The 221,957-nt window shown below is 72.1% G+C and carries 224 protein-coding genes and 1 tRNA gene (2 of these 225 cut by a window edge); 97 read left to right on the forward strand and 128 right to left on the reverse strand.

Annotated elements, in window-relative coordinates; genetic code table 11:
- The 8 genes from ACSMXR_RS15775 to ACSMXR_RS15810 form a co-directional block, all read right to left on the reverse strand.
- Positions 1-328, reverse strand: partial view of a BlaI/MecI/CopY family transcriptional regulator gene (locus ACSMXR_RS15775; RefSeq protein WP_137234960.1) — the 5' portion only. The gene continues 131 nt to the left of window position 1, outside the view; 328 of the gene's 459 nt are visible here — the first part of the coding sequence; it begins with the start codon at positions 326-328; its stop codon lies beyond the left edge, outside the window.
- 131 nt (positions 329-459) lie between these two features.
- Positions 460-639 carry a hypothetical protein gene (locus ACSMXR_RS15780; RefSeq protein WP_086779591.1) on the reverse strand — a complete coding sequence of 60 codons (180 nt, stop codon included), beginning with the start codon at positions 637-639 and terminating at the stop codon, positions 460-462.
- An 81-nt stretch (positions 640-720) separates the two neighbouring features.
- The gene (locus ACSMXR_RS15785; RefSeq protein ID WP_030087888.1) at positions 721-1,305 is read right to left on the reverse strand and encodes a hypothetical protein; all 585 of its coding nucleotides are present in this window, start codon (positions 1,303-1,305) and stop codon (positions 721-723) included.
- Between the two features lie 160 nt (positions 1,306-1,465).
- Positions 1,466-2,263 carry a type III pantothenate kinase gene (locus tag ACSMXR_RS15790; RefSeq protein WP_030087892.1) on the reverse strand — a complete coding sequence of 266 codons (798 nt, stop codon included), beginning with the start codon at positions 2,261-2,263 and terminating at the stop codon, positions 1,466-1,468.
- On the reverse strand, positions 2,263-3,336 hold the full coding sequence (gene nadC / locus ACSMXR_RS15795) for a carboxylating nicotinate-nucleotide diphosphorylase (RefSeq protein ID WP_473172151.1): 1,074 nt from the start codon (positions 3,334-3,336) through the stop codon (positions 2,263-2,265). The genes ACSMXR_RS15790 and nadC overlap by 1 nt, the downstream gene beginning before the upstream one ends.
- Positions 3,337-3,427: 91 nt before the next feature.
- Positions 3,428-5,113, reverse strand: a complete 1,686-nt coding sequence (locus ACSMXR_RS15800; protein WP_473172152.1) for an L-aspartate oxidase — start codon at positions 5,111-5,113, stop codon at positions 3,428-3,430.
- A complete protein-coding gene (gene panC / locus ACSMXR_RS15805) occupies positions 5,110-6,129 on the reverse strand; it encodes a pantoate--beta-alanine ligase (RefSeq protein ID WP_364887229.1) in 1,020 nt (339 codons plus the stop codon). Before panC ends, ACSMXR_RS15800 begins: the two co-directional genes overlap by 4 nt.
- 67 nt (positions 6,130-6,196) lie before the next feature.
- Positions 6,197-7,147, reverse strand: coding sequence for a Rossmann-like and DUF2520 domain-containing protein (locus ACSMXR_RS15810; RefSeq protein WP_473172153.1), 951 nt, complete (start codon positions 7,145-7,147; stop codon positions 6,197-6,199).
- Between the two features lie 168 nt (positions 7,148-7,315).
- Between ACSMXR_RS15810 and ACSMXR_RS15815 the strand changes: the two genes are divergently transcribed.
- Positions 7,316-8,485 carry a threonine aldolase family protein gene (locus tag ACSMXR_RS15815; RefSeq protein WP_473172154.1) on the forward strand — a complete coding sequence of 390 codons (1,170 nt, stop codon included), beginning with the start codon at positions 7,316-7,318 and terminating at the stop codon, positions 8,483-8,485.
- A gap of 445 nt (positions 8,486-8,930) precedes the next feature.
- Positions 8,931-10,043: a DUF5937 family protein gene (locus ACSMXR_RS15820; protein ID WP_381911562.1), complete on the forward strand. Its 1,113-nt coding sequence runs from the start codon at positions 8,931-8,933 to the stop codon at positions 10,041-10,043.
- A gap of 27 nt (positions 10,044-10,070) precedes the next feature.
- Here ACSMXR_RS15820 and ACSMXR_RS15825 read toward each other — a convergent pair whose 3' ends face one another.
- The 3 genes from ACSMXR_RS15825 to ACSMXR_RS15835 all read right to left on the reverse strand — a co-directional run bounded on the left by ACSMXR_RS15825 (position 10,071) and on the right by ACSMXR_RS15835 (position 12,701).
- Positions 10,071-10,679, reverse strand: coding sequence for an AAA family ATPase (locus ACSMXR_RS15825; protein ID WP_364887238.1), 609 nt, complete (start codon positions 10,677-10,679; stop codon positions 10,071-10,073).
- A 29-nt stretch (positions 10,680-10,708) separates the two neighbouring features.
- A complete protein-coding gene (locus ACSMXR_RS15830) occupies positions 10,709-11,383 on the reverse strand; it encodes a response regulator transcription factor (protein ID WP_137235016.1) in 675 nt (224 codons plus the stop codon).
- A 115-nt stretch (positions 11,384-11,498) separates the two neighbouring features.
- Positions 11,499-12,701 carry a sensor histidine kinase gene (locus ACSMXR_RS15835; RefSeq protein WP_137234965.1) on the reverse strand — a complete coding sequence of 401 codons (1,203 nt, stop codon included), beginning with the start codon at positions 12,699-12,701 and terminating at the stop codon, positions 11,499-11,501.
- Positions 12,702-12,797: 96 nt separating this feature from the next.
- Here ACSMXR_RS15835 and ACSMXR_RS15840 point away from each other — a divergent pair, with 96 nt between their 5' ends.
- Positions 12,798-13,799, forward strand: coding sequence for an SAM-dependent methyltransferase (locus ACSMXR_RS15840; RefSeq protein WP_473172155.1), 1,002 nt, complete (start codon positions 12,798-12,800; stop codon positions 13,797-13,799).
- Between the two features lie 58 nt (positions 13,800-13,857).
- The gene (locus ACSMXR_RS15845; RefSeq protein WP_364887243.1) at positions 13,858-15,000 is read left to right on the forward strand and encodes an NADH-quinone oxidoreductase subunit D; all 1,143 of its coding nucleotides are present in this window, start codon (positions 13,858-13,860) and stop codon (positions 14,998-15,000) included.
- Between the two features lie 13 nt (positions 15,001-15,013).
- Here the strand turns inward: ACSMXR_RS15845 and ACSMXR_RS15850 are convergent, their stop codons facing one another.
- From ACSMXR_RS15850 to ACSMXR_RS15865, 4 genes are all read right to left on the reverse strand, one after another.
- The gene (locus tag ACSMXR_RS15850) at positions 15,014-16,129 is read right to left on the reverse strand and encodes a hypothetical protein (protein WP_473172156.1); all 1,116 of its coding nucleotides are present in this window, start codon (positions 16,127-16,129) and stop codon (positions 15,014-15,016) included.
- A gap of 120 nt (positions 16,130-16,249) precedes the next feature.
- Entirely contained in the window at positions 16,250-17,221 is a 972-nt protein-coding gene (locus ACSMXR_RS15855; RefSeq protein ID WP_218525925.1) for an ABC transporter substrate-binding protein, read from the reverse strand.
- Positions 17,222-17,311: 90 nt separating this feature from the next.
- Positions 17,312-17,986 (reverse strand): ABC transporter permease, encoded by a 675-nt coding sequence (locus ACSMXR_RS15860; RefSeq protein WP_473172157.1) that lies wholly within the window; start codon positions 17,984-17,986, stop codon positions 17,312-17,314.
- Positions 17,987-17,989: 3 nt separating this feature from the next.
- Positions 17,990-18,733: an ABC transporter permease gene (locus ACSMXR_RS15865; protein ID WP_030087923.1), complete on the reverse strand. Its 744-nt coding sequence runs from the start codon at positions 18,731-18,733 to the stop codon at positions 17,990-17,992.
- 152 nt (positions 18,734-18,885) lie between these two features.
- Between ACSMXR_RS15865 and ACSMXR_RS15870 the strand changes: the two genes are divergently transcribed.
- Complete coding sequence (locus ACSMXR_RS15870) at positions 18,886-20,070, forward strand: ABC transporter ATP-binding protein (RefSeq protein WP_137234970.1); 1,185 nt, start codon at positions 18,886-18,888, stop codon at positions 20,068-20,070.
- Between the two features lie 97 nt (positions 20,071-20,167).
- Here the strand turns inward: ACSMXR_RS15870 and ACSMXR_RS15875 are convergent, their stop codons facing one another.
- Positions 20,168-21,289, reverse strand: a complete 1,122-nt coding sequence (locus ACSMXR_RS15875) for an alpha/beta hydrolase (protein ID WP_381854841.1) — start codon at positions 21,287-21,289, stop codon at positions 20,168-20,170.
- A gap of 216 nt (positions 21,290-21,505) precedes the next feature.
- On the opposite strand from ACSMXR_RS15875, the gene ACSMXR_RS15880 reads away from it, so the two are divergent.
- The 6 genes from ACSMXR_RS15880 (at position 21,506) to ACSMXR_RS15905 (ending at position 26,437) form a co-directional block, all read left to right on the forward strand.
- Positions 21,506-23,338 carry a phosphatidylglycerol lysyltransferase domain-containing protein gene (locus ACSMXR_RS15880; protein WP_364887256.1) on the forward strand — a complete coding sequence of 611 codons (1,833 nt, stop codon included), beginning with the start codon at positions 21,506-21,508 and terminating at the stop codon, positions 23,336-23,338.
- A 29-nt stretch (positions 23,339-23,367) separates the two neighbouring features.
- Positions 23,368-24,228, forward strand: coding sequence for a dihydropteroate synthase (gene folP / locus ACSMXR_RS15885; protein ID WP_455711499.1), 861 nt, complete (start codon positions 23,368-23,370; stop codon positions 24,226-24,228).
- Positions 24,225-24,698, forward strand: coding sequence for a nuclear transport factor 2 family protein (locus ACSMXR_RS15890; RefSeq protein WP_473172158.1), 474 nt, complete (start codon positions 24,225-24,227; stop codon positions 24,696-24,698). The genes folP and ACSMXR_RS15890 overlap by 4 nt, the downstream gene beginning before the upstream one ends.
- Positions 24,699-24,906: 208 nt before the next feature.
- Positions 24,907-25,266: a dihydroneopterin aldolase gene (gene folB / locus ACSMXR_RS15895; RefSeq protein ID WP_003968268.1), complete on the forward strand. Its 360-nt coding sequence runs from the start codon at positions 24,907-24,909 to the stop codon at positions 25,264-25,266.
- A complete protein-coding gene (folK, locus tag ACSMXR_RS15900) occupies positions 25,263-25,874 on the forward strand; it encodes a 2-amino-4-hydroxy-6-hydroxymethyldihydropteridine diphosphokinase (protein WP_473172159.1) in 612 nt (203 codons plus the stop codon). Before folB ends, folK begins: the two co-directional genes overlap by 4 nt.
- A gap of 74 nt (positions 25,875-25,948) precedes the next feature.
- Complete coding sequence (locus ACSMXR_RS15905; RefSeq protein WP_137234975.1) at positions 25,949-26,437, forward strand: DUF3180 domain-containing protein; 489 nt, start codon at positions 25,949-25,951, stop codon at positions 26,435-26,437.
- Between the two features lie 21 nt (positions 26,438-26,458).
- Here the strand turns inward: ACSMXR_RS15905 and ACSMXR_RS15910 are convergent, their stop codons facing one another.
- The 7 genes from ACSMXR_RS15910 to dacB all read right to left on the reverse strand — a co-directional run bounded on the left by ACSMXR_RS15910 (position 26,459) and on the right by dacB (position 35,113).
- The gene (locus ACSMXR_RS15910) at positions 26,459-27,448 is read right to left on the reverse strand and encodes a hypothetical protein (protein ID WP_364887263.1); all 990 of its coding nucleotides are present in this window, start codon (positions 27,446-27,448) and stop codon (positions 26,459-26,461) included.
- Between the two features lie 67 nt (positions 27,449-27,515).
- Complete coding sequence (folE, locus tag ACSMXR_RS15915) at positions 27,516-28,121, reverse strand: GTP cyclohydrolase I FolE (RefSeq protein WP_018514307.1); 606 nt, start codon at positions 28,119-28,121, stop codon at positions 27,516-27,518.
- A gap of 163 nt (positions 28,122-28,284) precedes the next feature.
- Positions 28,285-30,342: an ATP-dependent zinc metalloprotease FtsH gene (ftsH, locus tag ACSMXR_RS15920; RefSeq protein ID WP_103507671.1), complete on the reverse strand. Its 2,058-nt coding sequence runs from the start codon at positions 30,340-30,342 to the stop codon at positions 28,285-28,287.
- Between the two features lie 182 nt (positions 30,343-30,524).
- On the reverse strand, positions 30,525-31,064 hold the full coding sequence (gene hpt / locus ACSMXR_RS15925; protein ID WP_003968263.1) for a hypoxanthine phosphoribosyltransferase: 540 nt from the start codon (positions 31,062-31,064) through the stop codon (positions 30,525-30,527).
- 98 nt (positions 31,065-31,162) lie between these two features.
- Complete coding sequence (gene tilS / locus ACSMXR_RS15930) at positions 31,163-32,275, reverse strand: tRNA lysidine(34) synthetase TilS (RefSeq protein WP_376184180.1); 1,113 nt, start codon at positions 32,273-32,275, stop codon at positions 31,163-31,165.
- A 186-nt stretch (positions 32,276-32,461) separates the two neighbouring features.
- Positions 32,462-33,595: a zinc-dependent metalloprotease gene (locus ACSMXR_RS15935; protein WP_103508308.1), complete on the reverse strand. Its 1,134-nt coding sequence runs from the start codon at positions 33,593-33,595 to the stop codon at positions 32,462-32,464.
- Between the two features lie 69 nt (positions 33,596-33,664).
- Positions 33,665-35,113 (reverse strand): D-alanyl-D-alanine carboxypeptidase/D-alanyl-D-alanine endopeptidase, encoded by a 1,449-nt coding sequence (gene dacB / locus ACSMXR_RS15940; protein WP_473172160.1) that lies wholly within the window; start codon positions 35,111-35,113, stop codon positions 33,665-33,667.
- A gap of 113 nt (positions 35,114-35,226) precedes the next feature.
- Between dacB and ACSMXR_RS15945 the strand changes: the two genes are divergently transcribed.
- Both ACSMXR_RS15945 and ACSMXR_RS15950 read left to right on the forward strand, forming a co-directional pair.
- A complete protein-coding gene (locus ACSMXR_RS15945) occupies positions 35,227-35,721 on the forward strand; it encodes an inorganic diphosphatase (protein ID WP_018514302.1) in 495 nt (164 codons plus the stop codon).
- Positions 35,722-35,909: 188 nt separating this feature from the next.
- Positions 35,910-37,613: a threonine/serine exporter family protein gene (locus ACSMXR_RS15950; protein ID WP_473172161.1), complete on the forward strand. Its 1,704-nt coding sequence runs from the start codon at positions 35,910-35,912 to the stop codon at positions 37,611-37,613.
- Between the two features lie 82 nt (positions 37,614-37,695).
- On the opposite strand, the gene ACSMXR_RS15955 is transcribed toward ACSMXR_RS15950, so the two are convergent.
- Entirely contained in the window at positions 37,696-38,421 is a 726-nt protein-coding gene (locus tag ACSMXR_RS15955; RefSeq protein ID WP_137234979.1) for a DedA family protein, read from the reverse strand.
- A 152-nt stretch (positions 38,422-38,573) separates the two neighbouring features.
- Between ACSMXR_RS15955 and ACSMXR_RS15960 the strand changes: the two genes are divergently transcribed.
- The 4 genes from ACSMXR_RS15960 to gad all read left to right on the forward strand — a co-directional run bounded on the left by ACSMXR_RS15960 (position 38,574) and on the right by gad (position 42,593).
- Complete coding sequence (locus ACSMXR_RS15960; protein WP_012380348.1) at positions 38,574-38,939, forward strand: YbjQ family protein; 366 nt, start codon at positions 38,574-38,576, stop codon at positions 38,937-38,939.
- 105 nt (positions 38,940-39,044) lie between these two features.
- Positions 39,045-40,337, forward strand: a complete 1,293-nt coding sequence (locus ACSMXR_RS15965; RefSeq protein WP_473172162.1) for an ion channel protein — start codon at positions 39,045-39,047, stop codon at positions 40,335-40,337.
- Between the two features lie 162 nt (positions 40,338-40,499).
- Positions 40,500-41,123, forward strand: coding sequence for an NAD(P)H:quinone oxidoreductase (wrbA, locus tag ACSMXR_RS15970; protein ID WP_137234981.1), 624 nt, complete (start codon positions 40,500-40,502; stop codon positions 41,121-41,123).
- A gap of 42 nt (positions 41,124-41,165) precedes the next feature.
- Positions 41,166-42,593 (forward strand): glutamate decarboxylase, encoded by a 1,428-nt coding sequence (gene gad / locus ACSMXR_RS15975; protein WP_137234982.1) that lies wholly within the window; start codon positions 41,166-41,168, stop codon positions 42,591-42,593.
- Between the two features lie 12 nt (positions 42,594-42,605).
- Here gad and ACSMXR_RS15980 read toward each other — a convergent pair whose 3' ends face one another.
- The 4 genes from ACSMXR_RS15980 to ACSMXR_RS15995 form a co-directional block, all read right to left on the reverse strand.
- The gene (locus ACSMXR_RS15980; protein ID WP_473172163.1) at positions 42,606-43,442 is read right to left on the reverse strand and encodes an ABC transporter permease; all 837 of its coding nucleotides are present in this window, start codon (positions 43,440-43,442) and stop codon (positions 42,606-42,608) included.
- On the reverse strand, positions 43,439-44,404 hold the full coding sequence (locus ACSMXR_RS15985) for an ATP-binding cassette domain-containing protein (RefSeq protein WP_137234984.1): 966 nt from the start codon (positions 44,402-44,404) through the stop codon (positions 43,439-43,441). The genes ACSMXR_RS15980 and ACSMXR_RS15985 overlap by 4 nt, the downstream gene beginning before the upstream one ends.
- Positions 44,405-44,499: 95 nt before the next feature.
- A complete protein-coding gene (locus tag ACSMXR_RS15990) occupies positions 44,500-45,141 on the reverse strand; it encodes a PadR family transcriptional regulator (protein WP_473172164.1) in 642 nt (213 codons plus the stop codon).
- 28 nt (positions 45,142-45,169) lie between these two features.
- Positions 45,170-46,459: an MFS transporter gene (locus ACSMXR_RS15995; RefSeq protein WP_473172165.1), complete on the reverse strand. Its 1,290-nt coding sequence runs from the start codon at positions 46,457-46,459 to the stop codon at positions 45,170-45,172.
- A gap of 64 nt (positions 46,460-46,523) precedes the next feature.
- Here ACSMXR_RS15995 and ACSMXR_RS16000 point away from each other — a divergent pair, with 64 nt between their 5' ends.
- Complete coding sequence (locus ACSMXR_RS16000) at positions 46,524-47,531, forward strand: GlxA family transcriptional regulator (protein ID WP_473172166.1); 1,008 nt, start codon at positions 46,524-46,526, stop codon at positions 47,529-47,531.
- A gap of 7 nt (positions 47,532-47,538) precedes the next feature.
- Here the strand turns inward: ACSMXR_RS16000 and ACSMXR_RS16005 are convergent, their stop codons facing one another.
- Both ACSMXR_RS16005 and ACSMXR_RS16010 read right to left on the reverse strand, forming a co-directional pair.
- On the reverse strand, positions 47,539-48,996 hold the full coding sequence (locus tag ACSMXR_RS16005) for an aldehyde dehydrogenase family protein (RefSeq protein ID WP_473172167.1): 1,458 nt from the start codon (positions 48,994-48,996) through the stop codon (positions 47,539-47,541).
- A gap of 58 nt (positions 48,997-49,054) precedes the next feature.
- Positions 49,055-49,918, reverse strand: coding sequence for a helix-turn-helix domain-containing protein (locus ACSMXR_RS16010; RefSeq protein ID WP_137234989.1), 864 nt, complete (start codon positions 49,916-49,918; stop codon positions 49,055-49,057).
- Positions 49,919-50,275: 357 nt separating this feature from the next.
- Between ACSMXR_RS16010 and ACSMXR_RS16015 the strand changes: the two genes are divergently transcribed.
- Complete coding sequence (locus ACSMXR_RS16015; protein ID WP_137234990.1) at positions 50,276-50,782, forward strand: ATP-binding protein; 507 nt, start codon at positions 50,276-50,278, stop codon at positions 50,780-50,782.
- Between the two features lie 37 nt (positions 50,783-50,819).
- Here ACSMXR_RS16015 and ACSMXR_RS16020 read toward each other — a convergent pair whose 3' ends face one another.
- A complete protein-coding gene (locus tag ACSMXR_RS16020) occupies positions 50,820-51,062 on the reverse strand; it encodes a DUF397 domain-containing protein (RefSeq protein ID WP_030087982.1) in 243 nt (80 codons plus the stop codon).
- Between the two features lie 256 nt (positions 51,063-51,318).
- Here ACSMXR_RS16020 and ACSMXR_RS16025 point away from each other — a divergent pair, with 256 nt between their 5' ends.
- Complete coding sequence (locus ACSMXR_RS16025) at positions 51,319-51,831, forward strand: hypothetical protein (RefSeq protein WP_137234991.1); 513 nt, start codon at positions 51,319-51,321, stop codon at positions 51,829-51,831.
- Between the two features lie 44 nt (positions 51,832-51,875).
- Here the strand turns inward: ACSMXR_RS16025 and ACSMXR_RS16030 are convergent, their stop codons facing one another.
- Genes ACSMXR_RS16030 through ACSMXR_RS16040 form a run of 3 tightly spaced genes read right to left on the reverse strand, consistent with a single transcriptional unit; the run spans position 51,876 to position 56,156 of the window.
- Positions 51,876-54,002 carry an FUSC family protein gene (locus ACSMXR_RS16030; protein ID WP_137234992.1) on the reverse strand — a complete coding sequence of 709 codons (2,127 nt, stop codon included), beginning with the start codon at positions 54,000-54,002 and terminating at the stop codon, positions 51,876-51,878.
- Positions 54,003-54,040: 38 nt separating this feature from the next.
- Entirely contained in the window at positions 54,041-55,210 is a 1,170-nt protein-coding gene (locus ACSMXR_RS16035) for a DUF2786 domain-containing protein (protein WP_473172168.1), read from the reverse strand.
- A 34-nt stretch (positions 55,211-55,244) separates the two neighbouring features.
- Positions 55,245-56,156, reverse strand: a complete 912-nt coding sequence (locus ACSMXR_RS16040) for an NADP-dependent oxidoreductase (protein WP_473172169.1) — start codon at positions 56,154-56,156, stop codon at positions 55,245-55,247.
- 88 nt (positions 56,157-56,244) lie between these two features.
- Between ACSMXR_RS16040 and ACSMXR_RS16045 the strand changes: the two genes are divergently transcribed.
- The gene (locus ACSMXR_RS16045) at positions 56,245-57,936 is read left to right on the forward strand and encodes a bifunctional 3'-5' exonuclease/DNA polymerase (protein ID WP_473172170.1); all 1,692 of its coding nucleotides are present in this window, start codon (positions 56,245-56,247) and stop codon (positions 57,934-57,936) included.
- Positions 57,937-57,982: 46 nt separating this feature from the next.
- Here the strand turns inward: ACSMXR_RS16045 and ACSMXR_RS16050 are convergent, their stop codons facing one another.
- From ACSMXR_RS16050 to ACSMXR_RS16065, 4 genes are all read right to left on the reverse strand, one after another.
- Complete coding sequence (locus ACSMXR_RS16050) at positions 57,983-58,882, reverse strand: hypothetical protein (protein WP_473172171.1); 900 nt, start codon at positions 58,880-58,882, stop codon at positions 57,983-57,985.
- Positions 58,883-58,969: 87 nt separating this feature from the next.
- A complete protein-coding gene (locus ACSMXR_RS16055) occupies positions 58,970-59,479 on the reverse strand; it encodes a SigE family RNA polymerase sigma factor (RefSeq protein WP_376184191.1) in 510 nt (169 codons plus the stop codon).
- A 171-nt stretch (positions 59,480-59,650) separates the two neighbouring features.
- A complete protein-coding gene (locus ACSMXR_RS16060; RefSeq protein WP_473172389.1) occupies positions 59,651-60,511 on the reverse strand; it encodes a dioxygenase family protein in 861 nt (286 codons plus the stop codon).
- Positions 60,512-60,672: 161 nt separating this feature from the next.
- Positions 60,673-62,052, reverse strand: coding sequence for an alpha-lytic protease prodomain-containing protein (locus ACSMXR_RS16065; RefSeq protein WP_381797147.1), 1,380 nt, complete (start codon positions 62,050-62,052; stop codon positions 60,673-60,675).
- 185 nt (positions 62,053-62,237) lie between these two features.
- Here ACSMXR_RS16065 and ACSMXR_RS16070 point away from each other — a divergent pair, with 185 nt between their 5' ends.
- Positions 62,238-62,918 (forward strand): phosphotransferase, encoded by a 681-nt coding sequence (locus tag ACSMXR_RS16070; protein ID WP_218525906.1) that lies wholly within the window; start codon positions 62,238-62,240, stop codon positions 62,916-62,918.
- A 103-nt stretch (positions 62,919-63,021) separates the two neighbouring features.
- Here the strand turns inward: ACSMXR_RS16070 and ACSMXR_RS16075 are convergent, their stop codons facing one another.
- Together ACSMXR_RS16075 and ACSMXR_RS16080 are read right to left on the reverse strand one after the other, a co-directional pair.
- Positions 63,022-63,375: a DUF3263 domain-containing protein gene (locus ACSMXR_RS16075; protein WP_473172172.1), complete on the reverse strand. Its 354-nt coding sequence runs from the start codon at positions 63,373-63,375 to the stop codon at positions 63,022-63,024.
- A 44-nt stretch (positions 63,376-63,419) separates the two neighbouring features.
- Positions 63,420-64,697, reverse strand: coding sequence for an ABC transporter substrate-binding protein (locus ACSMXR_RS16080; protein ID WP_137235001.1), 1,278 nt, complete (start codon positions 64,695-64,697; stop codon positions 63,420-63,422).
- A 432-nt stretch (positions 64,698-65,129) separates the two neighbouring features.
- Here ACSMXR_RS16080 and ACSMXR_RS16085 point away from each other — a divergent pair, with 432 nt between their 5' ends.
- The 3 genes from ACSMXR_RS16085 (at position 65,130) to ACSMXR_RS16095 (ending at position 68,314) form a co-directional block, all read left to right on the forward strand.
- The gene (locus ACSMXR_RS16085) at positions 65,130-66,023 is read left to right on the forward strand and encodes an ROK family protein (protein WP_230543875.1); all 894 of its coding nucleotides are present in this window, start codon (positions 65,130-65,132) and stop codon (positions 66,021-66,023) included.
- Positions 66,023-67,180 (forward strand): N-acetylglucosamine-6-phosphate deacetylase, encoded by a 1,158-nt coding sequence (gene nagA / locus ACSMXR_RS16090; protein ID WP_137235002.1) that lies wholly within the window; start codon positions 66,023-66,025, stop codon positions 67,178-67,180. The genes ACSMXR_RS16085 and nagA overlap by 1 nt, the downstream gene beginning before the upstream one ends.
- A 207-nt stretch (positions 67,181-67,387) precedes the next feature.
- Positions 67,388-68,314 (forward strand): 1-phosphofructokinase family hexose kinase, encoded by a 927-nt coding sequence (locus ACSMXR_RS16095; RefSeq protein WP_364887318.1) that lies wholly within the window; start codon positions 67,388-67,390, stop codon positions 68,312-68,314.
- Positions 68,315-68,380: 66 nt separating this feature from the next.
- Here ACSMXR_RS16095 and ACSMXR_RS16100 read toward each other — a convergent pair whose 3' ends face one another.
- Both ACSMXR_RS16100 and cdgB read right to left on the reverse strand, forming a co-directional pair.
- Complete coding sequence (locus ACSMXR_RS16100) at positions 68,381-69,388, reverse strand: carbohydrate-binding protein (RefSeq protein WP_364887320.1); 1,008 nt, start codon at positions 69,386-69,388, stop codon at positions 68,381-68,383.
- A 144-nt stretch (positions 69,389-69,532) separates the two neighbouring features.
- Positions 69,533-71,191, reverse strand: coding sequence for a diguanylate cyclase CdgB (gene cdgB, locus ACSMXR_RS16105; protein WP_137235005.1), 1,659 nt, complete (start codon positions 71,189-71,191; stop codon positions 69,533-69,535).
- 327 nt (positions 71,192-71,518) lie between these two features.
- Here cdgB and ACSMXR_RS16110 point away from each other — a divergent pair, with 327 nt between their 5' ends.
- Positions 71,519-72,025 (forward strand): flavin reductase family protein, encoded by a 507-nt coding sequence (locus ACSMXR_RS16110; protein WP_137235006.1) that lies wholly within the window; start codon positions 71,519-71,521, stop codon positions 72,023-72,025.
- Positions 72,026-72,078: 53 nt separating this feature from the next.
- On the opposite strand, the gene arfB is transcribed toward ACSMXR_RS16110, so the two are convergent.
- Positions 72,079-72,513: an alternative ribosome rescue aminoacyl-tRNA hydrolase ArfB gene (gene arfB / locus ACSMXR_RS16115; protein ID WP_030088019.1), complete on the reverse strand. Its 435-nt coding sequence runs from the start codon at positions 72,511-72,513 to the stop codon at positions 72,079-72,081.
- 192 nt (positions 72,514-72,705) lie between these two features.
- Here arfB and ACSMXR_RS16120 point away from each other — a divergent pair, with 192 nt between their 5' ends.
- Positions 72,706-73,281, forward strand: coding sequence for a TerD family protein (locus ACSMXR_RS16120; RefSeq protein ID WP_103509571.1), 576 nt, complete (start codon positions 72,706-72,708; stop codon positions 73,279-73,281).
- Positions 73,282-73,563: 282 nt separating this feature from the next.
- On the forward strand, positions 73,564-75,174 hold the full coding sequence (locus ACSMXR_RS16125; RefSeq protein WP_381911365.1) for a M4 family metallopeptidase: 1,611 nt from the start codon (positions 73,564-73,566) through the stop codon (positions 75,172-75,174).
- A 28-nt stretch (positions 75,175-75,202) separates the two neighbouring features.
- Here the strand turns inward: ACSMXR_RS16125 and ACSMXR_RS16130 are convergent, their stop codons facing one another.
- From ACSMXR_RS16130 to ACSMXR_RS16145, 4 genes are all read right to left on the reverse strand, one after another.
- The gene (locus tag ACSMXR_RS16130; RefSeq protein WP_473172173.1) at positions 75,203-76,612 is read right to left on the reverse strand and encodes a M1 family metallopeptidase; all 1,410 of its coding nucleotides are present in this window, start codon (positions 76,610-76,612) and stop codon (positions 75,203-75,205) included.
- A 113-nt stretch (positions 76,613-76,725) separates the two neighbouring features.
- Positions 76,726-78,039: a YncE family protein gene (locus ACSMXR_RS16135; protein ID WP_473172174.1), complete on the reverse strand. Its 1,314-nt coding sequence runs from the start codon at positions 78,037-78,039 to the stop codon at positions 76,726-76,728.
- Positions 78,036-78,632, reverse strand: coding sequence for an ankyrin repeat domain-containing protein (locus tag ACSMXR_RS16140; RefSeq protein ID WP_473172175.1), 597 nt, complete (start codon positions 78,630-78,632; stop codon positions 78,036-78,038). The genes ACSMXR_RS16135 and ACSMXR_RS16140 overlap by 4 nt, the downstream gene beginning before the upstream one ends.
- A gap of 34 nt (positions 78,633-78,666) precedes the next feature.
- Positions 78,667-79,224 carry a GlcG/HbpS family heme-binding protein gene (locus ACSMXR_RS16145; protein ID WP_137234929.1) on the reverse strand — a complete coding sequence of 186 codons (558 nt, stop codon included), beginning with the start codon at positions 79,222-79,224 and terminating at the stop codon, positions 78,667-78,669.
- Positions 79,225-79,470: 246 nt separating this feature from the next.
- On the opposite strand from ACSMXR_RS16145, the gene ACSMXR_RS16150 reads away from it, so the two are divergent.
- From ACSMXR_RS16150 to ACSMXR_RS16160, 3 genes are read left to right on the forward strand one after another with little or no spacing between them, the layout of a single operon-like run.
- Entirely contained in the window at positions 79,471-80,868 is a 1,398-nt protein-coding gene (locus ACSMXR_RS16150; protein WP_473172176.1) for a sensor histidine kinase, read from the forward strand.
- Positions 80,865-81,509 carry a response regulator gene (locus ACSMXR_RS16155; protein WP_137234928.1) on the forward strand — a complete coding sequence of 215 codons (645 nt, stop codon included), beginning with the start codon at positions 80,865-80,867 and terminating at the stop codon, positions 81,507-81,509. The genes ACSMXR_RS16150 and ACSMXR_RS16155 overlap by 4 nt, the downstream gene beginning before the upstream one ends.
- Before the next feature lie 60 nt (positions 81,510-81,569).
- Positions 81,570-82,067 (forward strand): hypothetical protein, encoded by a 498-nt coding sequence (locus tag ACSMXR_RS16160; RefSeq protein ID WP_137234927.1) that lies wholly within the window; start codon positions 81,570-81,572, stop codon positions 82,065-82,067.
- Positions 82,068-82,083: 16 nt separating this feature from the next.
- Here the strand turns inward: ACSMXR_RS16160 and ACSMXR_RS16165 are convergent, their stop codons facing one another.
- Positions 82,084-82,794 carry a pentapeptide repeat-containing protein gene (locus tag ACSMXR_RS16165; RefSeq protein WP_381854777.1) on the reverse strand — a complete coding sequence of 237 codons (711 nt, stop codon included), beginning with the start codon at positions 82,792-82,794 and terminating at the stop codon, positions 82,084-82,086.
- Positions 82,795-82,897: 103 nt separating this feature from the next.
- On the opposite strand from ACSMXR_RS16165, the gene ACSMXR_RS16170 reads away from it, so the two are divergent.
- On the forward strand, positions 82,898-84,091 hold the full coding sequence (locus ACSMXR_RS16170; RefSeq protein WP_473172177.1) for an FAD-dependent oxidoreductase: 1,194 nt from the start codon (positions 82,898-82,900) through the stop codon (positions 84,089-84,091).
- An 82-nt stretch (positions 84,092-84,173) separates the two neighbouring features.
- Positions 84,174-85,172, forward strand: a complete 999-nt coding sequence (locus ACSMXR_RS16175) for a zinc-binding dehydrogenase (RefSeq protein ID WP_473172178.1) — start codon at positions 84,174-84,176, stop codon at positions 85,170-85,172.
- A gap of 5 nt (positions 85,173-85,177) precedes the next feature.
- Here ACSMXR_RS16175 and ACSMXR_RS16180 read toward each other — a convergent pair whose 3' ends face one another.
- Both ACSMXR_RS16180 and ACSMXR_RS16185 read right to left on the reverse strand, forming a co-directional pair.
- Complete coding sequence (locus ACSMXR_RS16180; protein WP_137234924.1) at positions 85,178-85,666, reverse strand: GNAT family N-acetyltransferase; 489 nt, start codon at positions 85,664-85,666, stop codon at positions 85,178-85,180.
- 30 nt (positions 85,667-85,696) lie between these two features.
- Entirely contained in the window at positions 85,697-86,605 is a 909-nt protein-coding gene (locus tag ACSMXR_RS16185; RefSeq protein ID WP_473172179.1) for an aminoglycoside phosphotransferase family protein, read from the reverse strand.
- Between the two features lie 134 nt (positions 86,606-86,739).
- Between ACSMXR_RS16185 and ACSMXR_RS16190 the strand changes: the two genes are divergently transcribed.
- Positions 86,740-88,140: an NAD(P)/FAD-dependent oxidoreductase gene (locus tag ACSMXR_RS16190; protein ID WP_473172180.1), complete on the forward strand. Its 1,401-nt coding sequence runs from the start codon at positions 86,740-86,742 to the stop codon at positions 88,138-88,140.
- Positions 88,141-88,155: 15 nt separating this feature from the next.
- Here ACSMXR_RS16190 and ACSMXR_RS16195 read toward each other — a convergent pair whose 3' ends face one another.
- Both ACSMXR_RS16195 and ACSMXR_RS16200 read right to left on the reverse strand, forming a co-directional pair.
- Entirely contained in the window at positions 88,156-88,785 is a 630-nt protein-coding gene (locus ACSMXR_RS16195; RefSeq protein WP_364887348.1) for a class E sortase, read from the reverse strand.
- Between the two features lie 68 nt (positions 88,786-88,853).
- Positions 88,854-89,300 carry a MarR family winged helix-turn-helix transcriptional regulator gene (locus ACSMXR_RS16200; RefSeq protein WP_473172181.1) on the reverse strand — a complete coding sequence of 149 codons (447 nt, stop codon included), beginning with the start codon at positions 89,298-89,300 and terminating at the stop codon, positions 88,854-88,856.
- A 166-nt stretch (positions 89,301-89,466) separates the two neighbouring features.
- Here ACSMXR_RS16200 and ACSMXR_RS16205 point away from each other — a divergent pair, with 166 nt between their 5' ends.
- Positions 89,467-90,945: an MFS transporter gene (locus ACSMXR_RS16205; RefSeq protein WP_473172182.1), complete on the forward strand. Its 1,479-nt coding sequence runs from the start codon at positions 89,467-89,469 to the stop codon at positions 90,943-90,945.
- A 162-nt stretch (positions 90,946-91,107) separates the two neighbouring features.
- Here ACSMXR_RS16205 and ACSMXR_RS16210 read toward each other — a convergent pair whose 3' ends face one another.
- The 6 genes from ACSMXR_RS16210 to ACSMXR_RS16235 form a co-directional block, all read right to left on the reverse strand.
- Complete coding sequence (locus ACSMXR_RS16210; protein WP_473172183.1) at positions 91,108-92,784, reverse strand: FAD-dependent oxidoreductase; 1,677 nt, start codon at positions 92,782-92,784, stop codon at positions 91,108-91,110.
- Between the two features lie 9 nt (positions 92,785-92,793).
- Entirely contained in the window at positions 92,794-93,708 is a 915-nt protein-coding gene (locus ACSMXR_RS16215) for an AurF N-oxygenase family protein (protein ID WP_137234917.1), read from the reverse strand.
- Between the two features lie 224 nt (positions 93,709-93,932).
- Complete coding sequence (locus tag ACSMXR_RS16220) at positions 93,933-94,724, reverse strand: ABC transporter permease (RefSeq protein ID WP_473172184.1); 792 nt, start codon at positions 94,722-94,724, stop codon at positions 93,933-93,935.
- Positions 94,721-95,728, reverse strand: a complete 1,008-nt coding sequence (locus ACSMXR_RS16225) for an ATP-binding cassette domain-containing protein (RefSeq protein WP_473172185.1) — start codon at positions 95,726-95,728, stop codon at positions 94,721-94,723. Before ACSMXR_RS16225 ends, ACSMXR_RS16220 begins: the two co-directional genes overlap by 4 nt.
- Positions 95,729-95,826: 98 nt before the next feature.
- Positions 95,827-96,717, reverse strand: coding sequence for a DUF4097 family beta strand repeat-containing protein (locus tag ACSMXR_RS16230; RefSeq protein ID WP_473172186.1), 891 nt, complete (start codon positions 96,715-96,717; stop codon positions 95,827-95,829).
- 153 nt (positions 96,718-96,870) lie between these two features.
- Positions 96,871-97,392, reverse strand: coding sequence for a hypothetical protein (locus ACSMXR_RS16235; RefSeq protein ID WP_473172187.1), 522 nt, complete (start codon positions 97,390-97,392; stop codon positions 96,871-96,873).
- A gap of 346 nt (positions 97,393-97,738) precedes the next feature.
- Here ACSMXR_RS16235 and ACSMXR_RS16240 point away from each other — a divergent pair, with 346 nt between their 5' ends.
- Together ACSMXR_RS16240 and ACSMXR_RS16245 are read left to right on the forward strand one after the other, a co-directional pair.
- The gene (locus ACSMXR_RS16240) at positions 97,739-98,479 is read left to right on the forward strand and encodes an FHA domain-containing protein (RefSeq protein WP_473172188.1); all 741 of its coding nucleotides are present in this window, start codon (positions 97,739-97,741) and stop codon (positions 98,477-98,479) included.
- Complete coding sequence (locus tag ACSMXR_RS16245) at positions 98,476-99,372, forward strand: serine/threonine-protein kinase (protein ID WP_473172189.1); 897 nt, start codon at positions 98,476-98,478, stop codon at positions 99,370-99,372. The genes ACSMXR_RS16240 and ACSMXR_RS16245 overlap by 4 nt, the downstream gene beginning before the upstream one ends.
- A gap of 179 nt (positions 99,373-99,551) precedes the next feature.
- Here the strand turns inward: ACSMXR_RS16245 and ACSMXR_RS16250 are convergent, their stop codons facing one another.
- Both ACSMXR_RS16250 and ACSMXR_RS16255 read right to left on the reverse strand, forming a co-directional pair.
- On the reverse strand, positions 99,552-100,577 hold the full coding sequence (locus ACSMXR_RS16250) for a MarR family transcriptional regulator (RefSeq protein ID WP_473172190.1): 1,026 nt from the start codon (positions 100,575-100,577) through the stop codon (positions 99,552-99,554).
- Between the two features lie 139 nt (positions 100,578-100,716).
- A tRNA-Thr gene (locus tag ACSMXR_RS16255) sits at positions 100,717-100,790 on the reverse strand.
- A gap of 177 nt (positions 100,791-100,967) precedes the next feature.
- Here ACSMXR_RS16255 and ACSMXR_RS16260 point away from each other — a divergent pair.
- The 3 genes from ACSMXR_RS16260 (at position 100,968) to ACSMXR_RS16270 (ending at position 103,554) form a co-directional block, all read left to right on the forward strand.
- Positions 100,968-102,104, forward strand: coding sequence for an ABC transporter ATP-binding protein (locus ACSMXR_RS16260; RefSeq protein WP_137234909.1), 1,137 nt, complete (start codon positions 100,968-100,970; stop codon positions 102,102-102,104).
- Between the two features lie 231 nt (positions 102,105-102,335).
- Positions 102,336-102,749, forward strand: coding sequence for a hypothetical protein (locus ACSMXR_RS16265; RefSeq protein ID WP_103508076.1), 414 nt, complete (start codon positions 102,336-102,338; stop codon positions 102,747-102,749).
- 88 nt (positions 102,750-102,837) lie between these two features.
- Entirely contained in the window at positions 102,838-103,554 is a 717-nt protein-coding gene (locus ACSMXR_RS16270; protein ID WP_030078264.1) for a nucleotidyltransferase family protein, read from the forward strand.
- Positions 103,555-103,749: 195 nt separating this feature from the next.
- Here the strand turns inward: ACSMXR_RS16270 and ACSMXR_RS16275 are convergent, their stop codons facing one another.
- From ACSMXR_RS16275 to ACSMXR_RS16325, 11 genes are all read right to left on the reverse strand, one after another.
- The gene (locus ACSMXR_RS16275; RefSeq protein ID WP_473172191.1) at positions 103,750-105,393 is read right to left on the reverse strand and encodes a DoxX family membrane protein; all 1,644 of its coding nucleotides are present in this window, start codon (positions 105,391-105,393) and stop codon (positions 103,750-103,752) included.
- Between the two features lie 161 nt (positions 105,394-105,554).
- Positions 105,555-106,511 carry a 23S rRNA (guanosine(2251)-2'-O)-methyltransferase RlmB gene (gene rlmB / locus ACSMXR_RS16280; protein WP_030078268.1) on the reverse strand — a complete coding sequence of 319 codons (957 nt, stop codon included), beginning with the start codon at positions 106,509-106,511 and terminating at the stop codon, positions 105,555-105,557.
- Between the two features lie 98 nt (positions 106,512-106,609).
- Positions 106,610-108,010, reverse strand: a complete 1,401-nt coding sequence (gene cysS, locus ACSMXR_RS16285) for a cysteine--tRNA ligase (protein WP_218525883.1) — start codon at positions 108,008-108,010, stop codon at positions 106,610-106,612.
- 151 nt (positions 108,011-108,161) lie between these two features.
- Complete coding sequence (locus tag ACSMXR_RS16290) at positions 108,162-108,566, reverse strand: PPOX class F420-dependent oxidoreductase (protein WP_137234907.1); 405 nt, start codon at positions 108,564-108,566, stop codon at positions 108,162-108,164.
- Between the two features lie 45 nt (positions 108,567-108,611).
- Positions 108,612-110,015 (reverse strand): MFS transporter, encoded by a 1,404-nt coding sequence (locus ACSMXR_RS16295; protein ID WP_473172192.1) that lies wholly within the window; start codon positions 110,013-110,015, stop codon positions 108,612-108,614.
- Entirely contained in the window at positions 110,012-111,733 is a 1,722-nt protein-coding gene (locus tag ACSMXR_RS16300; RefSeq protein WP_381854735.1) for an ABC transporter permease subunit, read from the reverse strand. Before ACSMXR_RS16300 ends, ACSMXR_RS16295 begins: the two co-directional genes overlap by 4 nt.
- A gap of 4 nt (positions 111,734-111,737) precedes the next feature.
- The gene (locus ACSMXR_RS16305; RefSeq protein ID WP_381854733.1) at positions 111,738-113,264 is read right to left on the reverse strand and encodes an ABC transporter substrate-binding protein; all 1,527 of its coding nucleotides are present in this window, start codon (positions 113,262-113,264) and stop codon (positions 111,738-111,740) included.
- Positions 113,265-113,295: 31 nt separating this feature from the next.
- Positions 113,296-113,901 carry a GNAT family N-acetyltransferase gene (locus tag ACSMXR_RS16310; protein WP_364887510.1) on the reverse strand — a complete coding sequence of 202 codons (606 nt, stop codon included), beginning with the start codon at positions 113,899-113,901 and terminating at the stop codon, positions 113,296-113,298.
- Between the two features lie 113 nt (positions 113,902-114,014).
- Entirely contained in the window at positions 114,015-114,527 is a 513-nt protein-coding gene (gene ispF, locus ACSMXR_RS16315) for a 2-C-methyl-D-erythritol 2,4-cyclodiphosphate synthase (protein ID WP_473172193.1), read from the reverse strand.
- Positions 114,517-115,284, reverse strand: a complete 768-nt coding sequence (gene ispD / locus ACSMXR_RS16320) for a 2-C-methyl-D-erythritol 4-phosphate cytidylyltransferase (protein ID WP_137234904.1) — start codon at positions 115,282-115,284, stop codon at positions 114,517-114,519. The genes ispF and ispD overlap by 11 nt, the downstream gene beginning before the upstream one ends.
- 343 nt (positions 115,285-115,627) lie before the next feature.
- Positions 115,628-116,110 carry a CarD family transcriptional regulator gene (locus ACSMXR_RS16325; RefSeq protein WP_003953493.1) on the reverse strand — a complete coding sequence of 161 codons (483 nt, stop codon included), beginning with the start codon at positions 116,108-116,110 and terminating at the stop codon, positions 115,628-115,630.
- 653 nt (positions 116,111-116,763) lie between these two features.
- Between ACSMXR_RS16325 and ACSMXR_RS16330 the strand changes: the two genes are divergently transcribed.
- Positions 116,764-117,477, forward strand: coding sequence for a DUF461 domain-containing protein (locus ACSMXR_RS16330; RefSeq protein ID WP_376184215.1), 714 nt, complete (start codon positions 116,764-116,766; stop codon positions 117,475-117,477).
- Between the two features lie 127 nt (positions 117,478-117,604).
- Here ACSMXR_RS16330 and phoP read toward each other — a convergent pair whose 3' ends face one another.
- Both phoP and phoR read right to left on the reverse strand, forming a co-directional pair.
- Positions 117,605-118,276 (reverse strand): two-component system response regulator PhoP, encoded by a 672-nt coding sequence (gene phoP / locus ACSMXR_RS16335; protein WP_007446453.1) that lies wholly within the window; start codon positions 118,274-118,276, stop codon positions 117,605-117,607.
- A gap of 5 nt (positions 118,277-118,281) precedes the next feature.
- Positions 118,282-119,544, reverse strand: a complete 1,263-nt coding sequence (gene phoR / locus ACSMXR_RS16340) for a two-component system sensor histidine kinase PhoR (RefSeq protein WP_030078290.1) — start codon at positions 119,542-119,544, stop codon at positions 118,282-118,284.
- Between the two features lie 198 nt (positions 119,545-119,742).
- Between phoR and phoU the strand changes: the two genes are divergently transcribed.
- Together phoU and ACSMXR_RS16350 are read left to right on the forward strand one after the other, a co-directional pair.
- On the forward strand, positions 119,743-120,420 hold the full coding sequence (phoU, locus tag ACSMXR_RS16345; RefSeq protein WP_006125649.1) for a phosphate signaling complex protein PhoU: 678 nt from the start codon (positions 119,743-119,745) through the stop codon (positions 120,418-120,420).
- Positions 120,421-120,635: 215 nt separating this feature from the next.
- A complete protein-coding gene (locus tag ACSMXR_RS16350; protein ID WP_170994697.1) occupies positions 120,636-120,785 on the forward strand; it encodes a hypothetical protein in 150 nt (49 codons plus the stop codon).
- 153 nt (positions 120,786-120,938) lie between these two features.
- Here ACSMXR_RS16350 and ACSMXR_RS16355 read toward each other — a convergent pair whose 3' ends face one another.
- Positions 120,939-122,225 carry an MDR family MFS transporter gene (locus tag ACSMXR_RS16355; protein ID WP_137234902.1) on the reverse strand — a complete coding sequence of 429 codons (1,287 nt, stop codon included), beginning with the start codon at positions 122,223-122,225 and terminating at the stop codon, positions 120,939-120,941.
- Positions 122,226-122,445: 220 nt separating this feature from the next.
- Between ACSMXR_RS16355 and ACSMXR_RS16360 the strand changes: the two genes are divergently transcribed.
- Together ACSMXR_RS16360 and ACSMXR_RS16365 are read left to right on the forward strand one after the other, a co-directional pair.
- A complete protein-coding gene (locus tag ACSMXR_RS16360; protein WP_137234901.1) occupies positions 122,446-123,207 on the forward strand; it encodes a phosphoglyceromutase in 762 nt (253 codons plus the stop codon).
- A 233-nt stretch (positions 123,208-123,440) separates the two neighbouring features.
- Positions 123,441-123,863, forward strand: coding sequence for a hypothetical protein (locus tag ACSMXR_RS16365; protein WP_473172194.1), 423 nt, complete (start codon positions 123,441-123,443; stop codon positions 123,861-123,863).
- A 26-nt stretch (positions 123,864-123,889) separates the two neighbouring features.
- Here ACSMXR_RS16365 and ACSMXR_RS16370 read toward each other — a convergent pair whose 3' ends face one another.
- Positions 123,890-124,633: a class I SAM-dependent DNA methyltransferase gene (locus tag ACSMXR_RS16370; RefSeq protein ID WP_473172195.1), complete on the reverse strand. Its 744-nt coding sequence runs from the start codon at positions 124,631-124,633 to the stop codon at positions 123,890-123,892.
- A gap of 107 nt (positions 124,634-124,740) precedes the next feature.
- On the opposite strand from ACSMXR_RS16370, the gene ACSMXR_RS16375 reads away from it, so the two are divergent.
- From ACSMXR_RS16375 to ACSMXR_RS16390, 4 genes are all read left to right on the forward strand, one after another.
- Positions 124,741-124,944, forward strand: a complete 204-nt coding sequence (locus ACSMXR_RS16375; RefSeq protein ID WP_473172196.1) for a hypothetical protein — start codon at positions 124,741-124,743, stop codon at positions 124,942-124,944.
- A gap of 60 nt (positions 124,945-125,004) precedes the next feature.
- Positions 125,005-125,391 carry a YunG family protein gene (locus tag ACSMXR_RS16380; protein ID WP_218525874.1) on the forward strand — a complete coding sequence of 129 codons (387 nt, stop codon included), beginning with the start codon at positions 125,005-125,007 and terminating at the stop codon, positions 125,389-125,391.
- Positions 125,392-125,527: 136 nt separating this feature from the next.
- A complete protein-coding gene (locus ACSMXR_RS16385) occupies positions 125,528-125,776 on the forward strand; it encodes a hypothetical protein (RefSeq protein WP_103510932.1) in 249 nt (82 codons plus the stop codon).
- Positions 125,773-126,015: a hypothetical protein gene (locus ACSMXR_RS16390; protein ID WP_030078306.1), complete on the forward strand. Its 243-nt coding sequence runs from the start codon at positions 125,773-125,775 to the stop codon at positions 126,013-126,015. Before ACSMXR_RS16385 ends, ACSMXR_RS16390 begins: the two co-directional genes overlap by 4 nt.
- Before the next feature lie 55 nt (positions 126,016-126,070).
- On the opposite strand, the gene ACSMXR_RS16395 is transcribed toward ACSMXR_RS16390, so the two are convergent.
- Entirely contained in the window at positions 126,071-126,883 is an 813-nt protein-coding gene (locus ACSMXR_RS16395) for a hypothetical protein (protein WP_473172197.1), read from the reverse strand.
- 264 nt (positions 126,884-127,147) lie between these two features.
- Between ACSMXR_RS16395 and ACSMXR_RS16400 the strand changes: the two genes are divergently transcribed.
- Positions 127,148-128,188 (forward strand): phosphotransferase family protein, encoded by a 1,041-nt coding sequence (locus ACSMXR_RS16400; protein ID WP_473172198.1) that lies wholly within the window; start codon positions 127,148-127,150, stop codon positions 128,186-128,188.
- Between the two features lie 4 nt (positions 128,189-128,192).
- Here ACSMXR_RS16400 and ACSMXR_RS16405 read toward each other — a convergent pair whose 3' ends face one another.
- The 3 genes from ACSMXR_RS16405 to mshA form a co-directional block, all read right to left on the reverse strand.
- Positions 128,193-130,034 (reverse strand): glycosyl hydrolase family 28-related protein, encoded by a 1,842-nt coding sequence (locus ACSMXR_RS16405; protein ID WP_473172199.1) that lies wholly within the window; start codon positions 130,032-130,034, stop codon positions 128,193-128,195.
- Between the two features lie 177 nt (positions 130,035-130,211).
- Positions 130,212-130,724: a type III secretion system chaperone family protein gene (locus ACSMXR_RS16410; RefSeq protein ID WP_381797210.1), complete on the reverse strand. Its 513-nt coding sequence runs from the start codon at positions 130,722-130,724 to the stop codon at positions 130,212-130,214.
- A gap of 43 nt (positions 130,725-130,767) precedes the next feature.
- Complete coding sequence (gene mshA / locus ACSMXR_RS16415; protein WP_218525870.1) at positions 130,768-132,120, reverse strand: D-inositol-3-phosphate glycosyltransferase; 1,353 nt, start codon at positions 132,118-132,120, stop codon at positions 130,768-130,770.
- 220 nt (positions 132,121-132,340) lie between these two features.
- Between mshA and ACSMXR_RS16420 the strand changes: the two genes are divergently transcribed.
- The 3 genes from ACSMXR_RS16420 (at position 132,341) to ACSMXR_RS16430 (ending at position 136,220) form a co-directional block, all read left to right on the forward strand.
- Positions 132,341-133,126 carry a class I SAM-dependent methyltransferase gene (locus ACSMXR_RS16420; RefSeq protein WP_137234888.1) on the forward strand — a complete coding sequence of 262 codons (786 nt, stop codon included), beginning with the start codon at positions 132,341-132,343 and terminating at the stop codon, positions 133,124-133,126.
- A gap of 277 nt (positions 133,127-133,403) precedes the next feature.
- Positions 133,404-134,492, forward strand: a complete 1,089-nt coding sequence (locus ACSMXR_RS16425; protein WP_137234887.1) for a C40 family peptidase — start codon at positions 133,404-133,406, stop codon at positions 134,490-134,492.
- Positions 134,493-134,843: 351 nt separating this feature from the next.
- On the forward strand, positions 134,844-136,220 hold the full coding sequence (locus ACSMXR_RS16430; RefSeq protein ID WP_381797218.1) for a PP2C family protein-serine/threonine phosphatase: 1,377 nt from the start codon (positions 134,844-134,846) through the stop codon (positions 136,218-136,220).
- Here ACSMXR_RS16430 and ACSMXR_RS16435 read toward each other — a convergent pair.
- The 4 genes from ACSMXR_RS16435 to ACSMXR_RS16450 all read right to left on the reverse strand — a co-directional run bounded on the left by ACSMXR_RS16435 (position 136,202) and on the right by ACSMXR_RS16450 (position 138,547).
- Positions 136,202-136,543 carry a DUF2516 family protein gene (locus tag ACSMXR_RS16435; RefSeq protein WP_137234885.1) on the reverse strand — a complete coding sequence of 114 codons (342 nt, stop codon included), beginning with the start codon at positions 136,541-136,543 and terminating at the stop codon, positions 136,202-136,204. The two genes, ACSMXR_RS16430 and ACSMXR_RS16435, sit on opposite strands and share 19 nt — an antisense overlap.
- Before the next feature lie 139 nt (positions 136,544-136,682).
- Positions 136,683-137,423, reverse strand: coding sequence for a hypothetical protein (locus ACSMXR_RS16440; RefSeq protein WP_473172200.1), 741 nt, complete (start codon positions 137,421-137,423; stop codon positions 136,683-136,685).
- 34 nt (positions 137,424-137,457) lie between these two features.
- Positions 137,458-137,943 (reverse strand): helix-turn-helix domain-containing protein, encoded by a 486-nt coding sequence (locus ACSMXR_RS16445; protein ID WP_103510941.1) that lies wholly within the window; start codon positions 137,941-137,943, stop codon positions 137,458-137,460.
- 127 nt (positions 137,944-138,070) lie between these two features.
- On the reverse strand, positions 138,071-138,547 hold the full coding sequence (locus tag ACSMXR_RS16450; protein ID WP_218525866.1) for a winged helix-turn-helix transcriptional regulator: 477 nt from the start codon (positions 138,545-138,547) through the stop codon (positions 138,071-138,073).
- A gap of 91 nt (positions 138,548-138,638) precedes the next feature.
- On the opposite strand from ACSMXR_RS16450, the gene ACSMXR_RS16455 reads away from it, so the two are divergent.
- On the forward strand, positions 138,639-139,130 hold the full coding sequence (locus ACSMXR_RS16455; protein ID WP_473172201.1) for a PaaI family thioesterase: 492 nt from the start codon (positions 138,639-138,641) through the stop codon (positions 139,128-139,130).
- A gap of 222 nt (positions 139,131-139,352) precedes the next feature.
- Here the strand turns inward: ACSMXR_RS16455 and ACSMXR_RS16460 are convergent, their stop codons facing one another.
- On the reverse strand, positions 139,353-139,910 hold the full coding sequence (locus tag ACSMXR_RS16460) for a TetR/AcrR family transcriptional regulator (RefSeq protein WP_381797225.1): 558 nt from the start codon (positions 139,908-139,910) through the stop codon (positions 139,353-139,355).
- Positions 139,911-140,041: 131 nt separating this feature from the next.
- On the opposite strand from ACSMXR_RS16460, the gene ACSMXR_RS16465 reads away from it, so the two are divergent.
- The gene (locus tag ACSMXR_RS16465; protein ID WP_473172202.1) at positions 140,042-140,728 is read left to right on the forward strand and encodes an SDR family oxidoreductase; all 687 of its coding nucleotides are present in this window, start codon (positions 140,042-140,044) and stop codon (positions 140,726-140,728) included.
- Between the two features lie 387 nt (positions 140,729-141,115).
- Here ACSMXR_RS16465 and ACSMXR_RS16470 read toward each other — a convergent pair whose 3' ends face one another.
- Positions 141,116-141,853 (reverse strand): VOC family protein, encoded by a 738-nt coding sequence (locus ACSMXR_RS16470; protein WP_381797229.1) that lies wholly within the window; start codon positions 141,851-141,853, stop codon positions 141,116-141,118.
- A gap of 145 nt (positions 141,854-141,998) precedes the next feature.
- On the opposite strand from ACSMXR_RS16470, the gene ACSMXR_RS16475 reads away from it, so the two are divergent.
- Entirely contained in the window at positions 141,999-142,853 is an 855-nt protein-coding gene (locus tag ACSMXR_RS16475; protein WP_473172203.1) for an alpha/beta fold hydrolase, read from the forward strand.
- Positions 142,854-142,879: 26 nt separating this feature from the next.
- Here the strand turns inward: ACSMXR_RS16475 and ACSMXR_RS16480 are convergent, their stop codons facing one another.
- Positions 142,880-143,743 carry an aldo/keto reductase gene (locus tag ACSMXR_RS16480; protein WP_473172204.1) on the reverse strand — a complete coding sequence of 288 codons (864 nt, stop codon included), beginning with the start codon at positions 143,741-143,743 and terminating at the stop codon, positions 142,880-142,882.
- Between the two features lie 65 nt (positions 143,744-143,808).
- Complete coding sequence (locus tag ACSMXR_RS16485; protein WP_473172205.1) at positions 143,809-144,702, reverse strand: Rossmann-fold NAD(P)-binding domain-containing protein; 894 nt, start codon at positions 144,700-144,702, stop codon at positions 143,809-143,811.
- Between the two features lie 118 nt (positions 144,703-144,820).
- Here ACSMXR_RS16485 and ACSMXR_RS16490 point away from each other — a divergent pair, with 118 nt between their 5' ends.
- The 6 genes from ACSMXR_RS16490 (at position 144,821) to ACSMXR_RS16515 (ending at position 150,908) form a co-directional block, all read left to right on the forward strand.
- Positions 144,821-145,744 (forward strand): LysR family transcriptional regulator, encoded by a 924-nt coding sequence (locus ACSMXR_RS16490; RefSeq protein WP_218525859.1) that lies wholly within the window; start codon positions 144,821-144,823, stop codon positions 145,742-145,744.
- Between the two features lie 51 nt (positions 145,745-145,795).
- Positions 145,796-146,284 carry a MarR family winged helix-turn-helix transcriptional regulator gene (locus ACSMXR_RS16495; RefSeq protein ID WP_218525858.1) on the forward strand — a complete coding sequence of 163 codons (489 nt, stop codon included), beginning with the start codon at positions 145,796-145,798 and terminating at the stop codon, positions 146,282-146,284.
- Positions 146,285-146,449: 165 nt separating this feature from the next.
- On the forward strand, positions 146,450-147,976 hold the full coding sequence (locus ACSMXR_RS16500) for an MFS transporter (protein WP_473172206.1): 1,527 nt from the start codon (positions 146,450-146,452) through the stop codon (positions 147,974-147,976).
- Positions 147,977-148,090: 114 nt separating this feature from the next.
- Positions 148,091-149,149: a peptidoglycan-binding protein gene (locus ACSMXR_RS16505; RefSeq protein ID WP_473172207.1), complete on the forward strand. Its 1,059-nt coding sequence runs from the start codon at positions 148,091-148,093 to the stop codon at positions 149,147-149,149.
- Positions 149,150-149,394: 245 nt separating this feature from the next.
- Positions 149,395-150,090 carry an HAD-IA family hydrolase gene (locus ACSMXR_RS16510; protein ID WP_473172208.1) on the forward strand — a complete coding sequence of 232 codons (696 nt, stop codon included), beginning with the start codon at positions 149,395-149,397 and terminating at the stop codon, positions 150,088-150,090.
- A 59-nt stretch (positions 150,091-150,149) separates the two neighbouring features.
- Entirely contained in the window at positions 150,150-150,908 is a 759-nt protein-coding gene (locus tag ACSMXR_RS16515) for a phosphotransferase (protein WP_473172390.1), read from the forward strand.
- A gap of 118 nt (positions 150,909-151,026) precedes the next feature.
- Here ACSMXR_RS16515 and ACSMXR_RS16520 read toward each other — a convergent pair whose 3' ends face one another.
- Positions 151,027-151,776: a TetR family transcriptional regulator gene (locus ACSMXR_RS16520; RefSeq protein ID WP_473172209.1), complete on the reverse strand. Its 750-nt coding sequence runs from the start codon at positions 151,774-151,776 to the stop codon at positions 151,027-151,029.
- Positions 151,777-151,795: 19 nt separating this feature from the next.
- Positions 151,796-152,599, reverse strand: coding sequence for a TetR/AcrR family transcriptional regulator (locus tag ACSMXR_RS16525; protein WP_364887443.1), 804 nt, complete (start codon positions 152,597-152,599; stop codon positions 151,796-151,798).
- Positions 152,600-152,718: 119 nt separating this feature from the next.
- Here ACSMXR_RS16525 and ACSMXR_RS16530 point away from each other — a divergent pair, with 119 nt between their 5' ends.
- Together ACSMXR_RS16530 and ACSMXR_RS16535 are read left to right on the forward strand one after the other, a co-directional pair.
- On the forward strand, positions 152,719-153,744 hold the full coding sequence (locus ACSMXR_RS16530) for an ATP-binding cassette domain-containing protein (RefSeq protein ID WP_473172210.1): 1,026 nt from the start codon (positions 152,719-152,721) through the stop codon (positions 153,742-153,744).
- Complete coding sequence (locus ACSMXR_RS16535) at positions 153,737-154,573, forward strand: ABC transporter permease (protein WP_473172211.1); 837 nt, start codon at positions 153,737-153,739, stop codon at positions 154,571-154,573. Before ACSMXR_RS16530 ends, ACSMXR_RS16535 begins: the two co-directional genes overlap by 8 nt.
- A 90-nt stretch (positions 154,574-154,663) precedes the next feature.
- Here the strand turns inward: ACSMXR_RS16535 and ACSMXR_RS16540 are convergent, their stop codons facing one another.
- Genes ACSMXR_RS16540 through ACSMXR_RS16550 form a run of 3 tightly spaced genes read right to left on the reverse strand, consistent with a single transcriptional unit; the run spans position 154,664 to position 157,677 of the window.
- Positions 154,664-155,920 (reverse strand): GNAT family N-acetyltransferase, encoded by a 1,257-nt coding sequence (locus tag ACSMXR_RS16540; protein ID WP_473172212.1) that lies wholly within the window; start codon positions 155,918-155,920, stop codon positions 154,664-154,666.
- Between the two features lie 24 nt (positions 155,921-155,944).
- Positions 155,945-156,931 carry an asparaginase gene (locus tag ACSMXR_RS16545; protein WP_376184241.1) on the reverse strand — a complete coding sequence of 329 codons (987 nt, stop codon included), beginning with the start codon at positions 156,929-156,931 and terminating at the stop codon, positions 155,945-155,947.
- A gap of 50 nt (positions 156,932-156,981) precedes the next feature.
- Positions 156,982-157,677 carry an RsiG family protein gene (locus ACSMXR_RS16550; protein ID WP_359136472.1) on the reverse strand — a complete coding sequence of 232 codons (696 nt, stop codon included), beginning with the start codon at positions 157,675-157,677 and terminating at the stop codon, positions 156,982-156,984.
- Positions 157,678-157,792: 115 nt separating this feature from the next.
- On the opposite strand from ACSMXR_RS16550, the gene dtd reads away from it, so the two are divergent.
- A complete protein-coding gene (gene dtd / locus ACSMXR_RS16555; RefSeq protein WP_137234858.1) occupies positions 157,793-158,242 on the forward strand; it encodes a D-aminoacyl-tRNA deacylase in 450 nt (149 codons plus the stop codon).
- A 25-nt stretch (positions 158,243-158,267) separates the two neighbouring features.
- On the opposite strand, the gene ygfZ is transcribed toward dtd, so the two are convergent.
- The 6 genes from ygfZ to ACSMXR_RS16585 form a co-directional block, all read right to left on the reverse strand.
- Positions 158,268-159,233 carry a CAF17-like 4Fe-4S cluster assembly/insertion protein YgfZ gene (ygfZ, locus tag ACSMXR_RS16560; protein ID WP_473172213.1) on the reverse strand — a complete coding sequence of 322 codons (966 nt, stop codon included), beginning with the start codon at positions 159,231-159,233 and terminating at the stop codon, positions 158,268-158,270.
- Positions 159,234-159,242: 9 nt separating this feature from the next.
- The gene (locus ACSMXR_RS16565; RefSeq protein ID WP_137234856.1) at positions 159,243-159,695 is read right to left on the reverse strand and encodes a Fur family transcriptional regulator; all 453 of its coding nucleotides are present in this window, start codon (positions 159,693-159,695) and stop codon (positions 159,243-159,245) included.
- Positions 159,696-159,753: 58 nt separating this feature from the next.
- Positions 159,754-160,326: a heme-binding beta-barrel domain-containing protein gene (locus tag ACSMXR_RS16570; protein WP_137234855.1), complete on the reverse strand. Its 573-nt coding sequence runs from the start codon at positions 160,324-160,326 to the stop codon at positions 159,754-159,756.
- Positions 160,327-160,605: 279 nt separating this feature from the next.
- Positions 160,606-161,505, reverse strand: a complete 900-nt coding sequence (locus ACSMXR_RS16575) for a hypothetical protein (RefSeq protein WP_473172214.1) — start codon at positions 161,503-161,505, stop codon at positions 160,606-160,608.
- The gene (locus ACSMXR_RS16580) at positions 161,502-162,320 is read right to left on the reverse strand and encodes a hypothetical protein (RefSeq protein WP_473172215.1); all 819 of its coding nucleotides are present in this window, start codon (positions 162,318-162,320) and stop codon (positions 161,502-161,504) included. The genes ACSMXR_RS16575 and ACSMXR_RS16580 overlap by 4 nt, the downstream gene beginning before the upstream one ends.
- Positions 162,317-163,129: a hypothetical protein gene (locus ACSMXR_RS16585; RefSeq protein ID WP_473172216.1), complete on the reverse strand. Its 813-nt coding sequence runs from the start codon at positions 163,127-163,129 to the stop codon at positions 162,317-162,319. The genes ACSMXR_RS16580 and ACSMXR_RS16585 overlap by 4 nt, the downstream gene beginning before the upstream one ends.
- A 154-nt stretch (positions 163,130-163,283) precedes the next feature.
- Between ACSMXR_RS16585 and ACSMXR_RS16590 the strand changes: the two genes are divergently transcribed.
- Positions 163,284-163,646 carry a DsrE family protein gene (locus ACSMXR_RS16590; protein WP_381911479.1) on the forward strand — a complete coding sequence of 121 codons (363 nt, stop codon included), beginning with the start codon at positions 163,284-163,286 and terminating at the stop codon, positions 163,644-163,646.
- A gap of 4 nt (positions 163,647-163,650) precedes the next feature.
- Here the strand turns inward: ACSMXR_RS16590 and ACSMXR_RS16595 are convergent, their stop codons facing one another.
- The 8 genes from ACSMXR_RS16595 to ACSMXR_RS16630 all read right to left on the reverse strand — a co-directional run bounded on the left by ACSMXR_RS16595 (position 163,651) and on the right by ACSMXR_RS16630 (position 169,222).
- Positions 163,651-163,908, reverse strand: a complete 258-nt coding sequence (locus tag ACSMXR_RS16595; RefSeq protein ID WP_073806141.1) for a DUF3099 domain-containing protein — start codon at positions 163,906-163,908, stop codon at positions 163,651-163,653.
- A 139-nt stretch (positions 163,909-164,047) separates the two neighbouring features.
- Complete coding sequence (locus ACSMXR_RS16600) at positions 164,048-164,335, reverse strand: DUF1416 domain-containing protein (protein ID WP_003968135.1); 288 nt, start codon at positions 164,333-164,335, stop codon at positions 164,048-164,050.
- A 39-nt stretch (positions 164,336-164,374) separates the two neighbouring features.
- Positions 164,375-165,214, reverse strand: a complete 840-nt coding sequence (locus tag ACSMXR_RS16605; protein WP_473172217.1) for a sulfurtransferase — start codon at positions 165,212-165,214, stop codon at positions 164,375-164,377.
- A gap of 166 nt (positions 165,215-165,380) precedes the next feature.
- The gene (locus ACSMXR_RS16610; RefSeq protein ID WP_350310325.1) at positions 165,381-165,461 is read right to left on the reverse strand and encodes a putative leader peptide; all 81 of its coding nucleotides are present in this window, start codon (positions 165,459-165,461) and stop codon (positions 165,381-165,383) included.
- A gap of 229 nt (positions 165,462-165,690) precedes the next feature.
- Positions 165,691-166,380: an LmeA family phospholipid-binding protein gene (locus ACSMXR_RS16615; protein ID WP_137234850.1), complete on the reverse strand. Its 690-nt coding sequence runs from the start codon at positions 166,378-166,380 to the stop codon at positions 165,691-165,693.
- 140 nt (positions 166,381-166,520) lie between these two features.
- A complete protein-coding gene (locus tag ACSMXR_RS16620; protein ID WP_473172218.1) occupies positions 166,521-167,945 on the reverse strand; it encodes a hypothetical protein in 1,425 nt (474 codons plus the stop codon).
- A gap of 10 nt (positions 167,946-167,955) precedes the next feature.
- A complete protein-coding gene (locus ACSMXR_RS16625) occupies positions 167,956-168,210 on the reverse strand; it encodes a MoaD/ThiS family protein (protein WP_030078385.1) in 255 nt (84 codons plus the stop codon).
- Between the two features lie 58 nt (positions 168,211-168,268).
- Positions 168,269-169,222, reverse strand: a complete 954-nt coding sequence (locus ACSMXR_RS16630; protein WP_381911485.1) for an alpha/beta hydrolase — start codon at positions 169,220-169,222, stop codon at positions 168,269-168,271.
- Positions 169,223-169,505: 283 nt separating this feature from the next.
- Between ACSMXR_RS16630 and ACSMXR_RS16635 the strand changes: the two genes are divergently transcribed.
- The 5 genes from ACSMXR_RS16635 to ACSMXR_RS16655 all read left to right on the forward strand — a co-directional run bounded on the left by ACSMXR_RS16635 (position 169,506) and on the right by ACSMXR_RS16655 (position 174,876).
- Positions 169,506-170,312 (forward strand): response regulator transcription factor, encoded by an 807-nt coding sequence (locus tag ACSMXR_RS16635; protein ID WP_137234847.1) that lies wholly within the window; start codon positions 169,506-169,508, stop codon positions 170,310-170,312.
- A gap of 24 nt (positions 170,313-170,336) precedes the next feature.
- On the forward strand, positions 170,337-171,377 hold the full coding sequence (locus tag ACSMXR_RS16640; RefSeq protein WP_103510960.1) for a LacI family DNA-binding transcriptional regulator: 1,041 nt from the start codon (positions 170,337-170,339) through the stop codon (positions 171,375-171,377).
- A gap of 116 nt (positions 171,378-171,493) precedes the next feature.
- The gene (locus ACSMXR_RS16645) at positions 171,494-172,618 is read left to right on the forward strand and encodes a S1C family serine protease (RefSeq protein ID WP_473172219.1); all 1,125 of its coding nucleotides are present in this window, start codon (positions 171,494-171,496) and stop codon (positions 172,616-172,618) included.
- A gap of 69 nt (positions 172,619-172,687) precedes the next feature.
- Complete coding sequence (locus tag ACSMXR_RS16650) at positions 172,688-173,425, forward strand: response regulator transcription factor (protein ID WP_103510962.1); 738 nt, start codon at positions 172,688-172,690, stop codon at positions 173,423-173,425.
- Positions 173,422-174,876, forward strand: a complete 1,455-nt coding sequence (locus ACSMXR_RS16655; protein WP_137234844.1) for a sensor histidine kinase — start codon at positions 173,422-173,424, stop codon at positions 174,874-174,876. Before ACSMXR_RS16650 ends, ACSMXR_RS16655 begins: the two co-directional genes overlap by 4 nt.
- A gap of 12 nt (positions 174,877-174,888) precedes the next feature.
- Here the strand turns inward: ACSMXR_RS16655 and ACSMXR_RS16660 are convergent, their stop codons facing one another.
- Together ACSMXR_RS16660 and ACSMXR_RS16665 are read right to left on the reverse strand one after the other, a co-directional pair.
- Complete coding sequence (locus tag ACSMXR_RS16660) at positions 174,889-175,839, reverse strand: phosphatidylinositol-specific phospholipase C (RefSeq protein ID WP_137234843.1); 951 nt, start codon at positions 175,837-175,839, stop codon at positions 174,889-174,891.
- 91 nt (positions 175,840-175,930) lie between these two features.
- Entirely contained in the window at positions 175,931-177,007 is a 1,077-nt protein-coding gene (locus ACSMXR_RS16665) for an alkene reductase (RefSeq protein WP_473172220.1), read from the reverse strand.
- 119 nt (positions 177,008-177,126) lie between these two features.
- Between ACSMXR_RS16665 and ACSMXR_RS16670 the strand changes: the two genes are divergently transcribed.
- On the forward strand, positions 177,127-177,537 hold the full coding sequence (locus tag ACSMXR_RS16670) for a MerR family transcriptional regulator (RefSeq protein WP_473172221.1): 411 nt from the start codon (positions 177,127-177,129) through the stop codon (positions 177,535-177,537).
- A gap of 215 nt (positions 177,538-177,752) precedes the next feature.
- Positions 177,753-178,394, forward strand: a complete 642-nt coding sequence (locus tag ACSMXR_RS16675; RefSeq protein ID WP_218525838.1) for a fascin domain-containing protein — start codon at positions 177,753-177,755, stop codon at positions 178,392-178,394.
- Between the two features lie 90 nt (positions 178,395-178,484).
- Here ACSMXR_RS16675 and ACSMXR_RS16680 read toward each other — a convergent pair whose 3' ends face one another.
- Positions 178,485-179,090 carry a maleylpyruvate isomerase family mycothiol-dependent enzyme gene (locus tag ACSMXR_RS16680; protein ID WP_473172391.1) on the reverse strand — a complete coding sequence of 202 codons (606 nt, stop codon included), beginning with the start codon at positions 179,088-179,090 and terminating at the stop codon, positions 178,485-178,487.
- Positions 179,091-179,401: 311 nt separating this feature from the next.
- On the opposite strand from ACSMXR_RS16680, the gene ACSMXR_RS16685 reads away from it, so the two are divergent.
- Positions 179,402-179,854 (forward strand): spore-associated protein A, encoded by a 453-nt coding sequence (locus ACSMXR_RS16685; RefSeq protein ID WP_381911504.1) that lies wholly within the window; start codon positions 179,402-179,404, stop codon positions 179,852-179,854.
- A 159-nt stretch (positions 179,855-180,013) separates the two neighbouring features.
- On the opposite strand, the gene ACSMXR_RS16690 is transcribed toward ACSMXR_RS16685, so the two are convergent.
- Positions 180,014-180,397, reverse strand: coding sequence for a cupin domain-containing protein (locus ACSMXR_RS16690; protein WP_473172222.1), 384 nt, complete (start codon positions 180,395-180,397; stop codon positions 180,014-180,016).
- Positions 180,398-180,468: 71 nt separating this feature from the next.
- On the opposite strand from ACSMXR_RS16690, the gene ACSMXR_RS16695 reads away from it, so the two are divergent.
- Complete coding sequence (locus ACSMXR_RS16695; RefSeq protein ID WP_473172223.1) at positions 180,469-181,458, forward strand: helix-turn-helix domain-containing protein; 990 nt, start codon at positions 180,469-180,471, stop codon at positions 181,456-181,458.
- A 50-nt stretch (positions 181,459-181,508) separates the two neighbouring features.
- Here ACSMXR_RS16695 and ACSMXR_RS16700 read toward each other — a convergent pair whose 3' ends face one another.
- Positions 181,509-182,522 (reverse strand): GlxA family transcriptional regulator, encoded by a 1,014-nt coding sequence (locus ACSMXR_RS16700; RefSeq protein WP_376184254.1) that lies wholly within the window; start codon positions 182,520-182,522, stop codon positions 181,509-181,511.
- A gap of 164 nt (positions 182,523-182,686) precedes the next feature.
- On the opposite strand from ACSMXR_RS16700, the gene ACSMXR_RS16705 reads away from it, so the two are divergent.
- The 4 genes from ACSMXR_RS16705 to ACSMXR_RS16720 all read left to right on the forward strand — a co-directional run bounded on the left by ACSMXR_RS16705 (position 182,687) and on the right by ACSMXR_RS16720 (position 187,255).
- Complete coding sequence (locus ACSMXR_RS16705; protein ID WP_473172224.1) at positions 182,687-183,274, forward strand: cysteine hydrolase family protein; 588 nt, start codon at positions 182,687-182,689, stop codon at positions 183,272-183,274.
- Positions 183,271-184,017: an isochorismatase family protein gene (locus ACSMXR_RS16710; RefSeq protein WP_381911515.1), complete on the forward strand. Its 747-nt coding sequence runs from the start codon at positions 183,271-183,273 to the stop codon at positions 184,015-184,017. Before ACSMXR_RS16705 ends, ACSMXR_RS16710 begins: the two co-directional genes overlap by 4 nt.
- A gap of 212 nt (positions 184,018-184,229) precedes the next feature.
- Positions 184,230-185,360, forward strand: coding sequence for a hypothetical protein (locus ACSMXR_RS16715; protein WP_473172225.1), 1,131 nt, complete (start codon positions 184,230-184,232; stop codon positions 185,358-185,360).
- Between the two features lie 86 nt (positions 185,361-185,446).
- The gene (locus ACSMXR_RS16720; protein ID WP_473172226.1) at positions 185,447-187,255 is read left to right on the forward strand and encodes an immunity 49 family protein; all 1,809 of its coding nucleotides are present in this window, start codon (positions 185,447-185,449) and stop codon (positions 187,253-187,255) included.
- A 24-nt stretch (positions 187,256-187,279) separates the two neighbouring features.
- Here the strand turns inward: ACSMXR_RS16720 and ACSMXR_RS16725 are convergent, their stop codons facing one another.
- The 6 genes from ACSMXR_RS16725 to ACSMXR_RS16750 form a co-directional block, all read right to left on the reverse strand.
- Positions 187,280-188,680 (reverse strand): S41 family peptidase, encoded by a 1,401-nt coding sequence (locus ACSMXR_RS16725; RefSeq protein WP_473172227.1) that lies wholly within the window; start codon positions 188,678-188,680, stop codon positions 187,280-187,282.
- A gap of 137 nt (positions 188,681-188,817) precedes the next feature.
- Positions 188,818-189,459, reverse strand: a complete 642-nt coding sequence (locus tag ACSMXR_RS16730; protein WP_473172228.1) for an HAD family hydrolase — start codon at positions 189,457-189,459, stop codon at positions 188,818-188,820.
- Positions 189,456-190,241: a class I SAM-dependent methyltransferase gene (locus tag ACSMXR_RS16735; RefSeq protein WP_473172229.1), complete on the reverse strand. Its 786-nt coding sequence runs from the start codon at positions 190,239-190,241 to the stop codon at positions 189,456-189,458. Before ACSMXR_RS16735 ends, ACSMXR_RS16730 begins: the two co-directional genes overlap by 4 nt.
- A 46-nt stretch (positions 190,242-190,287) precedes the next feature.
- The gene (locus ACSMXR_RS16740) at positions 190,288-190,581 is read right to left on the reverse strand and encodes a hypothetical protein (RefSeq protein ID WP_381797298.1); all 294 of its coding nucleotides are present in this window, start codon (positions 190,579-190,581) and stop codon (positions 190,288-190,290) included.
- Between the two features lie 173 nt (positions 190,582-190,754).
- Entirely contained in the window at positions 190,755-191,432 is a 678-nt protein-coding gene (locus tag ACSMXR_RS16745; protein ID WP_170994738.1) for a hypothetical protein, read from the reverse strand.
- Between the two features lie 171 nt (positions 191,433-191,603).
- Positions 191,604-193,421 carry a bifunctional metallophosphatase/5'-nucleotidase gene (locus ACSMXR_RS16750; RefSeq protein WP_137235563.1) on the reverse strand — a complete coding sequence of 606 codons (1,818 nt, stop codon included), beginning with the start codon at positions 193,419-193,421 and terminating at the stop codon, positions 191,604-191,606.
- A gap of 239 nt (positions 193,422-193,660) precedes the next feature.
- On the opposite strand from ACSMXR_RS16750, the gene mshD reads away from it, so the two are divergent.
- The 12 genes from mshD to pstB all read left to right on the forward strand — a co-directional run bounded on the left by mshD (position 193,661) and on the right by pstB (position 206,514).
- Positions 193,661-194,584 (forward strand): mycothiol synthase, encoded by a 924-nt coding sequence (gene mshD / locus ACSMXR_RS16755; RefSeq protein WP_376184267.1) that lies wholly within the window; start codon positions 193,661-193,663, stop codon positions 194,582-194,584.
- 592 nt (positions 194,585-195,176) lie between these two features.
- Positions 195,177-195,515 carry a MerR family transcriptional regulator gene (locus tag ACSMXR_RS16760; RefSeq protein WP_137235561.1) on the forward strand — a complete coding sequence of 113 codons (339 nt, stop codon included), beginning with the start codon at positions 195,177-195,179 and terminating at the stop codon, positions 195,513-195,515.
- A 108-nt stretch (positions 195,516-195,623) separates the two neighbouring features.
- The gene (locus ACSMXR_RS16765; protein ID WP_137235560.1) at positions 195,624-196,043 is read left to right on the forward strand and encodes a GntR family transcriptional regulator; all 420 of its coding nucleotides are present in this window, start codon (positions 195,624-195,626) and stop codon (positions 196,041-196,043) included.
- Positions 196,040-196,951: an ABC transporter ATP-binding protein gene (locus ACSMXR_RS16770; protein WP_473172230.1), complete on the forward strand. Its 912-nt coding sequence runs from the start codon at positions 196,040-196,042 to the stop codon at positions 196,949-196,951. Before ACSMXR_RS16765 ends, ACSMXR_RS16770 begins: the two co-directional genes overlap by 4 nt.
- Complete coding sequence (locus tag ACSMXR_RS16775; RefSeq protein ID WP_473172231.1) at positions 196,948-197,949, forward strand: ABC transporter permease; 1,002 nt, start codon at positions 196,948-196,950, stop codon at positions 197,947-197,949. The genes ACSMXR_RS16770 and ACSMXR_RS16775 overlap by 4 nt, the downstream gene beginning before the upstream one ends.
- Before the next feature lie 384 nt (positions 197,950-198,333).
- Entirely contained in the window at positions 198,334-200,583 is a 2,250-nt protein-coding gene (locus ACSMXR_RS16780) for an RNA degradosome polyphosphate kinase (RefSeq protein ID WP_030088778.1), read from the forward strand.
- Positions 200,570-201,703, forward strand: coding sequence for a CHAD domain-containing protein (locus ACSMXR_RS16785; RefSeq protein ID WP_473172232.1), 1,134 nt, complete (start codon positions 200,570-200,572; stop codon positions 201,701-201,703). Before ACSMXR_RS16780 ends, ACSMXR_RS16785 begins: the two co-directional genes overlap by 14 nt.
- A complete protein-coding gene (locus ACSMXR_RS16790) occupies positions 201,700-202,167 on the forward strand; it encodes an NUDIX hydrolase (protein ID WP_473172233.1) in 468 nt (155 codons plus the stop codon). The genes ACSMXR_RS16785 and ACSMXR_RS16790 overlap by 4 nt, the downstream gene beginning before the upstream one ends.
- Before the next feature lie 198 nt (positions 202,168-202,365).
- Positions 202,366-203,502, forward strand: coding sequence for a phosphate ABC transporter substrate-binding protein PstS (pstS, locus tag ACSMXR_RS16795; RefSeq protein ID WP_473172234.1), 1,137 nt, complete (start codon positions 202,366-202,368; stop codon positions 203,500-203,502).
- 123 nt (positions 203,503-203,625) lie between these two features.
- The gene (pstC, locus tag ACSMXR_RS16800) at positions 203,626-204,618 is read left to right on the forward strand and encodes a phosphate ABC transporter permease subunit PstC (protein WP_137235554.1); all 993 of its coding nucleotides are present in this window, start codon (positions 203,626-203,628) and stop codon (positions 204,616-204,618) included.
- Positions 204,615-205,697, forward strand: coding sequence for a phosphate ABC transporter permease PstA (pstA, locus tag ACSMXR_RS16805; protein ID WP_137235553.1), 1,083 nt, complete (start codon positions 204,615-204,617; stop codon positions 205,695-205,697). Before pstC ends, pstA begins: the two co-directional genes overlap by 4 nt.
- A 40-nt stretch (positions 205,698-205,737) precedes the next feature.
- Positions 205,738-206,514: a phosphate ABC transporter ATP-binding protein PstB gene (pstB, locus tag ACSMXR_RS16810; protein ID WP_137235552.1), complete on the forward strand. Its 777-nt coding sequence runs from the start codon at positions 205,738-205,740 to the stop codon at positions 206,512-206,514.
- Positions 206,515-206,663: 149 nt separating this feature from the next.
- Here the strand turns inward: pstB and ACSMXR_RS16815 are convergent, their stop codons facing one another.
- On the reverse strand, positions 206,664-207,662 hold the full coding sequence (locus ACSMXR_RS16815; protein ID WP_030625556.1) for an inorganic phosphate transporter: 999 nt from the start codon (positions 207,660-207,662) through the stop codon (positions 206,664-206,666).
- A gap of 5 nt (positions 207,663-207,667) precedes the next feature.
- Positions 207,668-208,288 (reverse strand): DUF47 domain-containing protein, encoded by a 621-nt coding sequence (locus tag ACSMXR_RS16820; RefSeq protein ID WP_003968094.1) that lies wholly within the window; start codon positions 208,286-208,288, stop codon positions 207,668-207,670.
- 233 nt (positions 208,289-208,521) lie between these two features.
- Here ACSMXR_RS16820 and ACSMXR_RS16825 point away from each other — a divergent pair, with 233 nt between their 5' ends.
- On the forward strand, positions 208,522-208,905 hold the full coding sequence (locus ACSMXR_RS16825; protein WP_030088765.1) for a metal-sensitive transcriptional regulator: 384 nt from the start codon (positions 208,522-208,524) through the stop codon (positions 208,903-208,905).
- 46 nt (positions 208,906-208,951) lie between these two features.
- Here the strand turns inward: ACSMXR_RS16825 and ACSMXR_RS16830 are convergent, their stop codons facing one another.
- Both ACSMXR_RS16830 and ACSMXR_RS16835 read right to left on the reverse strand, forming a co-directional pair.
- A complete protein-coding gene (locus ACSMXR_RS16830) occupies positions 208,952-209,155 on the reverse strand; it encodes a hypothetical protein (RefSeq protein WP_030088763.1) in 204 nt (67 codons plus the stop codon).
- 188 nt (positions 209,156-209,343) lie between these two features.
- Positions 209,344-210,225, reverse strand: a complete 882-nt coding sequence (locus ACSMXR_RS16835; protein WP_137235551.1) for an SCO4651 family lipoprotein — start codon at positions 210,223-210,225, stop codon at positions 209,344-209,346.
- A gap of 113 nt (positions 210,226-210,338) precedes the next feature.
- Between ACSMXR_RS16835 and ACSMXR_RS16840 the strand changes: the two genes are divergently transcribed.
- Positions 210,339-210,587 (forward strand): hypothetical protein, encoded by a 249-nt coding sequence (locus ACSMXR_RS16840; RefSeq protein WP_359148051.1) that lies wholly within the window; start codon positions 210,339-210,341, stop codon positions 210,585-210,587.
- Between the two features lie 107 nt (positions 210,588-210,694).
- On the opposite strand, the gene ACSMXR_RS16845 is transcribed toward ACSMXR_RS16840, so the two are convergent.
- The 7 genes from ACSMXR_RS16845 to ACSMXR_RS16875 form a co-directional block, all read right to left on the reverse strand.
- Positions 210,695-211,426: a phosphatase PAP2 family protein gene (locus tag ACSMXR_RS16845; RefSeq protein WP_218525819.1), complete on the reverse strand. Its 732-nt coding sequence runs from the start codon at positions 211,424-211,426 to the stop codon at positions 210,695-210,697.
- Between the two features lie 394 nt (positions 211,427-211,820).
- Positions 211,821-212,816 (reverse strand): C40 family peptidase, encoded by a 996-nt coding sequence (locus ACSMXR_RS16850; protein ID WP_381797354.1) that lies wholly within the window; start codon positions 212,814-212,816, stop codon positions 211,821-211,823.
- Between the two features lie 151 nt (positions 212,817-212,967).
- The gene (locus ACSMXR_RS16855) at positions 212,968-213,558 is read right to left on the reverse strand and encodes a hypothetical protein (RefSeq protein WP_473172235.1); all 591 of its coding nucleotides are present in this window, start codon (positions 213,556-213,558) and stop codon (positions 212,968-212,970) included.
- Positions 213,555-215,951: an alpha/beta hydrolase gene (locus tag ACSMXR_RS16860; protein ID WP_473172236.1), complete on the reverse strand. Its 2,397-nt coding sequence runs from the start codon at positions 215,949-215,951 to the stop codon at positions 213,555-213,557. Before ACSMXR_RS16860 ends, ACSMXR_RS16855 begins: the two co-directional genes overlap by 4 nt.
- A gap of 233 nt (positions 215,952-216,184) precedes the next feature.
- Positions 216,185-216,664, reverse strand: a complete 480-nt coding sequence (locus ACSMXR_RS16865) for a hypothetical protein (RefSeq protein ID WP_473172237.1) — start codon at positions 216,662-216,664, stop codon at positions 216,185-216,187.
- 80 nt (positions 216,665-216,744) lie between these two features.
- Positions 216,745-218,559 carry an alpha/beta hydrolase gene (locus ACSMXR_RS16870; RefSeq protein WP_473172238.1) on the reverse strand — a complete coding sequence of 605 codons (1,815 nt, stop codon included), beginning with the start codon at positions 218,557-218,559 and terminating at the stop codon, positions 216,745-216,747.
- Positions 218,556-218,981 (reverse strand): hypothetical protein, encoded by a 426-nt coding sequence (locus ACSMXR_RS16875; RefSeq protein WP_240806123.1) that lies wholly within the window; start codon positions 218,979-218,981, stop codon positions 218,556-218,558. Before ACSMXR_RS16875 ends, ACSMXR_RS16870 begins: the two co-directional genes overlap by 4 nt.
- Positions 218,982-219,337: 356 nt before the next feature.
- Here ACSMXR_RS16875 and ACSMXR_RS16880 point away from each other — a divergent pair, with 356 nt between their 5' ends.
- The 4 genes from ACSMXR_RS16880 to ACSMXR_RS16895 all read left to right on the forward strand — a co-directional run.
- The gene (locus ACSMXR_RS16880) at positions 219,338-219,883 is read left to right on the forward strand and encodes a hypothetical protein (RefSeq protein ID WP_473172239.1); all 546 of its coding nucleotides are present in this window, start codon (positions 219,338-219,340) and stop codon (positions 219,881-219,883) included.
- 333 nt (positions 219,884-220,216) lie between these two features.
- Positions 220,217-220,525, forward strand: a complete 309-nt coding sequence (locus ACSMXR_RS16885) for a hypothetical protein (RefSeq protein WP_003968086.1) — start codon at positions 220,217-220,219, stop codon at positions 220,523-220,525.
- A 181-nt stretch (positions 220,526-220,706) separates the two neighbouring features.
- On the forward strand, positions 220,707-221,576 hold the full coding sequence (locus ACSMXR_RS16890; RefSeq protein ID WP_364891404.1) for a DUF8175 domain-containg protein: 870 nt from the start codon (positions 220,707-220,709) through the stop codon (positions 221,574-221,576).
- A protein-coding gene (locus tag ACSMXR_RS16895) for a hypothetical protein (RefSeq protein WP_473172240.1) crosses the window boundary here: on the forward strand, positions 221,566-221,957 show its 5' portion. It continues 985 nt past the right edge of the window; only the first 392 of its 1,377 coding nucleotides appear in the window; the start codon lies at positions 221,566-221,568; its stop codon lies off the right edge, out of view. The genes ACSMXR_RS16890 and ACSMXR_RS16895 overlap by 11 nt, the downstream gene beginning before the upstream one ends.

Genomic DNA, 221,957 nt, shown 5'->3' on the forward strand with positions numbered 1-221,957 from the left:
GCGCTTCGCGCTGCTCGGCGGACATCATGCCGAAGAACGCGACAAGTGCGGCGGCGGGGTTGTCACTGAGCGACCAGGCTTCGTTCATCAGTGCGGCCGAGTAGGCGGCCCGGGTGGAGACGGCCGTATATCGATAGGCCCGGCCGTCGACTTCCCTGCGCACCCAGCCCTTCTGATGGAGATTGTCCATTACCGTCATCACGGTCGTGTAGGCGATGGACCGTTCCTGCTGAAGGTCCTCAAGGACTTCCCGCACCGTGACCGGTCGGTTCCATTGCCAGACGCGCGTCATCACGGCGTCTTCGAGGTCTCCCAATTGGCGGGGCACCAGATCATTTTAGTGCTAGATGTCCTGAATGTTCTGGTATTTACACAGCAAAAGAGCGCACGGCTCGGACGAGTCGTGCGCTCCGGGTGCGTGCGCCGGGAAGGCGCGGGGCGGACGGGCCGCTTCCGCGGTCAGACATTCTCCGGACGAGCGGTCTGCTTTGCGGATTCCGCGCGGGCGAACGTCGCGTCCACCGCGGCGTCCTCCTTGGCCTTGTTCGGGCCACCCTGACTCTTGACGATGATCACGATCAGGGAGATGAAGAAGACGGCCATCACCACGGGCGGCACGAGCGCGGATACATAGTCCATGCCGTCCAGAGTAGCGAGCGCCGAACGGCCCGACGCGGCGACCTCCCGGTGGAGGCTGCCGCGTCGGACACCGCCGGAGCGTCAGCCGGCCGCCCGCTCCTCGGACGGGGGCGGTGCGGGCCTGCGGCGCGGCGGGAAGACCTCGGAGGGCTTGGGCATCGGGCGGTCTCCGGGCTTCCGCGGGCTGTCCGGAGCGGCCGGGGTCCTGGGCCGGTCCGGTTCCCGGTCGGCGGCGCGGCCGCCGGGCAGGGCGAGCAGCCGGCTGCGGGGGCCGGGGGCCGCGAGCCCGGCGGAGCGGCCGGCGAGCCGGGCGCGTACGGAACGCTCGGCGAGCACCTGACAGCGCTCCAGGAGGGTCGCCGCGAGCGGCCTCCCGCGCAGGGCGCGCAGCGCGGCCAGATCGTCCGGGCGGGGGTCGTAGCCGGCCGCCAGGGCGTCCTGGAGCAGCTCCAGATAGCCGGTGACGGAGCCGGGGAGGGCGTTGCGGTAGCGGGCGAGGTCGGCGAGGAGGAACGCTCGCAGCCGACCCGCCTCGCCGACCGCCTCGTCCACGGAGCCGGCGAGCCGCAGGCAGTCCTGGACGTCCTCGTCGGACAGGGGCATGGGGTGGAGGGCGATGGCGAGGGCACGTCGGAGCACCCGCAGCTCGTCCGCGCTGAACGCCATGCCGCCTCGTGAACCGTAGGGCGTGGGCATAGCGCGACAATACGTGCTAAATGGACAAAATCCGTTTAACTGGTCGCTGGTGGCGCGGCGCGCCGGAGCCGTTCCCCGGCCCACCGTCCCGGCCGTTCCCGCAGGTACGCCGGGCCCCGCGGCGCGCCCGCTACGAGCGGGACACGTTCCGCTCGTAGACCAGGCGCAGCCCGATGAGCGTCAGCCACGGCTCGTGCTCGTCGATGACGGAGGACTCCCCCAACACCATCGGAGCAAGGCCGCCCGTCGCGATGACCGTGACGTCGTCCGGGTCGGCGGCCAGTTCCTTCTTCATCCGGGCCACCACCCCGTCGACCTGGCCGGCGAAACCGTAGATGATGCCGGACTGCATGGCCTCGACGGTGTTCTTGCCGATCACGCTGCGCGGCCGGGCCAGCTCGATCTTGCGGAGCTGGGCGCCCCGGACGCCGAGCGCCTCCACCGAGATCTCGATGCCGGGGGCGATCACCCCGCCCGCGTACTCGCCGCGCGGGGAGACCGCGTCGAAGGTGGTGGCGGTGCCGAAGTCGACGACGATCGCCGGGCCCCCGTACAGCTCGACGGCGGCGACCGCGTTGATGATGCGGTCCGCGCCGACCTCCTTGGGGTTGTCCATCAGGATCGGCACGCCCGTCTTGACGCCCGGCTCCACCAGGACGGCGGGGACGTCGCCGTAGTAGCGCCGGGTGACCTCGCGCAGCTCGTGCAGGACCGAGGGGACGGTGGCGCAGATCGCGATGCCCTCGATGCCGTCGCCCAGCTCCATGCCGAGCAGCGGGTGCATGCCCATCAGGCCCTGGAGCAGGACGGCCAGCTCGTCCGCGGTGCGGCGGGCGTCGGTGGAGATCCGCCAGTGCTCGACGATCTCCTCGCCGTCGAAGAGGCCGAGGACCGTGTGCGTGTTGCCGACGTCGATGGTGAGCAGCATCAGGCGTCGGCCCCGTCCCCGGCGGAGGGGGACGCGTCCGCGTCACGGAAGTCCAGGCCGATGTCGAGGATCGGCGAGGAGTGGGTGAGCGCCCCGACCGCGAGATAGTCGACGCCCGCATCCGCGTAGGCGCGGGCCGAGTCGAGGGTGAGGCGGCCCGAGGACTCCAGGATCGCCCGGCCGTCGACCAGGGCGACCGCCTCGGCGGTCTCGGCCGGGGTGAAGTTGTCCAGCAGGATCAGGTCGACGCCCGCGTCCAGCACCTCGCGGACCTGGTCCATCGTGTCGACCTCGACCTCGATGGGCAGCTCGGGGAACTCGGCGCGGACCCGCTTGAACGCCTCCGCGACGCCGCCCGCGGCGATCACGTGGTTGTCCTTGACCAGGGCCGCGTCGGAGAGCGACATCCGGTGGTTGACGCCGCCGCCGCAGCGCACCGCGTACTTCTCCAGGGCGCGCAGGCCCGCCGTCGTCTTGCGGGTGTCGCGGACCTTGGCCTTGGAGCCCTCCAGCACGTCCGCCCAGGCGCGGGTGGCGGTCGCGATGCCCGAGAGGCGGCAGAGCAGGTTGAGCGCGCTGCGCTCGCCGGTCAGCAGGTCGCGGGTGCGGGTGGTGACGGTCAGCAGCTTCTGGCCGGGGACGATCCGGTCGCCGTCCTCGACGTGCCGCTCGACCTCGAACGCCTCGGTGCAGACGATCGACAGGACCGCCTCGGCGACCCGGAGCCCGGCGACCACACCGGCCTCGCGGGCGGTGAAGTCACCGGTGATCACGGCGTCCTCGGGCACGGTCGCCACGGTCGTGACGTCCACCCCGCCGTCGAGGTCCTCCTCGATCGCCACATGGGCGACGTCCTCGACCTGGACGGGGTCCAGTCCTGCCTGGGCCAGCAGCAGGGCGAGCGCCGGGTCCAGGCCGCACTCCAGGGCCTCGGGGTCGAAGCCCTCGTCACCGCCGCAGCCGCAGCCGTCGCCGCAGCCGCCTCCCGTCGGTGCGGAGGATGCGGGCGCGCCGACGCTGATCAGCGGTACGTCCACGGGTGTGGGGCGCGGATTCTCTTCGGGCGTGCTCACGGTGTCGGCTCCTCGGGGGCGTGGCGGGTGGTGCGGGTGGGGCTGGTGCTGCTCCGCGGGTGCGGCGGAGCGGCTGCTTCCAGCAGTCTGCTCAATCCGACGGGCGTACGGGCGGGAATGCGGCGGTCTCCGTGCGGTGGACGACCGGGGTGCGGTCCGGTGCGATCCGGACGACCAGGTGGCGGCGGCCGTGGGCGTCGTCGCGGTCGGGCCGGTCCTCGCGCCAGTGGCAGCCGCGGGTCTCCTCGCGTTCCCGGGCGGCGGCGACCAGGACCCGGGAGACCAGGAGCAGATTGGTGACCTCCCAGGCGTCGACCCCGGGCACGACGGCCTTGGCCCCGTCCGCGTCGGCGGCGGCCTCCCGGTGCAGGGCCTCCAGCTCATCGGCGGCGGCGGCCAGGCTGTCGGCGGAGCGCAGCACTCCGGCGCCCCGGGTCATCGTGCGCTGGATCGCCGTACGGGCCTCGGGGGCCAGCAGCGGCACGGGGGCGTCCGTGTCACCGGGGGCTTCGGCCGGTTCGGTGCGGGGCGGGCGGGCCTCGGCGATGTCGGCGGCGATGCGCTCGGCGAAGACCAGGCCCTCCAGGAGGGAGTTGGACGCGAGGCGGTTGGCCCCGTGCACCCCGGTGCAGGCGACCTCGCCGCAGGCGTACAGCCCGGGGACGGTGGTGCGGCCGCGCAGGTCGGTGCGGACGCCGCCGGAGGCGTAGTGCGCGGCCGGGGCGACCGGGATCGGCTCGGTCACCGGGTCGATGCCGTGGGCCCGGCAGGCGGCCAGGATGGTGGGGAAGCGCTGCTCCCACATCCGCGCCCCGAAGTGCCGGGCGTCCAGATACATGTGCTCGGCGCCCTTCTCGTGCATCCGGCGCGTGATGCCCTTGGCGACGATGTCGCGCGGGGCCAGCTCGGCCAGCTCGTGCTGTCCGACCATGAACCGGACGCCGTCGGCGTCGACGAGATGCGCGCCCTCGCCCCGTACGGCTTCGGAGACCAGCGGCTGCTGGCCCTCGGAGTCCGCGCCGAGGAACAGGACGGTCGGGTGGAACTGGACGAACTCCAGGTCGGAGACCTCCGCCCCGGCCCGCAGCGCCAGCGCCACGCCGTCGCCGGTGGAGACGGAGGGGTTGGTGGTGGCGGAGAAGACCTGGCCCATGCCGCCGGTGGCGAGGACCACCGAGGGGGCCCGGACCGCGCCGACGCCGTCGTGCTGGCCCTCGCCCATGACGTGCAGCGAGACGCCCGCCGTACGGCCTTCGGCGTCCGTGAGCAGGTCCAGGACCAGGGCGTTCTCGATGGTGTGCAGGGCGGCCTCGCGGACCGCGCCGACCAGGGCGCGGGAGATCTCCGCGCCGGTCGCGTCACCGCCCGCGTGGGCGATGCGGCGGCGGTGGTGGCCGCCCTCGCGGGTCAGCGCGATGTCGCCGCTGTCGGTGGTGTCGAAGTGCGCGCCGGTGGTGATCAGCCGGCGTACGGCGTCGGGGCCCTCGGTGACCAGGGTGCGCACGGCCTCCTCGTCGCAGAGGCCCGCGCCCGCGACGAGGGTGTCGTCGAGGTGCTGCTCGGGGGTGTCGCCCTCGCCGAGGGCCGCGGCGATGCCGCCCTGGGCCCAGCGGGTGGAGCCGTCGTCGAGGCGGGCCTTGGTGACGACGACGGTGTCCAGACCGGCGGCGGCGCAGCGCAGGGCGGCGGTGAGTCCGGCGACGCCGGAGCCGACCACCACGACGTCCGCGTCGATGGCCCAGCCGGGGGCGGGGGCGGTCAGCCGTATTCCGGTCACGTGAGGGCTCCGAAGGTGAGGGGGATGTTGTCGATGAGGCGGGTGTTCCCGACCCGGGCCGCGACGACGAGGATCGCCTCCCCGCTCTCGCGGTCGTCCGGGATCTCGGTGAAGTCCGCCGGGTCCACCAGGGCCAGGTAGTCCAGGGCCAGCGGCAGCCTGCCCCGGGCGGCGGCCTCCTCCAGCACGGTCCGGGCGGCGGCGCGGACGGCGGCGGGCGCCCCGTTGGGCCGGGCCAGCGCCACGGCCTGGGCGTCGGCGGCGGCCCGGGCCTCGCCCAGCTTGTTGAGCCCGGCGGCCCGGTCGCCGCCGGGCGCGGTGGCCCGGGCCCGCTCGTGCAGGGCCTGCTGGGCGGCGAGCCGGTCGCGGGCCGCGAACAGCGCGCGGGACAGGGCGAGCGCGGTGTGCCGCTCCTCGGCGGAGAGGAAGCGGTTACGGCTGGAGAGCGCCAGGCCGTCGGGGTCGCGGACGGTGGGGACGCCGGTGATCCGGACGCCGAAATTCAGGTCGCGGACCATCCGGCGGATCAGGGCGAGCTGCTGAGCGTCCTTCTGCCCGTAGAACGCCTCGTCGGGGCGGGTGAGGTGGAGGAGCTTGGCGACGACGGTGAGCATCCCGTCGAAGTGCCCCGGGCGGGCCGCGCCTTCTAGGCGCTCGCCCATGGGGCCGGCGGTGATCCGGACCTGGGGCTCGCCGCCGGGGTAGACCTCGTCGACCCCGGGGGCGAAGACCGCGTCGGCCCCCGCCGCCGCGGCGATCTCCAGGTCGGCGTCCAGGGTGCGCGGATAGCGGTCCAGGTCGGCGGCCTCGCCGAACTGCAGCGGGTTCACGAAGACGGTGACCACGACCTGGCCGTCCGGGCCCGCCGCTTCACGGGCGGCGCGGATCAGGGCGGCGTGGCCGTCGTGGAGCGCGCCCATCGTCATGACGACGGCCCGCTCGGCCCCGGCGGGGCGGGGCAGCGCGTCGAGCTCGGCGGCGGTGCGCAGGAGGGCGGTCCGCATCGTGCGCGTCATCGGGTCTCCCCCGCTCCCGTACAGCTGGTGATCGCCCGGCCGGTGATGGTCCCGCTGGTGGTCGGCGTCATCGGGTCTCCCCCGGTCCGGGGCCGCCGGGGCGGCGCTCCTGGTCGGCCAGGACGACGAGGAGGTCCTCGGCCAGCTCGGCCTTGAGCAGGCCGTGGGCGAGCGCGCGATCGGCCGTGGCGCGGGCCATCGCGACATATCCGGCCACCGCCTGCGGAGCATGGGCACGCAGCTCACCGATGTGGGCGGCGACCGTGCCCGCGTCCCCCCGGGCCACCGGGCCGGTCAGCGCGGCGTCGCCGGAGCGCAGGGCGTTGTCCAGAGCCGCGCCGAGCAGCGGGCCGAGCATCCGGTCGGGCGCGGTGACCCCGGCCTTGGTCAGCAGCTCCATCGACTGGGCGACCAACGTGACCAGGTGGTTCGCGCCGAGCGCGAGGGCCGCGTGGTAGAGCGGGCGGGACTCCTCGGCGATCCACTCGGGCTCGCCGCCCATCTCGATGACGAGCGCCTCGGCGGCCAGCCGCAGTTCCTCGGGGGCGGTGACGCCGAAGGAGCAGCCCGCGAGCCGCTGGACGTCGACGGCGGTGCCGGTGAACGTCATCGCGGGGTGCAGCGCGAGCGGCAGCGCCCCGGCCCGCAGCGCGGGGTCCAGCACCTTCGCCCCGTACCGCCCGGAGGTGTGGACGAGCAGCTGTCCCGGCCGTACGGCACCGGTCTCGACGAGGCCCTCGACCAGCGTGGGCAGCACATCGTCGGGGACGGTCAGCAGCACCAGCTCGGCGCGGGCCAGCACCTCGGCCGGCTCCACCAGCGGCACGTCGGGGAGCAGCTCGGCGGCGCGGTGCCGGGAGGCGTCGGAGACTCCGGACACGGCGACCGGGCGGTGCCCGGCTAGCTGGAGCGCCGCGGCGAGGGCGGGTCCGACCCGGCCCGCGCCGACGACGCCGACCGTGAGCCGGGCGGGGCGGTCCCTCGCGTCGAGGGGTTCCTTCGAAACTGATGCGTTCACGCGGCGATGGCCTTCCGTTCCAGTCCGCGGGGGGTACCGGACGATTTCTCTGCATGCTACGCCAGCGTTTCGGGGAAGCCCCGCCCCTGCCCACAGCCTGTGGATAACTTTCCGGGCGGGACGGAATACCGCGGGCGCGCTGTCGGAGGTCCGGGTGATGATCGTCCCATGGCGACGATGGATGAGCAGGAGCAGCGGCGGCGCAGGCTGACCGCGTGGCGGGGGTCGCGGCGGGTGCTGGCCCGGGTGGGTGCGGACGGCACGCTGGGCGAGCGGCTGGCGGCGCTCGCGGCCGGCGCCGCGTCCGTACACGATCCGGAGGACTGTACCGATGTGTACGGCGGCGGGGTCGTCGCCGATCTGGAGCGGCGGGTGGCCGGGCTGCTCGGGATGGAGGCGGCCGCGTTCTTCCCGACCGGGACGATGGCCCAGCAGGTCGCGCTGCGGTGCTGGGCGGGGCGTACGGGGAACGCGACGGTGGCGCTGCATCCGCTGTCCCATCCGGAGCTGCACGAGGGCGGGGCGCTGGGGGTGGTGAGCGGGCTGCGCACGGTGCATCCGACGTCCGAGCCGAGGCTGCCGGACGCGGAGGAGATCCGGGAGTTCCCCGAGCCGTTCGGCACGCTGATGCTGGAGCTGCCGCTGCGGGACGCCGGGTTCGTCCTGCCGTCCTGGGAGGAGCTGACGGCGGTGGTGGAGGCGGCCCGGGAGCGGGACGCGGTGGTCCACTTCGACGGGGCGCGGCTGTGGGAGTGCGGTCCGCACTTCGGGCGGGAGCTGTCGGAGATCGCGGCGCTGGCGGACAGCGTGTACGTGTCGTTCTACAAGTCGCTGGACGGGCTGTCCGGGGCGGTGCTGGCGGGGCCTTCGACGCTGGTGGAGGAGGCGCGGGTGTGGCGTCACCGGTACGGGGGTCAGCTCTTCCAGCAGTACCCGGCGGCGCTGTCCGCGCTGATCGGGCTGGAGCGGGAGCTGCCTCGGCTGCCGTCGTACGTGGCGCACGCGAAGGTGGTGGCCGGGGCGCTGGCGGAGGGGTTCGCGGCGTCGGGGGTGCCGTGGTTCCGGGTGCGTCCGGAGCCGCCGCACACGCATCAGTTCCAGGTCTGGCTGCCGTACGGGGCCGAGGTGCTGGACGAGGCGTCGGTGCGGCAGGCCGAGGAGACCGGGGTGACGCTGTTCCGGCGGTGGTTCGCGGGGGCGCCCGGGTCGGGGCTGCCGCCCGGGGTCTCGGTCACGGAGGTGACGGTGGCCGGGGCGGGGCTGGAGTGGTCGGCGGAGGATGTGCGGGGGGCGGTGGCGGGGTTCGTGGGGTACCTGGGGCAGGGGGCCTTGCCCTAGGGGCGGCCCCCGGGCCCGGAGGACCTTGTCCGGTGCCGGCCCTCCGGCGTCAGGGTTCCGTCCTCAAACGCCGGACGGGCTGGAGGTGGTGCCGGGGCCTGTCCAGTGACCGGACCCCCGGCCCAGGGTTCCGTCCTCAAACGCCGGACGGGCTGGAGGTGGTGCCGGACGGGCTGGAGGTGGTGCCGGGCGGGCTTGATGGGGTGCCGGAGGTGGTGGGGCGGAGGCGCCGGTACAGGTTGCGCAGGGCCGTGACGTCGTGGCGGCCCGGGGCGGGGGTGCGGGCCGGGACAGGCGGGCCGCGCGGTAGGTGTCGAGCAGGTGCTGCTGGAGAGCGGTCATGCGGACAGCCTGCGCAGGTCACGGCGGTGCCGCGCGCGGATTGACGGCCCCCGTCAAATGGCACGACGCCCCGTGCGCGTACCCCCACTATGGAGGGGTGAGCGTGCACATAGACATCGCGGGACTGCCCGCCGACCGCGTCGTTTTCGCGACCTCCCCGCTGGCCGAACTCGGCCTCGCCCTGCACGCGCTCTCCGAGCCCGGCCACCACCCGGGGCTGCACGGCTGGGCCACCGCGACCGCGGCGGGCCTGGAGGCCGACCTCGCGGACCGGATGCTGGAGGCGGAGTTCCTCTGGCGGAACACCTTCTCCGATGTGTTCATGCCGTTCTCCGGACTCCGGGGCGGCGACGGCAGGACCGGGGCGACGCTCGCCGAGGACCTGGATCTGCTGGACCGGATGGACGACGAGCGGTTCGTCGCCGCGGCCCTGGAGTTCACCTGCGCCACCCATTACGGGGCCGGGGCGCCGTCGCCGCTGAGCGACGCGGCGATGCGGGCCCGCGCCCTGGAGCTGGCGGCGGCGCGCGGTCCGCAGCAGGTGGAGTTCACCCGGCGGCTGCTGGCCGACCCCGTCTCCGTACGCGGCTGGATCCGGCGGCTCTTCGAGGACTGCGACCAGGCGTTCTTCGCCGACACCTGGCGCCGGGCCTCCGTGCAGCTGGTCGCCGACGCCCGCCACAAGACGGAGCTGCTGCGGCGCAAGGGGCTGGCCGAAGCGGTCGGCGCGGTGTCCGCCGCCGTGACGCTGGACGAGGACGCGGGCCGGATCAGCATCGACAAGCTGTCCGAGGGCCGGACCACCGCCGTCGACCCGGGCGTCGGCCCCGGCCTGACGTTCGTCCCGACCAGCTTCGGCTGGCCGCATCTGATGGTGCTGCACGCCCCGGGCTGGCGGCCGGTGATCCACTACCCGGTCCACCTGCCCGACCTGCCGTCGCCCGCCACCGTGGAACAGCTCCAGCGCCGGATGGAGGCCCTGGCCCACCCGATGCGGATGCGGCTCTGCCGCAATCTGGCCCGCTCCCCGTACACCACCGGTGAGCTGGCCGAATCCAACGGCATCACCTCCCCGGAGGTCTCCCGCCACCTCTCGGTGCTCAAGAAGGCGGGCCTGGTCACGACGCGCCGCCGGGGCCGTTACGTCCTCCACCAGCTGGACCTGACGCTCGTGGCCCGGCTCGGCAGCGACTTCCTGGAGGGCGTCCTGCGCTGAGCCCGCCCGCGGTCGGCGGCGAACGCCTCAGTCGAAGCGGATGTGCCGCACGCCCGTCCAGGTCCGCCGCAGCCGGTGCCGCAGCCGGCCGTCCGTGTCCGGCACGGGTGTCAGGCCCGCGGCCCCGGCCACCAGGTCCGCCACCTGGGGAACCGTCACCCGGTCCGTACGGATGTGAAGGGCGAACTCCGGGCGCGCGAGCCGCTCCAGGCAGTCGTCCAGCCGGCTCACGGCGAAGCTCTCCCGCTTCAGCCCGCGTACGAGACCGCGTTCGCGCAGCCGCCGCAGAACGGTGGCGCGCTCCGCGAGCAGGGCGCTGTGGTGGACGGTGTGGCCGTCCTCGCGCAGCCGTCCGACGATCTCGGCGAAATACCCCGGGTCGACCAGTGTCATCGGCACGATCACCGGCCCCGGGTGCCGCTCCAGGGCGAGGCCGAGCACCTCACGGACCCCGGAGCGCCAGGACGCCAGATCCTGGAAGTCGCCGCGCAGCCGGGGCGGCAGCGTCCGGTGCAGCCCGAAGCCGATGTGCTCGGGGTCGCAGACCACACTGCCGGGGAGCCGCCGGTGCAGCTCGTACGCCGTCTGCGTCTTGCCGCCGCCGAACGGCCCGTTGATCCACAGCAGCGTGCCCACGGCCGGTCCTCCCACCTCGGCCTCGCCCCTCAGCCCGCGCCGCCGCCGGCCCGGACCAGGCCGGTCTCGTAGGCGAGGACGACGACCTGGACCCGGTCGCGGAGGTTCAGCTTGGTGAGGATGCGGCCGACGTGCGTCTTGACCGTCGCCTCGGAGAGCACCAGCCGGGCCGCGATCTCGCCGTTCGACAGGCCCTGGGCGACCAGGAGCATGACTTCCCGTTCGCGCTCGGTGAGCTTGCCGATGTGCTTGTTCTTCGGCTCCTTGTCGCTGCTGGGCAGCATCGGCGAGAAGCGGTCGAGCAGCCGGCGCGTGGTGGACGGGGCGACGACCGCGTCGCCGCTGTGCACCGAGCGGATCGCGGCGAGCAGTTCGGCGGGCGGTACGTCCTTGAGCATGAAGCCGCTGGCCCCGGCCTTCAGCCCGGAGAAGGCGTACTCGTCGAGGTCGAAGGTGGTCAGGATGAGCACCTTCGGCGGGTCCTGCTGCGCGCAGATACGGCGGGTCGCCTCGACGCCGTCCAGCCGGGGCATACGGACGTCCATCAGGACCACGTCGACGGCGGTCGACCGCAGCAGCTCGATCGCCTCGGCCCCGTCCCCGGCCTCGGCCACGACTTCCATGTCGGGTTGGGCGGCGAGCACCATCCGGAAGCCGGTCCGCAGCAGCACCTGGTCGTCGACGAGCATCACGCGGATGGCCATGGTCATGGGAACGTGTCCTGTCCTGAGGTCGGTCGGTCAATCGGTCGGTCGGTCGTGGTGGCCCTGGGGGGTGTCTTGTGGCTTCGGCGGCCGTGGAGGGCCGGACCCGGCCCGGTCAGCCCGGGGGCTTGAGCGGCAGCAGCGCGCTGATCCGGAAGCCGCCGCCGGGCCGGGGACCCGCGTCCAGGGTGCCTCCGACCATGCCGACCCGCTCCCGCATCCCGATCATCCCGTGCCCGGCGCCGTCCGCGCCGCCGTCCTCGTACAGTTCGTGCGCCGCGCCCCGGCCGTCGTCCTCGATCAGCAGCCCGAGGCCGTCGTCGAAGTAGACCAGCCGGACACTGGCCCCGGCGTCGGGCCCGCCGTGCTTGCGGGTGTTCGTCAGGGCTTCCTGCACGACGCGGTACGCGGTCAGCTCCACGCCGCTGGGCAGCGGGCGGGGGGTGCCCTCGACCTTGAAGTCGACCTCCAGACCGGTCTGCCGCACCTGCGCGACCAGGTCCTCGATCTGCTCGACGTCGGGCTGGGGAACGTACTCGCCGCTCTCCGGGGCATCGCCGGTGCGCAGCACCCCGAGCAGCCGGCGCATCTCGGCGAGCGCCTGGCGGCCGGTGCTGGAGATGGTCTCCAGGGCCTGCTTGGCCTGGTCGGGGGCGGCGTCCATGACGTAGGCGGCGCCGTCGGCCTGGACGACCATCACGGACACGTTGTGCGCGACGACGTCGTGCAGTTCGCGGGCGATCCGGGCCCGCTCGGCGGCGACCGCGACCTTGGACTGCGCCTCGCGTTCCCGCTCCAGGCGGGCGGCACGCTCCTCCAGCTGGTCGAAGTAGGCGCGCCGGGTCCGCAGCGAGTCCCCGAGCACCCAGGCCAGCACGAACGGCACGGTCATGATGATCGTCACGAAGATCATCTGCGCCCAGGAGCCCCCGGGCTCGGCCTCCCACCGCAGCTGGGACAGGGCCCCCGCGCTCAGGCTGCAGATCAGGGCGAGCCGGGACGCCCAGCGCTCGCCGACCGTGGCCACGGTGTACGTGATCACCAGCATCGCGAAGTTCCCGATGCCCGGCCGTACGTTGAACACCAGCTGCACGACGCCCACCAGGACGGCGAGCAGCAGCATCTTCTCCGGGGCCCTGCGGCGCAGCGCCACGACCGTGGAGAGCCCCAGCACCACCGGAACGGCGACGATCTCCTCGCGCCCCGCGTCGTACATGCCCGACGCCATCGACACGCCGGAGAGCCCGAGGAGGAAGACGGCCCAGAAGACGTCGACGCCCGTCGGGTGTCTGCGGATGAAATCGTAGAGGCGCTGCACGTAACCCAGCGTAGGGACAGGGGATCGGTGCCCGGGTCAACCGGAGGGTCGATCCGGGTACGGGGACCGTACTCCCCAAGGTGGAGACTTGCCCATGTGACGGACGAGTGGCGTGGGTGGCAGGAGGCGGCTCAGGCCGCCCTGTACGGACATGAGGGCTTCTATCGCAGCCCGCTGCGGAGCCCGGAGGGGCCCGCCGGCCACTTCCGTACGTCGGTCCACGCCTCGCCCCTTTTCGCGGCGGCGGTGGCCCGGCTGCTGACCGGAATCGCACGGGAACTGGCGACCGGCACGGTCGCGCTGGTCGACGTCGGGGCGGGGCGCGGCGAGCTGTTGACCGGAGTGCTGGCCGCGCTGCCGGAAGGGCTGGAGGTGACCCCGTACGCCGTCGAGGTCGCCGCCCGGCCGCCGGGCCTGGACCCCCGGATCGAGTGGTGCGCGGAGCCGCCCTCCGGAACCATCGGGCTGCTGTTCGCCAACGAGTGGCTGGACAACGTTCCGGCGGCGGTGGCGGAGGCGGACGCGGCCGGCGTCCCCCGGTACGTCCAGGTGCGCGCCTCGGACGGCGCGGAGCGGCTCGGCCCCGCGGTGACCGGGGCGGACGCGGCGTGGCTGGAGCGCTGGTGGCCGCTGTCCGCGCCGGGCGAGCGGGCGGAGATCGGGCGCTCCCGGGACGAGGCGTGGGCGGCCGCGGCCGGTTCGCTGGCCGCCGGGCTCGCGGTGGCGGTGGACTACGCGCACGTACGGGACGCCCGGCCGCCCTTCGGGACGCTGACCGGCTTCCGGGACGGGCGCGAGACGCGTCCGGTGCCGGACGGCTCCTGCGATCTGACGGCCCATGTGGCGCTGGACGCCTGCGCGGCGGCGGTGTCCTCGGCCGTACCGCACGCGAGCACCGAACTGACCGACCAGCGGGCGGTGCTGCGCCGCCTGGGCGTCGAGGGCGACCGGCCGCCGCTGAGCCTGGCCGCCACCGATCCGGCGGGCTATGTACGGGCGCTGTCGGCGGCGGGCGAGGCGGCGGAGCTGACCGCCCGCGGCGGCCTCGGCGACTTCGGCTGGCTGCTGCACCGGGTGGGGCTGCCGGAACCCGGGTGACCGCCCTCGTACGGCGGGCGCGGGGAACGGTCCACGGCCGCAGGGAATACTGTCCCGCATGACGGAGACGACGATCGGCATCGGCGGAGCGGCGGAGAGCACCGACATGGTGCTGAACATCGGTCCCCAGCACCCCTCGACGCACGGCGTCCTCCGGCTGCGGATCGTGCTGGACGGCGAGCGCGTCCAGCACGCGGAGCCGGTCATCGGCTATATGCACCGGGGCGCGGAGAAGCTCTTCGAGGCGCGCGACTACCGGCAGATCGTCATGCTCGCCAACCGCCACGACTGGCTCTCCGCGTTCTCCAACGAGCTGGGCGTCGTGATGGCCGTCGAGCGGATGCTCGGCATGGAGGTCCCCGAGCGCGCCGTGTGGACGCGGACGCTGCTCGCCGAGCTGAACCGGGTCCTCAACCACCTGATGTTCCTCGGCTCCTACCCGCTCGAACTCGGCGGCATCACCCCGGTCTTCCACGCCTTCCGGGAGCGCGAGGAGCTCCAGGCGGTGATGGAGGAGGTCTCCGGCGGGCGGATGCACTACATGTTCAACCGGGTGGGGGGCCTGAAGGAGGACCTTCCGGCGGGCTGGGCCGGCCGGGTCCGGGCCGCCGTCGCCTCCGTCCGCTCCCGCATGGACGTGTACGAGAACCTCGTCCTCGGCAACGAGATCTTCCGGGGCCGTACGCGCGACGTGGGCGTGCTGTCCGCCGCGGCGGTGCACGCGTACGGGGTGTCGGGGCCGATCGCCCGCGCCTCGGGCGTCGACTTCGATCTGCGGCGCGACGAGCCGTATCTCGCGTACGGGGAGCTCCAGGACACCCTGAAGGTCGTCACCCGGGCCGAGGGCGACTGCCTGGCCCGCTTCGAGTGCCTGCTGGAGCAGACCCTCAACGCCCTGGACCTGGCCGACGCCTGTCTGGACCGGATGGCCCACCTGGCGCCCGGGCCGATCAACCAGCGGCTGCCCAAGGTGCTCAAGGCCCCGGAGGGCCACACCTACGCCTGGACGGAGAACCCGCTCGGCGTCAACGGCTACTACCTGGTGTCCAAGGGCGAGAAGACGCCCTACCGGCTGAAGCTGCGCTCCGCCTCGTTCAACAACATCCAGGCGCTCACCGAGCTGTTGCCGGGCACCCTGGTCGCCGACATGGTGGCGATCCTGGGCTCGCTGTTCTTCGTCGTCGGGGACATCGACAAGTAGCGGGGGTTCCGCGTCAGGACACCGCGCCGCGCAGCTGCGCCACGTCGATCTGCTCGGTCTCGTCGTGCGCGGTGAGGTCGATGACCTTGCCGACGGCCTGGTTCGGCACCGTTCCCGTGCGGTGGGCGGCGAGCGCCTCCTCGCCGACGACGTCCGCGAGGTCCTCGTTCTGCACGGACTCGATCGCGGCGTTCGCCTTCTGGGCGTTCTGGGTGCCGAAGAAGTCGAAGTTGCCCTGGGGGACCGGCTGGCGGCGCGCGGCGTACGGGACGACGGCCGAGGCGGCCGCGATCGCGCGCGGCACCCGCACCGGCGCGATGGGGGCCGGGGTCTTCGCACTCGGAAGAGCGGCGGCTTCGGTGGCCGGGGTCTCCGCACGCGGAAGGGCTTCGGTGGCCGGGGCGGGCTGGGTGGTCGCGGGGCGGCGGTGCTGGTGGTCCGAGTGCGCGCCCGCCCCGGTGGCCGCCGCGTGCTTCCCCTGCGGGCCCTCCGCCTCCGTGTTCCGGTTCCGGTTCCGGTCCCCGACGGCCAGCTGCCGCTGCCGGACCGCCTCCACCGTCCGACGGGTCTCCTGGAGCGCCGCGTTGCGCGTGAGGTTCTTCAGGGCCTCGTCCGCGCGGCGGTAGGACTCGGGGGTCGGCGTGGACCGCGCGGGCAGCAGCTCCTTGGGGGCCGCGGCCTCGATGGCGAGCTGCCTGCGGCCCTCCAGCGCGCTGGCCCGCTCGGTCTCGGCGTTGGCGTAACGGCGCAGCAGTCCGGCGTGCTCGCCGCGCAGCCCCGCGAGCTCCACGCGCTTGCGGCGGAGCTTGGTCTCCAGACGGGTGCGCAGCTCGCGCGACTCCTCCAGATCCTGCTCCAGCTCGGCTATCCGCTCCTCGGCCCGCCATTCGTCACTGGCGCGGGCCCGGGTCAGCTCGGCGACCCGCAGCCCCGCCGCCCGGTCCCAGCTGCGCATCAGATACGCGCCGGTCACGGCGGCGGCCGCCACGGCGGCCACCAGGCCGCGCAGGACCAGGGGTTCGGCCAGCAGCCAGGCGCCTGCGGCACCGGCGACCGACACTCCCGCCACCACGGAAGGCGGCAGGATTCTGTGGAGGGGCGGCGAATGGCGGTGGCGTCCACGTGGCATGGCCTGAAATTTACCGTGTGTGCGCGCCACTTGGGGGGCCGCCCGGCAATCTGTTCCCCGCCGGTTACCTCGCGGCCCCCCGGAAGCCCTCTCCGCGGCCCTTTGCCTATTGATCGAGAACTACTTCTTGATCAGATCCTTCGACTCCAGATACTCCTTGGCCACATCCGCCGGCTTGGCCCGCTCGGCGTCGACCTTCCGGTTCAGCTCGGCGAGATCCTCCGTGGTGAGCGCCGCGGTGAGCTTGCCCAGCGCGTCGGCGATCTCCGGCGCGCCCGCGTCCTTGGCATTCAGCACGGGAAGGACGTTGTCCGCGTTCTGGAGCTTCTTGTCGTCCTCCAGGAACACCAGCCCGTCCAGCACCGCGTCCGTGGTGGTCGTCAGGACCAGCTGGACCTTGCCGTCACGAACGGCCTGCTTGGACTGCGGGGTGCCGACGCCCTTGGGGTCGATCCCGGTGACGTCGATGCCGTACGTCTTCTTCAGACCGGGTGCGCAGAACGGCCGCACCTCGCACTCGTCGCCCGCCGCGATCTTGACCTTGATCTTCGACTTCCCCAGATCGGAAAGCGTCTTCAGGCTGTTCTTCTCGGCGAATTCCTTCGAGACCGCGAAGGCGTTCTGATCGACGGCCTTCCCGGCGGGGAGAACCGTGAGACCCAGCGGCTCGGCGAGCTGCTTCAGCGCGGAGACCGTCGTCTCGACGTCCCCGGAGGCCACCGGCTTCGCCTGGGCCTCATCGGCCCCGTTGACCTTGGCGTTGAGGAATTCGGCGATCGTGGCCGCGTACTCCGGTACGACGTCGATCTCGCCCTTCTCCAGCGAGGGCTCGTACAGCTCACGGTTCTTCACCGTGGTGATCGAGGTGCTGTATCCGGCGTCGCCCAGGATCTGTGCGTACAGCTCGGCGAGCACCTTGGACTCGGTGAACGAGGCCGAGCCGACGACCAGGGAGCCCTTCTTCCCGTCACCAGCCGAGGAGCCCGAGCCGCCCTTCTCCTTCTCCAGGCTGTCGCCGCCGCAGGCCGCGAGCGACCCGGCCAGCGCCACCATGCCGATGACCGCTCCGGCTATCCGCGAGGTCCTGCTCATAAGTGTTGTTCTCCGTCCGAACAGAAGAAAAGTGACCAGAAGAAAAGTGACCAGAAGAAAGGTGATCGGAAACGAGGCGCTGCGGGACGCTCACGCGGGCCTGCGGCGGCGCAGCGGGGACAGCGCCCGGTCCAGCGCCACCAGCACGCCCTCCACCAGCAGAGCGAGACCGGCGACCAGGACGGCGCCCGCGAAGACCTGGGCGGTGTCGTAGGTGTTGAACCCGGCGGTGATGATCCGGCCCAGACCGCCGAGGCCGACCATCGCGGCGATCGACGCGGTGGCCACGACCTGGACCGCGGCGGACCGCAGCCCGGTCATGATCATCGGGTAGGCGAGCGGCAGCTCGACCCGGAAGAAGAGCTGCCCGCCCGACATCCCCATGCCGCGCGCGGCCTCCACCACCGCCCGGTCCACCTCCCGCATGCCGACATAGGCGTTGGTCAGCAGCGGCGGCACCGCGAACAGCACCAGCGCGATGATCGTGGGCCAGTAGCCGGAGTTACGCAGGGGCGTGACCATGAAGAGAGCCAGCACCGCGAAGACCGGCACGGCCCGCCCCACGTTGGAGATGTTGACCGCGAGCGCCCCGCCCTTGCCTATGTGCCCCAGATACAGGGCGAGCGGCAGGGCGATCGCGCAGGCCACCCCGAGGGCGACCCCGCTGACGTACAGATGCTCGCCGAGCCGGTGCGCGGCCCCGCCGTCCCCCGACCAGTTGGCCCCGGTGGTCAGCCAGGTCCAGGCGTCGCCGATGACTCCCACGGGTCAGCCCACCTCCACCTTCGCCGGGGCGGACGCGGACGCCTCCGCCTTCACCGGGCCGGACGGCGGGACGACCGCCCCGGATATCCGGGTCCAGGGCGTCAGCAGCCGCTGGAGGCCGAGCAGCAGCAGGTCCGCCGCCACCGCGAGCAGCACGCACAGCACCGAGGCGGTGAGCACCTGGGCCTTGAAGAAGCTGGGCAGCGCGTCCTCGATCAGATTGCCGAGGCCGCCCTTGCCGACGAGCGAGCCGACCGTGGTCAGCGCGACCGTCGACACGGTGGCTATCCGCAGCCCCGCCATCACCGCGGGCAGCGCCAGCGGAAGCTCCACCTCCCACAGCAGCCGCGCCGGGCCGTACCCCATACCGCGGGCGGCTTCCCTGGCCTCCTGCGGCACCGCTTCGAGCCCCGCCAGGATGTTGCGCACGAGGATGGTCAGCGAATAGAGCACCAGACCCGTGACGACGAGCGCGGCCGACAGCCCGAACAGGGGCAGCAGCAGCGAGAACATCGCCAGCGAGGGCACGGTGTAGAGCACGGTCGTCAGCCCGAGCACCGGTCCGGCGAACCGCCGGCCCCGGCGGGCGAGCAGCGCCAGCGGAAAGGCGACCGCGAGCCCGATCAGCACCGAGACCACCGTGATCCCGATGTGCTGCACGGTCGCATCGGTCAACTCCTGGCTGCGGGAGCGGAGATACTCCCCGCAGATCCAGTCGTTCGTCACCAGGCAACTCTGCTCGGCCATCCGCCCCTCACCTCCTGCTTTCCTCCCGCCGGAGCGGATCGCCCCGGATCGAACCGATGACTGGCGAGCCTATCCTCGACCACTGACAATCGCGGAGGCTGTCGCATTCCGGCAACATGCCCTTCACAGAACGCCCTCCACAATGGGGAACCATGATCCGTTTCGAGCACGTCACCAAGCGGTACGCCGACGGCACCACCGCCGTCGACGACCTTTCCTTCGAGGTCGCCGAGGGTGAACTGGTCACGCTCGTCGGACCTTCCGGTTGTGGCAAGACGACCACCATGAAGATGGTGAACCGGCTGATCGAACCGACCGAGGGCGGGATATTCCTCGACGGGGACGACATATCCACCATCGACCCCGTCCAACTGCGCCGCCGCATCGGCTATGTGATCCAGCAGGTGGGCCTCTTCCCGCACAAGACCGTGCTGGAGAACACCGCGACCGTTCCCCATCTGCTCGGCTGGAAGCGCGGAAAGGGACGCGAACGCGCCGCCGAACTCCTCGATCTCGTCGGACTCGATCCATCCGTTTATGGCGACCGCTATCCGGAACAGCTTTCCGGCGGCCAGCGTCAACGCGTGGGCGTGGCCCGCGCATTGGCCGCCGATCCGCCCGTTCTCCTGATGGACGAGCCTTTCGGCGCGGTCGATCCGGTCGTCCGCGAACGGCTCCAGAACGAATTCCTGAAACTCCAGGCCCAGGTCCGCAAGACCGTGCTGTTCGTCACCCACGACATCGAGGAGGCCGTCCGCCTCGGCGACCGGATCGCCGTCTACGGGCAGGGCCGCATCGAGCAGTTCGACTCCCCCGCCACCGTGCTCGGCGCCCCCGCGACCCCGTACGTGGCCGACTTCGTCGGCGCGGACCGCGGGCTCAAGCGGCTCTCGGTGACGCCCATCGAGGAGAGCGACCTCGACCAGCCGCCGGTCGTCCACCTCGACGACCCGCTGGCCACCGCCACCGAACGGCTCAGGTCCCAGGGCGCGCGCTGGGCGGTCGTCCTGGACGGCCGGGACAACCTCCACGGCTGGATCCCCGCCGACGCGACCGCCGACGCCACGGCCAAGGGCACCGTCCGCGAACACGCCCGCCGCATGGAGGCCTGGCTTCCGCTCGGCGCGCCCCTCAAGCAGGCCTTCGCCACCATGCTCCAGCACGACGCGGGCTGGATCGCGGTCATCGACAAGGAGAGCGAGGGCCGCTTCCTCGGCGTACTGACCCCCGCCCGGCTGCACGAGGCCCTGCGCCGCTCGATCGACGCGGACGCCCAGGACGTACCGCGCGCCGAGGTCGCCGTGGAGACGGTCGCGACGATCGCTCCGACCGGCTGAGCGACGGCTCTCGGCGCTCGGCTCCCGGCGTTCGGCTCTCGCCGGGCGGGCGCCCCGCTCGCCGACGCGGGCGTTCACCTCTCGCCGACGCGGACGCTCAGTTCTCGCTGAGGCGGGCGCTCAGCCACTCCAGGGCCGGCGGGATCTCCCGCCGCCAGGTCGTGAAGTTGTGCCCGCCGCTGTCCAGCACGATGGACGACACCTTCGCGGGCGCCTTCACCTTCTCGATGAACCTCATCGTTTCGCCGAGGTTGTCCTCGCCCTTCCGCGACGTCGTCACCAGGAACGAACCGCCGGACGGCGGCCGGTTCTCCAGGGTCCACATCAGGTCGGCGCGGTCGCGCAGCTCGCCCTGGCCGTGGAACAGATCGCCCGTCGTCGGGTCCTCGGCGGCCTTGTAGTACGCGGAGAGCCCGGCGCTCGCCGCGTACCGGTCCGGGTGGTGCATCCCGATCTTCAACGCGCAGTAGCCGCCGGTCGAGTTGCCGATGATGCCCCAGTTACGGGCCTTCTTCCCGACCCGGTAGGACCCGGCGATGGCCTCGGGAAGGTCCTTCGCGAAGAACGTCTCGGTCTGCGGGCCCTTCGGAATGTCCACGCACTCGGTGTCCCGGGGCGGCGCGACCGTCGGCCGCAGCATCACCAGGATCATCGGCTGCGCCTTGCCCGCCTTCACCCGCTCGTGCGCGGTCTGCGGATAGCGCAGCCCCTTCAGCAGGTTCTCCGCCGTGCCCGGATAGCCGGTGAGGACCACGACCGCCGGGAACTTCCGCGTGGCGTAGGCCGCCTGGAAGTACTCCGGCGGCAGATAGACGTACGCCGGTGACTCGATGCCCGAGGTCCGCCCCGAGACGACCACCTTGTCGATCCGCCCGCCGACCGCCGGCACCCGGCCGCCCGGCACATCCGGGTGCTGGGTGTCGATCCGCGTCATGTGCCGCGAACCGGGCCCGTCCCCCGCATGGTCGGAGACCACGCCGAGCTCCTGCTGGCGGCCGAAGAGGTCGGCCCAGGAACCGTAGAAGAGGAAGGCGTTGTTGGCCGCCAGACCCACCGCCGCGAACAGCGTCAGCTGGGTCGCCAGGAGCAGCCCGATCCGGCCCGACACCGCGGCGGCGCCGGGCCGGGCCAGGCGCGGCCAGAACCGGACCGTGGCGGCGAAGAGCGCGACGGCCAGCACCGCCACGACGGCGAGGACTGCTGTGCTGGTGAGACCCATGAGTGAGCTTTCTCTGCGATTCCGTACAAGTGACGCGGTGCGAGGAACGGGAGGGGACAGGGAGAAGGACGGGGAGGGGCGGGAAGGTACAGGAGAGGGAAATTTCCGGAATGTGGGTGAACCCTCGCTCCGCAACCCACGTCCTAGAGGGCGCACATCGTCCGTGGGGCTCCGGCCGGCGGACTCAACGAATCTCTCGCGAAGCCACGGGAAACGATGTCTGTCACGCTAGATGGGGATAATTCGGTGTCGGTTCCGCAGCGCGTCCGCCGGTTGTTCCGCGGGCCGCGCCCCGAGTCCGTACCGGCTCTCGTCGGTACCGCCTGCACCGTCGTCGGGCTGATCGACGTCGCCGCCGGGGTCTTCCCCCGCTTCCGGCACAGCAGGATGCACACCCTCGCCGAAGTGCTCCCCGGGGCGCTCGGCCCGTTCGCCGCCGCGCTCTCGCTGAGCGCCGGTGTGCTCCTGCTGCTCCTCGCGCACGGGCTGAAGCGGCACAAGCGGCGGGCCTGGCGGGCGGCGGTGGCGCTGCTGCCCGCGGGGGCCGTGGCGCAGTTCGCGTACCGCCACTCGATCATCGGCGTGCTCGTCTCGCTGACGCTCTGCGCTCTGCTGGTGCGCCACCGGGACCAGTTCCGGGCGCTGCCCGATCCGCGCAGCCGCTGGCGCGCGCTCGCCAACTTCGTCCTCCTGGGCGCCGGTTCGCTGGGGCTCGGGCTGATCATCGTCAGCGTCCACCCCGGCCGGGTCGTCGGCGACCCGTCCATCGCCGACCGCCTCCAGCACGTGCTGTACGGCCTGTTCGGCGTCGAGGGGCCCGTCGACTACGCGGGGCGGACCAGCTGGACGGTGGCGTACTCACTGGGCGCGCTCGGCCTGCTGACCGCCGTCACCACCATCTACCTCGCCTTCCGCCCCGAGCACCCGGCCGCCCGCCTCACCGAGGACGACGAGAGCCGGCTGCGGGCCCTGCTGGAGCAGCACGGCGGCCGGGACTCGCTCGGCCACTTCGCGCTCCGCCGCGACAAGGGCGTCGTCTTCTCCCCCAGCGGCAAGGCGGCCGTCTGCTACCGCGTCGTCTCCGGGGTGATGCTGGCCGGCGGCGACCCCATCGGCGACGTGGAGGCCTGGCCGGGCGCGATCGAGCGCTTCATGGACGAGGCGCAGGCCCACTCCTGGACGCCCGCCGTGATGGGCTGCAGCGAGACCGGCGGCCAGGTCTGGACCCGCGAGACCGGGCTCACCGCCCTGGAACTGGGCGACGAGGCGGTGGTCGACGTGGCGGATTTCTCCCTCGCCGGGCGCGCCATGCGTAACGTGCGCCAGATGGTCAAGCGCATCGAACGCAATGGCTACGAGACCCGGGTCCGGCGGGCACGCGACATCGGCGACACCGAGCTGGACCGGATCCGCCGGGCCGCCGCCGACTGGCGCGGCACCGACACCGAGCGCGGCTTCTCCATGGCGCTCGGCCGGATCGGCGACCCGGCCGACGGCGACTGCGTGATCGCCACCGCCCATCTGCCCGGCTCCGGTACGGAGGACTCCCCGCACGGCGACCTGAAGGCCGTCCTCCACTTCGTCCCCTGGGGGCACGACGGAATGTCCCTGGAGCTGATGCGCCGCGACCGCTCGGCCGACCCCGGCATGAACGAGCTGCTGATCGTCGCCTCGCTCCAAGCCGCCGAGAAGCTCGGCGTCGCCCGGGTCTCGCTGAACTTCGCGATGTTCCGCTCCGCGCTGGCCCGCGGCGAGCGGCTCGGCGCGGGACCGGTGCTGCGCTGCTGGCGGGGGCTGCTGATCTTCCTCTCGCGCTGGTTCCAGATCGAGTCGCTGTACAAGTTCAACGCCAAGTTCAAGCCGCGCTGGGAGCCCCGCTTCGTGGTCTTCCGCACCAGCCGCGACCTGCCCCGCATCGGGATCGCCGCGATGCAGGCCGAGGGCTTCGTGAACTTCTCGCTGCCCCGCCCGTTCCGCCCCCGCAGACGCCGCCCGTGCGGCCACAAGCGGCACACGGCCCCGGAGCAGCACGAGGTGAGCGCGGTATGAGCCGGGCGGACACGCCCTAGTCTGGTCGTATGAGTACGTCACGCGCGCGGGGCACGGTCCGAGGACTGCCGGAGTGGGACCGCTGTGCGGTCATGGGCGTCGTCAACGTGACGCCCGACTCCTTCTCCGACGGCGGCCGCTGGTTCGACACCACGGCCGCGGTCAAACACGGTCTGCACCTGGTCTCCGAGGGCGCGGACCTGGTCGACGTGGGCGGTGAGTCGACCCGCCCCGGCGCCAGCCGGGTGGACGAGGCCGAGGAGCTGCGCCGGGTCGTCCCGGTCGTGCAGGGGCTGGCCTCCGAGGGCGTCACCGTCTCCGTGGACACCATGCGCGCCCGCGTCGCCGAGCAGGCCGTCGCCGCCGGGGCCGTCCTGGTCAACGACGTCAGCGGCGGCCTCGCCGACCCGGACATGATCCCGGCCGTCGCCGCCGCCGAGGTCCCGTTCGTCGTGATGCACTGGCGCGGCTTCAGCGAGTCGATGAACAGCCGCGCGGTGTACGGGGACGTCGTCGCCGAGGTCCTCGACGAGCTGCGGCAGCGGATGGACGCGGTGATCGCGGGCGGGGTCGCCCCGGAGCGCGTCGTGATCGACCCGGGCCTCGGCTTCGCGAAGGACGCCGCCCACGATCTGTCGCTCGTCGCGCACCTGGCCGAGCTGCACACCCTGGGCCGCCCGCTGCTGGTGGCCGCCTCCCGCAAACGTTTCCTCGGCCATGTCCTGGCCGGTACGGGCTCGGCCCCGCCGCCCGCCCGCGAACGCGACGCGGCGACCGCGGCCGTCTCCGCACTGTCCGCGCAGGCCGGCGCCTGGGCCGTACGGGTCCACGAGGTACGGGCCACCGCCGACGCCGTCCGCGTCGCCCGCGCGGTCGAGGGAGCCGCGTGAACGAGGAACACGCACAGGCCGCCGCCGACATCGCGGAGGTCGAGGCGGCCAACACCGGCTTCTACGAGGCGCTGGAACGCGGCGACTACGAGGACCTCTCCGACCGCTGGCTGCCGGGCGAGGCCCTCACCGTCTCCTGCGTCCACCCCGGCTGGCCGGTGCTCACGGGCCGGGGCGAGGTGCTGCGCAGCTACGCCCTGATCATGGCGAACACCGAGTACATCCAGTTCTTCCTCACCGACGTCAACGTCTCGATGACCGGCGACATGGCCCTGGTCACCTGCACCGAGAACATCCTCAGCGGCGGCCCCGCCGAGGACGGCAACGCGCTCGGCCCGCTCGTGGGCCAGCTGGTCGTCGCCACGAACGTGTTCCGGCGCACCGCCGACGGCTGGAAGCTCTGGTCCCACCACGGGTCGCCCGTCCTGACGGAATCCGACGAGGACGACGACGAGGAAACGCCCTCCTGAGGAGGAAACACCCTCCCGAGTGGGTACGGGACCGATAGGGATTGGAACGCCGAACGCCGGGTATGGGCGGCTATCAGCCAGGTGAGGTGCTGTCCATGGCCCCCACGGGCGAGCACTGTCGGTGCTCGCAGGTAGATTCGAAAGAAGGCACCTCGCCGCCCGCACGCGGCCGGGTGCCTCTCGACCAACGACAGCAGGAGTGATTCGCGTGGATCGTGTCGCGCTGCGCGGCCTCAAGGCCCGTGGGCACCACGGTGTCTTCCCCCGGGAGCGGGAAGAGGGCCAGACCTTCATCGTCGACCTGGTGCTCGGCCTCGACACCCGCCCCGCGGCAGCCACCGACGACCTGGCCCGCACCGTGCACTACGGCGTGGTGGCCGAGGAGGTCGTCGACGTGGTGACGGGCGAGCCGGTCGATCTGATCGAGACGCTCGCCGAGCGCATCGCCCAGCAGTGCCTGAAGCACGAAGGCGTCCAGGAGGTCGAGGTGGTGGTGCACAAGCCGGACGCGCCGATCACCGTCCCCTTCGACGACGTGACCATCACCATCACCCGGAGCCGAGCATGACTGCATTTTCCACCGAAGGGCAGAGCGACCCGACCGTACAGCCGGTCCCGACCGCCGTCGTCCGGCAGGTGGACGCGGCGGACGTCACGCTCTCCAACCCCAAGATGGCCGTGATCGCCCTCGGCTCCAACCTGGGCAACCGCCTGGAGACCCTCCAGGGGGCCGTCGACGCCCTGGAGGACACCCCGGGCCTGCGGGTCAAGGCCGTCTCCCCGGTGTACGAGACGGAGCCCTGGGGCGTCGAGGCGGACTCCCAGCCCTCCTACTTCAACGCGGTCATCCTCGTGAAGACGACCCTGCCGCCCGCCTCGCTGCTGGAACGCGGCCAGGCCGTCGAGGAGGCCTTCGACCGGGTCCGCGAGGAGCGCTGGGGCCCGCGCACCATCGACGTCGACATCGTGTCGTACGCCGACGTCCTCTCCGACGACCCGGTGCTCACGCTCCCCCACCCGCGCGCCCACGAGCGGGCCTTCGTGCTCGCCCCCTGGCACGACATGGACCCCGAGGCCCAGCTGCCCGGCGCCGGGCCGGTGTCCCAGCTGCTCGCGGCGGTCGGCCGCGACAGCGTGCTGCCCCGCGCCGACCTGGAACTGCGCCTGCCGGAGTAATCGTTAGGCTCGACGGACGGTGGTCCGGCGCACGGCCGGACCGGGCACAGGCGGCGCGAAGGGCGGCTCACTCGGTGAAGCAACTACGGCTCGGGGTACTGGCGGGCCTCTTCGCCGCCGCCGGTGTCCTCTCCTGGGGCGGAGCCCGCCTCTGGGACTCCTTCGGCACCCTGCCGAGCGTCCCGCTGGCCGCGTCGATCGTGCTCGCCGTGATCGCGGTGATCCTCCTCGCGACCGCCCTCTCCACCCGCACCCGCCTCCGCGCCCAACGCGAACGCCGCCCCGGCGCCAAGGGCGTGGAGCCCCTGTTCGCGGCCCGCGCGGTCGTCTTCGGCCAGGCGAGCGCCCTGGTGGCCGCCCTGGTCGCCGGTATGTACGGCGGCACGGGCGTCTTCCTCCTGAGCTACCTCGACATCCCGCCCCGCCGCGACCAGGCGATCTACGCGGGCGCGGCGGTGATCGCCGCCATCGGCGTCATCGCGGCCGCCCTCTTCCTGGAACGCGTCTGCCGCCTCCCGGAGAACGGCAACGACCACGACGGCACGGGCACGGCGGCGGCGTAACGCGGGAGACGGGCCGGCCGGTCACGCCGCCGCGCGGACCAGATGCCCGCTGACCAGGAACGTGGGATGCGGTCGGAGCCGGTATCCGTACAGGGTGAACGGCTTGCCGGGCGCGGGGCGGGGTCGCACGGACTCGACGGTCACCCAGCCGGCTTCCACGGGATCGGCGTCGTGATGCTCCGGCCGGAACGTGCCGCGGGCCGCCCAGCGGTCCACGACGATCAGGTGCGACGCGAGGCCCTTCCTCGCGGGGGTGAACCGTGCGCCGATGATCTCGGCGAGGTCGACGAGGAACGGCACGTTGGCGCTGACCAGGGTCCGGCCGGCCCAGTGCCTGGCACGGCACCCGTCACCGTCCGCGTACCCGTCGAGGAAACCGTCGAAGACCTCGCGGTCCCGCAGCACGACCCGGGGAAACGCCTGCCTCATGTGGTGCGCGTCGCCGCCGGCGTACTGGCGCAGGGCATCGGCGAGGTAGGAGGACACCACCCGGACCCGGAAGCCCGGGACGTCCCGACCCAGGTACCCGGAGGGCCGCACGACGGGCTGAAGCCGTGCTTCCAGACCCGTCGCCTCTGTGAGACACCTCGCGTAGCGGGTGGCGAACGCCTCGTCGTTCACGACGAGCGAGACGTAGTTCTTGCCCACCGTGCCGTCCGCGCAGGTGGCCCCCACGAAATAGCCGAACGCGTATCCCATGCGGAACGTGAGCCGTTCGCGGCAGAGCTTACGCGCGTGAGTCCACGCGACGGTTCTGCCTGTCGCGTCCTCGGCACGGGTCCAGCCGTCCGGCGTGGCCAGCAGAAAGTCCCCGGAGACCGTGAAAGCCGCATGGCTCGTGACGACCTCCACAGCCGCTCTCGCCTTGCCGGCCGTGACGTCCGTGACCGTCGTCTGTGCCGCGCGGGGCCCGTCCAGCGTCCACAGCCTGGTGCCGACGGCGATCTCCCGCGCCTGCAGACGCCCTCCCACCGCGTTCACGGTCTGCTTGCTCGGTAAGCCATCGATCATGCGGCGCTCCTCGGCCTGTTCACCATCACAGGCCGAGGAGCGTATCGGGCACCACCGACAAAGCGGTCTAGCGCGCCAATATGAGGCTCATCGCCTCGGCGCGGGTCGAAGCATCGCGCAGCTGTCCGCGTACGGCCGACGTCGTGGTCTTCGCCCCGGGCTTGCGGATGCCCCGTACCGACATGCACATGTGCTCGGCCTCGATCACCACGATCGCGCCCCGCGCCTCCAGGATCCGCATGAGCGAGTCCGCCACCTGTGTGGTGAGACGTTCCTGTACCTGGGGCCTGCGGGCGAAGACGTCCACCAAGCGAGCCAGCTTCGACAGACCGGTGATCTTCCCCGTGTCGGCCGGGATGTACCCGACGTGTGCGACACCGTGGAAGGGCAGGAGGTGGTGTTCGCAGAGCGACATGATCTCGATGTCCTTCACCAGGACCATCTCGTCGTGCCCGAGGTCGAAGGTCGTGGTGAGCACGTCCTCGGGCTCCTGGCGCAGACCGGCCAGAATCTCCTTGTACGCCCGCGCCACCCGCCCCGGCGTCTCCCGCAGGCCCTCGCGGTCCGGGTCCTCTCCGACGGCGATCAGCAGTTCGCGTACGGCCGCCTCGGCCCGCTTCTCGTCGAATTCGCCGATCGAACCCTGGCCGTCCAGCGTCACCGGGTCGGTCATCTGTGCCTCGTTCCTCTGTGCTGTCCGATGCGCGGATTGCGCTCGGACCTCGCAGGCATACGGAAAAGCCGCGCCCCCACAGGCTAAAACCTGGGGGGCGCGGCATCCATTCCGGGACCGGGTCGGCCCCCGTGACGGGGGTCTCACCGGAGTCGGTCCGGGGCTAGCTCTCGGGACGGTCCTCGGGGATCGCCTCGGTGGACGGGGCGATGTCCTTCGTCAGGTCCGTCGGGGCGATCTCCGGCGGGGTGGCCGAGCCGTTGGCGACCGAGGCGCCGTTGGTGAGGGCCAGCTCCTTGGGAGAGAGGACCGGGGGCCGCGTCGACGGGGTGCGTCGGGCGGATCCCGTCCATGCCGGGCGGGCGGGGCGCTTCACGATCGGGGCGAAGATCTCCGCGATCTCGTCCTTGCCCAGCGTCTCCTTCTCCAGGAGTTCGAGCACCAGGGTGTCGAGGATGTCGCGGTTCTCGACGAGGATCTCCCACGCGTCGTTGTGGGCGGTCTCGATGAGCTTCTTGACCTCCTCGTCGACCAGTGCCGCGACCTCTTCCGAGTAGTCGCGCTGGTGGCCCATCTCGCGGCCCAGGAAGGGCTCCGAGTTGTCGCCGCCGAACTTGATCGCGCCGAGGCGCTCCGTCATGCCGTACTGCGTGACCATCGCGCGGGCCGTTGCCGTGGCCTTCTCGATGTCGTTCGCCGCGCCGGTGGTCGGGTCGTGGAAGACCAGCTCCTCGGCCGCACGCCCGCCCAGCATGTACGCCAGCTGGTCGAGCATCTCGTTGCGGGTCGTGGAGTACTTGTCCTCCTCCGGGAGCACCATCGTGTAACCGAGGGCGCGGCCGCGGGAGAGGATCGTGATCTTGTGGACCGGGTCCGACTGGGGGGAGGCCGCCGCGACCAGGGCGTGTCCGCCCTCGTGGTACGCGGTGATCTTCTTTTCCTTCTCGGACATGATCCGGGTCCGCTTCTGCGGGCCCGCCACGACACGGTCGATCGCCTCGTCGAGGCTCTCGTTGTCGATGAGCTTCTTGTTGCTGCGCGCCGTCAGGAGCGCGGCCTCGTTCAGCACGTTCGACAGGTCGGCACCGGTGAAGCCGGGCGTGCGCCGGGCGACGGCGCCGAGGTCGACGCCCTCCGCTACGGGCTTGCCCTTCTGGTGCACCTTGAGGATCTCCAGGCGGCCCTGCATGTCCGGGCGGTCGACCGCGATCTGCCGGTCGAAACGTCCCGGGCGCAGCAGCGCCGGGTCGAGGATGTCCGGGCGGTTCGTGGCGGCGATCAGGATGACGCCGCCCTTCACGTCGAATCCGTCCATCTCGACGAGCAGCTGGTTGAGGGTCTGCTCGCGCTCGTCGTGACCGCCGCCCATGCCGGCGCCGCGGTGGCGGCCGACGGCGTCGATCTCGTCGACGAAGACGATCGCCGGGGCGTTCGCCTTGGCCTGCTCGAAGAGGTCGCGCACTCGGGAGGCGCCGACGCCGACGAACATCTCGACGAAGTCGGAACCGGAGATCGAGTAGAACGGCACGCCCGCTTCGCCGGCGACGGCGCGTGCGAGCAGCGTCTTGCCCGTACCGGGCGGCCCGTAGAGCAGGACGCCCTTGGGGATCTTGGCGCCGACGGCCTGGAACTTCGCCGGCTCCTGGAGGAACTCCTTGATCTCGTGGAGCTCTTCGACCGCCTCGTCGGACCCCGCCACATCGGCGAAGGTCGTCTTGGGGGTGTCCTTGGTGATCAGCTTGGCCTTGGACTTGCCGAACTGCATGACCTTGGAACCGCCGCCCTGCATCTGATTCATCAGAAACAGGAAGACGACCACGATGAGGACGAAGGGCAGCAGCGAGAGGAGGATCGAGACGAACGGGGACTGCTTCGACGGCGAGATGGTGTAACCCTTCTCGATGTCACCCGCCTCGAACTTCGTCTGCAGCGTGTCGGCGAGCTCGACACCCTGGTTGCCGATGTAGCTCGCCTGGAACTTGCTGCCGGACTCGCCTTCGAGCTTCTGACCCTTCTTCAGCTCGATCTTGACCATTTGTTCGTCACCGGTGGTCAGCTTGGCCTGCTCCACCTGGTCCTTGCTGATCGCCTGGATCACCTTGCCGGTGTCCACCGTCTTGTGGCCGCCCGACGAGCCGACGACCTGCATCAACACGACCACGGCGAGGACGGCCAGCACGATCCACATGACCGGCCCACGGAAGTATCGCTTCACGTCCATCCATACGGAGCGAAGACGCCCCGTCCCTCCTGCCCGTAGGTAAATGCTGCTGTTTGAAAAGACTGTTCTTCGGACGGTACCCCAGCATCGTCACCCGCGACTGCCGGGTACGGCGGAGAAACCTGCTTTCGAAGCTCCAACGGCCCGAGGGCAGTGAGGGTTCCCCGGCGGGTCTGCCGGGGTCAGCCGCCGTAGACGTGCGGGGCGAGCGTGCCGACGAAGGGCAGGTTGCGGTACTTCTCCGCGTAGTCCAGCCCGTAGCCGACGACGAACTCGTTGGGGATGTCGAAACCGATCCACTTCACATCGATCGCGACCTTTGCGGCATCCGGCTTGCGCAGCAGGGTGCAGACCTCCAGCGAGGCCGGCTCCCGGGAGCCCAGGTTGGACAGCAGCCAGGACAGCGTCAGACCGGAGTCGATGATGTCCTCGACGATCAGGACGTGCTTGCCCTTGATGTCGGTGTCGAGGTCCTTGAGGATCCGGACGACGCCGGAGGACTGGGTGCCCGCTCCGTACGAGGAGACGGCCATCCAGTCCATCGTGACGGGGGTGGACAGCGCGCGCGCCAGGTCCGCCATGACCATCACCGCGCCCTTGAGCACGCCGACGATGAGCAGGTCCTTGCCCGCGTACTCCGCGTCGATCTTCGCGGCCAGCTCGACGAGCTTCGCGTCGATCTCTTCCTTGGTGAGGAGCACCGACTGAAGGTCGGTACCCATGTCCTTCTCGTTCACCCACGTCTCTTTCTCTGCCTGCCGGCCCGGGAAGGCGCCCCGGGCCGGGCCGGCTGTTCGCCTGCACTTCAGCCGCTTGCGCGTCAGCTCTGCCGAATGACCAGTCTGCCACCCTGCCGCATCGCTTCGACGCGGCCGGGCAGGTTGATGGCGCGCTGGCCGCGCCAGCCGGTGATCAGGCGGTCGACTTCTTCGAGGTGCCGGGCGAAGAGCGATCCGGCGGGCGCCCCGGCCTCGATCAGTGCGCGGCGCAGCACCCGGCGGCGTACGGCGGGGGGCAGGACGTAGAGCTTGGCGCACTCCAGCCGGCCGGTGTCGTCGCGTACGGAGAGCTCGGCCTCGGCGGCCCAGGTGTCCAGGGCGTCGGCGTCGTCGCGGGAGAGCTGGGCGGTGCGGGCGAGGGCTTCGACGACGCCTTTGCCGAGCGCCTTCTCCAGGGCGGGCAGGCCTTCGTGGCGGAGCCGGGAGCGGGTGTAGGCGGGGTCGATGTTGTGCGGGTCGTCCCAGACGGGCAGCGACTGGACCAGGCAGGCCTTGCGGGCGGTCTGCCGGTCGAGCTGGAGGAAGGGGCGGCGGTAGCGGCCGGCCGGTCCGGAGGCGGCGGCCATGCCGGAGAGCGAGCGGATGCCGGAGCCGCGGGCGAGGCCGAGGAGGACGGTCTCGGCCTGGTCGTCGCGGGTGTGGCCGAGCAGGACGGCGGCGGCGCCGTGGCGTTCGGCGGCGGCGTCCAGCGCGGCGTAGCGGGCGTCGCGGGCGGCGGCCTCGGGGCCGCCCTCGCGTCCGACGTGCACGGCGACGGCCTCGACGGGGTCGAGGTCCATGGCGGTGAGCCGGGTGACGACTTCGGCGGCGCGGAGATCGGATCCCGGCTGGAGGTTGTGGTCGACGGTGATGCCGCCGGCCCGGACGTCGAGTTTGCGGGCCTCGAACGCGAGGGCGGAGGCGAGCGCCATGGAGTCGGCGCCGCCGGAGCAGGCGACGAGGACGAGCGGGGTGTCGGGCCGTTCGGGGAGGGCGGTGCGGGGGGCGCCCGCGGTGCCGGCCTCGGCGTAGTGGGAGCGGGCGGCGTGCGCGGGGCGCCTGGCCGCTTCGGCGGGCCGTTCGTGGTCGGCGTGCCGGTGGAATTCGGTGAGTACGTCGTGGAGTACGCGGCGGACCGCCAGGCGTATCGCCGCGACCGCAGGATGGGGACCCATGTCCGGTGCCCTTCGTGGAGTTCGGGAGGAGCGTCGAGCGCCGGAACGCGTGAGTCCCGTCACTCAGAGTGCGTCGATGGTGACAGAGGCAAGCTGTTCATCGAGCATTGCACGCCTTCCCATGCCCCTATGGTCCCTCGGATGGGTGATTGGAGGGCCAATTTGGGTCCGCGGACCGCCTGATGGTCAGGATTCGGCCTTACGGTGCACCCGCGCGACCCAGTCGGCGGGCTTGGCGATCTCGGCCTTGGTCGGCAGGGTGTTCGGTGAGGTCCAGACGCGGTTGAAGCCGTCCATGCCGACCTCTTCGACGACCGATCGTACGAACTTCTCGCCGTCCTTGTACTGCCGGAGCTTGGCGTCCAGGCCGAGGAGTTTGCGCAGGGCCTGGTCGAGGCGGCCGGCGCCCTGGGCGCGGCGCTGCTGAAACTTCTCGCGGATCTCGGAGACGGAGCCGACGACGTCGGGGCCCACGCCGTCCATCACGTAGTCCGCGTGGCCCTCCAGGAGGGACATGACGGCGGTGAGGCGGCCGAGCACCTCGCGCTGGGCGGGGGTCTGGACGATGTCGACGAGGCTGCGGCTGTCGCTCTCGCCCTGTTCGCCCTCGGGGCGGCCGCCGGAGAGCGACTGGGCGGCTTCGCGGAGGCGTTCCACGAAGGTCATCGGGTCGACGTCGGTCTCGTCGAGGAACGTCTGGATCTCGCCCTGGAGGTGGTCGCGGAGCCAGGGCACGCCGGTGAACTGGGTGCGGTGGGTCTCCTCGTGGAGGGCGACCCAGAGCCGGAAGTCGTGCGGGTCGACGTCCAGCTCGCGTTCGACGTGGACGATGTTCGGGGCGACGAGGAGCAGTCGGCCGCCGCCGTTCGCGGAGGCGGGCAGGTCTCTGGTGGCGGGGGCGAAGGTCTCGTACTGGCCGAGCACCCGGGAGGCGAGGAACGAGAGCAGCATGCCCAGCTCGACGCCGGTGACCTTGCCGCCGACCGCGCCGAGGACGGCGCCGCCGGGTCCGCCGGAGCGGCGGCTCTCCATCTTGGTGAGCAGGGGGCGCAGCAGTTCGCGGAAGCCGGCGACGTTGGCCCTGATCCAGCCGGGGCGGTCGACGACGAGGACGGGGGTGTCCTCGGGTTCGGTGCCCTCGGGGATCATCCGGGTGAAGAGCCGGACGTGTTCCTCCGAGGCCTTGGCGTGCCGCCGGAGCTCCGCGACGACGGCGCGGGCCTCCTCGCGGCTGATGTCGGGCCCGGGCCGCACGAGCCGGGTCGCGGTCGCCACCGCGAGATTCCAGTCGACCATCTCGGCACCACCGATGCTCGTCATGCGTCAACCGTACGTGAGCCTGTCGCCCCTTGGTGGGGTCTTGCAGGGCTCTTCGGGTACGGCTGCCCCCTAGCCGCCCATTCCGGCGAGGGCGGTGGCCAGGGCGTCGAGGGCGGGTTCGGCCTCGGTCGCGTGGAGGCTGCCGGAGGCGAGGAAGGCGAAGGCGAGCAGCCGGCCCTGTCGGTCGACGACGGTTCCGGCGAGGGCGTTGACGCGGTTGAGGGTGCCGGTCTTGGCGCGGATCAGGCCGGTGCCTCCGGCGTCCTTCTCGTAGCGGCCGTCGAGGGTGCCGCTGAAGCCGGCGATCGGGAGGCCGGTGAGGACGGGGCGCAGTCCGGGGCGGTCGGGGTCGGCGGCGCGGGTGAGGAGGGCGGTGAGGAGGGCGGGGGTGGCCCGGTCCTTGCGGTCCAGGCCGCTGCCGTCGGCGAAGTGGGCGCCGGCCACCGGGATCTTGAGCTTCTTGAGTTCGTTGGTGACGGCGCGGCGGGCCCCGGCGAACGAGGCGCTCTCGCCCTTGGCGATGGCGGTCTGCCGGGCGAGGGCCTCGGCGATGTCGTTGTCGCTGTTGGTGAGGGTGCGCTCGACGAGGGCGGAGAGCGGGGCGGAGCGGTGGGTGGCGACGGTGCGGGCCTTGTCGCCGGCGCGGGCCTCGCGGGGCTCGCCGGTGACCTTCACGCCGGCCTTCTCCAGCTGTGCGGCGAAGGCGCGGGCGGCGTCGCCGGCGGGGTCATCGCTGCGGTCGGCGATGCCGCGGTCGGTGTCGTCGAGGCGGCCCTCGTTGACCATCAGCGCGGTGACGGGCGCGATGTTCTCGTTGGGGCTGATCGGGTGGAGCACGGGGCCGGTGTAGCGGGAGGTGTCGTACGCGAGCCGTACGGAGTCCTTGCCGTCCTCGCGGAGCGCCTCGGCGGCCTTCCCTGCCATCGTGCGCAGGGCCGTCCCGCTGAGCGTGGGGTCGCCGCCGCCGACGAGGGTGAGGGTGCGGGCGTCGGGGGAGAGCGCGGCGGTGGTGGCGATGCGGTGGTCGGGGCCCAGGACGGAGAGCGCTGCGGTGGCGGTGGCGATCTTGATGGTGGAGGCCGGTGTCATCGGCGTGGTGGCGCCGCGTCCGTACAGCTCCTTGCCGGTGGCGGTGTCGATGACGGACGCGGCGACCTCGGTGCCCAGTTCGGGCGCGCCGATGAGCGGGGCGAGGGCGTCGCGGAGCCCGGCGGGGTCCTGGGGGGCGTCGTGGGTGGTGGTGCCGAGGGCCGGGAGGACGGCCGGGGCGCTGGGGGCCGGGCGGGGGCCGTCGGGCGTCGGGCGGCCGTGATGTGCGCCACCTGTTCGGTCCGCGGTGACGGCCAGTGCCCGCTCGGCCTTACGCTGACCGTTGTCCCAGGGGCCGGCGGCGAGGACGGCGCCGGTGGCGACGACCAGGCCGAGCGTGGCGGAGCCTGCGATGACCTGCCAGGTGTACGACCCGTTGCGTCTGTTCTTCAGGACCTTCAGCCTGCCCCACGGGTCCGACGGGCGCATCGACGGTCTTTCCACCGGCTCGGCCACCGTTGACCAGCCCCTTTCGCGAGCACTCTTCTGCGTGGGGGACACTTAATCACCAGTCGTATGTGTTGATCATGGAGGAGCCACCCGTGGAGTTCGACGTCACCATCGAGATCCCGAAGGGTTCGCGGAACAAGTACGAGGTGGACCACGAGACCGGTCGGATCCGCCTGGACCGTCGACTCTTCACCTCGACCAGCTACCCGGCCGACTACGGCTTCGTCGAGAACACCCTCGGCGAGGACGGCGACCCGCTGGACGCGCTGGTCATTCTGGACGAGCCGACCTTCCCGGGTTGCCTCATCAAGTGCCGCGCCATCGGTATGTTCCGGATGACCGACGAGGCGGGCGGCGACGACAAGCTGCTCTGCGTCCCGGCGTCCGACCCGCGGGTGGAGCACCTGCGCGACATCCACCACGTGTCGGAGTTCGACCGCCTGGAGATCCAGCACTTCTTCGAGGTCTACAAGGACCTGGAGCCGGGCAAGTCCGTCGAGGGCGCCGACTGGGTCGGCCGTACCGAGGCGGAGGCCGAGATCGAGGCCTCGTACAAGCGTCTTGAGGCCCAGGGCGGCAAGCACTGACGTCCCCCTTCCGGTTCCGTTTGTGAGCCGGACGGCCGTCTTCGAACGGGCGGTACACCTTCGCGGGTGTGCCGCCCGTTTCGCTGTCCGCGCTTCCGCGCGTGCGGGGCCCATGCCGGTGGCCATACTGGGCACACGTGCGGCGGGGCGACCCCCAGTGACGTGCAGTCGAGCAGGAACGAGGTCGAGTGGTGGCGGAATCGGGCGGTCCTGAGGACCAGAAGCCCCAGTCCGACGAGGCGCGGAGCGCTTTCGCTCCGCCCGCGGGGACGATGCATCCGGTGCCGCCGCCCGAGGAGGACCATCCGACGTCGGAGTTCGCCATCCCGACCGGGGTGCAGCAGGAGCCGGGCGGTCCGGCCGCGTCGGGCGGCGGTTCCGGGGGCGGTTCGAACTCCGACACGCTGAGTTCCGCTTTCACGCCGCCGAGCACGTACAACGCCCAGCAGGCGCCGCCCGCGTTCACCCCGGCGCAGGGCATTCCGATGGTCAAGCTGACCAAGGAGGCGCCCTGGCAGGACCGGATGCGCACGATGCTGCGGATGCCGGTGACCGAGCGTCCGGCCACGGAGGCGATCCAGCGCACCGACGACGAGACGGGCCCCGCGGTGCCGCGCGTGCTCGACCTGACGCTGCGTATCGGGGAGCTGCTGCTGGCGGGCGGCGAGGGCGCCGAGGACGTCGAGGCGGCGATGTTCGCGGTGACCCGGTCCTACGGTCTCGACCGCAGCGAGCCGACCGTCACGTTCACGCTGCTGTCCATCTCGCACCAGCCGTCGCTGGTCGACGACCCGGTGACGGCGAGCCGTACGGTACGCCGCCGGGGCACCGACTACACCCGGCTGGCGGCCGTGTTCCGGCTGGTCGACGACATCACGAACACGGACGCCGAGGTGTCGCTGGAGGAGGCCTACCGGCGGCTCGCGGAGATCCGCCGTAACCGCCACCCCTACCCGGGCTGGGTGCTGACGGCGGCCGCCGGGCTGCTGGCCGGTTCGGCTTCGGTGCTGGTGGGCGGCGGGTTCCTGGTGTTCGTCGTGGCGGCGGCGGGTGCGATGCTCGGCGACCGGCTCGCGTGGCTGTGCGCCGGGCGCGGGCTGCCGGAGTTCTACCAGTTCACGGTGGCCGCGATGCCGCCCGCCGCGATGGGGGTGGCGCTGACGCTGACGCATTCGACGGACATCCGCCCGTCCGCGGTGATCACCGGTGGGCTGTTCGCGCTGCTGCCGGGGCGGGCGCTGGTGGCGGGGGTGCAGGACGGGCTGACCGGCTACTACATCACCGCCTCCGCCCGGCTGCTGGAGGTCATGTATTTCTTCATCGGGATCGTCGCGGGCGTGCTGATCGTCCTGTACCTGGGGCTCCAGCTGGGGGCGCAGCTCAACCCCGAGGCCCGGTTCACGCCGTACAACGAGCCGGTGGTCCAGATCCTGGCGTCGATGGCGCTGAGCCTGGCCTTCGCCGTGCTGCTCCAGCAGGAGCGGTCGACCGTGCTGGCGGTCACCCTGAACGGCGGCGTGGCCTGGATCATCTTCGGGGCGATGGCCCGGACCGGGAACATCTCGCCGGTCGCGGCGACGGCGGTGGCGGCCGGGCTGGTCGGCCTGTTCGGCCAGCTGTTCTCGCGCTACCGGTTCCACTCCTCGCTGCCGTACATCACGGCGGCGATCGGGCCGCTGCTGCCCGGTTCGGCGACGTACTTCGGTCTGCTGGGCGTGGCGCAGAACGAGCTGGACACCGGGCTGGCCTCGCTGTCGACGGCGGTCGCGACGGCGCTGGCCATCGCGATCGGGGTGAACCTGGGGAGCGAGATCTCCCGGCTGTTCATGGGGGTGCCGGGCGCGGTCGGCGGGGCGAGCCGGCGGGCGGCGAAGCGGACCCGGGGGTTCTGAGCCCGCGGGTTTCGTGGCCGTACGTATGCCGTGCGTACGCCGGTACGCAGTACGAGCGCCGTACGCACGCCGGTACGCGGGGTCAGCGCTTGGCGTGACGGCCGCGCTGGCCGGAGGAGGGGCCGTTGCCGCCCGCCGGGGGGCGGCCGGAGCCGTCGCCGTCCGGCGCCTCGGCGGCGGCCGCCTTCTTGTTCTGGCTGCGGGCCCGCAGCACCTCGATCACGATCGGCACCACGGAGATGAGCACGATCAGGATGAGGATCATCTCGATGTGCTCGTGCACGAAGTCGATCTTGCCGAGCAGCGCTCCGAGCACGGTGACGCCGACGCCCCAGAGGATCGCGCCGACGACGTTGTACGTGATGAAGGAGCGGTAGTTCATCCGGCTGACGCCCGCGATGATCGGCGTGAAGGTGCGCACGATGGGCACGAAGCGCGCCAGGACCAGGGACTTCGGGCCGTGCTTCTCGAAGAACTCGTGGGCCTTCTCGACGTTCTCCTGCTTGAAGAGGCGGGAGTCGGGGCGTCTGAAGAGGGCGGGGCCGACCTTGCGGCCGAAGAGGTAGCCCACCTGGTCACCGACGATCGCGGCGACGGCGATCAGCGTGCAGACCAGCCACAGCGGGTACTTCAGCTGCCCCGTGGTCACCAGCAGACCCGTGGTGAACAGCAGCGAGTCGCCGGGCAGGAAGAACCCGATCAGGAGGCCGGACTCGGCGAAGACGATGAGAAGGAGGCCGGGGAGCCCGAACGTGTTGAGCAGATAGTCCGGGTCCAGCCAGCTCGGTCCGAGCGCAAGCGTATTCAAGGGTCCGGGCTCCAGGATGATGTGTGCGATGGCGGCTCTGTGGCTGCCCCAAGCTATCAACGCCCGATGGACGTCCGTGGTTCCAGTGGCGCACAGCGGGAATGCGCATCCCGGGAAGCGGCCCGAAGCTGATCACAGGAGGTGCCACAAACATGGGCATTGAGGAATTCGGTGGCGGCCAGGCGGCCCAGGCGGACGTGCTGGTCGTCACCACGAACGACGTACCCGGCTACCAGGTGACCCAGGTCATCGGCGAGGTCTTCGGGCTGACCGTACGGTCGCGCCATCTCGGCAGCCAGATCGGCGCCGGGCTGAAGTCGATGATCGGCGGCGAGCTGAAGGGGCTGACGAAGACCCTGGTCGAGACCCGCAACCAGGCGATGGAGCGGCTGGTGGAGCAGGCGCGGGCGCGGGGCGCGAACGCGGTCCTGATGATGCGCTTCGACGTCACCGAGGCGGCGGACGTCGGCACGGAGGTCTGTGCGTACGGGACGGCGGCGGTGATCAGCAAGGTGTGAGGCGGGCACGGGCCCGGGCGGGTGCGGCTGCCGCGTGCGTGTGACGCGGGGCCACCGGGCCGCCATTGAAGGGTTTTGCCCGTTTCATCGCCCTAGGGTGGGCCGGTGGCCCCCGAATCCCCCGCTCCCCCGCCGGCTCCCCCGCACCCTCCGGCCGCCCCGGCCCGGCGGCTGCTGCCGCTCGTGCTGCCCGCGATCGTCGTCGGCGTCGTCTGCGCGCTGATCCTGCTCGGCGTGAGCCTGCTGGCGGAACAGCTCCAGGACGTGCTCTGGGAGACCCTGCCCGACACGCTCGGGGTGGGGCGGTTCTCCTCGCTGTGGATGGTCGTGATGCTCACCGCGACCGGCCTCGCGGTGGGGCTCGTCCTGCGGTCCGTGCCCGGTCACGGCGGCCCGGACCCGGCCACCACCGGGCTGGTCGACGCCCCGATGCGGCCCGGCATCGTGCCCGGGCTGCTCCTGGTGACGGTCCTGGCGCTGGCGGGCGGGGTGAGCCTCGGGCCGGAGAACCCGATCACCGCGGCCAACATCGCGCTGGCCTTCTGGCTCGGCCGGCGGTTCGCGCCCGGCGCTCCGGGCGAGCTGTGGGTGGCGCTGGCGGCGGCCGGGACGATCGGGGCGCTCTTCGGCACGCCGATCGCCGCCGCGCTGATCCTCTCCGAGGCGCTGGCCTCGCAGCCGGGCCCCGGGGCGTTCTGGGACCGGCTGTTCGCCCCGCTCGCGGCGGGCACGGCGGGGGCGCTGACCATGTCGCTGATCGCCCACCCCAGCTTCGACCTGTCGCTCCCGGCGTACGACGGACCGCACTGGGGCGATCTGCTCTCCGCCCTGCTGATCGCCTCGGCGGGCGCGCTCCTCGGGCTGCTCGCGGTGTACGCGTTCCCGGTGGCGCACCGGGTCTTCACGGCGCTGCGGCATCCGGTGCTCGCCCTGACCGCGGGCGGTCTGGTGCTGGGGCTGCTCGGCGCGCTGGGCGGCCATCTCACCCTCTTCAAGGGGCTCGACGAGGTGAAGGAGATCGCCGGGGACCCGGACGGCTGGTCGGCCGCGGAGTTCGCGGGGATGGCGGTGGTGAAGACGGCCGCGCTCGTGATCGCGGCCACCTGCGGCTTCCGGGGCGGCCGGATCTTCCCGGCGGTCTTCGTCGGGGTGTCGCTCGGGCTCTGCGCCCACGCGCTCGTCGACGCGGTCCCGGCGTCGCTCGCGGTGTCCTGCGCGGTGCTGGGCGTCCTGCTCGCCGTCACCCGGCAGGGCTGGGTGAGCCTGTTCACCGCGGCGGTGCTGGTCAGCGACGCGTCCGTGCTGCCGCTGCTGTGCGCGGCCACCCTGCCCGCCTGGCTGCTGGTCACCGGGCGGGCCCAGATGCAGCTGGACGGCGACGGGAAGTCGCTGCGCTAGGCGAGCGGCGTACCCGGTCACGGGGGCGGTCACGGAGAAGGACCCGTCCGACGCGCCGGAAGCGGCGAACCTCCGTATCGTCTGGTTCGTGCGCTGTGCGAGCTTTGCTCGCTGATGCCTCGATACGGTTCCGTATCCGCTGCTCCGACGGAGGTCCCCCGCATGCCCACGCCCGTCAACGTCGCCGTCGTCTACTACTCCTCCACCGGCACCATCGCCACGATCGCGAAGGCGATGGCCGAGGACGCGGAGCGGGCCGGGGCTCAGGTGCGGCTGCGCCGGGCCGCGGAGCTCGCCCCGCAGGCGGCCATCGACTCCAACCCCGCGTGGGCCGAGAACGTGACGAAGACCGCCGACATCCCCGAGGTCACGCCGGACGACATGGTCTGGGCGGACGCGGTGATCTTCGGTACGCCGACCCGGTTCGGGAACATCACCGCCCAGCTGAAGCAGTTCATCGACACGCTCGGCGGGCTGTGGCAGTCGGGGCAGCTCTCCGACAAGGTCTACAGCGGCTTCACCTCCACGGCCACCGCCCACGGCGGCCAGGAGTCCACGCTGCTCGCGCTGTACAACACGATCCACCACTTCGGCGGCATCCTCGTCACCCCCGGGTACACCGACCCCACGAAGTTCGTCGACGGCAACCCGTACGGCACCTCGCACATCGCCGGGCAGGGCGACCTCCCGGTCGGCGAGCAGACGCTCACCGCCGTCCGCGTGCAGGCCGAGCGGGTCGTGAAGTTCACCCGGGCGATCAAGGCGGGCCTGGCGGCGGAGAGCTGACCCCGTACCCGGATCGCTCCGGCCGAGAGAAGGGCTTCCCCCATGCCGCTCCACCGCGGTGCCCACCCGGAACAGGACGAACCCTCCGAGGAGCGGCGCAGGCTCGCCCTGAACCCGTTCTTCGGCGAGGCCGACCCGACGGCCGCGATGAACACCGCGCCGCCCCGGCACCGGCTGCCGGACGGGCCGTTGCCGCCGCTGACGGCGTACCGGCTGGTCCACGACGAGCTGATGCTCGACGGCAACTCCCGGCTCAACCTGGCCACGTTCGTCACCACCTGGATGGAGCCGCAGGCCGGCGTCCTGATGGGCGAGTGCCGGGACAAGAACATGATCGACAAGGACGAGTACCCGCGCACCGCCGAGCTGGAGCGGCGCTGTGTGGCGATGCTCGCCGACCTGTGGAACGCGCCCGATCCGGTGTCCACCGTGGGGTGTTCGACCACCGGGTCGAGCGAGGCGTGCATGCTGGCGGGGCTCGCCCTGAAGCGGCGGTGGGCGAAGCGGAACGCGGACCGCTATCCGGCGACGGCACGGCCCAATCTGGTGATGGGCGTCAATGTGCAGGTCTGCTGGGAGAAGTTCTGCACCTTCTGGGAGGTGGAGGCCCGGCAGGTCCCGATGGAGGGCGGCCGCTTCCATCTCGACCCGCAGGCCGCCGCCGAACTCTGCGACGAGAACACCATCGGGGTCGTCGGCATCCTCGGCTCCACCTTCGACGGGTCCTACGAACCGATCGCCGATCTGTGCGCGGCCCTGGACGCCCTCCAGGAGCGCACCGGACTCGACATCCCGGTCCATGTGGACGGGGCGTCCGGCGCGATGGTGGCGCCCTTCCTCGACCCGGACCTGGTGTGGGACTTCCGGCTGCCGAGGGTGTCGTCGATCAACACCTCGGGCCACAAGTACGGCCTGGTCTACCCGGGCGTCGGCTGGGCGCTGTGGCGTACGGCGGACGAGCTGCCGGAGGAGCTGGTCTTCCGGGTGAACTACCTGGGCGGCGACATGCCGACGTTCGCGCTGAACTTCTCCCGGCCCGGGGCGCAGGTGGTCGCGCAGTACTACACGTTCCTGCGCCTCGGGCACGACGGCTACCGGGCGGTCCAGCAGGCCTCCCGGGACGTGGCCCGCGGACTGGCCCGCTCGATCGAGGAGTTGGGCGACTTCCGGCTGCTCACCCGGGGCGACGAGCTGCCGGTGTTCGCCTTCACGACCACCGCCGACGTGCACGCGTACGACGTGTTCGACGTGTCGCGCCGGCTGCGCGAGCACGGCTGGCTGGTGCCCGCGTACACCTTCCCCGCCAACCGGCAGGATCTGTCGGTGCTGCGGGTGGTGTGCCGCAACGGGTTCTCCTCCGACCTGGCCGAGCTGCTGATCGAGGACCTGAAGCTGCTGCTGCCCGAACTGCGGGCGCAGAAGCATCCGTTGAGCCATGACCGGAAGGCCGCTACGGCCTTCCACCACTAGGGGAAGGGTCCGCTAACGGCTCAGCCGCGCGAACTTCCGTACCGCCAGCGGGAAGAACACCGCGATGATGGCCACCGGCCAGAGGACCGCGAGCAGTTGGGCGTGTTCGGCGGCCCAGGATCCGGTGGCGCCGCCCGGGTTGCCGAACAGCTCCCGTACGGCGGTGGCCGTCGCCGACATCGGGTTCCACTCGACCACCGCGCCCAGCCACCCCGGCATCGACTCCGGGGTGGCGAACACGTTGGAGAGGAAGCCGACCGGCCAGACCAGGATCTGGACCGCCGTGACCATCTCCGGCCGCCCGGCCACCATGGCCAGCTGGATGCCGACCCAGAGCATCGCGAACCGCAGCAGGAGCAGCAGCCCCACCGCGCCCAGCGCGGCGGCCGCCCCGTTGTGCCAGCGCCAGCCGACCGCGTACCCGGTCCCGGTCATCACCGCGAGCGCGACCGCCGACTGGAGCATGTCCGCGGCGCTGCGGCCGACCAGAACGGCCCCCGGGACCATCGGCATCGAGCGGAAGCGGTCGATGACGCCCTTGCCGAGGTCCTGGGTGACCGCGAGCATCGTGCCCTCCAGGCCGAAGGCCATGGTCAGCGCGAGCATCCCGGGGACCAGGTACTCGGTGGGGTCGCCCGCCACGCCCCGGCCGCCGCCGACCAGATACGTGAACATCAGGAGCAGCATCACCGGGAAGACCAGGCCCACGAGCACCTCGACGGGCTGCCGGGCCCAGTGCGCCAGTTCGCGGCGGGTCATCGTCCAGGAGTCGGTCAGCGCCCAGCCGAGCCGGGAGGACGCCCCGCCGCCGTCCGGTCCGGGAACCGCCGTCGTCGTCGCCGCGCTCATGCCGCCACCCCGGCCTTCTCCGTACGCCGCTCCTCGGCGGGCCGCCCGGTCAGCGACAGGAACACCTCGTCCAGGGTCGGGCGGCGCACCGCGATGTCCTCCGCCTCGATACCCGCCTCCTCCAGTACCCGCACCGTCCGGGTCAGGGCCGCCATCCGGTCCGGGGCGGGCGCGCCGATCCGCCGCCGGTCGGCGTCGACCGCCAGGTCCGTGCCGCCGAGCAGCGCGGCCGCCTCCACCAGCCGGGAGGCGTCGCGCAGCACGATGTCGATCCGGTCGCCGCCGACGAGGGCCTTCAGCTCGTCGGGGGTGCCCTCGGCGACCGCCCGGCCGTCGTCGATCAGCGAGATCCGGTCGGCCAACTGGTCCGCCTCGTCCAGATATTGCGTGGTCAGCAGCACCGTGGTGCCGCCGCCGACCAGGGACCGCACCGCGTCCCACACCTCGGTCCGGCCGCGCGGGTCGAGGCCGGTCGTCGGCTCGTCCAGGAACAGCACGTCCGGATCGGTGATCAGCGACGCGGCCAGGTCCAGCCGTCTGCGCATGCCGCCGCTGTACTGCTTCACGGCCTTGCGCCCGGTGTCCGCGAGGCCGAACCGCTCCAGCAGTTCGTCCGCCCGGCTGCCCGCCCGGCGTGCGCCCAGGTGGTACAGCCGCCCGAACATCTCCAGGTTCTGCCGCCCGCCGAGCTGTTCGTCCACCGCCGCGTGCTGCCCGAGCAGCCCGATCCTGCGCCGCACCTCGCCCGCCCGCTCGCGGACGTCGAGGCCGGCCACGGTCACCCGGCCCGCGTCGTGACGCAGCAGCGTCGACATGATCCGTACGGCGGTGGTCTTGCCCGCGCCGTTGGGGCCGAGCACTCCGTGCACGGTGCCGCTGCCGACGGCCAGGTCCAGTCCGTCCAGAGCGCGCTTCTCCCCGTACCGCTTGTGCACACCGTCCATGACGATCGCGTCGGTCACGTTCCCCGCCACCCTTCCGGGCCTTCGCCCCGCTCGTAGTCAAACTTGACTAGTGGCTCGAAGGTAAACCCCGGTCCCACATTAGTCAAACTTGATCAGTCGTGGTCCCCGGGATCGGGAACACCGGTGGCGTACGGGTTCTCCTCGCCCTCGGCGAGCACGCCGACGAACGGGTCGCCCTCGCCCGCGAAGGTGTACGCGCCGCCCTCGATACGGGCGATCAGGCCCCGGGTCCACTCCGCGCCGGTGTCGGCCGAGTGCACCCACAGATTCATGATCTCGCCGATGTGGCCGAGGGATTCGAGGCCCTCCTCGGGCGTGTAGTACTCGGTGACCGAGTCCCGCCAGCCCTTCATGGCCTCGATCCGCTCCTCGAGCAGCGCGACCGCCTCCGCGCGGGGCAGGTCCACGATGAACCCGATCGCCGCCGAGAGGACGTCCATGTCCTGGTCGTAGGAGCGGATGGCGTCACGCAGCAGGGTGCGGTACTCCGCCAGCCCCGCCTCCGTGACCTCGTACTCCGTGCGCGGCGGGCCGCCGGCCGTGGAGGGCGCCGTCTCGTGCGCGAGGAGCAGCCCCTGCTTCGCCATCTGCTTCAGGGCGTGGTAGATCGACCCGGGCTTGGCGTTGGACCACTCGTGCGCGCCCCAGTACTCCAGGTCGTTGCGGACCTGATAGCCGTGTGCGCGGCCGTGCATACGCACGGCGCCGAGGACCAGCAGCCGGATCGCGGACATGACACCCATCTTTCCTATTCAACTTTGACTAGGGTAGCCCGCCGGACTTGCGCACGGCGGGCCGGTGTGCCCCGGCACGCAGCGCCTGGGCCAGCAGCGCCGCGACGAGGCAGCCGGCCGCCAGCGCCGCCCACACCACGTCGTAACCGCCGAACGCGTCCCGTGCGGTGGCGCCGAGGAAGGCCGAGGCGCCCGCGCCCAGTTGGTGGGCCGCGTTGGTCCAGCCGAAGACGACCGGGCCGTCCGCCCCGTACACCCGGCGGGCCAGCTCGATGACGGGCGGCACGGTCGCGACGTCGACGAGGCCGTAGACCGCCACGAACAGGAGCATCGGGGCCGTGACCGAGGAGGTGAACACCAGCGGCAGCGCGAGGAGCGTGAGCGCGCGGACGGCGAAGCAGACGGTCAGCAGGCGGCGCGGGTCGCAGCGATCGGTCAGCCAGCCGGCCAGGAGCGCGCCGAGGGCGGAGAAGACCCCGACGAGCGACAGCAGCGAGGCCGCCGCCGTGGCCCGCATGCCGTGATCGTGCGCGGCGGGCGCCCAGTTGGACCACATGATGCCGTTGGTGGACGCCCCGCAGAGCGCGAACATCCCGGCCAGCAGCCAGAACGGGCCGGTGCGGGCGGCCCGCGCGAGAACCTTCACGGTGCGCATCGCCGCTCCGGGCGCCGGAGCCGTACGGGGCACGAACTCCGGTGCCCCGTACGGCTTTACGCCCGCATCGGCCGGGTGGTCGCGCAGCAGCAGGAACACCGCGGCGGCGACCGCCAGGGCCACCAGCGCCAGCGTCACCACCGGCGGCCGCCAGCCGAAGCGGTCGACGGACCAGGCCAGCAGCGGCAGGAAGAGCAACTGGCCCAGATGGCTGGCGGAGCCGAGCGCACCGGTCACCAGACCGCGCCTCCGGTCGAACCAGCGGGCGGTGACCCCGGCGGCGAAGGTCATGGTCAGACAGCCGCTGCCGAGGCCGATCAGCACGCCCCAGTACGCGACCAGCTGCCACGGCCGCGTCATCGCCCCGGTGAGCAGCGCCCCCGCCGCGACCAGCAGCAGCGCGCCCACGACGACCCGGCGGGCCCCGATCCGGTCCATCAGCGCCGCCGCGAACGGGGCGGTGAGGCCGAAGAGCACCATGTTCACCGAGGCGGCGAGCGCGATCTGCCCGCGCTCCCAGGCGTACTCCTCGTGCAGGGGTGTCACCAGCAGGCCCGGCACGGTGGTGAACGCCCCGGCCGTGACGATGGCGGCGCCGGCGACGGCGGCCATCAGCCAGGCGCGGTGGGCACGGGCGGGCCGGACGGATGTCGAAGAGGCCATACGGGCAGCCTGGCGAGCGGGGGCCGCCGCCACGAGTGTCCTGATGGACCAGGTGCGCAAGGATATGGCCATGACGGTTTTCACCCACCCCGGGCGGCACCGGGTCGCCGTGCTCGCCCGCGAGGTCCTGCTCCCCATCGAGCTGGGCATCGTGCACCAGCTCTTCGGCCAAGCCCGGTGCGGGGCGTCGGCGGACGGCGAGCCGCTGTACGAGGTCGCCACCTGCGCCCCGAGCCCCGGGGACGTCCGCACGGACGGCGACTTCACCGTGGCCGTCCCGCACGGGCCCGAGGCGCTGGCCGAGGCCGACACGGTGATCGTCCTGTCGTCGTACGAGGACTACGTCCAGGAGGAGCCGGTCCTCCCGGCCCCGCTGGCGGAGGCCTTCGCGCTGATCCGGCCCGGCGCGCGGGTGGCCTCGATCTGCACCGGCGCGTTCGTGCTGGCCTCGGCCGGGCTGCTCGACGGGCACACGGCGACCACCCACTGGCGGTACACGGAGCTCTTCGCCCGGCTCTTCCCGCGGGTGACCCTGGACCCGGACGTGCTCTACACCGACGGCGGGCCCGTACTGACCTCGGCGGGCTGCGCCTCCGGGATCGATCTGTGCCTGCACATGATCCGGTGCGACCATGGGACGGCCGTCGCGAACGACGTGGCCCGGCGCACGGTCGTGCCGCCCCACCGTGAGGGCGGCCAGGCGCAGTTCATCCGGCGGCCGGTGCCCGAGCGGTCGGCTCCGGGGACCTCGGCGGCCCGCGACTGGGCGCTGCGACGGCTCCAGGACCCGATCACCCTGGGGCAGTTGGCGGCCCGGGAGTCGATGAGCGTACGGCATTTCACCCGGCGGTTCCGGGAGGAGGCGGGCCTGCCGCCGATGGCCTGGCTGACCCGGCAACGTATCGAACTGGCCCGGGAGTTGCTGGAGGAGTCGGACCTGCCCGTCGAGCAGGTGGCCGCCCGCACCGGACTCGGCACGGCGGCCAATCTGCGCCTTCACTTCCACGCGGCGCTGGGCGTCTCGCCGAGCGCCTACCGCACCACGTTCCGGGGGCCGGCCCACCGGCCGTGACGGAGGGTCAGTACGGGAAGACCGAGCGGCCGTGCTGGATCGACATCCAGCGCTGCGTGGTGAACGCCTCCACCGCCGCCTCGCCGTTCAGCCGCCCCAGCCCGGACGCCTTCTCCCCGCCGAACGCGACCAGCGGGTCGTCCTGGACGGTGGAGTCGTTGACGTGGAACATCCCGCTGTCGATCCGCCGCGCGAACCGCACCCCGCGCTCCGCGTCCCCGGTGTGGACGGCGCCGCTCAGTCCGTAGGGGCCGTCGTTGACGATGCGTACGGCCTCCTCCTCGCCGTCGCACGTCACCAGCAGGGCCACCGGGCCGAGGATCTCCTGCCGAAGCAGCGGGGAGTCCTCCGCGAGGCCGGTGAGGACGGTCGGGGCCACGACGTTGCCGACGGTCCGGCCGCGCACGAGAGCCGTCGCGCCGTCCGCGACCGCCCGGTCCACCAGGGCGTCCAGCGCATCGGCCTGGAAGGCGTTGATGACGGGCCCGACGGTGGTCTCCGGATCCCTCGGGTCGCCGGCCTTGAGGGCGGCCACCCGGGCGGTGAACTTCTCGGTGAACTCCGCCGCCACCGCCCGGTCCACCAGGATGCGCGTGGCGGCCAGGCAGGTCTGCCCCTGATAGACGAAGCGGCTGAAGAGAGCCGCCCGGACCGCGTGGTCGATGTCCGCGTCCGCGAGCACCACCAGGGCGCTGTTGCCGCCCAGTTCGAGGACGGTCCGCTTGAAGGCCCCGGCGGCGGTGGCGGCGATGTGGCGGCCGACCCGTTCGGAGCCGCTGAACGAGATCACCTTGGGCACGGGGTGCTCGATGAACGCGTCGCCGATCTCGGCGCTGTCGGTGATGACGACGTTGAGCAGCCCGGCCGGCAGCCCCGCGTCCTCGAATATCTTCGCTATCAGTCCGCCGCCGACGATGGGCGCGTTCTGGTGGGGTTTGACGACGACCGCGTTGCCGAGCGCCAGGGCGGGTGCGACGGACTTCATCGTCACCAGGAACGGGAAGTTGAAGGCGCTGATGACGCCCACGACGCCGACGGGCAGCCGGTAGAGCCGGTTCTCCCGGCCGTCGCCCACGGCGGGCAGCAGCCTCCCCGTGGGCCGCAGCGCCTGACGGACCGCCTCGCGCAGGAACTCCGCCGCCGCGTGCACCTCGTGCGCCGCCCGCGACCGGATGCCGCCCAGTTCGTCGATGATCGCCTCGGCGATCTCCTCGGCGCGCTCTTCGGTGATCCGGAGCGCGCGTTCGATGACGGCGCGCCGCTCGTACGGGTTGACGGCGGCCCATTCCCGCTGCGCCCGCTCGGCGGCCCGGTAGGCGCGGTCGACCTCCAGCGCGGTGGCCACGGTGACGGCGGCGAGTTTCTCACCGTTGTAGGGATTGAAATCGATGATGTCCCACGAGCCGCTGCCGTTCAGCCACTCGCCGTCGATGTACTGGTGGGCCAGTTCATGGAAGAAGGACATGCAATCCCTTACTGCAGGCGTTCGCACACTCCTGATGCGACGTCATCGTACTGAGAATTTACGTCAGTTGGAGGAGCCCGCGCAGAAGATCCCGGCTCTCTTCCGGTGCGGGGCTCTCCTGGGCCAGGTCCGCCATGGCCTTTTCGTAGTGCGCGACTTCCTCGGGCTTGTCCAGATAGAGCGCGCTCGTCAGCTGCTCCAAATAGACAATGTCCGACAGATCGGATTCCGGGAATCGCAGCATCGTGAATGAGCCGCTCTCGCCCGCATGACCGCCGTGGCTGAAGGGCATGACCTGAAGCGTGATGTTCGGCTGCTCCGACATATCGATCAGATGCCGCAATTGGGCACGCATGACCTCGCGTTCGCCGTACGGACGGCGCAGCGCCGCTTCGTCGAGCACGGCGTGGAACGTCGGGGCGCGCTCCGAGACGAGGGCCTTCTGGCGCTCCAGCCGCAGGGCCACGCGGCGGTCGATCTCGGCGGGCGAGGCGCCGCGCATGCCGCGCGCGACGACGGCGTGGGCGTACGCCTCGGTCTGCAACAGGCCGTGCACGAACTGGACTTCGTAGGTACGGATGAGGGAGGCCGCACCCTCCAGACCGATGTACGTCTGGAACCAGCCGGGCAGTACATCGCCGTAACTGTGCCACCAGCCCGCCACATTGGCCTCGCGCGCCAGGCCGAGAAGGGAGTCCCGCTCCGCCTCGTCCGCGACTCCGTAGAGCGTGAGCAGGTCCTCGACGTCCCTGGCCTTGAAGCTCACCCGTCCCAACTCCATGCGGCTGATCTTCGATTCGGAGGCCCGGATCGAGTAGCCGGCCGCCTCACGGGTGATTCCGCGCGACTCCCGCAGTCTCCTGAGCTGTGAGCCCAGGAGGATGCGCCGCACCACCGATCCACTCGACTCGCCTGCGGACACTGGTCCGACCCTCCCCATCGTGTACCTGGCACCCGGAGCCCCCCGGAACCCCGAGTGCCGGATTCTGCCACCAAAACGCTTCAGCCCGTACTCATTCGATTACGGAAATGGGAAGACGTCCAGAAAGCTCCGAAACTGACCCCGGGAAGAAATACCCCAGAACCACCACGGTATCGGGCAGGTCCGGCGCGTGCACGTGCATCTGCCCTTGCATCTGCCCTGCGCATTCGGAACCATGGTCCTCGCGCACCTGCGTGCTCGTGTTGTGCCGCTGTACCCCCCGCAGTACCGCTACAGGCAGTGCCGCTACAGCCGCGAATCCCGGGAGTGCCTCGTATGGGGACGAATGGATCGACGATGCTCGAGCCGTTACGGCAGGGGCTTCCCCCCACCGACCCCTCAGGGGTTGCCGGATCGGCGTCCTGCGCTCTGCCCGCACGCTACGAAGCGGTCGGCGGCGCACGGAAGTTCACCCGGGCCACGCTGGAGCGATGGGAGCTGGGCGACCGTTTCGACGATGTCGCCCTGGTGGTGTCCGAACTCGTCACCAACGCCCTGCGCCACGCGCTGCCCGACGATCCGCCGCGGGAATTCCAGGACCCGCCGGTGCGCCTGCATCTGATGCGCTGGACCTCACGGCTGGTGTGCGCGGTGCGCGATCCCAGCCGGGAGAGCCCGGTGGCCGGCGAGGCGGCGGATTCCGCCGAATCCGGCCGCGGCCTGTTCCTGGTGGAATGCGTCAGCGACAGCTGGGGCTGGCACCCCTCCCCCGTACCGCTCGGAGAACTGCCTTCGGGACCGCTGTACGGCAAGGTGGTCTGGGCCCTTTTCCGGCTTCCGGAAAACACGAAGTCGGGTTCGTAGGAACCCCGGTCCGGCCCGTCACGGGCCGGGCCCGGCGTCAGGCGCCGGTGGCGAGGTGGTCGAACTCGCCGTCCTTGACGCCCAGCAGCAGCGCCTCGATCTCCGCGGGCGTATAGACGAGAGCGGGCCCGTCGGGGTGACGAGAGTTCCGCATCGCCACATCCCCTCCGGGCAGCCGGGCGAACTCCACGCAGGATCCCTGGGAGTTGCTGTGCCTGCTCTTCTGCCAGACGACTCCGCGAAGCTCTGTGGCCGCCATGCCGTTGTACACGTGGTGCACAGGACGCTCCCCGAGTTGCAAGGTGCAAGTGTCAACTAGCTCGGATCATAGCTCTGTTCATATGCCAATGCATGAGCAGATGCACGTGCACGCGGGGTGTTCCTTTGATTACAGGCTTTACGCCCCCGGGGGCATCCTCCCGGAAGAGAGACGAACGGCACGCCTATTTCGCTCCCGCTTACCGGAGTTGATCCTCGCGGACCTTGGTAACGTGGCGCGGTCTTTCGACCGGAAATACAGCAAGGGGGAACTCCACGTGACCAGCTCTCTACGCACCGGCGCCGTCGTGGTCGCCGCTCTGGCCGCATCGCTGGCGCTGACCGCGTGCGGCAGCGACGACGACGCGGGCAAGGATTCCGGCGCGGACTCCGCGGCGAGCGCGACGCCCGGCGGCGGTGACGACAACTCCGGGGAGTCCGGGGGCGGCACGGACGCCGCGGCGCTGGAGGGCACCTGGGTGGGGCTCACGGACGGCAAGAACGTCACCGTGTCCGTCGCCGCCCGCAAGGTCGCCCTCGTCGCCGACCAGTCCGTGTGCCAGGGCGATGTGAAGGACATGGGCGGCGAGCCGATGCTGGCGCTGACGTGCACCGGCGGCTCCACCGACCGCACGATGGGCGCGATCGACTCCGTCGACGGCTCGAAGCTGGTCGTCTCGTGGGACGGCGGCACCAAGGACACCCTCACCAAGGCCGAACCGGGCAAGCTGCCGAGCGGGATGCCCTCGCTGCCCGACCTCCCGGACCTGCCCGAGGTGCCCGCCCCGTAAGGACCGTGGCCGCCGGGCCGCCGGGCCGCCGGGCCGTCGCGCTCTCAGCTCTCAGCGAGCGTGCTGCTGACCCGCGTGGAGCCGCCCCGCTCGTCCAGGGCACGGGTGAACTCCTCCAGCGCGTCCAGCAGCAGCGCCGCGCCCCGGCGCACCACCGGGTCGCCCACCGGCGTCGTGCCGTCCTCCGTCGGTGTGGGCATGTCCCAGTGGGCCACCGCGTCCACCACCGGCTGCCAGTCGGGCAGCCGCCGCTCCCGTACCGCCTTGGCGCCCTTCTCGGTGGCCCGGCGCAACGCCTCGGCCAACTGGGCGGCGCCGGGCACCGGGTCGGCCGACCGGGCCGGCAGATGGGCCTCCAGAACCATCGCGGACCGGCCCAGCTGGGCCAGCGCGTGCTGGGCGTCGGTGGCGGCGGCCCGGGAGATGCCCCGGTGGCGTACGGGTTCGTGCTGGGCGGTCGCCAGCGCCTCCTGCCACGCCACACGGGCCTCGCGGGTGGCGATCAGGGCGTCCCGGACGTCCTCGTTGTCGCGGTCGGCGGGGTCCGCGTACCGGTCGACGACGGTGGCCGCGTACCGCCCGTCCGCCACCAGCCACTCGGCCAGCCGGTTGCGCAGCCGCGGGGTCTCCCAGGCCGGGTAGACGGCGTACGAGATCATCGCGAGGAGTCCGCCGACGAGCGTCAGCACGATGCGTTCGGTGACGGTCTGGGACCAGTCGTCGCCGGCCATGCCGAGCAGGAAGACGACGTACGCGGCGACGCAGACCTGGCCGACCGCGTAGCCGGTGCGCATCAGCAGATACATCAGCCCCGCGCAGATCACCGCGAGGAGCGCGGAGAGCCGGGCGTCGGGATGGGCGGTCTGCACGACGGCGGTGGCAAGACCGACGCCGACCAGGGTGCCGCCGAAGCGGCCCGCGGAACGGGCGTACGTCTGCGAGAACTCGGGGCGCATCACCATGACGGCGGTCATCGGCGCCCAGTAGCCGTGGCCGAGCGGCACGGCCTCGCCCACGAAGTACCCGGAGACGGCCACCACCGCGACCCGGATGGCGTGCCGCATGATCGGCGAGCCGTGGTGCAGCTCGCGGCGCATCGAGGCCAGCACCACCGGGATCAGCTTCAGCAGGGTCGGCCGGTGCCGGGTGTCCGGGGCCAGGTCCGTGGGGATCCCGCTGTCGGTGCCGGTGCCCTCCGCGATCTCCAGGACGTCGTCGAGCAGGGCAGAGAGCCGGTCGGCGGCGCGGCGGGCGGGGCCGACGAGGATCACGTCGTTGTCGGGGGTCTTCAGGACGCCCAGGTCGGTGGCGGAGAGATGGACGGGCTCGCCGTGCCGGACGGCCCGCGCGGCGGCGTCCAGCACCGATCCGGCCGCGCCCAGCAGTTCGTTCACCCAGAGCCGTTCCAGACCGTCGCCGGGCACCCCCATCGCCGGGTCCGCGAGCGAGGCGAGCACCGGGCGCAGCCGCTCGGCGACGCCCCGCGCCCCGTGCAGTTCGGCGGGGCGGCGGCGGGCCTGGCGCGGGGTGACGGCCGCGGCGCTGCGGGCGGTCATCAGGGGCAGCGGGTCGAAGGGGGCGACCGGGTCGTGGCGCAGCCGCCGGGCGTAGTCGGCCTCGGCGGCGAGCGCGTCGGCGAGCGCGTCGCGCTGCGCGCCCCATCTGCGGACCGGGAAGAGGACGATGAGCGCCGCCTGTACGAAGCCGCCGACGGCGATCATCCCGGCGTGGGCGGCGGCGTCCACGACCGAGGTGGGCAGGGTGATCGTCACCAGCATGATCGCGACGTTGGACGAGGCGATGATGCCGCCCGTGGGCCCCGCCGCCCAGGCGAGCCCGGCGAGGAAGGTCCAGACGCCGAGCAGGATGAGGAAGAGGACGACGTGCGCGCCGCTGACGTAGCCGACGAACGTCGAGACGGCGAGGCTGGCGCCGGAGACCAGGGCGAGGACCGGGCGCGGGCGCCAGCTGCGCTGGAAGGTGGCGATGGCCGCCTGGAACGCGCCGAACGCGGAGCTCGCCGCGATCTCCGGCCCGAACAGCAGGAGGCTCGTGCCGATGACGAGGGCGAGGCCGGCCGCACCGCGGAAGGCGACGAGGGGTTCCAGCCTCTGCCGCTCGATCTCCAGCCCCGAGCGGGCGGTCTCCTTCAGCGCCCGGAGCCAGCTCATGGGCCGAGCCTAACCGGGCAATCCAGGGCAAGCCCGACTTATGACGTGATTTCGCGGTCGGGTCGGTGCGACGCACCGCCCATGCGGGCCCGGTCGGCGGCCTCGGTGCCGTGCGTCCAGCCGTCCAGGTCGCTCACGCCCCGCACCCGGGTGGTCGTGGTCCTCGGGAACATCCGCTCGGCGGTGTCGGTGACCGCGACGTCCCGGGCGGCGAGGACGGGAAGCAGCCCGGCGCCCCGGTCCGTACCGGAGTCGGCCGCCGCCACGACCCGCTCGGCGCCGTCGGCGAGCCGGCGGCCGAGCCGCTGCGCGTACCCCATCAGGAACGCCTGCCGGAAGGTCTTGGTCCGCTTGCGCCCGCCGGCCCGCTGTCCGGCCTCCGCCCGGGTCATCGCGGCCGTCCCCTGGACGAGCAGCGAGGTGAACAGCAGCTCCACGGCCTCCAGGTCCGCCTCGAAGCCGACGACCGTGGTGAAGCCGAGGTCCTCGTTCCACACGGCCTGGCAGCGGTTCGCGGAGGCGACGGCGTCCAGCAGGATCGCCTTGGCGCTCTCGTACGGGGGCTCCACCCCGATCCGGCAGGCGCCCGGGGTCTCGCGGCTGTGCGTCCGGGCGGCGAGCAGGGCCTCGTCGATGCTGTGCCGGGCCATCAGCTCCTGCGCCTTGGTGGTCAGCGCCTCGGCCTCCTCCGGGAAGCCGGTCGCCTCGGCCTTCGCCAGCAGCGCCCGGATCCGGGTGAGCATGCGGGGCTCGTCGGCGGCGGGCGGCCGGTGCAGGTCGTCGGCGACCGTGCCGGGCGGCGGTCCCACCGGCTCGATGGCGGGCAGCCGCAGCAGCAGCCGGTACAGCTCCAGCAGATCGGCGGCGTAGGAGAACCGGTCGGGGCGGTTGCGGAGCGCGGGCGGCGGGAGCTCGCCGAGCTGCTGCCGCCACCGGGGCGGCAGCTCCGCGTACCGGGCGGTCTCGGCGGCGATCAGGGCCGCGGCCAGCGCCGCCCGCCGCTCGTCCAGCTCCCGGCGCACCCACCGGATCAGGTCGGCCGGCTGCCAGCCCCGGTCCCAGGCCCGGCGTACGAACTCCTCGCCGCGCCGGTGCGCCGCGTCGTCGGCGTCCGGGGCGGCGGCGAGCAGGGACGCGCCGGTGTCCAGGGCGGCGTCGCCCTCCGCGTAGAGGGCCGCCGCGCACGCCCGGTCGATCACCGATTCCATCCGGCCAAGGGTAGGCGCACCGGTCGGCCGCCCCTTACGGCAGCAGCACCAGCTTGCCCCGCACATGGCCGCCCTCGCTCAGGGCGTGGGCGCTCGCGGCGTCGGCGAGCGGGAAGACCTGGGCGATCTCCACCCGCAGCTCACCGGCGGCCGCCAGCCGGGCGCTCTCCGCGAGGCGTTCGGCCGAGGGCTCTCCACCGGCGGAGAAGGCGACGCCCAGCTCGGCGGCGTCCCCGTCGGCGATGGTGACGATCCGGTCCGTGGTGCCGCCGCGCAGCTCGACGGAGGCGGGCAGCGCGCCGCGCCCCGACGCGTCGAACACCGCGTCCACCCCCTCCGGGGCCAGCTCCCGCACCCGCTCGACCAGCCCGTCCCCGTACGCCACCGGGACCGCGCCCAGCACCCGCAGATAGTCGTGGTTGGCCGGGGAGGCGGTGCCGATGACGGTCGCGCCGCGGGCCGTCGCGAGCTGTACGGCGGCGGAGCCGACGCCGCCGCCCGCCCCGTGCAGGAGCAGCGTCTCGCCCTCGGCCAGCGCCAGTTCGTCCAGGACCCGGGACGCGGTGTCGGTCGCGACGGGCAGCGCCGCGGCCTGCTCCCAGGACAGCCCCTCGGGCTTGCGGGCGAGGGCGGCGGCATCGGCCAGCGCCTCGGTGGCGTAGGAGCCGGTGGCGCTCCAGCCGAGGACCTCGTCACCGGGGGCGAACGCGGTGACGCCCTCCCCCGCCTCCTGGACCACCCCGGCGAACTCCGCGCCGGGCGTGGCGGGCAGCGGGGTGGGGAAGGCGCCCTCCATCCAGCCGTTGCGGATCTTGTGGTCGAGCGGGTTCACCCCGGCCGCCCGCACGGCGACCCGGACCTGGCCGGGGCCGGGGCGCGGCCGGTCGAGCCGGGCCAGATGCAGGACGTCGGGGCCGCCGAACTCCTCGTACACGATCGCTTCCATGGGGTGATCCTCGTGGCTGCGGAGCCGGGCGGCCAGTCGGCGGCCCGCTTCCGGGGCACTGTCAGTGGCGGGTGCCAGACTCGCATCCATGACCGAACGGTGGGCGGTGGCGGCCGCGGACGGGGGCGGGGCGCTGCTCGCGCCGCTGGGTCGGGACGGCACGCCCGCCGGTCCGGTCGTCGCCGAGCCCGATCTCGTCGAGGCGGTCCGCTCCCGCCCCGATGTGGTCCGCTGGGTGTGGCGGTCGACCGCCGCGATCTACCCCCGGCTGCTGGCCGCCGGGGTCCGGGTCGAGCGGTGTTACGACATCGAGTGCGCCGAGCTGCTGCTGCTCGGGTACGCCGGGCGGCTGGGCGAGCCCCGGTCGGCGGCCGCCGCGCTGGCCCGGCTGGACAACGGGCCGGTGCCGCCGGATCCGCCCGCCCGGTCCGCCGAACCGGGCGCGCAGTCCTCCCTCTTCGAGCCGTCGTCGGGGACCGGGGTGCCCTTCGAGGGACTGCTGCGGGTCTACGCGGACCAGGTGCGCCGCCATGACGCGGCGGAGCACCCGGACCGGATGCGGCTGCTGACCGCGTCGGAGTCGGCGGGGATGCTGGTGGCCGCCGAGATGCACCGGGCGGGGCTGCCCTGGCGCGCCGACGTCCACCGGGAGCTGCTGAACGGACTGCTGGGCGAGCGGTACGCGGGCGGCGGCGAGCCCCGCAGACTCGCCGAGCTTGCGGACGAGGTGTCGGCGGCGTTCGGCAGACGGGTCCGCCCTGATCTGCCGGCCGATGTGGTGAAGGCGTTCGCGCAGGCCGGGATCCCGGTGAAGTCGACCCGGCGGTGGGAGCTGGAAGGGCTGGACCATCCGGCGGTCGAGCCGCTGATCGCGTACAAGAAGCTCTACCGGATCTGGACGGCGCACGGCTGGTCCTGGCTCCAGGACTGGGTGCGCGAGGGCCGCTTCCGCCCGGAGTACCAGCCGGGCGGCACGGTCAGCGGCCGCTGGACGACCAACGGCGGCGGGGCCCTGCAGATCCCCAAGGTGATACGGCAGGCCGTCGTCGCCGACGAGGGGTGGCGGCTCGTCGTCGCGGACGCCGACCAGATGGAGCCCCGGGTGCTGGCGGCGATCTCCCGCGACCGGGGCCTGATGGAGGTGGCCGGTCATGACGGCGACCTCTACAAGGCCCTGTCCGACCGGGCGTTCTCCGGCGACCGCGAGCACGCCAAGCTGGCGCTGCTCGGTGCGATCTACGGCCAGACCTCCGGCGACGGCCTGAAGAACCTGGCCGCCCTGCGCCGCCGCTTCCCGCTCGCCGTCGCCTATGTCGACGACGCGGCGCGGGCGGGCGAGGAGGGGCGGGTGGTGCGGACCTGGCTGGGCCGGACCAGCCCGCCGGTGGCGCTGGCCGGCCAGGACGAGGAGGCGGGCATCCCCCAGGAGGATCCGGAGGGCGCCGGTGACGCCGGGGGCCCGGCCGGGTCCGGGGGCGGCACGGCGCGGGCCCGGGGCCGCTTCACCCGTAACTTCGTGGTGCAGGGCAGTGCGGCCGACTGGGCGCTGCTGCTCCTGGCCGCCCTGCGCCGGACGCTCTTCGAGCAGGGGCTGCGGGCGCAGTTGGTGTTCTTCCAGCACGACGAGGTGATCGTGCACTGCCCGGCCGAGGAGACCGCGGCCGTCGCCGAGGCGATCCGCGCGGCGGGCGAGCTGGCCGGGCGGACCGCCTTCGGGGAGACGCCGGTGCGCTTTCCCTTCACCACGGCGGTGGTGGAGCGCTACTCGGACGCCAAGTGACACCCGGTGGTGCGGCTTCTCTGGCCGCCGCGCCACGGGCCCGCGGCTACCGCTGCTGGAGCTTCGGCCATTCCGGGCTGAGCACCAGGGCGATGAGCTGGTCCATGGTGAGCGCGGGCTCCGGACGGGTGGCGGGGCTCGACTGCTCGCCGGAGTTGAAGGCCGAGACGACGACGCGCATGCCGTCGGGGCGCATGGAGTCGGCCGTCCACATGACGGCCCCCGCGCCGCCCTTCTCACCGGGCGTCTTCGAGGTGGCGAGCAGGGTGCCGTCGGGCCGGGTGGTCGCGTCGCGGTACAGATCGTCGGCGACGTCCCGCATGTCCTGCTGCACATTGATCTGCACGAGGGAACGGCCCTTGCCGTCGTCGACGACGACCGAGGCGAACTCGCCGCCGCTGTCCGTCTCGTCGCTCACGGTCAGCCCCTCGGGGAGCAGGGCGCGGAAGGTCGGCATCAGCAGCGTGTAGTCGAGCGGCGGCGCCGGGATCCCGGCGTCGTGCGTCCCGCGCGAGGCCGGGTCCGGCGAGGGCTCGCCGGTGCGCGAACCGCCCGTGACGGCGGAGGTGGCCGCCGGTGCGTCCGAGGGCGAGGGGTCGGCCGTCGCGGCGTCGGTGGGCGCGGCCGTCGGCGTGGGTTCGGCGGCGTCCGTAGGGGCGGCCGTGGGGGTGGCCGTAGGCGCGATCGGGCCGCTGCTCGCGACGTTCGCCCCGTCGCCGGAAGCGCGCAGCTGCCCGGTGGCGAAGGTGACCCCGCCGCCGATGAGGGCGAGGGTCAGCACGCTTCCGGCCACGGCGGCGACCCGGCGGCGGCGCACGGTGCGCCGGCCCTTTTCCAGCGCGCCGTCCACCAGGGCGGCACGGCCGGACAGCTCGAAGGTCTCTCCGGCACGGCGGAGCTCCGTACCGAGGCCGTCCTCGAACGGCAGCTCGTCTTCGCTGGGCATGGGGAACCACCACTTCTCGTTCGGGTCTACTCGACAGTTGACGGCCCGTCGGGGCCGGTAGGGCGGGCGGCGAAGGCCGCCGGAAGGTCAGCGGGCGGCGAACTCCGCGATGCTGCCGCCCAGGTGCTCCCGAAGCCGCCCGAGCGCCCGCACACAGCGGGTCCGTACGGCAGCGGGGCTGACCTGGAGGGCGGCGGCGGTCTCCTCGATGCTCCGGTCCTCCCAGTACCGCAGCACCACGACCGCGCGGTCCTTGGGCGCCAGTTGGGAGAGAGCCCGGAGCAGCGTCATCCGCAGCGCCGGGTCGTCGGGGTCCACCCGAGCGCCGTCGGGCAGTTCGGCCAGCGGGCGTTCGCTCGCGGAGCGCCGTCGCCGGTGGGTCAGAAAGGTCCGCACGAGCACGGTCTGCGCGTACGCCGCCGGGTTGTCGATCCGGCGGGCCCGGCCCCACAGCACGTACATCCGGCTCAGCGTCTCCTGCACCAGATCCTCGGCGAGATGCACATCGCCACTGGTCAACAGGCAGGCCGAGCGGAACAGATGGCCGGCCCGGCCGGCCGCGAACACCCGGTACTCCTCGGTGCGCGACGTCCTCATACCCTCCCCCGTCCATCCATCCGTTCCGCCCTTCCACCTGTATGACGCGACGGGGCCGGGCAAATGTTTCGGACGGTCCGGGAAGACTTTCCGGCACGGAAAAGCGCCCCGTTCACGCGCCGGACGGCGTGAACGGGGCGCGGGCGGTGGTGCGCGCTCGCTGTTCCTCGTCTACCCGCGTTCCCACAACGCGGGGACGTTCGGCGGCTCCCAGCCCGAGATGGCCTGGTGTGCCTGCAGACAGCGGTAGGCGACCCCGCCGTAGGTCACGCGGTCGCCCGCGCGGTAGGAGGTGCCGGAGACCCAGCTGGTCCCCGGCTCGGTGGGCGGATCGGTGGGCGGATCGGTCGGGCCGGGCGTCTGGGCGACGTCCAGGACGAAGTCGAAGGTGCCCTGGCGCCCGTTCCCGACGCTGCGGACGTTCATCAGCAGCTCCGGGTCGAACAGGGCGTCGGTGTTGTTGCGCGGCTCGTCCGGGAAGTACAGCTGGGTGGTGAGGATGCGGCCGCCGGGCGCCTGCGCCTTCACATGGATGTGGCGCGTCCGGCCCGGGTAGAGGCCCGGCACGATCGTGGTGAGGCTGAACGACCCGTCCGTTCCGGTGAACTGGTGACCGCGAAAGGCGAACTGGGCCATGTCGTACGCCCCGTTGGTGTCCGCCTGCCAGAAGTCGAGCAGCGCCCCGGAGATGGGCCGGCAGGCCCGGCCGAAGACATAGCCGCTCACGGTGAGCGGGATGCCGGGGGTGCCCGGGGTCACCAGGCTGGTGCGGCGCGGCGAGTTGGGCTTGAAATACGGCCCCTCCATCTGCGGTGGCGTCGTGTCGTCGCCGTCGTCGCACTCCGGGGTCGGGGCCAGCGGCCCGGTCCCGGTGGAGGCGGCGTCCCGGGCGAGGGCGACGCCTCCTCCGGCGAGCAGGGGCGCGGCGCTCGCGACGAGCGCGGCCTTCAGGAGACCTTTGCGGCTGATCCGCCGCCGGTCGCCCGACGCCTCGTCGGACGCGCTCGGGTCGTGGGGGGTCGCGTTGTCCATTTGTGGGGTCATGACGGTTTCCTCGGAGTCCTCGGTGGGCCTCGGCGCGGGGAGGCGGGAGGCGGAGGTTCAGGAGGTTCGGTGACGCGGGACGGTCGGTGGCCGGCCCGGGTACGGGTGCCGGTGAGCGACACCCGTACGGGCGGCCGGGGCGGCGGCGGTCAGATCCGCTGCCAGAGCGCCGGAACGGCCGCGGGGGTCCAGCCGGGCTGGGCCGTGTGCGCCTGGAGGCAGCGGTAGGTCGCTCCGCCGTACGTCACCGTGGCTCCGGCGGCGTACGCGGTGCCGGCCGCCCAGGTGCCGCCCGGCGGGTCGGTGGGCGGGTCGGTCGGCGGCGTGGTGGGCGGGTCGGTGGGCGTACCGCTGGTGACCAGGGTCAGCCCGTACGCCTGGAGCAGCGGGTTGAGCGGCTGGAAGTACGTCGTACCGCCGGACGAGCAGTTGCCCGAGCCGCCGGAGGTGACACCCTGCGCCTGGTTGCCGGAGATGTACGAGCCGCCGGAGTCGCCCGGCTCCGCGCAGACGCTGGTGCGGGTCACGCCGGAGATGGTGCCCTCCGGGTAGGTGACGCTGGTGTTGAGCTGCTGGATGGTGCCGCAGTGCCAGCCCGTGGTGGAGCCGGAGCGGCAGACCGAGGCGCCGACGACGGACGCGGTGGAGCCGGCGACGGTGACGTCGCCCCGCCCGTAGCCGTTGACCAGCGGACGCGGCGTCCAGTTGGCGTTGGTGGCGACCCAGGCGTAGTCGCGGCCGGGGAAGGTGGAGCCCTGGAAGGTGCCCTGGGCCTGCTGGTTGAAGCCGTTGGTGGTGGTGCCGACCCGTCCGCAGTGGCCCGCCGTGGCGAAGCCGTTCTGGGTGCCGCGCTTCACCGGGAAGCCGATGGAACAGCGGCCGGAGCCGTTCATGTAGTACGCGTCGCCACCCCGCAGGTCCGCGAGGGCGCGCGGCTGTTCGGCGGACCGGGCGACGGTGACCAGGGCGCTGTCGACCCCGGCGGTCCTGAGGAACGCCGCTCCGGCCGCGGTGCTCGCGGCGTTCACGACGACCCGGTTGGCCTCGACGTCGACGTACCAGACGGGCACGTCCTTCGGCGCCTTGCGCAGCGCGGCCCGGTCGAGGGCCTCCTTGACGCCTTCGAGCCGGTCCAGGCTGTGGCCGACGACCTCGGCCTTCGCCCCGGCCTCGGTGATCCGGGCGGTCTGGGAGGCGTCGGTGGTGGCGACGGTCAGGGCCGCCTTCGCACCGCTGACCCGGGCTCCGGCGTAGCTGGCGCCGAGGGACTTCTCCAGCCCGGCGGCGACGGCGGCGGCGCGGTACTCGTTGGCTATCCGGCCGCGCGCGTCGTCCGCGTCCAGGCCGAGGTCGCGCTCCATGGCGGACAGCAGTCCGGGCGACAGGCTGTCGGCGGAGACCGGCGGGGCGGTGGTGCCCGCGGGGTCGGCGGACGCCACGCCGGTCAGCCCGGCGAGGGCGAGCGCGCCCACGGCCACCGTGGCGGTGCCGGCGACGAGGGCGCGTCTGCGGAGCGTGGTTCTCTCCACGTAACTCTCCTTGGTTCAGGGGGTGTCCGGGTCCGGCGGGGGTTGGTACGGACCAGGGAATTGCCGAAACCGTAGCGGCGGTGACACCCGGCGCAGGAGATCCCGTTCACCCCCTCCCTCCGCGTTATGGGGCGAAGCCGGAAGCCGTCTCCCTTTCGGCGGGGCGCCCGGGTAGGTTCGCCCTCATGCACACAGGGCAACTTCTGGGCTCGGGACGCACCGCCGACGTGTACGCACTCGACGGCTCCTGGGTCCTTCGCCGTTACCGGGACCGCACCGACACCACGGAGGAGCTGGCCGTGATGTCGTACGTGGGCGCCTTCGGGTTTCCCGTACCGCGCATCGGCCCGCCCGCCGAGGGCGCCCGCCCCACGGATCTGGTGCTGCAGCGGCTGACCGGCCCGACCCTGGCCGAGGCCCTGCTGGCGGGGCGGGTGGGGGCGGCCGAGGCGGGTGCGCTGCTCGCCCGGCTGCTGCGTGACCTGCACGCCATACCGCCCCGGGTCTCGGCGAACCCGGAGGACTGTGTGCTCCACCTGGACCTGCATCCGGAGAACGTGGTGCTGACGGCGGGGGGCGCGGTGGTGATCGACTGGTCCACCGCGGCGGAGGGCCCGCCCGGCCTCGACCGTGCGATGTCGGCGCTGACCCTGGCCCGGATCGCGCTCGACCCGTCGCTCCCGGCCGGGGCGGACGTACGGCCGCTGCTGGCGGCGCTCCTGGCGGAACTCTCCGACGACGGCGGCACGTCGGCCACCGACCTGGCCCTGGCCTGCACCCGCCAGCACCAGAACCCACACCTGACCGAAGCCGAACGCGACCGCCTGGACCGAGCGGTGGACCTGGTGACCGGCTGCACCCCGTAATTTCAGGCCGCTAGGCAGCTCCAAGCCGCTCCGGGGTGGTTTTCAAGCCCCTCCGGCGATTGAGGAGCGGGGGTCCGGGGGCGGAGCCCCCGAAGGCCCGCGCTCAGCGCCGCCCGCGCCGAGCGTCCCGCACCCGCCGCAACCGATTCACCGTGACCGGATCCTCCCGCAGCGCCCGCTCGTCCTCGATCAACGCGTTGAGGAGCTGGAAGTACCGCACCGGCGACATCCCCAGCTCCTCCCGGATCGCCCGCTCCTTCGCCCCGGGCCCCGCCCAGGACCGCCGCTCCAGGGCCAACAGCGCCCGCTCCCGTACGGACAGCCCGGCCGCACCGGGCACGGGCACGGGCACGGGCACGGCGGAGGATTCCCCGGCCGGAGAATCCACGGCCGGGGAATCGGACTGCTCGGAGTCGGGGGCGGGGTCAGGGCCAGGAGCAGGGCCGGAAGCGGTCATATCAACCAACCTAATGCCCACCCCCGACACCGGCCGCCGGACCGCTACTCGGCGGCCTCGGCCCGCGTCGCCTCGGCGGCTATCTCCCCGAGGATGCTCTCGGGGTTGCTGCCCGGAGCGACCGCGCCGCCGATCTTCTTCTTGATCGCGTCGCTGACGGTGGCCCAGGACGTCTTGCCGAACGGGGGCAGCGTCGAGTTGGGCAGCGCGGCCAGGAACTCGTGCAGCTTCTTGTGCTTCTTGTCGGTCTCCATCGCGGCGGAGGCGCTGCCGGTCACCGGGAGCAGGTCGTACTCCTCGGCGAACTCCAGCACGTTCTCGTCGGAGTAGGCGTAGTCGAGGAACTTGCCGATCTCCTGGCGGTGGCCGTTCTGCTTGAAGCCCATCATCCAGTCGGCGACGCCCATGGAGCCCTTGGTCGGCCCGTCGGAGCCGGGCAGCGGCACCATGCCGACCTTGACGCCCTTGGCCTCGGCCTCGTCCATCAGGGTGGGGTGGCCGTTGAGCATGCCGACCTTGCCCGCGGTGAACGCCTCGAACGCCTTAGCCCGGTCCAGCTTGCCGGGCTCGACCGGCCCGGTGAGGCCCTTGCCGACGAGGTTGTCCCGCAGCCAGCGGAACGTGGCGACGTTCTCGGCCGAGTCGATGTCGTAGGAGCCGACGTCGTCGGTGTAGCCGCCGTTGCCGCTGAGCAGCCACATCAGGGTCTCGGCCTGGGCCTCCTCCTGGCCTAGCGGCAGTGCGAAGGGGTAGTCGACGCCCTTCGCCTTGAGCGCGGTGGCGTCGCTCCGGATGTCGTCCCAGGTCTCGGGGGCGTCCAGGCCGGCCTGGTCGAAGAGCTTCTGGTTGTAGAAGAGCAGCCGGGTGCTGGCGACGAAGGGCAGGCCGTAGAGCGTGCCGTTGACCTTGCCCGCGTCGGTGAGCGACGGGAGGAAGTTCGCCGCGGTGCGGATGGCGAGCGTCTCGTCGGCGGTGTAGAGCTTGCCCGCCTTGGCGTAGTCCGCGTACGCGCCGATCTGGGCGATGTCCGGGGCGTTGCCCTCCTTGACCATCTCGGCGACCTCGCGGTCGACGTCCTTCCACGACAGGACGGTGACATCGACCTTGATGCCGGGGTGCTCCTTCTCGAAGCCCGACGCGACCCCGCTCCAGTACTTCTCGGAGCTGTTCTCCGGCCCGGTGCCGTAGTCCGCGGCGACCAGCTTGAGCGTGACGTCGCCCGAGCCGGTGTCACCGCCGCAGCCCGACAACGTTGCCGTCATTCCCAGCGCGGCCACCACCGCGGTCAGACCCAAAAAGCGCCGCTGCACAGCCTCGCCCATCCTCATTGTTTTTCAGCCATCGCACGGACGGTGCGTCGGCGTCGCCGGCGGCCCCCTGTCCGGCCGCGGCACTGCCCCCAGTCCGACACCGTCCGGACGAACTGCGATTTTCCCCCATTGCCGAACCAGCGGTCTACACCACCGGAGTATCGCTTCGGCAACGTATATCGGCCCCGGAGGCCACAACTGGCTTGCAGGTACTGGCAGTCGGGACCCCCGCCCCGTATCTTGGTCCAGACCTTTGGTCCGGATTCCCCCCGATCCGCGTTGCCCATTAGTCGCTTTACGGCACAAAAGGGTCCACCTTCACGCGTTCATCATTTTGTATGCGTCCGCAACAAACCGCGCTAGTGGACTAGACCTTTTGGGGGTCGGCGGGCGAAACTGTCTTCCGTGAGACATGTCATCGCCCTCGATGTGGGCGGCACCGGAATGAAGGCCGCACTGGTCGGGACCGACGGCACCCTCCTCCACGAGGCGCGGCGGGCCACCGGCCGGGAGCGCGGCGCCGACGCGGTCGTCGAGTCGATCCTCGCGTTCGCGGCGGAGCTGCGCGCCCACGGCGAGGAGCACCTCGGCGAGAGCGCCGTCGCCGCCGGGGTCGCCGTGCCCGGCATCGTCGACGCCGAGAAGGGCATCGCGGTGTACGCCGCGAACCTGGGCTGGCGCGACGTACCGCTGCGCGCCCTGCTCTCCGAGCGGCTGGGCGCCATCCCGGTCGCCCTCGGCCACGACGTCCGCACCGGCGGGCTCGCCGAGGGCCGGATCGGGGCCGGGCACGGCGCGGACCGCTTCTTCTTCGTCCCACTGGGCACCGGCATCGCCGGGGCCATCGGCATCGCGGGCGTCATCGAGGCGGGCGCCCACGGGTACGCGGGCGAGATCGGCCACATCGTGGTCCGCCCGGACGGCCCCGACTGCGGCTGCGGCCAGCGCGGCTGTCTGGAGACGCTGGCCTCCGCCGCCGCGGTGACCCGGGCCTGGGCCGCCGCCTCCGGCGACCCCGGTGCGGACGCCGCGGACTGCGCGAAGGCCGTCGAGTCCGGCGACCCGGCGGCGATCCGGGTCTGGCAGGACGCGATCGACGCGCTCGCCGCCGGCCTCGTCACCGCGCTCACCCTCCTCGACCCCGGCACGCTCATCATCGGTGGCGGTCTCGCCGAAGCCGGGGAAACCTTGTTCACACCACTGCGTGCGGCCGTCGAGGAACGGATCACGTTCCAGAAGCTGCCCCACATCGTCCCGGCGGCCCTCGGGGACACCGCCGGATGCCTGGGCGCGGGGCTGCTCGCCTGGGATCTACTCTCCACGGAGGTTTCCGCCTGATGGCCGGACGCGCAGCAGACAGCACCGTTCTCGCCGGCGCCCGGGTGGTGCTCCCCACCGGCACCGTCGAGGACGGCCGGGTGACCGTCGAGGGCACCCGGATCGCCGGTACCGCACCGGAGGGCGCCCGGACCATCGACCTCGGCGGCCACTGGGTGGTCCCCGGCTTCGTGGACATGCACAACCACGGCGGCGGTGGGGCGTCCTTCACCTCCGGCACCGTGGACGAGGTCCTCACCGGCATCCGTACGCACCGCGAGCACGGCACCACCACGATGGTCGCCTCCACCGTCACCGGCGAGATGGACTTCCTCGCCCGGCGCGCGGGCGTGCTGTCCGAGCTGGTCGAGCAGGGCGACCTGGCCGGGATCCACTTCGAGGGCCCCTTCATCTCGCCGTGCCGCAAGGGCGCCCACAGCGAGGAGCTGCTGCGCGACCCGGACCCGGCCGAGGTGCGCAAGCTGCTGGACGCCGCGCGCGGCACCGCCCGGATGTTCACCCTCGCCACCGAACTGCCCGGCGGCATCGACTCGGTGCGGCTGCTCGCCGAGCACGGGGTCATCGCCGCGATCGGCCACACGGATGCGACGTACGAGCAGACTGTCGAGGCCATCGACGCGGGCGCGACCGTCGCCACGCATCTGTTCAACGCGATGCCGCCGCTCGCCCACCGCGAGCCCGGCCCGATCGCCGCGCTGCTGGAGGACGACCGGATCACCGTCGAGCTGATCAACGACGGCACGCATCTGCACCCGGCCGTCCTGGAGCTGGCCTACCGCCACAAGGGCGCGGGCCGGGTCGCGCTGATCACCGACGCGATGGACGCGGCCGGATTCGGCGACGGCGAGTACCAGCTCGGCCCGCTCGCGGTCGAGGTCACCGACGGGGTGGCCCGGCTGGTGGAGGGCGGCTCGATCGCCGGCTCGACGCTCACCCTGGACACCGCGTTCCGCCGGGCCGTCACCCTCGACGAGATCCCCGTCGAGGACGTCGTCCGGTCCATCTCCGCCAACCCGGCCCGGCTGCTCGGCGTCTACGACCGGGTCGGCTCGCTGGACCCGGGCAAGGACGCCGACCTGGTCGTCCTCGACGAGGACTTCGTCCTCAAGGGCGTCATGCGCCGGGGCGAGTGGATCATCGAGCCGAAGACGGCCTGAGGCCGGCCGCCGGACCGCACGAAGCACGCACCGCACGAGGCACGTAACGCACGAGGCACGTAACGAAGAGATGGCGGTCGGCCCGCGGGACTGGGCCGACCGCCACCGCTTTGACATGATCATCGGAATCGCGCGCCACAAGCCGGGCGCACGCACCGCTGGGGCCGACACCGCTGGAGCCCCGCACCGAGGGAGGGGCCGGCAGAGATGATCCTGACCGTCACTCTGAACACAGCGCTCGACGTGACGTACACCGTCGACGCGCTCGTCCCGCACGGCAGCCACCGCGTCGGCGAGGTCACCGAACGCCCCGGCGGCAAGGGCCTCAACGTCGCCCGGGTGCTCGGGGCGCTGGGCCACGACACCGTCGTCACCGGCTTCGTCGGCGGAGCGACCGGAACCGTCCTGCGCGACCTCCTCGCCCCGCTCCCGCCGCGCGACGCCCTCGTCGAGGTCGCCGGGAACACCCGCCGCACCCTGGCGGTCACCGACCGCTCGACCGGCGACACCACCCAGCTCAACGAGCCAGGACCGCAGGTGAGCCCCGCCGAATGGGCCGCCTTCCTGCGGACGTACGAGGAGCTGGTCGCCGGGGCCGAAGCGGTCGCGCTCTGCGGCTCCCTGCCGCCCGGCATCCATGTCGGGGCCTACGCCGAACTGGTCCGGATCGCCCGCGCCGCCGCCGTGCCCGTGCTCCTGGACACCAGCGGCGAACCGCTGCGCCGGGGCATCGCCGCCCGTCCCGACCTGGTCAAGCCGAACGCGGAGGAGCTGGCCCGGCTGACCGGCTCCCGCGAACCGCTGCGCGCGGCGGGCGACGCCCGCCGTCGCGGGGCGCACGCCGTGGTCGCCTCGCTCGGCCCGGAGGGCGTCCTCGCCGTCACCCCGGACGGCGTCTGGCGGGCCGCCCCGCCCGCCCCCGTGCGCGGCAACCCGACCGGCGCGGGCGACTCGGCGGTGGCCGGGCTGCTCTCCGCCCTGGCCGAGGGGCTCGACTGGCCGGAGCGGCTGGCCCGGGCGGTGGCGCTGTCGACGGCGACGGTGCTGGCGCCGACGGCGGGCGAGTTCGACGCGGCGGCCTACGCGGAGCTGCTGCCGCGCGTCACGGTGGAGCCGCACGTACCGGCCCCCTGAGCGCCCGGACACACCGACGCCCTGACCACCTGGCGGCGATCAGGGCGTCCGTACGAGCGGTGCCGGTCAGCCGTTCTTCTTGATGTGGCCGGCCTTCAGCTCCAGCTGGTCGAGGTTGGCGTCGCACTCGTCGCCTTCCTCGCAGGACAGCTTGAGGGTGTTGGCGCCCTTGTCGAGCTGGACGTACGCGTAGGTGTTCGTCCAGCCCTTCTCCAGGTCGCCCTCTTCGGCGTTCGCGAAGTTCTTCATGTTGATGGAGCGCGGCTCCTGCGCGTTGACCGTCAGGGTCGTCTTCGCGTCCTTGCCGGGCACGCCGTAGGTCACGTACAGGGTGTACGCGCCGGCCTCGGGAACCTCGACCGTCCAGGTGGCCGAGCGGCCGACCTCGTTGAGGTTGATGTAGTTGCCGTTCGCGCCCTTGGCGCCCTTGACCGTGGAGTCCAGGGCCGCCGTGCCGCCCAGCGTCAGCGTCGCCGCGTCCTGCTTCGGCAGCTCGACCGGCTTGGGGGTCTCCTTCGGCTTCTCCGGCTTCTTGGACTCCTCGACCTGGCCCGCCGAGCCCTGCGAGGAGGACGCCTCGTCCTTCTTGTCGTCCTTGTCGCCGTCGTCGCCCGTGAGCAGGGCGGCGCCGATGCCGATGAGGACGACCGCGACCACGGCGACCGCCGCGATCAGGAGCGCCTTCGTGTTCGGACCGCCGCGGCCCGGGCCGCCGCCGTGACCGCCCTGCGCCGGGGGCTGTCCGTGGGACGCCCCGCCGGGGTAGGTCTCGGGGGCCGCGTACTGCGGGTTCGGCCGGTTGTACTGCTGCGCGGGCTGGCCGTAGCTCTGCTGGGGCGGGTAGCCGTAGCCGCCCTGCTGCTGCGGCACCTGCTGCTGGCCGTACTGGCGCTCACCGACGGCACGCACCTGGTTGTAGGACGTTCTGGGCACGCCCGGCTGGGCGGCCGGACCCGGGTAGCCGTAGCCGCCCTGGCCGGGCGCCTGGGCGCCTGCCGCCTGTCCGTCCGCGTACAGATAGCCGAACGGATCGTCGTCCTCGGGCTTGCTCGCGCCGTTGTTTCCGGCCGTCATCCCTGGGTCACTCCTCACCATGTCGCCAGCCGTCGCCGACCGGCCGAGCCTACCTCGAACGGAGCAGGCCCCGAATTGCGCTCACCGACCCGGACGGCCGCCGGGGAACGGGTACGGGGTAGGGGGAGAAACGGGTCGTGAACGTCATCCGGCCCTGCGGTGAACCTTCGACCGGGACCGCTTTTCCACGTACATCCGCTGGTCGGCGGAGCGCAGGACCTCTTCCACGGTCATGCCGCACTCGGCCCAGCCGATGCCGAAACTCGCTCCGACCCGGACCGCCCGGCCGTCGACCCTTATGGGCGGAATGATGGCATTTCTCAGGCGAACGGCCAGGTCAGCGGCGTCCGCCGCCCCGAGGCCGTCGGCGAGGACGACGAATTCGTCACCTCCGAGCCGGGCGACGGTGTCGCCGTCCCGCACACAGGTGCTCAGCCGCCGGGCGACCTCGATCAGCACGGCGTCGCCCGTGTGGTGCCCGAAGCGGTCGTTGATGGACTTGAAGCCGTCGAGGTCGCAGAAGAGGACCGCGAGCCCCTTGGTCCCGTCGTCGTGCGCCGGATCCGGGGCCGCCGTGTGCACGTGGTGGTCGAAGGGCCCGCCGCCGGGGACCGCCTCGCCCTCGTAGCCGTCGGCCTGGTAGCCGTGGGTCAGGGACGACTCGACGTCTCCGTACGCCGCGTCCAGCGCCTCGATCGCGGTCGCGGCCGGGGAGGAGTGCGGCCGCTCGCAGATCCGGGCGGAGAGCCGCGACTTCAGCTCGGCGCTGTTGGGCAGCCCGGTCAGCGCGTCGTGCGAGGCGCGGTGGGCGAGGTTCAGCTCGTGGCGCTTGCGCTCCTCGATGTCCTCGACATGGGTGAGCAGGAAGCGCGGCCCGTCGGCGGTGTCCGCGACGACGGAGTTGCGCAGCGAGACCCAGAGATAGGTGCCGTCCCGGCGGCTGAGGCGCAGTTCGGCCCGGCCGCCCTCGGCGGAGGTGCGCAGCAGGGTGCCGATGTCCTCGGGGTGGACCAGGTCGGCGAAGGAGTAGCGGCGCATCACGGAGGCCGGGCGGCCCAGCAGCCGGCACAGCGCGTCGTTGGTGCGCAGCAGCCTGCCCTGCTGGTCGCCGCCCATCTCGGCGATGGCCATGCCGCTGGGCGCGTACTCGAAGGCCTGCCGGAAGGACTCCTCGCTGGCCCGCAGCGCCTGCTGCTCCCGCTCCAGGCGGACCAGGGCGCGCTGCATATTGGCCCGCAGGCGGGCGTTGCTGATCGCGATGGCGGCCTGGGAGGCGTACATCTGGAGCGCCTCGCGCCCCCATGCGCCGGGGCGGCGCCCGTTGCGCGGCCGGTCGACGGATATGACCCCGAGGAGGTCCCGGCCGCCCGCGGAGGCGTACATCGGGGCGTAGAGCCGGTCCAGCGGGTGCCACTCGTCCTCGAACCGGGGCTCGGGCCCCTCGGTGTGCCACTGCGGTACGTCGTCGTCGAGGAGGACCCAGCCCTCGGTGTGCGGGATGAACCGCAGCTGGTCCCAGGCCTCGCCCATGGAGAGCCGGCGCTCCCAGGAGTCGCGGGAGCCGACGCGGCCGGTGATCAGGGCCTCGGCGGCGGCGTTGCCCGCGAAGGCGGCGATGACGAGGTCGCCGTCCGGCCGGACCAGGTTGACGCAGCCCAGCTCGTAGCCGAGGCCCGAGACGATCCCGTCGGCCACGGTCTGGAGCGTGTCGGCCAGACTCCGCGCCGTGTTGAGATCGGCGACGGCCTGATGCAGCTGCCGCATGGTCGCCAGGCGGACGTACGGCTCCGACTCGGCCTCCATCGCTCGCACCCCCGGGACCTCGACAGCAACTCCAGGTTTCATATCGACGTACTTGTTGCAGTGTCACGGCCACTGAATCACAGTGAGCTGTGCACCCGGTACACAGGGTCAGCAGAAAATGGACTCTGTGACTCAAGTCACAACAGATGATCATGGTACGCCGGTGACTCCCGGCGACGGCGGTCGTTCCGGGGCGTACGACCGGTCCTAGGACCGGCCTGGTCCCCTGGCCCGATGCGACCGCCCGGCACCCGCGGTTAGCGTCGGGGTGTGCTCCACACCAAGCCCCCCGCCCCGCGCCCCGAGCCCATCCCCCATGCTGAGGGGGTGAGCAACGACGAGTTCCGCGCCGCACTCGCGCGGCTGGCCGCCGGGGTGGTGCTGATCACCGCCCAGGAACCGCCCCTCGACGAGGACGGCCACGGCGAGGACGTGGGCATGACGGCGACCGCCTTCATGTCCGTCTCCCTGGAACCGCCCCTGGTGATGGTGAGCCTGCGCAACGGCTCCCGGATGGACGACCTGCTGGACGAGCAGCCGGTGTGGGCGGTCTCCGTGCTGGCCGCGAGCCAGCGGCACATCGCGGGCCGGTTCGCCATGAAGGGCCGGATCAGCGACCGGCTGCTGTTCGAGGACGTCCCGTACGTACGGGGCGAGGTGACGCACGCACCGCTGATCGGCGGGGCGCTGGCGACGCTGGAGTGCCGCACCGAGCAGCGCGTGGTGGCCGGGGACCACACCCTGGTGATCGGCCGGGTGCTCACGGCGAACCTGCCGAGCGCGGAGGGCGAACCGCTGACGTACTTCAAGGGGCGCTACCGCCAGCTGGGCTGACGGCGGTTCCGGTGACGCGCACCGGCCGCCCGGCCGGGTCCGCGGCCCGACGCCTACCAGTCGCGGCCCGAGCGCCCGCGCTTGGTGTCGCCGCGCTGCTTCTTCTCGCGCAGCCTGCGTTCGTTGATCCCGCGCGGGATCTTCCGCTTGATCCGGGGCTTGGGCGGCGGCGCCGTGGCCTCGGCGAGCAGGGCGGCGAGCCGCACGGCGGCCGTCTCGCGGTTGCGCCACTGGGAGCGGTGCTCGGAGGCCCGTACGGAGACCACCCCGCCCACCAGCCTGCCCGCGAGCCGCTCCAGCGCCCGCGCCTTCCACACCTCGGGCAGCGCGTCGGTCGCCGCCAGGTCGAAGCGCAGCTCCACCTGGGAGTCGCTGGTGTTGACGTGCTGGCCGCCGGGCCCGGAGGACCGCGAGAAACGCCACATGAGCTCGGCCTCCGGAAGGGAGACCGAGCCGCGGATGACATAGGGCCCGGACATGACACCCATGGTCCCTTCCCCACGCCCCGTTCGTCACCTTCTTTTGGGACAGCCGTACGAGCCGGCGCACCCGGAGGCCGGAAGTTCGGCAAAGAAAGTAAAGCGATGAGGAACCTCGTGGTCTGCTGCTTGCGTTATGACGGGTGACGGTAGCTTTCGTGATGGCACGAAGCCCGCACACGACGAGGAAAGGGACTTCCCATGGCAGTAAGCCTGTCCAAGGGCGGCAACGTCTCGCTCACCAAGGAGGCACCGGGCCTTACCGCCGTCACGGTCGGCCTCGGCTGGGACGTCCGCACCACCACCGGCACCGACTTCGACCTCGACGCCTCGGCGATCGCGGTCAACCCGGGCGGAAAGGTCGTCTCGGACGGCCACTTCGTCTTCTTCAACAACAAGTCGACGCCGGACCAGACCATCGTGCACACCGGTGACAACGTCACGGGTGAGGGCGAGGGCGACGACGAGCAGATCAACGTCAACCTGGCGGGTCTGCCGGCCGACGTGGACAAGATCGTCTTCCCGGTCTCCATCTACGACGCCGAGACCCGCAGCCAGAACTTCGGCCAGGTCCGCAACGCGTTCATCCGCATCCTCAACCAGGCCGGCGGCGCCGAGATCGCCCGCTACGACCTCAGCGAGGACGCCGCCACCGAGACCGCCATGGTCTTCGGCGAGCTCTACCGCAACGGCGCCGAGTGGAAGTTCCGCGCGGTCGGCCAGGGGTACGCCTCCGGCCTGCGCGGCATCGCCCAGGACTTCGGCGTCAACCTCTGACCCGTCGCCCCGAGCGCACATCAGCTTCACCGGAGCCCCCGGCCACGATCGTGGCCGGGGGCTCCGGCCTGTGTGAACCACCGTCAGACCCGGCCGCTCCGCACCGCCCCCGCACCGAGAAAACCCGCCACTTCACCGAATACCGGACAGCACAGCACTCCATTCGTACAAGAACTGGTCAAAAAAATGTGAGGCAATTGTCGGCACACCGTCAACTTCGCACATTTGATGGCACGCTCTCCGCTCGTAGTCCCCCCACAGGACGACCAACGGAGAACACACATGAACCTCCACACGACCCCCCACAACTCCCGTACCCGGGGCACCCGTCGGCTCGCAGCACTCGCGGCGGTCGCCGCGATGGTGGTCGCCGGTGTCCAGGCCGGATCCGCCGTCGCCACACCCGGCGACGACGACGCCCGTACCACCGCGAAGACGCCCTCCACGGCCGCCGCCCTCGGTGTGAACCCCTCGGCGCAGCGCGCCACGGCCATCAAGTCGGCGCAGGCGGACGCCTCTTCGGCGGCCAAGGCGCTGAAGCTCGGCGGCCAGGAGAAGCTGATCGTCCGCGACGTCATCAAGGACGCCTCGGGCACGGTCCACACCCGCTACGAGCGCACCTACGACGGCCTGCCCGTCCTCGGCGGCGACCTCGTCACCCACACCGCCGCCGACGGCGCGCTCAAGAGCGTGGACAAGGCGACGAAGGCGAAGATAGCCGTGGCGTCGACGACGCCGAAGCTGAAGGCCGCGGCGAGCGCCCGCAAGGTGATCTACGCGGGCGGCGGATCGCCCGTCCTCGCCTGGGAGACCGTCAAGACGGGTGTGCAGAAGGACGGCACGCCCAGCCGCGTCCACACCATCACCGACGCCACGACCGGCAAGAAGCTGCACAGCTACGAGGCGATCGAGACCGGCACCGGCAACAGCCAGTACAGCGGCGAGGTCGAGCTCACCACCACCGAGGCCGGCTCCGGCTTCGAGCTGACCGACGGCGAGCGCGGCGGCCACAAGACGTACGACCTGAACCAGGGCTCCTCCGGCACCGGCGACCTCGTCACGGACGACGACGACACCTGGGGCGACGGCACCGGCGAGGACCGGCAGACCGCCGCCGTCGACGCCCACTACGGCGCGGCGAAGACCTGGGACTTCTACAAGACGGCGCTCGGCCGCGACGGCATCGCGGGCGACGGCAAGGCCGCCTACTCCCGGGTCCACTACGGCGAGTCCTACGTCAACGCCTTCTGGGACGACAGCTGCTTCTGCATGACGTACGGCGACGGCGAGGGCAACAAGAACGCGCTCACCTCGATCGACGTCGCGGCCCACGAGATGACCCACGGGCTCACCTCCGCCACCGCCAACCTGGACTACGCGGGCGAGTCCGGCGGCCTCAACGAGGCGACCAGCGACATCCTCGGCGCCTCGGTGGAGTTCTACGCCGACAACGCGTCGGACGCCGGCGACTACCTCATCGGCGAGAAGATCGACATCAACGGCGACGGCAGCCCGCTGCGCTACATGGACCAGCCGAGCAAGGACGGCAGCTCGGCGGACTACTGGGACGAGAACCTCGGCGACATCGACGTCCACTACTCCTCCGGCGTCGCCAACCACTTCTTCTACCTGCTCGCCGAGGGCAGCGGAAAGAAGACGATCAACGGCGTCGACTACGACTCCCCGACCTCCGACGGCTCGACCCTGACGGGCATCGGCCGCGAGAAGGCCTACCAGATCTGGTACAAGGCCCTCTCCGTCTACATGACCTCCACCACCGACTACGCGGGCGCGCGCGTCGCGACCGAGAAGGCGGCGACCGACCTGTTCGGCGCGGACAGCGAGGAGCTGAAGGCGGTCTCGGCCACCTGGACCGGGGTCAACGTCAAGTAACCCCAGCCGTACGGAACACGGAAGCCGGTCAGCCCTTCACGGGCGGCCGGCTTCCGCCGTACAGCCAGGCGTCCCACAGCCCGCCGAGGTCCCGCCCGGTCTCCTCCTCGACGTACGCGATGAAGTCGTCGGTGGCGGCGTTGCCGTGCCGGTACTTCTTCGTCCACCCCCTGACCAGGGCGAAGAACTCCACATCGTCGTCCACGGCGAGCCGGATCCGGTGCACGACCATCGCCCCGCGCCCGTAGACCGGCGGCTCGGACAGCTCGGCGGCGGTCGGCGGATCGGCGGGCGGGAAGGCCCAGTTCGCGTCGTCCTCGTACGCCTCCCGGAAGCTCTCCTCGACCGGTACGTCCTCGTGGTCGGCGGCCCAGAGCCACTCCGCGTACGTCGCGAAGCCCTCGTTCAACCACATGTCTTGCCAGGTCTTCGGGGTGACGGAGTTCCCGAACCACTGGTGGGCCAGCTCGTGGACGAGGAGGCCGGTGTCGGGCGGGCCGGGGTAGACGGGCCGGTTCTGGGTCTCCAGGGCGTACGAGGAGTCGCCCGTCCGCTCGACGATCGCCCCGGCCGAGAAGAAGGGGTACGGGCCGAACTTCCCGGCCGCCCACTTCAGTACGGCCGGCATCCGCGCCAGCACCTCCTCGCTCGCGGCGGCCGACTCCGGGTCCACGGCGGTGAACAGCCGGATGCCGCCGGGGGTCACCGACTCCTCGGTGTCGAACCGCCCGACGGCGACGGTCGCCAGATAGCTCGCCATCGGCTCGGCGGTCCGCCAGCGGTAGGCGGTGCGGCCGTTCGCCGTACGCCGGGACACCAGCTCGCCGTTGGAGATCGCGGCGAGCCCCTCGGGCACGGTGATCCCGATGTCGTACGTGGCCTTGTCGCTCGGGTGGTGGTTGCCGGGGAACCAGGCCATGGACCCGGTCGGCTCGCCGAGGGCGACCGCGCCGTCCGCCGTCGGCAGCCAGCCCTCCTTCGACCCGTCCGGGTCGGTGACGGTCCGCGGGGAGCCGGAGTAGCGCACGACGGCGGTGAACGTGCGCCCCTTGCGCAGCCGGCCCTCGGCCCCGGGCGCCGGACGCAGTGTCAGCTCCTTGCCCGCCCGGTTCACGGCCGCCCTGCGGCCATCGACGGTGGCACTCTCGACGTCGAGCCCGACCAGGTCGAGGTGGAAAGCGCTCAGGTCCTGGGTGGCGCGGGCGGTGATCGTGGCCGTGCCGCGCAGCCGGCCGGCGGCCGGGTCGACGTCGAGCTCCAGGCCGTAGTGGGTGACGTCGTAGCCGCCGTTGCCGAGCCCGGGGAAGTACGGATCGCGCAGCCCGACCGCGCCCGGGGTCCCCTCGACCCCGCCCGAACAGCCCCCGCCGAGCAGGGCGAGGGCGAGGAGCACGGGGACGTGGGCGGTGCGGCGACGGACCGGGCGGGGGCGATTCACCCGGTCGATCGTAGGGCCTGTCGTGCCGTGGCCCGGGACCGTGGCCCGGGCCGTTCACCGGGGCCGGGGCGGAAGGAGCCGCCCGCCTCGGGGGAAGAACGGGCGGCTCCAGCTCAGAGGACGGCGATACCGAGCGGCCGGTTGCCCGCGGTCAGCCGAACCGGCTCACTCTCCTCGTCGTCCAGGTCGACGACCGTGATGCCGTTCCAGTACCCGTCGCGGGTGAAACCGCCGGTGACGTACGCCGTGCGGCCGTCCTCGGACACCGCCACGTCCTCGTGCGGCCCGTCCAGCGGAACGACCCGTTCCCAGCCGTCGGGGGTACGGACGGTGAGCGAGGGGTCCTCGTCGTCCGGGCCGATCGGACCGGTGCCGACCACGAGGAGGGTGCCGTCGGGGGCGAGGGCCGCGCCGTGCTGGTGGGTGTCGGCGGTCATCCGCTCGATCGTCACCTTCCCGGTGCGCGGATCGAGCACGGCCAGCCGCTCCCCCTCGAAGGGCAGCAGCAGCTTGCCGTCGGCGGGGCGTACGACGGCGTAGTGCGGCTTCAGCCAGGAGCCGAGCCCGCCCTCGGTGCCGTACGGAGCGACTTCCATGCGCCGGGTCTCCAGCGAACGGGCGTCCACCGCCGTCACGTCGAAGGAGTCGTGATCGGTGGCGTACACCTCCCGGCCGTCCGGCGACACGTCGACGTCGAAGGGGCGCATGCCGACCGGCGCGGTACCGGTGACCTCGCGGGTCGCGGTGTCGATGACCTCGACCGTGCCGTCGCGGCCGGGCACGTTGACCCCGACGTAGACGTGCTTCCCGTCCGGGGCCAGGGCGATGCCCATGCCGCCGCCCCGGTACTCGCCGGTGGTGACCGGGCCGGACTCCGTCGCGTACGGGACGAGCGCGAGCCGGGTCCGCTGCCGCGTGTCGACGACCGCGACACCTTCGGCGGTGGCGACCCAGGCCCGCCCGTCCTCGCCGACGACGAGGCCGTAGGGCGCGGTGCCGACCTTCACCGAGGCGATGGGGGCCCCGCCCCGGCCGGAACCGTCCCGGCCCGGGTCGACGAAGGTCACGGTGTCGCTGCCGGAGTCGGCGACGAGGAGCGTGCCTTCGGGGGTGCGGCCGGTGGGGGCGCGCGAGGGGTCGGGGGCCGCGACGGCGCCGGACGCGGCGGAGGCGTCCGGGGCGCCCGTTGCCGGTGCCGCCTCCGTCGTACCGGACGCGCACCCGGCGAGCAGGGCGGCGGCGAGAAGGCCGAGGGTGAGGCGGCGGGCGCGGGATGCGGGGGTGGGCCGGTGCGCGCGGGGGGCGGGGGTCCGGGAGGCGGCGCGGGGGGCGCGGGGGCTGCGCGCGCGCAGGGTCTCGCGGGCTTCGGGGGCCCCGGAGGCGGCGCGGGCGTCAGGGGCCCCGGAAGCAGCGCGGGAGCCGGTCATGAGGCGGTCCGCAGCAGGGCGGCGAGCTCGGCGAAGCCGCGTCGTTCGGCGTGGGCGAGCGGGGTGACCCCGTCGCCGTCCGGCAGGTCCCGGGTCGCCCCGGCCGCGAGCAGCAGCTCCACGACCTGCTGGTGCGCGAGCCCGCCCTCGCCGAGGATCACCGCCTCCAGCAGGGCGGTCCAGCCGAGCCGGTTGACGTGGTCGACGTCGATGTCGGTGACCCGCAGCACCTCCCGTACGTACGCGACATGGCCGCGCTCGCTCGCCGGGATGAGGGAGACGCCGCCGAACCGGTTGCGCAGGGTCAGGTCCGGGCCGGCCGGCAGCAGCACGTGCAGCATCGCGACGCTGCCGGTGACGCCGGTGGCCAGCCACGGGCTGTCCTCGCGCAGATCCTGGGCGTTCGGGTCGGCCCCGGCGGCCACGAGCAGCCGGGCCGCCTCGACGTGGTCGCCGTGGACGGCGAGGAGCAGCGGCGTACGCAACTCCTCGTCGCGGACGTCGACCCGGGCGCCGCCCTCGATCGCGGTGCGCACACCTTCGGTGTCGCCGGTGCGCGCGGCGGTGAGCAGGTCGTGATCGAGGGCGTTCATGGGTACTCCGTTCCCGTCGGTCGTGCGGAGGTGACTACCGGGCGAGGGCGGCGACGCCCGCCTGGGCGAACTTCTCGTCGAGGTCGCCGCTGGGCGCGCCGGCCACCCCGATGCCCGCCACCGGGGCGCCCTTGACCTGGACCGGGGCGCCGCCCGCGAGGAACAGGGTGCCGGGGATGTCCTTCAGGTTCGGGGCCTGCTCCAGGCGCTTGGTCAGCTCGGAGGTGGTGGCGTTCCAGGAGACGGCGGTGTACGCCTTCTTCACCGCGGACTCGGGGGACTGCGGGCCCGCGCCGTCGCCGCGCAGGGTGACGATGGTGTTGCCGTTACGGTCGACGACCGCGACGGAGACCCGCTGGTTCTCCTTCTTCGCCGCGTCCAGCGTGGCCTGCGCGGCCTTGGTGGCGGCGGCGACGGTCAGGTGCGTCGTCTGCTGGAGGTTGCGGTTGCTCGTGTCGGCCTTGACCGCGGCAGCCGGGGCGGCCGCCGGGGAGGAGGCGCTCGCGGACATCGCGCCGAAGGTGCCGGCCCCGAGGGCGGCGACGACGACGGCGCCGGTGACGACACGGGTGCGCAGCGACAGCTTCTTCATGGTGGCTCCTTGGTATCCGGGGGCGGCCCGGGGGTTCGGGGTGCGAGGCGGTCCGGAGGTGTCCGGGCGTTTCGCTCTGGTATCGATCCTCCCGGCGGATCCGGCCCCGTACGGTCGACGTACCGGCTGCAAGCGGCGCGCGGGTCGGTCGACGCCCCCATCAGCCGATCGGTTGATGCGGGGGTGACCGGATCGGGTCACCATGGAGAGGTTTACGCAGGTCAGCAACGGAACGCGAGGTACGGGGTGGAGCACCGCAGCGGTTCGCCGGAGGCGACCGAGGGCTCCGGTGCCGGGGCCGGGAGTTCCAGGATCTCCAGGCCCGAGGCCGAGGGCTCCGGGATCTCCGGGCCCAAGGCCGAGAGCTCCGGGATCTCCAGGTCCGAGGCCGAGAGCTCTGGGCTCGCCGGAATCTCCGGGATCTCCGGGTCCGACCCCGACGCCCGCTGGCTCGCGCTCCTCATGCACGCCGCGTTCTTCCTGCTGCTGGGCGCCTCGCTGACCCGGTTCCTGATGCGGCACCCCGGCGAGGCCCGCACCCCGTGGATCATCGCCCTGTCGATCACCCTGGCGGTGCTGTACCTCCTCGGCCCCGTCCTCGGCTCGCGCCCCACCCCGCGCCGGCTCACCTGGCTCGGCGTGCTCGTCCTCGTCTGGATGGTGCTGGTCGTGCTCGCGCCGAGCTTCGCGTGGTGCGCGGTGCCGCTCTTCTACACCGGGCTGCGCATCCTGCCGCCGCGCGCGGCCCTCGCACTGGTGGCCCTGCTCACCGCGTTCGTGGTGGCCGCGCAACTGCGCCTGGCCACCGGCTTCGACCCGAACCTGGTGCTGGCCCCGCCCGCCGTGGCGGCCGTGGCGACCGCCGTCTTCGTCCATATGCAACGTCAGGCGGTACGCCAGCGGGAACTGGCCGCACGCCAGCGCGAGCTGATCGACGACCTGCTCCGCACCCGGCGCGAACTGGCCGCCACCGAGCGGCGCGAAGGCACGCTCGCCGAGCGCCAGCGGCTCTCCATGGAGATCCACGACACCCTGGCGCAGGGCCTGTCCAGCCAGCAGATGCTGCTCCAGGCGGCCGACCGCACCTGGAGCGCCGACCCGGACGCCGCCCGCCGCCATGTCCGTACGGCCACCGGCATCGCGGAACGCAACCTCGCCGAGGCCCGCCGCTTCGTCCACGACCTGGCCCCGGCCGACCTGGCGGAGGGCGGCGGCCTGGAGGCGGCCCTGCACGCGCTGGCGGCCCGCGAGAGCGCCCAGGCGGCGGGCGCGCTCACCGTCCACTGCCATGTGGAGGGCACCCCGCACGCCCCGCTGCCGGACCGGGTGCAGTCCGCCCTGCTGCGCATCGCCCAGGGGGCCCTGGCCAATGTGCGGGAGCACTCCGGGGCGACGGCCGCCGGGCTGACCCTGACCCACCTCGGCGACCGGGTGGTCCTGGACGTCGGCGACAACGGCCACGGCTTCACCGTGGAGCCCGGCGGCCCCCGCCCGACGGCCGGCGTCCGGGGCCACGGCCTCCCCGCGATCCGGGCCCGCGTGCACCAGCTCGGCGGAACGCTCACCATCGAGTCGGCGCCGGGCGAGGGCACGGTGCTCTCCGCCGAGGTCCCGCTCCCCACCACCCCGGAGGAACCCGCATGACCGGCCAGTCCCCGCAGACGCCCCCCGTACGGATCCTCCTCTGCGACGACCACGTGGTCGTCCGCGCCGGGCTGCTCGCCCTCCTCGGCAGCGAACCGGACATCGAGGTCGTCGGCGAGGCCGGCAGCGGCGAGGAGGCCGTGGTGCTCGCCGCCCGCCTCACCCCGGACGTCGTCCTCATGGACCTGCAGCTGGGCGAGGGCATCGACGGCGTCGAGGCGACCCGCCGCATCGCGGCCGACGGCACGGTCCACGTCCTGGTGCTGACCACGTACGACACCGACGCCGACATCACCCGGGCCATCGAGGCGGGTGCCACCGGCTACCTGCTGAAGGCGGAACGCCCGGAGGAACTCTTCGCCGCCATCCGCTCGGCCGCCCAGGGCCGCACCACACTCTCGGCCCCGGTCGCCAGCCGGGTCATGGCCCGCATGCGCAGCCCCCGCCCCACCCTCACCGACCGCGAACGCGACATCCTGGCCCAGCTCTCCCAGGGCCTCGGCAACCGCGACATCGCCCGCGCCCTGTTCATCAGCGAGGCCACGGTCAAGACCCACCTGGGCCGCATCTACGACAAGCTCGGCGTCGACACCCGCGCGGGCGCGGTATCGGTGGCGAAGGAGCAGCGCCTGCTGCCGTGAGAGGGCCAGGGCCCGGGCCGGCCGACAAGGTCATCGGGCCTGGCATGACACCATCGATCCGTGCTCGACATCGGCTACTCCCTCTCCCGTCGCTTCCCCGATCCCCCGCAGACCGACTACCGCCGCGCGGACGTCCGGGCGCTGCGGCACGATCTGTTCTCCGGCGACGTCTACCTCGCGGACACCAAGGCGGACCGTGAGGTGTCCACAGCCTGGGGATGGGTGCCGGTGCTCGACTTCGCGTGGGCGTTGTGCGACATCGTCGAGCAGATCGACCAGGACCCGCGCGGCAACCGCTCGCACCGGCGGCAGTACGCGGAGCTGGACTTCACCGAGTCCTCGGACGTCATGATCTTCGAGCGGCGCTTCGGCTGGGTCGACGTCGAGGCGGACTGGATGCCAGGCGACGAGCCGCCGCTCACCTTCAGTCACTCCCTCCTGCGCCGCGAGGCCCGCGACTTCCTGCACGATCTGATCGCCGACCTGGCCGACATGCACGACGGCCTGGCCGACAACCCCGTGATCTGGGACCTCCAGGCCCGCTTCCCCCGTATGTGAGGCCCCGTACCCTCCGTCACGGCTCCACGCGCACCCCGATCTGCGCCGCGAACGCCGGGGCCAGCTCCATCAGCTGTGACGGGCTGATCACCGCGCCCGCCAGCCGGTCCACGCCCCGGGCGATGTCCAGCTCGGCCACCGCGCGCAGGTCCACCGACTCCATCCGGGCGCTGCTGAAGTCCGCCCGCTTCAGCACGCAGTCCCGGAATTCGACCCGGACCAGATGCGCGTCCCCGAAGTCCGGTTCGGAGAGCACGCAGCCCTCGAAGACGACGTCCTTCAGCCGGGCCTTGCGCAGATTCAGGTAGTCGATCTTGCCGCCGCGCACCACCACCCGCTCCAGCACCGCACCGTGCAGCTGCACCCCGCCCAGCCGCGCGTCCACCACCTCCACATCCCGCAGCGACGCCTCCGCGAGGTCCGTGCCCACGCCCCGTACGCCCGTCAGCACCGCGTCGATGAAGCGGGCCCGCGCCAGCTCCGTACGGTCCAGGGCGCAGTTGTCCAGGGCGCAGTCCATGAACCGCGCACCGCGCCCCGACGCGTCCGCCAGGTCCACCCCGTCGAACCGCAGCCCGTCGTAGTCGCCGTCCGGCTCCAGGCCCTCGCCGTCGTACGGAACGAGCGGCGGCAGCCGCACCTCCGGACGCCGCGCCGCCGCGACGGTCTCCTTCTTGCCCCTGGCCGGCCTGGCCGCCCCTGCCGTCCTGCCCGCACTCGTTGCCATGACCCCATCGTGACGCACCCCACTGACAACGCCCCCGCGCCCCGTGTCACGCGCCGCCGCCCCCGATCCGTCGCATCATCAAAGAAGCGAAGGAGTTCCAGCCATGGAGCAGATCCACGTCATCGGCGGCGGCCTCGCCGGGCTCACCGCCGCGATCACCGCGGCCGAATCCGGCGCCCGGGTCACCCTGCACGAGGGTCACCGGACCCTCGGCGGCCGGGCCAGGACCACGGACGGCCCCCACCGCGCCAACGAGGGCCCGCACGCCCTGTACCGGCGCGGGCCCCACTGGACCTGGCTGGCCCGGCGCGATCTGCTCGGGCCGGTCGTCTCCGTACCGCCCCTCGAAGGCCTCCGGTTCCGCTTCCGCCGCGACGGGGCCGCCCGCCGGGTCCCGCCCGCCGCCCTGCTGCGGCTCGCCCGGCGCAGCGCCCGCACCGCACCCGTGGACGCCGACTTCCGGAGCTGGGCCACCGGACAGATCGGCGAGGAGGGCGCCCGGGCCGCCGCGAACTTCGCCGCCGCCGCCCTCTTCCACCACGACCCCGGCGCGCTCTCCGCCCGGTTCGTCCAGGAGCGCTTCCGCCGCCTCGCCTCGCTCCCGCCCGAGGCCCGCTACCCGGCCGGCGGCTGGGCGCGGCTCGTCGAGCGGATGGCCGCCCACGCCCGGGGCCTCGGAGTGGCCGTCGAGACGGGCGCCCGGGTCGACACCCGGAGGCTCGGCGAGCTGGCCCGTACCGGGCCGGTGGTCGTCGCCACCTCCCTCGACTCCGCCCGCGCCCTCCTCGCCGACGCCTCCCTCACCTGGGAGAGCGGCCGCACCGTCCTGGTGGACCTGGCCCTGCGGACCCGGCGCGGTGACGCGTTCGTCGTGTCGGACCTGGACGCGCCCGGCTGGCTGGAACGGTTCACCGCCCAGGACCCGGGCCTCGCCCCGGCCGGCGAGCAGCTGCTCCAGGGCCAGTTCCCGATCGGCCCCGACGCGCGCCGGGCGGAGGGGGCCGCCCGCGCCGAGGACCTCCTCGACCTCGGCTTCCCCGGCTGGCGGGAGCGCACCACCTGGCGCGTCGAGGCGCTCGCCGACGGCCGCACCGGGGCCGTCGACCGCCCCGGCACCACCTGGCGGGACCGGCCGTCCGTGGTCCGGGGCGACGGCGTCTTCCTGGCGGGCGACCAGGTCGCCGCCCCCGGGCTCCTCAGCGAGGTCTCCTTCACCAGCGGCCTCGAAGCCGCGATGCTCGCCGTGAAGGCGGCCGGACGGCGCTCCGGATCCGGGGTTGACCTCAACCGGACCTGAGGTCCGAGGCTGGGAGCAGCAGCCCCGCCCCGCCACCCGGGGGCCGGGGCACCGCCCGCCCCGACGTTTCCAGGGAGCCTTCATGCACGCCGTACGCCTCCACGCCTTCGGCCCCGCCGAGAACCTCGTGCACGAGAAGACCGAGGACCCCGTCCCCGGCCCCGGCCAGGTCCGTATCGCCGTGGCCGCGGCCGGCGTACACCTCCTGGACACGACCCTGCGGGAAGGGGGGACCGGCCCCTACCCGGCGCCCCTCGACCTCCCGACCATCCCCGGCCGTGAGGTCGCCGGCACCGTCGAGTCGGTGGGCGAGGGCGTGGACGCCGGCCTGCTCGGCAAGCGCGTCGTCGCCCACATCGGCATGGCGCCGGGCGGGTACGCCGAACTCACCGTCACCGAGGCCGACCGGCTGCACGAGATTCCCGAAGGGCTCGGCGCCGCCGAGGCCGTCGCCATGATCGGTACCGGCCGCACCACGCTCGGCATCCTCGCGTTCACCCCGCTCACCCCTCGGTCCGTGGTCGTCGTGACCGCGGCGGCGGGCGGCATCGGCACGCTCGTCGTCCAGTACGCGAAGAACGCCGGCGCCACCGTGATCGCGCTGGCCGGCGGCCCGGCGAAGGTGGCACGGGCCGAGGCCGAGGGCGCCGACCTCGCGCTCGACTACACCCGCCCCGACTGGCCGCGCCACGCCCGCGACTTCCTCGACGCGGCGGGCCTGCGCGCCACCGTCGTCTACGACTCCGTCGGCGGAACCACCGCCCGCGCCGCCGTCGACCTCCTCGGGCCCGGCGGACAGCACGTCGTCTACGGCTGGTCAGGTCAGGGGACCGACGGGGGCCCGCTCACCTTCACCGACGAGGAACTGGCCGAACGCTCCATCACCTCCGGGTCCGTCCTCGGGCCGCGGATGATCGAGCGGGGCGGCGGTCTGCGCGCCCTGGAGACCCGCGCCCTCGCCGAGGCGGCGGCCGGCCGGCTGCGGCCCGCCGTGCAGCGCTTCCCGCTGGCCGAGGCCGCCGCCGCCCACCGGGCGCTGGAGACCCGGGGCACGATGGGCAAGGTGGTCCTGGAGCCGTAACGGCCCTAGTGGGTGCCGCCGCCCCCGAGGCTCGCCAACGCCCCGTCCGTCAGCCGGTACACCGTCCACTCGTCCTGCGGCCGGGCGCCCAGCGACTCGTAGAACGCGATGGACGGGGCGTTCCAGTCGAGCACCGACCACTCCAGCCGCTCGTACCCGCGCTCCACACAGATCCGTGCCAGCTCCGTCAGCAGCGCCTTGCCGTGGCCGCCGCCGCGCCGCTCGGGGCGGACGTACAGGTCCTCCAGGTAGATGCCGTGCACACCGCGCCAGGTGGAGAAGTTGAGGAACCACAGGGCGAACCCGATGACCTCGGCGCTGCCGTCGTCGGCCGTCGCCACATGCGCGTACGCGGCGGGCCGGTCGCCGAACAGGGCCTCGGCCAACTGCGCCTCGGAGGCGACGACCTCGTCGAGGGCCTTCTCGTACGCGGCGAGTTCACGCACGAGGGCGTGCAGGACGGGAATGTCGTCGGGGGTGGCGATACGAATCATGGGCGCAGCGTAGACAGCCCGCCGCCCCGCTCACCGCCCCAGCAACCGCCGCGCGATCTCCGCATGGTCCGGGGCGAGCCGGACCTTTCCCTCCTCGGCCCCCCACAGCCCGTTCTGGAGCACCCGCCCCAGCGTCCAGGCCCGCGCCCGCTCCCGGTCCAGGCCCAGCGCCTCCGTCAACGCGTCGAACCGCCACACCACCTCCTCGGCGTCGAAGAGGTTGTCCAGCGCCGGGAACAGCTCGAATCCCGGGTCGCCCGCCAGCGGCTTCGGGTCGAGCGCCACCCACTCCCCCGCCCGCCCCGCGTCCGCGCGCCCGGCCAGGATGTTGTCGTAGTGCAGGTCCCAGTGCAGCAGCCGGTCCCCCGGCTCGCCCGCGACCTCCCGTACCGCCGCCGCGCAGTCCGCGAGCAGCCGCCGGTCCGCCGCGTCGGCCAGCCGGCCCACCCGCTCCGGCGCCTCCGAGAGCATCCGCTCCACCACGTCGCCCAACGTGCGCAGCCCCTCCGGCGCGGGCACCACCACCAGCTGGGCCAGCACCGCGCCGAGCGCCGTCACCGCGCCCCGCACATCGGCCTCGCCGGACAACGGCCGCCGCTCGTCGAGCCGTTCCAGCAGCAGCGCACCGCTCTCCGGGTCATGGTCGAGCAGTTCCACCGCCCCGGCGCCCGCGACGCCCCACGCCCGCAGCGCGACCGGTTCGCCCGCCGTCTCCTCGTCCACCGCCTGGAGCTTCAGCGCGGCGGGCCGCCCGTCCGACTCCCGCACCACCGGCAGGACCAGCGCGCACATCCCGTACATCGACGGGCCGTCCGGCCGCAGCCCCCACCGCTGAAGGCACCGCTCGGCGAGGTCCGGCAGCGCGGCGACGAACGCCCGCCCGGCGGCTCCGTTGAAGGCGGACTGGGTGGCGGCCAACTCGTCCGGGATCTCGATCACTCCACCGATCCTAGGGAGACGGGGGCGACGCGGCCGCGAAAGTGCGGGGAGACGGAACGGCCCCGCGCGCAGTAACGTCCCGCCACACGTACGCTCGGCATCGCACCGGACCGGGCAGGGACACCAGGGGCATCATGAGCACCGTCAGTACCGTCGTCGGCGGCATATCGTTCTGGTACGCGCAGGAGGGCACCCCCGCCCCGCGCGAACCCCTCCCCGGCGACACGAGCGTCGACGTCTGCATCGTCGGCGGCGGCTACACCGGCCTCTGGACGGCGTACTACCTGAAGAAGGCCGTCCCCTTCCTCAACATCACCGTCCTGGAAGCCAAGTTCTGCGGTTACGGGGCCTCCGGCCGTAACGGCGGCTGGCTGTACAACGGGATCGCGGGCCGCGACCGGTACGCCAGGCTGCACGGCCACGAGGCCGCCGTACGGCTCCAGAAGGCGATGAACGAGACGGTCGGCGAGGTCGTCCGGGCCGCCGCCGAGGAGAAGATCGACGCCGACATCCACCAGGGCGGCGTCCTGGAGGTGGCCCACGCCCCCGCCCAGCTCGCCCGCCTCAAGGACTTCCACAGCGTCGAGATCGCCTTCGGGGAGACCGACCGGGTCCTGCGCGGCGCCCGCGAGACCGCCGAGCGCGTCCATGTCACCGGGGCCGTCGGCTCCAGCTGGACCCCGCACGGGGCCCGGCTGCACCCGGCCAAGCTGGTCAAGGGCCTCGCGGACGCGGTGGAGGCGCTCGGCGTCACCATCCACGAGTCGACGCCGGTCACCGAGATCAAGCCCAAGCACGCCGTCACCCCGTACGGCACGGTCCGCGCCCCGTACGTCCTGCGCTGCACCGAGGGCTTCACCGCGAGCCTCAAGGGCCAGAAGCGCACCTGGCTCCCGATGAACTCCTCCATGATCGTCACCGAGCCGCTGCCCGCCCGGGTCTGGGACACCATCGGCTGGGAGGGCCGCGAGACCCTCGGCGACATGGCCCACGCCTACTTCTACGCCCAGCGCACCGCGGACGACCGCATCGCGCTCGGCGGCCGCGGCTACCCGTACCGCTTCGGCTCGGCCACCGACGACGACGGCCGCACCCGGCCCGCGACCGTGGCCGCCCTGCGCGACCTGCTGGTCCGGCTCTTCCCCACCACGGCGGGCGTCCCCATCGACCACGCCTGGTCCGGCGTCCTCGGCGTCCCGCGCGACTGGTGCGCCACGGTCACCCTGGACCGCTCCACGGGCCTGGGATACGCGGGCGGTTACGTCGGCTCCGGCGTCGCGACCGCCAACCTCGCCGCCCGCACCCTGCGCGACCTGATCCAGCAGGACTCCGGCCAGGCGGGCCCCACGGATCTCACCGCCCTGCCCTGGGTGAACCACAAGGTCCGCCGCTGGGAGCCGGAGCCCTTCCGCTGGCTCGGCGTCCACGGCATGTACGCGGCCTACCGCGCCGCCGACCGCCGCGAGACCACCTCGCCGCGCCCCGGCACCGACCGCATCGCGAAGATCGCGGACCGCATCGCGGGCCGCCACTGACCTGATGGAAGGCGTCTAGGACTCCTCCTCCGCCACCAGCACGCCCACCTTGTCGATCCGGTGCTCGGGGTTGCCGAGGTCGTCCCGCCAGAAGTTCCCGGCCGCGTCGTCCTCAGGCGTCGCGCAGGTGGAGAGCGTGATCATCGCCCGGGTCGGCTCCTCGCCCGGCTTCCCCGGCACCTCGGCCCGCTGCTCGGCGAGCGAGCGCTCGCTGCGGAAGGAGGTCTGCCGGGTGGCGGTGATCTCGTACGTGTAGCGGGTGCCGTCCTCCGTCACGTACACAGAATCGCCCTTCTCCGCCTCCGGCAGGTCGCGCAGCACCCCTCCGGCGCTCAACCGGTGGGCGGTGACGAGGTAGTTGCCGACGTCCCCGGGCCCGACGCCGCCCCGCTCCCCGTACGGGCTGGCCGCCACGCCCCGGTCCTGGATCCGGCTGCCGGGGCGGTCGTCGGTGGTCCCCTCGTACGGCACCACGTCCAGGTCGTCGACGCCGATGGCGGGGATGTCGAGGACGGCGACCTCGGTACGCGGGTCGGCGCGGTCGGCCGGGGCGGCCGGGGCGAAGCCGGTCGTCAGCAGCACGGCGGCACCGGCGCAGGCCGCAGCCGGGAGGAACGTACGGGTACGGAGTCGACGGCGTCGCATGAGCATCCCCATCCCGGATCGGGGCCCGCACTTCCAGTAGACCAGGACACCGCCCCGGGCGCCCGGGATCAGTCGCGGGGCCAGGGCCGTCCGTCGAGGCGTTCGATGGAGAGGTTCAGCCGGCCGAGGGAGGAGGCGAGCTGTTCGGCCTCCTCCTGCGTCCAGTCCGCGAGGACCTTCGCGAGGCCCGCCACGTTCCTGGTCCGGTCGCTGTCGAGGCGGCGTTCGCCCTCCTCGGTGATGGCGAACTTGCGGGCGATCCCGCCGTCGGGATCCGGGATGCGCTCGACGACCCCGGCCCGCAGCATCGCGGCGGTCTGCCGGTTGAGTGTGGAGGCGTCCAGCCGGAAGGCGTCGCCGAGCTGGCCGATGGACATGGGCCCCTCGACCTGGATCCGGCTGAGCAGGATGTAGGCGGAGCGGTCGAGCTGCCAGTCCACGCGCGGGGTGACCATGTGCATGTACCGGCCGAGCAGCATGGTCTCGCGCTCGATCCGGTCGATGGGCTTGTCCACGCGCTCTTCCTTCGTTGACCAGGACTATCACGATAGATGTGCATTATGCATCTGTTATGCATGATGCACATTCCATGTATCTTGCATAGTCGAACACCGTAGGCACATCCGCCGCCCCGCCCGGAAGGGCAAGGACCGCCCGGAAGGGCAAGAGGGAGCAGTACCCGTGGAGAGTTCACCCCCCGCAGCCCGCCCGGGAGGCGTGGTCGGCATCCTGGCCTTCGCCGGCATCGTGGCGGCGCTCACCCAGACCCTGGTGGTGCCGCTGATCGCGGAGCTGCCGAAGCTGTTCGACACCTCCGCGTCGAACGCCTCCTGGGTCATCACCGCCACCCTGCTGGCCGCCGCCGTGGCCACGCCCGTCGCCGGCCGGCTCGGCGACATGTACGGCAAGCGGCGCATGCTGCTGCTCTCGCTCCTCCCGCTGGTCCTCGGCTCGGTGGTCTGCGCCCTGTCCTCGTCGGTGGTCCCGATGATCGCCGGGCGCGGACTCCAGGGCCTGGGCATGGGCGTCGTCCCGCTCGGCATCAGCCTGCTGCGTGATGTCGTACCGGCCGAGAAGCTCGGCCCGTCCATCGCGATCATGAGCGCCTCGATGGGCGTCGGCGGCGCGCTGGGCCTGCCGTTCGCCGCCGCCATCGCGGAGAACACCAGCTGGCGGGTGCTGTTCTGGGTGGTCGCCGTGCTGGCCCTCGCGGTCGGCGCGCTGATCCTGGCCCTGGTCCCCGGGGACCGCCCGGCCACCCGGTCCGGAGGCTTCGACCTGCTCGGGGCCGTCGGCCTCGGCGCCGCCCTGATCTGCCTGCTGCTCGCCGTCTCCAAGGGCGCCGACTGGGGCTGGGGCAGCGCGACGACGCTCACGCTCTTCGCCGCCGTACTGGTGCTGCTGCCCGCCTGGGGCTGGTGGGAACTGCGCCTGAGCGACCCGCTGGTCGACCTGCGCGTCACCGCACGCCCCCAGGTCCTGATGACGAACACCGCCTCGATCCTGGTCGGCTTCGCGATGTACGCCCAGTCCCTCGTCGTGCCCCAGCTGCTCCAGCTGCCCGAGGCCACCGGCTACGGCCTGGGGCAGTCGATGCTCGCGATGGGCCTCTGGATGGCTCCGGCGGGCCTGATGATGATGGCGATGTCCCCGGTCGGCGCGAAGCTGTCCGCCGCCAAGGGCCCGAAGGTCACCCTGGCCGTCGGCAGCCTGCTCATCGCGGCCGGCTACGGCCTGTCCGTACCGCTGATCGGCGCGGACTCCCCGTGGAGCCTGCTGGTCGTCACTCTCGTCTGCAACTCCGGCGTCGGCTTCGCGTACGGGGCGATGCCCGCGCTCATCATGGGCGCGGTGCCGCAGTCCGAGACCGCGTCGGCGAACAGCTTCAACGCCCTGATGCGCTCGATCGGCACGTCTTTCGCGGCGGCGGTCATCGGCGTGGTCCTGGCCCGGATGACCACGGACTTCGGCGGCTTCCCGCTGCCCTCCCAGGACGGTTTCCGCGTCGCGATGCTGATCGGCTGCGGAGTCGGCCTCGCCGCCGCGGTCGTCGCCGCCCTCATCCCCGTACGCCCGGCGACCGCGCTCCTTCCGCCCGCCGCCGCGACCGGACCGGCGGGGACGCGGGAAGCGTCGGAGGTTTCGCCGACCAAGGCCTGAGCGGTACGCGTGCGAGTACGGGGACGGATACGGGCTGCGGCCCGGGGTCTGAGGTCCGGGGTCCGGGGTCCGGCGGGGTGAACCGCCGGGCCCGGGGCCCCGGACCCCGGGCGCCGGGCCCCGGACCGTGTTTCGTGCGTACGGCGCCGATACGGGCGTACGTCAGCGGCCCAGCCGCAGCAGCCGCCCCGACCTCGCCGTGGCGACCAGCTCCTCGACGGTGGCGAGCTTCACCCGGGGCCGCCCGTCGCGCCGCCCCCGGTCCCGTTCGGCACGGTCGATCGCGGCCAGGCCCCGGGCGTCCACGACCCGGCGGTTGCGCTGCCGGGCGAGGCGCCGGAAGGCCTTGGCGTCGCCCGTCGGGGCGGGCAGCGTCCCGGCGACCGCGTCGGCCAGGAGCGTGCCGACCGTCTCGGCCGCGCAGGTGCGGTTGGCGCCGATCCCGCCGGAGGGCCCCCGCTTGATCCAGCCGACCACATAGCTGCCGGGCAGCCCGGCGACCCGGCCGCCCTCGTGCGGGACGGTGCCCGAGGCCTCGTCGAACGGCAGCCCGGGAACCGGCAGCCCCCGGTAGCCGATGGCCCGCAGCAACAGCCCGGCACGCAGGTCCGCCGTACCGCCGCCACCGTCACTGCCGTCCGTGACGCGTACGGAGCGCACGCCGCCTCCCTCGCCGAGGATCTCCACGACCTCGGAGTGGAAGCGGAGCACGATCCGGCGCTCGCCGTCCGTGGGGGACGCGGCGTCCGTCGGGACCCGGGGCAGCCCCCGCAGCACCCCGGCCCGGTCGCCCGCCCCGGCCGCGTCGATCTCCGCCCCCGTACGCGGATCGTGGTCGTCCACGACCAGCTCCACGCCCGGCAGATGCTTCAGCGCGAGGAGTTCGGAACGGGTGTACGCGGCGTCCTCGGGACCCCGCCGCCCCAGCACCACCACCTCCCGGACCCGGCTCGCCCGCAGGGCCTCCAGTGCGTGGGCCGCGATGTCGGTTCCCGCGAGCACCTCCGGGTCGGCGACCAGGATCCGGGCGACGTCCAGGGCGACATTGCCGTTGCCCACCACGACGACCCGCTCGGCCGACAGATCGACGCCCTGCGCGACGGCCTCCGGATGGGCGTTGTACCAGGCCACGAACGAGGTCGCGGAGACACACCCCGGACTGTCCTCGCCCGGCACCCCGAGCCGCTTGTCCGTGGACGCGCCGACCGCGTAGATCACCGCGTCGTGATGGGCTGACAGCTCCTCGGCGGTGACGTCCCGGCCCACCTCGATGCCCAGGTGCATGCGGACCCGGGGGTGGGAGTGGAACCGCGAGAAGGTGTCGCCGACCTTCTTGGTCGCGGGGTGGTCGGGGGCCACCCCGTACCGGACGAGCCCGCCGGCCACCGGCAGCCGGTCGATCAGGGTGACCTCGGCGGCGGTGTGCAGCAGCAGATCCTGCGCCGCGTACATCCCGGCGGGACCGGTACCGACGACGGCCACCCGCAGCGGCCCGAAGTCGGACGGCAGACTGCGCTCGAAGACCGGCTCGCCCCAGACATGGAAGTTCGGCCCGTCGACCTCGTCCCCGGCGGCAGGCCGCTCCCCGCCCTCGTAATAGGCGGCGTTGATGTCCGCGTACTCCCGCTGCCCGGCGGACAGCGCGTCCACCGGGAAGATCGCGTCCACCGGGCAGGCGTCCGCGCAGGCGCCGCAGTCGATGCACGCCCGGGGGTCGATGTGGAGCATCTCCGTGGAGCCGAAGGCACGTTCCTCCGGCGTCGGGTGGATGCAGTTGACCGGGCACACGGCCACACAGGTGGCGTCGTTGCAGCAGGTCTGGGTGATCGCGTAGGTCATGGCCCCGGCTCAGATCAGGTTCGCGCGCTTGTAGAACGCGAGGGCGGGCTTGGTGAGCAGCCGGGCGGAGGCCAGGAAGTCCATCAGCCCCGAACAGCTCGACCGCATCATCGACTTGTGGTGTGCGTTGCTCTTCGCGGCGGCCAGCGCCCGGCGCTTGTCGAGCCCGGCCTTCCGGTAGACCTCCGGGTTCACCATGCTGGTCACGATGAAGTACGAGGCGACGGCGACGACGAACGCGTTGATCTGCCGCCGCGCCCACCCCGCGCCCTCCAGCCGCTTGAGGGTCTCGTCCCGGGCGAACTTCATGTGCCGGGACTCCTCCACCACATGGATGTTGTTGATGGTGCGGACGAACGGCACGACCCGCTCGTCGCGCATCCAGTCCCGCTGCATCACGTCGAGGACTTCCTCGGCCACCAGGATCGCCGCGTACGCCGCCTCGCCGAACGCCAGCGTCTTGAAGGCGCGGCCCAGTTCCATCACCGCGCGCCGCGGCCGGTAGTGGGGTGCGCCGAGCTTCTGCGCGCCGCGCGCGAACATGATCGAGTGGCGGCACTCCTCGGCTATCTCGGTGAGCGCCCACTGGAACTCCGCGCCCGCCGGGTTCTTCATGTAGATGTCGCGCAGCACCATCTGCTGGAGGATCATCTCGAACCAGATCCCGGTGCTGGCGACCGAGGCCGCCTCCTGCCGGGTGAGCTCCTTGCGCTGAGCCTCGGTCAACTCGGCCCAGTACGCGGTGCCGTAGAGGCTGCTCCACTCCGGGCTCGCGCCGTGGAACTCCTTGTCCAGCGGCGTCTCCCAGTCCACCTCGGTGGCCGGGTCGTACGCCAGTTGCGCGGCCGAGTCGAGCAGCCGACGCGCGACGTCGTCGCCCTCGGGACTTTCCTGGACCTTCGACGGAACGGTGCTGCCGGCCATGCTGCGGCTCCTTGGGTCGAGTGCGGTGATCCTTGATCGTGGTGATGTGCGTACGTCGACAGCCGTGCTGTTACGGGCCGTACGGAGCCGGCGGCGACGGCCCGCACCGCCACCCGAGCACTCCACCCGCTTGTTAGACGCAAGGTATAACAAGGATCCCGGGCCGCCTACCCCTCGGTAGAAATCGGCCCGGACCCTCACCGCAGCCCCACACTCCCCGTCGGCTACCGCGGGTCCTGGCCGAACTTCGAGGTCGCCCAGACGTAGCCGAGCACCACCAGCCCGAGGCTCCACGCCACGGCGAGCCAGCCGTTGTGGCCGATCTCGCTGCCGAGCAGCAGGCCGCGCAAAGTTTCGATGGCGGGCGTGAACGGCTGGTACTCCGCGATCGGCCGGAACCAGCCCGGCATCGTCCCCACCGGGATGAAGGCGCTGGACAGCAGCGGCAGCAGGATCATCGGCAGGGCGTTGTTACTGGCGGCCTCCGCGTTCGGACTGATCAGCCCCATGCCGACGGCGATCCAGGTGAGGGCGGTGGCGAAGAGCACCAGCAGCCCGAAGGCCGCCAGCCACTCCACGACCGTGGCGTCCGCCGACCGGAAGCCGATGGCCACGGCGACGGCCCCCACCAGGACCACGCTCAGCACGCTCTGCAGCACACTGCCGACGACATGGCCGACGAGCACGGAGCCGCGGTGGATCGCCAGGGTGCGGAAGCGGGCGATGATGCCCTCGGTCATGTCGTTGGAGACGGAGACGGCCGTCCCGACCACCGTGGAGCCGACGGTCATCAGCAGCAGCCCCGGCACGATGTAGGCGATGTAGGCGGCACGGTCGGCGCCCCCGCCGCCGATGCCCGCGCTCATCACATCGCCGAAGACATAGACGAAAAGCAGCAGGAGCATGACAGGTGTGAGCAGCAGGTTCAGGGTGAGGGAGGGGTAGCGCCGGGCGTGCAGGAGGTTGCGGCGCAGCATGGTGGTGGAGTCACGGGCGGCGAGGGCGAGCGAGCTCATCGGACAGCCTCCTTCGGCTGGTCGGTACGGGCGGACGCGCCGGAGCCGGAGCCGGTCAGCGCGAAGAACACGTCGTCGAGGTCGGGGGTGTGGACGGTCAGCTCGTCGGCCTCGACCCCGGCCGAGTCCAACCAGTCCAGGACGGACCGCAGTTCACGCGGGCTGCCGTCGCTGGGAAGCCGCAGCGCCAGCGCCTGGTCGTCGCGCGCGGCCTCGCGCAGGGCCGAGGCGGCGGACCGGTAGGCGCCCGGATCGGTGAAACGGAGCCGGACGTGCCCGCCGGGGACGATCCGCTTCAGCTCCTCGGCCGTGCCCTCGGCGGCGATCCGCCCGTCGTTCAGCACGGCGATACGGTCGGCCAACTCGTCGGCCTCGTCCAGGTACTGGGTGGTGAGGAAGACGGTGACACCACCGGCGACCAGCTCGCGGATGATCCCCCACATGGTGTGGCGGGACCGCGGGTCCAGACCCGTGGTCGGCTCGTCGAGGAAGATGATCCGCGGCGAGCCGACCAGCGTCATGGCGATGTCGAGGCGGCGCTTCATACCGCCCGAGTAGCCCGCGGCCGGCTTCTTCGCCGCCTCCACCAGGTCGAAGCGCTCCAGCAGTTCGGCGGCGACCCGCCGCCCCTCGCGCCGGGACAGATGGTGCAGGTCCGCCATCAGCAGCATGTTCTCCTCGCCGGTGATCAGCCCGTCGACGGCGGAGAACTGCCCGGTGACGCCGATCGCGGCCCGTACGGCCTGCGGATCGGCGGCCACATCGTGTCCGCCGACCCGCAGTTCGCCGGCGTCGGCGGTGATGAGCGTGGACAGGATCTTGACGGCGGTGGTCTTGCCCGCGCCGTTCGGGCCGAGCAGGGAGAAGACGGTGCCCTCGGGCACCGACAGGTCGATGCCGTCGAGCACGAGCTTGTCGCCGTAGGACTTGCGCAGCCCGGTGGCGGAGATCGCCTGCGTCGCGGCCCGGCCGGCCGACGGCACGGAGGTCCGGATGACAGTCATGCTGATTCCCTTTCGCGAGCGGTGGGTCGGGCGTGGACGGGGTCGGGGCGTGGACGGGGCCTGGGCCGGGGCGTGAGCGGGATCAGGCGCGGGAGGGCTCAGGCGCGGCGGACGATGATGTCGCCGGCCCCGCTCCGGGCGTGCACCTCGACGGTCTCGTCGGAGTCCCCGGGACCGGCGGCGGCGCCGAGCGCGTTGCGTACGGTGCCGAACTTGGGGTTCAGGTCGAGCCAGGCGGCGGTGCCCTCGTGGATGCCCACTTCGAGGTCGCCGACGGAGGTGCGCAGAGCGATGCGGCCACGGGTCACATCGCCGACCCGGATGCGGCCGTTGGAGGAGGTCGCGTCGACCCCGGCACGGGCGACGCCGATCTCGATCCGCCCGTTGGCGGACTTGGCGACGACATCGCCGTGCGCGACGCCCACGGAGATGTCGCCGTTGGCCGCGTTGACCTTCAGCTCACCGCCGACCTCGTCGACCCCGGTCGTACCGTTGCTGTTCTTGACGACCGCCGCCCCGGCGACCGCGCCGACCTCGATCCGGCCGGACCCGACGACTTCGGCGTCCCCGGCGGAACGGTCCAGCCGGATGTCCCCGTGATCGGTCCTGAGCTCGGCGCGGGCCGCCCGATCCACCTGGAGGTCGCCGAGCGAGGTCGTGAGCTGCACCTCCCCGAGCGGGCCTTCGCAGAAGAAGCCGCCCAGGGCGGAGGTGCCGCGCACATCGGACCCGGCGGGCAGTTCGACGGTGACCACGACGGTGCCCGGCTTCCCGAACAGGGACCGCTTCTTCGGGGTCCTGACGGTGAGCCGACCGCCCGAGCAGGAGACCTGGGTCTGCTGCACGGCGCGTACGTCGTCCTCGTCGGACCCGTTGCCCGGCAGCACCTCGACGACGGTGTCGGTGCGCTTGCCGGCGGTGATACGGGCGGTACCGGCGTCCAGCTCGATGACGGCGGAGATCGGCTCAGGAGTATCGAAAGAAGGCATGACGGTCCCGTCCTCTTGGCCCAGTGGCCCGGTAAGTGATGAGTGATCAGCGCGTGGTGCTCAGCGATGAGTGACGTCGGCCGGATCGGCGATCGGCCGGTGAAGTGGTCCGAGGCGGGCCCCGGTGCCGGGGCGGGCGGTGCCGGACCGTCCCTAACGGACCCAGCCGGTGAAACCGCCGCGACCGCCGACGTCCTTGCCACGCCCCGGTGCGCCCGCGCGCCCGCCGCCGTCCAGGGAGACGGAGACGGCCCGTACGAGCCAGGCGTTGACCGACAGGCCCTCCGCGGCCGCGGCGCTCTCGGCTCGCCCCTTGAGGTGGGCCGGGAGGCGGAGGTTGATCCGCACCATGGTGCCGTCGTCGGCGTCCGCCGCCGACGGCACGGCCGGAGCCGCGACCGTCTCCTGCGCCTCCCGCACCGGCTCGGGCGCGGGCGGCGGCGTCACCACGAACTCGGGATCGAGACCGCGCAGCCGCACATCGACCGAACCGGGCGCCAGCTCCCGGGTGACCTCGCCCATGGCAGCGGAGAGCACATTGAGCAGGGTCAGCCGGGCGGCGGACTCCAGAGGGGCGCTGAGCCGCTCGGCCAGGGCCCGGGCTTCGTCGCCGCCGGCCTCCGCGGAGACGGCGAGTTCCCGCCGGAGATGGTCGACGTAGGGGGTGAGATCCATGACGCCATAGTGGCACACAATTGGCACCACGTCGAGCCATGCAGGCGCACCACCCGCGAACAAGCCCCTGACCTGCACATCCCCGAAGAGAACCACACCAGCAGAACCAGAAGAAGGGGAACCATCCCCACCGATAGCGCCACGATGGCACCACATGGCACCACACGACATCACCTGACGCACCACACGGCACCGCACGGCACCGCACAACACCACACGGCACCTCAGGCGACACGCACGCCGCACCGGCACCGGAGCCCTTTGCTCCGTACGACAACCTCGCCTACGCTCCCCCGTGTTGGACCGGGGGAGGGTGGCCCTCATGGCTTGATGAGGGGACAAGTCCATGTACAGCGTCATCGTCGTGCCTCCGGCATGCGCGCACCCGGACGGCCAGATCAGGATCGCCTCCGGAGAAAGCCTGGCCTTCGGCCGACGCGAGACACCCGGCGGCCTGACCATCGCCCACGAAGGCGTCCACCGGATCGCCGGGGAGATCTCCGCACAGCGCGACTTCTGGCTCCTGACCAACCGCAGCGCCGGTCAGACCTACGTGGTGGAGAACCCGGAAGGCGCGGGCGAGCACATCAAGGTCGCCCCCGGCCGGGTGGCCGCACCCGTGGCGTTCGAGTTCTCCCGCGTCGTCCTGCCCGCGGCGGGCGACCTGCTGACCTTCGACGTATGGGCACCACGCCAGATCTTCGCCGGCACCGAGACCCGCGAACTCCCGGGCTCCGCGACCGCACCCGCCTTCACCCTCGACCGGACCAAGCGCTACTTCGCCGTCCTGGCCGCCCTGTGCGAGCCCCGCCTGCGCGGCGAACCGCACGCCCCGACCCCCGCCGTCGACCAGCTCGTACAGCGACTGCGCCCCGCATGGCCGACGGTCAACCGCTCCTCCGTCTACTGGAACATCGACTACCTGGCCCTGAAACTGCGGGTCCGGCCGGGCCCGGAAGCCGCCGAACCCGGCCGGCGCGCCAACGGCAAGAAGGACACGCTGGCGTCCCTCGCCCTGCGGTTCGACCTGGTGCGCGAGGACGACCTCGTCGTACTGGCCGCGCCCGCGCACGAGGGCTGCGGATGACCACCGCCCGGCACACCGTCACCGTCCCGCACGGCTATCGCGTCGGGGCGTGGGAAGTCCACGGGCCCCTCGCGTCCGGTGCGTTCACCACGGTGTACGGGGCACACCGCGGCCGGGGCCTGCCCCGTACCGCCGCCCTGAAGTTCTGGCCCACCGACGCCCGCACCCCTCACCGGCCGGACCGACTCCGCGACCTGGTCGAGCGGGAGATCGCACTGCTCGGCCGGCTGCGGTCACCGCGGCTGATCCGGATGTACGACACCCTCGTCGTCGACGACCCCCGGCACCCGGAACTCGACGGCGCCACCGTCCTGGTCCTGGAACGGGCCGACTCCTGCCTGGCCACCGCCCCGACACCGGCCGACCCCGGCCCGGTGCTGCTCCAGATCTGCGAAGGCCTGGCCCAGCTCCACGCGGCGGGCTGGGTGCACGGGGACCTCAAACCGGCCAACGTCCTCCTGATGCCGGACGGTTCCGTCCGGCTGGCCGACTTCAACACGGCCGCCGAACTGGAGGGACCCCACGCCTACGCGCCCCCCTTCACCAGCCGCGACTACACCCCGCCCGAACAGCTGTGGCCGGAGATGGACGAACGGGGCGCGCGCGTACGGCCGTCGGTCGACGTCTGGGCCTTCGGCGTCCTGGCCCACACCATCCTGACCGGCGCTTTCCCGTTCCCGGGCAGCACGACGGGGGCCCGCTGCGACGCGGCGGCACGCTACGCGCACACCACCCAACCGCTCCGCCTGCCGGCCGCGCTGCCGCACCCCTGGCGGGAGATCGTCCGCGACTGCCTGGCCCGCACCCCCGCCGACCGCCCCGACACCCGCACCCTGCTGCACCGCGTACAGCACGTCACCCACCACCGGACGGCCCCACGCCCCACACGATGACGTGCGCTTTTTCGCTCAGCCTCAACAGTGTGGCCGGGCCCAGGCCGCCCGGGCGACAGTGGGAACGGCGGAGCCCAGGCATCACACCCCGCGCTCCCCGGCGATTCCGGCCGCCACCGTTCTTCGCCCCCGCCACAACGGACCGGGGGCACCACCCGAAGAACGGTGGCCGCCCCGGCTCAGCCCGACGCGTCGGCGGACTCCTCGCCCGCCCGGGCCTGGGCGGCGCGCAGAACGGACGCACCGGTGGGAGTGAGCGTATGCAGAACAGCGGGCCCGTTGCGGGTGGTCGTGATGAGCCCCGCGTCACGCAGCACGGTGGCATGCCGACTGGCGGCGGACGCCGAAACCCCGGCCGCACGGGCGATCTCCCCCGTGGTGGCACCACCGGCCGCCACCCGCAGGGCGACCGCCCGGGCCCGCCCGAGCAGATTGGCCAGCGACCGCTCGGGGTCCTCGGCCCGCAGGGGGCGGGCCGCGGGCTCGTGCAGCAACGAGTACCAGAGCACCGGCGGCAGCCCCGGATCGGCGAACGCGACGGGCTCGCCCCAGTTGAAATACGACGGTACGAGAGTGAGCCCACGCCCGTTCAGATACAGGTCCCGGTCCTGCGTCTGCCGCGGATACGCGACCTCCAGCACCGGCGGACACCACCGCAGCATGGGCCCGAGCCCGGCGAGCATGCCCTCCACCCCACCCTGCAGCAGCCCCCGGCCCCGCACCGCCCGCTCGGCCTCGATCCGGGCCTGGATGCGCTCCTGCTGGGGCACGACGACGGCACCGTAATACGCACGCAGAATCCCCACGAACTCCTGGCGCACATCATGCTCCGCCAGCCGCCCGGCCCACCCGGGCGCCCCGATGAGCCGGTCGAGCATGCCGACCTCCTCCTCGACCCGCCGCGCCGGCGTGGCCAGCAGCGCCTCCAGCCCCGCTTCCAGACCCTCCACCCCGGTGGCCGGCGTAAGAAAGTCCGGGTAATACGCGGCCCGGGGATACATGGGCAGCAGCACACCCCGCAGAGCCCGCTCCAACCCCTTCTCCCGCAGCTCCCGCCGCGCCGTCCGGTACCACCCGGCATACGCCCAGCGCCCCCGGCTGGACTGCAGCCGGTGCATGCTCGCGGCGACCTCGAACAGGGGATCGGGAGCGGGGGCCAGTCGGGTCCTGGCCAGATCCGCGTCTCCGAAATGGATGCGGAGCATGTGGTTCCCCCCATGGAGTCGGCTCAGTGCGAGCCTGGGGCATCACGATAAGGACCCACTGAACAAGGACTGAACGGCCATGCGCCGCGCACAGCGGAGAAGCCCGGGTCGGAGAACATCCGACCCGGGCTTCACGGTGAGCCCCCTGTCGGATTCGAACCGACGACCTACGCATTACAAGTGCGTTGCTCTGGCCAGCTGAGCTAAGGAGGCGTGCCGGAGCAGTCTAACCAACCCCGCGCCCCGCCCGTCCGCGTTTTCCGTGTGCCCCGGACTACTGACAGATCGGAAAACGCCAGGTAGCGTCACGGCAGGTTCGCGTCTGTGGACCAGACCACTCCCTACTCGGATCGTCCGGCACGTTCCTGCCGGTTGAGGAGAAGATTCAGCATGGCCAGTGTCACGTTCGACAAGGCGTCCCGCGTCTACCCCGGCTCCACGAAGCCGGCCGTGGACCAGCTCGAGATCGACATCGCGGACGGTGAGTTCCTCGTCCTCGTCGGTCCCTCCGGTTGTGGCAAGTCGACCTCCCTGCGCATGCTCGCGGGTCTTGAGGACGTCAACGGCGGCGCGATCCGTATCGGTGACCGCGACGTCACGCACCTGCCGCCGAAGGACCGGGACATCGCCATGGTGTTCCAGAACTACGCGCTCTACCCGCACATGTCCGTCGCGGACAACATGGGCTTCGCGCTGAAGATCGCCGGTGTGAACAAGACCGAGATCCGGGCGAAGGTCGAAGAGGCCGCCAAGATGCTGGACCTCACCGACTACCTGGACCGCAAGCCGAAGGCGCTCTCCGGTGGTCAGCGTCAGCGTGTGGCGATGGGCCGGGCCATCGTGCGTGAGCCGCAGGTCTTCCTCATGGACGAGCCGCTGTCGAACCTCGACGCCAAGCTCCGTGTCTCCACCCGTACGCAGATCGCCTCGCTGCAGCGCCGCCTCGGCATCACCACCGTGTACGTCACCCACGACCAGGTCGAGGCCCTCACCATGGGCGACCGGGTCGCGGTCCTGAAGGACGGGCTGCTCCAGCAGGTCGACTCGCCGCGCAACATGTACGACCGCCCGGCGAACCTCTTCGTCGCCGGCTTCATCGGCTCCCCCGCGATGAACCTCGTCGAGGTCCCGATCACCGACGGCGGCGTGAAGTTCGGCAACAGCGTGGTGCCGGTGTCGCGTGAGGCGCTGAGCGCCGCCGCGGACCGCGGTGACACCACCGTCACGGTCGGCATCCGCCCCGAGCACTTCGACATCGTCGAGCACGGTGGCGCCGCCGCGAAGTCGCTGACCAAGGACACCTCGGACGAGCCGGCCGGTCTCGCCGTCTCCGTCAACGTCGTCGAGGAGCTCGGCGCCGACGGCTTCGTCTACGGCTCCACGCAGGTCGGCGGCGAGCACAAGGACCTGGTCGTCCGCGTCGGCGGCCGTGCCGTCCCGGAGAAGGGCACCGAGCTGCACGTCGTGCCGCGCCCGGACGAGCTGCACGTCTTCGCGACCTCCACCGGCGAGCGGCTCACCAACTGACCCGCCTCCTGTCGTACGCGCGGCCCCGCACCCCGGCATCGCCCGGCGGTGCGGGGCCGTTTGCGTGGTCCGGGCGGGTTTGGGTTTCGGTGTCGGGTGGTGTCAAATACCCCGGCACACAGGGCATTTCACCCCGGTTCGTCAACCTCGTATTCGAAAGGGCGCGTCGAACCATCCCCCGAGAGGGTGACGAAATGTCGTCAAGTCATCACTGGCCGCTACGCTCGCTGCGTGACCCACACCGCGCGCCGCATCGGCCGATCCCTCGCTCTCGTCCTGCCCGTCGTCATGGTTCTGTCCGGGACCCTCGCGGTCACCAGCGTCCAGTGGGCGGACTCGGACAGCGACTCCCAGCTGCTGGCCGCCTCCTCGGAGACCGTGTCCAAGCCCGCGAAGCCGCACGCCCCGCAGGACGTCCTGCGCGAGAAGCTGCTCGTGGAGCTCCAGGAGAAGGACCCGGGCACCGCGCTCACGGGCCTCCAGCGCGCCGTCGAGCAGCGTCCGTCCCTCGCCCGCCACTGCATGTCGATCGCGAAGGCGCTCGGCAAGGCGGCCGTCGAGCAGTACGGCCCGACCCGGGCGCACCGCTTCTCCCGGCCCGTCTGCGACACCTCGTTCGCCTCCGGCGTCGCGCAGTTCAGCTGAGCCGAGGCTGAGCCCCGGAGGCTGAGCCCGGGAGGCGGTCGCGCGCAGCGCCGCCTCCTGCCGGCGGGCACCGCATATCGTGCCTGCCATGCATACGTATCCGACGCAGGCCGTGATCCTTGCCGGTGGCCAGGGGTCGCGGCTGCGGCCGTACACCGACGACCGCCCCAAGCCGATGGTCGAGATCCCCGGAACCGGGACTCCGATCATCGGCCATCAGCTGTCCTGGCTGGCCGCCGAGGGAGTCACCGACGCCGTGGTCTCCTGCGGGCATCTCGCCGAGGTGCTCCAGGAGTGGCTGGAGGCGGCCGTGCTGCCGCTCCGGGTCACCACCGTCGTGGAGACCGAGCCGCTGGGGCGCGGCGGCGGGCTGAAGTACGCGGCCGGGCGGCTGCCCGATCCGGAGCAGCCCTGGTACGCGACCAACGGCGACATCTGGACGCGCTTCTCCCTGCGTGAGATGGCCGCCTTCCACGCGGAGCGCGACGCCACCGCCACCCTTGCCCTCGCCCGGCCCCGGATCCCGTGGGGTGCGGTGGAGACGGACGCGTTCGGGCACATCACCGACTTCATCGAGTCGCCGCCGTCGCCGTATCTGATCAACGCCGGCGTGTACGTGTTCTCGCCCGCGTTCACGAAGCTGCTGCCGGACCGGGGCGACCACGAGCGGACCACCTTCCCGCGGCTCGCCCGTGAGCGTCGGCTCGCCGGGTATCCGTTGCCGAACGGGGCGTACTGGCGGGCCATCGACACCGCCAAGGACCTCACCGAGGCGGCCCGCGAGCTCGGCTCGCACAGCGCCTGACAGCTCCCCGCACCGTACGCACACGCCTTCCCGGCTTCCCGTACGCACGCATGCGGCCTCCCGTGCGCACGCCATGCGAAGGGCGGCTCCCGCCCGGTTCTTCTTGCCGGGTGGGAGCCGCCCTTGTCGCTGTGTCGGTGTCGCTGCCGGTGCCGGTGCTGCTGTCGGTGCCGCGTCGGTGCCGCTGTCGTACGGTCAGCCGAGCAGGCCGCCGATGGGGTTCCGGCCGCCGCCGCCCGAGGTCGAGCCCTCGCCGCCGGAGGAGGTCGAGCCGCCGGTGGGGGCCGGTTCGCCGCCGCCGCCGGAGGAGTCGTCGCCGCCGGTAGAGCCGGAGGAGGTGGGTCCGGCGCTGGTGGCGGCCGGGGGCTGCTGCGGGGTGGACTGCTGCGGGGGTTCCTGGCCGGTGCCCTGGGTCTCGCTGGGCTGGGTGCCCGAACCGGTGCTCTGGCCGCCGGAGTCGCGGGTCGCGCCCGGGGTGACCTGGCCGGTGGCGGGGGTGGTGGCCGTGCCGGAGCTGCTGGGCTCCGGGCGGCGCTCCTGCTCCGGCGTACGGGAGGCCTGGCGTTCGCCGGTGGACTCCTGGGGCAGCGGCATGCCGGGGAGGCGGTTGGTGGGGTTGTCGTTGCGGCCGGGGACGGTGACGACCTCGGTGGAGCGGACCGCGCCGCCGAGGATGGAGCCGATGAGCAGGGTGAGGCCGACGACGACCGTGGCGACGACGGTGCCCCGGCGCAGGACCCGGCGGCGCAGGTCCCAGATCTCCGAGCGCGGGCCGAGCTTGCGCCAGGCTTCGCCGGCCAGCCGGCCGTCCACGGAGTAGACCGGTGCGCCCGCGATGATCAGCGGGCTCCAGGCGGCGAGCAGGATGATGTCGGGGGCGTCGTAGACGGCGACGGTGCGCCAGCTGACCGTGACCAGCAGCGCGGCGGAGAGCAGCGCGCCGAACGCGGCGGCGACCCGCTGCCAGAGGCCGAGGACGGTGAGCACGCCGACGACGACCTGGAGGAAGGCGACAGTCAGTCCGGCGCCGACCGGGTGGGAGAGCGCGAAGTCGCGCAGCGGCTCGGCCAGCGCCCACGGGTGCAGGGAGGTCAGCCACTTGACCATCGAGCCGCGCTCGCCGCCGTCGAAGTAGACGGGGTCGCACAGCTTGCCCATGCCGGCGTAGATGGAGATGAAGCCGAGGAGCACCCGCATGGGGAGCAGCACGACGCCCAGGTTCATCCGGTGGCCGGGGTAGTAGGCGTGCCGGACGGGGTCGCCCGTGCCCCGTCGGGAGCGGGAGTCCTCGGCGTCGTCGTAGTCGTCGTCGATGCCGTCGATGCCGTCGGGGCGGCCGGGGCCGTCGACCGGGTCGTCGTACGCGCCGACGGCCTGCCGCATGGGCGGCAGCAGCGGTCCGGTGCGTCCCGGCCCGTGGGGGGCGGTCATCACGGGGTTGGGCTGTGTCTCCTCCAGGAGCGGGATGACCTGCGTCGCGCCCGCTTCCTGCCCGTGCCCGTCCGCGGAGGCCCCGCCGAGGCCGCCGAGTCCGGCGTCGAGGTGTCCTGCGGTGGAGTTGCGCACGGCCTGGAGGAGGCCCGTCGCGCCGGGGTCGCCGGGAGCGGACTTCCCGCTCCAGACGACGGGTGCCCGCCTGCGGCCTCCGCCGGCGCCGCTCATGGCGGGGATGCGGGCCGTGTCCGCGGGGGCACCGCGCAGCCGTGTGCGCTGGCCCGGGGCGAGCTGCACCCGGAAGCTGGCGTGGTTGACGATGACCTGCGCGGGGTCGCTGTCCACCTTGGTCATGCTCAGGGCGGGTTGCTCGTCGAACCGAGGCGTTCTGGTGTCCACACTCATCTAACCGAGTGATGTGTGTTTAGGACACTGCCTCGACCGCACCGGATGTGTCCGAGACCCGTCAAGATCAGGCCAAACTCGGGCATCCTGGATGGATGTTCGGCGTTCGCCCGTCAACTCGCCCGGCGGACGGGCCCGTCGACGGGCGAACGCCTCCCGGCTCAGGACCGGCGGCGCGCCACCTCGTACAGCACGATGCCCGCCGCGACACCGGCGTTGAGCGACTCCGCGCCGCCCGGCATCGAGATCCGCACCCGGTAGTCGCAGGTCTCGCCGACGAGGCGGCCGAGGCCCTTGCCCTCGCTGCCGATGACGATGACGACCGGACCGGCCAGCTCCTCCAGGTCCTCCACCGTGTGCTCGCCGTCGGCGGCCAGGCCGACGACCGTGAGGCCCGCCTTCTGGTAGCCCTCCAGCGCGCGGGTGAGGTTGGTGACCCGGGAGACGGGCGTGCGGGCCGCCGTGCCGGCCGAGGACTTCCACGCTCCGGCGGTCATGCCGGCCGCGCGGCGCTCGGGGACGACGACGCCGTGGCCGCCGAACGCGGAGACCGAGCGGACGATCGCGCCGAGGTTGCGCGGGTCGGTCACCCCGTCGAGGGCGACGATCAGCGGGTCCTCGTGGTTGTCGTCGGCGGCGGCGAGCAGGTCGTCCGGGTGCGCGTACTCGTACGGCGGGACCTGGAGGACGAGGCCCTGGTGGTTCAGGCCGTTCGTCATCCGGTCCAGCTCGGGGCGCGGGGCCTCCATCAGGTTGATGGTGCCGCGGTCGCCGGCGAGCTTGAGCACGTCGCGGACGCGCTCGTCGTTGTCGATGTACTGCTGGACGTACAGCGTCACGGCGGGGACGCCGTCGCGCAGGGCCTCGTAGACCGGGTTGCGGCCGACGACCATCTCCGAGGTGCCCTTCACACCGCCGCGCCGGGGCGCGGGGCGGCGCGCCGCGGCCTGCTTGGCCTGGGCGTTGGCGACCCGGTTCTTCTTGTGTCCCTTACGGGCGGACGCGGGCGGGGTCGGGCCCTTGCCCTCCAGGCCACGGCGTCGCTTGCCACCGCTGCCGACCTGCGCGCCCTTCTTGTTGGACGTGCGGCGGTTCCTGCGCTGGCTGTTCCCGGCCATGATCTACCTGTTTCGTTGCTTTCAGACGTACGTACGTATAAGGAAAGTGTGCCGCCCGGCTCGCCGGGCGGCACCATCTCACTGCTCGGAGCGGGTGCTCAGCGCGGTCCCAGCGTCCACCGGGGGCCGGTGGGGCTGTCCTCGATGACGAGGCCGGACTGGTTGAGCTGATCGCGGATGGCGTCGGCGGCGGCCCAGTCCTTGCGCGTACGGGCCGACTGCCGCTGGTCGAGGACGAGGCGGACGAGGGTGTCGACGACGCCGTGCAGATCCTCGCCCCGGTCGCCCTCGCCCGCCCAGTGCGGGTCGAGCGGGTCCAGGCCGAGGACGCCGAGCATGGCCCGGACCTCGGCGAGGCGGGCCGCGGCCGCTTCCTTGTCGTCGGCGGCGAGCGCGCTGTTGCCCTGGCGGACGGTGGTGTGGATGATCGCCAGCGCCTGCGGTACGCCGAGGTCCTCGTCCATCGCCTCGGCGAAGGCGGGCGGCACCTCGGCGGCGGGGGCGACGACCTCCCCGACCTTCTCGGTGACGCGCTGGACGAAGCCCTCGATCCGGGCGAACGCGGACTCGGCCTCGCGCAGGGCCTCCTCGCTGTACTCGATCATCGACCGGTAGTGCGGGGTGCCGAGGTAGTAGCGCAGGACGATCGGGCGCCAGTGCTTGACCATCTCGCTGACGAGGACGGAGTTGCCCAGCGACTTCGACATCTTCTCGCCGGACATGGTGACCCAGCCGTTGTGCACCCAGTACGTGGCGAACTCGTCGCCGTACGCCTTGGCCTGGGCGATCTCGTTCTCGTGGTGCGGGAAGATCAGGTCGATGCCGCCGCCGTGGATGTCGAAGGCGGAGCCCAGGTACTTGTGGGCCATCGCGGAGCACTCCAGGTGCCAGCCGGGCCGGCCGCGGCCCCACGGCGTCTCCCAGCTGGGCTCGCCCGGTTTCGCGGCTTTCCACATGGCGAAGTCGCGCTGGTCGCGCTTGCCGGTCTCGCCCTCGCCGGAGGGCTGGCGCAGATCGTCCAGCTCCTGGTTGGAGAGCTCCAGATAGCTGGGGAGCGAGCGCACGTCGAAGTAGACGTTGCCGTCGGCCTCGTAGGCGTGACCGCGCTCGATCAGGCCGGCCATCATCTCGATCATCTCGGGGATGTGGCCGGTGGCGCGGGGCTCGTAGGTGGGCGGCAGGCAGCCGAGCACGTCGTAGCCGTCGTTGAACGCGCGCTCGTTCTCGTAGCCGATCGACCACCAGGGGCGGCCCTGTTCGGCGGACTTCGCGATGATCTTGTCGTCGATGTCGGTGACGTTCCGGATGAACGTGACGTCGTAGCCGCGGTAGGTGAACCAGCGGCGCATGATGTCGAAGTTCAGGCCCGAGCGGATGTGGCCGATATGCGGTGCTGCCTGGACGGTAGCGCCACAGAGGTAGATCGAGACACAGCCCGCTGTGAGCGGGACGAAGTCACGGATCTGCCGGGCGCTGGTGTCGTGCAGGCGAATAGTCACGCCTCAAGGGTAGTAGGCCCGCACCAGTGCCCCGCGACCCTTGGGGATCGCGGGGACAACTTTCTGATACCGGGATGGTCCGAAGCGCCCCGGAGAGCGTTTTCCGGCGTGCGTTTCGGCCGCGCGGCGCCCTCCGGGTCCGGACCGGCCCTCAGATGCTGCCGACGATCTTGCGCGCGGAGATGCGGACGACCACGCGGGGGTCGTCGGCGCCGGAGTTCGGGTTGAACTCGGCGTACGGCTTGCCGGTGTACTTCACCGAGAGCTCGTCGATCAGTTCCTGCCCGCCGTCCGTCGTCAGCGTCGCCTCGCCGCGGATCTCGGCGTAGCTGTACGGGGCGTCGAAGGGCTGCACGACCACGGTCACGCGGGGGTCGCGGCGGAGGTTCTTCTCCTTGCGGCGGCCGACGGTGGTGGAGATCAGGACGTCGTCACCGTCGCGTTTGACCCAGACCGGGGAGACCTGGGGGCTGCCGTCGGGCTGGATGGTGGCGATGTTGACGAACACGGGGGTGTCGAGCAGGTTCTTGAGCTCGGTGGAGAGAGCGGCGGTCATGGCGTACGTCCTCCTGAGTGCCTGCGGGCAATGGGTCCATCGCTTCTACCCCGTAACCGCGCGCGTTCCCTGTTCCTTCCCGCCGTGTCCCGCCGGAAGGGTGAATGCCAGGAGCGCCCCGGCGAGCGGGACCGCCGCGAGCGCCGCCCACCGCACCGGCGCGGGCGCCTCCAGCAGGGCGCCGGTCGCGGCGCTGCCGGCGAGGACGGCGACCCCGGAGACGGAGGACAGCGCCCCGGTGGCCAGCCCCAGGTGCCGGTCCTCGACCAGGTCGGGCACCAGGCCCCGGGCGGCGGGGACCAGCAGCATCTGGCCCAGGGTGAGCAGGACGACGAGCGCGGCGCCGGGCAGCAGACCGCCGGGGCCCGCAGGCGTCAGCGGTACGGCGGCGAAGCCGGCGGCCACGACCGCGAGGCCGGTGACGAGCGCGGTGCGCGGGGCGATCCGGCGGGCGGAGCAGCGGGTCAGCGGCATCTGGGCGACGACGACCAGCAGCGAGGACAGCGCGAAGAGCCAGCCGAGCGCGGCCTGGGAACCGGTGGCGCGCTCCACCTCGACGGGCAGCGAGAGATAGAGCTGGTTGTAGGCGACGAGGTAGGTGGAGTACGCGAGGCAGAGCAGCAGGAAGGGGCGGTTGGCGAAGACCGCGCGCCGGGACGACCGCGCCGGTTGAGCCGTACGGGTGACGACGTGCGGTGCCGGTGCCGGTGCCGGTTCCTGCACCCGCTCCCGCTCCCGTACGGGGGTGGTGTGCGGCATCAGGCGGGCGTGCCCGGTCAGTACGGCGACGAAGACGAGGGCTCCGGCGAGGCAGGCGGCCCGGAAGCCGCCGCCCAGGAGCAGGAGCAGCGAGCCGAGCAGCGGCCCGAGGAACGCTCCGGCCTGCCCGGCGGCGGAGAACAGGGCGAGGACGTGGGCGCGCGGGGCGCCGGTGTCGCGTTCGTGCCGGACGGCCTCGCGGGCGGCCTCGGACTCGACGGCCGGGGAGAACAGGGCGGCGGCGAAGCCGATGAGGAGGACGGCCCCGACGACGGTGGCCGTGGATCCGGCGACGGCGAGCCAGCCGAACCCGGCGATCCGCAGGGCGCAGCCCGTCAGCACGACGGGGCGCGGGCCGTACCGGTCGGTGAGCGCGCCGCCGACGACGAACAGGCCCTGCTGGCTGAAGGTGCGCAGCCCGAGGACGAGTCCGACGAGCCAGCCCGCCATGCCGAGGCCGCTGCCGAGGTGGGTGGCCAGATAGGGCAGGACGGCGTAGAAGCCGATGTTGAAGGCGAACTGGGTGGCGGTGAGGAGCCGGAGGTAGGGGGTGGGCGCGCTCGCGAGGCGGGGCCGGAAGCGGCGGCGTTCGGCGGGCGGGTCGGCGAGTGCGGGCGGGGATCCGGGCGTCGGCTCCGGCGCGGGCGCGGACCCAGGCGCGGGCGCGGACCCCGGCGCGGGCCGGTTCACTTCAGGCCCGCCGGGGTGCGCCCGCGCACAGCTGCCGAGGTGAGGACGGCCAGGGCGCCGAGGACGGCGAGCGCGGCGGCGGGGGCGAGGACGGCCCACGGGGCGCGTTCCGCGTACGGCATGTTCTCCGACAGCATCCGGCCCCACTCCGGCGCGGGCGCCTGCGTGCCGAGGCCGAGGAAGCCGAGGGAGGCCAGGGCGAGCGCGACGGCCGGGATGCGGAGGAGGGCGTGGCGGGCGACCGGCGGCAGGACGCCGGGCAGGACGTGGCGGCGCAGCAGATGGGCCCGGTCCGCGCCGAGCGCGACGGCGGCGGCGAGGTGCGGGGCCGCCTTCTCCTGGGCGTACAGCGCGGCGGTGTGCGCGGCGAGCGGGGCCCAGGCGACGGCGGCCACGGCGGCGGCCGCGCCCCAGGGGCCCGGTCCGGCGATGCCCGCGACGACGAGTCCGGCGAGGACGGCGGGGAGCGCGTTCGCGGTCTCGGTGAGCGCCCCGGCGCGCAACGCCCCGAGGAGCAGCCCGAGCACGAGGGTGACGGCTCCGACCGCCACGGCGGCGAGCGCGGTGCGGGCCGCGCCGTGGCCGAGGCGGGCGAGGACGTCACGGCCGAGGTTGTCGGTGCCGAAGGGGTGCGCGGCGGAGGGGCCGGCGAGGCGGGCGGCGGTGTCGACGTGGAGCGGGTCGCGCAGGAGGCCCGCGACGGTCACGGCGATGAGGAGGGCGCCGAGGACGAGGGCGGCGACGGTGACCGCGCGGCGGCCGGGCAGCCGGGGCGCGACGAGGGCGGGCAGCGCGCGGTCGGTGAGCGCGGGGCCGAGGAGGACGCGGACGGCTAGGCGGGAGAGCAGGCCCGCGGCGACCCCGAGGAGCAGCAGGACGAGGACGGCCGCCTGGAGGACGGGCAGGTCCTGGGCGAGGGCGGCGGCCAGTGCCGTACCGCCGAGGCCGGGGATCGCGTACAGCGTCTCGACGGCGACCGCCCCGCCGGTCAGCCCGACCGCGACCAGGCCGAGCTGGGGCAGCAGGCCCGGCAGCGTACGGCGCAGGGCGTGCCGGGCGACGATCCGGCCCGGCATGCCGCTCGCGGCGGCGGCCTTCGCCCAGGGTTCGGCGAACGCGCCGGGCAGGGCGTCGTCCAGCAGCCGGCCGAGCAGCGCCCCCGCCGGTACGCCCATGGCGAGTGCGGGCAGGACGAGCTGGTCGGGGGCGCCCCAGCCGAGCGCCGGGAACCACCCGAGGTGTACGGCGAACACGGTGGCCAGGACGGCGGCGAGCAGGAACTCCGGCAGCGCGGCGAGCACCGCGGCGCCCGCTCCGGCGCGTACCCGGACGATCCGGCGCGCGGCCCCGCGCCGGAGGGTGGCCGTGCTCAGCGCGAGGGCGAGGAGCACGGCGACGGCGAGCGAGACGCCCATCAGGGTGAGGGAGTTGCCGAGCGCGGCGGTCACATCGGGTCCGACGGGCTGCCCGGAGACCCAGGACTCCCCCAGGTCGCCCCGGAACAGTCCGCCGAGCCAGTCGCCGAGTACGTGGAGCGGGCCGCCGTCGAGCCCGGTCTCGGCGCGGATCGCGGCGAGGGTCTCGGGCGTCGGGGCCCGGTCGGCGTAGCGGGCGTGCAGGATCGTGCGGGCCGGGTCGGTCCGGGTCAGCCAGGGCAGCAGCCCGATCACCGCGACGACGGCGAGGAGCGTGCCGAGCCGTCCGGCGAGGTACTTCACGCGGTCACCCGATGCGGGTGTCGGCGGTGATGAGGGTGCGTTCCATCGGGTCGAGGGCGACGCCCTGGACGCGGGCTTCGTCGTAGCCCTGGACGAAGCGTTCGTGGACGAGCGGGACGAGGGCGTCGGAGCCGAGGATCGCGGCCTCGGCGGTCATCTCGGCCCGGTGGCGGGCGTCGGTGTCGGCGAGGGCGGCGGCCTGGTCCACGGCGGTGTCGACGGGCTTCGCGCAGAGCTGGGTGATGTTGAAGCTGCCGTCGCAGGTGAAGTCGGAGGCGAGGTAGGAGACCGGGTCGGCGGTGTCCAGGAGGGTGTTGCGGGCCTGGATGAACGCGTCGTACTTCCCGGCCAGCGCGTCGGCCTCCATCTGCGCGTAGTCGCGGACGACCTGCTTGACGGTGAAGCCGCTCTTCTCCAGCTGCTGCTGGACGACGGTGGCGACCTCGGGCAGTTCGGGCCGGTTGGTGTAGGTGGCGAGCACGATCTCCGGCGTCTTCCGCACCTCGGCCGGGGTGGCGGCCTCCGCCCGGCCGGTGGGGGCGGTGCGCAGGTCGGCGGCCCACGGAACGCCGGGGCCGAGCAGCCCCTGGGCGGTGTCGGCGCGCCCTTCGTAGACGCCGTCGACCAGGGCCTTCGGGTCGATGGCCGCGCGGGCGGCGGCGCGCATCGCCGGGTCGGCGAAGACCCCGCGCTCGGTGTTGAGGGAGAGGCCGTTGGTGCGGGCGGAGGGGAACTCGTGGACCAGGCCGTCGCCGAGCAGCGAGGCCTGCGAGATCGGTACGTACTCGGCGACGTCCACGTCCTTGGTCCGCAGCGCGTTGGCGCGGGCGGTGCCGTCGGCGACGAACTTCACGTCGATGCCGGGGGCCTTCGCCCTGGCGCCCCAGTAGGCGTCGTTGCGCTCCAGGGTGGCGCTGACCGCGCCGTTGACCTTGGCGAGGGTGAAGGGGCCGGTGGCGTGCCCGGCGGGGTCGACCTTGGCGCCGCTCTTTCCGTACGCGGCGGCGGACAGGACGCTCAGCGACGGGTTGGCGAGCCGCTGGGGCAGCAGCGGGTCGGCGTCCTTCGTCGTGATCCGTACGGTGTCCGCGCCCTCGGCGGTGGGCGTGAGCGTGGTGTCGGAGAGCACCCGGGGCTTCGGGGAGGCCTGCTGCGCGGCGGCCAGCGAGCGGACCACGGCGGCGGCGTCGAGCTTCGTGCCGTCCTGGAAGACGGTGTCCGGCCGGACCGTGAACAGCCAGGCACGGTCGCCGTCGCGCTTCCAGGAGGTGGCGAGCGCGGGCTTGGCCTCCCCGTCGCGGTCGAGCCGGGTGAGCCCCTCGACGACGGCGAGCCGGCTCAGGGTGACGGCGTCGTCGCCGTACGGGGACATGGCCTGGGCGGGCGGGAAGGCCAGGGCCACCTTCAGCCGCTGGTCGCCGCCGGAGCCGCCCGACCCTCCGGAGGAGGTGCAGGCGGTGACGGCGGTGGCGAGGAGCGCGGTCGCGGCGAGCGGCAGCGCGGCGCGGCGGAGGCGGCGGGGCGTGAGCATGGGAGCGACCTTATATGAAAACGATTGTCATCTAATGGGCGGGGTTGCCTGTTGGACCCAGGACCGGCATCGGCAGCTCGAAGTGGACGATCCCCTGCCCGCCCCCGGGCAGCGTCCGCTCGTCGCACACCTCACGGGCCAGCGAACGCCAGAAGGGCTCGGCGCCCGGCACGGCGGGGTCGGTGTGCAGGTACAGGGCCGTGTAACCGCCCGCCCGCACCGCGAACTCCCCCAGCTCGCGCACCAGTCGCCGGGCCAGCCCGTGCCTGCGGTGCTCGGGGCGCACATAGATCCGGCAGAGCTGCGCGGTGGAGCCGGAGGGGAAGCGGTCGGCGACCCACTGCGGATTGGGCGGCGCCTGCGGCCCCCGGTCGCGCACGGCCCCGGTGGCGACGATCTCGCCGCGGTGCTCGACGACGAGCAGGGTGCAGCGCTCCGGGCGGAGGTAGGCGGCCTCGGGGTCGATGATGTCGGCGTGCCAGCGGGGTACGTAGCCGGATCTCAGGTCGCGGTAGACGGTGTCGAGCATCACGGCCCGCGCCCCGCCGAGGTCGTCGGCGGTGGCGGTGCGCAGGACGTATCCGGCGTCCTCGTGACCGCTGTCGGCCACGGCCCGGCCGGTCGCCGCCCCCGTCATCACCGTGGTCGCGCTGGTCACCGGTACCACTCCCGCCTCATGGGACACATCGCTTGCGTCTTCAGCGTACGTGCAAGTGATGTGCAGCAGGCGGCCCGGGAGGCTCCCGCGGGTCAGCCGGTCCGGTAGACCAGGGCGGTCGCGATACCGGCGATGCCCTCGCCGCGGCCGGTGAAGCCGAGCCCGTCGGAGGTGGCGGCGGAGAGCGAGACCGGGGCGGCCACGGCGGCGGACAGCACCTTCTGGGCCTCCTCGCGGCGCTTGCCGATCTTCGGGCGGAGGCCGACGACCTGGACGGCGACGTTCCCGATCTCGAAGCCGCCGGCGCGGACGATCCGGGCGGCCTCGGTGAGCAGCGTGATGCCCGCGGCCCCGGACCACTCGGGGCGGCCGGTGCCGAAGTGCTGCCCGAGGTCGCCGAGGCCGGCGGCGGAGAAGAGCGCGTTGCAGGCGGCGTGCGCGACGACGTCGGCGTCCGAGTGGCCGGCCAGCCCGGGGCCCTCGCCCTCCCACTTCAGGCCCGCGCACCACAGCTCGCGGCCCTCTTCGAAGGCGTGGATGTCGGTGCCGATGCCGACGAGCGGGATGACGGGGGCGGGCCCCGTCGCAGAGGTGTCAGAAACCATCGTTGGCCCTCCTGCGGGCGAGTACCGCTTCGGCCAGCACCAGGTCGAGCGGCCGGGTCACCTTGAACGCCTCCTCGTGGCCGGGGACGACGACCACCGGCTGCCCGAGGCGTTCCACCATGCCCGCGTCGTCCGTGGCGCCCTCGCCGTCGACCGCGACCTCGGCGTGCGCCCGCACCAGCGTGTCCCGGTCGAAGCCCTGCGGCGTCTGCACCGCGCGCAGCCTGGCCCGTACGGGAGTGGCGATCACCGGCTCCGGCTCCCCCGGCGTCCCGGCGGGCTCGACCTCCTTGACCGTGTCCGCGAGGGGCAGCGCGGGAACGACGGCGGGCGCTCCGTCCCGTACGGCGGCGGCCACCGCGTCGACCGTGTCGACCGGCACCAGCGGGCGGGCGGCGTCGTGGACCAGGACGACGGAGACGTCCTCGGGCAGCGCGTCGAGGCCCAGGCTCACGGACTCCTGGCGGGTCTCACCGCCCGGCACCACCAGATAGTCGGTGCGCTCGGGCAGCGCGTGCTCGTCCAGGAGGTGCTTCACCTCCGGCGCGCCGTCCGGCGGGGCGACGACCACGACGAGGGAGACGGCACGGGACGCGGCCATGGCGCGAATGGCGTGAATCAGCATGGGCGTCCCACCGAGCGTCCGGAGGGCCTTGGGCGCGCCGGGTCCGAGCCGCACACCCCGCCCGGCGGCGGGAATCACCGCGGCGGTACGAGGAGGACGCGGCGGGTCGGCCGGGGGTGTCGTCGATGGCATCGGTTGCACTCCGAAGGTCCGAAGGATCGGCAGGTTTGTTTCCACGACCGACATGGGTAGGGGCCCAGCGAGCCGGGCGTGACGCCCTGACTCGCACCGGGCCCCTTCCGTGACACCCGGGCGAGGACAGGTCGCATCGGGCGCTCACGCACCACCGGGGGCCGTCACGCACCGACGGTCTCCGCATACGCGGATCGCGCCGCGGGCACGGGGGATCACCGGCAGTCGGGCACCGGATACACCGGATGTGGGTCCGAACATGCCGCAGCGCCCGACGACACAGCGTGAAAACGGCTGGTCAGCGGGCACCGCGGCACATTCATACGACCGGTGTGATCCGGTGTCAGGACGCGAGGACCTCGTCGAGCAGAGCCTCGGCCTTGTCCTCGTTCGTGTTCTCCGCGAGAGCGAGCTCGCTCACCAGGATCTGGCGGGCCTTGGCGAGCATGCGCTTCTCTCCGGCGGAGAGACCGCGCTCGCGCTCCCGACGCCACAGGTCACGCACTACTTCGGCGACCTTGATGACATCGCCGGAGGCGAGCTTTTCGAGATTTGCCTTGTAACGCCGGGACCAGTTCGTCGGCTCTTCGGCATACGGTGCGCGCAGCACCTCGAAGACCCGGTCCAGCCCGTCCTGCCCGACTACGTCGCGCACACCCACGAACTCCGCATTGTCCGCCGGCACACGAACCGTCAAGTCGCCCTGGGCGACCTTGAGCACCAAGTAGGTCTTGTCCACGCCTTTGATCTGGCGAGTTTCGATAGCCTCGATCAGCGCGGCCCCGTGATGGGGATAGACCACGGTGTCGCCAACCTTGAACGTCATGTGACAGGTACCCCTTCCGTGGCTATCCAGAGTAACACGAGAACTGCATCTCCTGAATGGCGTTTTCGCAGGTCAGGGCATATCTCGGGGCTTGACAACAGCAACACGAACGTGCTGCGGAAGGTATCCGGAAGACGGTATTCGCAGGTCGGAGCCACTGTGCGGCCGGGGCGAAACACCCACGTCACACACCCCGGAAGCCCTACAGAAGAGGCCGAAAGTCCCGTTTTGTCGGTTTGGAGATGGCGATCATTCCGTACTCCGTTCGGTGACCGCTCACCTGTACGGGCGTAACTGCCGGGCCGCAATGAAATTGATCAAGCCACATGTCGCGCGGCACCTTTCCGCCCCGAAGCGGGGAATGGAGAAGAAGCGACGACACGGCCGGAAGAATTGATCACGCGGATTATGTGAACGGCACATGACCTACCGGCCGGTAGAACACCACTGCGGTGGCCCGGCCCCGCCCTTGATCGCCGATCGGACCCACCCCCGGCCGACGAGACGCCTCCTAGAGGCGGGTCGGGTGCGGGGCGGGCGGGGCGGCTCGGTAGCCTAAGGCCGCTGACACACCCTTAGGGCGGCTTTACCCCACCGCCCGACGCCCGACGTCCGAAGCCCGCAGTCCGATCGTTCAAGGAGTTGCCGCCGCCGTGAGCCGCAGCCTTCGACACGGCGCCCTCGCCGCCACCGCCACCGTGTTCTCGATCGTCTCCCTGTCCGCCTGCGCGGCGGGGAACAACGCCGAGACGCTCAAGATCAGGCCGGACAACCCGGCCACCTCGGTCGGCAGCATCAAGGTCCAGAACGTGAACGTGATCACGCAGCCCGACGGTGGCGCCGACGGCCCCGCCGTCGTCGCGGCGACGCTGTTCAACGACGGCACCGAGCGCGAGGTGCTGGAGGCGATCACGCTGCCCGGCAGCAACGTCGAGGTGAAGCTCCAGGCCGCCAAGGGCAAGGGCCCCATCGTGGTCCCGGCCGGCGGCCAGGTCATCATCGGCGGCAAGGGCAACGCCGCCGCCGTGATCGAGAACAGCGGCGAGGCCGCGCGCAACGGCGACGTCCAGCAGGTCGTCTTCAAGCTCAGCCGGACCGGCGACGTCGGCCTCGGCGCCAGCGTCTTCCCGGCCGAGGGCTTCTTCAAGGACTTCGGCCCCAGCCCGAAGGCGGAGGCCCCCGCGCCGAAGCCGAGCCCGACGCCCTCGGGCGAGGCGACCGGCAACGGCGAGACCCCCGCCGCGACCGAGGGCGCGACGGGCGGTACGCCGGCGGACGGCGCGGCCACCGAGGGCGCGCAGGGCGGCACGGGCACACAGGGCGAGGCGGCCGCGCAGGGCACGGGCGACGTGCCCGCGGCCAACTGACACGGCGGCTCCGCCCCGTAACGCGGACTGCGGACCGCAGACCGCGCGGCAGCCGCACGCAGCACGCACGCCGAAGGGGCGCTTCCCGGCCGGGAAGCGCCCCTTCGGCGTGTACGGGCCCCGCGGTTTACGGCTCGAACTTGTAGCCCAGGCCGCGCACGGTGACGAGGTAGCGCGGCGCGCCCGGGTCGGGCTCGATCTTGGCGCGCAGACGCTTCACGTGGACGTCGAGGGTCTTGGTGTCGCCGACGTAGTCCGCGCCCCAGACCCGGTCGATGAGCTGCATCCGGGTGAGCACCCGGCCCGCGTTGCGCAGGAGCATCTCCAGCAGGTCGAACTCCTTGAGCGGGAGGTCGACCTTGCCGCCGGAGACGGTGACCACGTGCCGGTCCACGTCCATCCGGACCGGGCCCGCCTCCAGGGCCGCCGGGGTGACCTCCTCCGGCTCGCCGCGGCGGCGCAGGACGGCCCGGATGCGGGCGACGAGCTCACGGGAGGAGAAGGGCTTGGTGACGTAGTCGTCGGCTCCTATTTCCAGCCCGACGACCTTGTCGATCTCGCTGTCCTTGGCGGTGACCATGATCACCGGCACGTTGGAGCGACTGCGGAGCTGGCGGCACACCTCGGTGCCGGGCAGGCCGGGCAGCATCAGGTCGAGCAGGACCAGGTCGGCGCCGTTGCGCTCGAACTCGTCCAGCCCGTCGGGGCCGGTCGCCGCGATGGCGACCTCGAAACCTTCCTTGCGCAGCATGTAGGACAGGGCGTCGCTGAAGGATTCCTCATCCTCGACGACAAGCACTCGGGTCACGGAAGAGCCTCCGGGGCAGGGAAGGGGTCAAAGGTGTCGGTCTCGTACGGCCCCTCGTCGTCGCCGTTGACGATAAGCGGTCCGCCGGTGGTGCGCTCCCTCGTGACGCCCGATTCGGGCAGCCGGAGGGTGAAGGTGGAGCCCTGTCCCTCGGAGCTCCAGACGGTGACCTCCCCGCCGTGCGAGGCGGCCACGTGTTTGACGATGGCGAGGCCGAGACCGGTGCCACCGGTGGCCCGGGAGCGGGCCGGATCGACGCGGTAGAACCGCTCGAAGACCCGTTCGCGGTCCTTCTCGGAGATGCCGATCCCCTGGTCGGTGACGGCTATCTCGATGAGGTCCCCGCCGGGCGACGCCATCCGGCGTGCGGCGATGCCGACCCGGGTGTGGGCGGGGCTGTAGTTGACGGCGTTCTCGACGAGGTTGCCGAGCGCGCCGACGAGCTGGCCGCGGTTGCCCCAGACCGTGAGGCCCTCGGCTCCCGCGGAGGCCATGGTGATCTGCTTGGAGCCGGCCTGCTGGCGGCAGCGGTCGATCGCCTCGGCGACCAGCGTCTCCACCTTGACCGGCTCGGCGTCCTCCAGCGGGTCGTCGTTCTGCACCCGGGAGAGGTCGATGAGCTCCTGGACGAGGTTGGTCAGCCGGGTCGCCTCGATCTGCATCCGCCCGGCGAACCGCTCCACCGCCTCCGGGTCGTCGGAGGCGTCCATCACCGCCTCGGAGAGCAGCGAGAGCGCTCCGGTCGGCGTCTTGAGCTCATGGCTGACGTTGGCGACGAAGTCGCGCCGTACCGCTTCTATCCGGCGGGCCTCGGTGAGGTCCTCCACGAGCAGCAGTACCAGCCGCGAGCCCAGCGGGGCGACCCGGGCGGAGACGGCGAGGGTGTCGCCCCGGCCCGTGCCGCGCCGGGGCAGATCCAGCTCGACCTGTCGTATCTCCCCGTCCCGCCGGGTGTCCCGCGCCATGTTGAGCATGGGCTCGACGGCCAGCCGGCCGCCTCTGACCAGGCCCAGGGCGTACGCCGCCGAGCTGGCCTTGACCACGCCGTCGCTCTCGTCGAGGACGACGGCGGAGGAGCTGAGCACGGAGAGGACGGTGTCCACTCCGGGGGGAAGAGCCGCGTTGCTGTCCGGCCGCAGTGACGTACGCGTGGGCCGTTTCAGGTCGCGCTCGCTCCAGCGGAACGCCAGCATGGCGATCACACCGGTCAGGAGACCGGCAATCGCGGCAGCTGCGGCGACCGCCGCGTTCACGTCCATGCTTCAAGGTTATGCGGGTGCGACGACTCCCTCCCAGCCGTCCGAGTGCCATCTCGAACACTCGTCGCCCAGAGTTCACCGAGGGGTAGGAGCCGGTTCACTTAGGGGGGCGGATCCGGACGCGTTGTGCCCCCACCGTGTAACCGTGGGGGTCGGTCCGAGACCCCGGCCTCAGTTTGGAACTGGAGAGGGACTTCCATGCGCGACGCTTACCACGAGGAACTCGATTCGATCGGAGAAGGCCTGGTCGAGATGGCCCGGCTGGTCGGCTCGGCGATCGGGCGGGCGACCACGTCCATGCTCGACGCCGACCTGACGCTGGCGGAGAACGTGATCGCCGGCGACCAGAAGGTCGACGACCTCCAGCACGACCTGGAGGCCCGCGCCATCGCGCTCCTGGCCCGCCAGCAGCCGGTGGCGACCGACCTGCGCATCGTGGTGACCTCGCTGCGGATGAGCGCCGACCTGGAGCGCTCGGGCGACCTCGCCCAGCACGTGGCGAAGCTGGCCCGGCTGCGCTTCCCGCAGTCGGCGGTCCCGCACGACCTGCACGCCACCATCCTGGAGATGGGCCAGCTCGCCCAGCGCCTGATGGCCAAGGCGGCCGAGGTCATCATCACCAAGGACGTCGATCTGGCGCTCCAGCTGGAGCAGGACGACGACGAGATGGACCTGCTGCACCGCACCCTGTTCCAGCACCTGATGGACGACCGCTGGAAGCACGGCATCGAGACGGCCGTCGACGTGACGCTGCTGGGCCGCTACTACGAGCGCTTCGCCGACCACGCGGTGTCGGTCGCCAAGCGCGTGGTCTACCTGGTGACGGGCGAGCACGCGGACGAGATCCAGGCGGCGGCCCCGGTCGAGGGCGCGTAGCGGCCGCTCCGGTACGGCGGGGGGTGCGGCGGCCGCTCCGGTACGGCGGCGGGGCTGCGCGTCGTCGTACCGGTGCTCCACCGGCGCACGCGAGTCGCACATATGTTCCTGCGCGTGTGCGCCGTTGATGCGCCTGCCGGGCTGGGCATGCAATGGGGCGGGGGCGGTGCACCATGCCGACGGCCGCCCCAGCCGTACGCCCCCGAGGAGGGACCATGGCCGATTCCCCCATGACCGACCCCCAGCAGGAGACCCCGACCGAAGTGGTGCACCGAGGCGTGCTCGGCGCCTGCGGCTGCGGCTCGGGCTGCGGGTGCGGCTGCCAGTCCGGCGCCCCGTGCCAGTGCGGCGGCTGCTCCGGCTGAGCCGCGCCGCGCGGTACGCGTACGAAACGGACGGCGCCCGCCCGGATCACCCTCCGGGCGGGCGCCGTCCGCGTACGGGTTCCGAAGCCCGGGCGGGCAGCCGTACGCGTACGGGTTCCGGACCCGGGCGGGCAGCCGCCGTACGCGTACCGCTCAGCAGGCCCGCTCCACCGCCTCGGCCGGCCGGGGCGCGGGCTCCGGCAGGGCTTCCACCGCGACCTGTTCCTCGCGCGGCAGGTTGCGCATCAGCAGCCAGTAGCCGAGGCCGGCGACGGTGCCGATCACGGCGCAGAGGGCCCAGAGCCAGGACGCGCCGTAGTGGTCGATCACGAAGCCGGACATCAGCGGCGCGACGAGCGCGGCCACCGACCAGGACATGGTGTACATGCCCTGGTAGCGGCCCCGGCCCCGGGCGGGCGACAGCTGTACGACCAGGCCCGTCTGGGTGGGCGCGTTCACGATCTCGGCCAGCGTCCAGACGCACACCGTCAGGGCGTACGCGCCGACCGACCCGGCGAAGGCGGTGAGCCCGTAGCCGTACCCGGCGAGCAGCGAGGAGAGGATCAGCAGCCGGCGCGGGTCGCGGTGCTGGATGAAGCGGGTGACGGGGATCTGGAGGACCACGATCAGCACGCCGTTGACGGCGATGGCGGTGCCGAAGTCGGAGCTGGACAGACCGTCCGTGCCCATCGCCACCGGCAGCGCCACGTACCCCTGCTGGAAGATCAGCGCCACCAGGAACGACAGTCCCACGACGCCCATGAAGCGCCCGTCGCGCAGGACCGTGGTCAGCCGGACCTCGTCCTCGGGCCGCTTGCCGTCGGCGGTCTTCGCGCGTGCTTCCGCGGGCCGTGACTCCGGCACCTTCAGGAAGACGAGGACGGCGCAGACGAGGGTCATCAGGGCCTCGCCGAGGAAGCCGGCGAGGTAGCTGTACTCGGCGATGAACCCGGCGGCGGTGGCGGAGATCGCGAAGCCGAGGTTGATGGCCCAGTAGTTGAGCGAGAAGGCCCGGATCCGGTCCTTCGGGGGCACGATGTCCGCCATCATCGCCTGCACGGCGGGGCGTGAGGCGTTGCTCGCCATGCCGACGAGGAACGCCACGGCGGCGATGGCGAACGGGTGCTGCATGAAGCCGAGCACCGCCACCGACACGGCGGTGGACGTCTGGGCGATCAGCATGGTGGGCCGCCGCCCGAGCCGGTCGGTCATCACGCCCGCGCCGAGCGAGGAGATGACCCCGCCGAGCCCGTGGAGGGCGGCGACGAGCCCGGCGTACGAGGCGGAGTAGCCCCGGTCCAGGGTCAGATACAGGGCCATGAAGGTGGCGACGAACGCGCCGAGACGGTTGACCAGGGTGCTGGTCCACAGCCACCAGAACTCGCGGGGCATCCCCGAGACGGTCTCGCGGGCAGCTGTTCGCAGACCTGCGACGGACATAAGGGTTCCCCCCACGGGACGTACGGAACTAGGCCTCGGGTAATACCCCCGACGACGATGGAGACATTACGAAGCCCGGCTCCCCGACCGCCACCGGATTGACGCCCGCCGTCAATCCGCCCGCCGTCGATCCACCGGCCGGCGGACCCGTCCGACCCGCCCCTGTCCGCGTTCCGGGCGGGCGCGCGGAGGCCGCACGGGTTCGATTACGCTCGGACTCATGGCCGACGCACCGTACAAGCTGATCCTCCTCCGCCACGGCGAGAGCGAATGGAACGCGAAGAACCTGTTCACCGGCTGGGTGGACGTCAACCTCACCGAAAAGGGCGAGAAGGAAGCAGTCCGCGGCGGTGAGCTGCTCAAGGACGCCGGTCTGCTCCCCGACGTCCTGCACACCTCCCTCCAGCGCCGCGCGATCCGCACCGCGCAGCTGGCCCTGGAGTCCGCGGAGCGCCTCTGGATCCCGGTCCGCCGCTCCTGGCGCCTGAACGAGCGCCACTACGGCGCGCTCCAGGGCAAGGACAAGGCGCAGACGCTCGCCGAGTTCGGCGAGGAGCAGTTCATGCTGTGGCGCCGCTCGTACGACACCCCGCCGCCGCCGCTGGCCCGCGACGACGAGTACAGCCAGTTCGACGACCCGCGCTACGCGACCCTCCCCCCGGAGCTGCGCCCGGACACGGAGTGCCTGAAGGACGTCGTCGTCCGCATGCTCCCGTACTGGTTCGACAGCATCGTCCCGGACCTCCTCACGGGCCGCACGGTCCTGGTCGCCGCCCACGGCAACAGCCTCCGCGGCCTGGTGAAGCACCTGGACGGCATCTCGGACGAGGACATCTCGGGCCTCAACATCCCGACCGGCATCCCGCTCTCGTACGAGCTGGACGCCGACTTCAAGCCGCTGAAGCCGGGCGGCACGTACCTCGACCCGGACGCGGCGAAGGCGGCCATCGAGGCTGTGAAGAACCAGGGCAAGAAGAAGTAGAGAACGCGATCGGGCCCCTCACCTGCGTTGTTCGGGCAGGTGAGGGGCCTTCGCGTTGCCCGGGCCGCCTACGGTCCGGGTGGGTGCGGGTCGCCGGGTGCGGCGGGCCGATTACCTCGGAGGTAATTGATGCCCTCCGTGGGGGCCGCCTACCTTCGGCACGGTTCGGCGGCCCCGTGGAGGAGCCGCTTCCGTACCCGGGCGGCTCCCCGGTGCACGAGAGGAAGACGACCATGGCATCGACGCAGTACGACGGTGTCGCCTCAGACGCGAGGGCGACGGGATCCGACGGTTTCGCGAGGCTGGCGCTCAAGCTGGACGCGGTGGCCACCGGCCTCAACGGCATCGCGTACCTGGCGCTCGCCACGGTCCTCGACTCCTTCTTCGGCGTCACGACGGCCGTCCAGTACCCGGTCGGGGCGTTCCTGCTGCTCTACTCGGTGGGCGTACTGGTCGTCGGGACGCGGACGGAGATCGACCGCACGGGACTGACGGCGGTCATCGTGGCGAACCTGCTGTGGGTTGCGCTCAGCCTGGTGGTAGTGGTCTCCGGTGTGCTGTCCCCGACCGGCGTCGGTGCGGTCTGGATCGTGCTGCAGAGCCTGACCGTCGGCGGCTTCGCAGCCCTCCAGTACGTCGGGCTCAAGCGGATGTGAGCTCGTCCGGGCCGGGGCGGGGGACCTCAGGACACCGGCTTGCGCCATACGGAGATGTGTTTGCCGGAGTCATCGGTGAACGGTGATCCGTCCCAGTCCGCGACGCGGCGTTCCAGGTCCAGGCCCGCGATGCGGGCCATCAGGTCGAGCTCCGCCGGCCAGGCGTACCGGTGGCGGGAGTTGCCCCGGCGGTAGCGGCCGTCCTCGCCGTCGCGGGTGAAGTGGTGCGAGACCAGGATCTGCTCGACCAGGTCGAAGGTGTCGAAGCCGAGATGCCGGTCGGACACGTCGAACGGCACCGCCGTCTGACCGGGCGGCAGGAAACGCAGCGGTGGCATGACCAGCTCGATGACGAACCGGCCGCCGGGTGCGAGATGGCGGGCCGCGTTGCGGAAGCACTCGACCTGCTCGTCCTGGGTGAGCAGGTTCGAGATGGTGTTGTAGACGAGGTAGACCAGGGTGAATTCGCCGGGGACGACGGTGGTGGCCATGTCGCCGATGACCACCGGGAGGGTGTCCTCGTCGGCCTTGCGGCGGAGCACCGCCGCCATCGGCTCGGAGAGTTCGATGCCCGTCACCGGTACGCCGCGTTGCCGCAGCGGCACGCCCACGCGGCCGGTGCCGATGGCGAACTCCAGGGCCCGGCCGTCGCCGGCGAGTTCGGCGAGGAAGTCGAGGGTGGGGTCGAGGACGGCGGACGAGGAGTTCTCGGCCTCCTCGGCGTCGTAGCGGTCGGCGGTCTCTCGGGTCCACAGTTCGCTGCTGGTCACGGGCGACCACTCTGCCGGGCGGCGGGGACGTCTGTCGACGCAATTCCCGGGGGCCGTGGGGGACAATGGGCGCCGCTGGACAGCAGGATGAAGGAGCGGGGTGGGCAGTGACAGAGAAGCGGTCGTATCTGGACACACCGGGCTACCTGGCGTTCCTGACCGTCGTGGCGTCCTGGGCCGCGGCGAGCTCCGGAAGCCCGATCTACGTACGGGTGTTGGCCGGTATCTCCGCGGCCTTCACCGCGGTGCATCTTGCCGTCCTCCTGGTCAGGCGGCGGCGCGACCGCCGTACGGTCGCCGACGGCAGCTGATACGCCACGGCGGACGGCGGCGCGGGCGCGTTGTCAGTGCCCCCTGCCACGATGGTCACCATGACCGTCCACCTGCTCTCCGCCATCGAACAGGCCCTTCGCGACAGTTGGAGCGCCGAGACCTGCACCCCGGAGTACCGCGACCGCTGGACTCCGGACAATCCGGCGCGCGATCAGTGCGGGGTCACCGCCATGGTGCTCAACGATCTGCTCGGCGGGGAGCTGGTCCGGGGCGAGGTGCGTGTCGGCGGGGTGCGGACCGACTTCCACTGGTGGAACCGGCTGGGTCTGGGCGTCGAAGTCGATCTGACCCGGGAGCAGTTCGGGCCCGAGGAGGTCGTCGTGGGCGGTGAGGTCATAGCCCGGCCGCCGGGCGAGCTGCCGCGGCTCCAGGAGGAGTACGCGCTCCTGCGCGACCGGGTCGCGGCGAAGCTCGGGCGGAGCTGAGCGGGAAGTGCCGCGTCCCACCTGATCCGTGGCCGATCCGTGCCCGCCCGGGTCGGCCGAAATGCCCCTCGCACGCACTACGGTGGGCCCGAACCGTCCGTCTGCTTCCAGGGCAAGGAGATCGAGGAGAGCGATCATGGGTGAGTCTCTGAAGACCTTCGTCGGCGGAACCGAGGTCGACGTGCCCAACAGCATCCCGGACATCCGGGCCGCACTGCCCGAGGAGAGACGCGAGGAGTTCGATCTCGCGATCAACGAGGCCGGGGTACACGAGATCCAGGCCGTCATGCGGCACTGGATGCTGGAGGCCGTGCCCGATCCCGAGGCCGAGAAGATCCTGGACCGGCTCGCGCAGGACGAGGCCGAGAGGCGGAGCGTCGCTTGAGCTTCCGCATCTCCTACGCACCGCCCGCCGACGACACCCTGGCCAAGATGCGCGGCGGCGAGTCCTTCCGGGACGAGATGGCCCGCACCCTCGGCGAGGAGCCGTACGGCCACGCCTCGACCGCCGTCAAGAGCGAACGGGACCGGCGCGAGGCGACCGTCTCCGGGGCCATCGTCCTCTACTACGTCTCCCGGTCCGTGCTGACCGTCACCGTCGTCCGGCTCGTGCCCCTGCCCTGAGCGAGCAGCGCGGGGCAGCTCAGGGCCGCTCGGGGCAGGGGCATCACGTCCGTCGTCAGGCGAGCTTCTTGTCCTGCGCCGCCACGACCTCCACCGGCACCTCGAACTTCACGCCGCCGCCCGCCGCCGCCAGGTTGAAGGCGAAGAACGTCGCCACGGAGCCCTCCTTGCGCAGCGCCACCAGCTTGAACGGGGCCTGGTCGCCGCCGTCGTCGGAGGTGACCGTCCAGGCCGCGGACTCGTCGCCGCCGGTGACCTTCTCCTCGGTGACCGAGGCGAACTTCGTCGTCGTGCCGGCGACCGTGGCGGTGAAGCCGCCCGCGCAGTCCGCCGCGGCCTTCTTCAGCGCGGCGAAGGCGTCCGGGCCCGCCGTCCCCTCGTACGAGTTCAGCGCGACGAACGTGGACGTCAGGTTGAAGGCGTCCTTGAACGCCTCCTCCGCCCCGCCGTCCTTCAGGTCCTCCAGCGACTTCTTGCCGTCGGTCTTCTTCGGCTCGTCGATCACCTTGCGCTTGGTGGTGGCCACCGAACCCTTCTGCGCCACGCCGTACATGGCGTGGGCGACCGGCAGGCACTCCTTCTTGTCGACGGTCACGCCGTCGGCCGGAACCTCGTCGTCCGGACCTGCCTCGGTGACCTTGCGGCCCTCCACATCGCCCTGGGCGAGCGTGGCCTTCTCCAGCTCGGCGGCGGTGAGCGCCTTGGCCGGGGTCTTCGGGGCCGAGCTGCCGCCGCCCGCGGTGCCCTTGTCGTCCTTCCCGCCCTTGGCGTCGGCGTCCGACGAGCCGCCGCCGCAGGCGGTGACCAGCAGGGCGAGAGCGGCCGCGGAGGCGGCGAGGGCGGTACGGCGTACGGCAGTGGCGCGCATGGTTCTTCTCTCCGGTTCGGGGAACGACGCCCCTCCCCCGCGCGGCACTTCGACGCCGTCTGGGACGGGCCGTCGCAGTGATCCACACTTTACGATCGAACCTGTGAGCGATGAGCGGTCCGGCGACCCCCTCCCGCGATCGTGATTCTGCTGTGATCATCCTGTGAACGCACTGTGGGGAACCGCTGTACAACCCTCCGGTCCGCCCTCGGTGAGACCTTCCGGCGCAAGCCCGCCGTCGCAGTCCGAAAGGGCGTCATCCGCGTGTCCGACCAGGCCTCCGTCACCCCTATCGCCCGCGTTCTCGACGCCCTCGGGGTCCGCGAACGCGATATCGCCTCGCGCGTCGCCCTCACCGGTGGCACGTACAACACCGTCACCCGCGTCACGCTCGCCGACGGCCGTGACTGGGTGGTGAAGACGCCTCCGCCGCACGCCGCCGGCCTGCGGTACGAACGCGATCTCCTCGTCAACGAGGTCGCGTTCTACACCGCCGCCGCTCAGGCAGGCGGACCCGCGATCCCCCGTGTCGTCCGCAGCGAAACCGATCCGGCCTCGCCGACCGGCCCGTATCTGGTCATGACCGCCCGCCCGGGCCGCCCCTGGCACGAGGCCGGCATCACGGAGGAGTCCGGCGACGCGGCTCGGCTGCGCGCCGAACTCGGTGAGATCGTCGGCCGGTTGCATGCGGTGACCGCCGCTGTCGAGCGCGGTCCCGGACCCGGATTCGGAACCGGATTCCGACCCGGATTCGGCTATCCCGCCCAGCCGTTCGGGCCGCTCGCCCCCACCTGGCGTACCGCATTCACCGCGATGACCGAGGCCGTGCTCGCCGACGCCGAGACCTTCCGGGCCCGGCTGCCGTACTCCGTCGGCCACATCCGTACGGTGCTGGCGGGCGCGGCCCCCGTCCTGGACGAGGTCGTCCGGCCCGCCCTGGTGCACTTCGACCTCTGGCCGGGAAACCTGCTGGTCACCGGAGAGCCCGGCGCGCGCACCATCGGCGGGATCGTCGACGGCGAGCGGATGTTCTGGGGCGACCCGGTGGCCGACTTCGTCTCGCTCGCGCTCTTCGGGGACATCGAGCGGGACCGGGACTTCCTCGACGGTTACGCGCGATCCGGCGGGGCGGAGGTGGAGTTCACGGACGCGCTGCGGACCCGGCTCGCCCTGTACCGGAGCTACCTCTACCTCATCATGCTCGTCGAGACCGTGCCCCGCGAGGTCGGGGCCGAAGCCGCCTACGAGACCTGGGAGTTGGTCGCTCCTCACCTCGTCGAGTCCCTGGACGCGGCCGACCGGTAGAACCTCAGCGCAGGCGCACGGCTCGCTGGGCCTCGTACAGGTTGACCGGGCGGACCGCCTCCGGGCTCCCGTACGCCTCCAGGCGGGTGTGCAGGTCGCCGGTAAAGTCGGGGACGTCGATCTGGCCGAACTCCCGTACCTCGTTGATGCCCACGGTCGCGCTGTACGGGGCGAGGCCGTCGATCCTCATCAGCCCGGCCCGTTCGTTGGTGACCCGGATGTTCCAGTGCGTGAAGCGCGCCCCGAAGAGCGGGCCCGCGCTCGCGTCGCCGCCGTGGACGCCGTTGTTGTTCACCGTGATGTCGGTGCGCACGTTGGCGAACGGCATCCCCCGGTGCGAGTCGAACGTGCCCATCTCCATCCGGCCGCGCGACCAGACGTTGTGGCTGGACAGGCCCTCGACGTTGATGCCGTGGAGCTGGGTGCCGGAGGGCGCGGGGGTGGTGCGGGCCGCGACGGTGAAGTCCTCGATCAGATTGTCGTGCGAGCCCTCGCGGCAGTAGTACGGGTGGTGCGCACCGCGCCCCTCCACTTTCGTACGGCGCAGGGTGCAGGCGGACGCGCCGATCAGGCCGAAGCCGTTGTCGACGTGCCGGACGGTGACGTCGTCGGCCCAGCAGTCGTACGCGCACTGGAACGCCAGGCCGTTGTACCCCTGGTCCAGCAGATGCGGGGCCTGCGGCTTCTCGGCCGCCTCCAGGGTGAGGCCCTCGACGCCGGACCCGGTGAGCGGAGTGACGAGGGTCGTCAGCCGGGGTTCCCACTCGGGGCGCACATCGAGCGGAAGCGGGCGTTCCAGGGTGATCCGGCGGCCCTGTACGGCGGTGACGCGGACCGGCCATTCATAGGGCACGTACGAGGTCAGCTTGGTCTTGTCGGCCCAGACGTACGCCCGCGCGCCCTCGCCGTCGCCCGCCATGTGCTGGAGCAGCGTGTGTCCGGGGTCGTCGGCGAGGCGGAGCAGGACGAGTTGTCCGGGCCGCAGATTCCGGGCGTCGGCGGCGGGGACGGTGATCGTGCGGTCGCCCCGGCGGGCGGGGGCCGGGGTGGCGAGGGTGCGCCAGGCGTCGCGGCGGTTGCCGGTCCAGCCCTCGAAGGGCCAGTCCCGGGCGCGGATCGCGTCGGTCAGCGAGGCCCAACGGTCCTTCGGGCAGAGCCAGATCAGCCCGCCCGCCCAGGACCAGCTGGACTTGTCGCCGCCGTAACGGCTGCCGTACGCGCCGATCAGCTCGGTGAGGCTGCGGGTCGCGTACAGCGTCGTCGCACCGCTGCCGGCGCCGCGCACCACGACGTCGCTGTGGCCGATGCGGATGATGTCGTCGATGCGGTACGTCCCCGCCGGGACGGTCACCGTGCCGCCGCCGCGCTCTCCGGCGGCGGCGATGGCGCGGTTGATCGCGGGCGCGGCGTCGGCCGATCCGTCGGGGCGGGCCCCGTAGTCACGTACGACGTCGATGACGGGGCCACGGGGGTGCTCGCCTGCGGAGCGGCGGCGCGGAAGAGGGGACCCGGCGCGGTAGCCCGCGCGGCCGACGAAGGGGATCTGGGGGTGGGCGAAGGGGGCGGCGGTGAACTCCCGCCAGAGGGCGGCCTCACGGACCGGGGCGTGGGAGGCCAGTGGCGCTCGGGCCGGCCGGGCTTCCGACGCCCGGGCCGCCGATGCCCTGACCGCCGAGCCCCGGCCCGCCGATGCCCGGGCCGTCCCCGTGGCGGCGGCTGCTCCGGTCGCGGTTCCGGTGACGACGGCCGCCGCGACGGCCACGGCGCTGCCGAGGACCGCGCGTCTGCCGACGACGCCCCGGCCGCCGCTCTCCCGCACCTGCCCACTCTCCCGATGCGTCGCCATACCCGAGCCGCCTTTCATGTATGTGAATGACGTTCATGTGTGCGTTGGCGGCGAGCATGGCACGACTCGGCGGCACGGGGAAAGACCCCTGCGCCGCCGAGAGGAAGTTGAAGGAAAGCTGAAGGAAAGCCGGAGGGAATCCGGGAGGAAGCCGGGAGAGAGACGTGGCGGCGAGCGTCAGTTGTCGGCCGCGCGCCGGGTCAGGTGGCTGAACGCGTCCAGGTTCCGGGTGGACTCGCCGCGCGACACCCGCCACGCGTACTCCTTGCGGATCGAGCTCGCGAAACCGAGCTCCAGGAGGGTGTTGAACGCCCCGTCGGCCGCTTCGAGCACCACGCCGAACAGCCGGTCCAGCTCCTCGGCGGTGACCACCGACAGCGGCAGCTTGCCGACCAGATAGACGTCGCCGAGCGAGTCGATCGCGTAACTCACGCCGAACAGGCGGAGGTTGCGCTCCAGCAGCCAGCGGTGCACCTCGGCGTCGTTCTCGTCGGGGTGCCGGACGACGAACGCGTTGAGGGAGAGCGAGTGCTTGCCGACGATCAGCGAACACGTCGTCGACAGCTTGCGGGTGCCGGGCAGCGTCACGACGTAGTTGCCGGGCCCCGGGCTCTCCCATACGAGCCCGGCGTCGTTCAGCGTCGCCTCGATGACCTGGGCCGCTGCTGTCTCGTCGGGTACGTCAGCCATGCAGCGAGCGTACGACAGCCCGGTGCGGGCGGCAGGAGCGGCCTCAGCCGTGGTGCGCCGTGGCCCGGCGGCGGTGGTCGGCGAGCGCGGCGGTGTACACGTCGGCGGTCGCCGAAGCGGCCGTGTCCCAGCCGAAGGACTGGGCGTGCGCCGCGGCGGCCGCCCCCATCCGCTCGACCAGCTCCGGCGCGTCCGCGAACCGCCCGAGCGCGCGGGCGTACGCCTCCGGCTCGTGCCCCTGCACCAGGAAGCCGCCGGCCCCGTCGCGCACGGCCACCGGCAGCCCGCCCACGGCCGCCGCGACCACCGGCGTACCGGTGGCCTGGGCCTCTATGGCGACCAGGCCGAAGGACTCGCTGTACGACGGCATGACCAGCACCGACGCGGCCCGGAACCAGTCGGCGAGCCGGTCCTGGCCCACCGGCGGACAGAACCGGACGACGTCGGCGATACCGAGGCGCGAGGCCAGCTTCTGCAGGCCCTCCGGCTTGGCGAGCCCACTGCCGCTCGGGCCGCCGACCACCGGCACGACGATGCGGGACCGCAGCGACGGATCCCGCTCCAGGAGCACGGCCACCGCGCGCAGCAGCACGTCGGGGGCCTTCAGCGGCTGGATGCGGCCCGCGAAGAGCGGGATCAGCGCGTCCTGCGGCAGACCGAGCCGGGCCCGTGCGGCGGCGCGGCCGTCGGCGGGGCAGAAGCGGTCCAGGTTGACGCCGGGGTGCACGACGGCGACGGCCGAGGGGTCGGCGTCGTAGAAGCGGACGAGTTCGTCGGCCTCCTCGGCGGTGTTGGCGATCAGCCGGTCGGAGGCGTTCACGATCTGGGTCTCGCCGATGACGCGGGCGGCCGGCTCCGGGGTGTCGCCGTCGGCGAGCGCGGCGTTCTTGACCTTGGCCATGGTGTGCATGGCGTGCACGAGCGGAACGCCCCAGCGCTGGGCGGCGAGCCAGCCGACCTGGCCGGAGAGCCAGTAGTGGGAGTGCACGAGGTCGTAGTAGCCGGGGCGCTGACCGGCCCAGGCCTGCATCACGCCGTGCGTGAACGCGCAGAGCTGGGCGGGCAGGTCCTCCTTGGCCAGCCCCTCGTACGGACCGGCGTCGACGTGCCGGACCAGGACGCCGGGGGCCAGCTCGACCTCGGGAGGCAGGGAGCCGGTGGTCGCCCGGGTGAAGATCTCGACCTCGATGTTGATCGCGGCGAGCCGCTTGGCCAGTTCGACGATGTAGACGTTCATCCCGCCCGCGTCGCCCGTGCCGGGCTGGTGGAGCGGGGACGTGTGCACGGAGAGCATCGCGATGCGGCGCGGCTTGCGGGAGACCCCGGAGAAGCCTCCGGGGAACCTGAGGCGCGCGGCCGTCCGGGTGGAGCCGAGCCGGGAGACGTACTGGCTCACCTCGTCGGTCCTCCTCGTTCGGGGCATGCCGTGGAGAGGGCACGCTGACCCTCCGAAGGGCGAGAACAGCGGAATCCCACCTTTCATTTCCGGCTTTGCCAAATCATTACGTTGTCGCGCGGCGCGTCATCCGGTAAGAGCCGGGCCGCCGGACCTCTTCGCGTACGGACCGGACCGCCGCCCCGGACCCCGTACCGCCCCCGTCGCATACGCTCGACCCATGCGCCAGCGCCCCATCGGCACCGCCACCCGCGGGACCACCAACCCGAACCGGCTGCGCCGCATGGACCGCTGGATCGCCGACGCGCACGGCCCCGCCCTGCGCCGCGCCGGGACGCCCGTGGCCGTCGATCTCGGGTACGGGGCGGCCCCCTGGACCGCCGTCGAGCTGCTGGACCGGCTGCGCACCGCCGAGCCGCGCACCGTGGTGGCGGGCATCGAGATCGACCCGGAGCGGGTCGCGGCGGCGAAACCGTACGAGCGCGAGGGCCTCACCTTCGTGCACGGCGGCTTCGAGGTCCCGCTGGAGGTGCGGCCCCTGCTCATCCGGGCGGCGAACGTGCTGCGCCAGTACGACGAGGACCGGGTCGCCGAGGTCTGGGCGCGGCTGTGTTCCCGCCTCGCCCCGGACGGACTCCTGGTCGAGGGCACCTGCGACGAGATCGGGCGGCGGCACGTCTGGGTGGCCCTGGGGCCCGAGGGTCCGCGCACGGTCACCTTCGCGACCCGGCTCGGCTCGCTGGAGCGCCCCTCCGACCTCGCGGAACGGCTGCCGAAGGCGCTGATCCACCGCAATGTGCCGGGCGAGCCGGTCCACGCGTTCCTGCGGGACTTCGACCGGGCCTGGGCGGCGGCCTCCCCGTACGCCTCGCTCGGCGCACGGCAGCGCTGGATCGCGGCCGTGCGGGCGGTGGCGGCCGACTGGCCGGTGACGGACGGGGTACGGCGGTGGCGCCAGGGCGAGATCACCGTGGAGTGGGACGCCCTGCGGCCCGACAGCCACTGAACACCTGCCCGGAAGGGCAGAGTTCGCCCGCTCCGGGAACATCGAGGAACATCCTGGACCGTCCGGGAACGTCACGGGGTCATCATTCGTCCCAGTGAGGGGGACCTCGCGGGACGTCGTGCGAGCCGGGGCTGACGGCGAAGTGGCCCCGCACGGGCGATATGTGACGCGTCAGGTGCCGTCGGCCTCTGTTGCTTTGGAGGGCGGCATGGCACGATCGCGACGTCGCCCAGAAGTTACTGACGGTAAGTCAGGTACGTGCCCGGAGGGGGAGCCCGTGAACCGACGCCACTGCGCCACTGCCGCCATCACGCTGGTCTGTGCGCTGGCCCTGCTGACGTCCACGGGCCAGGCGATGGCCGCCCCCGTCCCGGACCCCTCGCCCTCCCCTTCCGCCTCCTCCCCCGCCGGCTCGACGCCCCGCTACTCCAACGCGGAGCTCGAAAAGGTCCGCGAGCAGATCGAGACGCTGTACCGGAAGGCGGGCGCGGCGACGGACGCGTACAACCTCGCCGAGGAGCAGACGAAGAAGCAGTCCGGCGAGATCGTGAAGCTGGCCAAGGCGATCGTCGACGGCCAGGCGCGGATCGCCGCGCTGAAGGACCGGGCCGGCGCCCAGGCCCGCGAGCAGTACCGCAACGGCGGTCTGCCGCCCGGCGCGCAGCTGGCCCTGAGCAACGACCCGAAGCTCTTCCTGGACGGGATCAACAAGGTCCGCCAGAGCCAGCAGGCCTCCAAGTCGCTCCTGAGCGACCTGAACCAGACGCAGCAGGACCTGGAGACGTACACCCAGGACGCCAGCATCAACTGGGAGAAGCTGGAAGCGAACCGGGTCAAGCAGGCCAAGGCCAAGAAGAAGATCAACGCCCAGATCAAGGCGGCGGAGAAGCTCGAATCGCAGCTGGAGAAGAAGGAGCGCGAGCGGCTGCGTCAGCTGGAGCAGGACGCGGCGAACCAGGCGCAGACCGCCTGGCTCTCCTCCGGCGCGATCAAGGACGTCAGCGGCGAGGCGAGCGAGGCCGGGGCGGCGGCGGTGGCTTTCGCGACGTCCCAGATCGGCAAGCCGTACGTCTGGGGAGCGGAGGGGCCGGGCTCGTACGACTGCTCCGGTCTGACCTCCCAGGCCTGGCTGGCGGCGAAGCGGCCGATCCCGCGCACCTCGCAGGAGCAGTGGCGGCTGCTGCCGCGCATCGACATCCAGGACATGCGCCCCGGCGACCTGATCATCTACCACGCCGACGCCAGCCATGTCGGGATGTACGTCGGCGACGGCGCGATCGTCCACGCCCCGCGCCCCGGCCGCAACGTCACGCTGGCGGGCGCGGGCTCGATGAAGATCCTCGGCGTGGTCCGCCCGGACAAGTAGGAGCACCGGCAGGAGTTCCGGAGGCGCGGGGCCGCGTGAGCCGAGGCCGCGTGAACCGGGGCCACGTGAGCCGGGGCCATGTGCGTCGAGGCCATGTGGGCGGCGCCATGTGAGCGGGGCCACGCCGCCGTTCGCGGGCGCGTGATGTTTGTCATGGGCGCTTCCCCGCCCGTACGGCGCCCCAGCGCGCCGGATCCGTGTCGGGACGCGGCTTATGACGGCGCATATGACAGGGGCCGGTCCCCGTGCGCCATTCCGTTCCCCCACCGCGGACCGCTATCGTCCCCGACTGGCGGATCGTCGATCGTCGACCCGCCGCGCCCTCGGGGGGAGGGAAGGAAACTCGAACCGATGCCCGTACCCGTACCGCAGCAGCGATCCGTTCCCGCTGCGGAGACCTCGCACGGCGACCTCACCCTGCTGGTGATCGAGGACGACCCGGCGGGCACCACCATCACCGTCCCCGAGCTCTCGGCAGCCGCCGGCACCCGGGTCCGTATCCGTACCGCCCGCAACCTCACCGAGGCCGCCCGGCTGCTCACCGACGACGTCGACTGCATCCTGCTGGACCTCGCGCTGCCGCTCACGGGCTCCGACGGCGGCCCCGGCACCGCTCCGGCGGCCGGCGCGACCGGCCCCGGCCCCGTGTCCGAGCGGGCCGACGAGCTGGCGGCCCTCACCCACGTACTCCGCATCGCCCCGCTGCACGCGGTCCTCGCGCTGACCGCCGAGGACGACACGGAGCTGGCGGCCGAGGCGGTACGCGTCGGAGCGCAGGACTACCTCTTCCGGGGCGAGCTGGACGCGCGCGTCCTGAGCCGCGCCATCCGGTACGCCGTGGAGCGCAAGCGCGCCGACATCGCCCAGCACCAGCTGACCGAGTCCCGGCTGCGCGCCCAGGAGAACGCCCGCCTGGAACGCGGCCTGCTGCCCACCCCGCTGCTGGACGGCTCCGACCTGAGCTTCGCCGCCCGCTACCGCCCCGGCCGCAGCCGCGCCCTGCTCGGCGGCGACTTCTACGACGTCGTCCGCACCCCGGACGGCACGGTGCACGCGATGATCGGCGATGTCTGCGGTCACGGCCCGGACGAGGCGGCGCTCGGCGTCGAGCTGCGGATCGCCTGGCGGGCGCTGACCCTGGCCGGGCTGTGCGGGGACGAACTGCTCTCCACGCTCCAGCAGGTGCTGGAGCACGAACGGCAGAGCGAGGAGATCTTCGCGACGCTCTGCACCGTCGACATCGCGCCCGACGGGCGGCGCGCCGGACTCTGCCTGGCCGGCCACCCCGCCCCGCTGCTCGCCCGCCACGGCCGGCCGGCCCGGCTGCTCCCGTACGAGGACGGCGGCCCGGCGCTGGGGCTGCTGCCGCGGGCCCGCTGGCCGCGCCGGCAGGTGGAGCTGGGCGGCGCGTGGAGCCTGATGATGTACACCGACGGGCTCATCGAGGGCCGCGTGGGGACCGGCGGCAGCGAGCGGCTCGGCCAGGACGGCATGGTCGCGATGGTCAACGGCCGGCTGGAGCAGGGCCTGGCGGGCGAGGAGCTGCTGGAGGCGGCTGTCGCCGAGGTGCGGGAGCTGAACGGCGGCGAGCTGACCGACGATGTGGCGGTCCTGCTGCTGGGCCGCGATCCGGAGCGGATACGACGATGGGGCGGCAGCGCACCGCGCTCCCACCCCGCGTCATCCGTGGCCGGACGCCCCCTGGGCGTTCAGCGCCCGCCGTTGTAGGGACCGTACGGGCCGTCGCTGCTGGAGCCGCCCCTGCGGCCACCGCCGCCACCACCCGAGACCTCCTTGAGCGCGGGGCGCACGTCGACCATGAACACGATCGACGCGACGACGCCCGCGAGCTGCAGGAAGAGCATCGGGATGAGCAGGTTCACCGCTACGGCGATGCCGAGGATGATCAGCCAGAAGGACTTCTTCTTCTTGTCGGCGGCACGGTAGGCGTCCTCACGGGCGGTCGCCGCGAAGACGAACGCGACCACGGCCAGCACCAGCATCGCCAGATAGAGCAGCTGGAGAATCGTGCCGAATCCTGAGAGCAACATGCTGTGTACCGCCTAGTGAGTGGATGAGCGCCCTGCGGCCGAGAGGGCCAAGGTACCGGGACAACGAACCGGCCACCCGTAAAGGTGCCCGCCCCGCGTCCCGGTCACGCGTACCGCGTCGGGCAAGGACCCGTGAGGGTCACTTGCCGTCGGCCGGCGGGGTCTTCCTGGCCGCGGGCTTGCGCGGCGCGGGCGTCTTCTTGGCGGGCGCGGCCTTGGCCTCGGCGGACTTCACCGGGGCGGCGGGCGCGGCCTTCGTCGCGGCGGGCTTGACCGGAGCGACGGGCGCGGCCTTCGTGGCGGCGGGCGCGGCCTTCGTGGCGACGGGCGCGGCCTTCGTGGCGGCCGCGGGCTTGTCGGCGGGCGCGGCCTTGGGGCTCGCCTTCGGCTGGCTCTTCGCCTGGCTCTTCGCCTGGCTCTTCGGCTCGGCCTCGACGACGGCGGCGATCTCGACGATCTCCTCCGCGGTCTCCCCGCGCCAGGTCCGCACGGTCTGCTCGCCGTGCTCGGCGACCTTCTCGTACGTCTCCCGGGCCTTGATCGCGTACTCGGCGGCCACGCCCACACTGCGCAGCGCCAGGTCCTGAGCGCTCTCGCCCAGCTTCTTCAGGTCGGCGGCGTCGAACGAGCCGAACACCTCGGTGACCTTCGCCTGCACGGTGGCCTGGGCCTCCTTGGCCTGCGTGGTCACCTTCTCCTGCACGGCCTTGGGGTCGGTGTTGCGCACGGCGTCGATCCGCTCGGGCGCCTCGGCCCGCAGCTGCTCGATCAGCGCCGGGACCTTGCGCGCCTGCTGCACGGCCAGGTCGGCCGTACCGGCGGCGAAGTAGAGGGGCGTGGGGTCGGTGAGGGTCTTGCGCAGGTCATCGGTGATGGCCATGACTGTGGTCCTCCCGGATCATCAGGTCCAGCTGCTAGCTGTGAGGGTCTTGGTCTTTGGTGACGTCCGTACCGGCGTCGTCGCCGTTACGGGTCCCGGCATCGCCGTCCGCGTCGCTGTCGGTGTCCGCTTTCACACCATCGGCGGAGTCGGCGTCCGCGTCGGGCCCGGGCGCGAATCCGTTCTCGCGGCGGAAGGAGTCGTAGATCTGCAGCAGCACGTTCTTCTGCCGCTCGTTGATCGACGGATCGGCCAGAATGACCGCCCGCGTCTCCAGCTCCTCCCGCTCCCGCTCGTCGAGGATCCCCGCACGGACGTACAGGGTCTCGGCCGAGATCCGCAGCGCCTTGGCGACCTGCTGGAGCACGTCCGCGCTGGGCTTGCGCAGACCTCGCTCGATCTGGCTGAGATACGGGTTCGACACCCCGGTGGCATCGGCGAGCTGCCGCAGCGAGAGCTGCGCTGCACGGCGCTGCTCCCGCAGGTACTCACCGAGATTGCCGACGTTGAGTGATGCCATGACTCGATAGTGCAACACCCTTGCTAACTTTTGCAAGCACGTGCTTGCAAAAGTGTCGCGCGCCACGGTCGCCCTCTCGGTTGACCGAGCTCGGGCAGCGACGGCGCCCTCCGCGCGGCGGGTCGGGTCAGGGGTGCGCCGGCCGGCGTCGGGCGCCCGGCCCCAGTCGGGCGGTGACGTCCTCGGGGCCGAGGGCCGTGTGCTCCGCGGAACACTGGACGGCGACGCGGACCGGGGAGCCGCAGTCGGTGTGGCGTACGTCCAGGACGGGCCCTTCGGGGCCGAGGGCGTGCGCTTCGCCCCACTGGCTCAGCGCCATCAGAACGGGCCACAGGTCCCAGCCCTTGCGGGTCAGGCGGTACTCGTTGCGGGAGCGGCTGCCCGGCTCCCGGTAGGGGACGGTCTTCATGACGCCGGCCGCGATCAGCTTCCGGAGGCGGTCGCTGAGAACGGCTTCCGAGAGGCCGATATGGCGGTGGAAGTCGTCGAACCGGCGGACCCCGTTGACGGCGTCACGCAGGATCAACAAGGTCCATTTCTCCCCGACCACGTCGAGCGTGCGCTGGACCGGGCAGTTCTCCGTGCTCGCCTCAAGCCACTCCATCCCGCCATCGTAGGGCCCTGGCTTCGCCATTGACAGTCAGGTGGGGCCACAGCTAGCTTCACTTGCAAAAGCCAGAGGGAGGCGCTGGACCGTGGGGCGAACACGTACGTACAGCTGGGACGATCCCGCGATCCCGGCACAGGCCGCCGGATCCATGACCGGCCTCGCCTTCCTGCGAGAGGTGCAAGCCGGGCGGGTCGCCGCGGCGCCCATCGGCCACACCCTCGACTTCACCCTGGACGAGGTGGAGTCGGGCAGGGCGGTCTTCTCCCTGACCCCGGGCGAGGAGCACTACAACCCGATCGGCAGCATGCACGGGGGCGTGTTCGCCACCCTCCTCGACTCGGCGACGGGCTGCGCCGTCCAGTCCACGCTGCCCCGGGGGATGGCGTACACCTCACTCGATCTGACCGTGAAGTTCCTGCGGCCGGTCACCGTGGACACGGGCAGGGTGCGCGCCATCGGCACGGTGATCAACGGCGGCCGCCGGACCGCCCTCGCCGAGGCGCGGCTGGTCGACGCGGCGGACCGGCTGCTCGCCCACGCCACCAGCAGCTGCATGCTCTTCCCGGTGCCGGGCTGACCCGGTAGGCCGTGAGACATCGCCCGGAAGGTTGGGAAGATCCGGAAGGTTCGGAAGGCTCCCTGGTCCGCGCCGCGGGTGCGGACGGCATCCTCGTACGTTCCGGTCGCGCACCCCTTTGCCGCGTCGACGGACCGGGGACGTGGCGGCGTACCGGGTCATAGCCCCTGCTGCCTCGCCGACGGAGGTCGGCGCGGCGGCGGGAGGCAGTAGGGCGGCCGGTCAGCCAGCCGTCACGGCCCTGTGCGCGGCGGTGAGGATCTCCTCGGAGATCGGGGAGCCCGCAGTGGCCCGGGACAGGACGAGCGCACCGAACAGGGTGCAGAGGCGGGCGATGCCGTCCTGGTCGTCGGTGGCGAGGAAACCGGCGAAGTCGGCCACCCCCTCGGTGTAGACGCGACGGGCCTCCTGCCCCCCGCCTTCGCGCGCGATATCGGTGGCGAGCGCGGCAACCGGGCAGCCGTCCGCCGGGTCGTCGCGGTGCCCGACGGAGAGATAGGCGTCGATCAGGGCCCGCTGGGCGGCTTCGCGCTGCCCGTCGTAGCTTTCGAGACCGGCCGTACGGCGCTGGGCGAGTTCGGTGAAGGCGTGGGCGACGGCCTCGTCGACGAGCGCCTCCTTGGAGGCGAACTGCTTGTAGAAGGCGCCGTGGGTCAGCCCGGCCGCCTTCATCAGGTCGGCGACGCTCACCTGCGTGCCCTGCTCCCGGAACAGCCGCGAGGCGTTCTCCACCACCCTGCGGCGGTTCTCCTCCGCCTGCGCCTGCGATACGCGGCCCATGGCCACCTCCTCCGTGAACCCCATTTGGATGTCGACTGGCATCTATCGTAAACCGGTGTTTAGATTGGTTGCGTAATCTAATTCGTGCGGGTGGCCTGCGGCGCCCGCCAGCACCGGAAGCAGAGGCGGACATGGAGCTCAAGAACACGGTCGCGGTCGTCACCGGCGCCAATCGGGGGTTCGGGCGGCATCTGGCAGCCCAGCTCGTCGAGCGGGGCGCCAAGGTCTACGCGGCGGCCCGCCGCCCGGAGACGGTCGACCTGCCGGGCGTGACCCCGCTGCGGCTCGACGTCACGGACCAGGAGTCGATCCAGGAGGCCGCCCGCATCGCATCGGACGCGACACTCCTGATCAACAACGCGGGCGTATCCACCGGCGCGACGCTGGTCGGAGGCGACCTGGGCGAGGTGCGCCGGGAGATGGAGACCAACTTCTTCGGCCCGCTTCTCACGACCCGGGCCTTCGCCCCCGTCATCGAGGGCAACGGCGGCGGCGGCGTCCTCAACGTCCTGTCCGCCCTGTCCTGGTTCCACCCGGCAGGGCTCGGCTCCTACGCCGCCACCAAGGCCGCCGCCTGGGCACTGAGCGACGCGACCCGGGAGGAACTGGCCCCCCGCGGCATCGCCGTCTCCGCGCTGCACGTCGGCTACATGGACACCGACATGGCCGCGGCCGTACCCGCCGACCAGAAGGCCGACCCCGTCGAGGTCGCGGCTCACGCCCTGCGCGCCATCGAGGAGGGCCTGCCCGAGGTCCTCGCCGACGAGACCAGCCGGCTCGTCAAGGCGTCGCTGTCCGGCACACCGGCAGCGGCCTGAGCCGCACCCGCCACCCTGTCCGGCACACCGGCAGCGGCCCGAGCCACACCTCACCTCCCTGCCCGGCACACCGGCAGAAGGCTGAGCCGCACCCGCCTTCCGGCCCATCGCTCACGTCAAAGGACCAGGTCATCGCGGCGGAGGAACCAGATCTCATACGCAAGGTGATCCCCGCGGGCACTGGCCCCGCCGCGGGTCCCGGCATCGACAGGGTCACGGCGACCACCATCCGGTACACGCTGAAAGCCACCCTGACCCGCCGGGACCCGAAGCAGTTCCTCTTCTTCACCGGCACCGAGGGCGGTGAAGAACATTCACCGCTGGGGCCTCCAGACCCCGGCAGACCTGTCGCGCATTCGGACCGGGCCTCGCCCCGACCGGTCGGGTTCAGCGAGGCGCGAGGAGGCAGAACTCGTTGCCTTCCGGGTCGGCCAGGATCGTCCAGGAGATCGCGGACGCGTCGAAATCGGGGTCGGTGGCGCCCAGCGCGCGCAGTCGGGCCGCTTCCGCGGCCAGGTCGTCACCGGGGTAGGGGCGGACGTCGAGGTGGACGCGGTTCCACCCGCTCTTGGTGTCGGGGGTACGGACGAACTCCAGGTAGGGCCCGACGTCCTTGGCGGAGCGCAGGGTCGCGAGGTCGTCGGTGACCGCGTGCAGCGTCCAGTCCATCGCCTCGCCCCAGAACCGGGCCATCTCCCGCGGGTCGGCGCAGTCCACCACCACCGCGGCGATCGGCCCGGTGTCCCGGTAGACCGGGCGGGGCTCCAGAACGCAGAACTCGTTGCCCTCCGGGTCCGCCATGACCGTCCAGGGGACGTCGCCCTGCCCCACATCGGCGAGCGTCGCGCCGAGTCCCTTCAGACGCTCGACCAGCTCCGCCTGATGGGCCGCCGATGTGGTGGCCAGATCGAGGTGCACACGGTTCTTGGCCGTCTTGGGTTCCGGGCGGGCGATGAGGTCGATGCAGACGGCCGTCGGGTCGGGGTAGGTGAAGCCCACGGGTTCGAGGTTGGTCACGCCGGGGCCCTCGCTGTCGACACCCCAGCCCAGCACCTCCGCCCAGAACCTGCCGAGCGCGGAGTCGTCATGGGCCTTCATGTTGATCTGCACGAGTCGCGTTGCCATGGCGCAGATCCTAGAAGCCGCGCCGGCTGCTCGGGCCGATGGGGACCGGCGGTCGCGGTCGCGGTGGCGGTCAGCCCTCCCTGACCCGAGAACCTCGTCTCCCGGGCCTTGCCTTCGAAGATCATTCCGTTGGAGCCTGGGAAGCATGCCTACTCTTCCGACCTTCGTCCTCGTCCACGGAGCTTTCGCGAACTCGTTCTCCTTCGCGCCGCTCCAAGCCGAACTCGGCCTGCTCGGGCATCGTTCGGTCGCCGTCGACCTTCCGGGGCACGGGTTCGGGGCCACGTACCCCGCCGCCTACCAGACACCCCAGGATCTCGGTGCGCTGGCCGCGGAACCGGGGGCCATCAAGGGCGTCACCCTCGCGGACAACGTGGCGCACGTGATCGAGGTCCTGGAACGGGCCAGGCGGAACGGGCCCACCGTCCTCGTCGCCCACAGCCGGGGCGGCGTCACGGCCACCGCCGTCGCCAACGCCCGGCCGGACCTGATCGACCGGATCGTCTACGTCTCCGCCTGGTGCCCCGTCGATCTGGACGTGAACGACTACTACGCCCAGCCGGAGATGGCCGATGTCGACGCGGGAGCCCTGGCCCTCGCGCTCGTCGGGAATCCGGCCGAACTCGGGCTGCTGCGGGTCAACTTCCGTACGGCCGACCCGGCGGCGCTCGACGCGTTCAAGCACGCGTTCGCCGCCGACCTCACCGATGACGAGTTCCGGACCTTCCTCAACACCTTCCAGCCCGACGAGAACCTCGACGTCGGTACGTCGGCCGACCGGGCGCAGGCCGCGACCTGGGGCCGGGTGCCCCGGACCTATGTGCGCCTGGCCGCCGACACCAGCCTTCCGCCCGCCGTTCAGGACCGCATGATCCGCGAGGCCGACGCGCTCACGCCCGACAACCTCTTCGACGTCCGGACCCTCGAAGGCAGCCATCTGCGCTGGCTGGTCCACCCGAAGCCGGCCGCCGAGCTGCTCGCCGGACTCGCCGCGCTCTGACGCCCGTTCGGGGCGGCCGGCAGCCGTCAGAGGTGGAGGCCCGCCACCTCTGACGCCGACAGCGTGAGCCCCGCCGCCCCGGCGGAGTCGCGGACGGAGGCCGGCCGGCGGGCGCCCGGGATCGGGACCACGACCGGTGACTGGGCCAACTGCCAGGCCAGACAGACCTGTTGCGGGCTGACGCCCCGCGTACGGGCCAGGGCGTGGAACGGCGTGTCCGGTGCCGGTCCGGCCGCGTCCGGGTCGTCGACCGCGCTGCGCGAGATGCCGCCGAGCGGGCTCCACGGCAGGAACGCCAGGCCGAGTTCGGTGCACAGGCGGAGTGTGTCCCGGGTCGACAGGTGGGCCGGCGAGAAGCGGTTCTGCACCGAGACCAGGCGCGGGCCGAGGATCTCGTACGCCGTACGGATCTGCTCCCCGTCCACATTGGAGAGGCCGGCCGCCCGGATCGTACCGGCGTCCGCCAGCTCCCGCAGCGCGCCGACCGACTCGGCGAACGGAACGGCCGGGTCGGGCTTGTGCAGTTGGTAGAGCCCGATGGCCTCCACCCTGAGCCGGACCGCCGAGGCCTCGGCCGCGCGGCGCAGACGGCGCGGGTCGCCGTCCACCGTCCACGATCCGTCGCCGGGCCGGCCCCGGCCGCCCTTGGTCGCCACCAGCACCCCGTCCGCGCCGCTGCCGTACGCGGCCAGCGCCCGGGCGATCAGCCGTTCGTTATGGCCGAGTTCACCGGCGTACCACTGGTAGCAGTCGGCCGTGTCGATCAGCCGTACGCCGGCGTCGAGTGCGGCGTGGATCGTGGCGACCGCCTGCTCCTCGCTCGGGCGGCCCTCGACGGAGAGCGGCATCGCGCCGAGGCCGATGGACCCCACCGCTGTACCGCCGATCATGCGGGCGGCGGGAGGTGGAGAAGGCGGTGCAGTCGGAGGGGGCGGAGAAGGGGTTGATGAGGTCTTCATCGCGCCGTCGCCTCCTTGATCACGTACGGCAGCCAGTCGGCGACCGCCGAGAAGCCGAAGCCCAGGCGGGCCGCCCGGCCGGTGTCCATCGCATAGCAGCGGTCGAAGGAGAACGGCGAGAGGTCCGCGTCAGGACCGCCGGTCAGTCTCGGCTCCGCACCGGTCGCGCTGCCGATCGCCGCGCACAACTCCCGTACGTCCAAGGCCCCCTGGGACGCCGCGTTGACGGGTCCGGTGAACTCCGCTGCCGCCGCCCACGCCAGGAAGCGGGCGCTCTCCGGCTCGTGGACGAAGGACGCGGGCTGCGGCTCGGGGTGGACCACCACCGGCCGGCCCTGCTCGATCCGCCCGACGTAGTGCGCGAGCCGGCCGGTGAAGTCGTCGCCGCCGAGGACGTGTGCCGTCCGGACCGTGGCGACGTCGAACGGCCCCTCCTGTACGAGCAGCGCCTCCGCCTGGCGCTTGCCCTCGCCGTAGTGGTCCTCCAGGAACTGCGCGTCCGCCCACGGGAGTTCCAGGTCGTACGACCCGGCCGCCGGATCGACCGCCCCCTCCGGGAGGGGCGGTCCGCCCGGCCGGCCGAGCTCGGCGTAGACCTCGACCGTCGAGGTCAGCACATAGCGCCGGGTGCGTCCGGCGAAGACCCGGGCGGCGACGGCCGCCTGGACCGGTGTGTAGCAGACCTGGTCGATCACGACGTCGAAGCGCCGGCCGCCGAGCGCCGAGGTCAGCGCGGCGTCGTCGTCGCGGTCGGCGAGCAGATGGGTCACACCGGGCGGCGCGGGCGCCGACCCCCGGTTCACGACGGTCACCGCCGCCCCGGAGTCCCGCAGTTCCCCGATCAGCCGGCGCCCGAAGTGGCGGCTTCCTCCGATCACGCACACGTCCATGCCGCGCGCCCCTTCCCGTACGTCGTCGTGCGTTGCCCCGCTTCTTCGGCGTTCAGTCTGCTCAGCTCCGGTCAACGGCGGTAGTGTCGATCGAGGCACCACGTCATTAGGAGAACTGTTGATCGATGTTCAGCGGCTGGCCGTCCTGCGCGAGGTCGCCCGGCACGGCAGCTTCAACCGCGCGGCTCTCGCACTGCACTGCACGCCCTCGGCCGTCTCGCAGCAGATCGCCGCCCTGGAGCGCGGCCTCGGCGCCCCCGCCGTCGAACGTTCCACCCGGGGCGTCACCTTGACGGACGCGGGCCGCCTGCTGGTGGAGGCGGCCGACTCGATCGCCGCCGAACTCTCCGACACCCAGCGGCGCATCGACCGGCTGGCCGCCGAGCGGATCGCCCTCACCGTCGCCACGTTCGCCAGCGGCGGCCGCCGACTGCTGCCCTCGGCGCTCTCCGGATTCGTCGCCGACCACCCGGAGGTGGAGCTGACGATCCTGGAGGCGGAACCGGAGGAGAGCCTGCCCGGCGTCCGCGAGGGGCGCGCCGATCTCGCCCTCGCCTACCACTTCGACGGCCCGCCGCCCGCCCGGCCCGGCGACCGTTCCGGCCTGGACTGGACGCCCATCGGCGTGGACCCGCTGCGGGTCGTCCTGCCGCGCGACCACCCCGCCGCAGCGCGCTGCCTGGACCGTCCGGATCCGCCGCATCTGGCCGAACTCGCCGACCAGCGCTGGATCCTGGGCTGCCGCAAGTCGGCCGCCCAGCTCGCCGGCCACGCCGAACTGGCCGGCGTCGAGCTGCGGATCTCGTGCACGGCGACCGATTACGGCTTCGCGCAGTCGCTCGTCCGCGCCGGCGTCGGCATCGCGCTGATTCCCGAGATCGGCCTGACCCGGGACCCCGAGCTGATCGATTTTCCGCTGGCCGGGCCGAGCCCGCGCCGCCATCTGGGCCTGGCCCTCGCCCGCCGTCGCCGTGGCCCCGGCGCCCGCCTCGCCGAGGAGCTGGCGTCCCGGATCCTCGACGGGCCGCCGGGAGACCGCTAACCGTCCTTTTCCGGATGATCCACCACGGATCGAATGAGTACGCTGGATGCCATGACCGCCATGACGCCCACCCGTACCGCCCCCGACCTCTCCTTCCTCCTCGACCACACCAGCCACGTCCTGCGGACCCGGATGTCGGCGGCGCTGGGCGAGATCGGCCTGACCGCCCGCATGCACTGCGTCCTCGTCCACGCCCTGGAGGAGGAGCGCACCCAGATCCAGCTCGCCGAGATCGGCGACATGGACAAGACCACGATGGTCGTCACGGTCGACGCCCTGGAGAGTGCCGGACTCGCTGAGCGCCGGCCCTCCAGCCGGGACCGGCGCGCCCGGATCATCGCGGTCACCGAGAAGGGCGCCACCCTCGCGCAGCAGAGCCAGGCCATCGTCGACCGGGTCCACGACGAGGCCCTGGCGACCCTGGACACGGGCGACCGCACCGCCCTGCTCAAGGCGCTGAACGCGCTGGCCGCCGGGCATCTGGCCAATCCGGTGGAGAGCCCCCGTGCGGTACGCCGCGCACGCCAGACCGCGAAGTAGGAAGTAGAGGGAGCGGAGAAGGAAACGGAGAAGGAAGCGGAGAAGGGAACCGGACGGGGCGGGGGCGGGGGATCAGGAAGCCGGGCGGACCGTAAGAGATAGTCCGCAACAAAACCATCTGCTACGGTCACTCCTGTCGTCACCTCCATCGACAGGAGCGGACCCATGTCTGCCGACGCCCTGCCCTCCTCCACGCACCGCCCGCCGCAGCCGCCACAGCCGACACCCACACCCCGGAGCCGGGCGCTCGCCCTCGGCGTGATCGCCACGGGGATGCTGATGATCGTGCTCGACGGTTCGATCGTGACCGTCGCGATGCCCGCCATCCAGGACGACCTGGGGTTCACGCCCGCCGGGCTCAGCTGGGTGGTGAACGCCTACCTGATCGCCTTCGGCAGCCTGCTCCTGCTGGCCGGCCGGCTCGGCGACCTGATCGGCCGGCGGCCGATGTTCCTGGCCGGGACCGTGCTGTTCACCGCCGCCTCGCTGGTCGCGGGGGCCGCCGCCTCGCCCGCCGTACTGATCGCCGCCCGCTTCGCGCAGGGCCTCGGGAGCGCGATGAGCGCGGCGGTGGCCCTCGGCATCCTGGTCACGCTGTTCACCGAACCCGCCGAACGCGGCCGCGCCATCGCCGTGTTCTCCTTCACCGGCGCGGCCGGAGCCTCCATCGGCCAGGTCCTCGGCGGCGTCCTCACCGACGCCCTGAACTGGCACTGGATCTTCTTCATCAATCTGCCGATCGGCCTCGCCGTCCTCCTCGTCGCCCGGCGCGTCCTGCCCGCCGACCGGGGCCTCGGCCTCGCCGCCGGGGCCGACGCACTCGGGGCCCTGCTCGTCACCGCCGGTCTGATGCTCGGCATCTACACCGTGGTCGAGGTGGAGTCGTACGGGTGGCTCTCGGCGCACACGCTGGGCCGCGGCGGCCTCGCCCTCGTCCTGCTCGCCGCCTTCGCCGTACGGCAGGCCACCGCACGCACCCCGCTGATGCCCCTGCGGATCCTGCGCTCGCGCAAGGTGTCCGGCGCCAACCTCGTCCAGATGCTGATGGTGGCCGCGCTCTTCGCGTTCCAGGTCGTCATGGCGCTCTACCTGCAGAAGGTCCTCGGTTACGGGGCCGCCGCCACCGGCCTCGCCATGCTGCCGGCCGCCGTGGTCATCGGAGCCGTCTCGCTGGGCCTTTCGGCCCGGCTCGCCGCCCGGTTCGGCGAGCGGACCGTCCTGCTGACCGGGATCGGGCTGCTGATCACCGCCCTCGGGCTGCTCGCCAGGCTGCCGGTGCGCGCGGACTACGTCACCGATCTGCTGCCCGTGATGCTCCTCGCGGCCGGGTTCGGGCTCGCGCTCCCGGCGCTGACCTCGCTCGGCATGTCGGGCGCGGGCGACGACGACGCCGGGCTCGCCTCGGGCCTCTTCAACACGACCCAGCAGATCGGCATGGCCCTCGGCGTGGCCGTCCTGTCCACCCTGGCCGCCGGCCGGACCGAGGCGCTCGGCGCCGCCGGACTCTCCTCGGCCGAGGCCCTGACCGGGGGCTACCGGCTGGCGTTCACCGTCGGTGCGGGGCTCCTCGCGGCGGCCTTCGCCGTCGCGGCCCTGATGCTCCGTCCGGGGCGCACCGGCGGAGCATCCGAGGGACCGACGCCGACCATCGGGACGGATGTTGGGCCCCGGCGTGGGCCCGTGGGCCCCTGACAGGACGGCCGGCCGACCCTACCGTCTATGCGGGTAGATCCTCGCACCCCCGCTCGTGCCCCGTTCGCCCCACGCGCCCTGCCGCCGCCGCCCGACCGCTTCGAGGGAGACCTGATGTGCCGATCCTGCGCAACCGCCGCCGCACCGGCCGATACGTCCGTGGACGCTTCCCTGGACGCTTCCGTGGACGCTGAGGCTCCGGTCCCCGGGGTGTCCCGGCGGGGGCTGCTGGCCGGCCTGGGCCTGGGCGCGCTCGCCGTGAACCTGAGCCTGTCGGCCGGAGCGTCCACGGCGGTGGCGGCGGAAGCGGAAGCGGCGGCCTCGGCCGCGGCGGAAGCAGCGGCAGCGGCGGCCGCGAAGAACGGGGCGTGGGCCAATCCCGCCCTGGGCCGGTTCCCGTCCGGCGGCCACTACGGCGCACCCAGAGGCGGCGCGTCCCACGCCGGCCAGGACGTCAGCAACTCCACGGGCACCGCCGTCCACGCGGCCGCCGCCGGCACGGTCGTCCGCCGGTCGTGGGGCGGGGGCCTGCCCGGCCGGACCGGTAACGCCCTGGTGATCGCGCACGGCGGCAACCAGTACACGTACTACGGGCACCTCAACGCCTACCGGGTCGCCCTCAACGCCACGGTCAGCGCCGGACAGCGGATCGCCGACATGGGGGCGACCGGCAATGTGACCGGGCCGCACCTCCACTTCGAGACGCACACCGGAAGCCTCGGCAGCACGGTGAACCCGGTCGGCTTCCTGGCCGCCCGGGGTGTGGACCTGTCCGGCGGCTGGTCGAGGATCGACCCCGGCGCGAGCGGCGCGACGGTCGTCGTGATCCAGCGCCTGATGACCCGGCGCGGCCACGCGCTGGTCGCCGACGGGCAGTACGGTTCCGTGTCGGTCGCCGCCGTCAAGCGGTTCCAGAGCTCCAAGGGCCTGGTGGCCGACGGCCAGGTCGGCCCGGCCACCTGGCCCGTGCTCGTGTACACGCTGCGGCAGGGCAGCAGCGGCGACCACGTCCGGGCCCTGCAGACCGCGCTGAACAAGCGCAGCGCCGGGCTGACCGTCGACGGCGGGTTCGGTTCCGTCACCACGAGCGCCGTCCGCGCCTACCAGAGCGCCAACCGCCTGGTGGCCGACGGCGAGGCGGGCCCGGTGACCTGGCGGGCGCTGACCGGCTGACCCGCCGCCGAGTGTGGGGCACACGGTGACGCGTGCTGTCCCGCGGGCCGCCCGGCAGGGCGGTCGTGGTCGGCCATGAACGGTCCGGCGGCCGGTTATGGTCGACCACACAGACCACTGCACCAACACACGCCACCGCGCCACCACTTCACCGACTCACTTCCCCACCACCTCACTTCCCCACCGCGCCATCGCGCCACCGCTTCACCGCGCCACCGCGCCGAAGGCCACGCAGGAGAACCGGCATGAGCACGCGACCCGCCCCCGCCTCCGTACCCGCTCCGGCCTCCGCGCCGGACGCCGTCGCCCCCGCCTTCGACGCCGTGCTCTGCGACCTCGACAACGTCGTCCGCTTCTACGACACCGCCCCGCTCGCCGCCCTGGAACGGGCCGCCGGACTGCCGGAGGGCGCGACGACCGAGGTCGCCTACGCGCCCGAGGTCGATCTCCCGCTGCTCCTGGGCCGGATCACCCCGGCCGCCTGGGTGGAGGCCATCGCCGCGGGGCTCACGGAGCGGGTGGGCGCGGACCGGGCCCGCGAACTGGGCCGGGCCCTCGCGGACGCGCCCTTCCGGGCCGACGAGGAGGTGGTGGCGCTGCTGCGGCGGGCCAGGACCCACGTCCCGCTGGTGCTCGTCACCAACGCCACCCTTCAACTGGACGACGACCTGGCCCTGTTGGGCCTGACCGACCTGGCCGACGCGGTCGTGAGCAGCGCGGTGGAACAGGTGGCCAAGCCCGACCCGGCCATCTACCGCATCGCGGCCGGGCGGGCGGGCGTGCCGGCGGCGCGGTGTCTGTTCGTGGACGACCGGCGGGAGAACGTCGACGCGGCCGTCGCCCTCGGCATGACCGGCGTCCTCTACCGCGAACCGGCCGACCTGCGCACCGCGTTGGGGCCGTACGCGGAGCGGGCTCCGCACCCCCGCCCGGAGCGGTGACCCCGCGGACCGGGAGCGGTGACCCCGTGGACCGCGAGCCGGAAGTGCTGTCCGGCGGGATGGCCAACGCCGGAGCCGTCCTCCGCCGCGGTGACGCCGTCGAACGTCCCGCCCCACCGCACGTGGCCGTCCTGCACGCCCACCTCCGGGCGCTGCGCGGGCAGGGTTTCGACGGTGTGCCCGTGCCCCTGGGACTCTCCGCCTCCGGTCTCCGCGAGCGGCTCTCGTACCTGCCCGGCGAGGTCGCCGTCGCCCCGTACCCGGCCTGGACCTGGACGGACGAGGCCCTGCGCTCCGTGGGGGCGCTGCTCCGGCGGATGCACGACGCGGCGGCGGCCGTACCGTTCGACCGCGCTGCGGGCTGGCCCGCCGACCTGGCCGACCCGCAGGGGGCGACGGTTCCCGGCGCGGTGATCTGCCACAACGACGGGTGCCTGGAGAACGTGGTGTTCCGGGGCGGTGGCGCGGCCGCCCTCATCGACTTCGACCTGGCCGCGCCGGGCCGCCCGGTGTGGGACGTGGCCATGGCGGCGCGTTACTGGGCGCCGATGCGGGGGCGTGCCGGTCTCGACCCGGCGCACCGGCTGCGGGTGCTGGCCGGCGGCTACGGGCTGGGGCGCGCGGACCGGGCCGCCCTGCCCAAGGTGATCGAGCAGGCCACCGCCGTGTGCCGGGCGTTCGTCGAGTCGCGGGTGGCGCGGGGGGACGCGGCGTACGTGGCGGCGTACGAGGAGAGCGGCCGGGCGGCGTGGGACCGGCACCAGAGCCGGCTGGCGGACCGTCGCCACGAGCTGACCGCCGCCCTGCTCGCCGACTGACCAGCGCCCTGGCGCGGCCACGCGACCTCAACCCCGCAGCGCTCAGCCGCGCGGCTCGGCCGAACGGCCCTCGACCCCGCAGCCCCTCAGCCCCTCGACCCCGTAGCCCCTCAGCCCCTCAGCCGCGCGGCCTCGACTCCAGGCCCGTCCGCAGCTGGACGAACGCGTCCTCGGCCGCCTGCACCGCGCCCGCGTAGACCCGGTCCGCGCTCTCCCCCGCGTCGATCCGCCGCCAGTTGTCCAGGGCCAGGATGCGCAGGACGGCGACGATCTGCCCGGCCGCGAGCCGTTCGGACACCCCGCCGCCCAGCGCCCGGGCGAGCGCCGCCTCGGAGCGGCCCTGGTAGGCGTACATCCGGGCCACCAGCGACGGCGTCCCGTACAACAGGCGGAGGAACGCCAGCACTTCGGGTACGTCGCACAGGCCGGTCACCGGGTCGCGCCGGTCGAGGCCGTCGAGAAAGTGCCGGCGCAGGGCGTCCAGCGGGCTGTCGCCGGAGGGGCGTCCGGCGACCACCCGGGCGGGCTCGTCCTCGTGGTCGGCGAACCGGTGCAGCACCAGGTCCTCCTTGGCGGGGAAGTACCGGAACAGCGTCGGCTTGGAGATGTCCGCCGCGGCCGCCACCTCCGCCACGGACACCTTGTCGAAGCCGCGCTCCAGGAACATCGCGATGGCGGCGTCGGAAACCGCCTGGTACGTCAGCTGCTTCTTGCGCTCCCGCAGACCGAGCGGCGCGGAGGGCCGCTGCCGCACGTGGCCGGACCCGCGGGCGGACCCGCTTCCGGGCGTGTTCCCGGGTCCGCCTCCGGGCTGGTTCCCCGGTCCGTCCACGGGTTCGTTCCCGGCGTTCTCTCCGCTCATGACCATGAAGCGTACGCCCTTGATCTCAAGCGGACTTGACGTCGCCGCCCGGGGCCCGGGAGCTCTCGGCCGTCCTGCGGACCAGCGCCTCCACCCCGTCCAGCAGGCGTTCCATGCCGAAGGTGAACTCGTAGTCCGCCTCGTCCGGCTCGCTCATCACCCCGGTCTCCAGCTGCCGGGTGATCCCGGGGTGCCGCTCGGGGTCGACGAGCCGTTTGAGGGTGCGCTCGTAGGAGGCCATCAGCTCCTCGGGCGTGATCCCGCGCGTGGCGACGGCGGCCGCCAGGTCGCTCATCATCAGTGCCTCGCTGCGGACGAAGTTGGAGATCAGCAGGATCACCGAGGTCTTGTCGCCCTCGGCGAGACCGGTGCCTCCCAGCGCCTGGAGCCCCTGCTCCCACCACGCGATCGAGTTCGGCGTCGCGGGCGGGCCGCCGATGGGGATCCGCAGCGCCCAGAGGTTCGCGCGGTAGCGGTCGCGCTGCGCCGACGCCCATTCGGTGAGCGCCGCCCGCCAGCCCGCGCCGGCCTCCAGGGCGGTCAGGGGCTCCGGCGGGCCGACGGCCGCCTCCTGCATCAGGACGTACAGCTCGTCCTTGGCGGAGACGTACCGGTACAGGGACATCGTGGACGCGCCGAGCTCCTGGGCGACCCGGCCCATCGACACGGCCCCGAGCCCGTCGGCCGCCGCGACGCCCACCGCCGCGGCCACGATCCGCTCCAGGCTCAGACCGGGCTTCGGGCCCTTGGCCGGGCGGTCCCGCAGCCCCCAGGCCGCCTCCAGGCTGGCCGGCAGGTCGCCGCCGTCCGAGCCGCTCTTCTCCGTCACCGCATCCCCTTCGCCCGGCGTCCCGCGCCCCCGTACGCCTTGACCCCATCCTAGGGATGCGTAATGCTTACGCAATAACGCGTATGCCATACGCAGAAGAATGCGGAAGAGGTCCCGACATGACCGACCCGATCAGCACCACCGAAGCCCCCACCATCGAAGCCCCCACCATCGAGGCGTACGGCCTCACCAAGTCCTACGGAAAGCCCGCCGTCCGGGTCCTCGACGGCATCGACCTCCAGGTCGGGCGCGGCACCGTCTTCGCCCTGCTCGGGCCGAACGGGGCCGGCAAGACCACCACCGTCCGGATCCTCGCGACGCTGACCGAGGCCGACTCCGGCACCGCCCGTGTCGCGGGGTACGACGTCGTCGCCGACCGGAGCGCGGTGCGCCGCTCCATCAGCCTCACCGGCCAGTTCGCCGCCGTGGACGAGACCCAGACCGGCGAGGAGAACCTGCGGATGATGGCCCGGCTCACCGGGCAGTCCCGGACAGCCGCCCGGCGCCGGGCGGCGGAGCTGCTGGAGCGCTTCGACCTCACCGCGGCGGCCCGCCGCCCCGTCCGTACGTACTCCGGAGGCATGCGCCGCCGCCTCGACCTGGCCGCCGGGCTGGTGGGCTCACCGGAGCCCGGGGTCTTCTTCCTGGACGAGCCGACCACCGGCCTCGACCCGCGCAGCCGCCAGGAGCTCTGGGAGGTCGTCCGGGGGCTGGCCGCGCGCGGGGCGACCGTCCTGCTCACCACCCAGTACCTGGAGGAGGCCGACCGCCTCGCCGACCGGATCGCCCTGCTGAACCGGGGCCGGATCGCCGCCGAGGGCACCGCCGCCGAGCTCAAGTCCCGGGTCGGCGGACACCGCCTCGATCTGGTCCTCACCAGCCGCGAGGCCTATCTCCACCTGGCCGCCCGGGCCGTCCACCACTCCCCCGAGACCCTCACGCTCGGCCTCCCCACCGACGGCTCGGCGGCCCAGGTGCGCGCCCTGCTCGACGAGATCGACCCGACCGGCAGCGCGATCGAGAGCTTCGGCCTGCACAGCGCGACCCTCGACGACGTCTTCCTGACCCTGACCTCGAACACGCCCACGACCCCGAACGCGCCCTCGAACGCGCCCACGACCCCGGAGGCATCCAGCCGTGTCTGACACCGCCGTTCAGCAGAGAGGCCCCGCCCGGCACCCGGACGCGGCCGTGCCGGAGCCCGGCCGCGGGCCCGGCCCGCTCACCCACACCGTCGTCATGGCCGCCCGCGCCCTGCGCATCAGCAGCCGCAACATCGACGCGCTGATCACGTCCCTGGCCCTGCCGATCATGCTGATGCTGATCTTCGTCTACTTCTTCGGCGGCGCGATCGACACCGGCACGGACTACGACTCGTACGTCATGTACGTCGTCCCGGGCGTCCTGCTCCTGTCCGCCGGGTTCGGCGCCGCGACCACCGCCACCGCCGTCAGCGAGGACATGAAGGGCGGCATCATCGACCGCTTCCGCTCCCTGGACGTGGGCGGTACGCCGGTGCTCGCCGGGCATGTGGCGGCCAGCACCGTCCGCAATCTCTGCGCCACCACCCTGGTCTTCGGCGTCGCGCTGCTGATCGGCTTCCGCCCGGCCGCCACCTGGAGCGGCTGGCTCCTGGTGGCCGTCGTGCTGGTGGCCTACATCGTGGCCCTGTCCTGGATCTCGGCGGCGATCGGCCTGCTGGCCCGGACCCCGGAGGCGGCGAGCGGCTTCACGTTCTTCATGTCGTTCCTGCCCTACCCGAGCAGCGCGTTCGTCCCGACCGAGAACATGCCGGACTGGCTGCACGGCTTCGCCGACCACCAGCCGATCACCCCGGCCATCGAGTCGCTGCGCGGGCTGCTGCACGGCCAGGACGTGGGCAGCACCCCCTGGATCGCGCTCGCCTGGGCGGCCGGAATGCTCGTCGTGGCGATCAGCGCGTCCGGGACGCTGTTCCGGATCCGGACGCGCTGACCCGCCGAACGGATCAGCACACGCCGAACAGCTCAGCACACGTCCGAACGGCTCAGCACCCGCCGAACGGATCAGCACACGCCGAACAGCTCAGAACACATCCGGGCACCACGGCCGCCGGCCCGCACGGAACACCGCGTCCGCCGTCGTCGCCGCACCCGCCCGCAGCTCCTCGGCCCGGCCCAGGTCCACCAGCCGCCGCACGGACTCGTCGCCCAGATACAGCGTGGACAACTCCCCCACCCCCAGGGCCAGATCGGCGCTCCGGGTGGTCGGGGTGCAGCGCGCGCCGGAGGGCGAGGCGTCCAGCAGGAAGCGGCCGCCCGCCAGGCCCGCCTCGTCCCGCACCTCCAGGACGAGCGACGCCTCGGTGCCGTAGGTCCGGGCCTCCAGGGCACGCGGCACGTCCAGCATCCGCAGCCACAGCCAGTCCGTGGTGGTGACGATCCGGGCCGCGCGCGGGTCGGGGAGCAGCAGCGGGAGCAGGTCGTCGGGTGCGCGGTAGCCCGAGCGGACGGTGGTGATCCAGTCGACCGAGCAGAGGTAGTGCCACAGGGCCCGCTCCGCCGCCGGGTTCGCCGCGATCAGGTCCCGTACGGAGGCGGTGTTCAGCGGCTGCTTGGAGTCGCCCCACTTGTCGTCCACGCCGTACACCAGCAGGCCGTCGACCGTGCCGTCGGCGGCGCGGTGCACCACGTAGAACGGCTCGGTCCAGGTCTCGTGCGCCGCGCGGGGCGCGACGCCCGTACGGGTCCGCCACCACCGCTCGCCACGGCCGACGACGCCGGGCTGCCGGGCCGCCAGCGCCGCGTGCACCTCGGGGCCGGTCTTGCGGATCTCCGCGCCGTCGACCATCTCGACCCGGCCGCCGCCCGCCGGCTGCCCGGAGCGGCGCGGGTCGAGCCCGGCGCGGGGCACGGAGACCTCCCACTCGGCGGCCCAGGCGGCGGGGCCGAAGCCGTACCGCCCGTAGATCGGGTACTCCGCGGCGATCAGCGAGGCGACCGCCTCGCCGCGCTCCTTGGCCGCCGCCAGGTCCGTCGCCATCATCCGGCTGAGCAGCCCGCGCCGGCGGTGCGTGGACGTCACCGTCACCCCGGTGATCGCGTCGGCCGTCACGGTGGCCCCGCCGACCACGGTCAACTGCTGGGCGAAGGAGCGGAACGTCGCCACACAGCGGCCGGCGTCGAAAACGCCCTGCATCCGGGAGAGGTCCGTATCGCCGAACCGGTCGGCGACCAGCTCCTCGCCCGGTTTCTCGGCGGCGGGGGTCAGAAAGCCGGTGCCCACCGCCTTCATCCAGTCGGCGATCTCGGAAGGGGTGACGGGGCGGACATCGAGGCTCATCGTCCCACGCTAGGCAGGCGCGCCTCAGAATGTCGCGCGAATTTCCCCGACCTCCGCCGCCCCGCCGAGCAGCGGCGAACGCCCGATCCGGGCGACCACCGGGGCGTCCACGTCCAGCAGTTCCAGGGCCCGGGCCAGCACCGGGCCGAGCGCCCGGGTGGCGCCGTCGTCGATCTTGAAGGCGAGGGCCCGGCCGTCGGCCAGGGCCACCGCCTGGACCGCCTCGGCGCCCATCTTGGAGAGCGTCCCCGGCACCTCGCTCATCAGCCAGGTGTCCGGCCGCCGGGTGCCCGCGACGTACTCCGGGTGGGCGCGCATCGCGTCCGCGACCCGGCGTTCTGCGCTGCCGGGCTCCGCCAGCACGAAGGACCGGAAGGCGCGGGCCAGGCCGGTCAGCCCGATCGCCATCAGCGGGGCCCCGCAGCCGTCCGTGCCGACCGCCGCGACGGGCTCGCCCGCCGCCTCGGCGACGACCTGGCCCACGAGCTGCTGGAGCGGGTGGGCGGGGTCGAGGTAGGTCGCGGTGTCCCAGCCGTTGCGGACGCAGACGGCGAGCATGGCCGCGTGCTTGCCGGAGCAGTTCATCGTGATCCGCTCGCGTACGTGGCCGCCCGCGAGGTAGGCCTCCGCCTCCACCGGGTCCAGCGGCAGGTCCGGCGGGGTCTGCAGGTCGGCGGTGGTCAGCCCGTGCTCGGCGAGCATCTTCCGTACGAGGTCGAGGTGGAAGGGCTCCCCGGAGTGGCTCGCGGCGGCCAGTGCGAGCCGTTCGCCCGACAGGTCGAGACCGGCCCGCAGGATCGCGGCGGCCTGCATCGGCTTGTTGGAGGACCGGGGGAAGACCGGCGCCGTCGGATCGCCGATCGCCCGCTCCACGCTTCCGTCGGCGGCCAGCAGGACCAGCGACCCCCGGTGGTGGCCCTCCGTGAACCCGGAGCGCACGACCTCGGCCAGGACGGGCGGGGCGGGGGCCGGGGCGGTGGATATGGCGGACGGGGCGTCGGTCGACGTCATGGTGGCCTTCCGGGGACGGGGGTGCGGGACCCGCGCCCGGAAGGATCGCTTCAGGCGAGCAGGTCGTCTACTTGTGCTTCACCGTCACGGTACCTGCGGGCGATCTCCGCGCTGCAATCGTCGGCGGTGCGCTGGAGCTCGTGACGGCGGCGCGAGACCTGCTGTTCGTAGCGGACGAGCCGCCCCATCGCCGTGTGCAGTTCCTCGTCCGTCCGGGCGTCCAGATCGGACAGCTCGACCTCGGCGAGGGTCTCGGCGGCCAGCCGCCGGAACTCGTCGCCGCGCGGCGTCGTCAGCGTGACGTGCCGGGCGGAGGAGCGGTGCCGGGACGGGGTGTCGGCCAGGATCTCCGAGAGCCGGCTCACCACCGCCGCGTCCTCCACCGGCGCCTCCGGGTCCCGGCGGCGGGCCAGTTCGGCGCGCAGGATGTCGATCCGCCCCTGCACGAGCCGGCGTACGTAGCCGATGTCGGCCTCGTCGCGCTGGGCGTCCCGGCGCAGCGTCCGCAGCTCCGGCAGCCGCAGCCCGCCGAAGCCCGCGTCGCCGCCGAAGCCCGCGTCGCCGCCGGAGCCGCCGGACTGCTCGGGCACGGTGGCCGGCCCGGACACGGGCGCCTGGGCGGTCGGCGGCAGCGGCACGGGGTCCTGCCCCGGCAGACTGCGCTGTACGGGTGACCGCAGGGTGCTGGTGCGGTGACGTGCGCCCGGTACGGCACCGGGAGATTGTCCGGTTCCATATGTACTCATGCTGTTCCGTCCCCTCGACCGGTGCGTCGGCACACCGACATCGTGCATCGTGCCACCCCGCACGGTGGGGATGCAGGTGCTCTGTACCCGTTCAGCCCAAGATAGGTTGGTCTGTATGCGTGCAGTGGTACAGAGAGTGGACGGCGCGAGCGTCTCCGTCGCCGGTGCGGCGGACGACCCCTCGGCCCGGGGAATCGTCGGGGAGATCGTCGGCGAGGGCCTGTGTGTGCTGGTCGGGGTGACCCATGACGACACCCCCGAGAAGGCGGCGCAGCTGGCCCGCAAGCTCTGGTCGGTGCGCATCCTGGAGGGCGAGAAGTCCTGTTCCGATGTGCATGCGCCCCTCCTGGTGATTTCTCAGTTCACTCTCTACGGGGACGCCCGCAAGGGCCGCCGGCCCACCTGGAACGCCGCCGCGCCGGGCGAGGTCGCCGAGCCGCTGGTGGACGAGGTGGTGGCGCAGCTGCGGGCGCTGGGGGCGCAGGTGGAGACGGGCCGGTTCGGAGCGGACATGCGGGTCTCGCTCACGAACCACGGCCCGTTCACGGTGATCATCGAGGTGTAGCCGTACGCCGCGAGGCGCGGAGCGGTTACGGCTCGACGACCGTCTCCTGGGCGGCCGCCGTGTCCCCGGCGATCAGCTCCGCGTCGACGGCCACGTTCCGCTTGACCAGGGCCAGGGCGATCGGGCCCAGCTCGTGGTGGCGGGCCGAGGTGGTGATGAAGCCGAGCTGGCGGCCCTCCTGGCCGTCGGCGGCCAGCCGCACCGGCGTCCCGTGTCCGGGCAGGTGCACCTCGCTGCCGTCCAGGTGCAGGAAGACCAGCCGGCGCGGCGGCTTCCCCAGGTTGTGGACGCGGGCCACGGTCTCCTGGCCCCGGTAGCAGCCCTTCTGGAGGTGGACGGCGGTGCCGATCCAGCCCAGCTCGTGCGGAATGGTCCGGTGGTCGGTCTCGAAGCCGACGCGCGGCCGGTGCCCCTCGACGCGCAGCGCCTCGTACGCCAGGATCCCGGCGGCGGGGCCGTGGGCGGCGGCGTACGCCTCCAGCTCCGCGCGGGGCAGGAACAGGTCGCGGCCCTGCGGGGTCTCCCGTACGGCCACCGATTCCGGGACCTCCGCGATGGAGCCGGCCGGGAGGTGGACGACCGCGAGGTCGGCGGTGCGGTCGGCGACCTCGACCCGGTAGAAGAACTTCATCGACTCCAGGTAGGCGATCAGGTCGGCCTGGGTGTCGGGTTCGACGTGCATCCACACCGTCGTACCGTCGTCCACCAGATACATCGCGTGCTCGATGTGCCCGTTGGCGGAGAGGATGAGCGCTTCGGTCGCCTGGTGCGGGGCGAGGTCGCTGACGTGCTGGGTGAGCAGCAGGTGCAGCCAGCTCAGCCGGTCGTCGCCGGTGACGGTGACGACGCCCCGGTGGGAGAGGTCGACGAAGCCGTTGCCGTCGGCGAGGGCGCGTTGCTCGCGGAACAGGTCGCCGTAGTGCGCGGCGACACCTTCGTCGCGGCCTTCGGCGGGGACGGCGCCGGGCAGGGACAGCAGGGGGCTCTTCATGCGCCCAGCCTACGACTTGGCGGAGGCTTCCTCCGCTGCCTTCTTGGCGGCCGTGCACGAGGCGCAGCGGCCGAAGATCGCGAAGTGCTTCATATCGGTCTCGAAGCCGAAGTCGCCGCGGAGCTTCTCGGTGAAGTCGGCGACGACGGAGAGGTCCGCCTCGATGACGTCCTGGCAGTCCCGGCAGACCAGGTGGATGTGGTGGTGGCGGTCGGCCAGGTGGTACGTGGGGGCGCCGTGCCCCAGATGGGCGTGGCTGACGAGCCCGAGCTCCTCCAGGAGCTCCAGGGTCCGGTACACCGTGGAGATGTTCACGCCGGACGCGGTCCTGCGCACCTCGCACAGGATGTCGTCCGGCGTCGCGTGCTCCAGGGCGTCGACCGCCTCCAGGACGAGCTGACGCTGGGGCGTCAGCCGGTAGCCGCGCTGCCGAAGATCGGTCTTCCAGTCGGTGCTCACCACACGCCCAGTCTAGGCGTGCGGTCAAACACCCGCGGTGGCTCTGCTCGCTCTGCTCGCTCTACTTGAAGAACGCGATGCCGTCGTCCGGCATGTCCTCAAGATTCCGGGCCATCTCGGCGACCTCTTCGGGGGTGACGACCTTCTTCAGGTGCGCCGACATGTACGGGCGCAGCTCGACCTCGGGCGTCGCCTTCTCGCCGACCCACATCAGGTCGCTCTTGACGTACCCGTAGAGCCGCTTGCCACCGCTGTACGGGCCGGAGGCCGCCGTACGGGCCACCGCGTCGGTGACCAGGTCGATCTGCGGCTTCTGGTCGGCCAGCTCGCCGTACCAGATCTCGATGACGCCCTGGTCGCGGGCCATGACGACCTCGACCTTGCGGTCCTTGTCAATGCGCCAGTAGCCGGTCTCCGTCTCCAGCGGCCGGACCTGCTTGCCCTCTTCGTCCAGGACCCAGGTGCGGGAGACGTACTCCAGGAAGTCACGGCCGTCGTGGCTGAAGGTGACTTCCTGGCCGAAGTTGCACTTCTCGGCGCCGGGGAAGTCGGACACACCCGCGCCCGCCCAGTTGCCGAGGAGGAAGGCCAGCGGGACGAGGTCCGGGTGGAGGTCGGACGGAATCTCGATCATGAGCGGCTCAGACGATCTGTGAGGGTACGAGGGGTGGGCGGGAAACCGTGGGACGGCGAGGGTCAGCGCTGGCCCTGGTACAGCTTCTTCACGGTGATCGCGGCGAAGGCGGTGACGCCGACGCAGACCAGGATCAGCAGGGCGGTGAAGAATGCCTCAAGCACAGGGAGCTCCTCGTGACGAGCGGGTGGCGGCGGTGACAGGGCCGGGCCCCCAGCCTAATGGGTGGGGGCCCGGCCTTCTCGTTCAGGTGTCGGCCGCGGGGGCACGGCACGGGTCTCAGCCGAGCAGCTGATTCTGCAGGATCAGCGTCTGCTGGAAGGGGATGCGGCCCGTCTCCCGCTTTCCGGCGCGCTCGTGCACGACGAGGGCGACCGTGTCGCCCGCCTGGGTGTACGCCTGCCGGACGTGCTCGGCGCCGAAGGGCGCCTGCTCGGCGAAGACGTACGAGGAGAGGTTCTCGACGTTGTTGGCCGAGCTCCAGGTGCCGTCGATCTCGGTGGTGTCCGTACGCGCCAGCGGCGTACCGGCCGAAGCGCCCACGTGCAGATCGTCGAGCAGCCGGCTCGCGAACGCCGTGGAGTTGAACCGCACCAGATAGATCCGGGACGTGGTGCCGTCCGGCATGGTCCAGCCGCGGGCCGCTATGTGGCGCGGCGCGGCGTCCTGGAGGAGCTGGGCCACCGACGTGCGGTCCTGCCGCCGGTAGGCGTCGAGGAACGTCTCCGTGGAGATCCAGCCGCCGGTCAGCTTCTTGTCCGGCACCGCTCCGGCGGGGGCAGGCAGCAGCAGGTCGCGCAGGTCGGCGTGGTGGATCTCGGCCGGGTTGCCGGCCGCGAACGGCCGGGGCGAACCGGCCGGGAGCGCGGGCAGCGACAGCTTCGGGTAGTCCCAGCGGCCGTCGCCCTCGGTGGCGAGCCCGGGTACGTCGGTCCGCTCCAGGGAGGCGATCCCGAAGGCCGTACCGGTGCCGAGCACCCCGAACGCCAGCGTGGCGGCCGTCCACCGCGCGACGGCCCGCAGCACCCGCCGGGGCGGCTTCGGCGACGCGTCGGGCACCAGGGGCGGAACCTCGGGCATCGCCGGGATCACGGCCGGTGCGGGCGCCTCCGCTGCCTCAGGAGTCACCGCCGTCTCAGGAGTCACCGTCGTCTCGGGGGTCACCGTCTGGTCGCTCATATGTACTCCCCCGGGGAGGTGATGTGGTCGAGCTGGTCCTTCACCAGGTCCCGGACGGCGGACGGGCTGAACGGCTTGCTGCCGTTGGCCTCGACGCTCACCGAGACCTCACCGTCGTAGGCGATGCAGCTGACGCCGTCGAGGGTGTTCTTGTCGCCCTTCGGCAGCCGGTAGCAGGCCACCTTCTTGTGGCCTTCGATCGACGGGCCCTTGCGGAAGTCGCCGAAGGAGTCCAGCAGCTTCTTGCGGTCCAGGTACGTCTGGCGCACGGCCCGCTTGTCCCGCATCTTCACGATCTGGACGTTCACGACGAGGTCGTTCTCGGCCGAGGTGTACGAGCGCTGCGCCACGCCCTGGATACGGAGCCGCTCGACCAGCTTGTTCAGCTCGCGGCGGTCCTTGCCGGCCAGCCCGCGCCCCATCTCCTTCATCGCGGCGGTGGCCTTCGCGCCGCTCGTCTCGCTGTCGTTGCCGATCTCGCCGATGTCCGGGCCGAGCCGGTACCCCTTCGGGACCGGCAGCAGGAGCCTGGTCAGCTCGGTGTCGTGGCGGCCCCGGGACGGGTCGCCCGCCGGGTCCTTGCCGGTGGGCGCGTGGTCGTCGTCCCAGACGGCCGTGGTGACCTTGCGGTCGGCGGTGTCCACGGTGGCGTCGGTGTACGCGGCCGCCCCGCCGATCGCCGCGAGCACCAGGCCGACCGGCAGCGCGGTCAGCAGCACCCGGCGCACCCGGCCGGCGGGGGCGGGAGCGGTGTCGGGGGCAGGAAGGGCGGCGGGGACGGCGGGGTCGGGGGCAGGGTTCGTCTCGTCGTTCACAGCCGCTCCAGCTGTCGCTCGGCCAGCGTCCGGATGACCTTCTTGCTGATCGGGACGGTGTCGAAGATGTTGATGTCGAGCGCGATGTCACCGCGCACGGCCAGGGCCCTGGCCCGGTAGGAGGGGAGGTAGCCCGCCTCGCGCTGGACCGGGTAGAGGAAGTAGCGGCCCTCACGGCTGCCCTTGATCGGGTCCCCCACGTTGTCCGCGCCGAGCGTGTCCGCGGGCATGTACATCATCTGTTCGCTGAAGTGGTCCGCCGCGCCGAGCATGTCTCCGGACCGGAACTGGATCAGCTCGACCGTGGTCTCCCGGTACTTCCCCTGCATCCACGAGGCCGAGGCCACCCGGCGCAGATCCGCCGCGGCCAGCGTCTCGAACATGTAGTGCGGGTCGTCGTAGTAGTCCTGTACGTACTCGTCGATCGGCTCCCAGCCGTCGTCGAGCCCCAGCCCGTCGGTGAAGGCCTTCTTCGCACCCTTGGGCCGGTCGACGAGCAGCTTGCGCAGGTCGCCGTCCGTCCTGACCCGCCGGTCCTGGGCCGCGGGCAGCGGGGCCCGATCGGCGGCCGCCGGCTTCGCCGGATAGCCGATACCGGGCTGCGACAGGGCGGTCAGCGGCGTCGGCTCCCGCTCCGCCTGGACGCCGTAGCCCACGGCGACCCCGGCGGAGATCCCGAGCAGCGCCGCCGCCGCGATGATCAGCGTCGTACGGCCGCGCGGCCGGCGTCGTACGGGCACCTCGGCCGGGACGGCCGGAGCCGGGACGGCCGGGGCCGGCGGCTCGGCCTGCGCGGGCGGGGCCGGCACGGGTGCGGGCCCTTCCGGCGCGGCAGGAATGGTGTCGTTCGGTTCCAAAAGGGTCCCCCCAAAAGACCTGAAGCGCGGGTTTCCCTTACCTGCGCGCACAAGTGACCCCCAGGTCAGCGAGGAGGTTGCCTTCCCGACGATTACAGTTCGGCATATGCCGAAGAAGCTTGTGATCAAGGTGACCGCCGGGCCCGAGGCCGCCGAGCGCTGCTCGCAGGCCTTCACCGTGGCGGCCGTGGGTGTCGCCAGCGGTGTCGAGGTCTCGCTCTGGCTGACCGGGGAGTCCTCGTGGTTCGCGCTGCCGGGCCGGGCCGCGGAGTTCGAACTGCCGCACGCCGCCCCGCTGCCCGACCTGCTGGAATCGATCCTGGCGGGCGGCCGGATCACCCTGTGCACCCAGTGCGCGGCCCGGCGCGACATCACGGAGCAGGACGTGCTGGAGGGCGTACGCATCGCGGGCGCGCAGGTCTTCGTGCAGGAGGCCATGGCCGACGACACCCAGGCGCTCGTCTACTGACGGCTCAGCGGCGTTTCTTGCCGTCCAGCTCGTCCCACCACTCGTCGGACTTCGGGTCCCCGGAGGGGTCGTCCCACCAACGGTCCTCCGGGCCCCGCCGGTTGGCGACCATCGCGGCGACCGGCGGGATCACCATGGCGACCACGCACATGCCGATGGCGACCGGCATGGACCACAGGCGCACCACGGCCCAGGCAGACACGAAGAGCGCGATGCATCCGCCCATCATGAGGAAGTAGTTCCGCCTGCGTCGGGCGTACATGCTTCCAGCGTAGGACTCCGCGCGCCGGACGGCACGAAGGGCCGCACCCCGCGTCAGGTGGCGTCCAACCCCCTGGGGTGCGGCCCTTCGGCCGTTCTGGGTGCCGTGGAAAACGGCGTACCGCGGATCCCGCGAAGGATCAGACGGCGATGGCGACCTCGGAGAGACCGCCGGTCTGCGCGACGACCGTGCGGTCGGCGCTGCCGCCCGGAACCAGGGCGCGGAGCGTCCAGGTGCCCTCGGCCGCGTAGAACCGGAACTGTCCGGTCGCCGAGGTCGGGACCTCGGCGGTGAACTCACCCGTCGAGTCCAGCAGCCGCACGTAACCGGTGACGGGCTCGCCGTCGCGGGTCACGCTGCCCTGGATGGTGGTCTCACCGGGCTTGATCGTCGAAGCGTCGGGGCCACCGGCCTGTGCTCCACACATGGTTCTGTCCTTCTGGTCGGGTCGTGCGGGTCGGTCGGGTTACTTGGCGGGGCCGAGCTCGATCGGCACGCCGACGAGGGAGCCGTACTCGGTCCAGGAACCGTCGTAGTTCTTGACGTTCTCGACACCGAGAAGCTCGTGCAGGACGAACCAGGTGAGCGCGGAACGCTCACCGATGCGGCAGAGGGCGATGGTGTCCTTCGCCAGGTCGACCTGCTCGTCCTCGTAGAGCGCCTTCAGCTCGTCGTCCGACTTGAAGGTGCCGTCGTCGTTGGCGTTCTTCGACCACGGGATGTTGCGCGAGCTGGGCACGTGGCCGGGGCGCTGCGACTGCTCCTGCGGGAGGTGGGCCGGGGCGAGCAGCTTGCCGCTGAACTCGTCGGGCGACCGCACGTCCACGATGTTCTTGTTGCCGATGGCCTTGACGACGTCGTCGCGGTAGGCGCGGATCGACTCGTCCTGCGGCTTGGCCGTGTACTGGGTGGCCGGGCGGGTGGGAACGACGTCGGTCAGGTCGCGGGAGTCCAGCTCCCACTTCTTGCGGCCGCCGTCGAGGAGCTTGACGTTCTCGTGGCCGTACAGCTTGAAGTACCAGTACGCGTAGGAGGCGAACCAGTTGTTGTTGCCGCCGTAGAGGACGACCAGCGTGTCGTTGCCGATGCCCTTCTCGCTGAGCAGCTTCTCGAAGCCTGCCTGGTCGACGAAGTCACGGCGGACCGGGTCCTGGAGGTCCTTGGTCCAGTCGATCCGGATCGCGTTCTTGATGTGGTTCTTCTCGTACGCCGAGGTGTCCTCGTCCACCTCGACGATGGCGACCTGCGGGTCGTCGATGTGGGCCTCGACCCAGTCGGCGTCTACCAGGACGTCGCTGCGGCTCATGTTGTTCTCCTCCGGGGCAGTCTGCGGCGGGGTGGTGCGAAATGCGGAGTGTGCGAGGTGCGGGTGTACGCGCGGAGGCACGGAACGCGGCGCGTACGGGGCACGGCGTCGGCCCTGACTACGGTCGAAGGGCCGGGGAGAAGCGGGACGGGTGCGAACGCCCCGCTCAGAAGGTGCGACAGAGCATGGCGGCGACGCGGCACAGGTCTACTGCCCGCCGCTTCGTGAGATCCGCCTGTCGCTTCATGGGTCCGATCGTAGGGAGGTACGGACGGAGATGTCACCGTCGTGTCGCATGATGAGACACGATCATCCGTGATGTGAGACGGAGAAAGGGTCGGCGGACCCTCCGCCCCGCGCCGGGTCCCTCCGAGCCTTCCCCGCATCTGCGGACCGGACGCGGGCGTCTCACCATGCGGATCGGCCGGTCGGACGGTCAGCCGATCGGCCGGTCAGCCGGACAGCCGGTCAGCCGGTCAGCCGGTCAGGGCGACGTCCGAGCCGGTCACCGAGATCTCCAGGCCCTTCTCCGTCACCTTGACCTGGTGCAGCTCCAGGCCCTTCGGCAGCCCGTCGACGTCACCCTCGAAGTCGGTCTTCTTGCGGATCAGTTCCTCGACGCCGGGAAGCCCTTCGCCCGGCACCTTGTCCGCGCGCACCTTGATCGTGTGACCGTCGACGCGGGTCACGGTGGACAGCACGCTGCGCGAGATCGGGCGGCCCAGGACCTCGACCGTGCCGGTGACCTTCGCCTTGCCGTTGCCGCCGTACTCCACGACGACGCCATCGCTGGCCGCCGCCGTCAGATCCTCGTAACTGACGAGTGCGGTGCCGGTGGCACGGGCGGCCGTGGCGCTCCGGTAGCCGGACCCGAGCTTCACGTCGTGCAGCTCGGCCCGGACCTCGCTGACCCGCATCGCACGGCCGGCCGCGCTGGTCTCCATGCCGGTGAGGCTGACGTCGACCCGGTCGAGCTGCGAACCGGCGAGCTGGGTGAGGAAGGGGAAACCCTTGATCGAGATCTCCGTCGTGGCGGGGCCGCCCCCGCTGATCGTGACCCGGTCCTCCGCCTCGGACTCGGCGAACCAGACGGCGGCGCGGTCGACGGCGACGAAGAGGCCGCCGAGCACCACCACCAGGACCAGCAGTATTCGCAGTGCGCGCATGTGTCGTTTCCCCACCCTGTGCCGATCGGTCCCCCTGGCGCCCGTGAGCCTACTGCCGCAGGAACAGGAGCGGGCGCCCTGGATGATCGACGAGCGACGGCCCCTCATCGGTTCCCGAGGGGCCGTCAGGGGAGAGCGCGTCAGAGGACGGCGCGGCCGACCAGATAGACGGCCGGGGCCGCCACGGTCAGCGGCAGCGCCACCCCGGCGGTCATGTGCACGAACCGGGACGGGTAGTCGTAGCTCGCCACCCGCAGTCCGATGAGCGCGGCCCCGCCCGCCGCGAGGCCGAGCAGCGCGCCCTTCGCGCCGAAGTCCGTCAGCGCGCCGACCGCGATGCCCGCGCCCGCACCCGCGAGCAGGGCCACTGCGACGGAGGCCGCGCCGGGCAGCGGGAGGGCCCGGGCGAGCGTGGCCGCCGCGACGGCCACCCCGCCGACCGCCACCGCGTCCGGGAGCGCCGCGAGATGTCCGCCGGCGAGCACCGCGAGGGACGCGGAGACGACGGTGGCCATCAGCCCGTACATCCGCTCGTCGGCCCCCGCGTGGCTGCGGAGCTGGAGCACCACGGTGAGCAGCACCCAGACGCCCAGGGTGCCCAGCAGCGCGGCGGGACCGTGCTCCCGGCCCGCCGCGAGCAGGGCGACATCGGCGACGAGCCCGCCGGCGAAGGCGAGCGCGATGCCCTGGCGGGCCGGCCACATGCCGTTGAGCCGGAACCATCCGGCGGCCGTCACCGCCTGGAGGAGCACCACCGGGACGAGCAGGGCGTACGTCCCGATCGCCGCGCCGCCCGCGAGCAGCAGGCCCAGTACGGCGGTGAGCGCCGCGGGCTGCATCCCCGGCGCGATGATCGGCGAGCGGCCCTCGGCGCGGGCCCGCTGGGCGTCGGTGATCCGGGCGTTGCCCAGCGTCGTGGGCGCGCTGTAGCCCGTGTCACCGGGCCCCGGCTGCCCGGCCGCGGGCTCCGGTGCGGAGGGCGGGGCGGGCGCTGCGGCCGGTGCGACGGGTGGGGCGGGCGTGGCCGGGACCTCGGGCGGCAACGGGAAGGAGCCCGAGGCGGCCTGGGGCGGCAGATAGGCGGTGTCGGCCGCCGAGGCCGAGGGCCGGTAGGGCTGCTGGTGCTGCTGCTGCCCCTGATGCTGGTGCCCGTGGTGCTGGGGCTCCTGGTGCCGCGGTTCCTGGTACCGGGGTTCCTGATACTGCTGCTGGTACGGAGCGTGCGGCTGCGGCTGCGGCATCCCGTACGCGCCGGGCTGCTGCTGTCCGTACGGATCCGGCTGCGGCGCCCCGTACGCCTCCGGCTGCCCGTAACCCTGGCCCTGCGCCTGGCTCTGCCCCTGCTCCCGGTGCGGGTCGTCCGGGCGGATCGTCGGCTGGTACTGCGTGTCCCAGGTCGGCGCCTGCCAGGTCTGCGTCGCGCCCTGGTCGAAGGCGGCCGGATCCTGCGGCGCGGCGGGCCCGCCCGCCGTCCCGTCGGGCCAGTGCGGCGACGACGGCTGCGGCTGCTGCCGCTCGGGGTCGTACGGAGACGGGTACGGGTACTGCTGATCGCTGCTGCTCATGGCCTGCGGTTCACCCTCCTGCGAACGGCGGGAGCACCTCGACCGTGCCGCCCTCGGCAAGGCGTACGGTCTCATGCCCGCGGCTCCCGACGGGGTTCCCGTCGATGAGGAACGAGCACCGCCGCAGCACCTGGCTCAGCTCGCCGGGATGCCGTCTGCGCACCGCGTCGAGCGCCTCGGCGAGGGTCGCCGCCGCGTACGGTTCCTCCGCGGTGCCCGCGGCGGCCTTCGCCGCAGCCCAGTAGCGGATCGTCCCCGCTGCCATGGCGCCACTCCTTCGGTCGGTTCGTCGGACGCCTCGTGCGTCAGCTCTCCATGATGGGTCACGCGGGCAGTGCGGCCGTCGCCCAGTCGGCGATACGGGCCAGGAGGGCGTCGTCCGCCGCGTTCTCCGCGTGGCCCATCCCCCGCTCCAGCCACAGCTCCGCACCGCCGGGCCCGGCGGCCTCCGCCAGCATCCTCGGGTGGTCCAGCGGGAAGTACGGGTCGCGGTCGCCGTGCACCAGGAGCAGCGGGGCCGGGGCGATGAGCGGGACCGCGGCGACCGGGGAGAGCGGGACGGGGTTCCACTCCTCGGTGGCGATGCGGGTACGGAATCCGTAGCGGCCGACGAGGCGGCCCGTGGGGCGGGTGACCACCCAGTGCAGCCGGCGCATCGGGGCCGTCCCCCGGTAGTACCAGCGGGCGGGAGCACTCACGGAGACCACCACGTCCGAGTGCGCCCCCGTGCGCCGCGTGCGCCCCTCGCGCTCCGGTACGCGAACGGGCGTATCCGCGTCCAAAGAATCGTCCAGGGAATCTCCCGTGGATTCCGCCGTATACAAAGCCCCGTGCCGGAGCACCACGGAGCCGCCCATCGAGAACCCGACCGTAACGATCCGGGTGTGCCCGAGCTCCCGCGCCCAGGCCACCGCGGCGGCCAGATCCAGCACCTCGCGGTCGCCCACGGTGGAGCGTCCGCCGGACCGCCCGTGGCCCCGGAACGAGAACGTGATCACGGCCGCACGCTGGGCGAACGCCCGCGCGGCCCGTCGTACGGCGGGGCGGTCCGCCGAGCCGGTGAAGCCGTGCGCGACGACGATCGCGGGGGTCGTCGCGGGGTCCGCCGCGGCGGTCGCGGCCACCCCCTCGCGCGCCGCCGCGGAACCCGCCGTACACGGTTCGTACACCGCCTCGACCCGTACGCCGTCATCGGTCAGCAAGGTGGCGCAACGGGGCGGAGGCGTGAGCAAGGGAACAGAAGAACTCAGGAATCGACCCTCGGACACGGAACTCATGTGGGCTATTCTGCTGCGAAGAGGATCCGGGCAATGCAGCCCCCGGGTCCTTTTGTGCTTTACCGGCGTTGTTACGACGACGTTTCCACAAGCTCAGCGGTCCCAGGGCGCGGGACCGCACCGTGAAACCCGCATGACGCGGGACGCAGGACGTACGAAGCAGTGCCGCATACTCCCCCGGGTCCGACCCGGGAGTGCCCCTCTCGCAGGGAACGAGGAGGACCGACGTAATGGGCGAGCGAACCGTGCAACACGATCGACCGAACCAGGCAGGTGGGCGGCGATGAGTTCACTGCTGCTTCTCACGAACGCACTCCAGCCGTCGACGGAGGTGCTCCCCGCCCTCGGTCTTCTGCTCCACAGCGTGCGGGTGGCCCCCGCCGAGGGCCCGGCCCTCGTGGACACCCCGGGCGCCGACGTGATCCTCGTCGACGGGCGCCGCGACCTCCCGCAGGTCCGCTCGCTCTGTCAGCTGCTGCGGTCCACCGGACCCGGCTGTCCGCTGATCCTCGTCGTCACCGAGGGCGGTCTCGCGGCCGTCACCGCCGACTGGGGCGTGGACGACGTCCTGCTGGACACGGCGGGACCGGCGGAGGTCGAGGCCCGGCTGCGGCTGGCCATGGGCCGCCAGCAGATCACCTCCGACGACTCCCCGATGGAGATCCGCAACGGCGATCTCTCCGTCGACGAGGCGACGTACAGCGCGAAACTCAAGGGCCGGGTCCTGGACCTGACCTTCAAGGAATTCGAACTGCTGAAATACCTCGCCCAGCACCCGGGCCGGGTGTTCACCCGCGCCCAGCTCCTCCAGGAGGTCTGGGGCTACGACTACTTCGGCGGTACGCGGACGGTCGACGTCCATGTACGGCGGCTCCGCGCCAAGCTCGGCCCCGAGCACGAGTCGCTGATCGGCACCGTGCGCAACGTCGGCTACCGCTTCGTCACGCCGGAGAAGGTCGAGCGTGCGGCGGAGGAGGCGAAGGAGCGCGCGGGCGGGCGGCCGAAGGCCGACGGACCCGTCGCCCGTTCGGAGCAGTCCTCTTCGGCCACGGCGGAGGAAGAAGCCCCGGTAGAGGCTGCCAAGAGGTAGTTCCATCCGCGTAGACTGCGGCGCGTGGCCAAGGTGACGCGGGACGATGTGGCGAGACTGGCGGGGACGTCGACCGCGGTCGTCAGCTACGTCATCAACAACGGACCCCGGCCGGTCGCCCCGGCCACGCGCGAGCGGGTGCTCGCCGCGATCAAGGAGCTGGGTTACCGCCCCGACCGGGTCGCCCAGGCCATGGCCTCGCGCCGCACGGACCTCATAGGCATGATCGTTCCGGACGCCCGGCAGCCGTTCTTCGCGGAGATGGCGCACGCGGTCGAACAGGCCGCGGCCGAGCGCGGCAAGATGGTGCTCGTCGGCAATTCCGACTACCGCGACGAGCGCGAGGTCCACTATCTGCGGGCCTTCCTCGGGATGCGGGTCTCCGGTCTGATCCTGGTCAGCCAGGGCCCCAGCGAGCGCGCCGCCGCCGAGATCGAGGCCTGGGACGCCCGGGTCGTCCTGCTGCACGAGCGCCCCGAGGCGATCGACGACGTCGCCGTCGTCACCGACGACGTGGGCGGCGCCCAGCTCGCCACCCGGCATCTGCTGGAGCACGGCAACGCGTACGTGGCCTGCCTCGGCGGCACGGAGGAGACCCCGTCGGTCGGCGACCCGGTCGCCGACCACGTCGAGGGCTGGCGCCGGGCGATGCACGAGTCGGGCCGCTCCACGGAGGGCCGGCTCTTCCAGGCCCCGTACAACCGTTACGACGCCTATCAGGTGGCCCTCGGGCTGCTGGCGGGACCGGACCGGCCGCCGGCGATCTTCTGCGCCACCGACGACCAGGCCATCGGCGTGCTGCGGGCCGCCCGTGAGCTGCGTATCGACGTGCCGGGCGAGCTGGCGGTGGCCGGGTTCGACGACGTGAAGGAAGCGGGCCTCACCGATCCGCCGCTGACCACGGTCTACTCCGACCGGCCGGCGATGGCGCGGGCGGCGGTGGACCTGGTGCTGGACGACTCGCTCCGGGTCTCCGGATCGCGGCGCGAGCGGCTGAAGCAGTTCCCCTCCGCGCTGGTGGTCCGGCGCTCGTGCGGCTGCGGAGAGCCCTCCGCGTCCGCCTGAGCCGCCTCCCCCTTCCGGCTTCCCGCTGCGGCCTTTACAGCGGGCATACGCGGTTCTTCCGGGCTTCTCAGGACGTACTCAGGCCCTTCTCATGTTCGCTGGCCAGCCTGGTGCACATGACGGAGAACCTTCGCCCGAGCGGCGCGCACTCGACGGACCAGGACCCGACCGCGTACCCGTACGCCTCCTCCTACGGCACGGCGCAGGACAGCACGGCGCAGGACGGCACGGCGTACAGCGACACGGCGTACAGCGGCACGGCGCAGGACGGCACGGCGTACGCCGGAGCCGCGGGCGGTTACCCGCCGCCGCCCCCGTACGCCCCCACCAACCGGCGCCGGGCCAAGCGGCCGGTCGCGCTGCTGGCGGCGGTGGCGATCGCGGCGGGCGTGATCGGCGGCGGCACCGCCACCCTGATCGGCCAGCTGAACGGCCAGAACTCCGCCGCCACCGGCTCCGGCGGCGCGGTCAACGGCACCACCGTCTCGCAGAGCAGCAAGGGCACCGTCGCGGGCGTCGCGGAGGCGGTCTCGCCCGCGATCGTGGAGATCGGCGCGACCTCCTCGGCGGGCAAGTCCACCGGATCGGGCGTGGTGATCACCGAGGACGGCGAGATCGTCACCAACAACCACGTCATCTCGGGCGCGCAGCAGATCCAGGTCACCCTCTCCACCGGCAAGACGTACACCGCCGACGTCGTGGGCACCGACCCCGACAAGGACCTCGCGCTCATCAAGCTCCAGGGCGCGAGCGGGCTGAAGACGGCCACGCTCGGCGACTCCTCGCAGGTCAAGGTGGGCGACGAGGTCGTGGCGATCGGTTCGCCGGAGGGGCTGACCGGCACCGTCACCAGCGGCATCGTTTCCGCGCTCGACCGGGACGTCACCGTCGCCAAGGACGACTCCGGCAGCTCCGGGCAGGACCAGGACCAGGGCCGGCAGGGCGGCGGCCAGCAGTGGCCGTTCGAGTTCGGTGGTCAGCAGTTCAACGGCGACACGGGCGAGGAGACGACCACGTACAAGGCGCTCCAGACCGACGCCTCGCTCAACCCCGGCAACTCCGGCGGTGCGCTGATCAACATGGACGGGGAGATCATCGGCATCAACTCCGCGATGTACGCGCCCAGTTCCTCGGCCTCGGGCAGCGGTTCCTCGGCGGGCAGCGTGGGCCTCGGCTTCGCGATCCCGGTGAACACGCTCAAGGCCGACCTGGACACCCTGCGCGCCGGGAACAACTCCTGACCGTGCGAGGCTGAGACCGCCCGCGCAGGGCGACGGACCAGGTCGACACGAGAAGAGGACGAGACAGCGATGAGCCCCGCCGAAGACGATCCCCAGCGCATCCTGATCGTCGACGACGAACCGGCCGTGCGCGAGGCGCTGCAGCGCAGCCTCGCCTTCGAGGGATACGGGACGCGGGTCGCGGTCGACGGGTACGACGCCCTGGCGATGACCGAGGCCTACGCCCCCGACCTCATCGTCCTGGACATCCAGATGCCCCGGATGGACGGCCTCACCGCCGCCCGCCGCATCCGGGCCACCGGCTCCACCACGCCCATCCTCATGCTCACCGCCCGCGACACCGTCGGCGACCGGGTCACCGGCCTCGACGCGGGCGCGGACGACTATCTGGTCAAGCCGTTCGAGCTGGACGAGCTGTTCGCCCGGATCCGGGCCCTGCTGCGCCGCAGCTCGTACGCGGCGTCGGCGGCGGGCGCGGACGCCCCGGACGACGACGTCCTCTCCTTCGCCGATCTGCGCATGGACCTGGCCACCCGCGAGGTCACCCGGGGCGAGCGCCGGGTGGAGCTGACCCGTACCGAGTTCACGCTCCTGGAGATGTTCCTGTCCCACCCGCGCCAGGTGCTGACCCGGGAGCAGATCCTCAAGGCCGTCTGGGGCTTCGACTTCGAGCCGAGCTCCAACTCCCTGGACGTGTACGTGATGTACCTGCGCCGCAAGACGGAGGCGGGCGGCGAGCCGCGCCTCGTCCACACCGTGCGCGGGGTGGGCTACGCACTGCGTACGGGCGGGAGCGGGGAGGCGTGAGCAGTCCGGCGCCCACGACGGGCGGGCGGGAGCGGGGCGGCAGGGGCCCGGTGCGCCGCCTCCGGTCGCTGCCGCTGCGTTCCCGGCTCGCGATGCTGGTGGCCACGGCGGTGGCGGTGGCGGTGGCCGCGGTGGCCGCCGCCTGCTGGCTGACCACCCGGGACCGGCTGACCGAGCAGCTCGACACGACTCTGTCGCAGGTGAAGCCGAACGAGAACGCGATCCGGCTGCTGACGACGTCCTGCACGAGCGGGCTGCCCGACGACTTCCAGGTCGTGACCGGGCCGTACACGATCCAGCTGGTGCCGGCCGTGGGGCAGAAGCCGTGCTCGGTGCCCGGCAAGTCCGCCATCCCGGTCGAGTCCGCCGACCGGGCGGTCGCCGCCGGGCTGCGCGAGGACGCGACGCACACCACGAAGGCCGAGGACGGCACGGAGATGCGGGTCCACACCTCGCCCGCCGGTCCGGACCGCCCCGGCCTCGCGGTCTCCGTGGCCGTTCCGATGAAGCAGGTCACCGATCCGCTGAACCAGCTGGCCTGGGTGCTGCTCATCGTCTCCGGCATCGGCGTCATCGGCGCGGGCGCGGCCGGGCTGTGGGTCGCGCGCGCCGGGCTGCGCCCGGTCGACGAACTCACCGAGGCCGTCGAGCACGTGGCCCGCACCGAGGACCTGACCGTCCGCATCCCGGTGGACGGCGAGGACGAGATCGCCCGGCTGTCGAACTCCTTCAACTCGATGACGGCCCAGCTCGCCTCCTCCCGCGACCGCCAGGCCCAGCTGATCGCGGACGCGGGCCATGAGCTGCGCACCCCGCTGACCTCGCTGCGGACGAACGTGGAGCTGCTGGCCCGCAGCGACGAGACGGGCCGGGTGATCCCGCCGGAGGACCGCAAGGCGCTGATGGCCTCGGTGAAGGCCCAGATGACGGAGCTGGCCGCGCTGATCGGCGACCTCCAGGAGCTGGCCCGCCCCGACGCGGCCGAGCCCGGCCCGCTCCAGGTGGTGGCCCTGCACGAGATCACCCGTACCGCCCTGCGACGCGCCCGCCTCCGCGGCCCCGAGCTGACGATCACCGACGACCTGGCCCCCTGGTACGTCCGCGCGGAACCGGCCGCCCTGGAGCGGGCGATCGTCAACGTCCTGGACAACGCGGTGAAGTTCAGCCCGCCCGGCGCCACCATCGACGTGCGGCTGCACCGGGGCGAGCTGACCGTACGGGACCGGGGCCCCGGCATCCCCGCCGAGGAACTCCCGCACGTCTTCGAACGCTTCTGGCGCTCCCCGTCCGCCCGCCAGCTCCCCGGCTCCGGTCTGGGCCTGTCCATCGTGGCCCGTACGGTGCACCAGGCGGGCGGCGGGATCGCGCTGCGCCCGGCCCCGGACGGCGGCCCCGGGACCGTGGCGGCGCTGACGCTGCCGGGGGCGCCGACGCCGCCGCCGGGGATGTGAGGACGACCGGGCTCAGCCCGTCGGGTTGTGCCGGATCAGCGACTCCACCAGACCGGACCGCTGGTTCGGGTAGTCCAGCGGCACGATGCCCAGCCCCGTCCACCCGGCGGTCTCGGAGCGCTCCAGGAAGGAGTGCACCTGCGGGTTGAGCCGGTCGGCGTTCCAGCGGGGCGGCATCAGGGCGGCGGTGGAGACGTAGTTCATGTAGAACTTGCCGGGCTGCTGGGCCGCCTTGCGGAACTGGGCCTCGATCTTCGGGTACTTGGCGAACGGCTCCGCCATGTAGTCGTCCTGGATGTCGAAGAGCGCCGGGTCCGCGTACCGCACCCCGGGCAGCCCGCCGTTGTCCGCGAGCAGCACCACCTTGCCCCGGGCCCCGCCGAGGTCGGGAAGGGTGGAGTCGAGGCGGAACAGGGACCGCCAGCCCCGTACGTCCAGGTAGTCGTCGAAGACGGCCCGGAACGCGGCGTCGCTCTCGGAGGAGTACTCCTGCTTGACCCGCATCAGCACGGTCTCGGTCGGCCGCGCGGCCAGGAAGTTCCGGCAGAAGACCAGGACATCGCCGAACATCATGTTCTGGAACGAGGCCCCGTGATGGATCGCGAACGAGCCGTCGGTGATCCGGCACCGTACGTCGAGGAAGCGGATGCCGCTCTCCAGCTGCTGCCCGATCGTGGTGTTCTGGCACTCCGTCCAGGGGCCGCCGAACCGGGCCCCCGAGTCGTGCGTGCCCGGGATCGTGAGCCGCTGGAGCGCGGTGGAGTCGGGCAGGGCGGCCATCCAGTCCTGGGTGCCCCGGACCGCCCGGGCGCCCTCGCGGGTGGCGGCGACGGCGGGTGCGGCGCCGACGACGGCGGTGGCGGAGACGGCGAGCGCCCCGGCCAGGAATCCCCTGCGGGTGGGCAGGGAGCCTCTACGAGCGGAAATGGACGGGGAGTTGGGCGTGCGCGCGGGATGGGACATGCTGGGCGCCTCCAAGGGCCGTGGGGGGCTGGGCCCTTGGATTCTGTCGGGCACACGTCACCTCCGGAAGAGGGCACACGCCTGACATGTCTCAGGCCGCGTGCTGGAAGGCCGCGTAGGTCAGATAGCCCGTGTCGCCGCCCTGGAAGTACGTGGCCTCGTCCGCCGGCGCGATCGGCGCACCGGTACGCAGCCGCTCGACCAGGTCCGGGTTGGACAGGTAGGCCCGGCCGAAGCTGATCAGCTCCGCCCCCAGACCCAGCCAGCGGTCGGCGTCGGCGCGCTCCACCTGCTTCGCGCTCAACGGCAGCGACGGGTTCATGATCAGCGTGCCGGGCCAGGCGCGGCGCAGGGCGACCAGCACCTCCTCGTCGGCGGTGCCCTCCAGGTGCACGTACGCCGGCTCCAGCCGCGCCAGCTCGGCCAGCAGCAGGGCGTACAACTCCGGGACCTCCCGCTCCTCGACGCCCCAGAACGTGCCGCCTGGGGAGAGCCGGATGCCGGTCCTGGCCGCACCCACCGCGTCCACGGTCGCCGCCACCGCCTCCACGGCGAACCGCACCCGGTTGGCGAGCGACCCGCCGTACCGGTCGGTGCGGAGGTTGGCGTTGGAGGAGAGGAACTGGGAGATCAGATAGCCGTTCGCGCCGTGGATCTCGACGCCGTCGAACCCGGCGTCGACGGCCCGGCGGGCGGCCGCCGCGTACGACTCGGCGTGCTCGGGCACCTCGGCGGTCTCCAGGGCGCGGGGCATCGGCGCGGGCTGCGGTCCGCTCGGCGTGAACACATCGCCGACCGCCGCGACGGCGGAGGGTCCGACCGGCCGCAGCCCGGTGGTGTCCGGGTGCGAGACCCGGCCGCCGTGCATGATCTGGGCGAAGATCCGGCCGCCGTTCGCGTGCACGGCGGCGGTCACCGGCCGCCAGGAGGCGACCTGCTCATCGGTGTACAGGCCGGGCGTGCCGGGGTTGGACTGCCCGACCAGGCTGGGCTGCACGCCCTCGCTCACGATGAGCCCGGCGGTGGCCCGCTGCGCGTAGTACGTGGCCATCGAGGGCGTCGCCAGCCCGCCGGAGGCCGCCCGGACGCGGGTCATCGGCGCCATCACGACCCGGTTGGGCAGCACCAGGTCACCGAGGCGGTGGCTGTCGAAAAGGCTCTGGTTCATGGCGCGAGACTCCTGACTGGACTGAGCAGCTGTGCCGCTCCCGTGACGCCCGTTCTCCGGGCCCAGCGCTACGCTAAAACCTGACATCAATGTGAGGGGCAAGGCGTGAGGGGCACAGCATGCGCATCGGAGAGCTCGCGGCCGCGACGGGGGTCAGCGTCCGGTCCCTGCGGTACTACGAGGAGCAGCGGCTCCTGACCAGCACCCGCAGCCCGAGCGGCCAGCGGCACTACACGGACGCCGAGGTCGACCGGGTCCACTTCATCCAGCGTCTCTACGCCGCCGGCCTCTCCAGCCGCACCGTCAAGGAGCTGCTGCCCTGCGTGGACGCCCCCAGCGAGGAGTCCTCCGACGCGGCGATGGAGCGGATGGAGCAGGAGCGCGAGCGGCTCTCCGCCCATATCGACGACCTGCTCTACACCCGGGACGCCCTGGACACCCTGATGGCCACCAACCGCGCGCACCGCCGCACCCTCGACCGCCCCGCCGGAAGTGGCCGGGACGGAAACGAAGCGAGTCTTCTTTCTTAACGGAAAACCGCGGAAGAATATATTCATCGCGACCGTCGTCGGAATTCCCGAGCTGCCACATAAAGCTTTTGCCGGAGATCGCGAACTGCCCTTACTCTGGGGCCACTTCACGGATTCCACACGCTCTCTCCGCATTCCCGACCCGAGAATGCGAAATACAGAACGTGGAGCCCGGAATCCGCCGCGACGAAACGCGAGGAATACCTGTGCGACGCATGACCTCCACCCTCCTTTCCCTGGCCGCCGTGCTGACCGCCTCCGCCCTGGCCGCACCGGCGGCCGGCGCCGCCCCGCGGAACGACCGGCCGGCCCCGGCGTCCGGTGTACCGGCAGGCTGGGAGAGAGTGGGCGCGGACGACCTGGCCCACCTCGACGGCGCCATCGGCAGCGGGGCCCGGGCGGACGAGACCACGAACCTGGCCCTCAAGTCGGTGCGCAACGGAAAGTTCGCCGCCACCGAGATCAATTACGCCGCGCCGAACACCGGTGTGCTGCGCGCCCGTTCGCCCTACCCCACCGGCGCATGGGAGGGCTTCGCGTTCGAGTGGGACGAGGCCACCCAGACGTTCGCCCTGAAGTCCCTCGCGAACAACCGCTACGTGGCGGTCGAGAAGAACTTCACCGGCAACGCGCAGAACGCACTGCGGGCCCGCTCGACGACGGCGGGCGGCTGGGAGCGGTTCGAGCTCTACCAGAACGAGGAACTGAACCTGTACGCGCTCCGGTCCACCCTGAACAACCTCTTCGTGGCGATGGAGAACAGCTACACGGGCCCGCTCCAGTACACACTGCGCGCCCGCTCCGCCGAAGTCACCGGCTCCTGGGAGCAGTTCGACCTGTACAGCATCGACGGCTGACCGCGCCCCGGCCTCCTCCGGCACCGGACGGAGGCCGGGCCCGCCGTCTGCGCCGGGCGGCCGTCACCGAGGACGGCCACGGCCACGGCCTCAGCCGGTCGCCGCGAGCACGGAGAGCCCCGGCCCGTCCAGCTCCCCGACGGCCACCCGCCGCCCGGACACCGCGAGCAGCAGGGACAGCGCGGGCCCGGTCACCTCCGGGCCCGCCCCGATCGACAGGCCGGCGTCCGTGGCCGACAGCCGTACGCGGGCCGTCAGTTCCTTCGCTCCGCCGAAGGACTCCGGGGTACGCGCCTGCAACCGCAGCGCCCGGACCACGGCTTCCCGCGGATAGGAGTGGACCAGGCCCACGGCGCGGCGGATGTCCTCACCGTGCACGACCTCCTCGACCAGCCGGGTGTCGAGCGGGGCGGGAGGCCCGGTCCGCCGCGTCGCCACGCGGCGCAGCCGCTCCAGCGTCTCCTGCGGCGTGGCCCCGCGCTCGCGCTCCACACCGCGCGCGTTCAGGCGGTCGAAGTCGAACCGCACCCGTACGAGGCCGGCCACGAAGCCGATACGTGTCGTCCGGGCGGTGTCCACCAGATGGGCGGCCACATCGTGCACCGTCCACCCCGCACAGAGCGACGGTGTGTCCCATCGCCCGGAATCCAGCCGCGCGAGGTCGTCGGCCAGTGCGGCCCGCTCGGCGTGCACCATCCGCCAGACCCCGCGCTTCACATCACCCTTCGCATCGCCTTTCACGGCTGCCTCCACTCGACCGGTGACCACGTCCACCGGATGAGACCCCGGACGCCACCGAAACTCATCGCACCCCCGGTCACCGGACATGGATCAGGAAAGGTGATCTTGTCCACCTGTGTCATGACTTCGTAACAGGGTTCCCGGAGCACAACTCCACCGCGTCACGGCCTGTCCGACAGGGTGTGACCCACGCCACGTGGACGGGTGGGGATCCGGGCGCCCGACCAGGCGTCGCGCAGTGACCGACCGAGAAACCGGGGAACGACATGACCAACATCCGACGTGCGTCAGCCATCGGCGCCGCTGTCACCGCCACCGCCTGCGCCGCGGTCGCCCTCGCACCGGCCGCCGTCGCGGCGGAGCCGAAGGCCGCCGCGGCCGCGAAGTACAACGGCGCCTGTGGCGGCGGCTACTCCGTGGTGAACTCCGCGCCGATCGGCGCGCAGGGCACGGTTTTCCTCACCTACAACTCCGCCACCGGCAAGAACTGCGTGGTGACCGTCCGCACCAAGCCCGGAAAGGCCGTGCACATGACGGCCTCGCTCGGCTTCGCCTCGCCCACCACGACGGTCACGGACACGGGGTACTACACCACGTACGCGGGACCGGTCTACCTCGACGCACGCGGCCTGTGCGTGACGTGGCGTGGTGAGATCGCCGGCGAGGTGGCCGGCAAGAACGGCACCAACTGCGGGTCCCTGGCCGCCGGCCGGCACTGACCCGCACCGTTCCGGAAGCGGCCCGCTGTGTGGTGTGCGCACACCACACAGCGGGCCCCGGACCGCCCGCCCGGTCCCCTGTTCCGGGCGGGCAGCCGAAACGCATCGGCATCGGCATCGGCATCGGCATCGGCATCGGTCCCGGCCTCGGCATCGACCTCAGGCGGTCATCAGCGAGATCCCGAGCATCCGCGCCCCCGTCTCCGTACGCGGCCGGTGTGCGCTGCCCGGCGCGAACACGACGTACGCCCCCGGACCGTGGCGTTCGCCGCCGTCGATGACCTCACCGCTCAGCACGAAGTACCGCTCCTCCGTGCGGTGTTCGTCGACCTCGGGCCACTCCGTGCCCGCCGCGAAGTCGATCAGCCAGCCCCGGGCGTACGCCGTGCCCGGCAGCCTGCGGCGCCAGATCCCGGGGGCCACCTCGTGCGCCTCGACGTCGTCGACCTGGACGACGGTCTTCAGAGGGTCCGCAGCACCGGTCCGTGCCGTCGCTGTGTCGGTTCGCGTCGTCGCCGTGTCTGTTCGCGTGTCCTCGCTCATGTCTCCACCGTGACGCGGGCCGATCACCCGGGGCGAGTGTCCGGGATGACATCCTCGGGTACTTTCCTGCCATGCCCGTATCCGGAGCCCCGCACCATGTGGTGGCGCTGCTCAACGAGCCGCAGTCGCCCTTCGAACTCGCCTGTGCCGCCGAGGTCTTCGGGGCCGACCGCCCGGATCTGCCCACGCACTACACCTTCGAGGTCTGCGCCCGGCGGCCCGGCCCGCTGCGCACCACCGTCGGGCACGCGCTGCTCGTCGAGAGCGGCCTCGACGCCCTGCGGAGGGCGGACACCGTGATCGTGCCGGGCTGGCAGCCGCCCGGCGGGCCGGTGCCGGACGAGGTCCTGGAGGCCCTGCGGGCGGCGCACCGGCGCGGGGCGCGCGTCGTGTCGATCTGCACGGGCGCTTTCGTCCTCGCCCGGGCCGGGCTGCTGGCGGGCCGCCGCGCGACCACGCATTGGCGGCGGAGCGAGCTGCTGGCCGAGGCCTTCCCCGAGGTGACCGTCGTCGGGGACGTGCTCTACGTCGACCACGGTGATGTGGCGACCAGCGCGGGCAGCGGTGCGGGCATCGACCTCTGCCTCCATCTCGTACGGTCCGACCTGGGCGCCTTCTACGCCGCGCAGGTGGCCCGGAGCATGGTGCTGCCGCCGCACCGGGACGGCAGCCAGCTCCAGTACGCGGCCCCGCCCGCCCCCGCGAGCACGGACGACTCCCTGGCCCCGGTGCTGGAGTGGGCGCTGACCCGGCTGGCGACGGACCTCTCCGTCGACCGGCTGGCCGCGCACGCCGGCCTCTCCCCGCGCACCTTCGCCCGCCGGTTCGTCCGCCAGGTCGGCGTCAGCCCCGGGCAGTGGCTGCTCCAGCAACGCATCGACGCGGCCAGGTCGCTGCTGGAGCGGACCGATCTGCCCGTCGAGACGGTCGCCGTCCGGGCCGGGCTGTCCTCGGCGGTCAACCTGCGGCGACGGTTCCGTACCGCCCTCGGGACGACGCCGGGCGCGTACCGCCGCCTCTTCGGCGAAGCAGCAACAGCAAAGGGCCGGAGCGACCACTGAGCGAACGGCCGCCGTGGGAACGGCCGTTGCGGGCCCCGCCCCCTCACCGCTCAGATGGCCGCAGGGGACCGGAACCGTCGCCGGTACTCCGTGGGCGTCGTGTTCAGCCGCCGCCGGAACGCCCGTACCAGGGTGTCCGTCGTGCCGAACCCGCAGACGGACGCGATGCGTTCGAGGGTGGCGTCGGAGGACTCCAGCTCGTTGCGGGCCTTCTCGACCCGTACGGACTCGATGTAGGCGTGCGGGGTCATGCCCAGCTCGGTCTTGAAGATCCGGGTCAGGTGGCGGTCGCTGACATGGGCGTACGCGGCCAGGTCCACGACGGTGAGCTGAAGGCCGATGTTGCGCAGGATGTGGTGGCGGAGGTCCTCGATGCGCCGCGTCGTGGAGATCTGCTCCAGCGGAACGCTGAACTGGCTCTGCCCGCTCTGCCGCTTGAGATACATCACGAGCTGCCGGGCGACGCGCAGCGCGATCGCCTCGCCGAGGTCGTCGGCGATCAGGGCCAGCGACAGGTCGAGGCAGGCGCTGATCCCGGCCCCGGTCCAGACGTCGCCCTCGCGGATGAAGATCGGGTCGGCGTCGACCTCGATCTCCGGGTGATCGGCGGCGAGTTGCCGCGCGGTCGACCAGTGGGTGGTGGCGCGCTTCCCGTCGAGCAGTCCGGCGGCGGCCAGCAGATGCGCCCCGACGCACACGGAGGTGACCCGCCGGGTCCGTGCGGCGAGTTCCTTCACCCGTTCCACCAGCTCGGGGTCGACGAGCGCGTGCACCCGCCGCTCGCTGTCGACCTCCACCGAGCCGGGCACGATGAGGGTGTCGATGCTCCGCCCGGCGGCCTGCCCGAAGGTGAGGTCGGGGAGGATGCGGACCCCGGCGCCGGTGGTGACGGGCTCCAAGGAGGCGGCGGCCAGCACGACTTCGTACCCGGCCGCGTCGTCGGTCTCGCGCCGGGCGAGCGAGAACACCTCCGGCGGTCCGGTGACGTCGAGCAGGTCGACGCCCTCGAAGAGAACGATGACGACGAGCCGCGCGACCGGGCCCGTTCGTCCGTCGGTGTCCATGGACGAGCCTCCTGACGTGACACCGACAGCCCGCACGCATGTCGGTATCTGCATGTTAGACGTCATTGTGGACATCAGCACCGGGCCCTAGCGTCTAAGACAGCTCGCCACCCCAGCCGAGCTCACCCTCACCCCGACGCACGACCCCCCGAGGCGGTACACCCATGTCCCGAACCACCCTGCGCGAACTCAACGGCTTCGACGCGGCCCCGGCCACGCTGACCGGCTCGACGCTGATCCTGATCGACCTCCAGAACACCTACACCAGGGGCGTGATGGAACTCGACGGCTGGCAGGCCTCGTTGGACGCCGCCGCGCAGCTGCTGGAGCGGGCCCGCGAGGCGGGGACGAAGGTCGTCCACGTCATCAACGACGGCGGCGAGGGAACTCCGTACGACATCCGCGCCGAGATCGGACGGATCCACCCGGCCGTCGCCCCGGCCGACGGAGAGACCGTCGTGGTCAAGCAGGTCCCGAACGCCTTCCACGGCACGGACCTCGGCGAGCACGTTCCCGAGGGCCAGGACGTGATCATCGCGGGCTGGATGACCCACATGTGCGTGGCGTTCACCGCGCAGGGCGCGTTCCTGCGCGGCAACCGGCCCACCGTCGTCGCCGACGCCTGCGCGACCCGGTCACTGCCGGTCGCCGGGACCGACCTCGACGCCTGCCAGGTGCACTACAGCGCCCTGGCCACCATCGGCGACCTGTACGGGGTCGTCGTCGCATCCCACAAGGAGATCGCCCGATGAAGCTGCTCCGTACCGCCACCGCGATCGGCGTCGCCGCCGTCCTCGCCACCACCGCCACCGCGTGCGGCGGGAGTTCCGAGGCCGCGACCGGCAAGGACGACGCGCCGAGCGCGCCGGCCTCGTCGAGCCCGCCCGCGAAGAACACCGCGCGGAACGTCGCCGAGGACACGACGACCCTGCGGGAGCTCAACAAGCTCGACGAGACCCCCGCCACGCTCGCCGACGCGACGCTGATCCTCGTCGACTACCAGAACACCTACACCGAAGGCGTGATGGAACTGGACGGCTGGAAGCCCGCCGTGGAGAACACCGCGGCCCTCCTCAAGCGCGCCCGCGCGGCGAAGACGCCGGTCATCCACATCGTCGACAAGGGCTACGACCTCTCGTCGGAGGCCGGACAGATCATCCCGGCGCTGAAGCCGGCCAAGGGCGAACCGGTCGTCGAGAAGAGCGTTCCGAACGGCTTCCACGACACGAACCTCGCCGAGGAGGTGAAGAAGGCCGGGCGCGAGAACGTCATCATCGCCGGGTTCATGACCAACATGTGCACGCTGTTCACCACGCAGGGCGCGTTCCTCAACGGCAACCACCCGACCGTCGTCGCCGACGCCTCCGCGACCCGTCCGCTGCCGCTGAACGGCAACCCGAACGGCATCCCTTCCGAGCAGCTGCACGCCTCGGCGCTCGCCACGGTCCAGGACCTCTACGGGGTCGTGGTCCCGACGCAGAAGTCCCTGAAGTAGCAGACCACTTCAGGCACGCCCGCCCCTCCGGTGGTGGCCGCAGGAAGCGCGCTCAACAGCACCCTGCGCCACCACCCCCGTACCCCCACAGCCCCCCCCACTCCCCCAACGGAAGTGAACCCCATGAGCACTTTCCCCCCAGCCCACCAGCCCCACCCACTCCCCCCACTCCGCCAGAGATCGCACCACCATCCCCAACGGAGAAGACGAAGATGGCTACCCGCAGAGGTTTCATAACCGGCGCTTCCGGCATCGGCACCGCGGCCCTCCTGGGCTACGCGGCGACCCCGCAGGCAGCGGCGGCGACCGCCGACGGCACGGCGGGCGCGGCGAAGGTCTCGCCGCAGCAGGCGAAGGACTCGCTCCGCGCCGTCAACGCCGGCATGCGCACCAACTACGCCGTACTCAAAGCAGAACTGATCAAGCACCTCTCGCCGGTGATCGTCGTGCAGAACGACGCCAAGGGCGGCCGGTTCACCCTGGTGACGGAGAACGGCCAGGAGAGCGCCAACCCCGTCTCGGAGACGTTCGAGCTGGCGAAGTCCATCGCCCACGTACCGCTGGGGATCTTCTCGGTGATCGCCTCCTACCTGGCGGACCACATCCCCAACCTCCCGAACGCCGACCGCATCGACCCGCACGACCTGCTGATGGTGGCGTTCGACGACGACACCTCCACCGCGTGGATCCCGCCCCTCCAGGCGTACGCCGCCACGCTCACGACCGCCCGCCGGAACCTTCCCGACGCCGGGCTTCCGGCCGCGCTGACGACGTCGTGCGGCAACATCCTGGACGCCGCGCTCCGGTTCATCGATACCTCGGTGACGACGCAGTCGTTCGACATGAAGTCCTTCGAGGACTTCTCCGGCAACGTCTACCCCGACATCCGCACCAACATGGAGCACGCGGCGCAGGCCCAGATCAAGGGCGTGCAGGACCAGATGAAGGCCTGGCGCACGAAGGTCGGCGAGACCGGCTGGGCCGACCTGTACTGCGTGGTGATCTCGCAGTGGACGACGAGCGTGCTGAACCAGAACACGATCATCATCAAGGACTGCATGAACCCGGCGAAGGTCGCCACGCACCTGATCGACCTGCCCGGCCTGGAGAACCCGGTCGACCCGGTGTTCACCGCCCTCGACAACCTCGCCCGGATCGTGCAGGACAACGTGGCGGCGGAGCTGGTGTTCCCCAAGGACACGAAGGTCGCGGACGCCCTGAAGGGCAAGGAGGACCTGCTCTCCGACGAGATCCTCATCCAGCTCGGCACCGGCCGCGGGGTGACGAAGTCCGCACCGACGTACAACATGGCGGCGGGCGCGGTGTGCCCGGTCAAGAAGTGACCGCGGCCGGCTAGACCGCGCACCCTTCTCCCGGAGCGGGCGGCCGCCCGCTCCGGGAGAGGGAGCCCCTCAGTAGGGTTTCCGGGGTGACCCAGGACAACAACAGCAGCAACACCAGTAGCAGCGACGACACCAGCGGCACCGCGGCCGACGCCCATCTGCCCGCGCTGACCGCCGGCCGGGCCGACCGCCTGCGCCGTCTGGTGGCCGACGACCTGAGCGCACGGGACGGAGCCCGCCCCCAGGTGGACGGAGCGACGGCCGTACGCGAACGCTCCACGCACGACCTCACCGTGCTGGCGCAACGCTGCGGGGCGGCGGCCCCGGAGGACTGGCCCGCTCTGATAGCCCAGCACTTCACCACCCTCGACGCCGTGGCGCAGGGCGGCGAGAGCGCGGAGGAACTGCTGCGCCGGACCGTCCTGCGCCTGCTGCCCACCGAAGCGCTGCCGGCCGGCGACGGGGCCGGCCACCGCTATGCCTGGCCGGCCGCCGACGGCCTGGTGACGGCGCTCGCCCTGGACGCCCCCGACTCCGTACGGATGCTGACCGACGCGGACGTCGAACGCGTGGGCCTCGACGCGCTGAAGGCGGCGGGCCGGGCGAACCTGCTGGCCGAGCCGGTGGAGCACGAGGAGATCCGTACGCTGTCGGGCGCGCTCCTGCACTCGGTGTACGGCGACTCCCACTTCGTGGCGAGCAAGGCACTCGTCCTGGGCGACCTGGCCCGCACCCTGACGGGCCACGACCTGCCGGAGGCCGGGGCGCTCGTCGTCGTACCGACCCGGCATCTGCTGGCGTTCCACCCGATCGTCGACGCCACGGTGGTGGACGCGGTCAACGACCTGGGGATGTACGCGATGGGCGCGTACGAGGACGGGCCCGGCCCGATCAACCCGCTGCTGTACTGGTGGAATCGGGACAACCTGGTCTGCCTCACCGCCTTCGACGAGCAGACCCGCGCGATGCAGGTCGTGCCGCCGCCGGAGCTGATGGACCTGATGCGGAGCCTGCACGCGAAGGGCCGGCCCGAGCAGGAGCAACCCACCGCCTCGGACACCGCCCCGGACACCACCGCGAGCACCGCCCCCGACATCACCCAACTGGAGGCGTCCGCAGCCACGTTGACATCCAGCCTCCCCCAGGACCCGGCCGCACTCCCCGAGGCCTTCCGGGCGGCGACGGCGCACGCGCTCGCCCGCTGCGCCGAGGACCCGGACAGCGGGAAACTGGAGACCTGGGAGGCCTGGGTCACCGCGATGCAGCTGGGCGACGCCCTGTTCGCCACCACGCTGTCGGACGAGGGCACGGCGGAGTACCGCATCGGCGACCGCACGGTCACCCTGCCCGCCACCGGCCCGTCCCCGCAGGCGAACGGCCGCGCCTGGCTGGACGCCTTCTGGTTCGCCCTCGTCTGCCGCGAGCGGGACCGCCTGTCCCGGCTCGCGCGGGTCCCGCTGGAGGACCTGCACCGCGCCGATCCGTCGCAGGACGCCTATCTGTTCCACTGGATCGACACGCTCCAGACCTACTGGCGCGGCGCGTCCCTGGACGACATCGCCCAGAAGCTCATCGCGACGATGGAGACCTCCGACCCCAAGGTCGCGACCGGCACCGACCCGGCGCTGCTGAACCAGATCGACTACCAGCCGGCCGCCCTCTTCCACCGTCTCATCACCGGTAACCACGAGGCGTTCGCCCAGACCCTCACCGAGGCCGTGGCCCACCACGACCACTACTGGACCGGCTCGCCGGACCCCCGCAGCCACGTGGCCCTCGGCCCGCTCGCCCTGGCCTGCCTCGCCCACGACGGCGACTTCCCGGTGGACACGGCACTGCCGCGCCTGCCGAAGCACCTGATCAGCCGGGAGTGGTGCGGGGAGTTCCCGACCTGACGGGCGGGCGGAGCGCGCGCCGCATCAGCCCTTCCCACCGCCGTAGCCCCTCCACCGCAGGACGCTCACGGCCCGATCGAAGGCCGAGTCCTTCTTCTCCTTGAACTCCTCCTCGGTGAAGACCGGTTCGGTGTGGTGCGGCGGAATGCCGGTGCCGTCGAAGGTGCGGCCCGAGCGGGTCAGGAACTCCTCGTTCGGCAGGAAGGCCGCCATGCCGTTGGGCAGTTCGCGCACCAGGGCGTCCGAGAAGACGCCCTGGGTGGGCTGCCCGATCCGGACCGTCCTGCCGGGCCGGTCCATGAGGGCCTGGGTGAAGGTCTCGCCCGCGCTGAACGTCGAACCGCCGGTCAGCACGGCGACCGGGCCGGTGTGACGGGGGCCCTGGGCGGGGTTGACGTACACGGGTTGGGGGCGCGTGTGCTTCGTGGGGTCGGCCGGGTCGTTGCGGGCCCGCTTGGCGTAGGCGACGTACGGGGTGTCGGTGAGGCGCTCGGCGATGTGGATGCCCAGGGCGTCGGAGCCGCCGCCGTTGATCCGCAGGTCGATGATCAGGCCGTTCAGGCGGCGGGGGCGCTCCTTGCCGAGGGCCGTGTCCAACGCCTGGTCGAGCTGGGCCAGTTGGGCGGCGTACGACGTGTCCTCGCCCGCATACCCACCGAAGCCGGAGATCCGCAGATAGCCCTGACCGCCGGGGAGGTCGGCGTACGTGATCCTTCCGGCGGCGAAGTCCTGGAGGTTCCGGGCGTTCCTGAGGTCGCGCTCCACGATGAACTTCTTTGCCTTGGTGTCCAGTTCGCCGGTGGGCACGGCCGTGCCGGGCCGGACCCGGGCGAAGACGCGGTCGCCGTTCTGGACGGCGACGTGGCCGTCGTGGAGCGGCTCGACCATCTCGCTGAAGACGGTGAACAGTTCGTCCCGGGTCGTCCCGGCGTGGACCTCGGGCCGGTAGCGGTCGCGTACGGCGTGCCAGTCGATGCCCTTGGCGGCGAAGAAGGGGTAGTTCTCCTCGAAGGACTGCCAGAAGACGTCGAAGGCGGCGAGCGGGCCCTCGGGGGCCGGGCGCGTGCAGGCGTCGGGCAGCTTCGCGATCCGGCTCAGCTTCCGGTCGCCGACCGAACCGTCCGCCCGCATGGACGCGCGGTCGCGGCCTCCTTGGGCGCGCACGGTGATGACCGTGCCGTCGGGCAGGGTGTAGGCGCCGAGGCCGGTACGACGTGCGGAGTCGCCCTCGATACAGCTGACAGCGGTGGTCTGGTACTCCTGGAGTCGGCCGTCGCGGATGGAGACCACGGTGCCGTAACCGTCCATCCGCCAGATTCCGTCGACGGCCGGCCGGTGGGGGCTTGCGGTAGCGGTGTCCGTGGCCGGAACGACTCCGCCGGCGAGGGCGGCCAGGGCGACGGCGGTGGCCGTGACAATGCGCACGATCCTGCCTTCTCTGTGGGCGACTTGCTCGGATCACCTCACGGTCCCCGACGCGACGCCCTCCGCCCATCCGGCTGCCCTGACGATCAAGGGTGGGGCCAGCACCAACACCTCGCCCTGCCTCACCTCACCTCACCTCACGAGCCGGCCCCGAACCCGTACCCCGCGAGCAGACTCCGTACGTCCGCCAGTGAGTCCACGCACAGCCCCGCCCGCGCCCGGGCAAGCGCGTCGCCCGTGTGTGTCGTCGTCAGGCCGACGGCGAAGCAGCCCGCGGCCACCGCCGCCCGGACGCCCGCGGGCGCGTCCTCCACGACCAGGCACTCCGACGGGACGACACCGAGCCGGGACGCGGCCAGGGCGAAGCAGTCCGGTGCGGGTTTCGCGTGCTGTACGTCGCTGCCGTAGACCTGTACGGCGGGGAGAGCCAGGCCCGTCGCGGCGAACCTGGCCGCCACGAAGTCCCGGTTGCCGGAGGTCACGATGGCCCACGGGCTTCCGGACAGCGACTCCAGGAGGTCGGGCGCTCCCTCGACCGGCTGGATGCTGCCCGTCTCCCGCTCCAACAGCCGGTCGAGCACCTGCCGTTCGGCTGCCGGGTCCAGCTGGGCGGCCACGTCCCTGACCGTGTCCTCGGGACGCCGCCCGAACGTCAGCTCCCACACCTTCTCCGGGTCCAGCCCCCGCGCCGCCGACCACGCGTCCCAGACCCTGCGGTGCGCGCCCGCCGAGTCCAGCAGGACCCCGTCCACATCGAAGAGCACCGCGGAGATCTTCATGCTGCCTGCTTTCCGGCGCGAGCCACGAGCACCGGCTGGAAGAATCCGGTCTCCTGCGGCATCCGCCACTCGGGGTCGACGAACCCGGCCTCGACGGCGAGCCCGGACAGCCGGTCCCGGCCGAGCGCCCAGTACGTCGTACGGCGCACCTGGACGCGCCATTCCCCTCCGGCCGGCAGGAGTTGGAAGTGCTCCAGGTCGTAGTGCTCGCCGTCCTCGTGCCAGTGCCAGAGCTGAAAGGTGACGATTCGATCGTCGTCGGCGGTGCGACCGGGGTCCGTGTGGACCTGTGGTGGCGTCGAAGCCGGGCGGTCGCGCAGCAGCTCGTCGTAGGGGCGTGTGCTGACCAGCAGCAGGCCGTCGGGACGCAGGACGCGGCGCATCTCGGCGAGAGCGGCGTGCACGTCCTCCTCGGTCAGCAGGTGGGGCAGCGAGTTGTCCGCGCAGACGACCGCGTCGAACCGACCGTCGTGGAACGGGAGGCGGCGCATGTCGGCAGCGGCCGCGCGCAGGCTCAGGTTCCGGCGGGCGGCCTCACGCGCGGCGCGGGCGGCGGCGCGCGGGCTCAGGTCGGTCCCGGTGACCCGGTGTCCGTGCAACGCCAGGCCGACGGCCTGCGTGCCGATGCCGCAGGAGCAGTCGAGCACCGCCGCGCGGTCCTGGCCGATCAGGGCGTCCAGTGCTTCGCCCTGCCGGCGCGTGCTCGCGTCCCAGTCCGCGTAGATCAGGTGGTAGTCGTCGGCCAGTTCGTCGTAGAAGTGCGCCACCGAGGTCACTGACATGGCCCGACCCTAACGAGCGACGGGCGCACGCCCGACGGCGGTACGCCTACGAAGGCGTGGTCCCCGCCCAGCGCTGCTGCTCCCGCACCCGCCGCCTCATGCGTGCGCCGGGGATCGCGAGGGCCAGCAGGACCGGGACCCCGGCGGCGATGCCGACCCAGAGGACGAGTGCGAGATAGCCGTACGCCGCGTTGCGCGTGTCCTGGTCCGCCCGGATGAGGAAGACGATGCTCACCACGAGCGCCACCGCCATGAGGGCCCCCTGGACGATCGCGGCCCAGGTGAGGATGGTCGCCCGGCGCCGGTAGCCGGGGGTGATCTCCGGGTCCCGTGGCTGCACGAACCCCCAAGGCACACCGGGTGCGCCGGGTGCACCGGGCGTATGGGGCCGGTGCGGGGGTGGTGGCGGCTGCTGGTCGGACATGGGCCCAGTTCTACTGTGCGCCGCCCCGAAACACCACCCTCACCGCGAACGAGGCGGCGGCGAGGGGGCGGCGACGAGACGGCGCGCCGTCACTTCTTCAGGGCGTCCCAGTGGTGCGAGCCGAAGCTGCGCACCAGCGAGACCAGCGCCGCCCCGAGCCGCCAGTCCAGGCCCGGTGCGTGCAGATGCAGTTTGTCGCCGCCGGACCGGAACTCCAGCGGCATCTCGCCGCCCGCCCGCCACCTGATGCGCCGGGGAGCGCGCGCGGCGCCGCCCTCGCCGGGGGTGCTGTCGAAGATGGAGACGATGAGGAGCAGCACCATCACGGGCAGGCAGAGCCACCACACGAACCACCACAGGATCCGGCCCTTGTACCCCACCGCGTCGGCCCCGCCGGCCGGGGTCACCGTCCATCGGGTGCGCAGGCCCCTCCCCCGGAACGTCTTCTCGCGCACGATCGTGCCGATGAGCTCCCCGTGCACGCCCAGCACCTGAAACGTCGAGACACCGCCGGTGGCCGACAGCGTCACCACCGTCGCCACCCGGTCCCGGCGGTGCGCGTCGGTCCACAGGGCGAAGGTACGGGCGCCGCTCTTGCGGGCCGCGAGGTAGGCGGGAATGCCGCCGGGCGGCAGTTCGCGCTCCACGTACCCGATGACCTCGGGCAGTCCCGATGCGTCGAGGAGATAGACGAGGTTCTGGACCGAGTCCGACGTGTGGTCCGGGAGCTTTCGCCGGATGCCGCCCATGGTGATGACCTTGCTCATCCGGCCTGCTCCTCGGGACTGGGATGCGGTACGTCCGACGGTCGGCGCCGACCGGCTGCCGACGGCTGCCTACTTTAAGCGTCAACAAGGGCCGGTAAGAAGCATGGCCAGGATGCGAGAAGGGGCGGCGGGCCCGCAGGCCCACCGCCCCGACTTCACCTCGTACGACGGCTACTGGATGACCGTGATCCGGTCCGTCGCCGGCGGGTCCAGCGGGGCGGCGGCCGTCGAGTGGGCCGCCAGGTAGGCGTTGAACAGGTCCAGGTCGGACGCGCCGACCAGCTTGTTCGTGCCCTCGCCGAGGGCCGCGAAGCCGTCACCGCCGCCCGCGAGGAACTCGTTCATCGCGACCCGGTAGGTGCGCGCCGGGTCGATCGCCTCGCCGTTCAGCTCGATGGTGTCGGCGACCACGCGGTCCGCGCCGCTCTTCGTCAGGTCGAGCGTGTAGGTGAGGCCCTTGGAGACCTGGAGGATCTTCGGGCTGGCCTCGTTGCCGCCGCTGACCTGCTGCTGGAGGGCGGTGACCAGCTGGGCGCCGGTCAGGTCGACGACGTTCATCATGTTGGTGAACGGCTGCACGGTGAACGCCTCGCCGTACGTGACGACCCCGTCGCCCTCACTGCCGGACGCCTTGTGGACGAGGTCCGCGCGGATGCCGCCCGGGTTCATGAACGCGACTTCCGCGCCGCCCTTGTCGGCCGGGGCGAGCCCTTCGAGCTGGGCGTCGGCGATGACGTTGCCGAGCGGCTTCTCCGGGGCCGTGGAGCCGCGGCCGTTGATGTCGGCGCTGATCCAGCCCTGCGGCTTGTTGGCGATCGGGGCGGCGAGCTTGTTCCAGCGGTCGATCAGGCGCGTCATGTCGGCGGCCTTGGGCTGGTCCCGGGTCACGACGTGGTTCGCGGACTTCACCGACGTACGGACGATGTCGTTGGTGCGACGGTCGTAGGTGAGCGTGGTGTCCGTGTACAGCTTGCCGAACGACGAGGCCGAGGTGACCATGCGCGGCTTGCCGGACGGGTCCGGGACGGTGCACACGTACGCCTGGTGGGTGTGGCCCGTGACCAGGGCGTCCACCTTCGGCGTGATGCCCTTGGCGATGTCGACGATCGGGCCGGAGATGCCGTCGCCCGCGCCGGGGCTGTCGCAGTCGTAGTTGTACGAGGTGGAGGCCGGGGCCCCGCCCTCGTGGATCAGGGCCACGATGGACTTGACGCCCTTGCGGTCCAGTTCCTTGGCGTACTTGTTGATCGTCTCGACCTCGTCGTGGAACTTGAGGCCCTTGACGCCGTTCGCGGTGACGATGTCCGGCGTGCCCTCCAGGGTCACCCCGATGAAGCCGATCTTGACGCCGTTCTTCTTCCAGACCGTGTACGGCTTCAGCAGCGGCTTGCCGGTCTTCTCCTTGGTCACGTTGGCCGCGAGGTAGGGGAAGTCCGCGCCCTTGAACTTCTTGCCCTTCTCGTAGCAGCCCTCGACCGGGTGACAGCCGCCGTTCTGGAGGCGGGCCAGCTCGGTCGCGCCCTCGTCGAACTCGTGGTTGCCGACCGCCGTGACGTCCAGGTCGAGCTTGTTCAGCGCCTCGATCGTCGGCTCGTCGTGGAAGAGGCCCGACAGCAGCGGGCTCGCGCCGACCATGTCGCCGCCGGCCGCGGTGACGGAGTACGGGTTGCCCTTGCGCGCGGTGCGCAGCGAGGTCGCCAGGTACTCGACGCCACCGGCCGGGATCGCCTCGACCGTGCCGTCCGCGTGCGTCTTGTTGACCGTACCGGCGGAACCGGCCGGCGGCTCCAGGTTGCCGTGCAGGTCGTTGAACGACAGCAACTGCACGTCGACGGTACGGGGCTTGTGGCCGTGCCCATGGCCGTGCCCGTGGCCCCGGTCATGGGCGCCGGCCGGCATCGCGGCGACGAGCGCGCCCACGGTGGCCAGACCGGCTGCGGCGGCGAGCACCCGCCGTGTCGCACGGTTCTTCTGCGGAGTCGCTGACATCGGTCCCCTTGTGAGTCAGAGCTGTCGGTGCTGTCGGTGATTCTGCGGTGTCGGTGGTTCTGTGGTGCCACGACTGGAATGCTGCGTGCCGCAGCCTAGAGTCAACGCGCGTAGCGCAACAGGTGTTCGGGGTTACGGACTGGTTGCCATCCGGCCAAATGGCCTGTCGAAGACACCCGTGCCGCCTACCTGGGACGCATGCCCCCGCCCCTCCTCCCGCTCGCCGTACGCTCGGAGGCATGACGACTGACGCACCCCTCCCCGCTCCCGGACGCGAGATTCAGGCCCTCGACGCACTCGACTCCGCGCAGGCCGACACCGTCCTCGCCCTGCTCGCCGACGCCGCCCGGTCCGACGGCCGGCAGGCGGTGTCCGAGCAGGGCAGACTCCGGATCCGGGGCGGACACCGCGACGGCGTACGGCACTTCCTCCTCACCGTCGACGGAACGCTCGCCGGCTACGCCCAGTTGGAGGACACCGACCCGGTCGAGGCCCCGGCCGCCGAGCTGGTCGTCCACCCCGACCGGCGCGGCAGCGGGCACGGCCGGGCACTCGGCGCGGCCCTCCTCGCCGCGACCGGCAAGCGGCTGCGGGTCTGGGCGCACGGCGGCAGCTCCGCGGCCCGCCACCTGGCCCAGGTCCTCGGCCTCTCCCTCTTCCGCGAGCTGCGCCAGCTGCGGCGGAGCCTGATCCCGCTCGACCTCGCGGAGCCGGTGCTGCCCGAGGGCGTCACCGTACGGACCTTCGAGCCGGGCCGTGACGACGCCGCCTGGCTCGCCGTGAACCGCGCCGCCTTCGCTCACCACCCCGAGCAGGGGTCGCTGACCCAGCAGGACCTGGACGACCGCAAGGCGGAGCCCTGGTTCGACCCGAAGGGCTTCTTCCTGGCCGAGCAGGACGGGGAGATCGTCGGCTTCCACTGGACGAAGGTGCACGCCGAGGAGCAGCTCGGTGAGGTGTACGTCGTCGGGGTGCTGCCCGAGTCCCAGGGCGGCGGCCTCGGCAAGGCGCTGACCTCGATCGGCCTGCACCATCTGGCGGCCCAGGCGCTGCCCACCGCGATGCTCTACGTGGACGCGGACAACACGGCGGCCGTGACGGTGTACGAGCGGATCGGCTTCACCACGCACGAGGTGGATCTGATGTACCGCACCGAGTCCTGAGACCGCCGGGCGTCCGCGGTTCGACCGGCTGTCCGCCGGTCGCTACAGCTTCCGGAGTTCGGGCACCGCAGAAGTACCGCACCCGGCTACAGAGAAAATCTATCGTGGCGACGGTAGACATCCGGTGCCCGGTGGGGTTAGCGTTTTCCTCGTAGCCGGAAGACAAGAGGGCACGGCAGACACGAACTGCCGCGCATGCAGGTCAGAGCAGTACAGAGCAGTGAGCGGAACGGCAGTGGAGCGAGGGAGCCGGAAACGGTGGGTTCCCCCACTGACTGCCGGGCCGGGCGGCCCCAGGGGCCGCGTGCAACACCGCAGTACCCGCAGTACCGAAACACTGAACCGCACGAGGTAAGGAGCAGACGCCATCAGGATCGCCTGAGCGAGGAAGTATCCGCTCGGGTACCGCAGGCCCCGGAACGGAAGGTGGTCCCCGGTCAAGCATCCACGATCCCCGCTTCCCCGCCCTACCGGGCGGACCGGCGGAACAGATGAGCCGGCACAGTCGGCCGGCAGATGGTGTTGAAAGCTCGGGGCCCGGGCGCCGCAAGGCGCTCGGGCCCCCCGACGTGTCCCCGAAAGAAGAGGTGCTATGCCCCCTAGCAGTACCCGCCCCACCAACAAGCTCGACGATGACGACTATCCCGCCTACACCATGGGCCGGGCGGCCGAGATGCTCGGCACCTCCCCCGCCTTCCTCCGCGCGCTCGGCGAGAACCGCCTGATCACCCCGCTGCGCTCCGACGGAGGCCACCGCCGTTACTCCCGCTACCAGCTGCGCATCGCCGCCCGCGCCCGAGAACTGGTCGACCAGGGCACGAAGATCGAGGATGCCTGCCGCATCGTCATCCTCGAGGACCAGCTGGAAGAGGCACAGCGCATCAACGAGGAGCTGCGCGCCGAGCGCGCGACGACCTCACCGAACACCTGACCGACCTGATCGCACCACCCGAACGCCCCGTGGGGCGGCGTCGCTTGACGCCGCCCCACTTTTGCACCACCCTTTCACTACTCAATTAGTGAAAGGGTGGTGCAGCGCATGACGGCCGAGTCCGCAGCTGTCGAGTTCCGCATCGACCGGCGCAGCGGCGTCGCCACCTACCTCCAGATCGTCCAGCAGACGAAGCAGGCGCTGCGCCTGGGCGTTCTCGAACCGGGCGACCGGCTGCCGACCGCCCGCGAGGTCGTGGAGGCCACCGCGATCAACCCGAACACGGTCCTCAAGGCGTACCGGGAGCTGGAGCGCGAAGGTCTCGTCGAGGCCCGCCGCGGGCTCGGCACCTTCGTCCGCCGGACGCTGGGCGGCGCGTCCGAGGCATCCGCCGCCGACGCGCCGCTGCGCACCGAACTCGCCGACTGGGCCCGCCGGGCCCGGGCGGCCGGGCTGGAGAAGGACGACGTCAGCGCGCTCTTCACGGCCGTACTGGACAGCACGTACAAGGGGGACGAGGAACGATGACCGGCGTCGCGATCGAGGCACACGGCCTCGGAAGGACCTACGGGCGCAGGGGTGGCGGCCATCGCGCCCTGCACGACTGCTCGTTCCGGCTGCCCGCGGGACGCGTCTGCGCCCTGGTCGGGCCCAACGGCGCGGGCAAGTCGACCCTGCTGAACCTGGCGGCCGGTCTTGACCGGCCCAGCGCCGGGTCGCTCACCGTTCTCGGCTCCACCGCCCCCGGCGACGTACGCGACCGCATCGCCTTCGTCTCCCAGGACAAGCCGCTGTACCCGCAGCTCACCGTCGCCGACACGCTGTGGGCCGGGGCCGAGCTGAACCCCGGGCGCTGGGACCGCGCCACCGCCGGCCGGATCGCCGGACCGCTGGAGCGCGGGGCCCGCGTCCGTACCCTCTCCGGCGGGCAGCGCACCCGGCTCGCGCTGGCCCTCGCGCTCGGCAAGCGGCCCGAACTGATGCTGCTGGACGAGCCGATGGCCGACCTCGACCCCCTCGCCCGGCACGAGCTGATGGGCGTCCTGATGGCCGAGACCGCCGAGCACGGCACCACCATCGTGATGTCCTCGCACATCCTCACCGAGCTGGAGGGCGCCTGCGACTACCTCCTGCTCGTCGACGGCGGGCGCATCCGGCTCGGCGGCGAGGCCGAGGACATCGTCTCCGCCCACGCCCTGCTCACCGGCCGGGCCCAGGACCTTTCCCCGCACACCGTCGTCGAATCCCGTACGACGGGGCGTCAACTCACCGCGCTCGTCAGAAAGGAGGGCCCCGTGGACACCGCCGCCTGGGCCGTCACCCAGCCCTCCCTGGAGGAGCTGCTGCTCGCCCACCTCCGCGCCCCGGACGCCCCACCGCTGCTGACGCCGAGCGCGTCGGCGGCCGGGACGCGTGCGGAGGCGGTGTCCGCATGAGCACGCTCACCCGCCCGAAGACCGACGCCGTCACCACGGCCCCGGTCACCCTGCGCGGGTCCGCCCGCGTCCTGCTCCGCATGCACCGCAAGGCCCTCTGGGCGGCGGGCGCGCTGCTGGTCCTCGGCATCGGCATCGTCGTCGCGCTCCGCGTCTGGATGGCCTCCGCGAAGGAGCTGTGCGCCGACGGCGACATCACCCCGTGCGGCGGCCCCGTCTACCAGCCCAGCTACGCCCGTACGTCCTCCGAGCTCTTCCTGTCCGACGGCGGCACGGTGCTGCTTCTGCTGGCCGGGCTCATCGGCGTCTTCGTCGCGGGCCCGCTGATCGCCCGCGAACTGGAGAGCGGCACCTTCCGCCTGGCCTGGGCGCAGTCGGTCTCCCCCGCCCACTGGCTCGCCGCCCGGCTGGCCGTGCCCGCCGCGCTGGCGGTCATCGGCCTGACGGTCCTGATCGCCGTCTACCGCTGGGGGCTCTGGGCGCTCCGCGGCTACCCGTACTCCCATCTGACCCCCTGGTACGCGCCCGGCATCTTCCCCGGCACCGGCCCCGCCCTCCTCGGCTTCGCGCTGCTGGCGGTGGCGGTGGGCGCGCTGTGCGCGGTGCTCGTCCGCCGCACCGTGCTGTCCATGTCCGTCGCCGCCGTCGTCCTCGCAATGGTGGGCCTCGGCCTGGGCAAGCGCCGTTACGAGCTGTGGCCGCACGTCCTCCGTCAGGGCGAGGGCCCTCTGTCGCTCCGGTACGGCGACTGGCATCTGGATTCCGGCATGCTCACGGCGTCGGGCCGGAAGCTGTACTGGCGGGACTGCTTCGGCACCGACATGGCGGGGAGCGCCGAGGCCTGTATGCGCGCCCGGGGCGGGGTCCTCCACTTCACCGAGGTCCACCCCGCCTCCCACTACTGGCCCCTCCAGCTCGTCGAGACCGGCATCCTCCTCGCCCTCGCCGCCCTCGCCGTGTTCGCCGCCTTCCGGGTCCTGCGCCGCCTGCACGGCTGAGCGGCCGACTCCGGCTCAAGCCGTCGTCCGGGCCCCACGAGGGGTGGGCCCGGACGACGAACACGTACGCGCGCCCCCAGGGTGACCCGGGCGCGACGGCCACGCACAGTGACCGCGAGGCCCACCCGCAGGCACACCGCTTCCTGTACGTCATGTCGCCGTTACCGGCCATTCAGACGCCCTTGCGACCCTCACGGAATGCAGCCAGCTGTGCCCGCCCCCCGCCGCAACGGGAGAGCCCGGGGGAACGCCTCCACAGGCTCTCCGGGCTCCCCGGGTTCCCCCGCCGGCTCCCCCCGTCGTGACCCGGGGTTTCCCGGGCCTTCCGCGATCTTTCCCGGCTCCGACGCGCCCGCGGAGCCCTCCACGCGGAACAATGGGCCCATGAGCCAGCAGCCCAGCTCCGAGGTCCCGGTCCAGCCCGCCGCCCAGCCGTCCGTCGGCTCGCTCGCCGCGCACCGGCCGCACGCCACCTCCGCCTCGCGCGGGGTCGGCTTCTCCACCGCGGCCGATCTGGATCCCGACCTCGACGCCGACGCGGACGCCTACGAGCCCGACCGGGACGGCGACGAGCTGCCCCAGGGCCGCTTCCTGGACCGCGAACGCAGCTGGCTCGCGTTCAACGAACGCGTGCTGGAACTGGCCGAGGACCCGGCCACACCCGTCCTGGAGCGGGCCAACTTCCTCGCCATCTTCGCCTCGAACCTCGACGAGTTCTTCATGGTCCGGGTGGCCGGTCTCAAGCGCCGTATCGCCACCGGCGTCGCCACCCGCTCCGCCTCCGGCCTCCAGCCCCGCGAGGTCCTCGACCTCATCTGGACCCGCTCGCGCGAGCTCATGGCCCGGCACGCCGCCTGCTTCCAGCAGGACATCGCCCCGGACCTGTCCGACGAGGGCATCCAGCTGATCCGCTGGCCGGACCTGACCGAGAAGGAGCAGGCCCGCCTGTTCACCTTCTTCCGGCAGCGCGTCTTCCCGGTCCTGACCCCGCTGGCCGTCGACCCCGCGCACCCCTTCCCGTACATCTCCGGGCTCTCGCTCAACCTCGCCGTCGTCGTCCGCAACCCGGTCAGCGGCCACCGCCACTTCGCCCGGGTCAAGGTCCCTCCGCTGCTGACCCGCTTCCTGGAGGCCTCGCCCCAGCGGTACGTGCCCATCGAGGACGTCATCGCGGCCCACCTGGAGGAGCTGTTCCCGGGCATGGAGGTGCTGGCGCACCACATGTTCCGGGTCACCAGGAACGAGGACCTGGAGGTCGAGGAGGACGACGCGGAGAACCTGCTCCAGGCGCTGGAGAAGGAGCTCATGCGCCGCCGGTTCGGTCCGCCGGTCCGGCTGGAGGTCGAGGAGTCCATCGACCCGTACGTCCTGGACCTGCTGGTCCGCGAGCTGAAGGTGTCCGACGCGGAGGTCTACCCGCTGCCCGGCCCGCTCGACCTGACCGGTCTCTTCGCCATCGCCTCGCTGGACCGGCCGGAGCTGAAGTTCCCGAAGTTCATCGCGGGCACCCACCGGGACCTGGCCGAGGTGGAGTCCGCCTCCGCGCCCGACATCTTCGCCGCCCTGCGCGAACGCGACGTGCTGCTCCACCACCCGTACGACTCGTTCTCCACCTCCGTCCAGGCGTTCCTGGAGCAGGCGGCGGGCGACCCGGACGTGCTGGCCATCAAGCAGACGCTGTACCGCACCTCCGGCGACTCCCCGATAGTGGACGCCCTGATCGACGCGGCCGAGTCCGGCAAGCAGGTCCTCGTCCTCGTCGAGATCAAGGCCCGCTTCGACGAGCAGGCCAACATCAAGTGGGCCCGCAAGCTGGAGGAGGCGGGCTGCCATGTGGTGTACGGCCTCGTCGGGCTGAAGACCCACTGCAAGCTCTCCCTCGTCGTCCGCCAGGAGGGCGACACCCTGCGCCGCTACTCCCACGTCGGCACCGGCAACTACCACCCCAAGACGGCCCGGCTGTACGAGGACCTCGGCCTGCTCACGGCGGACCCGCAGGTCGGGGCGGACCTCTCCGACCTGTTCAACCGGCTCTCCGGCTACTCCCGCCGCGAGACCTACCGCCGCCTCCTGGTCGCCCCGAAGTCCCTGCGCGACGGGCTGATCGCCCGGATCAACAAGGAGATCGCCCACCACCGCGCGGGCCGCCCCGCCTACGTCCGGTTCAAGGTCAACTCGATGGTCGACGAAGCGATCATCGACGCCTGCTACCGGGCCGCCCAGGCGGGCGTCCCCGTCGACATCTGGGTGCGCGGGATCTGCGCGATCCGCCCCGGGGTCGCCGGGCTCTCCGAGAACATCCGGGTCCGCTCCATACTCGGCCGCTTCCTCGAACACTCCCGGGTCTTCTCCTTCGGCAACGGCGGCGAGCCCGAGGTGTGGTTCGGCAGCGCCGACATGATGCACCGCAACCTCGACCGCCGGATCGAAGCCCTGGTCCGGGTCACCGACCCCGCCCACCGCGCCGCACTCAGCCGACTCCTGGAGACCGGTATGGCCGACACCACCTCCTCCTGGCACCTGGGCCCCGACGGGAACTGGACCCGGCACGCCACGGACGCGGACGGCCAGCCGCTGCGGCACGTCCAGGAAATGCTCATCGACGCCCGGAGGCGCAGGCGTGCGACGCCCTGACCAGCAGACGACGACCCGGCCGACCACGGGTCCCGCCCCGTCCCCCGGCACGAGCGCGGACACTCCGGCCGGCGATGCCACGGGACCGGAAAGCCTCCCCGCCGGAACCGGGCCCGCCGCATCCCGCGCCGCCGAAGGCCGCCCCGACGGGGACCTGACCACGGAGGCGGTCCTCGCGCCCTACCTCCGCGCGCAGGCCGCGGACTTCCTGCGCAGCCTGCGCCTGCACCACGAGCACAGCGCCCCAGCGGAATCCGGCGGCCAGGACGCCGCGGCCGCCACCCGCGCCCTGCGCCGCGCGGCCCGCCGGATCAGCGGCTCCCTGCACACCTTCCGGGCCGCGCTCGACCCGCTCTGGGCCGACCAGCTCCGCACCGAGCTGACCTGGCTCTCCGGCATCCTCGCCCGCGAACACGCCTACGCGAACCGCCTCACCCGGCTCGTCGAGGCCCTCCACCAGCTCTCCGGCCCGGCCCTCCCCGCCGCCCGGGGGGCCAGGGCCGCCGGGGAGGGCGCGGCCTCCGACGCCCAGGGCCGCGCCGCCCTCGGGGTCGGCGCCGCACGGGCCGGGGCGCTGCTGGAACGCCGCCTCACCCTCGCCCGGACCCGGTCGCACTCCGCGGCCCTCCAGGCGCTCGGCTCCTCCCGCTTCCACGCGGTCGCCGACGCCGTCGCGCTCCTGGCCTCCGACGTCCCGCTGGCCCCCGGCCCGGCGGGCCTGACCGCCGAGGCCCTCCTGGAGCCCGCCGAACGCGCCGAGCAACGCCTCCTCGCCGCGGTGGCCGCCCTCCCGCCCGAGGACTCCGAGCCGTACAACGAGGCGCAGGACGCGGCGTGGCACCAGGCCCGGCTGCTGCTGCGGCTGCACCGGTACGCCCACGAGGTCGTCCTCGGCGCCGCCGACCCGGCCCTGGCCTCCCCGGTCCACGCCCTCGACCTGCACCGGGACGCCGTGGAGGCGGCCGGGGCGGCGGCCGCGGCCGCCCGCACCCCCCGGATCGCCCCGGCCACGGCGTACGCGCTGGGCGTGCTCCACGCGGACCAGCGCCACGAGGTGGAGGCGGCGCGGGCGGTGTTCCGGGAGAGCTGGCCGTACGCCACGGTCCTGAGCGCCCCATGAGCGGGAAGCCCCTGGGCGGCGGGCCCGCGAAGCACCGCACCGGCACCGGCCCGGTTCTGGCGGCGGGCTGCGTGCTGTGGCGGCGCGCCCCGGGCGGGGACGGGGAAGCGGGCGGGGTGGAGGTCTGTCTGGTCCACCGGCCCCGCTACGACGACTGGTCCTTCCCGAAGGGCAAGCTGAAGCGCGGCGAGGACCCGCTGGCCGCCGCCGTACGGGAGGTGCTGGAGGAGACCGGCCACCACTGCGCCCCCGGGGACCGGCTGCCGACCTCCCGCTACCCGGTGGACGGCCGGCCGAAGGAGGTCGCCTACTGGGCGGCCGAGGCGACGGGCGGCTCGTTCACCGCCAACGACGAGGTGGACCGCATCCTCTGGCTGGCCCCCGACGCCGCCCGCGTACGCCTCACCCAGCCCCGCGACGTCCAGCAGCTGACCGCGCTCCTGGACGTCCTGTCCGCGTCCTGATCCGTGCCTCCGGCCGGGCGCGCACCCGCCTGCCGGACACGGTTCACCTGCCGTTCACCCTCCCCCGTAGGCGGCTTCACCTGTTCTGCCTAATTTCGGACGTACAAGGTGCGCGGCGGCAAGCCACAGCACCCCTCCTCATCGCACGCCGTCGTAGAACGAACTGACCACGGCGGCTCCTGGAAGGAACACCCGAAAGTGAAGCTTCAGCGCAAGAACCGGCTTCGTGCCACCGCGCTCGGTGCCCTCGCCGTCTCCGGCGCCCTGGTCCTCACGGCGTGCGGTTCGGACGACAACACGGGCGGCGGCACCGCCGGCGCCGGCGAGAAGACGACCGCGGCGTCGGACGTCGACTGCGGCAAGGCCAAGGGCCAGCTGCGCGCCTCCGGCTCCAGCGCTCAGAAGAACGCCATGGACCTCTGGGTCAAGAACTACATGGCCGCCTGCTCCGGTGTGGAGATCAACTACAACTCCTCCTCCTCCGGCGAGGGCATCGTCGCCTTCAACCAGGGCACCGTCGGCTTCGCCGGTTCCGACTCGGCGCTGAAGCCCGAAGAGGTCGCCGACTCCAAGAAGATGTGCAAGACCGGCCAGGGCATCAACCTCCCGATGGTCGGCGGCCCGGTCGCGATCGGCTTCAAGCTGGAGGGTGTCGACAAGCTCACGCTGGACGCCCCGACCCTCGCCAAGATCTTCGACACGAAGATCAAGAAGTGGAACGACCCGGCGATCGCCAAGCTGAACGACGGCGTCGACCTCCCGGACAAGGCGATCCAGCCCTTCCACCGCTCCGAGGACTCCGGCACCACGCAGAACCTCGGCAAGTACCTCTCCGCCGCGGCTCCGGAGGACTGGAAGTACGAGGCCGAGAAGAAGTGGCCGGCCCCCGGTGGCCAGGCCGCCTCCGGCTCCTCCGGCGTCGCCTCCCAGGTCAAGGCCGTCGACGGTTCGATCGGCTACTTCGAGCTCTCCTACGCCAAGTCCCAGCAGATCCCCACGGTGGACATCAACACCGGCGGCTCCGCCCCGGTCCAGGCCACCTCGGAGAACGCCTCCAAGGCCATCGCCGCCGCCAAGATCAAGGGCACCGGCAAGGACCTGGCGCTCGACCTCGACTACACCACCAAGGCCGAGGGCGCCTACCCGCTGGTCCTGGTCACGTACGAGGTCGTCTGCGACAGCGGCAACAAGCCCGAGACGCTCGACACGGTCAAGTCCTTCCTCTCCTACGCCGCCTCCGACGACGGCCAGAAGATCCTGACCGACGCCGGCTACGCCCCGATCCCGGCCGAGATCAACTCCAAGGTCCGCGAGACCATCGGCTCCCTCTCGTAACACCCACGGGGCGGCCGGGTCCACCCGGACCCGGCCGCCCCACCGGCGTAACCCGCCCCTCTCTCCATCCGGTGCACCGCCGCCAGGGGAGCGCACCGCTCCCCCACACAGACCGGAAAGACCATGGCTTCCACCACACCGATAGACACGCCACCGGCGCCGCCGGTCCCGCGGCCCGGCTCCCGGCCCACCGGGCGCCTGGGCGACAAGATCTTCCTGGGCCTCTCCCGCGGCTCGGGCATCCTGCTGCTCGTGATCATGGCGTCGATCGCCGTGTTCCTCAGCTACCGCTCCGTCATCGCCATCTCGAAGGACGAGGGCAACTTCCTCACCACCTTCGACTGGAACCCGGCCGGTGACCCGCCGGTCTTCGGCATCGCGGTCCTGCTCTTCGGCACCGTCGTCAGCTCGATCATCGCGATGATCATCGCGGTTCCGATCGCTGTCGGCATCGCCCTGTTCATCTCGCACTACGCGCCGCGCAAGCTGGCCGCCCCCATCGCGTACGTGGTGGACCTGCTGGCCGCCGTACCGAGCATCGTCTACGGCATCTGGGGCGCCCTCGTCCTGGTGCCGTATCTGGAGGGCCTGAACCTCTGGCTCGACCAGTTCTTCGGATGGACGTACATCTTCGAGAAGACCGAGGTCGGCGTCGCCCGCTCGCTCTTCACCGTCGGCATCCTGCTCGCGATCATGATCCTGCCGATCGTGACCAGCGTCAGCCGCGAGGTCTTCCTCCAGGTCCCGAAGATGAACGAGGAAGCGGCGCTCGCGCTGGGCGCCACCCGCTGGGAGGTCATCCGCCTCTCGGTGCTGCCCTTCGGCCGCTCCGGCATCATCTCCGCCTCGATGCTCGGCCTCGGCCGCGCGCTCGGCGAGACGATGGCCGTCGCCACGGTCCTCTCCCCGAACTTCCTCATCTCGCTGCACCTGCTCAACCCGGGCGGCGGGACGTTCGCCCAGAACATCGCGGCCAAGTTCGGCGAGGCCGACGCGTTCGGGCGGGACGCCCTGATCGCCTCCGGCCTCGTCCTCTTCGTCCTCACCCTGCTGGTCAACGGCGCGGCCCGGCTCATCATCGCCCGCCGCAAGGAGTACTCGGGGGCCAACGCATGAGCCACGCACCCACCGGCGTCATCGAGCGCCCGACGCCCTCGTCGCCCACCCCGAAGAGCAGCCTCGGCAGCCGCTCCCTGCCCCGCCTCGCGCCGCTCGGCTTCGCCGCCGTCTCGATCGCGCTCGGCATCGGCATCCCGCTGGCCGCCGGCTGGCACAGCCGCATCCAGTGGGGCCTGCTCTCCGCCCTGTTCTTCCTGATCATCTCGTACGTCGCCACGACGGTCGTCGAGAACCAGCGGCAGGCCAGGGACCGCCTCGCCACCAGCGTGATGTGGGTCTGCTTCCTGATCGCCGTCGTCCCGCTGGCCTCCCTGCTGTGGACGACGATCGTCCGCGGCTCCGAGCGGCTGGACGGCTACTTCCTCACCCACTCGATGGCCGGAGTGCTCGGCTCCGAGGCCACCGGCGGCGTCTACCACGCGCTGATCGGCACCCTGGAGCAGGTCGGCATCGCCACGGTGGTCTCCGCCCCGATCGGTCTGCTGACCGCCGTGTACCTCGTCGAGTACGGCAAGGGCTCGCTGGCCAAGGCCGTCACGTTCTTCGTCGACGTGATGACCGGCATCCCGTCCATCGTGGCCGGTCTCTTCATCCTGTCGATCATGCTGATCGCGGAGCTGGAGCCGTCCGGTCTGATGGGCGCGCTGGCCCTGACCATCCTGATGGTCCCCGTGGTGGTCCGCTCCACCGAGGAGATGCTCAAGCTCGTGCCCAACGAGCTCCGCGAGGCCTCCCTCGCCCTCGGCATCCCGAAGTGGCGCACGATCCTGAAGGTGGTCCTGCCCACCGCGATCGGCGGCATCACCACCGGCGTCATGCTCGCCATCGCCCGGATCGCCGGTGAGACCGCGCCGATCATCCTGCTGGTCTTCGGCAGCCAGCTGATCAACACGAACCCCTTCGAAGGCGCCCAGTCCTCGCTGCCCTTCTACATCTACGAGCAGTACAAGATCGGCGAGGCCGCCTCGTACGACCGCGCCTGGGCGGCAGCCCTGGTACTGATCGCCTTCGTCATGATCCTCAACCTCGTGGCCCGCGGCATCGCCCGCTGGAAGGCCCCGAAGACCGGTCGCTGACGCGGCCATCAGCGACCTCCCGAAAGAAGCAGTGATTTCCATGGCCAAGCGCATCGACATCAGCGGCCTCACCGCCTACTACGGCAGCCACAAGGCCATCGAGGACATCTCGATGACCGTGGAGCCCCGCTCCGTGACCGCCTTCATCGGCCCGTCCGGCTGCGGCAAGTCCACCTTCCTGCGCACCCTGAACCGGATGCACGAGGTCACCCCCGGCGGCCGCGTCGAGGGCAAGGTGCTGCTGGACGACGAGAACCTCTACGCCTCCAACGTCGACCCGGTCACCGTGCGCCGCACGGTCGGCATGGTCTTCCAGCGCCCCAACCCCTTCCCCACCATGTCGATCTTCGACAACGTGGCGGCGGGCCTGCGGCTCAACGGCAGCTACCGCAAGAGCGAGCTGAACGACGTCGTGGAGAAGTCCCTGCGCGGCGCGAACCTCTGGAACGAGGTCAAGGACCGGCTGAACAAGCCCGGCTCCGGCCTCTCCGGCGGACAGCAGCAGCGCCTGTGCATCGCCCGCGCCATCGCGGTCGAGCCGGACGTGCTGCTGATGGACGAGCCGTGCTCGGCGCTGGACCCGATCTCGACCCTCGCCATCGAGGACCTGATCGGCGAGCTGAAGGAGCGCTTCACGATCGTCATCGTGACGCACAACATGCAGCAGGCGGCCCGCGTCTCGGACCGCACCGCGTTCTTCAACCTCGCGGCGGTCGGCAAGCCCGGCCGGCTCATCGAGATAGACGAGACGGAGCGGATCTTCTCCAACCCGTCGGTCCAGGCCACGGAGGACTACATCTCCGGCCGCTTCGGCTGAGCCGCCCGGCTCCACGCCCCCGATACGGCCTTGCGGTGCTGCATGGCGGTGCCACCACAAGGCGAAAGGGTCCGCCCCCGTTCTCGTACCGAGAACGGGGGCGGACCCACACGTGTAACCAACCGACCGGGCTTCCGCTCGGCCCGGGCTCAGCCGAAGAGCAGCAGAACCGCTCCGTAGCTCAGCGCGGCGACCAGCGCCGCGGCCGGCATGGTGATGAACCAGCCCAGGATGATGTTCTTCGCGACGCCCCAGCGCACCGCGTTCACCCGCTTGGTGGCGCCGACGCCCATGATCGCGGAGGTGATGACATGCGTCGTCGAGATCGGGGCGTGGAACAGGAACGCCGACCCGAACATGATCGAGGCGCCGGTCGTCTCCGCCGCGAAGCCCTGCGGCGGGTCCAGCTCGATGATCTTGCGGCCGAGGGTCCGCATGATGCGCCAGCCACCCGCGTACGTACCCAGCGAGAGCATCACGGCACAGGCGATCTTGACCCAGACCGGGATCTCGTCGTTGGGGCCCTCGACATCGGCGATGACCAGGGCCATCACCACGATGCCCATCGTCTTCTGCGCGTCCTGGAGGCCGTGGCCGAGCGCCATGCCCGCCGCCGAGACCGTCTGCGCGATCCGGAAGCCGCGCTTGGCCTTGTGCGGGTTGGCGTTCCGGAACATCCACATGATGCCGACCATCACCAGATAGCCGACGATCAGGCCGACGAACGGCGAGAGGAACATCGGGATGACGATCTTCTCCAGCACGCCGGACCAGATGACGTCCGTCCCGCCGGCCAGCGCCGCCCCGACCATGCCGCCGAACAGGGCGTGCGAGGACGAGGACGGGAGGCCGTAGTACCAGGTGATGAGGTTCCAGATGATCGCGCCGACCAGCGCCGCGAACAGGATCCCCATCCCCTTCTGCCCCACGGGGGTGGCGATGAGGCCTTCGCTGACGGTCTTGGCGACCCCCTGGCCCAGGAAGGCGCCGGCGAGGTTCATCACCGCCGCCATCGCCAGAGCCGCACGCGGGGTCAGCGCCCGGGTGGAGACCGAGGTGGCGATGGCGTTCGCCGAGTCGTGGAAGCCGTTCGTATACGTGAAGCCGAGCGCGACGCCGATGGTCACGATCAGCGCAAAGGTGTCCACGAGGTTCAGGACTCCTTGACCGCGATGGTCTCCACGGTGTTCGCGACGTGCTCGAACGCGTCAGCCGCCTCTTCCAGCACATCCACGATCTGCTTGAGCTTGAGCACCTCCATGGCGTCGTACTTGCCGTTGAAGAGGTGGGCCAGCAGCTTGCGGTGGATCTGGTCGGCCTGGTTCTCCAGACGGTTGACCTCGATCCAGTACTCGGTGAGGTTGTCCATGGTCCGCAGCCCCGGCATGGCCTCGGCGGTCAGTTCCGCCGCCCGGGCCAGCACCTCGATCTGCTGCTCGACGCCCTTGGGGAGCTCCTGGACCTGGTAGAGGACGACCAGGTCGACGGCCTCCTCCATGAAGTCCATGATGTCGTCGAGCGAGGACGCCAGGTTGTAGATGTCCTCGCGGTCGAACGGCGTGATGAAGGAGGAGTTCAGCTGGTGGAAGATCGCGTGGGTGGCATCGTCCCCCGCGTGCTCCGCTGCCCGCATACGCTCCGCGATCTCGACTCGGGAGGCAGAATCCGCCCCGAGCAGTTCCATCAGGAGTTTCGAGCCCGTGACAATGTTGTCCGCAGACGCGGAGAACATGTCGTAGAAGCTCGTCTCCCTGGGGGTCAGACGAAAGCGCACGTGGGGTCCTCGGGATGCTTTGGATTCGGTCAGGCTGATGCTAGGCGCATCATCCGGCCACGGCTAACCGGCGTTCTTCAGTGTCGCCCATCGGACAAGGCGATCAGCACGGACCCCCGGTCACGTTTCGGCAGGATTCGTTACGATATACCCGGCAGGGGTATAAGAACCGCACAGTGCGGCGTTGCACAGGGCACATCACCGGGCACATCGAGGACAGCGGGAGGACGCGGATGACCACGACCGGGACCACAGGAGCGGAATCGGCGGGCGTGGCGGCCCCCGGCACGGAGGCGGCGGCCCCGGTGGAGATCGTCACCGACCACGACCGCGGCATCCACGGTTACCACCACCAGAAGGACGAGCACCTCAAACGGCTGCGCCGGATCGAGGGCCAGATCCGCGGCCTCCAGCGCATGGTGGACGAGGACGTCTACTGCATCGACATACTCACCCAGGTGTCGGCGTCCACCAAGGCGCTGCAGTCCTTCGCCCTCCAGCTGCTGGAGGAGCACCTGCGCCACTGCGTCGCCGACGCGGCCGTCAAGGGCGGCGAGGAGATCGACGCGAAGGTCGAGGAGGCCACGAAGGCCATCGCCCGCCTGCTCCGTACCTGAGGGCGCGGCCCCGTGGGCGGCGGCGGTACGGGCGGGCGCACGGGTTTCACCCCCGGCGAGCGGCCTGTCGGGGGACCGTCGCCCAGGACTCCGCGCCCCGGACGTCGAGCACTTCGTCGATACGGTCGGGGCTGAGGCGTTCCTCACCCGCGGCCGATGCGGCGATCATCAGCTCGCCGCAGAGCTCGATCTCGGCGAGAGCCACAGAGTCCTGTGCGTTCGGAGCACTGAGCGTCACCACCTGCGTCACCTCTCTCCGCCGTCTCCCGGCCGTCGCCGGCCTCCGGCACACCGACTCCCCAGCCTAGGGAGCGCGACACCTGCCGCGCATGGCACGGACGGACCATTTGAGCCCCCTCCCAACCGGCCCCACCGCCCGGCCCGTCCCGGCGGGCGCCCCTTACCCGGGGGTCACGGCCGGCCGCCGCCCCGGCACCCTCAGCCCTGCCGGATCTCGCCGGTGTAGATGGCGTCCTCGTCCGGCAGCGTCACCGTGACCGGCAGCCCGAACCCGTACAGCAGCAGCGTCGAGACCACCGACACCTCCGGGGCCCGGGAGTCGGCGGAGAAGGTGAACCGGTGCCGGACCTTCCGCAGCCGCCCCTCCTCGTCGAGGTAGGCGTCGAACGGCACGGCGTCCTTGCTGAACCCTTTCGCCGCCGCGCTCAGCGCCCCGCGCGACTGCGGTGACGCGGCCCGGGCCGCCCGGCCGAGGTCCGCGACCCCCCGGTAGTGATGCACCGTCACCCCGGCCAGCTCGGACGTGCCCGCGTACGTCACGTCGTCGGCCCCGCGCAGCAGTTCGGCGGCGGCCATCGGGTCGGTGACCCCGCCGGTGAGGAGGTTGCCGTCCTTCAGCGTGGTCGTGTCGATCCTGACCCATTTGTCGTCGGGCACCCCGGCGCCGCGGTTCTTCATGTACAGCGCCCCGGGGGCCAGCAGCTCGGTGATCGGCCGGTGGTCGTCCGCGCCCGCCGCGTCCTTGCCCGCCGCGTCCTGGGGCAGCACCACCTTGAGCCGCCCCATCTGCGTACGGAAGTCGTACGTGCCCTGCCCCCGGATCGTCACCCGTGTCCCGCCGGCCGCCGTCTCCATCGACGTACGGGTCTCCGCGCCGCCCGCCTCGACCAGGACGTCCGCCGCCTGTCCGAGCGCGTCGAGCGGGCGGCCGGCGGCCACGGAGCGCTGCCCGGAACCGTCGCCGGAGCCGCTGTCCGCCTCCCCGCCCACGCACCCGGCGGTGACCGCGATCACCCCGGCCACGGCGAGGGCGCGGGCAGCGCGGGCCCCGCCTCCGTCCCTGTACTGCTGCACCACCATCGCCTGCCAACCCCCAACGACTACCGCCCGGCCGAGCCCTCACCCGCCTCGCATAACGACCGCCGCCGCCCCCCGTCACGCCACCGGGGCGCCGCGGCCAGTACCGTGGACGGGTGCATGAGGATCCCCCCGCCGCGGCCCGCACCACCGCCGCCCCGCGCACCCCCGTCCGGACCTCCCCCGCCCTCCCGGAACCGATGCCGGAGGCTCCCCCTCCCGGCCCGCCGGCCGGGCACAGCGCCACGACGATCGAACGCGGCTCGTTCTGCCTGGCCCGCTGCACCTGCGGCTGGTGGGGACCGGCCCGCAGATCCCGGGACCGGGCCCGTACCGACGCCGCCGAGCACCTCGCCACCCCCTGACCCACGCCCGCCCCCTGTACAGCAAGAACCCCCGGGCGCCGGAAGCACCTGGGGGTTCGCGCTGTACAGGGGGCGGGCGGTCCGGGTGGCCCGGAAGTCCGGGGGCGTCAGGCGGCGAGGTCCTTCTCGCCCGGGTCGCCCCGCCCGGTGCCGGGCCGCGGCTCGGGAATGCCCCGCGCCCCGCCCTGCTCGTCCGCGGCCACGACGTCCGCGTTCTTCGACCGGACGAACCAGCCGACGCGCGGTGAGCGGGCGATCGCCGCCATCAGCGGGGTCAGCAGCGCCATGGCGAGCGGGGCCAGCAGCAGGGCGACGGCCGTGCCGAGGGCGAACCCGCCGATCACATCGGTCGGATAGTGGACGCCCATGTAGACCCGGCTGAACCCGGCGAAGAGCGCGAGGCCGATCGCGACGAAGCCGAACTTCCGGTTCGCCACGAAGATGCCGACGGCGATGCCCATCGCCAGCGTGGAGTGGTCGCTGACGAACGAGAAGTCCGTCTTGCCGTGGATCAGGACCTCAAGGCCGTCGTGGTCGTTGAACGGACGCGGCCGCTCCACGAAGCCCCGGATCGGGACGTTGATGAGGATCGCGATGGCGGCGGCGAGCGGCGCCCAGACGATGGCGGCGGCAGCCGTCACCGAGTCCTCGGCCGTCCCGCGCTTGCGCATGCTCCACCAGCACCACAGTCCCACCAGGACCAGGCCGAACATGATCCCGTACTCGCCGACGAACTCCATGACCCGGTCGAACCAGGTCGGAGCGGCCTTCGCGAGCCCGTTGATGTCGTAGAGCAGACTGACGTCCGGGTTCGACCCGTCGAGTTCGAGTCCAGCCATCTGCTGCGGCCCCTTGCCTTGTCTGCTTCATCTGCCGCGACGCGCGTCCTTGCCCGCCGCCCTGGTCGAACCCCCGTGTCGGTGCGATCCGTTTCCGTACTGCACCGCACCGCATCGCATCGCCGTGCCGCGTACCGCCTCACTGCGGTACTGCCTCACCGCGGTACTGCCTTCTGCGACGCGTGGTCAGTGCGCATGCCGTTCCCGTACCCCGTCCAGGGAACGGCCCGGCCGTCGTGTGCGTTCCGCTCTCCACCGAATGATCACCATGACGTTATCGAAGAGTGATGGGTCGTCGCAGCTCAGGGCCCAGGCTTCACGGAGAGTTCCGACCGCGGCCGACTGCCCGTCAGCACCCGCCACCGCTCCGGAAGCCCCGCGCGGGAGACATCCGTCACCCCGTGGGCAGATCCGTCGGCAGGGCCGCGGCGCCGTCCTTGGTGACCCGTGTCGCACCGAAGTAGTCCGGCGTATCGATCTTGTCGAACCGGATGACCGCCCCGGTGAACGGCGCATTGATCATATAGCCGCCGCCGACGTACAACCCGACGTGCCGGATCGCGCGCGAGTTGGTCAGGTCGTCGGAGAAGAACACCAGATCCCCCGGGAGCAGCTCGTCCCGCGAGGGATGCGGCCCCGCGTTGTACTGGTCGTTGGCAACGCGCGGCAGCTCGATGCCCACCGTCCGGTACGCGGCCTGGGTCAGCCCGGAACAGTCGAACCGCCCCTGCTGCTCGGGCGTACCGTTGCCGCCCCACAGATACGGCGTGCCGAGCTTCTTCTGGGCGAAGTAGATGGCCCCGGCGGCCTGCTGGGAGGGCGCGACCCGGCCGACCGGCCGGGCGAAGCTCTTCTCCAGCGAGCGGATGATCTTGACGTAGTTCTGCGTCTCTTTATAGGGCGGCACACCGCCGTACTTGATGACGGCGTAGGCGCCGGCGTTGTACGCGGCGAGCATGTTGCTCGTCGGATCGCCCGGGACCTTCTTCACATACCCGGCGAGCTCGCAGTCGTACGAGGCGGCCGAGGGGATCGCGTCGGCGGGGTCCCACACGTCCCGCTTGCCGTCGCCGTTGCCGTCGATGCCGTGCGTGGCCCAGGTGCCGGGGATGAACTGGGCGATGCCCTGCGCGGCGGCAGGGCTCTGCGCGCTCGGGTTCCAGCCGCTCTCCTGGTACAACTGCGCGGCCAGCAGAGCCGGGTTGATGGCGGGACAGAGGTTGCCCCACTTCTGCACCAGCGGCTGGAAGCGCGCCGGGACCGCCCCCTTGGCCAGCGCGACGGCACCGCCGCCCCCCGGCCCGGCGAGCCCGGCGGCGGCCGAGTACGTACCGACGACGAGCAGGGCCAGGAAACACATGACCATGCCGACGCCGATGCCACCGAACACCCAGAATTTCCGCACCCCTCAACCATCCCCCATCGGGGCGCGCTTCAGAGGTGTTTTCGACGGTGTGTACGAGTCATCCGCGGCACACCACCGGCGCACCCGAAGCACACGGGGGCGCCGACGGCTCACCACTCACAGCCCTGACGCGGCCTCAGCCGTCCTGACCGCCCTTCCCCGACCAGAAGTCGGAGCGGACGTTGGGCCGGGGCAGCGGATAGACGTCCTTGTACGCGGGCCCGTTCGGCTCGGCGGTCGGGTCGGCGACCTTCGACTCCTTCACGCACGGGCTGTCGGCCTCGAAGAAGGCCTGCCCCTTCCCGCGGAACGAGACGCTGACACCGAAACCCTTCTTCGTGACCGCGTAGACCGCCGGGAACTTCTCGTCCTTGTTGACCGCCTTGATCCGGTAGTCGTTCTTCCGCCAGAACGTCTCCGCCCGGTCCAGGAAGGTCTGCCGGCGGTCGGCGGAGACGACGGTCATGACGACCCGCCGACGGGTCACCCCGCAGGACCGGGTGGTGGTCGGCCCGTGGGCCCACTGCACATCGGGGTCGATGCCCTTCAGGACGGCGTCCAGCATCGCGTCGGACCGCTCGGCGGCCTCCTGCATATCCATCCGGCTCTCCTTCCCGCTCTCTTCCCCGCTGCCGCCCGTCCCGCTCTCGCTGCCGCACCCGGACACCGCGACCCCCACGGCCAGGACCACCGCGACGAGGGGCAGGGCCCGCTTCGCTCGCCTCACTTCGGTTCCTCCATCTTGAGCCGGTCGGCGTTGCCCGACACGATCAGGGCGATGCTGTCCGCGGACACGGCGTCGCGTTCCGGACTGAAGTAGTTCGAGTGCGAGTCCAGGCTGATGCCGCTGCCGCTGACGAGCGGAGGACCGTCGGCCACCGGGAAGCGCCGGGCCCCGAACGCCTTGCTCGCCGGATCCTTCCCGAACCACAGGTCGTCGTCACCCGGATCGGCCAGATCACCGGCGAGATACGCCCCGCCCGGCCCTCCCAGGGCCAGCCCGATCCCGCCCACCACGACCTGGGTCTTGGAGGGCAGCTTGGTCACCGGGTCATTGGCGGCGGCCCCCACGAAGACATGCTCGCTGCCGACGCCGAGGTCCACGGCGTGGTCGACGCCGACCCCCGGACTGCCGACCAGGATGATGTCGTCGACCCCGGGAATCCCGCCGGGCTTGGCCGCCGCGGCGCCCACGGTGCGGGAACCGTAGGAGTGCCCGATGGCCGTGAGGTGCGGATCCTTGTTCTGGTTGGTGACGGAGATGCCGTCCATGAAGCCGCGGTAGGCCTCCCCGCCCTTCTCGGCGCGCCCCGTGCCCATGACGGCGAAGTAGCCCGCCACCCCGTCCTTGTCCGGCAGCTGCGGCGCGTCGTACCCGAGCCAGACGATGGACGCCGTGGACTCGTCGTACCCCTGCGCCCCGATCGCGGTGTCCCGGGCCCGCCCGAGGTCGTTCTTGGCGAACTCCTCGTCGAGCGAGGTGTTGAGCCCCGGCACGTAGGCCGACACATGCTGGGACGCGTCCGGATTCCCGAAGGAGACGATGGCCCTCCCGTTGCCCTCGTCCCCGATCCCGATGAGATACATGGGCGGCTTCCCGTTCTCGTTCAACTGCCGCTCGATCTCCCGCAGTCCGGCCAGCTGGTCGCGGGCCTTGTCGGTGTCGACCCCCTCCAGCTTGTCGATCAGCGCCGGAAGATTACGGCGGTTGGCGGCGTCGCGCGCGAGGACCGGGATGCCGTCGAGGTTGCCGATCCGCTCCGGGACCAGCTCGATGTACCGCTCCCGCTCCTCCGGCGAGAGCCCGTCCCACCAGGCCTTGCGCTCGGCGGGCGAGGCGTTCTGCGGGATCCGCTCGCTCAGGTGCGCGCGCTCGGCGTCCCGCACCTCGGCGTCGACCCGCGTCCCGGACCCGGGTATCGCCAGCCCGGCGCCGGCACCGCCGACGGCCTTGTTCCAGTCCCAGGCCGCACCGATGTAGTCGCCCCGCGCCCACTTCTCCCCCGCGCCACGGGTGTCGCGCCCCCACTGGTCGACGATGCGCCGCCCACTGTCGCCCGGCCGCAGAACGGCGTCGACGACCCCTTGGACGTCACCCCCCAGCCCGTCCCCGAGAAACCCACCGAGGAACCCGCCGCCGTTGGGCCCCGCGGGTCTACCCGCGTTGACCGGCACGATGACGTCGCCCGGGGGGAAGGTGTCGCCGCCTTGGGGGGACGGGGATGAGGTGTTGCCCTGGGGGCGGGTGGTGTCGCCGGGGGCGCCGTCGGAGCCGCCGCTTCCGGAGGTACTGCCGGTGGACCCGGACGTACCGCCGGTGGACCCGGTGGTACCGGTGGTCGCGGCCCCTCCGGTGTCACCGCTGGTACCGGTGTCACCGCTGGTACCGGTGCTGCCGGTACCACCGGTGAGGCTGGACTCACCGCCACCGTCTCCGACACCAGAGGCATCACCGCCACCACTACCGCCGGCGCTACCGCTCCCACTACTACCGCCACTACCGCTGCCGTCGGCGCTCCCGCCACCGGCCACGAGGTCATGCCCCGGCGCCGGGCACGAACTGCCGGTCAGTTCGCAGATCGCGCTACGGATCTCCGCGGTGAGCTGCCTGCCGGTTCCGGTGGCCATCAGCCCGCCGACGAGAGCGACCACCACCAGGACGAGGCCCAGGTACTCCAACGCGGTCTGCCCGCCGTCGCGGCGCAGCTTCATCATCCGGGCGAAGCTGAACAGCCGTTGCTCGGCCCGCTGCTCCAGCTCACTCCGGAACCATCGGCGGCTCTCCGGCCGGCACAGCAGCACGATGACGGCCCCCGGTATCACCAGGCGCGCGACACCTTGGACCCCGGACCCGCCGCTCAGCTCGGCGAGGGCGCCGAGGACGATCCAGGCCTGCACGGCGAGGAGCCCGTACCAGACCCGGACACCGCCATGACGGACGTACAGCGACAGCACGAAGGCGCCGACACCGGGTAACGACGCGTAGAGCAGCAGCCCGAGGAGGTACCCGTCGACGGCGTCCACCGAGGACGCCGTCGAGAGAGCCCGGATCGCGCCCACCAGGGTGGCGACGAAGAGAACGTGAAGGAGGATCAGGACCGCCTGCAACGGCCGGGGCATCAACCTCCCGCCCGAGCCCGCCACGGCAGCGCTTACATCGACGCCGACAGGAACCGCGCTTCTTCGTATGCCGGACAAGAGCAGTCCCCTACCTCGTGAGTGGGCGGAACGGGCGACAGGTCAGTCACTCCGCGTATGCGACCACACGGGCAGGGGACACGACATGGGCCCCAGGACCCAATGGCGGGCTCAAAATCCTTACGAGCCCACCGAGTTGAGCCACCTTGACCCGATCACGACCTGCTGGCCGCCGCCGCACCGGGGGGCTCCGCCGACCAGAAGTCGGAGTGGATGTTGGGGCGGGGGATGAACTCCATGCCTTCGTACAGGGGTGCCGTCGCCTTGCTGGTGGAGTCCGCCACTTCGGACTCACGAACACATGGCGTATCGACCTGGAAGAACGCTTGCCCCTTGCCGCCAATGCGAAGACTGACGCGGAACCCGTCGGCGGTGCGTGCATAGATAGCGGGGAACTCCACACTGTTGTTCACCGTGGTCATGCGATACCCACTCTTACGCCAGAACCGGTCGACGACACCGAGGAAGTTCCCCCTTCGCTCGGCAGAGATTTCGGTCATGACGACACGCCTTCGCGTCACATCGCACATTCCGACCGAAGTGAATCCGTGAGTCCATCGCAGCTCTGGGCGAATCTCCTGAAGCACCGCGTCAAGAATCTCGTCAGATCGCACAGCCGCAGCTTGCATATCCATAGCATCACCCTTCCCGGAGGCACACCCGGTCGATGCCAGGCCGAGGAGTGCCGCTGAAATCAGAGCCCGCGCAAGCAGCGTCACCGCGCTTGCTCCGGTTTGATCATGTGTCCGCGCCCTGCGGTGACCAAAGCGATACTGCCGGCGGAGGAGGAGTCCAGCTCCGGATCGAAGTACTGTGAGTGCGCATCGATGGAAAGACCCCCTGGGCCGACCAATGGCGGCCCTGCGTCCGCGCCAAAGCGTCGCCCGCCGAACTCTTCGCTCGCCGGGTCTCTTCCGAACCACAACCCGTCGTCGCCTCTGTTCGCCAAATCCACAGCCAGCGAACCTGCCGGTCCGAGCGCATGCCCAAGCCCGGAGATCACTCCGTGCCCCTTCGACGGGAGCTTGGTGACCACGTCGTTCTCAGCTGCCCCCACGTAGACGTGGTCGCTCCCCACCCGCAGGTCCTTCGCGTGATCCACACCCAGGCCCGGACTACCGACCAGGACAATGTCCGTCACGCCGGGGATGCCGTCGCCCTGTTGGGTTGCCGCTCCGACGGTTCGGGACCCATAGGAGTGCCCAATAGCCGTCAGGTGAGGATCATCGTGATCATTCGAGGCCACCATTCCTGCCATGAAGCCGTTAAACGCACGACCACCGGTCTCCGCCCGCGCGGTTCCGGCAACAGCCAAACTACTCAAGCCGTCCGGGCTCTGCGGCGCGTCATATCCCAGCCAGGTGATCACCGCACTCGCGTGGTCGATTTCCCGCGCTGCGGCAGCCGTGTCACGCGCCCGCTTCAGATCCCCCTGCGCAAACTCCTCATCCAACGACGTATTCAGCCCCGGCACATAAGCCGCCACATTCCGCGAGGTATCCGGATTCCCGTAAGAAACGATCGCCCGGCCGTTCCCCTGATCGCCGATCCCGAGCAAATACATCGGCGGCTCCCCCGGCTTCGGCACCGCCCGCAGCTGCCGGTCGATCTCCCGCAACGCCGCAAGCTTCGTCGCCGATTCGTCGTCGTCCCGCCCCTCCAGCTTCCCCATCAACAGCTGAAGGTTGTCCCGGTTCGCCGCGTCCCGGACCAGGGCAGGAATCCCGTCCAGGTTTCCGATCCGGTCCGGGTACACCGCGAGGTACTCCTCGCGCTGTTCGTCCGTCAGACCGGCCCACCACTCCTTGCGCTCGGCGGGACTCGCGTCGTGCGGGATCGCGTCCTTCAGGTAGTTCTGCGCCGCCTGCCGCACCGCCGCCGCATCGGCCGCGGCGTCCGTCCACGTCGCGGCCGGAACGGCCAACCCCTCATGCGCCTTCAGCGACCGCAGGATCCTGGCGTACCGCCAGTCCGCATCGGCCGCCGTCCGCACCGCCCGCGCCACGCGGTCCGCGATGTCCTGGGCCTTGCCCGCGTTCGGGTTGGGCGCGACGAGCCCCGAGGGGGTGACCATGCCCGGGTTCGGAACCCCGGACGCCGTCCCGCCCGCCAGCGGCTTCCCGTCGACCAGGCCCTCGCCCGCCGCCGGATACGTCACCGAACCGTCCGCGTGCACCGTGAACTTCAGCGCCTCCGCATCGTCCAGCGCCCCCTGCAACACCCGCTGCTGGGCCTTGATCTCATGGGCCAGGCTGTTCAGCGCGGTCCGCAGCAGCCCGCACTCGGTATAGATGTACTGGAAGTTCACCCCCAGCCGGCGCAGCCGCCCCTCGGCCGCCCCCACCGCCTCCCCCTTCTGCGTATCGCGCAGCCCGGGCAGCATCCGGCCCTCGATACGGTCCCGGGCCGCGTCGGCACGGTTGCTCACCCGGCCCCAGCCGTCCGCGGCCTCCTCCAGCTCGGCGCACTTCACGTCACGTAACGCGGACCAGGTCAGCGCGGAACCCGCCCCGCCGCTCCGTCCGCTCACCGGGCGCCGCCACCGCTCTGCGCCTTCACCCTGTCGAAGTCGTTTCTCACCCCCTCGTTCGTCCGTGTCTGCGCCTGGACGACTCCTCGCAGACTCCCGGCGAGGCTCCCGCACTCGCGGCGCGCCGCCTCGATCCGGCGCTCCCACGAGGCCCGCACGGTGCTCAGCTCGGCCACGGCGGACAGCGCTCCGGCCCCGGCGATCAAGCCTTGGTGCGCCGCCGCCAGTTCGCTCTTCACCGGGCCGAGGTGCGTGACCAGCTGGTCGGCCCCACCGGCGGCCCGCTGCCACGGACCGCCGCTGTGCAGGAGATCCCCGTCTCCGGCCGCCCCCACCGAAGCCGCAGATCCGACCGGCGCCCCCAGCCGCTCCCAGCCGTCGTTCGGCTGCCCGACCACGGTTACTCCGCCCACACCGCTCACCCCGTTCACACCGTTCTCCTGATCGTGGAGCGGCACTGTGCCAAATCCGCGGTGCGCGACATGCCGCCCGTCAACGCGCAGGCGCCCCGGCTCCGTACCCACCCGGCCCCGTGATTCCCGGCCGGGCGAAGCGGGGCCGCCGATCCCGCGGAGCCCTGCGGTTCACCCGAACGAAGGGGAGCCGAGCGTGAGGACAGAGAACAGACAAGGCACAGCCCCTCAGCCACAGGTACACCACTGCCGTGCGCTCCTCCGCCGCGCGGCGGAGGCCCGGCCCCCGGCCTCGTACCGCAGAACAGCGCACGCCGGATCAGAAGCTGACGCCACGCCACACCCCCCGGACCACGATGGAACGTATGACGCGATCCCGACAGGAACGCCCCACCGACGGCACCGACCACACCACCCCCACCCCTCCCCCGCCCGCACCCCCCTGGGCGGTCCGCTGTGCGCAGCTGATCACGCTGATCGTGCTGCCGACCGGACTGTGGCGGCTGGCGATGGTCTTCGGGTTCCCGTCCGGGTACACCGCGGCGGGCTTCGTACCGTTCGACACCCCGGGCGCCAAGCTGTGGATGCTGACGCTGAGCGTCGTCTGCGAGCTGCTCGCCCTGCTGTCCCTCGGCCTGGTGCGGCCGTGGGGCGAAACGGTGCCCCGCTGGATACCTCTTGTCGGCGGCCGTCCCGTCCGCCCCCTGGCCGCCGTCGTACCGGCCGCCGCCGGGGCCCTCGCGCTGACGGCGATCTGGGCCGCCATGCCGCTGTGGTGGACGTACCCCCACACGGACATGACCCCCACCGGCCGGCTCCTGGTCGGTGTCATCTACCAGCCGCTCGTCCTCTGGGGTCCGCTCCTCGGGGCCGTCACCGTCTCCTACTACCGCCGCACCAGGCCGGCCTGACGAAACATCGAACATGGTGCCGACCGGCGCACCGACGGCTCTCGAACGGCGCATACGAACACGCCGTGCCCCGCGAACGCTGCGACCGCATCAGAACCCATGGCCACCGTCGTTGCTCCTGGTCACACCCCGTGATACACAGAGTAACCAGGCATATGCATGGGGAGCCAGGACGAGCCGCAGGTCAGGGCGGCCGCCCCGGTCAAACGTGCGAGATCCGGGTAAAGAGACCCGGGAAGGCGTCGTGCGAGCGCGGTTTCATCAGCGAAGATAGAAGGCGACCCGTGCCGCACGGCACGGGCAGCGAACTACCCAACAGGGGCGGTGACTTACATGATCCTGGCAGCAGAGAAGGGCGACATCACCACCATCATCGGCGGAATCGCTCCGGACTGGGGGCCGTTCGGGACGCTGGGCAACGAGGCGCGCATCATGATCGAGGTGGTGATGGCCATCGCCATCCTGCTCTGCCTCGGCATCGCGATCTGGGGCGCGGCGAAGCAGCGCATCGGAGCGACGGCACTGCGCGACACGTTCAGCGCCGAGCAGGGCAAGGGCCTGATCGTGGCGGGGCTGACCGGAGTCTTCATCATCGGCTCCTTGGGCACCCTGTTCACCATCGTGTACGGAATGGCCGTCTGACCCACCGCCGGCCACACCCGTCCGGGCCGTCCCAGCCCGCTCCCCACCATCCGCCCGTCGTGCCCACCGGCTGAGGTTGCGTTTCCCTGATGTCGAGTCACCACACCGCGCTCAAGCGGCAACCAGCACAGCTACCGTCGTCCTGCGCGGATCTGCACACGACCGAGGGAGCGAACGCGGCATGAGTCCCGGTGACGAGCACGATTACCGCGGCAAGGACCAGGGGAGCCGCTCGGACGACCCGTACAGCACCCTCGGCGGCACCCGTCAGACCCGTACCCGTCTCCCCGACGGCGACCCGGGCCACCCCCACGCGCGCCGCCCCGTCCGCAACTCCCGCTCGCTCGTGACGATCACCGCCGTCGTGGTCCTCCTCGTCGCCGCCATCGCCATCGCGAACCGCGGCGGCGGCAGCGACGACGCCGCGTCCCCGGGCGCCAAGAGCCGTGGAACCGCGGGCAGCACCCCCACGGCACCCACCGGCACCAAGCCCGTCCAGGGCAAGAACGGCACGATCGCCTCCGGCTTCGCCCACGACGAGCAGGGGGCGCAGAGCGCGGCGGCGAACTACGCGGTAGCGCTGGGGTCGGCGGAGATGTTCACGAAGGAAAGCCGCGACCGGATCCTCGACACCGTCTACTCGCCTGCCGCGGCGGACAAGATCAGAGCGCCCCAGGACCAGGCCTACTCGACCGAGTTCCTCGCACACCTCGGTCTCGACCCCGAGGGCAACGCCCCGGAGGGCAGCACCTTCATCTCTCGGACCGTTCCCGTGGGCACGAAGGTCCTGGCGTTCGAAGGCGACACCGCAAAGGTAGCTGTCTGGTACACGGGTCTCGTCGGCATGTCCGGACAGGACTCCACCAAGCCGGTGAGCACCACCTGGAAGACGTGGACGGCTCAGTTGTCGTGGTCGGGCGGTGACTGGAAAGTGACCGCCGCATCCGAGAGCGACGGCCCGGCGCCCGTCCCCGGCGATGTCGCCGCTTCCAAGTCCGACGTGATCAGCAAGGCCGTCGAGGAGTACGGAGGCTTCACTTATGCCAGGTAGCCCCAAGTACCGCTTCCGTTCGGTGGTCACCGCGCTGATCGGACTGCACGCAGCCGCTCTGGCGTTCGCCGGACGCGCGGCCGCCGAACCGACCCCGACTCCTACCCCGACGCCGTCACCGAGCAGCAACGAGGACTGCAGCCTTCTGTTCGGTGAGGTGAAGAAGTACTGCGAGGAGGGCGACGGCGCCGGGGCGTCCGACGGCGTGCCGGGTTCTCCCGACGCTTCGGAATCCCTCGACCCCCTCTCCTCCCTGGCCCGAGGCTGCGCCGACGCCGCCTCCTGGATCGTCGGCAAGCTCAGCGAGGCCGTCGAGTCCACGGCCAACGTCGACTTCACCAACCCCAAGTTCCTCCAGCAGTACGCCGTCATCTTCGCGGC

The organism is Streptomyces sp. DSM 106670, assembly GCF_055792845.1.

Coding starts and splice junctions, on each gene's coding strand:
- ACSMXR_RS16445 (WP_103510941.1), bottom strand. CDS start 137,943: ATGGCATCACTCAACGTCGGCAATCTCGGTGAGTACCTGCGGGAGCAG.
- ACSMXR_RS15785 (WP_030087888.1), bottom strand. CDS start 1,305: ATGGCGTTCAGCGCGGACGAGCTGCGGGTGCTCCGACGTGCCCTCGCC.
- ACSMXR_RS16365 (WP_473172194.1), top strand. CDS start 123,441: ATGGCATCGACGCAGTACGACGGTGTCGCCTCAGACGCGAGGGCGACG.
- ACSMXR_RS16550 (WP_359136472.1), bottom strand. CDS start 157,677: ATGAGTACATATGGAACCGGACAATCTCCCGGTGCCGTACCGGGCGCA.
- ACSMXR_RS16530 (WP_473172210.1), top strand. CDS start 152,719: ATGACCGACCCGATCAGCACCACCGAAGCCCCCACCATCGAAGCCCCC.
- ACSMXR_RS16880 (WP_473172239.1), top strand. CDS start 219,338: ATGACGCGATCCCGACAGGAACGCCCCACCGACGGCACCGACCACACC.
- ACSMXR_RS16035 (WP_473172168.1), bottom strand. CDS start 55,210: ATGGAATCGGTGATCGACCGGGCGTGCGCGGCGGCCCTCTACGCGGAG.
- ACSMXR_RS15845 (WP_364887243.1), top strand. CDS start 13,858: ATGACGGAGACGACGATCGGCATCGGCGGAGCGGCGGAGAGCACCGAC.
- ACSMXR_RS16650 (WP_103510962.1), top strand. CDS start 172,688: ATGAGCCCCGCCGAAGACGATCCCCAGCGCATCCTGATCGTCGACGAC.
- ACSMXR_RS16230 (WP_473172186.1), bottom strand. CDS start 96,717: ATGCCTTCTTTCGATACTCCTGAGCCGATCTCCGCCGTCATCGAGCTG.
- ACSMXR_RS16405 (WP_473172199.1), bottom strand. CDS start 130,034: ATGGCGACGCATCGGGAGAGTGGGCAGGTGCGGGAGAGCGGCGGCCGG.
- ygfZ (WP_473172213.1), bottom strand. CDS start 159,233: ATGAAGAGCCCCCTGCTGTCCCTGCCCGGCGCCGTCCCCGCCGAAGGC.
- ACSMXR_RS16545 (WP_376184241.1), bottom strand. CDS start 156,931: ATGACGTCGACCGACGCCCCGTCCGCCATATCCACCGCCCCGGCCCCC.
- ACSMXR_RS16780 (WP_030088778.1), top strand. CDS start 198,334: ATGAGCCAGCAGCCCAGCTCCGAGGTCCCGGTCCAGCCCGCCGCCCAG.
- ACSMXR_RS16385 (WP_103510932.1), top strand. CDS start 125,528: ATGGGTGAGTCTCTGAAGACCTTCGTCGGCGGAACCGAGGTCGACGTG.
- ACSMXR_RS16620 (WP_473172218.1), bottom strand. CDS start 167,945: ATGAGCAGCAGCGATCAGCAGTACCCGTACCCGTCTCCGTACGACCCC.
- ACSMXR_RS16635 (WP_137234847.1), top strand. CDS start 169,506: ATGAGTTCACTGCTGCTTCTCACGAACGCACTCCAGCCGTCGACGGAG.
- ACSMXR_RS16355 (WP_137234902.1), bottom strand. CDS start 122,225: ATGTCCGTCGCAGGTCTGCGAACAGCTGCCCGCGAGACCGTCTCGGGG.
- ACSMXR_RS16735 (WP_473172229.1), bottom strand. CDS start 190,241: ATGTCAGTGACCTCGGTGGCGCACTTCTACGACGAACTGGCCGACGAC.
- hpt (WP_003968263.1), bottom strand. CDS start 31,064: ATGGGTACCGACCTTCAGTCGGTGCTCCTCACCAAGGAAGAGATCGAC.
- rlmB (WP_030078268.1), bottom strand. CDS start 106,511: ATGGCCGGGAACAGCCAGCGCAGGAACCGCCGCACGTCCAACAAGAAG.
- ACSMXR_RS15995 (WP_473172165.1), bottom strand. CDS start 46,459: ATGGCCTCTTCGACATCCGTCCGGCCCGCCCGTGCCCACCGCGCCTGG.
- ACSMXR_RS16890 (WP_364891404.1), top strand. CDS start 220,707: ATGAGTCCCGGTGACGAGCACGATTACCGCGGCAAGGACCAGGGGAGC.
- ACSMXR_RS16030 (WP_137234992.1), bottom strand. CDS start 54,002: ATGAGCTGGCTCCGGGCGCTGAAGGAGACCGCCCGCTCGGGGCTGGAG.
- ACSMXR_RS16760 (WP_137235561.1), top strand. CDS start 195,177: ATGCCCCCTAGCAGTACCCGCCCCACCAACAAGCTCGACGATGACGAC.
- ACSMXR_RS16790 (WP_473172233.1), top strand. CDS start 201,700: ATGAGCGGGAAGCCCCTGGGCGGCGGGCCCGCGAAGCACCGCACCGGC.
- folE (WP_018514307.1), bottom strand. CDS start 28,121: ATGACCGACCCGGTGACGCTGGACGGCCAGGGTTCGATCGGCGAATTC.
- ACSMXR_RS16145 (WP_137234929.1), bottom strand. CDS start 79,224: ATGAAGAAGCTGTCGCTGCGCACCCGTGTCGTCACCGGCGCCGTCGTC.
- ACSMXR_RS16745 (WP_170994738.1), bottom strand. CDS start 191,432: ATGAGCAAGGTCATCACCATGGGCGGCATCCGGCGAAAGCTCCCGGAC.
- ACSMXR_RS16765 (WP_137235560.1), top strand. CDS start 195,624: ATGACGGCCGAGTCCGCAGCTGTCGAGTTCCGCATCGACCGGCGCAGC.
- ACSMXR_RS16435 (WP_137234885.1), bottom strand. CDS start 136,543: ATGTTGCTCTCAGGATTCGGCACGATTCTCCAGCTGCTCTATCTGGCG.
- ACSMXR_RS16590 (WP_381911479.1), top strand. CDS start 163,284: ATGCCGAAGAAGCTTGTGATCAAGGTGACCGCCGGGCCCGAGGCCGCC.
- ACSMXR_RS16040 (WP_473172169.1), bottom strand. CDS start 56,156: ATGGAAGCGATCGTGTACGAGGAGTTCGGCGGCCCCGACGTCCTGCAT.
- tilS (WP_376184180.1), bottom strand. CDS start 32,275: ATGGGTCCCCATCCTGCGGTCGCGGCGATACGCCTGGCGGTCCGCCGC.
- ACSMXR_RS16480 (WP_473172204.1), bottom strand. CDS start 143,743: ATGATCGGCGGTACAGCGGTGGGGTCCATCGGCCTCGGCGCGATGCCG.
- ACSMXR_RS16885 (WP_003968086.1), top strand. CDS start 220,217: ATGATCCTGGCAGCAGAGAAGGGCGACATCACCACCATCATCGGCGGA.
- ACSMXR_RS16515 (WP_473172390.1), top strand. CDS start 150,150: ATGGCCAACGCCGGAGCCGTCCTCCGCCGCGGTGACGCCGTCGAACGT.
- ACSMXR_RS16645 (WP_473172219.1), top strand. CDS start 171,494: ATGACGGAGAACCTTCGCCCGAGCGGCGCGCACTCGACGGACCAGGAC.
- ACSMXR_RS16690 (WP_473172222.1), bottom strand. CDS start 180,397: ATGAGCGAGGACACGCGAACAGACACGGCGACGACGCGAACCGACACA.
- ACSMXR_RS16235 (WP_473172187.1), bottom strand. CDS start 97,392: ATGGATCTCACCCCCTACGTCGACCATCTCCGGCGGGAACTCGCCGTC.
- ACSMXR_RS16245 (WP_473172189.1), top strand. CDS start 98,476: ATGACCACCGCCCGGCACACCGTCACCGTCCCGCACGGCTATCGCGTC.
- ACSMXR_RS15815 (WP_473172154.1), top strand. CDS start 7,316: ATGGCGACGATGGATGAGCAGGAGCAGCGGCGGCGCAGGCTGACCGCG.
- ACSMXR_RS16625 (WP_030078385.1), bottom strand. CDS start 168,210: ATGGCAGCGGGGACGATCCGCTACTGGGCTGCGGCGAAGGCCGCCGCG.
- ACSMXR_RS16825 (WP_030088765.1), top strand. CDS start 208,522: ATGACCACGACCGGGACCACAGGAGCGGAATCGGCGGGCGTGGCGGCC.
- ACSMXR_RS16360 (WP_137234901.1), top strand. CDS start 122,446: ATGGCCGACGCACCGTACAAGCTGATCCTCCTCCGCCACGGCGAGAGC.
- ACSMXR_RS16600 (WP_003968135.1), bottom strand. CDS start 164,335: ATGTGTGGAGCACAGGCCGGTGGCCCCGACGCTTCGACGATCAAGCCC.
- mshD (WP_376184267.1), top strand. CDS start 193,661: ATGACGACTGACGCACCCCTCCCCGCTCCCGGACGCGAGATTCAGGCC.
- ACSMXR_RS16440 (WP_473172200.1), bottom strand. CDS start 137,423: ATGGCCATCACCGATGACCTGCGCAAGACCCTCACCGACCCCACGCCC.
- ACSMXR_RS16485 (WP_473172205.1), bottom strand. CDS start 144,702: ATGGACGTGTGCGTGATCGGAGGAAGCCGCCACTTCGGGCGCCGGCTG.
- ACSMXR_RS16210 (WP_473172183.1), bottom strand. CDS start 92,784: ATGACCTACGCGATCACCCAGACCTGCTGCAACGACGCCACCTGTGTG.
- ACSMXR_RS16350 (WP_170994697.1), top strand. CDS start 120,636: ATGGCCGATTCCCCCATGACCGACCCCCAGCAGGAGACCCCGACCGAA.
- ispD (WP_137234904.1), bottom strand. CDS start 115,284: ATGCCATCGACGACACCCCCGGCCGACCCGCCGCGTCCTCCTCGTACC.
- ACSMXR_RS16860 (WP_473172236.1), bottom strand. CDS start 215,951: ATGCCCCGGCCGTTGCAGGCGGTCCTGATCCTCCTTCACGTTCTCTTC.
- ACSMXR_RS16575 (WP_473172214.1), bottom strand. CDS start 161,505: ATGAGCGACCAGACGGTGACCCCCGAGACGACGGTGACTCCTGAGACG.
- ACSMXR_RS16260 (WP_137234909.1), top strand. CDS start 100,968: ATGGCCAGTGTCACGTTCGACAAGGCGTCCCGCGTCTACCCCGGCTCC.
- ACSMXR_RS16240 (WP_473172188.1), top strand. CDS start 97,739: ATGTACAGCGTCATCGTCGTGCCTCCGGCATGCGCGCACCCGGACGGC.
- ACSMXR_RS16495 (WP_218525858.1), top strand. CDS start 145,796: ATGACCGCCATGACGCCCACCCGTACCGCCCCCGACCTCTCCTTCCTC.
- ACSMXR_RS16660 (WP_137234843.1), bottom strand. CDS start 175,839: ATGTCCCATCCCGCGCGCACGCCCAACTCCCCGTCCATTTCCGCTCGT.
- ACSMXR_RS15935 (WP_103508308.1), bottom strand. CDS start 33,595: ATGACGAGCATCGGTGGTGCCGAGATGGTCGACTGGAATCTCGCGGTG.
- ACSMXR_RS16180 (WP_137234924.1), bottom strand. CDS start 85,666: ATGATTCGTATCGCCACCCCCGACGACATTCCCGTCCTGCACGCCCTC.
- ACSMXR_RS16460 (WP_381797225.1), bottom strand. CDS start 139,910: ATGGGCCGCGTATCGCAGGCGCAGGCGGAGGAGAACCGCCGCAGGGTG.
- ACSMXR_RS16730 (WP_473172228.1), bottom strand. CDS start 189,459: ATGAAGATCTCCGCGGTGCTCTTCGATGTGGACGGGGTCCTGCTGGAC.
- ACSMXR_RS16500 (WP_473172206.1), top strand. CDS start 146,450: ATGTCTGCCGACGCCCTGCCCTCCTCCACGCACCGCCCGCCGCAGCCG.
- ACSMXR_RS16055 (WP_376184191.1), bottom strand. CDS start 59,479: ATGAGGACGTCGCGCACCGAGGAGTACCGGGTGTTCGCGGCCGGCCGG.
- ACSMXR_RS16450 (WP_218525866.1), bottom strand. CDS start 138,547: ATGGAGTGGCTTGAGGCGAGCACGGAGAACTGCCCGGTCCAGCGCACG.
- ACSMXR_RS16220 (WP_473172184.1), bottom strand. CDS start 94,724: ATGAGCTCGCTCGCCCTCGCCGCCCGTGACTCCACCACCATGCTGCGC.
- ACSMXR_RS16705 (WP_473172224.1), top strand. CDS start 182,687: ATGTCCCGAACCACCCTGCGCGAACTCAACGGCTTCGACGCGGCCCCG.
- ACSMXR_RS16170 (WP_473172177.1), top strand. CDS start 82,898: ATGGAGCAGATCCACGTCATCGGCGGCGGCCTCGCCGGGCTCACCGCC.
- ftsH (WP_103507671.1), bottom strand. CDS start 30,342: ATGGACGTGAAGCGATACTTCCGTGGGCCGGTCATGTGGATCGTGCTG.
- ACSMXR_RS15865 (WP_030087923.1), bottom strand. CDS start 18,733: ATGGCCGAGCAGAGTTGCCTGGTGACGAACGACTGGATCTGCGGGGAG.
- ACSMXR_RS16270 (WP_030078264.1), top strand. CDS start 102,838: ATGCATACGTATCCGACGCAGGCCGTGATCCTTGCCGGTGGCCAGGGG.
- ACSMXR_RS16610 (WP_350310325.1), bottom strand. CDS start 165,461: ATGAAGCGACAGGCGGATCTCACGAAGCGGCGGGCAGTAGACCTGTGC.
- ACSMXR_RS16305 (WP_381854733.1), bottom strand. CDS start 113,264: ATGCTCACGCCCCGCCGCCTCCGCCGCGCCGCGCTGCCGCTCGCCGCG.
- ACSMXR_RS16070 (WP_218525906.1), top strand. CDS start 62,238: ATGCACACAGGGCAACTTCTGGGCTCGGGACGCACCGCCGACGTGTAC.
- ACSMXR_RS16195 (WP_364887348.1), bottom strand. CDS start 88,785: ATGCGACGCCGTCGACTCCGTACCCGTACGTTCCTCCCGGCTGCGGCC.
- ACSMXR_RS16190 (WP_473172180.1), top strand. CDS start 86,740: ATGAGCACCGTCAGTACCGTCGTCGGCGGCATATCGTTCTGGTACGCG.
- ACSMXR_RS16165 (WP_381854777.1), bottom strand. CDS start 82,794: ATGGCAACGAGTGCGGGCAGGACGGCAGGGGCGGCCAGGCCGGCCAGG.
- ACSMXR_RS16700 (WP_376184254.1), bottom strand. CDS start 182,522: ATGGACACCGACGGACGAACGGGCCCGGTCGCGCGGCTCGTCGTCATC.
- ACSMXR_RS15780 (WP_086779591.1), bottom strand. CDS start 639: ATGGACTATGTATCCGCGCTCGTGCCGCCCGTGGTGATGGCCGTCTTC.
- ACSMXR_RS16095 (WP_364887318.1), top strand. CDS start 67,388: ATGATCCTGACCGTCACTCTGAACACAGCGCTCGACGTGACGTACACC.
- ACSMXR_RS16665 (WP_473172220.1), bottom strand. CDS start 177,007: ATGAACCAGAGCCTTTTCGACAGCCACCGCCTCGGTGACCTGGTGCTG.
- ACSMXR_RS16475 (WP_473172203.1), top strand. CDS start 141,999: ATGCCTACTCTTCCGACCTTCGTCCTCGTCCACGGAGCTTTCGCGAAC.
- gad (WP_137234982.1), top strand. CDS start 41,166: ATGCCGCTCCACCGCGGTGCCCACCCGGAACAGGACGAACCCTCCGAG.
- ACSMXR_RS16520 (WP_473172209.1), bottom strand. CDS start 151,776: ATGGTCATGAGCGGAGAGAACGCCGGGAACGAACCCGTGGACGGACCG.
- ACSMXR_RS16680 (WP_473172391.1), bottom strand. CDS start 179,090: ATGGTGCACGCCGAGCGGGCCGCACTGGCCGACGACCTCGCGCGGCTG.
- ACSMXR_RS16380 (WP_218525874.1), top strand. CDS start 125,005: ATGACCGTCCACCTGCTCTCCGCCATCGAACAGGCCCTTCGCGACAGT.
- ACSMXR_RS15830 (WP_137235016.1), bottom strand. CDS start 11,383: ATGGCCATCCGCGTGATGCTCGTCGACGACCAGGTGCTGCTGCGGACC.
- ACSMXR_RS16085 (WP_230543875.1), top strand. CDS start 65,130: ATGAAGGCCGCACTGGTCGGGACCGACGGCACCCTCCTCCACGAGGCG.
- phoR (WP_030078290.1), bottom strand. CDS start 119,544: ATGGACGTGAACGCGGCGGTCGCCGCAGCTGCCGCGATTGCCGGTCTC.
- ACSMXR_RS16675 (WP_218525838.1), top strand. CDS start 177,753: ATGACCTCCACCCTCCTTTCCCTGGCCGCCGTGCTGACCGCCTCCGCC.
- dacB (WP_473172160.1), bottom strand. CDS start 35,113: ATGCGCCCGTCGGACCCGTGGGGCAGGCTGAAGGTCCTGAAGAACAGA.
- ACSMXR_RS16410 (WP_381797210.1), bottom strand. CDS start 130,724: ATGGCTGACGTACCCGACGAGACAGCAGCGGCCCAGGTCATCGAGGCG.
- ACSMXR_RS16715 (WP_473172225.1), top strand. CDS start 184,230: ATGGCTACCCGCAGAGGTTTCATAACCGGCGCTTCCGGCATCGGCACC.
- panC (WP_364887229.1), bottom strand. CDS start 6,129: ATGACGCGCACGATGCGGACCGCCCTCCTGCGCACCGCCGCCGAGCTC.
- ACSMXR_RS16670 (WP_473172221.1), top strand. CDS start 177,127: ATGCGCATCGGAGAGCTCGCGGCCGCGACGGGGGTCAGCGTCCGGTCC.
- ACSMXR_RS16695 (WP_473172223.1), top strand. CDS start 180,469: ATGCCCGTATCCGGAGCCCCGCACCATGTGGTGGCGCTGCTCAACGAG.
- ACSMXR_RS16155 (WP_137234928.1), top strand. CDS start 80,865: ATGACCGGCCAGTCCCCGCAGACGCCCCCCGTACGGATCCTCCTCTGC.
- ACSMXR_RS15850 (WP_473172156.1), bottom strand. CDS start 16,129: ATGCCACGTGGACGCCACCGCCATTCGCCGCCCCTCCACAGAATCCTG.
- ACSMXR_RS16100 (WP_364887320.1), bottom strand. CDS start 69,388: ATGACGGCCGGAAACAACGGCGCGAGCAAGCCCGAGGACGACGATCCG.
- wrbA (WP_137234981.1), top strand. CDS start 40,500: ATGCCCACGCCCGTCAACGTCGCCGTCGTCTACTACTCCTCCACCGGC.
- ispF (WP_473172193.1), bottom strand. CDS start 114,527: ATGGTTTCTGACACCTCTGCGACGGGGCCCGCCCCCGTCATCCCGCTC.
- ACSMXR_RS16290 (WP_137234907.1), bottom strand. CDS start 108,566: ATGACCGCCGCTCTCTCCACCGAGCTCAAGAACCTGCTCGACACCCCC.
- ACSMXR_RS16420 (WP_137234888.1), top strand. CDS start 132,341: ATGCGCCAGCGCCCCATCGGCACCGCCACCCGCGGGACCACCAACCCG.
- ACSMXR_RS16050 (WP_473172171.1), bottom strand. CDS start 58,882: ATGCCCAGCGAAGACGAGCTGCCGTTCGAGGACGGCCTCGGTACGGAG.
- folK (WP_473172159.1), top strand. CDS start 25,263: ATGACTGCATTTTCCACCGAAGGGCAGAGCGACCCGACCGTACAGCCG.
- ACSMXR_RS16615 (WP_137234850.1), bottom strand. CDS start 166,380: ATGCGCGCACTGCGAATACTGCTGGTCCTGGTGGTGGTGCTCGGCGGC.
- phoU (WP_006125649.1), top strand. CDS start 119,743: ATGCGCGACGCTTACCACGAGGAACTCGATTCGATCGGAGAAGGCCTG.
- ACSMXR_RS16005 (WP_473172167.1), bottom strand. CDS start 48,996: ATGTCCTTCTTCCATGAACTGGCCCACCAGTACATCGACGGCGAGTGG.
- ACSMXR_RS16570 (WP_137234855.1), bottom strand. CDS start 160,326: ATGATCGAGATTCCGTCCGACCTCCACCCGGACCTCGTCCCGCTGGCC.
- pstB (WP_137235552.1), top strand. CDS start 205,738: ATGGCCAAGCGCATCGACATCAGCGGCCTCACCGCCTACTACGGCAGC.
- ACSMXR_RS16000 (WP_473172166.1), top strand. CDS start 46,524: ATGGCCATGACGGTTTTCACCCACCCCGGGCGGCACCGGGTCGCCGTG.
- ACSMXR_RS16770 (WP_473172230.1), top strand. CDS start 196,040: ATGACCGGCGTCGCGATCGAGGCACACGGCCTCGGAAGGACCTACGGG.
- ACSMXR_RS15990 (WP_473172164.1), bottom strand. CDS start 45,141: ATGTCCGCGATCCGGCTGCTGGTCCTCGGCGCCGTGCGTATGCACGGC.
- ACSMXR_RS16540 (WP_473172212.1), bottom strand. CDS start 155,920: ATGAGCCTCGATGTCCGCCCCGTCACCCCTTCCGAGATCGCCGACTGG.
- ACSMXR_RS16120 (WP_103509571.1), top strand. CDS start 72,706: ATGGCAGTAAGCCTGTCCAAGGGCGGCAACGTCTCGCTCACCAAGGAG.
- ACSMXR_RS16835 (WP_137235551.1), bottom strand. CDS start 210,225: ATGGTGGTGCAGCAGTACAGGGACGGAGGCGGGGCCCGCGCTGCCCGC.
- ACSMXR_RS15910 (WP_364887263.1), bottom strand. CDS start 27,448: ATGATCGATGGCTTACCGAGCAAGCAGACCGTGAACGCGGTGGGAGGG.
- ACSMXR_RS16430 (WP_381797218.1), top strand. CDS start 134,844: ATGCCCGTACCCGTACCGCAGCAGCGATCCGTTCCCGCTGCGGAGACC.
- ACSMXR_RS16135 (WP_473172174.1), bottom strand. CDS start 78,039: ATGACCGGCTCCCGCGCTGCTTCCGGGGCCCCTGACGCCCGCGCCGCC.
- ACSMXR_RS16250 (WP_473172190.1), bottom strand. CDS start 100,577: ATGCTCCGCATCCATTTCGGAGACGCGGATCTGGCCAGGACCCGACTG.
- ACSMXR_RS15790 (WP_030087892.1), bottom strand. CDS start 2,263: ATGCTGCTCACCATCGACGTCGGCAACACGCACACGGTCCTCGGCCTC.
- ACSMXR_RS16685 (WP_381911504.1), top strand. CDS start 179,402: ATGACCAACATCCGACGTGCGTCAGCCATCGGCGCCGCTGTCACCGCC.
- ACSMXR_RS16310 (WP_364887510.1), bottom strand. CDS start 113,901: ATGACGGGGGCGGCGACCGGCCGGGCCGTGGCCGACAGCGGTCACGAG.
- ACSMXR_RS16225 (WP_473172185.1), bottom strand. CDS start 95,728: ATGACTGTCATCCGGACCTCCGTGCCGTCGGCCGGCCGGGCCGCGACG.
- ACSMXR_RS16845 (WP_218525819.1), bottom strand. CDS start 211,426: ATGGCTGGACTCGAACTCGACGGGTCGAACCCGGACGTCAGTCTGCTC.
- ACSMXR_RS16140 (WP_473172175.1), bottom strand. CDS start 78,632: ATGAACGCCCTCGATCACGACCTGCTCACCGCCGCGCGCACCGGCGAC.
- ACSMXR_RS15870 (WP_137234970.1), top strand. CDS start 18,886: ATGATCCGTTTCGAGCACGTCACCAAGCGGTACGCCGACGGCACCACC.
- ACSMXR_RS16275 (WP_473172191.1), bottom strand. CDS start 105,393: ATGAGTGTGGACACCAGAACGCCTCGGTTCGACGAGCAACCCGCCCTG.
- ACSMXR_RS16125 (WP_381911365.1), top strand. CDS start 73,564: ATGAACCTCCACACGACCCCCCACAACTCCCGTACCCGGGGCACCCGT.
- ACSMXR_RS16045 (WP_473172170.1), top strand. CDS start 56,245: ATGACCGAACGGTGGGCGGTGGCGGCCGCGGACGGGGGCGGGGCGCTG.
- ACSMXR_RS16710 (WP_381911515.1), top strand. CDS start 183,271: ATGAAGCTGCTCCGTACCGCCACCGCGATCGGCGTCGCCGCCGTCCTC.
- dtd (WP_137234858.1), top strand. CDS start 157,793: ATGCGTGCAGTGGTACAGAGAGTGGACGGCGCGAGCGTCTCCGTCGCC.
- ACSMXR_RS16075 (WP_473172172.1), bottom strand. CDS start 63,375: ATGACCGCTTCCGGCCCTGCTCCTGGCCCTGACCCCGCCCCCGACTCC.
- ACSMXR_RS15875 (WP_381854841.1), bottom strand. CDS start 21,289: ATGGGTCTCACCAGCACAGCAGTCCTCGCCGTCGTGGCGGTGCTGGCC.
- ACSMXR_RS16505 (WP_473172207.1), top strand. CDS start 148,091: ATGTGCCGATCCTGCGCAACCGCCGCCGCACCGGCCGATACGTCCGTG.
- pstC (WP_137235554.1), top strand. CDS start 203,626: ATGGCTTCCACCACACCGATAGACACGCCACCGGCGCCGCCGGTCCCG.
- ACSMXR_RS16215 (WP_137234917.1), bottom strand. CDS start 93,708: ATGGCCGGCAGCACCGTTCCGTCGAAGGTCCAGGAAAGTCCCGAGGGC.
- ACSMXR_RS16325 (WP_003953493.1), bottom strand. CDS start 116,110: ATGACGTTCAAGGTTGGCGACACCGTGGTCTATCCCCATCACGGGGCC.
- folP (WP_455711499.1), top strand. CDS start 23,368: ATGAGTACGTCACGCGCGCGGGGCACGGTCCGAGGACTGCCGGAGTGG.
- arfB (WP_030088019.1), bottom strand. CDS start 72,513: ATGGGTGTCATGTCCGGGCCCTATGTCATCCGCGGCTCGGTCTCCCTT.
- ACSMXR_RS16595 (WP_073806141.1), bottom strand. CDS start 163,908: ATGTACGCCCGACGCAGGCGGAACTACTTCCTCATGATGGGCGGATGC.
- ACSMXR_RS16015 (WP_137234990.1), top strand. CDS start 50,276: ATGCTCGAGCCGTTACGGCAGGGGCTTCCCCCCACCGACCCCTCAGGG.
- ACSMXR_RS16175 (WP_473172178.1), top strand. CDS start 84,174: ATGCACGCCGTACGCCTCCACGCCTTCGGCCCCGCCGAGAACCTCGTG.
- ACSMXR_RS15880 (WP_364887256.1), top strand. CDS start 21,506: ATGTCTGTCACGCTAGATGGGGATAATTCGGTGTCGGTTCCGCAGCGC.
- ACSMXR_RS16510 (WP_473172208.1), top strand. CDS start 149,395: ATGAGCACGCGACCCGCCCCCGCCTCCGTACCCGCTCCGGCCTCCGCG.
- ACSMXR_RS15980 (WP_473172163.1), bottom strand. CDS start 43,442: ATGAGCGCGGCGACGACGACGGCGGTTCCCGGACCGGACGGCGGCGGG.
- cdgB (WP_137235005.1), bottom strand. CDS start 71,191: ATGGAGGCCGAGTCGGAGCCGTACGTCCGCCTGGCGACCATGCGGCAG.
- ACSMXR_RS16060 (WP_473172389.1), bottom strand. CDS start 60,511: ATGGACAACGCGACCCCCCACGACCCGAGCGCGTCCGACGAGGCGTCG.
- ACSMXR_RS15960 (WP_012380348.1), top strand. CDS start 38,574: ATGGGCATTGAGGAATTCGGTGGCGGCCAGGCGGCCCAGGCGGACGTG.
- ACSMXR_RS16775 (WP_473172231.1), top strand. CDS start 196,948: ATGAGCACGCTCACCCGCCCGAAGACCGACGCCGTCACCACGGCCCCG.
- ACSMXR_RS16395 (WP_473172197.1), bottom strand. CDS start 126,883: ATGCGCGCCACTGCCGTACGCCGTACCGCCCTCGCCGCCTCCGCGGCC.
- ACSMXR_RS16605 (WP_473172217.1), bottom strand. CDS start 165,214: ATGAGCCGCAGCGACGTCCTGGTAGACGCCGACTGGGTCGAGGCCCAC.
- ACSMXR_RS16080 (WP_137235001.1), bottom strand. CDS start 64,697: ATGGGCGAGGCTGTGCAGCGGCGCTTTTTGGGTCTGACCGCGGTGGTG.
- pstA (WP_137235553.1), top strand. CDS start 204,615: ATGAGCCACGCACCCACCGGCGTCATCGAGCGCCCGACGCCCTCGTCG.
- nagA (WP_137235002.1), top strand. CDS start 66,023: ATGGCCGGACGCGCAGCAGACAGCACCGTTCTCGCCGGCGCCCGGGTG.
- ACSMXR_RS16470 (WP_381797229.1), bottom strand. CDS start 141,853: ATGGCAACGCGACTCGTGCAGATCAACATGAAGGCCCATGACGACTCC.
- ACSMXR_RS16630 (WP_381911485.1), bottom strand. CDS start 169,222: ATGAGTTCCGTGTCCGAGGGTCGATTCCTGAGTTCTTCTGTTCCCTTG.
- ACSMXR_RS16465 (WP_473172202.1), top strand. CDS start 140,042: ATGGAGCTCAAGAACACGGTCGCGGTCGTCACCGGCGCCAATCGGGGG.
- ACSMXR_RS15855 (WP_218525925.1), bottom strand. CDS start 17,221: ATGAGCAGGACCTCGCGGATAGCCGGAGCGGTCATCGGCATGGTGGCG.
- ACSMXR_RS16750 (WP_137235563.1), bottom strand. CDS start 193,421: ATGTCAGCGACTCCGCAGAAGAACCGTGCGACACGGCGGGTGCTCGCC.
- ACSMXR_RS16865 (WP_473172237.1), bottom strand. CDS start 216,664: ATGGATATGCAAGCTGCGGCTGTGCGATCTGACGAGATTCTTGACGCG.